Below are 230,686 nucleotides of genomic sequence, written 5' to 3'. Positions count from 1 at the left end.
GGGCGGACGGCTACGACCCGGCGCAGAACTGCCTGGAAGAAGTCAAAACCTATCGCGGCGACCTCAGCAAGCAACCGGCCAACCACCGCCAGTTGCATTGGGCGCAGGCGAAAATCTACGGCTGGCTGATGTGCCGCAAGCTTGAACTTGAACAGATCAACCTGGCGCTGGTGTATTTCGACATCGTCAGCGAAAAGGAAACCTGTCTGGTCGAGTCCTTCAGTGCGTCGGTCTTGCAGGCGTTTTTCGAACAACAATGCCGGTTGTTCCTGAACTGGGCCGAGCAGGAAATGGCCCATCGCGAGGCGCGCAATCTGGCCGCGCAGCAATTGGCCTTTCCCCATGCCGACTTTCGCCCCGGCCAACGGCATCTGGCCGAATCGGTGTTCAAGGCGGTCAGCACCGGCCGTTGTCTGATGGCCCAGGCGCCCACCGGGATCGGCAAGACCCTCGGCACGTTGTTCCCTCTGCTCAAGGCCCTGGCGCCGCAGCAACTGGACAAGGTGTTTTTTCTGACCGCGAAGACCCCGGGGCGCAAACTGGCGCTGGATGCCAGTCAGGTGTTGTTCGATCAATCGCAAAACCTGCCGCTGCGGGTGCTGGAAATGGTCGCCCGGGACAAGGCCTGCGAATACCCGGACAAAGCCTGTCACGGTGAATCCTGCCCGTTGGCCCAGGGCTTTTATGATCGACTGCCCGCCGCCCGGCAAGCAGCCAGCCGGATCAATCTGCTCGATCAGGCGGCGATGCGCGAAGTGGCCCGTCAGCACACGGTTTGCCCGTATTACCTGAGCCAGGAGATGGCGCGCTGGGCCGACGTGGTGGTAGCGGACTACAACTATTACTTCGATTTCAGTGCGCTGCTGTTCGGTCTGGCTCAGCTCAACCAGTGGAAAGTCGCGGTGCTGGCCGATGAAGCGCACAACCTGGTCGAACGCGGGCGCTCGATGTACAGCGCCAGTCTCGATCAGGCCGCGCTGGCCAGCGTACGCAAGTCCGCCCCCGCAGCGTTGAAGAAATCCCTGCAACGGGTCAACCGCGAGTGGAACGCGCTGCATCAGCCGCAACTGGCGCCGTATCAAGCCTACGACAAAGCCCCGGAGAAACTGCTGCAAGCCGTGTCCCTGTGCAGCGCGGCCATTGGCGATTACCTCAATGATCATCCGCAGGGGCTCGACAGCGCGCTGCAAACCTTCTATTTCGACCTGCTGCAGTTTGGCCGGGTGGCAGAGCTGTTCGACGAGCATTACCTGTTCGACATCAGCAAGCGCGACCTCGAGCGTAAACGACCGCTGTCGCAACTGTGCCTGCGCAACGTGGTGCCGGCGGCGTTCCTCGGCCCGCGCCTGAAAGCGGCGCGCAGCAGCGTGCTGTTCTCGGCGACACTGAGCCCGCGACGCTATTACGCTGATCTGCTCGGCACGCCCGTCGACACGGTCTGGATCGATGTCGAATCGCCGTTCAGTGCCGAACAACTGCAGGTGCAGATCGTCAGTCGTATTTCCACGCGCTTCAATCATCGGCAGGCGTCGCTGGAACCGATCGTCGAGCTGATCGCTCGCCAGTTCAGTGAACGCCCGGGCAATTACCTGGCGTTCTTCAGCAGCTTCGATTACCTGCAACAGGTGCTGACGCTGCTTGCCGAACGCCATCCGCAGATCAATCTGTGGCAGCAGTCCCGGGGCATGGCCGAAGGGCAGCGTCAGGCCTTTCTCGATCAGTTCACCGCCGACAGCCAGGGCGTCGGCTTCGCCGTGTTGGGCGGTGCGTTCGGTGAGGGCATCGACCTGCCCGGGGCACGGCTGATCGGCGCGTTCATCGCGACTTTGGGGCTGGCGCAGCTCAACCCGGTCAACGAACAGTTGAAACGGCGCATGGCGGCGATTTTCGGTGCCGGTTACGACTACACCTATCTGTATCCGGGCGTGCAGAAAGTGGTGCAGGCTGCCGGGCGGGTGATCCGTACGCGGCAGGACCGCGGCGTGGTGATGCTGATCGATGACCGCTTCGCCGAACCCCGGATCCAGCAACTGCTGCCACGTTGGTGGTCGCTCGGCACAGACGCGCCCTCGATCAATCCGCTGATCATGCCGTGAATTGAAGCGCGTTTGCACCTTCCCATGGCGCCGGATTGCCGCATACTTGCGCTAATGAAAACCAGCGGTGAACCTGATGAGTGACAACCCGAGCAAAACTGCCGCGATCGAGGAGATGCGTTTCCGTCTGTTGATCGATGCGGTGGTCGATTATGCGATTTACATGATCGATCCGGACGGCATCATCACCAGCTGGAACACGGGCGCCAAACGCTTCAAGGGCTACGAGAAGCAAGAAATCATCGGCGAGCATTTCTCGCGTTTCTACACCGAGCAGGACCGTGCGGCAGGCTTGCCGCAACGGGCGCTGGACACCGCAATCCGCGAGGGGCGATTCGAAGGCGAAGGCTGGCGCGTTCGCAAGGACGGTACGCATTTCTGGTGCCATGTGGTGATCGACCCGATCATCGATCCGGACGGCACGCTGCTGGGCTTCGCCAAGATCACCCGCGACCTGACCGACCGCAAAATGGCCGAAGAAACCCTCAAGCAAAGCGAGCAGCAGTTCCGTCTGCTGGTGCAGGGCGTCACGGACTACGCGCTTTACATGCTCAGTCCGGACGGTCGAGTATCCAACTGGAATCAGGGCGCCCAGCGGATCAAGGGCTATCGACCGGAAGAAATCATCGGCGAGCATTTCTCGGTCTTCTACACCGCTGAAGACCGCGAGCGCGGCGAGCCGCAACGGGCGCTGGAAATCGCGGCGCGGGAAGGGCGTTTCGAAAACAACAGCTGGCGAGTGCGCAAGGATGGCAGCCGATTCTTCGCCCATGTGGTGGTGGATGCCATTCGTGGCGAGACCGGGACATTGCTCGGTTTCGCGAAAATTACCCGTGACGTGACTGAAGTCCATGAATCGCAGCAGGCGCTGGAGAAAACCCGCGAGGCATTGCTGCAGGCGCAGAAGATGCAGGCCATCGGTCAGCTCAGCGGCGGTATTGCCCACGACTTCAACAACCTGCTGACCGTGATCCTCGGCAACCTGGAGATTGTGCGCAAGCGTGTGGGTGACGACCCGAAAATCAATCGCCTGCTGGAAAATGCCGCACAAGGTGCGCTGCGCGGTGTTTCACTGACCCAACGCATGCTGGCCTTTGCCCGGCGTCAGGAACTCAAGACCGAACCGGTCGACATTGTGCACCTTGTGCAAGGCATTACCGGGCTGTTGCGTAGTTCGCTGGGGCCGGGGATCAGTATCGAAACCTCACTGCCCGCGGGACTGGAACCGGTACTGGCCGATGCCAATCAACTGGAACTGGCGGTGCTCAATCTGGCAACCAATGCCCGCGACGCCATGCCCGATGGCGGCAGCGTGATGATCAGCGCCCGGGCGGAAGTCGTCCTTGAACCGAGCGATTCGACCCTGGCGGCGGGACGTTATGTGTGCCTGAGTCTGCGCGACACCGGCGAAGGCATGGACGAGCATACGCTGGCCTCGGCCCGGGATCCGTTTTTTACCACCAAAGGCCTGGGCAAAGGCACCGGGCTGGGGCTGTCGATGGTGCACGGATTCATTGAGCAGCTCGGTGGCCGTTTCATCCTCAAGAGCGAAAAGGGACAAGGCACGACAGCCGAACTCTGGTTACCGGTCGCGGCGGAAGGCGCACAGGCCCCACGGGTGCAGCCAGGCAGCGAAGCCATCACGGTGCCACGCCTGAGCGTGCTGGTCGTGGACGACGATTCGCTGGTGTTGACCAGCACCACGCTGTTGCTCGAAGACCTTGGCCATCGTGTGGTCAGCGCGACCTCCGGTGCCAGGGCGCTGGCGTTGTTCGAGCAGGGCGAAGTCATCGATCTGATGATCACCGACATGGCCATGCCGCAGATGAGCGGCGCGCAATTGGCGCACGCAGTGCGTCTGCTCAAACCGGATCTGCCGATTGTCCTGGCGACCGGTTACGCCGAACGTCTGGAGGGTTTTGCCGCGCAATTGCCGCGTCTGCCCAAGCCGTTCACCCAGCTGAACCTGATGGAAATCATTGCCCGGTCGATGAAGTGAATCCGCCTGAACTTGTCCGGGGCTGGGGCCTTCTAACAGGTTTCCCCGCCCCGGAGCGCGCGTCCCTTGCCTCGCATACTGACTCAGCCCAGCGCTGAAGAGCACCTGACCGAACACGATGCCAAGATGTTCGGCTCACCCAAGGAACGGCTGGATTTCTATCGCAAGGAAATCCAGTACGAAACCAGCATTCTGGCCAACCGCACCGATGCCTATCTGGCCGCGCAGTCGTTTCTGGTGATCGCGTTTGCTTCGTGCATGTCCAACCTCAACCCCGAGTGGGGCAAATTGTTCACGCTGGTGGTGCCGCCATTCCTGGCGCTGCTCGGGCTGCTCAGCTCGCTCAATGCGTGGCCGGGAATTCGTGCCGCGTACGACATCATTGACCATTGGCATTACAAACAGAGCGAGTTGTTGCGCAGCGAACCGATCATGGGCATGGCTTACGACGAGTCGCCACTGTTCAGCGAGATGGAGTCCAGCCATAAGGGCTATCGCAAATCGCTGTTGTTTTCGGTGCGCACGCCGTGGATTTTCGCCACGTTCTGGATCCTGCTGGGCGCTTATGCGGTGTTCATTCAGGTGACCAACCCCGGGGGTTGAGCGCCGCCCAAAGAAAAAGCCCGGACTTCGCAGCCGGGCTTTTTCTTGTGCGCTTTATTCGACAGTTTCAAGCTGCCGACGCAATGCCTGCGAGTGATGCGGGGACATCGGAATTGGCGGAAAGTCCTCGTTGAGGACACACAAGTGATCGATGGCTTCTGCGAACTTCGCATCGGCTTTGCGGCGCATTGCTCGATAGTGCTCAAACTGCTCAAGGTCCAGATTGTCCGCCTCCAGCAGCTCGTAAGCGGCGCGGTTGAGGGCGTGGGCATCTTCGAACAGTTGACGATTGCGTTCCAGGGCCAAAGCCCTGCAAGCCTTGATTTGTGCCGGATTCGAGCATTCTTTCATGACCGTGACCTTGTTATCCAAAGATTCCTCTTCATGGGCTGCAAGCCGCAGGGGAACCGAACATGCCGGACCTCGCCGAGTGCATCCAGCGAGGGGTTATGGTTGTGACTGCCGGAATCTGGAGAGGGATCCATTTATTTTCAGAAAAAACTTCGATGAATTTCCCAAGATAATCCCACCGGAAAAATCAGTTTTTTCGTTTCTGCCGTTGCTCGTAGCGCGCCAGCAACGGCTGCGTGCTGATGCCATGCAGCAAAATGCTCAGTGCCACCACCGACAAGGTGATATGAGTGCACAACGTCGCGACCGAAGGACTCAGACCGTGATTCAAGGCATAAAACAGATAAAACAGACTGCCGATTCCGCGAATGCCGAACCAGCCGATCAATAGCCGCTGACCACCGTCGAGCAAGTTACCCCATGGCATCAGCGCGACGCAGACCGGACGTACCACGAAAAACAGCACCGCGCCGATGACCAACGCCCGCCAGTCCCAATGCGGCACCAGTACCACGCCGAGCAGCGTTACCAGAAACACTTCCATGGCCCGTTCCACCAGGCTGCCGAACGAGAGCATGTCGCCCATCATAATGCCGGCGGCGACCTGACTGCTTTCCAGTTGTTCGGTGTCACCGTGCACCGCGTTCTGCGGTTCGATGTTCTGATGGCCCACCACCGGTTGCACCAGATGTTCGGCCGGCGGTTGGCTGGCGCCGGTGGATTTGACTTCCTCTTGGCGCAAGCCGAGGCCGGCAGCGAACACCGACAGAAAACCATAACCGCCAATCGCCTCTGCGCCGACGTAAGCCAGAGCAATCAGCGACAGCGCCAGGTAATCATTCGGGCTCAGGGTGCTGTCGTCGTTACGGATGCGCAGCGACAGGGTCAACCGACCGATGCCGCGCCCCATCCAGTAACCGCTCAGCAGTCCGACCGGCACCGCCCAAAGCAAATCATGCAGCAGCCAATCGGTCAGTGCGCCGGGTTGCGCGTCGGCCTGCAACAGCAGCAAACCGAGCATCACGAACGGAAACGCGATGCCGTCATTGAGCCCGGCTTCGCCAGACAGGCCAAAGCGCACACTGTCGACATCCCGTGCATCGTTGACCTGCACCAGCGCTGCCAGCACTGGATCGGTCGGCGCCAGCATCGCCCCGATCAGCAGCGACGGGCCCCACGACAGTTGCAGACCCCAATGCAGTAATACGCTGACCCCGGCGATGGTCAGCACCATCACCGGACCGGCCAACCCAAACGCAATCCGCCAACGCTTATCGCGCAGTGGCAGGCGCAGCTTCAGGCCGCAGACAAACAGCGAAAACAGCACCGCCACTTCCGTGAGGTGTTCCATCCACACGGAGGCGTTTTCCAGTGACAGTTTCAGCAGGTCCAGACCGCTGGGGCCGATGCCGATCCCCAACAACAGGCACACGGCCGAAGTGGTAACCGGCATCCAGCGCAGGTACGACGAGGTCAGCGCCAAGGTCAGCAACACGGCACCCAGTACCGCGACCCAGATGGCAAAGCTCATCTTTGCTCGTCCAATGACGATAGCGTTGGCACCCGGTTAACCAACGGTCGTTCGCAGGTACTCGGGCGAGAGCACGTTGAACCACAGCAGAATCATCGACACCAGAATGGTCACCATCACCAGCAGGCCGACGCCCCAGACGCAAGCCGAGTACAGCAGGCCCTGTTCCTTGCGTTCATGCATAAACGTCGGCAAGCCAACGAACAGCAAGAACGTCGAATACACCGAAGCGGCCCCCAGTACCAGAATCGCCAGCCAGCGACTCGGATAGAGGCCGGCGATCCCGGCGACGAAGAACGGTGTCACGGTATAGGCGGCAAAGCCGATGCACTGGTTAAGCGTGGGGCGCGCGTCGAACGTACGCGACATCCAGCGGATGAACCCTCCGATGACGGCGACCCCGGCGACAATCGCCACATACAGCAGAATGCTCAGTTGCAGTGCACTGGCGGTGCTCAAGCGTACTGTCTCGCCAGCCGCCAGACTCCAGCCGACATAGGTGGTGCCGAGGAACAGACACACGGCGGGAATCAGCGCCAATAGCAACAGATGCGCCAGATAGTGACGGGGATGGGCCTCTTCCTCGCGGCGGATGTCGGCCCAGGCGAAGTTGGGCTGGGTGAAGAGTTTGATAAGAGGGGCGGACATGACGACCTCCTGATCCTGCGGACCGGTTGGGGCTGTTACAGGTATGGAGGGACGTCATGCCGCCAGGTTCAGTTTTTTCTTGCGCCGCTCAGAGCATCGGCTTGCCGCCGGTCACGCCGTATCGCTGCCCGGTGATGTAACTGGCCTCATCCGAGGCTAGCAGCACATAGATCGGCGCCACTTCCACCGGTTGTCCGGGGCGACCGAGCGGGGTTTCGCTGCCGAAGTTCTGCACTTCTTCATCGGGCATGGTCGAGACGATCAGCGGCGTCCAGATTGGTCCGGGGGCCACGCAGTTCACGCGGATTTGTTTCGGGCCGAGGATCTGCGCCAGACCGCCGGTGAAGTTGGCAATCGCGCCTTTGGTGGTGGCGTAGGCCAGCAGGGTCGGTTTGGGCATGTCCGAGTTGATCGAGCTGGTGTTGATGATCGAGGCGCCGGGGCGCATGTGTTTGATCGCCGCCTGGCACAGGCGGAAAATCGCGGTGATGTTGACATCGAAGGTCATCACCCATTCGTCATCGGGGATTTCTTCGAAGGTTTCGTGGGTCATCTGGAACGCGGCGTTGTTGACCAGAATGTCGATGCGCCCGAAGCGCTCAACGGTCTTGTCCACCAGTTCCTGGCAATGGGCCTTGTGCGCGAGGTCGCCGGACAACAGCAGACACTGGCGGCCCGCCTGTTCGACCCAGCGCGCAGTCTCTTTGGCGTCGTCATGTTCATTCAGATAGGCCACGACGACATCGGCGCCTTCACGGGCGAAGGCAATCGCCACCGCACGGCCGATGCCGCTGTCGGCGCCGGTGATCAGCGCAATCTTGCCGGCGAGCCGCCCGGAACCGACGTAGGTCTGCTCGCCACAATCGGGGTAGGGCTGCATGTTGCTTTGCAAGCCCGGCACGGCTTGAGCTTGTTTGGGGAAGGGTGGTTTTGGGTAATCGGTCATCACAAATCTCCGAGGTTCTCAGGGCAGGTATGGGCGGTTGACCCGGACGGTTTGCCGTGAGTTCGATCGGATTTGCGCTGCACACCAACAGCAAACACAAACCCCCTGTAGGAGCTGCCGCAGGCTGCGATCTTTTGACTTTGGTTTTTTAAAACAAGATCAAAAGATCGCAGCCTGCGACAGCTCCTACAGGGGAGGCGGTGTTTTCAGGTATTGCGCTGGGTCAGGGCATGCTCCATGCGGCGGATGCCTTCTTCGAGAAGTGACCGCGGGCAGCCGAAGTTCAGGCGCACGAACTGTTGGTGCTGATCACCGAAATCCAGTCCGGCGCTGAGGCCGACTTTGGCCTGTTCGAGGAAAAACTGCTGCGGGTTGTCCAGGTCCAGCGCCGAGCAATCGAGCCACGCCAGATAGGTCCCTTGCGGCACATTGAGGGTCACGCCCGGCAAGCGGCTGCGCACCGCATCCACCAGCCAGTCACGATTGGCCTGCAGATAGGTTTTCAGTTCGGCCAGCCACGGCGCACCTTCGCTGTAGGCGACGCGGGTGGCTTCCATGCCCAGCGGGTTGACGCTGTCGACCATGCCGCAACGGGCGTGGTTGACGCGCTCGCGCAGGGCGGCGTCCTGGATGATCATGAACGAGGTCTTGAGGCCGGCAATGTTGTAGGCCTTGCTGGCCGACATCAGGGTGATGGTGCGCTTGGCGATTTCCGGGCTCAGGGAGGCGGTCGGAACGTGCACGCGGCCGTCGAAGCACAGCTCGGCGTGGATCTCGTCGGAGATGATCCAGGCGTCATGCGCCAGGCAGATGTCGGCGATATCCGTCAGCTCTTGGGCGCTGAACACCTTGCCGATCGGGTTGTGCGGGTTGCTCAGGAGCAGCGCACCGCCATTGGCCAGGGACTGACTCAACGCATCCAGCGGAGTGGCGTAGGTACCCCCGGCCTGGGCGACGAATTCCAGCTCGACCTTGTTCAGCCCCCAATGCCCCGGCGCGTGACGCAACGGCGGATAGTTCGGCACTTGCACCACGACGTTCTGCTGCGGCTGCACGAGGGCTTTCAAAGCCATGTTGAAACCGGATTCAACGCCGGGCAGGAAGATCAGCTCCTGCGGTTTGACCTGCCAGGCGAACTTGTTCCACAGGTCGGCGACGATGGCTTCACGCAGATTGTCCTGCGCGACGCTGTAGCCCACCAGCGGGTGCAACAGGCGTTGCTGCAATGCCTCGATGATCACCGGCGGCGCGGCGAAATCCATATCAGCGACCCACATCGGCAAGACGTCGGCCGGGTAGCGGCTCCATTTGGTGCTGCCGGTATCGTGGCGGTCGAATACCTGATCAAAATCGAAAGTCATGCGCGGTCTCGTGAAGGCGGGGTTGGTTCTGGGCGCCATTCTAAGCCCAACGCGACCCCTGTGGGAGCTGGCTTGCCAGCGATGGCGTTGTCACTGTCGCTATTAGTGTTGACTGATCCACCGCTTTCGCTGGCAAGCCAGCTCCCACAGGGTTTTGCGTTCATTGGCCAATAGACCGACAAACGGCCGACGGTCGGTTTTCACACAGCGCGTGTGGTCATTGTCTACAGTGAAATAGCCGGCAGCCATTCTGCCGTAACCGTGTTTGTCCAGAAAAAGCCCGGCTCTAGTACCGGGTTCCACCTGATCAGGAGTGCACGATGGATCTCAGCCGTCGTCAATTCTTCAAGGTCGCCGGTATCGGCCTTGCAGGCTCTAGCCTGGGCGCGTTGGGCATGGCCCCGACGCAGGCCTTCGCCGAGCAGGTGCGTCACTTCAAGCTTGCCCACACCCATGAAACCCGCAACACCTGCCCGTATTGCTCGGTCGGTTGCGGGTTGATCATGTACAGCCAGGGCGATGCCGCGAAGAACGTCGCGCAAAATATCATCCATATCGAGGGCGACGCCGACCACCCGGTCAACCGCGGCACCCTGTGTCCAAAAGGCGCGGGCCTGCTGGACTTCATTCACAGCCCCGGCCGCTTGCAATACCCGCAGGTGCGCAAGCCCGGCAGCAGCGAATGGACGCGGATCAGTTGGGATGAAGCGCTGGATCGGATCGCCGATCTGATGAAGGCCGACCGCGACGCCAACTTCATCGAGAAAAATGCCAACGGGCAAACGGTGAACCGTTGGGTCTCCACCGGGTTCCTCGCGGCGTCGGCAGCGTCCAACGAAGCGGGCTACATCACCCAGAAGGTGATTCGCAGTCTCGGCATGCTGGGGTTCGATAACCAGGCGCGTGTCTGACACGGCCCGACGGTGGCAAGTCTTGCCCCGACGTACGGCCGTGGAGCCATGACCAATACCTGGACCGATATCGCCAACGCGAATCTGATCCTGGTGATGGGTGGCAACGCAGCAGAAGCGCATCCGTGCGGCTTCAAATGGGTGACCGAGGCCAAAGCGCACAACGCTGCCCGGCTGATCGTGGTCGACCCGCGTTTTACCCGGACCGCTTCAGTGGCCGACTATTACGCGCCAATCCGCACCGGTACCGACATCGCCTTCATGGGCGGGTTGATCAATTACTTGCTGACCGAGGACAAGATCCAGCACGAGTACGTGCGCAACTACACCGACGTTTCGTTCATCGTCAAAGCCGGGTTCAGTTTTGAAGACGGCCTCTTCAGCGGCTATGACGCGGCCAAGCGCAGCTACACCGACAAATCCGGCTGGGGTTACGAGCTGGGTGAGGACGGCTTCGTCAAAGTCGACCCGACCCTGCAGGATCCGCGCTGCGTCTATCAATTGATGAAGCAGCATTACAGCCGCTACAACATTGATCTGGCGAGCCAGATCTGCGGCATGCCGGTCGAGGCGATGAAAAAGATCTGGGAAGAAATCGCCACTTGCTCGATCCCGGGCAAGACCATGACCATTCTCTACGCCCTCGGCTGGACGCAGCACTCGATTGGCGCGCAGATCATCCGTAGCGCGGCGATGGTGCAATTGCTGCTGGGCAACGTCGGCATGCCGGGCGGCGGGGTGAATGCCTTGCGCGGCCACTCGAACATTCAAGGCCTGACCGACCTGGGGTTGTTGTCCAACGCACTGCCGGGCTATCTGACCCTGGGCGGCGATGCCGAGCAGGACTACAACGCCTTCATCAAAAAGCGCACACAAATGCCGCTGCGTCCGGGGCAACTGTCTTACTGGCAGAACTACAGCAAGTTCCACGTCAGCCTGATGAAGGCGTGGTACGGCGCCAACGCCACCGTCGAGAACAATTGGCTCTATGACCATTTGCCGAAACTCGACATTCCCAACTACGACGTGCTGAAAATGTTCGACCTGATGAGCCAGGGCAAGGTCAACGGCTACATGTGCCAAGGCTTCAACCCCATCGCCGCGTTGCCGGACAAGAACCGGGTCATGGGTGCACTGGCCAAACTCAAGTGGCTGGTGGTGATGGATCCGCTGGCCACCGAAACCTCGGAGTTCTGGCACAACGTCGGGCCGTACAACGACGTGAAAAGCGTGGAGATCCAGACCGAAGTGATTCGCCTGCCCACCACTTGCTTCGCCGAGGAGGACGGCTCGCTGGTCAACAGCAGCCGCTGGCTGCAATGCACTGGAAGGGCGCCGACGGCCCCGGCGAAGCGCGAACTGACATTCGCATCATGAGCGAACTGTTCCTGCGCCTGCGCAAGCGTTATCAGGCCGAGGGCGGCAAATTCCCCGATCCGCTGCTGAAACTCTCGTGGCCGTACAAGATCGCCGATGAACCCTCGCCGGAAGAACTGGCGAAGGAAATCAACGGCAGCGCCATGGCTGACTTCACCGATGCCAGTGGCGCGACGGTCAAGGCCGGTTCGCAACTGGCCGGGTTCGGCTTGCTCAAGGATGACGGCAGTACCGCGTCCGGTTGCTGGATCTTCGCCGGCAGCTGGACCGAGGCTGGCAACCAGATGGCCCGGCGTGACAACGCCGACCCGTATGGCATGCAACAGCATCAGGGCTGGGCCTGGGCGTGGCCGGCCAACCGGCGGATTCTCTACAACCGCGCTTCGGCAGACGTCGCGGGCAAACCGTGGGATCCGAAAAAACGTCTGGTGTGGTGGAACGGCAAGGCCTGGGGCGGCACCGATGTGCCGGACTACAAGGCTGATGTGCCGCCGGAAGCCGGAATGAACCCGTTCATCATGAACCCCGAAGGCGTGGCGCGGTTCTTCGCCGTCGACAAGATGAACGAGGGGCCATTCCCCGAGCACTACGAGCCGTTCGAAACGCCCATCGGCATCAACCCGCTGCACCCGCAGAACAAGAAAGCCACCAGCAACCCGGCGGCGCGGATCTTCGACTCGGTCTGGGAAAGCCTCGGCGAAGCCAAGGACTTCCCGTACGCCGGCACCAGTTACCGGCTGACCGAGCACTTCCACTTCTGGAGCAAGCATTGCAAGTTGAATGCGATTGCCCAGCCCGAGCAGTTCGTCGAAATCGGCGAAGTGCTGGCGAAGGAGAAGGGTATCGCGGCCGGGGATCGGGTGCGGGTCAGCTGCAAGCGCGGGTTCATCGAGGCGGTGGCGGTGGTGACCAAACGCATCCGGCCGCTGCAGGTCAACGGCCAAGTGGTGCATCAGATCGGCATCCCGCTGCACTGGGGATTCACCGGTCAGACGCGCCATGGTTACCTGACCAACACCCTGGTGCCGTTCCTCGGCGATGGCAACACACAGACCCCGGAATCCAAGTCATTCCTGGTCAACGTGGAGAAACTGTAAATGGCCAGCCAAGACATCATTGCCCGCTCGGCCACCACCACGGTGCCGCCCTCGGTGAGGAATCAGGAGGCGGTGGCCAAGCTGATCGACACCACCAAATGCATCGGTTGCAAGGCCTGCCAGGTCGCCTGCTCGGAATGGAACGAGCTGCGCGACGAGGTCGGCCACAACCACGGCACCTACGACAACCCGCAGGACCTGAGCGCAGAAACCTGGACCTTGATGCGTTTCACCGAACACGAGACCGACGCCGGTAACCTGGAGTGGCTGATCCGCAAGGACGGCTGCATGCATTGCGCCGAGCCGGGGTGCCTGGCGGCTTGCCCCAGTCCCGGAGCGATCATCAAGCACGCCAACGGCATCGTTGATTTCGATCAGGATCAGTGCATCGGTTGCGGTTATTGCATCACTGGTTGCCCGTTCAACATTCCGCGGATTTCGCAGAAAGATCACAAGGCCTACAAATGCACCTTGTGTTCGGATCGGGTGGCGGTAGGGCTGGAGCCGGCCTGCGTGAAAACCTGCCCGACCGGCGCCATCGTCTTCGGCAGCAAGGAAGACATGAAAGAGCACGCTGCCGAACGCATCGTCGACCTGAAAAGCCGTGGCTTCGACAACGCCGGGCTGTACGACCCGGAAGGCGTCGGCGGCACTCACGTGATGTACGTGCTGCACCACGCCGACACGCCGAAGATCTACGCCGGGTTGCCGGATGCACCGGCCATCAGTCCGCTGGTGGGCTTGTGGAAAGGCATCAGCAAACCGCTGGGCTTGCTGGCAATGGGTGCGGCGGTGCTGGCCGGGTTCTTCCACTACGTGCGTATCGGGCCGAATCGCGTCGAGGAGGATGAACATCCGACGCCACCTGATACTTCGGTGCACGTTGTCGATCCGGCGGTGCACACCTTCGACCCACGCGGGGAGGACCGGCCATGAGCAACAAGACGATCCTGCGCTACACCGCCAACCAGCGCACCAATCACTGGCTGGTAGCGATTCTGTTCTTCATGGCCGGGCTGTCGGGGCTGGCATTGTTTCATCCATCGATGTTCTGGCTGACCCACCTGTTCGGCGGCGGGCCGTGGACGCGGATTCTGCACCCGTTCATGGGCGTGCTGATGTTCGTGTTGTTCCTCGGCCTGGTGTTCCGTTTCTGGCGCGCGAACTTCTTTATCGACAATGACGGGAAGTGGCTGCGCCGCATCGACCGGGTGCTGGTCAACGATGAAGAAAGCGTGCCGCCGGTGGGCAAATACAACGCCGGGCAGAAGCTGCTGTTCTGGACTTTACTGCTGTGCATGCTCGGCTTGCTGTTCACCGGGCTGGTGATCTGGCGTGCGTATTTCAGCGCGTATTTCGGCATCACCGCGATTCGCTGGGCCATGCTCCTGCATGCGCTGGCCGGGTTTGTGCTGATTCTCAGCATCATCGTGCACATCTACGCCGGCCTGTGGATCAAAGGTTCGGTGGACGCGATGCTGCATGGCTGGGTCAGCCGCGCCTGGGCCAGGAAACACCACGAACTCTGGTATCGCGACATCACCCGTAATGAACGCAATCCGGACGTGTCGGAACGACCGATCACCAAAAAGGGCTGACTTTTGCCAACCATTCTTGAACCCGGGGAAATCGAAGCGGCGGCCAGTTCGCCGCCGTTTCTGCACCTGCCGCCGCACAACCTGTTCACTTTGCGCGCCCAGCGTCTGGAGCAATTGGCTCATGGGCATCCGCTGGCTGATTACCTGCGGCTGATCGCCGGATTGTGCCGGGCTCAGCAGCAGGTGTTCGATGATCCGCCGCTGACAGCACCGTTTGATCAGCAAAGGATCGAAGCCTGTCAGCAACATGGTTTACCGCCGTTCGCCGCCGACACACTGGTGCGCGAAGACGCTTGGCAGGCTTATCTGGATGCTTTATTGAAACGTTACGTGGCGCCCGAACAACCCGCCGTAGTCGACGCGCTCGCTACACTGCGCAGCGCCAGTGCCGGCCAGTTGCGTGCGTGGGCGGTGGCGTTGGTCAGCGGTCAATACTCGATGGTGCCGGCGCAGTTGGTGCCGTTTCTCGGCGCCGGGCTGCAAGCGGCGTGGAGCCACTGGCTGCTCAGCGCACCGAACCTGCAACTGAAACCCGGCGACAGCCTCAGCCAATGCCCGGGCTGCGGCTCACCGGCGATGGCCGGGGTGATCCGCCATCGCGGCAAGCACAACGGCCTGCGTTATCTGGTGTGTTCGCTGTGCGCCTGTGAATGGCATGTGGTGCGGGTCAAGTGCGTGTATTGCGAGTCGAGCAAGGGGCTGGATTACCTGAGCCTTGAGGATGATCGCCACGCCGCCAATCAGGCGCCGATTCGGGCGGAGGTGTGCCCGGGCTGCAACAGCTACCTGAAGCTGGTGTACCTGGAAAACGATGCCGAAGGCGAAGCGCTGTCGGCGGATCTCACCAGCCTGCTGCTCGACATGCGTCTGGCACAGGACAGTTATCAGCGTCTGGCACCGAATCTGTTGCTGGCGCCGGGAGACGAATGACCAGAACGTCTACACTCGCCGGACAGTCTTGTTTTTTCGGGAGTGGCTGATGTCCGCAAGTGTGGCCCCGCGTTTACCGTCCATTGATGGGTTGTTACGTCACCCGGCCTGTCTGCCGCTGGCCGAGCGTTATGGGCGTGAGTCGTTGCTGGCCGGTTTGCGCCAGTTGCTCGATGAGTTGCGTTCCAGCGTATTGAACGGCCAATTGTCGGCGATTGAAATCAGCCCCGACGTGCTCGCCGGTCGCGTCGGCGAACGTCTGGCCCAGCAGCAGCGCAGTAACGTACGGCGGGTGTTCAACCTGACCGGCACGGTACTGCACACCAACCTCGGCCGGGCGTTGTTGCCCGAAGAAGCCATCGACGCGGTGCAGATGGCCGCGCGCTATCCGCTCAATCTGGAATTCGATCTGGCGACCGGCAAGCGCGGTGATCGCGACGACCTGATCGAAGGCCTGATCCGCGAGCTGACCGGCGCCGAAGCCGTCACCGTGGTCAACAACAATGCCGCGGCGGTGCTGTTGACGCTCAACAGTCTCGGCGCGCGTAAGGAAGGCATTATCTCGCGCGGCGAACTGATCGAGATCGGCGGCGCGTTTCGCATCCCCGACATCATGGCCCGCGCCGGCGTGCGCCTGCATGAAGTCGGCACGACCAACCGCACCCACGCCCGCGACTACGAAGCCGCGATCAGCCCACGCAGTGGTTTGATCATGCGCGTGCATGCGAGCAACTACAGCATCGAAGGCTTTACCGCCCGGGTGCCCACCGCCGAACTGGCCGAACTGGCCCATCGGCATGGTTTGCCGTTGCTGGAGGATCTGGGCAGCGGCAGTCTGCTCGACCTGACCCGCTGGGGCCTGCCAGCGGAACCGACGGTAAGGCAGGCGCTGCTTGATGGCGCGGACATCGTCACCTTCAGCGGCGACAAATTGCTTGGCGGACCGCAGGCCGGGTTGATTGTCGGGCGCAAAGACTTGATCACAAAGATCAAAAAGAATCCGTTGAAGCGCGCCTTGCGGGTCGACAAGTTGACCCTGGCCGCACTGGAAGCGGTGCTTGGCCTGTATCGCGATCCGGATCGCCTCGCGGAACGGCTGCCGGGTTTGCGGCTGTTGACTCGTCCGCAAGCCGACATATTCGCCCAGGCTTGCCGTTTGCAACCGGCGATGGCTGGCGTCTTGGGTGAACCCTGGCAGGTCAGCGCCGTGCAGGCCTTGGGCATGATCGGCAGCGGCAGCCAACCAGTGGCGCGCCTGCCGAGTGCCGCGCTGTGCCTGCGTCCGCAGGTGTCGAAACGCTTGCGCGGGCGTTGCCTGCTGAATCTGGAAGCGGCGCTGCGCGGGTTGCCGATCCCGGTGCTCGGGCGTATTGACGACGATGCGCTGTGGCTCGATCTACGCCAACTCGACGATGAACCGGCGTGGCTGGCGCAATTGCCGCAGTTGCAGGTCGAGTCGTGATCGTCGGCACCGCCGGGCACATCGACCACGGCAAGACTTCCTTGCTGCAAGCCCTGACCGGGCAAACCGGCGACCGCCGCCCGCAGGAGCGCGAGCGCGGGATGACCATCGACCTCGGTTATCTCTACGCGGAGCTGAAACCCGGTGCCGGGCTGACCGGGTTCATCGATGTACCGGGCCACGAGAAATTCACCCACAACATGCTCGCCGGGGCGCAGGGCATCGATCTGGTGTTGCTGGTGGTGGCGGCGGACGACGGGGTGATGCCGCAAACCCGTGAGCATCTGGCGATTGTGCAGTTGCTGGGCATTCCCCGGGCACTGGTGGCGATCACCAAATGCGACCGGGTCGAACCGGGCAGGGTGGAAGAGGTTGAACGCCAGGTACTCGACCTGCTGGAAACCGGGCCGTTTGCCGAGGCACCGATGCTGACGGTGTCGAGCGTGACCGGGCAGGGTGTCGATGAACTGCGCCAGAACTTGCTGCAAATTCAAAGCGAAGTCCATGAGCGCAGTCGCGAAGGTGGTTTTCGCCTGGCTATTGATCGTGCCTTCAGCGTGGCGGGCGCCGGGATTGTGGTGACTGGCACCGCGTTGTCGGGCGCCGTTTGCGTCGGCGATAAGCTCGCCCTCGGGCCATCCGGTAAAGCGGTGCGGGTGCGCGGGTTGCACGCGCAGAGTCAAACCGCCGAACAGGCCTTTGCCGGGCAACGGGTGGCGCTGAATATCAGTGGTGACCGGTTGACCCTGGAGCAGATTCATCGCGGCCAATGGCTGCTGGCCGAATGGCTGCACGCACCGACGCAACGGGTCGACATTGAGTTTCAACTGTTGCCCGGCGAGCGCACGTTCGAACACTTTCATCCGGTGCACGTGCACCTCGGCACTCAGGACGTGATCGCTCGCGTGGCATTGCTTGAAGGCCCGCGTCTGCGTGCCGGTGAGCGCATGTTCGCGCAACTGCTGATCAACGCGCCGGTGCACGCGGTGAAGGGCGACCGCCTTATTCTGCGTGACCAGAGCGCGCAACGCACCCTCGGTGGCGGTCAGGTGCTCGATCCGTTCGCCCCGGCCCGGCAGCGCCGCAGCCCGGAACGGCTGGGGCAGTTGCAAGCGCTGGCCGACAGCGACAGTCTTGAGCAGGCGCTGCCACTGCTGCTCGACCACAGCGCGGGCGGCCTCGATCCGCAACGGCTGGAGCGCCAGTTCAATCGCCAGCGTGATGACTGGACGCTACCGGCCAACGTGCGCCTGATCGATACCCGCCAAGGCCCGGTGCTGTTCAACGTGCAGCGCTGGGGGCAGTTGAAGTTCATTCTGTTGGAACAGTTGGCCAGACTGCATGAGCTGGAACCGGACCAGATGGGACCGGATCGCGATCGCCTGCGACGCTTCAGTGGTCTGGCGCTGGAGCGCTCGACCTTTGCCAGTCTGCTGGAAGAGCTGCGCAGCGCCGGATCGATCAACGCCAGCGGGCCATGGCTGCATCTGCCGGATCATCAGGTGCGCTTGAATGCCGAAGACGAAACCCTGTGGCAACGCATGCAGCCGCTGTTCGAAGAGGCCGGCTACGATCCGCCGTGGGTGCGCGATGCTGCGAAAATGCTCGGTGAAGACGACGCGGCGGTGCGCCTGCTGCTGCGCAAACTGGCGCGCCTGGGGCTGATGCACCAAGTGGTGCGCGATCTGTTTCTGCCTGCCGGGCAACTGCGGCGCATGGCCGATGTCCTGTTGCAGCTGGAGCAGGAAAATCCGCAGATCCAGGTGACAACTTTTCGTGATGCGCTAGGCTTGGGACGCAAACGCTGTATTCAGTACCTGGAATACTTCGACCGCGTCGGCCTGACCCGACGCATTGGCGAATCCCGCGTGATTCGCCACGATAATGCGCTGGCCAGTGCCGACGCACCCTGAGTTCAAAGGAAGGCAATCGCGCCCGGTGGCGCGGCCGGGCTTCAAACCCGGTTGGGGACGGCATCCGTTCCCGGGCAGGTTCGACTCCGGCTGCCTTCCGCCAATTACCGCAGCATTCACGACGCACTGAATCCCCTGTGGGAGCGAGCTTGCTCGCGAATGCGGTACGTCATTCAACATCTGTGTCGACTGATCGGGCGCTTTCGCGAGCAAGCTCGCTCCCACAGGGGATTGGGGTTTTCAGACTGGCGTGTACAGCAGGGTTTCGTTGTCGGTGGCTTCGTGTAGTTTTTCCAGTCGATGGATTCGTAGGGCGACGTCGGCTCTGAGTCTGGTTTTAACCACTCGCCATCAAAGCCCCAACGGATACTGAATCACCACATAAATCCGGTCGATATCATCGCCGGCCTGTGCCTCATTCGCTCGGTGCGAGACGTGCGACAGCTGCACCGACAAATCCTTCGCCGCTCCCGATTGCACGATGTATTTCAGGTCGATATCCCGTTCCCAATGCTTGCCGCCAGCGCCTTGCTGCGGCTGATAGTCGCCGGTGTCGGCATCGAACGGGTTGTACGCGCCGCCCTTGGGCGCGTGGGTGCCGTCGATGTGGCTGCCGCGAACATATCGGGTCATGAAGGTCAGGCCGGGGATGCCGAAGGCGCCGAGGTCAAGGTCGTAGCGCGCTTGCCAGGAACGCTCGCCGGCGCCGTTGAAGTCGGCGTATTTGATCGAGTTGGCGAGGTAGATCGAGTCGCCGCCCACGAAATCGAACGGCGTGTCGCCATTGATGCGTTGCCAGCCGAGCATGACCGCGTGCGGGCCGAAGTTGTACTTGCCGGACAGGCTGAACGCGGTGTTGTCGATCGCCCCGGCCAACGCGCGACCGGTATCACGGGTGTGGTAGAGGTTCGCGTCGAGCAGCAGGCCGGACTGTTTGACGTGCAGATTGGCGTAGTACTGATGCCAGGTGTCCGTCAGTTCCGAAGCGTACAGCGAACCGCCGATGGGACTGTCGCCGAACAGATCCGCGCCGAGAAAACTGACTCCGCCGGCCTCGGTGGTGGCGCCGTAGCCGGAAAAGTCGCCGTGGCTTGAAGAACTGTCCTGATTCTTGAACGCGGTGAAGTGGCCAGCCGTGAGGTTTACGTTGTCGACTTCACGGCTGTTCAACAGTAAACCTGTGGCGTATTCCGGTTGCAGGCGTTTGTCCGAGGTGTCGAACACCGGGGTTTCCACGGTCATCTCGCCGAACGCGAGGGTCGTTCGCGAAACCTTGAGTTTGAACGCGCCGCCAGCACTGGAGTAGTTCGGTTCACTGCGACCGCTGCTGTCGACCGGCAACAGACCGGTGCCGGAATGACCTTTGCCGCCGTCGAGTTTCAGGCCGAGAAAGGCGTGGGCATCGATGCCAAAACCGACGCTGCCCGGTGTGTAGCCAGAGGTGAACGTGCCAATAAAACCCTGGGCCCACTCCTGCTTATAGTTTTTGCCGGCGGGCGAGGGCGAGCGGTAGTCGTTGCTCAGGAAGAAGTTGCGGCTGAGCACTTCGGTTTTGGCGTCGTTGAAGAAGTCGCTGGCGAAAACAGTGTCGGTCGCTGCGCAAAGCAGGGCCAACAGTGCAAGGCGTGGTGTCGAGGGAGCCATCGAGAGAGACCGACAATCAGGGAAAGTCTCCGATGATGGGCCCGATCAACCGGGCCGGATTGAGCCGATGTGCTGAGTTCAACCGAGTGCCCTTGTGGGAGCTAGCCTGCTAGCGAAGGCGGCCTGCCAGTCGACATTGATGTTGAATGACACTCCGCTTTCGCCAGCAGGCTAGCTCCCACAGGGGGTATGGGTTACAGGCGGCCGTATTCGCGAGCGGTGCGATCCACGGCGATGCGCGTTTTGTCGACCAGCTCATCCAGCTCCGCCCGCGTGGCAATCAATGCGGGGGCCATGATCATTCGGCCCAGCGTCGAACGAATGATCAAGCCTTCTTCAAACCCAATGGTGCGGCAGCGCCAGGCGATGTCGTTCTCGTTGGCAAAGCGCTTGCGGGTGGCTTTGTCTTCGGCGAATTGCAGCGCCGCCACCAGCCCGACGCCCTGAATCTCGCCCACCAGCGGATGGTTGCCGAACACTTCGCGCAGGCAGCTTTGCAGGTACGGGCCGGTGTCGTTTTTTACCTGCGTGACCACGCCTTCATCGCGCAGGGCCTTGAGGTTGGCGATCGCCACCGCCGCCGCCACCGGGTGACCGGAGTAGGTCAGACCATGGGCGAACACGCCGCCTTTTTCCACCAGCGCTTCGGCCATGCGTCGCGACAGGATCAGGCCGCCCATGGGGATGTAGCCGGAGGTCAGGCCTTTGGCGATCGACAGCGTGTCCGGTTCAAAACCGAAGGCCTGGTGCGCAAACCATTCGCCGGTGCGGCCAAACCCGCCAATCACTTCGTCGGCGCACAGCAACACGTCGTACTTACGACAGATGCGCTGGATTTCCGGCCAGTAAGTGGCGGGCGGGATGATCATGCCGCCAGCACCCTGGAACGGTTCGGCGACGAACGCGGCGACCTTGTCGGCGCCCAGTTCGAGGATCTTGTCTTCCAGTTGCCGCGCTGCCTGCAGGCCGAACTCTTCGGGGCTGAGGTTGCCTTCATGGGCGAACCAGTACGGCTCATCGATGTGCGCGACGTCAGGGATGGTGCCGCCCATTTCGTGCATGAATTTCATGCCGCCCAGCGCCGTCGCGGCCAGCGTCGAGCCGTGGTAGCCGTTCCAGCGGCCGATCATGATTTTTTTCTCGGGCTGGCCCATCACCTGCCAGAACTTGCGCACGGTGCGGATCAGCACTTCGTTGGCTTCGGAGCCGGAGTTGGTGTAGATCGCGTGGCTGTAGTGCCTGGGCAGCAGGCTGAACAGCAGTTCGGAGAGCTCGATCACCTGCGGGTGAGTGGTGTGGAAGAACATGTTGTAGTAGGGCAGTTGTTGCAGCTGCGCGGTGGCCGCGGCGGCCAGATCCTTGCGCCCGTAACCGAGGTTGGTGCACCACAGCCCGGACATGCCGTCCAGGTAGCGCTTGCCGTCGTTGTCCCGCAGTGCCAGGCGATCTCCGCTGACCATCACCCGCGGGCCTTCCTCGTTGAGCGCCTTCTGGTCGACGAAGGCGTGAATGTGGTGGGCGGCGTCGGCGGCCTGGTAATCGCGGGTGCTGCGGGTCGGATCGAATACGGCGGACATGGCGGTTCTCCAGAGAAACGGGGCAAGTGAGTGCGCGTTCATTCCAGCGGTGCACGGTTAATATTTGTCACTTAAAAATATTTTTGTAAAGAAAATATTTGTCGGTGAAAAAATAAATCCGTAGGCTGACGGCCATCAGCAAGACAGGACACCAGCACCATGAGCGGGCTCAGAGAACGGCAAAAGGAACAGCGCAGGGAAGTCATCGCGCAGGCAGCGCTGGAGTTGTTCATCAGCAACGGCTTCGGCGCGACCACGCTGGAGCAAATCGCCAATCAGGCCGGGGTTTCCGCGCCAACGGTGGTCAATTATTTCGGCGGCAAACAGGAAATTTTGCTGGCCTTGCTCAAACAGCCGGACGAGCAGGCGATGCGTGATGCGCGGGCCAATCTGGACGACGACAGTGATCCGCTGGAGGCGCTGTGCGAGTTCGAAGGCTTGATGACCGACTACCAACTGCAAGCGATGCCGGCCTCGCTGTGGCGTGAATTGGCGCCGTTTCTGCTGACCGGCGAGCTGGCTCAGGCGATGAGTCCGTGGAATGCGGCGGTGATCGAAGAAACCAAAGCGCTGCTCGGGCATTTCCAGACACAGGGCAAGCTGCGTGCGTCGGTCGATCTGGACGTGGCGGCGACGCTGTTCAACCAGTACGCGAACATGGCGTTCATCCGTTTGGCGACCCAAGAAGTACCGGACCGGCCGGCGCATGCCTTGCACATGCGCGGGGTGTTGACGCTGTTGTGTCACGGCATGCTGGAGGGTTGAGCGGAAGTTACAGATCCGGACCGTCGCGCCGGGCGGTATGGGTACCTGTCAACTCTGACAGTTATGCGGCCAGTCAAAGAGCCCTAGGCTTGGGGAGCCCTTTGTTCGGGGACGATCCACTGGCTGGATAACCAAGGAGTGCCGACATGACACCTACATTGCTGCGTCACACGACGGGACGGGTCGAGGCAACGATCAACGAACAACCGTCTTTGAGTTTCCTTGCAGAAACAGACCTCAAGGTCACTATCGTTGGGGCCAAGTACAAAGTTGCGGCCAGAATGCCGCTGGAAAACAACCGTGAGCGGTACATTGATCTCTCTTTTCCCTCTGACCTTGCAGGCGATGGTCGGGAATACTCTTTTCCACTGACCCCATCCTCTGAGGCACAGGGTCGCTACTCACGCTTCCCGGAAAACGAATCCCTGGCGTCGAATGAAGGTTCGCTGCAGGTGCATTTCGACACGACGCAAAGGCGCTTGTGGGGCACGTTCGATTACCGTGTCGGCTCTGGCAACTTGAGATTCGAAATAAGCAAAGGCAGTTTCGATCTCTTTGGCTTCGACATTGCAAAACCGGGAGGCACCGGTACATTCACGGGAACGGTCGACAGACAGACCTTCGACGCGAGTGAAGTGGGTATACGACGTGTAGACGACATCGGACTGCCCGAGCCCTACCTTGAGGTCATTGGCCGTACCCGACCCGCCGTTGGCGACGAGCATATCGCCATCCAGATCGACACTGACGTGAATGGGCTGCGACACACACTCGGACGCGACGATAGCCAAGTGCGGGCGCTTTACTTTCACTCGCTATCAGGATTTTTTCTCGCCACCAGCGGTGAAGTGAACTTTGCCGCCTTGCCCACGCCAACTCAGGCAAAAGGCACGATAGTAAAAGGCATCTTCCAACAAAACACGGAACAACTCCGCGAGATCGACTGCACATTCGATATCACCGAAAACCCGACCGGTAATGGGTGAGGCAATTGGGGGGAGGCTGCCAGAGGGCGAACGATGGCAATCAAGAATTATCGTCATCACCCTCATCCTGCAAGCCGATCTGACAACCGTTCAGCGCTCAACTACGCTGCCTTACGTATTCCTCTGACACCCGGGCGTAAGGAAACACGTGCATGCGAAGCAGGCTGCTGGCGGTAGCGATGATGGTGTGTGCCTTGCTCGGGTCCGGAGCTGGCTGGGCGCTTGAGGAGACGGCAAAGCCTGCGAATGAAGCGGTGGAGCTGAAGGTCGCCAACCGCAGCATCATGCTGTTTCGTGCGACGCTGCTGGGCGAATCGCCGGCGACCCGCGTCAAGCGAGCGAAGACGGTCATCACCGAGGCGCTGGACGAGTCGGAGAATCTGACGGTCTCGATCGACCCGATCCAGAACAGCTACATGGTTTTACTGGGCGACAAGCGCGCGTTCATCGTCGCGCCCAAGGACGTTGATGGCCTCGAGTACGCCTCGGTGCAGCAGGCTGCCGAAGGCGCTGCCGAGAAACTGCGCCAGGTGGTCACTGAAACCGGGGAGGCGCGCAGCCTGCACCTGATCATCAGGTCTCTGGCGCTGGCGGCGGCGTCCACTGTGATCTATGTCGGCTTGCTCTGGTGCCTGGCCTACCTGCGTCGCAAGTTGCTGAGCAAATTGCCCGAGCTGATGGAACGCCATACCCAGGTGCTGAAAATCGGGCGGGTGCAGTTGATCGACGCCAATTTCCTTTATCCGTTGGTCAGTCGCCTGCTGTTGGTGCTGCGTTGGCTGGTGATTGCGCTACTGACCTACGAATGGCTCGGGTTTGTCCTGTCGCGATTTCCCTATACCCGGCCATGGGGTGAAAGCCTCAACAACTATCTGTTCGAGTTGGCCGGCTATCTGCTGGATGGCATTGTCGGGGCTATTCCCGGACTCGGCGTGGCGTTGGCCATTTTCTTTATCGCCCGTGGGGTGACGGCGTTTGCCCGGCGCATTTTGCGGCGCATGGCGACCCCGGGCACCTTCAGTTGGCTGAACCATGAGACCTTGCAACCGACCCAACGCCTGACCTCGCTGGCCATCTGGCTGTTTGCCCTGGCGATGGCGTATCCGTATCTGCCGGGCGCCGGCACCGATGCGTTCAAGGGCTTGTCGGTGCTGATCGGCCTGATGATTTCCCTCGGTGCTACCAGTGTGGTGGGGCAGGCGGCAGCCGGATTGATCCTGACCTACACGCGCACCTTGCGCCCTGGCGAGTTCGTCAGGATCGGCGAATATGAGGGCACCGTCACCGAGCTGGGCATGTTCACCACACGCATCCGCACCGGGTTGGGTGAAGTGCTGACGCTGCCCAATTCGATGATCACCGGCACCGTCACCAAAAACTACTCGCGCACCGTGAAGGGTCCCGGTTACGTGGTCGATACCGTGGTCACCATCGGTTACGACACCCCGTGGCGGCAGGTCGAGGCGATGTTGCTGGAGGCGGCCCGCCGCACGCCGGGTGTTCTGGAAGACCCGCCGGCTCAGGTGTTCCAGACTGCCTTGTCGGATTTCTATCCCGAATATCGCTTGGTGGCGCAGGCCATTCCGAGCCAGCCGCGCCCGCGTGCGGTGTTGCTGAGCATGCTTCACGCCAATATTCAGGATGTGTTCAACGAATATGGCGTGCAGATCATGTCGCCGCATTATCTGGATGACCCGCAGCAAGAGAAGCGAGTGCCGAAGGACAAGTGGTTCACGGCCCCCGCACAAAAGCCGGAGGGTGAGGATTTGCCTTAGTCAGTGCCGCTCTTGCGAAACGTCAGCGACGGATCGCGGCATACGACTTGCCCAGATCGCTGGCCCAGCCGTCCAGCACGCCTTTGACGTCATCGGCAGTCAGCACCTGTTTGTCGTTTTCCAGCGGCACTCCGGTGCCCTTGCGCACCACTTCAGCGACTACTTCGCCGGTGGAGCCGTCCTCGAACGAGACTTCGGTGGTGATTTCGCTGTCCTGATCGCGGATGCCGGTGGCGGTGCTTACGCCGGCGGCAACCAGGGTCACCGGCAGCCATTCATACAAGCGCAAGCCTTGGGTGCTGGCGGCGACGCGGGTAATCGCGGGTCTGACGATCAGGGTATTCGGCCCGGGTTGCGATACCAGGTGCATGACCTTGCCCAGTTCCAGCCTGAGCGCGGCGTCGTAGTAGTCGGTGACGCCGGACAGCGTGCTCAGCGGAACTCGCTCGGTCGGCGCGACGCTGGGGTAGAACTGACTGGGCGCCAGATAGGCCTGGGTGTAACGCCCTCGGGCCAGCGCCGGGCTGACCCAGCCCAGCACGCTCTGCCCGGACGGCGATGTGTGCTCGCTCAGCACGCTGTAATCGTGCAGAAATCCCGTGTACTTCTGCGGTTCAACGGTTTTGCTGCTGCAGGCCGACAGGCTCAGAGACGCTGTGCACATCAGTGTCATCAGGCAATGGCTTTTTATCATGCGAATCCTTGTTTTGCGCTTTTGACCCGCGTCGTTCAAGCGCGGGCAGTGATTGGGGAGGAGAGCGGCGGGGTGTTGTCCGAGCATTCGATGTGCAGCTGGCCGTGGCTCATGATCCACTGGATGAGGTCGGCGGTCGGAATCGAGTGCACGTACTCGACCCATTGCGAATCGCCGGGGCCGTACTGCTCGAAATAGCGGCGCAGGACGATACGGCTTTGGTCATCTGACAGGCCCAGGCAGAACTCCTGAAACAGCAACGGCGTATTTTGATCAGGCGCGCTGGTGCGCTGGCTGAGAATCAACGGATAGCGGGCGTCGTGGCCCTCGGCGGTGTACCTGTCGTGCAATGCGCTCATTGAATGCCCCCCGGTTGTCGATGGCGAGCAGAGTGCCTGAGGGGTTTTGCCGCAGCATGTCCGCTTGATGTCCGCGACGAAGGAATGTTGCTCGATTGAAATATATGACCTGGCGGCCAGAATGGTTTTAGATGCGTTCTTTTTTGGCCTGAGGATCCTGTGCCCGTGAGCAGACTGCTGATCGTCGACGATGACGTGGAAATTCTCGCCCTGCTGAAGAAGTTCTTCGTCCAGCACGCCTACGAGGTCGATGTCGCCGCTGATGGCGCAGCGATGTGGGCGGCGATTGCCCAGCAGCGCCCGGACACAATCATTCTCGACCTGATGCTGCCCGGTGAAGGTGGCCTGAGCCTGTGCCAGAAAGTGCGGGCGCAGATGGGCATTCCGATCATCATGCTGACTGCCATGGGCGAATTGAGCGACCGGATTGTCGGCCTCGAACTGGGCGCCGACGACTACGTGACCAAACCGTTCGCCCCGCGTGAACTGCTGGCCCGCCTGCGCGCCGTGCAGCGTCGTGCCGGTGAGCAGCTCAGCCCTGTCAGCGAACCTTCGCGACCGGTGATTGCTTTTGCCGGTTGGCATCTGGATATCACTTGTCGCGAGCTGCGCTCCCCGGAAAACGTGATGATTCCGCTGTCCGGTGGCGAGTTCGATCTGCTGGTGGTGTTTCTCGATCACCCGCAACGCATTCTCACCCGCGAGCAACTGATCGACCTGTCTCGCGGTCAGGGCCACGACGCCTTTGATCGCAGCATCGACGTGCAGGTCAGCCGCTTGCGCCGCAAGATCGAGCCGGACAGCAAGCGTCCGGACCTGATCCGCACCGTGCGCAACGGCGGTTACCTGTTCACCGCCAAGGTCACGCGCGCATGATCCATCGCTTCCTGCGCCGTGATCCGCTGAGTCGGCGGATCGCCCTGACCATCGTCGCGGCCATGCTGGCTTCGCTGGCGCTCAATTTTCTGTTCGTGGAGGTGGCCGGGACCTGGGCGCGGCCACCGATTGAGCGCACCGGGTTGCTGGAGCAGATTGCGGCGACCGTCAAGGTGATCGAGGCTGCACCTGCGCCTTTACGCCCGAAACTCGCGCACGCGGCAACCGGCCCGACGCAGGAGGTGACCTGGAGTGCGCAACGTGACGAGCTCGGATTGCCTGCGGGAGGAACGCAGCTGATCGCCAACAAGACGTCGGGGTTGCATCAGTTGCTGGGTGATGAGCGAGACATTCGGGTGTTCAATCCCGCCGACTGGCCGAGCGGCAGTCCGCTGGCGCGCTACGCGGCGCTGATTCAACTGCCGGATGCCAGCTGGTTGTTGTTCTCCTCGCCTGAACGCTCCTGGGGCCTGGACATCGGCACACGCATCGCGATCATCATCGCCCTCGGTCTGATCGCCACCGTGCTGGTGGCCTGGCTGGCCACGCAGCAACTGGCCAAACCGCTGCAACGCTTTGCCAGTGCCGCCCGCCGCTTTGGCGGTGATCTGCGCGCGCCGCCGATCAAAGTCGAAGGCCCGGACGAGATCCGCCAGGCCATCATCGCGTTCAACACCATGCAGGCGCAGATCCAGCACTACATCAGTGAGCGTACGCACATGCTCGCGTCGATCTCCCACGACTTGCGTGCGCCGCTGACCCGCATGCGCCTGCGCAGCGAGTTCATGGAGGACTTTGATCATCAGGGCAAACTGATCCGCGACATTGAAGAAATGCAGTCGATGATCAATGCCGCGCTGGCGTTCTTTCGGGAAGACACTCAGCCGGAACAGAGCACCGCATTCGACCTGTCGGAGTTGCTGCAGACCATCATCGACGACTACCGCGACCAGAACATCGCCATCGATTTCCATGGCCCGGCGCATCTGGTCTACGAAGGTCGCCCGCTGGGAATCAAGCGTGTGATCGTCAATCTGCTGGAAAACGCCGAAAAGTATGCGCAGCAGCCGGCCATTACCTTGAGCAGCGATGGCTACAGCGTCTGCATTGACGTGAGCGACGAGGGGCCGGGGATTCCCGAAGCGTCGTTGCAGCGGGTGTTCGACCCGTTCTTCCGCCTGGAAACCTCGCGCAACCGGGAAACCGGTGGCGTCGGGCTCGGGCTGTCGGCGGCGCGGGCGATCGTGCGCGAGCAGGGCGGCGAACTGACGTTGAGCAATCGCAGCAGCGGCGGCTTGCAGGCTCGGGTTGAGTTGCCTCTGTAATACTTTGAAACATTTGCCCGTGACGGGCGGTCAACAGGACACATTCTCTGCAAGAAGCGTCCATGAAAACCCCACGGCCCTCCGCACGCCTCGAACCGCTCTCACAACTTCGCAATCTGAAAATGGCCCGTTCCGCGCACGCTTATGTGCGCGGCAGTACGGTGCAGTTTTATGAGTGGCTGCACAGCCAGCCCGGGCGCCGCCTGCCGAAAGGGCCGGCGGTGTGGATCTGCGGCGATTGTCATGCCGGCAATCTTGGACCGACCGGCGATCTGAAAGGGCGCATCGATATCCACATCCGCGACCTCGACCAGACGGTTATCGGCAATCCCGCGCATGACCTGGTGCGACTCGCACTGTCGCTGGCGACTGCCGCCCGGGGTTCCGATCTGCCCGGTGTGGCCACGGCGCGCATGCTCGAGGAGATGATGCGCGGCTACGAGCAGGCGTTTGAAGACGACGTCGACAAAGAGCCGCCACGCCCCGCGCAAGTCAAGGCCGGGATGCGCAGCGCAGTGCAACGCACGTGGAAGCATCTGGCCCAGGAACGCATCGAAAACACCAAACCGACGATTCCGCTGGGCAAGCACTTCTGGTCGCTGTCACGCGAAGAGCGCAGTGCGCTGAAGACCCTTTGCGCCACGCCAGATCTGCACACGCTGGTGACCTCATTGAAGGGGCGCAACAAGGACGACCGGGTGAAAATGCTCGATTCGGCCTATTGGGTCAAAGGCTGCAGTTCGCTGGGACTCAAGCGTTATGCGGTGCTACTCGGTGTGGGCGAGGGTGATGACGAGGAATATTGCTTGCTCGACGTCAAGGAGGCCGTTGCCGCCGCAGCCCCGCGCGTCGCCCGCACCGCGATGCCCCGCGACAACGGCAAACGTGTGGTCGAAGGCGCGCGGTTTCTCTCGCCGGGCCTGGGTAACCGGATGATCGCCACCCGGCTGCTCGACCATGGCTTCTTCATCCGCGAACTGCTGCCACAAGACATGAAACTTGAGCTCGATCAGTTGAGCCAGACCGACGCGAAGCTCGCCGCCGGCTATCTGGCCCGTGTCGTGGGGCTGGCCCACGCCCGGCAGATGGACATGAGTACCCGCGCCTCATGGATGCGTGAACTGCAGGCGTGCCGCTCGAAGACTCTGGATGCACCGTCGTGGCTGTGGTCCAGTGTCGTGCAATTGGTGGGTCGTCATGAGAAAGGCTATCTCGAACATTGTCGGCGTTATGCGCTGGAGCATTGATCTGTGTGAGTGAAACAGTTGTCGGTTGCCGATATGAAATTTGTTCTGTAGATTTTCATGAAATTATAAGAAATAAATTTCATGAGGCGCCGAATGTTTCAGCAATCCCAGCAGCATGTCGCCAGTTATTACGCCCACAGTTGCGCCGATGTTCTCAGCACGCGGCCGGCGCTGGAAGGCGCACACGACACCGACGTGGTGATCATCGGCGCCGGATTCAGCGGGCTGCACACCGCGTTGCGTCTGGCTTTGGCCGGCAAGCGCGTCACTGTGCTCGAAGCCAGTCGCGTGGCCTGGGCCGCGTCGGGACGCAATGGCGGGCAGGCGATTCTGGGATGGTCGTGCGACATGCCGCCGCTGGAAGCTGCGCTCGGCCATGAGCGCGCCCGTCGCCTATGGGACGGCATGCGCTGGGCCGCGCAGGAACTGCGTGAATTGCCTGGGCGACACGGTTTTGATTGCGACTATCGCCCCGGCCATTTGTGGACCTCGGTGATGCCGCGGCGAGTCAGCCTGCTGACTGAGTGGCAACACGAAGCCAGTCACAAATGGGGCCATGACGGCCTGCAATTCATTCCCCGTGAAGACCTGCCGCAATGGGTCGCCAGCGAACGCTATCAGGCCGGCCTGTACGACGCCGAAGGCGCGCACCTTAATCCGCTGAAACTCGCCCTCGGGCTGGCCGCCGCCATCGAGCGTGGTGGCGGGCGTATTCATGAGCAAAGCAAAGCGTTGAGTTATCAGCAGGAGGGCAATGGCTTCCGGGTCAATACCGAGCGCGGTTCGGTGAAGGCCGATGTACTGGTGCTGGCCTGCAATGCCTATCTCGATGAACTCGATCCGCAGCTCTCCAGCTGCATCCTGCCGGTCGGCACCTACCAGGTCGCCACCGCGCCACTGACCCCGGAGCAAGCCACGGCGCTGCTGCCGAGCAACGTCTGCGTGACCGACAACCAGTTCGTCCTTGATTACTTCCGCCGCACGCCGGACAACCGTTTGTTGTTCGGCGGCGGCTGCACCTATCTGGGTGGCATGCCCAAGGACATTGCGGTGGCGACCCGGCCGTTTCTCGAACGGGTGTTCCCGCAACTCAAGGGTGTTGAATTGCAATTCGCCTGGGGCGGGCACATCGACCTGACCATGAACCGTACGCCTGATGTCGGCGGCGAGGGCAACCGTTATTGGCTTCAGGGTTATTCGGGGCACGGCGTGCTGCCGACACTGGCCGCCGCCCGTGCGGTGTCCGATGCAATTCTCGGCGAGACGGATGAACTGGCGTTGTACCAGGGCCTGAGCAATGGCCGTTTCCCCGGCGGCAAGCACTTCGCCGCACCGCTGGAAGCCATCGGCAAGGCCTGGTATCGCCTGCGCGACAGTATTTGATGGGATTTTGGCCATGAACAAGCAAGAAGAAATCGCGGCGCTGGCGATCCTGATCCACGACCTGCGCAAGCACAAGAAATGCACCCTCAAGGAACTGGCGGACAAAATCGGCCGTTCGGTGGGGTTTCTCTCGCAAGTCGAACGTGGGCTGTCGCGCCCGACCGTGGCCGACCTCACCGCGATCAGCGAAACCCTCGGCGTGCCGACCACCTATTTCTACAGCCTACCCAAACCCAGACAAGTGCCGTGGGTCACCCGCCCGGACGAGCGCCGCACGCTGTATTACGCCAGCGGCATTACCGACATTCTGGTGTCGCCGCAGATGCGTGCCTCGTTCTCGATGCTCGAAAGTCATCTGGAACCGGGCGCGAGCAGCGGTGACCGGCACATGAGCGACAGCTCGGAGCAGGGCGGTTACGTCCTCGAAGGCGAGCTGACCTTGTGGCTGGGCAACGACGACGAACCGGTGACCTTGAGCGCCGGCGACAGCTTTCAATTCGACAGTCACACCCATTGCCGCTACGGCAACCTCACCGCGCAGCTTACCCGCGTGCTCTGGGTCTACACCTGATAACAACAAAGGATGAATACGATGGACGCTGTCTGCTCTGACCTGCTCGCCGAAGTGCGCGCGTTTCGCCAACGCTACCCCGAGGTACGCTATGTCGACCTGATTTCCCTGGACATTCCGGGGCATTTTTACGGCAAGCGCTATCCGGTGGACATGCTCGAAAAAGTCGCGGCAGGCAGCGCCTTGAAACTGCCGCAGAACTGCGTGTTGCTGGGCGTGCAGGGCGGTCTGTTCAAGATCGGCGATTACTGCTTCAACGACGGCGACCCGGACGCTGTGCGCCGCTTGGTGCCCGGCACCCTCAAGCCCGTGACCTGGGAAAATCAGCCGCTGGGGCAGATGCTGATCACCTCCGACGGTACCGCCAAACCCATCGAGTTCGAACCCCGCGAAGTGCTGGCAAAAGTACTGGATCGATTGGCGAGCAAAGGCATTCACCCGGTGGTCGCGTTTGAGCTTGAGTTCTATCTGTTCGACAAAAAACTTCGCGACGGCCTGCCGCAATTCCCTCGCGACGAGCTGACCGACGACGCTGATGATCAGCCGAACATGCACATCGAGCGTCTGTCGCGTTTCGCCCCGGTGCTCGACGACATGGTTGAAGCGACGCGGGCGCAGGGCATCGACGCCACGGTGATTACCGCCGAGCTGGGGCCGGGCCAGTTCGAGATCAATTTCGGCCATCTGGATGACGGTTTGCGCGCCGCCGACTGGGCGGCGCTGTTCTGTCGCAGCACCCGCGGCGTTGCGCTCAAGCACGGCTATCGCGCCAGTTTCATGGCCAAGCCGTACGTGCAGCATCCGGGCAGCGGCATGCATGTGCATGTCAGCCTGTATGACGCCGCCGGCAACAATCTGCTGGCCGCCAATCACCAACAGCCGCTGCGCCACGCGGTGGCGGGGTGCCTGGATCTGCTGCCGCACAGCATGCCGATCTTCGCGCCGAACCAGAACGCCATGCGCCGTTTGAGCGGCACGGTGAACACTGCGACCAAAGCGAGCTGGGGTTACGAGGATCGTGACGCCTGCCTGCGCATCCCCGAGTCGGATACGAAAAACCTGCGCATCGAATACCGACTGGCCGGCGCCGACGCCAACCCGTATCTGGTGCTGGCGGCGATTCTGGTGGGCGTGGAACATGGTCTGGCATCAGGCAAGGAACCGATCCCGCCCCTCAACGACGATCGCAACAGCGGCATCGATTTCCCGACAGAAATCCTCGAAGCGGTGCGCGCCTTGCAGCATCAGCCGCAACTGCGTGCGGGACTGGGCGCGGAGTTTGTCGACGTGTATTGCGAGAACAAACGTCAGGATCACCTGGCCTTCATGCAGGAGATCAGCGCGCGGGAGTATCGCTGGTATTTGTGATCACAGGTTCAGTGACTTCTTCAGCCCTTCACCAAAACCAATACGGCAAAAACTTCGGTGTGGGTTCGATCATGAGTTCCAGGTGGTAGGTGATCGGGTTGAAGAAAAACATATCCAGTATCAGAAAAGCCGCTACGCCAAACGACAGCGCCATGAACTCGCGATAGGGATGCTCGGCGAAGTACTGGTGTTTGCCATGGTAGAAGCTCAGAAGCGCAGACAATCCCAAGGCTACACCCAGGTAGTTGGGCTGCAACGGGACATCGGCGAAGTTGTTGTAGACCAGCACCGCCACCAGCATCCCCAACCCAACCAGGGGCAACTTCAGGCAGACGTTGAGCAGGCCGTTTTTGGCGCGGACGAAGGCGGCTTCCTTGCTGACGAAGAGGTAAGCGGCCAGCAATGAAATCGCCGGGGTGATTGCCAGGATGTAGCGTGCTTTCTTGGAACTCGGAAGAGTGAACAGCACCAGCAGCACTAGCAGCCAGCCGGTTAGATAGCGCAGCAGGTCGATGTTTCTATCGCGGTTCGAACGGAAGAACAGTTTGTACTTCTTGAGAATGACGTTGATGGCGTAAAACACCGTGATGCCGTAGGTCAGCAGACCTGCCGAGAAGTAGAAGTAATAGCGTGACGCGTGGTCGGAACCGAAGCGTGCGATGCCCTGCATGTTCAGCACTTCGTCGAGGAACGCTGGCCCTCCTTGCACGTAGGCCGCCCAGGCCAGTAACACCACCCCAACAGTCAGAATCACCCCCGAGAGCAGTGAAAACAGCAGCAACATGCGCCACTGCCGGCTCAGTAAGTAATAAGCGCCAATGACACTCGCAGGTCCGATCAAGCCGATAGGCCCACGAAAAGCGAAACCCAGTGCCAGCCCGACATACAGAAACACCAGGCGGCGCGAGTCTTTTTTGATCTCGGCCGTATAGGCAAAGTAGAAGCACATCACCGTTAACAGCGCCGGATAGATATCCAGTGCCAGCGAGTTGACGCCGTCGAGAAACGCCCAGGTCAGCAGACTGAAAAGAACGCCGTACGCCCCCCACTTCTTGCTGTGCAGCGCGCCCAGTCGATAAATGAATACCAGCATCAGCGACGCGGCCACGCAGGACGGAAAACCCATGGAAAGAACGGATACCCGGCCGAATGGCAAGGACACCAGGTAGACCAATAAGGTATTGAGGACCGTGTAGTCGGGATAGGGTTTGAGGTCGTCGGCAATCGGGAACAGTGTGATGCCGTGCAGCAACATGTAGTCGGCAAAGTCGACAAAGCGTGTTGTGTAGTTGAGGACCGCGGGTTTGTATTGCAATGCCATGAACACGGCCAGTGTCATGAAAAAAATGCTCAGGCATGGATTTCTCGTAATCAGTCCCGTCAACATTCCAGCCCGCGAAGTGCGCTCTACAACAAGCGGGGCATCATATCGATCCATCGTTAACCCTTTAGTGAAGTTGTTCTTTTGACCGCAATCCTGACAGTCCGGTGACGCCTGCATTGAACTTGTGTGTGGCGCGAGATTGATGTTGAGCCTGGCCCGCGGCGAGGACTATTCAAGCATGACGGCCCTAAACACACCCTGAACAAAACCAATTGAAGTCAACAGGAAAACCGTATTAACAACGCGTGTCGAAACGGGCTTTGTGCATTTCAATGATTGAATGCCAGTGATACAAGGCCGGCTAGATGACGCGTCCTTTCTTCGACGGCGAATGATCGGCCGGCCGGGTTCTGGCGGTTTTCAACAATCGGGCGAACGCCGCTTTGTCGATGGGCCGACTCATGAAATAACCCTGCACCTCATTGCATTGATCCTTGCCCAGAATCGCCAGTTGCTCCTCGGTTTCCACGCCTTCGGCGGTGACGGTCAGACCCATGGCTTTACCCAGGCCGATGATCGCCTGTACCACCGCGCGATCGTTGGCGCCGTTGCTGATCGAGGCGATGAAGCGCTTGTCGATCTTGATCCCGTCGAACGGGTAGGCGCGCAGGTAACCGAGGGACGAATAGCCGGTGCCAAAGTCGTCCATGTTCAGGCGCACGCCGAGTTGCTTGAGCGCATTCATCGTGGCCAGCGCGCCGTCGGTGTCGACGAGCATCACGTTTTCGGTAATTTCCAGTTCCAGGCGACTGGCCGGGAAACGGGTCTGGATCAGCGCTTCGCGAACGTCTTCGACGACATCGCTGAGGGCGAACTGTGCCGGGGACAGGTTGACTGACAGGAGGATGTCTGACGGCCATTCGAGTGCGGTTTCACAGGCTTCGCGCAACACCCAGCGCCCCAGCGCCACGATCAGATCGGTCTGTTCCGCCAGGCCGATGAACACGTCCGGTCCCAGCAGACCCTTGGTCGGGTGCTGCCAGCGCACCAGCGCCTCGACCGAGACGATGTGCTTGCCGTCGACGGTGTAGCGCGGCTGGTAATGCAGAATGAATTCGTCGTTTTTCAGCGCGCCGCGCAGGTCGCTTTCCATTTGCCGGCGGGTCTGGATCTGGTCGTTCATGTGCGCTTCGAAATAGCACCAGGTGTTTTTGCCCTCGGACTTGGCCTGATACAGCGCGATGTCGGCGCAACGGATCAACTCGCTGGGCACGAAGCCCTGGCGGCGGCTCAGGGCGATACCGATGCTGGCCCCGACGTGCAACGGATGGTGCTCGAAGAGCATCGGTTGATGCAGGCTCTCGACCAGCCGGGTACAGAACCGGTCGACTTCCTGCCGAGTGTCCATGCCATTGAGCACCACGACAAATTCGTCGCCACCCAGGCGTGCGACGATGTCGTGCTCGCGGGTGCATTCGCGCAGACGACTGGCGACTTCCTGCAACACCGCATCGCCTGCCGGATGGCCGAGGGAGTCGTTGATCGGCTTGAAGTTGTCCAGGTCGATCACCAGCAGCGACAGCGGCGGCGCGTGCTCCTTGAGCAGCAGCGCTTCATCCAGATAACGCGCCAACTGGTTGCGATTGGGCAGGCCGGTGAGGGCGTCGTGCATCGACAGGTGCTGGATCTGCGCATGGGCGGCGACTTCGTCGGTGATGTCGCTGGCGGTGCCGCGATAGCCGACCACGGTTTGCTTCTCGATAATTGGCCGCGCCGACAGTCGGCAGTGGCGTTGCTGCCCGGCGTGATCGCGGTAGGTACAACGCAAGTCGCTGGCATTGCTGTCCTCGGTGAGTTTCTTCAGCCACAGCTCCAGCGGCGTGGTATCGCACGACACCAATTGCCCAATGCCCTGGCCCAGCCACTCGCTTTGCGGGTAGCCGGTCACCTCGCTGAAGCGCGCCGAGAGATAGGTCAGGCGCAAGTGCCTGTCGACTTCCCAGATCCAGTCCGACGCCGCTTCGGCGACCGCGCGAAAGCGTTCTTCACTGGCTTCCAGCGCATGGTTGGCCGCCTCCAGTGCCTGATTCGAAGCCTGCAGCGTGCTGAAACTGTGGTCGACGTAGGTTGAAGACCGCACGGCGTGACGCAAGAAATAGGCGGTCAACAGCATCAGCACGGCCAGCACGGCGCCGAGGGTTGGCAGCAGTGACCACAGCAGTTGCCGGCCGGGTCGTTCCAGATCCGCTATCAAGCTGTAACCGGTGCTGTCCAGCGGTACTCGTGGTTGTTCTTCGGCAAGTTGTCCGTCCGGAGTCAGGGTCAGGTTGCTCAGGCCATAAGCGACTCCGATCACCCGCAGTTTGGCGGGCGTCAGCTTGTCGACGAACACCAGCACCGAGGTCTGTGTCGGATCGCCCACTGGACGTTCGTCGTTGGGCAAAATTGCCGCCGCCGTAACCAGTGCCGGCCATCCGTCGAACAGTGAGTAGGTGCTGACAGGCACCGTCAGACTGGATTGGCTTTGCACCTGATCAATCAGTGAGGCGGCAGATACCTCGAGCCAGCGCGAGATGTCACCTTCTTTCTGTTGCCCTTGCACCACGGCGTATTGGGTCCCCTGTCGATTCAACACAAAAACACCGTCATAACCGTCGGTGGTGAACAGGGTTTTGCCGATATTTTGCTGGTTGTACGCCCAGTCGGTATCGACATGTGGATGCAAGTGTTCGTAGGCCGTGTTCCAGTCAGCGTAACTGGTGATGTAGCTTTTGGAGGTCGCAATGCGATTTTCCAGGGCGCGGGCCGTATAGAAGCGGGTTTGCTCGACATCCTCGCGATCCAGGCGAGCGGCAATGCTGAGCAGGGTGCCAATCGCAGCAATCACCCCGACGATAAACAGCGTGGCGACCGCAAATGCCAGGCGGCGGGTAATGGCGCTTTGCTGAGGCGGAACCGGCGTGGCAGGAGCGAAACTGTCCATATGCTCGTCCTTGGTAGCTAGGGTTTGCTCATCTGGAACAGCGGCCCGAGCGCATTGTTCAATCTGTTGTTGGCAATGACGCTGCGGCAGATTTCTCAAGCGTAGTGAATGCGCGGGGATTTTGCCTTGAGACCGCAGCGGACGCGCGATGGCTAGGTGCTATCGGTGCTCAGTGCGAAGAAACGTACACAGAGGGCGTGGCGGACTGGGGCAGGGTATACGTGGCTTTCATCCACGCGACCTCGGCCAGCGGTGTGCGACCGAAGAAGCGCTTGAACTCCCGACTGAACTGCGAGGCGCTTTCGTAGCCGACGTTGAAAGCGGCCGTTGCAGCCGGCATGGCACTGCGCAGCATCAGCAGGCGCGCTTGATGCAGGCGCGTAGCCTTGAGGTATTGCATTGGCGATGAATCAGTGACATTGCGAAAATGCACGTGAAAACTCGGTACGCTCATCCCGGCTTCCTCGGCCAGCGACTCGACGTCCAGACGTTGGTCGTAGTCGCTGTGAATCCGCCGGATCGCCCGGCTGACTTTGCCAAAGTGCCCTTGCTGCTGGAGCGCCGCCCGCATCGAACCGCCCTGGGCACCGGTCAGGATCCGGTAGTAGATCTCCCGGACCAGCGCCGGCCCGAGGATCTGCGCGTCGCCGGGAGTGCTTAGCGCTTCAAGAAAACGCAAGGTCGATGCGCGCAATGGATCATCCATCGGCGAGGCGTACATGCCTTTGGGCGGAGCGTCGCTGGGGCCGAACACCTCGTCGACCTGCAGCATCAACTCGCTGGCCAGTTGCAAGTCGAGGCGCATATACACCGCCAGCATCGGCTCGGCCGCGCTGGCCTCGGTCTCCATGGTGAACGGCACGGGCACTGACACCACCAGATAATGCTGGGCGTCATACACGTAGACATCATCACCCAGATAACCGCGTTTACGACCCTGGCAAAGAATGACGATGCCGGGGTCATACAGCACCGGGGTGTTGCTCAGCGGACGATTCGAACGCAGCAAACGCACATCATCGAGCGCACTGAGGTTATAGCCTTCCAGCGGCGCGAGCTGCCCCAGCAACTGCACCATGCGTGCGGTGTAAGGATCGGATGGACTCATGGGCATTGATCTCCTTGCCGGGGCTCAGCCATCGGTCGAGCGGGTCAGGGTTTCCCACTGTTCGATCTCGGCCAGGCTGCGTTGCAGTTTTTCGCGTACCAGCGTCAGTGCATCGCTGCCCAATAGCAAGTGCACGGGCGGCGAAGCGCTGCCGATCAGCTGCAGCATGGCCTGCGCAGCCTTGCGCGGATCGCCCAATTGCTTGCCGCTTTTCTCTTCCCGGGCCTTGCGCACCGGGTCGAAGCTGGCGTCATAGTCGGCGATGCTGCGCGCCGTACGCTGCATCGAACGACTGGCCCAATCGGTGCGAAACGAGCCAGGTGCCACCGCCGTGACAAAAATGTTGAACGGCTGCAATTCCTTGCTCAGCGTATCGGAAAGGCCTTCCAGGGCGAATTTGCTTGAACAGTAATAGGCGATACCGGGCATGGTAATGCTGCCGCCCATCGAGGTGATATTGAGGATGTGTCCGGCTCGCCGCTGTCGGAAGTACGGCACGAACGCCTTGATCATCGCTGCCGCGCCGAACACGTTGACCTCGAACTGATGCCGCATCTGCGCCAGCGGTGACTCCTCGAAAACACCCTCATGTCCGTAGCCGGCGTTGTTCACCAGCACATCGACCGGACCCAGTCGGGTTTCGACGTCGGAGATCACGCCGTCGATGCGTTCGAAATCCGTGACGTCAAGTAACACGCCGTGTGCCCGATCTGCTGACAGGGCTTCGAATGACTTCAGGTCGGCGTCATTGCGCACGGTGCCGATCACCCGGTGACCAGCGTTGAGCGCCTCCTGTGCGAGCGCACTGCCAAAGCCACTGCTGACACCGGTGATGAACAAGGTTTTGAGGCTGTGCATGGCAAGCTCCGACGGATAAGTGAGAGGCCATGGTAGGCAGCCTGGGGTGAGAGGGGTATGCCGGTTAGTCTGCGAGGATTGCCTGTTCCTATTGGCAGGCCTGCGAAAATCAGCGAAGTGTTACTCAGCTACCGATCTGCACCTTTGCGGGGCTCGCCATGAGCCATCGGGTAGCACATACCGAGTCTTGCAAGACAGGAACTTATCGCCGGTTTTCCGCTTAAATCTTGCGAATCAAAAGCTTGGCTGAGTTGAACAGAATCTGGCATGCATCGTGCTTTTTGCATCCGTGGATAATTGGATACAAAAAGACAAAAGGTGCTGCCATGCAATTCGCTCCTGCCTTCGATCAACGTCAACCGATGACCGCCGAAGAAGAGGCCTACAACTTTCTGTTGGAGGGCATCTGTGGTGGTCGTTATCGAAAGGGCGACCGGTTGATCGCCGAGGACATCGCCAGTGAAATCGGCATGAGCCGCATGCCGGTGCGCGAAGCGTTTCGCCGTCTCGATGCGCAGGGTCTGGTGACGCTGAGGCCCAATCGCGGCGCGGTGGTCAGTGGGCTGGATGTCGAGCAGATGCATGAAGTGTTCGAGATGCGCAGTGCGCTAGAGGGCCTGGCGATTCGCATCGCGGTGCCCAAAATCAGCGAGCGTCAGTTGACGGCGCTGGAACGGCTTCTCGATGAAATGGATGACTACCGCGAGGAGAGTGCGGCGTGGGTCAGCCGCCATCGCAAGTTCCATGAATACTTGTGCAGCCTCAGCGAACGCCCTCGGTTGCTCAAGCAGATCAGCGCCCTCTACGCGCTGATCGAAGCGCCCATGCGCCTGTGGCTGCAGCACGTCGAAAAGCCCCTGAGCGCCCGCCAGGAGCACCAGATCATCCTTGATGCGATTCGTGCCGGCGACGCCAGCAAGGCCGAAGCCGTGGTGCGCGAGCACATCGAAGGCACGGTGCCCGAGCTGATCAAATTTTTGCAATCAGAAAAATAACCACAGAGCGGAACACGAGTCCGCCGATGTTTTGACGTTGAGTACTGCCCCGTTACTAACCGAACTGGAGTGTCTGGTCATGCATACGTCTCGCCTGTTACTGGCTGCAATTTCCCTCGGACTCTGTTCGCAATGGGCGCTCGCCGCACCCACGGTGCCGGAGCGTCTGGTCAAGGTCGACAAACTGACCTATTGCTCGGGCATGGATTCGCCGCCGCTGGTGTCTTTCGATGAAGCGCAAAAGCCCAAAGGCCTGACCGTCGACCTGGGCCTGGAAATCGCCAAGCGCCTGGGCGACAAGAAGGTCGATTGGCGGGTGATTCCGTTCTCCGGACTGCTCCCGGCCTTGCTTGCCAAACAGTGCGACATGATCGTCGACCAGCTGTTCGACAAGCCCGAGCGCCGTGAGGTGATCGACATCGTCAACTACATGTATTCCAGCCAGGCAGTCGTCGTGCCCAAAGGCAATCCGAAGGCGCTGAAAACCCTGGCGGATCTGAGCGGGCACAAGATCGCGGTGCTTAACGGCTCGACCATCAAGACCTTGCTCGATGCGGAAAATGAAAGCCTGACCAAGGCCGGCAAGCCACCGATGAAACTGGTGGTCTACAACACCGACACCGATGCCTTCCAGGCCTTGCGCATCAACCAGGTCGACGCTTACGGCACCACGGTGGAAACCGCCGGCTATTACGCGGCGATGGCTCCGGATCTGTTCGAAGAAGGCGTCCCGGCCTTCAGCCGGATCCTTACCGGCCTGGGCATCCGCAAGGACGATGCGCAACTGAGCGCTGCGGTGCAGCAGATCATCACCGACATGCGCAGCGACGGCAGCTACAACCAGCTTCTGAGCAAATGGCACGTTTCCAGCGACACACTCGATTGAGGTAAGCGTTGATGAACTTCAATTGGGATGTGTTCTGGCAATACCTGTTGCAGCCGAGCGGGGTTTATCTCACCGGGCTCTGGCTGACCTGCCTGATCAGTGTGCTGGCAATGCTGCTGGGCTGTGTGCTGGGATTGGCCGCTGCATTGTTGCGTTTGTCGAAGAACCCGTTGCTGCATCTGCCCGTGCGTTTTTATGTGTGGCTGATGCGTGGCACGCCGTTGCTGGTGCAGATCGTTTTCCTCTACACCGCGCTGGCGGCGGGCGGGATTTTTCGCTTCGAAGACATTGAGCTGTTCGGGCTGGTGGTGCCCGGCAACATCCAGGCCGCGATCATTGCTCTGGGGCTCAACGAAGGCGCGTACATGGCCGAGATCATCCGCGCCGGGATCGGCGCCGTGGACAAGGGCCAGTACGAGGCCGGGCGTTCGCTGGGCATGACCTTCGCCAAACTGATGCGCCGCATCGTCCTGCCGCAAGCGTTCCGGGTGATCGTGCCGCCGCTGGGCAACGAGTTCAACGTGATGCTGAAAAACACCACGCTGGTCAGCGTGATCGGCGTGCAAGAGCTGTTGCTCAGCACGCAGATGGTCACCTCGGCGACTTTTCGGGTGTTCGAGTTGTACCTGGTGGTGGCGATTTATTTCCTGTTGCTTACCACGCTGTGGGGCTTTTTTCAGCGCTGGCTGGAGAACCGCTTCGGCCAGTCCGACCGACCTTCTTCGCCACCGCCGGCCTCCAGTCGGATGTTCGGTCGCAGCACTCTGAAACTGCTGAGGGGACGCTAAGCATGGCGCAGCCAAATGACGAACTGATCATCGAAGCGCTGAACATTCACAAATCTTTCGGCGATCTGCAGATTCTCAAGGGTATCTCGCTGCAAGTACGCCGTGGCGAAGTGGTGGTGCTGATCGGCGCTTCGGGCTCAGGCAAAACCACGTTTATCCGCTGTATCAACCTGCTCGAAGACATTCAGGGCGGGGAGATCCGGGTCAGCGGTCGGCCCATGGGCTATCGCACCCGGGCGGACGGCAGTCTGGTGCGTGATTCGGAGCGCAACATCGCTCGCCAGCGCCGCGACATCGGCATGGTGTTCCAGCGCTTCAACCTGTTCCCGCACATGACCGCTCTGGAAAACATCATCGAAGCACCGATTCAGGTGTTGGGTGTGCCACGCCAGGCTGCGCTGGAACAGGCGCGGGCCTTGCTCAAGCGAGTCGGGCTGGCAGACAAGGCCGGGCATTACCCGTCGATGCTTTCCGGCGGCCAGCAGCAACGAGTGGCGATCGCCCGAGCGCTGGCGATGAAACCGCAGGCGATGCTGTTCGACGAACCCACCAGCGCCCTCGACCCGGAAACCGTCGGCGAGGTACTGCAAGTGATGAAAGAGCTGGCCGAGGAGGGCATGACCATGGTCGTGGTCACCCATGAAATGGGCTTTGCCCGCGAGGTCGCCGACCGGGTGGTGGTGCTCGATCAGGGCGAACTGATCGAACAAGGCCCGCCGGAACAGATCTTCAACCGTCCGACTCATCCCCGAACCCAGGCCTTCCTCAGCCGCGTGCTGTGAATTTCACAAGGACATCGACGATGCGTTTATCGAGTGTGTTTGCGGCGCTGTGCTGCGCCGCCGTGGTCCCCATGCTTCAGGCCGCCGACTCGGTGGTGAAGGTTTACAACTGGTCCGATTACATCGGCCCCGACACGCTGAAGAACTTCGAAAAGGCCAGCACGATCAAGGTTCAGTACGACATTTTCGACACCAATGAAATGCTCGAAGCCAAGTTGCTCTCTGGGCATTCGGGCTATGACGTGGTGGTGCCGTCCAGCCAGTTTTTGTCCAAGCAGATTCGCGCTGGCGCCTATCAGCCGCTGCAACGTGGATTGCTCGATAACTGGAAGCACCTCGACCCGCGTTTGATGCAACGTCTGCAGGCTGCCGACCCCGGGAACCAATATGCCGTGCCGTACATGTGGGGCACGGTAGGCATCGGCTACAACGAGGAGAAAGTCCGCGCCGTGCTGGGCGAGGATGTGCCGCTCGATTCCTGGTCAATGGTGTTCGATCCGCAGAACCTCGCCAAACTGAAAAGCTGCGGCGTGGCCTTTCTCGATGCGCCGGTGAAGATCATTCCCCAGGCCCTGCTTTATCTGGGCCTGGACCCCAACAGCGTCAAGCCGGACGACTACAAACAGGCCTCTAAACTGCTGATGACGTTGCGGCCTTCGGTGACCTATTTCAACTCATCGAAGTACACCGCCGACCTGGCCAACGGCGATATCTGCGTGGCGATCGGCTATTCCGGTGACGTGATGCAGGCCCAGACCCGGGCGCGCGAGGCGGGCAAAAACATCGACATCCGCTACCTGATTCCCAAGGAAGGCGTAAACCTCTGGTTCGACATGCTGGCGATCCCCAAGGACGCCGCTAACGTCGCCAACGCCCATGCGTTTATCAATTACCTGCTGCGCCCAGAGGTGATTGCACCGGTCAGCGATTACGTCGGCTACGCCAACCCGAACAAGGATGCCACGGCGCTGATGGACCCCAAGGTCAGCGGCAATCCGGGGATCTACCCGACTGACGAGGTGATCAACCACGCCTTCGTCTCCGCCGATCTGCCGGAAAACATCCAGCGTCTGATCACCCGCGAATGGAACCGGATCAAGTCCGGCCAATGAATTGCTGATTTGAAGAGCCTTTGCCATGTTGAAATTTTCTGCTCACGAATACCCTTATCCGTCGCAACGCCAAAGCGTCTTCGCCCGTCGTGGCATGGTTGCGGCGTCCCAACCTTTGGCCGCGCAGGCCGGTATCGAGATGCTGCAAAAAGGCGGTAACGCGATCGACGCCGCCATCGCCACGGCGGCGGCGCTGACCGTGGTCGAGCCTACGGGGTGTGGCCTGGGCGGCGATGCGTTTGCGCTGGTCTGGTTCAAGGACCAGTTGCATGGCCTCAATGCTAACGGTCACGCCCCGGCCAGTCTGAGCATCGAAGCGGTGAAGACGGCCGGCCATGAGCAAATGCCGTTGTATGGCTGGACGCCCGTGACGGTGCCCGGTTGTCCATCGGCTTGGGCCGAGCTGTCGCAACGTTTTGGTGTGTTGCCGTTCGCCGATTTGCTGCAACCGGCGATCAGTCTGGCCAGAGACGGTTTTCCGCTGTCGCCGGTGGTTGCCCATCAATGGCAGATCGCGCTGGATGAATTCAGTCCCTATCGCAATGAAGGGCTGCAGGCCTGGTTCGACACGTTCTTGATTGACGGTCGCGCGCCCAGGGCCGGAGAGATTTTCCGTAACCCGGCGCAGGCGCGAACCCTCGAAGAACTGGCCCTCACGCGTTGCGAGAGTTTGTATCGCGGCGATTTGGCGCAACGCCTGGATGCGCATTCGCGGGCAACGGGCGGCTATCTGCGCGCCACGGATCTTGAGCATTACCGCGCGCAGTGGGTCGAGCCCATCCACGTCAATTATCGCGGCGTGGATGTCTGGGAAATCCCGCCCAGCGGGCAGGGGCTGGTGGCGCTGATGGCGCTGAAGATTCTTGAAGGTTTCGACTTCGACCACCGTGACAGCCAACAGACCTGGCACCGCCAGCTGGAAGCGATGAAACTGGCCTACAGCGATGGTTTGCACTACATCACGGATCCGCTGCACATGCGCGTGGCCGTAGCCGATCTGTTGAGTGACGGCTACAGCGCCCGCCGCCGTGCTCAGATTGGCGATCAAGCGCAGCCGCCGAAGCCGGGCGATCCTCACGCCAGTGGTACGGTGTACCTGTCCACGGCGGACGGGCAGGGCAACATGGTCTCGTTCATCCAGAGCAATTACCACGGCTTCGGCTCCGGCGTGGTGCTGCCCGACAGCGGCATTGCCCTGCAAAACCGAGGGCAGGAATTCAGCCTTGATCCCGAGCATGCCAACGCGTTGGCTCCCGGCAAAAAGACCTTTCACACGATCATTCCCGGCTTCCTCACCAAGGATGGCCAGGCGCTGGGGCCGTTTGGCGTGATGGGCGGCTACATGCAGCCGCAAGGCCATGTGCAAATGGTCATGAACCTGGTGGATTTCGGCCTGAACCCGCAGTCGGCACTGGACGCGCCGCGCTGGCAGTGGCTGGGCGGGATGAAGGTCGGCATCGAGCAGGGCGCTTCAAGGGATCTGGCCAATGCGTTGGCGCGTCGTGGACATGAGGTGCAGATCGCCAGTGACCTCACGGATTACGGACGCGGACAGATCATTTTGCGTGATCCGGTGACGGGCGTGCTGTGTGGCGGGACGGAGCCGAGGGCGGATTCGCATATTGCGGTCTGGTAGAGACGGCAGGCACTCGTCAGGTCAGGAGCACACACTTTTTCACAAAGACCTCCCGGGATCCAATCGATGGCAGAATCTCCCTGACTTGACTGTTTTGGAGAACACCATGCTTCGTGTGTTTGAACGAAGACTCGACCCTTTCCCGCCTGATGAGCTGCCACCGCCGCCCAACGGTCTGGCCAGGTTTCTCTGGGCCTGCACTCGGGGGGCGCGCGGCTACGTCCTCGCGCTGGCGTTGCTCAGCGCCGCCGTGTCGGTTTATGAAGCGTGGCTGTTTTCCTTCCTCGGCCAGGTCGTCGATCTGCTCTCGACCTGGCAGGCGGGCGGGGAAGCGGCTGCGCAGGAGCGTCGCGTGTTGTGGGGCATGGGCATCGTCATGGTGCTCAGTGTCGGGCTGGTGGCGTTGCGTACCATGGTTCAGCACCAGATTCTGGCAATTAACCTGCCGCTGCGCCTGCGCTGGGATTTCCATCGGCTGATGCTGAGGCAAAGCCTTTCGTTTTTCTCCGATGAGTTTTCCGGACGGGTCACGACCAAGGTGATGCAGACAGCGCTTGCCGTGCGCGATGTGCTGTTCACCATGATCGAGATCCTGCCCGGGATCGGCGTGTACTTCATCGCGATCATCGCCTTGGCCGGCGGTTTTGCGCTGAAGCTGATGCTGCCGTTTCTCGCGTGGGTCGTGTTGTTCGGGCTGGCCATGGGATATTTCGTGCCGCGGCTGGGCAAGGTCGGCCAGGAGCAGGCCAATGCGCGCTCGATGATGACCGGGCGTATCGCCGACGCGTACACCAACATCACCACGGTGAAACTGTTCTCCCACTCCAACCGCGAAGCGCACTTTGCACGGGCGGCGATGGAGGACTTCAAGCAAACCGGCTTTCGCCAGATGCGTCTGGTCAGCCTGTTTGAGATCGTCAATCAGGCCCTGGTGGTGGCATTGATCATGTCAGCGGGCGGCTATGCCCTGTGGCTGTGGCACCAGGGCGATGTCGGCGCCGGCGCGGTGGCGGCGATCACCGCCATGGCGTTGCGGATCAATGGCATGTCGAACTGGATCATGTGGCAGATGACCTCGCTGTTCGAAAGCATCGGCACCGTTCAGGACGGCATGGCGACCCTGACCCAGGGCACCAAGGTGCAGGACGCGCCGGATGCCGGCGTGTTGGTGACCTCGGGCGGCGCGGTGACGTTCGACAAGGTGAAGTTCAACTACGGTGGCGAGCGTCAGGTGCTCGATGGCCTGAGTCTGAGCATCCGTCCCGGAGAGAAGATCGGTCTGGTAGGGCGCTCAGGTGCGGGCAAATCGACGCTGATCAACTTGCTGCTGCGTTTCTATGATGTCGACAGTGGCGAGATTCGGATCGACGGCCAGAACATTGCGCACGTGACTCAAGACAGCCTGCGCAGTGCCATTGGCATGGTCACGCAGGACACTTCGCTGCTGCACCGCTCGATTCGCGACAACATTGCCTACGGCCGGCCCGATGCCACCGACGCGCAGATCCGCCGTGCGGCGGCCAACGCCCAGGCTGACGAATTCATCAGCCAATTGAGCGATCGCCAGGGTCATACCGGTTACGACACTCTGGTGGGCGAGCGCGGGATCAAGCTGTCCGGCGGCCAGCGCCAACGGGTGGCGATTGCCCGGGTGATGCTGAAGAACGCACCGATTCTGCTATTGGACGAAGCCACCAGTGCGCTGGATTCGGAGGTTGAAGTGGCGATTCAGGAAAGCCTCGACGACATGATGCAGGGCAAGACCGTGATCGCGATCGCGCATCGACTGTCGACGATTGCAGCGATGGACCGGCTGATTGTCATGGATGACGGACGCATCATCGAGCAGGGCACCCACGCCGAACTGCTGGAGAAAAATGGCGTGTATGCACGGCTGTGGGCGCATCAGAGCGGCGGCTTCCTGGGTGAGGACAAAGGCGTGATCGAGGCGGTGGATCAGGCCTGACCCACCGACGTTGCTCGTGCCGTCGGGGCAGGGTGACGCGACGTCATCAAGCCGATAAAGGAGATTGCCAGCGCCAGGCCAATGGTGGTGGTGACTTCGGTGCGGTGCTGCGGAGTAATCATCATGACCGCCAGCGCCGCACAGATGAAGCCGATCACCAGCCACGTCAGCCAGGGAAACAGCCACATGCGGAAGGTCAGCTCGACCTTGCGCTGTTGCAATATCCGCCGCATGCGCAGCTGCGACACCGCAATCGCCAGGTACACCAGCAAGGCAATCGCCCCGGAACTGGCCAATAGAAACTCGAACAGCCCGGCGGGCATGAAGTAGCTCCATACGGTGATCGACGCGCCCAGCACGGTGCTGGCGATCACGGCTGCCCGGGGCACACCTGCTGCGGAAGTCGCCTTCAGCGCTTTCGGTGCATCGCCTCTACGACCCAGCGAGTACAACATGCGCGAGGCAATGTAGATCGAGGAGTTCATGCAACTGGCCACGGCGATCAGGACGACGACGTCGACCATGAACTTGGCATTTGGAATGTTCATGATTTCCAGGGCGCGCTGATACGAGCCCACCGAGGCCAGCAACGGATCATTCCAGGGCACCACGGAGATGACCACGAAGATCGACAGCAGGTAAAACACGCCAATGCGCCAGATCACCGAGCGGGTGGCCTTGGCAATGTTCTGCGCCGGGTTATTCGATTCGGCAGCGGCAATGGTCACCGCTTCAGTGCCGATGAAGCTGAACATGATCGTGATGAAAGCGCCGACCACCGCCGACAAGCCGTTGGGCGCAAAACCGCCGTGCGTGGCCATCAGACTGCTCAATCCGCTGACTTCACGGTCGGGAACCCAACCCATCAACACGGCAAAACCGACACCGATGAAGCCGATGATTGCCACGACCTTGGCCATGGCGAACCAGAACTCGAACTCACCATATTTGGACACGCTGAACAGGTTGGTCACCACCAGCGCAATGATCGATCCCAACGCGAACAGCCACGCATCGACCTGCGGAAACCATTGATTCAACACATGCCCGGCTGCCAGCGCTTCGATAGGAATGACCAGCACCCAGAACCACCAGTACAACCAGCCGATGGTAAAACCGGCCCAGCGGCCGATGGCCTGGTCGGCATAGGTGGAGAACGAGCCGGTGTCCGGATTGGCCACCGCCATCTCGCCGAGCATGCGCATGACCAGCACGACGAGCAAACCGGAAAACAGATAGGCGAGCAGCACCGCCGGCCCCGCTGCGGCAATGGCGTGCCCTGAACCGACGAACAAACCGGCGCCGATAATCCCGGCGATGGACAGCATTGTGACGTGACGAGGCTTGAAGCCCTGCGCCAATTGGCTACTCGAATCCATGGAGTTCGGGCTGATCATCGGTATTTTTATTCTCTGCTGATCGACATTTAAGCGAATTGAACGGGCACCCGATCGAGCACGATCGTTGCCTGCTGAAACTCCCGAAAGAAGCCCGTCCAACCGCCGCAGTTCTTATCAACCCCATGATCCGAGCGGGGTCGTTTGATACGAAGACACGGCACCTTAGCCGGCCTTGTCGCTGATTCAGTAGCCTGATTGCGCCATGATCGTGTCTGATATCGACATGTGAATACCATGAGGTCGTATTGGAGACCTGTCGGTCATGCACGGCTCTGGCAATCAAAATCCAGATTGACCAAGTCATGTTCGTTTTTGAGATGGGTGCCTGAATTCGACGGTGAAGCCAAACTGGGCCCCACAAGCCAGGCTCTCTATACTGGCCTTCCAGGATGGTAAATAGAGCACAACCTATGCCCGTCGCACCCAATCAAAATTTCCCAGTCATTTTGGTCCCGGCTCAACCAAGCGACTTGGAAAATCTTGTAGCCATTCGAATTGAGGCCATGCGCGAAAGTCTGGAGCGTGTCGGGCGATTTGATCCGGTGCGTGCGCGTGAGCGGTTTCTTGGCGGTTTTGACGCTCGTAACACACGCTATGTCGAGGTATCTGGAGAGAGGGTTGGTTTTGTAGTGGTCAAGCATCACCACAATGAACTCTTGCTCGACCACTTGTATGTGAGACCGAGCGCGCAAGGCTCAGGTGTAGGGGCTGCTGTTCTCACTCAGATTTTCAAAGAGGCGGATGCGGCTGCGCTCCCTGTTAAAGTTGGCGCTCTCAAAGAAAGTGCTTCGAATCGCTTTTATACCCGCCATGGCTTCCAATTCACCGAAAGCAGTGAATTCGACAATTATTATGTTCGTCAGAGTGTTCCGGCGAAACAACGGTAGAAAGCGTTCTCAGGCTCGGTATATCCAGTAAACTTGGCGTCAATCTAGCGCCTGAGTGCGCTTGGGTATACAGAAGGAAACCGCCATGCTTGAACTCGAACCGCTGTGCTTCTCGTCCGACTGCCCTAGCCGGGCTTTATTCGAGCAGATCGCTGATAAATGGTCGATGATGGTGTTAGCCGTGCTTGATGACGGTCCGCAACGCTTCAACGCGATTCGTCGTCGCCTGCAAGGCGTTACCCAAAAAGCGCTCACTCAATGTCTGCGCCGACTGGAGCGCAACGGCCTGGTATCGCGCGAGGTGATTTCGCTTTCGCCAGTCGCGGTGCAGTACCAAATCACGCCGCTGGGCCGCACGCTGCAGCAACCTTTTCGGGCACTGCATGAATGGACGCTCGCCAAGCTGCCGGAGGTTGACGCTGCCCGGCAGAAATTCGACGCCGCTGCAATCGGACCGACAAGTACGTAGGGAAGGCTGCTTCACTCATTACATGAACGCGTTGTCGGCCGCCCATGCTGCGCTTCGGGACTTGTCATCCGATGGCTTGTAAAACACCGAAGATCTCAATCGAACCAGCGCGATCTGGTAAGCATGAAACTCTGCCAACACTTTTTGTTGTTGGCAGTGCGCTGGTTTTTGCCTTTCAACTGCGGGCAATCAATCTCGATACCTGCTTCAACCGAATCTTCACATCGATTGCTCAGGCCGTTCGATCATGAACGCAGAGCGTCCTGCTCTTGCGCGCGAGGCCACTGTATACGGCTCGCCAGCCCATACGCCGCGGACGATTTCCTGACGATAGGTATCCTCGGACCTACCAGGTGTACGAGCGGTGCCTAATTGACGCCAGGTTTATTATTGATACCTTGTCGATTGTCCTCACTTGAGGGAAGCGGTCCGAACCAAACCCTTCGTTCGCCACTCTTGCCGGCGGCTTGCAGCCAGCCAATCGAGCATCCGACAGAAGCATTTCTTTGGTCGAGCCGCACTTGAGAAATCGTTAAGCACGGGCGGACATTCAATAAAATCTATTCTGAGGAAAGTATGGGAAATTTTAAGCTTCTAACCCCCTTGAACAACGAAGAGCTCACTTTCAGAAATCGGGTGTTCATGGCGCCAATGACAAGAGGTCGATCCAAGGATCAGGTGGCCAACGAATTGACTGCGACCTATTACGCACAGCGCGCATCGGCGGGCCTTATTTTTACCGAAGGCACCCAGATCAGCGCCCAGGCCGTCGGCTGGACGAATACCCCAGGGATCTATACGCCTGAACAGATTGCGGGCTGGAAGAAGGTAACTCGGGCAGTTCATGCAGCCGGCGGTCTCATTTTCGCCCAGCTCTGGCACACCGGTAGAGCATCTCATCCTGATTTTCATGGAGGAGAACTCCCGGTCGCGCCATCGTCAGTCCCCTTCAATAGCCAGGCGTTCACGCCAGAAGGCATCAAACCCTCGGTGACCCCACGCGAACTGACCATTGATGAAATCAAGTCCACCATTGGGGACTACGAAAAAGCTGCACAGGCCGCGAAAGATGCGGGCTTTGATGGTGTAGAGATACACGGTGCCAATGGTTATCTGCCCGCGCAGTTTCTGGAGGACGGCTCAAACAAACGCACCGACGAATATGGCGGTACCATTGAGAAGCGGGCGAGGTTCTTGCTTGAAGCCACGGACGCCGCGATCAGAGTCTTCGGGCCGGCCCGTATCTCGGTCAGGCTGTCGCCGCGCATTCCGTACAATGACATGGGCGACTCCAATCTCGAGCAGACCTACATGTACGCGGTAGAAGCGCTGGAAAAGCGAAACGTTGGAATTCTGCATTTCATGGAACCTGGGACTCTGCCGGAAGGCGCGAAACCATTGGCGCCGGGGGCTCGCAAGCGGTTCTCAGGAATTTTCGTGTTGAATGTTGGTTATGATCGGAAGTCCGCGGAACAGGCCCTGCAAACCGGCCTGGCCGATGCAGTCACCTTTGGCACGCTGTTCATCAGCAACCCTGATCTGCCGGAACGCTTCTTCCTTGATGCGCCGCTGGCTACTGCGGATGTCTCCACTTTTTACAGTGGTTCGGAAGAGGGCTATACAGACTACCCGCCGCTGGCCTAGAGATCGAAGCGCGATTTTCGTTTTGGTACCGACCAACAGTTTGATCATGGACGAACAACTTGCCGCCTCACGACGGCAAGTTGCATCAGGCCCTACAAGGTAAACGACAGCGCGGAGAAAACCATCCCGCCGCTGCCCGCCCAGCCCATGCAAAACTGCCCGGTCTCGGCTTCGCCGCGACTCATCGCATCGAAGATGCCGTAGGGGATGGACGCGGTAATGATGTTGCCGGTTTTATGCCCGACATGGTGCAGCTTGTGATCAATACCGATCAGTTGCCCAATGTGCTCCCACATCTTGGGTGAACCGGTATGAATAAATACTTTATGAACATCCGCCGCAGAGACGTTTTGCAAGTTGAAGACTTTTATCGCTTCGTTGCGGCCATCTTCATGCAAGGCTGCTGCGTAGGAATTGAATTGATACTGGCCGCCGGTCGGTGAAATACGCGGAATATCTTCCTCATTGCAGAACAGTTTCCAGTCCGGCAGGGAGATGGTCGACAAGTCACTCAAGTCCGGCCGGTTGATGTACGAGAACTTGAAGTTGCCGGGGGCTTCATGACTGAGAATGGTCACCGTGACGGCTTCGCCAATGGTAAAACTCGGAAACTTGTAAGCCAGTTCCGCCGACGACTGTAAAGAGAAGTTCTTGGGCATCACCGGCCCGCCAGCAGACATGCCAAATTCCATATTGACGATCGCCGCGTAGCGAATCTCGCCGGCCTGCATTTTACTGTTGATGACATCCATGGCGGTCACCCAGCCGTTACAGGCGTCCACCACATCGAAGTTTCTGCAGTTCAGGCCCAGCGCCTTGGCGATAAACGTACTGTTGGCCGGCTCGATGAAGCCTCGCGTAACGTTCGGATAGATCAACAGATCCAGGTCGGCCTTGTCGATATTGGCCTGGGCGAGCGCGGAGTTGAATGCTGTCTCCATCAGTTCCATCGGCGTCTCGTCGGCGCCCAGCCAGTGCCGCGTGCCGCTGCCGCTTTTTTCAAGCAACTTGCTGATGGTCTTCAAGGTTTTTGGCAAGTCTTCCTGGAACGTATCCTTAGAGTGTTCCTCGACCAGGTTTATAACGTCTTGATTGCTGATAATGCGTGACGGGAGAATCCCGGACAGCCCAACTATTTTCATATGACTTCCTTGTTGAAAGTATGCATCCGTGGACAATGACTGCGGATGAGCAAACCCTTACTCATCCCTGTAAGGAGCCACTGGCGGCAATACTTTTAGCACAAAGAAAATGCGGATCAAGAAAGTTGTTGGTTATTTTCCTCAATCGAATTGAATCATGATCTGAGTCAATTTAACGCGTCATTCCTTATAAACGAGCGCATCCACCACAACCCCGAACGCTGAGGAATGTTCACGACGATTCGGGTAGTAAAGGTGGTAACCGGCAAACGGTTGGCACCAATCCTCAAGTACGCGCACCAGTGTGCTGTTGGCCAACTGGCTGATGACCATGTCTTCCGGCAGAAACGCCAGCCCGCAGCCTGCCTCCGCCGCACGCAGGATCGGCATGCTGCTGTTGAACGTCCATTGCCCCTCGACGCGCGCCTTGAGTTCGTGACCGTCTTTTTCAAAATCCCATTGCATCAGGCTGCCATGGGTGGGCAGGCGCAGATTGATGCAGTTGTGCGCAGCCAGATCGCTCGGTGCCTGCGGGATCGGTCGGTGCTTGAAATACTCGGGAGAACCCACTACCGCGATGCGCAATGACGGGCCGATCGGCACGGCAATCATGTCCTTCGCCACCTGATCGCCCAGACGCACGCCGGCGTCATAGCGCTGTGCAACGATGTCGGAAAGGGCGTAGTCGACGGTGATTTCGACCTTGATGTCCGGGTAAGCGGGCAGCACCTTCAACAGCTTCGGCCAGAGGATATTGTTGGCGGCATGTTCGGACGCCGAGATCCGCACATTACCGGCCGGGGTGTCGCGAAATTCACTGACCGCAGCCAGTTCCAGTTCGATCTCATCGAAGCGCGGCGCCATCGACTGATACAAGCGCTGGCCGGCCTCGGTCGGCGAAACGCTGCGTGTGGTTCGCGTCAGCAGGCGCACGCCCAGCCGAGTTTCAAGGGCGCGCATGGTGTGGCTCAGCGCCGACTGCGAGACGCCCAGCTGTGCGGCTGCGCGGGTAAAACTGCCTTCGCGGGCGATCACCACGAAGGCTTGCAGGTCGTTGAGGTTGGCGCGGGACATTGATGAGGGCCTCTCATGAGGGACGCGGGATTATTCCATGAAAGCAGGTTGCGCATGGATGCGCGACCCTCAAGGCGCTCATCACAGGGTACGTGCGTAAAATTCGCTCAGTTTGCCAATCGCCGCATCAACATATTGCGGCACCCAGTAGGTTTCGATGTGTGTCGCGCCATCGACAATGAACACTTCCTTGTCCGTGGTGCCGGTGGCTTTGGGGAAGGCATCCTGAGTCATGTACAGGCTGTCGGCCTTGCTGCCGGCGATCATCAGCAAGGGTTGATTGATCAGTTCAATGTGGTCGGTGGCGTCGAAACGCATCAAATCCAGCAAGCTGCTGGTGGTGTATTTGAAAGTCGAGTTGGGGTGTGCGTGGGTTTTCCAATAGTACTCGTAGCCCTGGCGATAAAGTTCGAAGGGCAGTTTGGCTATCTGCTCATCGGTGAGGTTGGCATCGCCCGAATACAGCACCGCACCGCCGGCCGCTTCCTGCGCGCGGGCTGCTGATGCCTGTTGCAAACGTTGCTGGATGCTGTCGATTTGCGAATCGTTGTAGCCGTTGCGGCGTACCCGGCCCGAGTTGAACATGCTTACGGTCGCCAGCGATTTGAAGCGTTTATCGGTTTGCGCCGCCGCCAACGAATAGCCGCCACCGCCGCAGATGCCGAGCAGGCCCAGACGCTTGTCATCGACACCGGCAAACTGGCTGATGAAGTCGGCCATGCCGTGGATGTCTTCGATGCGATACGCCGGTTTATCGATGCTGCGCGGCTGACCACCGCTGGCGCCCTGATAGGCTGCATCGGCCGTGATGGTGATGTAACCCTGTTCCGCCAGACGCTGGGCATACAGACCGGCAACCTGTTCTTTGACGCCGCCATTGGGGTGTGCAACGACCACGGTCGGGTAAGTCTTTTTCGCGTCGTAGTTGGCCGGGGTGTACACGTTGGCGGCGATGTCCAGACCATTGAGCGTGTACTTGACCGGGTGGATATTGACCTTGCCCGGTTCGTTCTTGCTGATTGCGCCGTCGTAGGCGAGGGTGAAAGGGTTCTTTTTGTAGTCGGCGGCCAAGGCCTCGCCCGCCGAGAGGCCGACCAATGCCGACATGAGCGTGGCTTTGAGAGTGTTCTTCACGTGAAGCTCCTGAGCAATCAATTAGGGCGGCAGTTGCAAAAGTGTTGGGGTCAGTCCAGCTGTTTTTCTTTGAGGAATTGCGCGACCAGGTCAGCGATCTGCACGTTGTTCAGATCCGACATGGGGAAGTGGGTGTTGCCGTGAATGCCAATCTCCGGCAGGTGGATCAGTCGCACATCACCGCCATGTCGATTGACCGCGTCACGCCAGAGCCGGGCCATCTTCAAGCGTGCGCGCCAACTGTCCTGAGCAGGCAGGTCGACGGCCTGTTCCGGGATGTTGTCGCCGTAGAGGATCAGAATCGGAATGCGCGTCAGCGCCATGAATTGCTCCATGGGCACCGCTGCGCCTTGCACCGTGTCGAACGCGCTGGGAATCGGCGCCGGCACTTCACCGTCAGCAAACACGAAACTGCTGCCCGGTTCGAATGCCACGATGGCTTTGACCTTGTCGTTCTTGATCGCCGTCAACCAGCCCGGCCCGCCACCTTGCGAATGGGTGAACAAAATCCCCGGGCCGATTTTGTCGAACAGCGCCGACACGCCATCGGAGACCACGCCCATGTCGAACGGCCCGGTGTTTGGTGTCATCGCCCGGAAAAACTGCTCGCGGGTTTGTGCGTCCTGTGCCACTTGCACGCCATTGAAGTAGTTGGGCCACAGGCCGATGCGGAACTGGTTGAACCACAGTTGTTCGTCAGGCACAGGCTTGAGTGTGGTCTCGACCATGCTGCGTCCGGCATCGCCACGCCGAGGCTGATCGATCAGATAGACGCCGTAGTGACGGCGCAGAAAGATGTTCTGAAACCCCTCGCGGCCATCGGCAGTGGTTTCCCAGGTCTTGGAAAATTGCCCCGCGCCGTGCCACATGACGATGGGCAGTTTTCGCGCATCGACCGGGATCTGATAGAACGCGTAGGCGTGGTCACCGTGGTAAGTCTGGCCGTTGGGCGCCATCGGTTGGCGCGGGTTGAAAGTGCCCGGTGCCGTGATCATCGTTCCGCCAGCGGCGAAGCTGCCTTGCTTCTGGATCAGCAGCGGGCCTTCGGAAGGGTTTGCGCAGGCCGCCAACAGGCTCAACAGTGAGAGGCACACCAAATGTTTTGCAGCTTTCATGTCATGCCCCCGAAGCTGCGAGGGCTTGGGTCAGCGCGCTGTCGGCACGTTCAGCCGTCTGCGCATCGCCGTGTTTTTTCAGCAGCTCGGTAACCTGGCGCAACTGTGCCGCGCTGAGACCGACGCGCAGGCTCGCCGCCATGTGCGAGCGCAGCTGCGATTCCACCCCAGGCGTGGCTGCCAGCGCCCCGACAGTCGCCAGTTCGCGGCTTTGCCAGTCGAGGTTGTCGCGCTCGAAGATGTCGCCGAACAAGTGCGTTTGCAGGAACCGGTTGATCACCGGAGCGAACTCGAACACCGGGCCTTTGACCGGGCCGCCGGAGATTCTGGTTTGATTCGCGGTGCCGGCGGCCAGCAGTTCGTCACCGGTCGGGATAGCGCGTCCCGGCTCGCGTCCCGGCGCATCATCGATGCCGCGCTGTTTGCGCGCCTGCACCACCGTCATCAGTTCGTTCAAGGCGTTGAGGCTGCGCGGGAAGCCCACATACGCGTAGAGCTGCACCAGAACTTCGCGGGTTTCGCTGATGGTCAAGCCGGCATCGAGTCCCTGGTTGAGCGCCGCGTTGAGGTGAGGCATGTCGCTGGTCGCCATGAAAGCCGCGATCAGTGGAATCGCTTGTTGTTGGCTCGACAATGTCGTTGCGCTGGCGGGTGTCTTGGTCATGGTTTGCGCTGCCTCGGCTGCTTGAGTGGTAACGCTGAAGATCGCCGCAACCCCCAGACAAAGCGCCATGAGTGCGGGGAGGGCGGTGCACTTGCGTGCGTCAGTGGTCATCATGAAAGGCTCCATCCATTGCAGGTCACTGCGGTGTTGCTGGATCGTACGGAGGATGGTGGTGGCGATTAACCCCGAAAAGGCGCATGGACTCCTGAGCAAAACTCATGAGTCAACGTTGCCATCACCGCTGGAGTCCTGACTCGGCCCCGCTGTTACGGGGCCCGGAGGTCAGATGATGGTTGGCTGGAAGAGTACCGAGTGAACAACTTCGACACATTCTGTAACTTCATTGGCCGGCGTATTGCGCCTCCGAGACCTGTTCCGCCCAGGTGACGGTCTGGCCGTCTTCGGCTTCAGCGATGGCGATGTGGGTCATGCCACTGTTGGCCGTGGCGCCGTGCCAGTGCCGGGTGTTCGGCGGAATCCAGACAGTGTCGCCCGGACGGATTTCCTGACGCGGGCCACCCTCTTGCTGCACATAGCCAACGCCAGCGGTGACGATCAGTGTTTGCCCCAGCGGATGGGTGTGCCACGCCGTGCGTGCGCCAGGTTCGAAGGTCACCGTGCCGCCGGCGATGCGCGCAGGTGCGTCACCTTTGAACAGGCCATCAACGCGCACCGCGCCGGTAAAGTTTTGCGCCGCGCCCTTGATCGAGGGCTGGGAACCGTTCGGGGTAATGCGGATTTCACTGGCAGCCTGGGCTTCTGCGGTCATGAGTGAGAAAGCCACGAGTGGCGCGATCAATCGGTTCATCGGATCAACTCCGGTCAGGCAATGGAAGCGGCGCCGCACGCAGCGCCGCGTTGGGCAGACTCAAAGTCCGGTCATTTTCAGTGCCGACTCCGGCAGGCGTTCACCGTGCACCTGAATTTGCGCCATCTGCTCTTTGATCACGCGCAGATCATCTGCGCTCAATGGCAACTCGACCGCGCCCAGGTTTTCTTCCAGGCGATGCGGTTTCGTCGTACCCGGGATCGGCACAATCCACGGTTTCTGTGCGAGCAACCAGGCCAGGGCCACTTGTGCCGGCGTGGCGTGTTTGCGTTGCGCGACGGCTTTCACCACATCGACCAGCGCCAGATTGGCCCTGCGCGCTTCAGGGGAAAAGCGCGGGACGACATTGCGGAAATCGCTTGCGTCGAACTGCGTGTGCTCGTCGATCTGACCGGTGAGGAAACCGGCGCCCAGCGGGCTGAACGGAACGAAGCCGATCCCCAATTCTTCCAGCACCGACAGCAGTTCCAGCTCCGGCCCGCGCCAGAACAGCGAATATTCGCTCTGTACCGCCGTGACCGGTTGCACCGCGTGAGCCCGGCGTATGGTCTCAACACCCGCCTCAGACAGGCCAAAATGCTTGACCTTGCCCTCGGCGATCAGCTCCTTGACCGTGCCGGCGACGTCTTCGATGGGCACCTGCGGATCAACGCGGTGCTGATAAAACAGGTCGATGCAATCGGTGCGCAGACGCTTCAACGAGGCCTCGGCCACGGCGCGGATATGCGCTGGACGGCTGTTGGTGCCGCCGCCGCGTGCGCCGGTGATCAGGTCGATATCGAAGCCGAATTTGGTAGCAATGACGACTTGCTCGCGGATCGGCTGCAAGGCCTCGCCCAGCAGTTCTTCATTGGCGAACGGGCCATACGCCTCAGCGGTGTCGAACAAGGTGACGCCTTGCTCGTGGGCCGAACGAATCAGCTTGATCATGCTGGTTTTGTCGGCAGCCGGCCCGTAGGCCGACGTCATGCTCATGCAACCAAGGCCCAGTGCGGACACCTTCAGGCCATTGCCCAACGTGCGGATTTTCATGATGTCACTCCGTACAGAACTCGATTAACGCGTGAGGGGGTGATCGCTCAGCCAGCCATTCACGCGCTCCATGGTCTTGCGCTCTTGCTCACCCTCCATCACAAAACCTTCCAGAACCTTAGTCTTCGGCGCGTGCTTGACGAGCACGCTGCGACTGTTGCCCAAGCCATAACCGCCGTGGGTGTTGAAGGGGATGAGGGTCTTGCCGGTCAGGTCGTGGGCGCTGAGGAAGGTGCGCACGATCGGCGGTGCGGTTTCACCCCAGATCGGAAAGCCGAGATAAATCGTGTCGTAGTCGCTGAGGGCGTGAACCTTGTTTTGCAGTTCGGGTTCGTAGCCGCTGTCACGTTCCTGACGCGCCTGCTCGACGGTTTGCAGATAGTCCTCGGGGTAGGCGTGGGCCGGGCGAATCTCGAACAGATCGGCACCCAGCCCACGCTGGATCAGCCCGGCAACCACGCGGGTATTGCCCGAGCGCGAAAAGTACGCGACCAGAATCCGCGAGCCTGAGCGCGGTGTTTCACTGGCGCCTTGCGTGTCGGCGAGCGACAGCAGCGGAGCGCTGGCCAGTGCGGCGATCACCGTGCGCCGCAGCGGATCGTGATCGTTGCTCATCGACCGACACGCGCTTTAAGGGCCTCGGGATAGCGCTCGCCTTCGATGCGGATCTGCGCCAGCGCAACATCAATCGCCTTCAGCTCGGCGGCATCGAGCGTGATGTCCGCGCCGCCGAGGTTTTCTTCCAGGCAATGCAGTTTGGTCGTGCCCGGAATCGGTACGATCCACGGTGCCTGCGCCAGCAGCCAGGCCAAAGCGATCTGCGCCGGCGTGGCGTGTTTCTGCGCGGCGATCTGGCGAATCAATACCACCAGCCCCTGATTGGCTTGCAGCGCCGCTTGGCTGAAGCGCGGCACGATGCTGCGAAAATCGTCGCTGCCGTAAGTGGCCTCCGCCGACACCGTGCCGGTGAGAAAGCCCTTGCCCAAAGGGCTGAATGGCACGAAGCCGATGCCCAACTCCCAAAGCGTCGGCAGGATTTCCTGTTCGGGCTCGCGCCACCACAGCGAGTATTCGCTTTGCAGCGCCGTGAGCGGCTGCACCGCGTGCGCACGGCGAATGGTCTGTGCACCGGCCTCCGACAGGCCGAAATGCTTGACCTTGCCTTCGCTGATGAGGTCTTTCACCGTCCCGGCGACGTCTTCGATCGGCACGTCCGGATCGACGCGGTGCTGGTAAAGCAAATCGATGTAATCGGTTTTCAGTCGGCGCAGCGAACCTTCGACGGCGACCCGAATACGTTCGGGCCGGCTGTCCAGAGTCTGCTTTGTGTTGTCAGCACCGACGGCGAAGCCGAATTTGGTGGCGATCACGACCTGGTCACGAACCGGGGACAGCGCCTCGCCGACGACTTGCTCATTGAGATAAGGGCCGTAGAACTCGGCGGTATCGAAGAAGGTGACGCCTAGATCAACGGCCGTGCGAATCAGCGAGATCGCTTGCGGCGTTTCTGTCGCTGGACCGTAGCCATGGCTCAAGCCCATGCAGCCAAAGCCCAAAGCTGACACTTGCAGTGAACTGTTTCCGAGTGTGCGCTTGTGCATGTCGATCTCCCGTCAGACGTTGGGAGCACAGTAAGCGAGCTGATTTAAGGGCACTAGAGGGGTAAATCGGCAAGGGTTTATGAGGCTAACTCATCAGTCACTCGATGTGTCGACCGCGCTCTGCCGGCATCTGAATGTGACGTTGCGAGCAACGGTCTCCCAGAAGGGATAAATACCTTCCATGCCAATTTCTGTCACATCGTTGCGTAAAAGCCTCAAGATGGCCCTAACATCCGCGATAAATAGGGAACTATTAACGTCCACAAATAGACTGAGCTGCTGTTGCGACGTCGCACGAAAGAATTTCTACAAAAAATGGAGCACACAATGGGCAGGGCACGCGATGAGTTTGATTTTTGGTGGGGTACGTCCGGGTCGTGGGTGGAACCGCCGAATGTGCGCCGCAGCGGCACCAGCGGTGTCCAGCTGATTGTTCAAGGTGACAAGACGTTTTTTGTAAAGCGTCAGACCGGCCATTTGTTCCGCAGTCTGCGTTACCCCACTGGCCGACCCACCGCATTGCGTGAAGGCGTTGCCCTTTCAAGACTCGAAGAGCTGGGCGTGAATGCGCCAAGACCGGTATTTTATGGCGCGAGAAAAGTTGACGGTCTATGGCAGGGTGTTCTGGTTACCGAAGACCTGGGCGGCTTCATCGATCTGGATACCTGGTATGGCCAGGGCGCTGCAAGCCTGTTGACCACAACGCAACATCTGCGACTGCTTGAACGTTTAGCGCAAATGCTGGCGCGGCTGCACTCGGGCAAATGGCAGCACGGTTGCATGCGTTCCAAACACATCTTTATCAAGGCCTCGATTACCGACGCTGACTTCGATTTCGAACTGGCGCTGCTTGACCTGGAGAAGTCTCGCGGTCGTGCTACGGCAATGGGCGCGGCGCGTCACGACATTCCTCAACTCAGACGGCATTCTTTCTGGGATGAGTCGCAGTGGCGGCATTTCCTTTCCTGCTACGAGCAAGCCCTTGGCAGAACCCTGTAAGACGGTAGTGCGGCAGTGACTCCAGCTCAATCTGCGTCTGACAACAGCACCAGCGAACGCCGTCCGGGTTGGTACTGGGCGCGTTCAGGTGTGGGTTGGCGGGCGACCGCAACAGTCGCCCGCTGACTGCTCAGATTTGCGCCTGGCCGCCGTCAACAAACAGCTCGATACCGTTGACGAAACTGGCGTCATCCGAGGCCAGGAACAACGCGGCGCTGGCAATTTCATCAGCCTCACCGACGCGCCCCATGGGGATCAGCGACGCCAGGTAGTCGAGCAAGCCCTGCTGTTGAGCGGCATCAGGGCCGGCCAAATCAACCAGGCCAGGCGTGCGGGTGGCGCCGGGGCTGATGGTGTTGATGCGCACCTGGCGGTCTTTCAAATCCAGAATCCAGTTGCGGGCAAATGAGCGCACGGCGGCCTTGGACGCGGCGTACACACTGAAGGCGGCGGTGCCCGAGCTGCCCGCCGTAGAGCCGGTGAGAATCACCGAGGCTTTTGGGGCCAGCAGCGGCAGCGCCTTTTGCACAGTGAACAGCACGCCTTTTACGTTGCGATTGAAGGTGTCGTCGTACTGCTGCTCCGTGATGTCACCCAGTGGCAGCATGGATCCACCGCCGGCATTGGCGAACAGCACATCGATCCGACCGTGGGTCGCGCCAATCTGGCGATACAACGCGTCCAGCTGATCAAGGTTGGTGGAATCCACCTGCACGCCGGTGGCGTTGCCGACCGCGGTAACAGCCGCGTCCAGTTCGGCTTGGCGACGGCCGGTGATATAGACATGAGCGCCTTCTTGAGCGAAGCGTTTGGCGGTGGCCAGACCGATGCCCGTAGTGCCGCCGGTGACCAATGCAATTTTGCCTTCGAGTTTGTTAGTCATGGTGTTTCTCCCGTATTTCGATTGAGTGAGTTGCGGTGTGGGAGAAGCTTATCGACGAAGAAAAGCTTTCAAAATAGAATTGTCTGAAACCTATCGTTGCAGAAATGAAATGAGCAGACTTCCGGATTTCGAAGGGTTGGCAATGTTTGCCAAGGTGGCCGAAGAGGGCTCGTTCGCCGGCGCGGCGCGCGTCATGAGCGTGTCGGTGCCAACGGTATCGCGGGCGGTCGCGCGGTTGGAGGCGCGCCTGGGTGGGCGCTTGTTCAACCGTACGTCGCGGCAACTGGCACTTACTGAATTCGGCGCGAGCATGGCGGCCAAGGCGGGTGAGATTTATCGGCAGGCTGAAGAGGTGGAAAGCGAGGCTCAGGATTTGTCGGTCCAGCCCCGCGGCCAAGTACGCTTGGCGATACCCATGTCGTTTGGCTTGCGTTGGGTGGCACCGCTGATGCCGCAGTTGCTGCGCCAGTATCCCGAGCTGTCGATTGACCTGCACCTTTCAGATGCCTCGGTAGACCTGATCGCCGAGGGCTTCGATGCCGCCTTGCGCATCGCCGTATTGCCGGATTCCTCGCTGGTTGCACGGCGCCTGTGTGCCGTTACTCAATACCTGGTCGCTTCACCGGCTTATCTGGACGCTCATGGCCACCCTGGCCACCCCCGCGAACTGGCGTCCCGCACGTGCCTGAGTTATGCCTACCGCGCCCGCAGCCAAGTGTGGCGGTTCACCCATCAAGACGGCAGCGAAGAAGACGTGGTGCCCAGCGGCCCGCTGAGAGTGACCAACTCGGATGCGTTATTGCCGGTGTTGCTTGAGGGCTTGGCTATCGCCGAACTGCCGGAGTTTATTGCCAGCGAGTACCTGAAAGACGGGCGCTTGGTGGTGGTGCTACCGCAATGGAGCATGGCCCGTGGCGGTTTGTATTTCGTCACCCCCTCGGCGCGTACACGGCCGGTAAAGATCAAAGCGCTGTCGGACTTTTTTGCCGAACATTTAAGCCAGCCCGAATGGCGATGGCCGTCATGAAAAATGCCGTGCAATGACTTCAGCATCAGCTCGAGGCCACCCATTCGCCGCCGGTCAGTCGTTCACGCAGGGTGGCGCACCCGGCTGGCATCTCTTGATGGCGGACACCCGAACTGACGACTGTATTCCCGGCTGAATTGCGAGGGGCTTTCGTAGCCCACTCGATAACAGGCACTCGCCACATCCAGCCCTTCGCCGAGCAGCAGACGGCGGGCTTCCTGCAGGCGCAGTTGTTTCTGATACTGCAGCGGACTCATGGCCGTCACTGCCTTGAAGCGATGATGCAAGGTGGAGTTGCCCAGATTGGCGACCCGGGCGAGTTCTTCAATGCGCAAGGGTTGGGTGTAGTGGTTGTTCAACCAATCGATTGCCCGCGTTACCCGACGCGTTTGCGAGTCACCGAGGGCAAGCTCATACAGACGACGTCCGTGTACGCCCCGCAGCAGGCGGTAATACAGCTCCCTCAATGCCAGAGGCGCGAGCATGCCGATGTCTTTCGGTGTTTCCAGCAGCCGGACCAGCCGCAGCATGGTTTCCAGCAGGGGCACATCGACCTTTTCCAGGAACAGGCCAAGCTCCGGCTCGTCCGGGACGCCCGTCGGAGGGGCATCGGCGATGACCTGCGCAATTTCCGTGGCCTCGAAATCAAAGCGGATACACAGGTAGGGCGCCTCCGGACTGGCCATCAGCACACGCCCGGACACTGGAAGCGTCACCGATACCACCAGGTAACTCAGCGGATCGTACAGGTAATGGTCGTCACCCAGGCCGATTTCCTTTTGTCCTTGCACGATCAGGCACAGTGCCGGCTTGTGCACGGTATGGATAAGCTCTGAGGGGGCGTCGAAACGGATGACATGCAAGGGCGCTATCGCGGTTTCATAGACTCCGGGCGTGGAAAAGCGCTGTGTCAGCAGGCGAACCAGTTCGTCACGGTAAATGGCTGTGTTTTGCAGAATGAAAGCGTCGCTCTGTTCCATTTCAAGGCTCTCACAAGTATTCATGAGCGTTTGCCCGGAACTGTCCAGGCGAACGACATTCATCCGACATCATCAAAGTGCTCATTGCCGATAGAGGATCATGCCGGCGTGATAGAGCACGTCGTCATGAAAATGCCCGTCAGCGGTGAAGCCGGTGTCGTCCCAGTACTGGATGTAATCACCGACCAGTTCGTAGCGGCCCTGATAGGCGCTCTTATTTTTACCACGGGCCTCGTCGTAACGCCCAGTCGTCAGAAGCTCGTGACGGATGAATCCGTCAGCGGTGACCCACATGCCCGCGTAACGATGATCCTGAGTGGTTTTCCCGGCATTTTTCATCAGCTTTTCTCCGCGATTGTCCGGCTTAGCAGATACGACCCAAAGCCGTGTGATCAGAGCCGTCTTCGGCCACGCGAAACCCCGGTGTGCGGTCACTGCCACCTTCAGTTACGCGCATGCCGGGAGTGCGGTCCGAACCATCCTCGGCAACCCTGAAGCCGGGGGTGCGGTCACTGCCGCCTTCACTTACGCGCATGCCGGGGGTGCGGTCCGAACCATCCTCGGCAACCCTGAAGCCGGGGGTGCGGTCACTGCCGCCTTCACTTACGCGCATGCCGGGAGTGCGGTCCGAACCATCTTCGGCGACCCTGAAGCCGGGAGTGCGGTCACTGCCGCCTTCGCTCACCCGCAGGTTGGGAGTTCGATCAGCACCATCAGCGGCCAGGTTAAGACCGGTGGAGGAAACGTTCATCGCGCAGGCCAGCATCGCGCTGATCACCAGAGAAAGGGAAAGCCGTTTTGCGTTTTTCATTGTTCAGTCCTCATTGACGTTGTTCATCTGAGTGGCCTGCCGTGGCCTGTGTCTGCGTCCGTTGCGTGCTTTCAGATTACGTAGCCGCGCCGGGCGGTGTTAGGACGAAACTGCCGCAGATTTGCCTGATCCTCTCGGGCTTGTCGGGCATGTCGTGCGGCGCCTTGTGCTGCGGCTCAGCCGGCCGTGACAGTCATGCCGCCGTCGGCCATGACCACCGAACCGACCATGAAACTGGCGCGATCCGAGGCGATGAAGGCGACCACTTCGGCGATCTCTTCCGGCTGGGCGGCGCGACCGATTGGTGCGGCCTCGCCATGTTGGGCGAGAAACGCAGGGCCATCGTCGACCACATTGTTGAGGATGTTGGTCACCACATCGCCGACGCCAACGGCGTTGACGCGGATGCCGTGGCCAATGACCTCAAGCGCCAGGGTCCGCGTCAGTTGCGCGAGCGCGCCTTTGGAAGCGGTGTAGGCGGCGATGGTAGGGAAGGCGAAATAGGAGGCGTAGGACGCGATGTTGACGATCGATCCGGATTTGTTGGGCATCATCGCTTTGACGGCCTCCCGGCTATGCAAAAATGCCGCGGTGGCATTCACTGCCTGAATCCGTTCCCAGTCTTCGCGGGTCATGTCGATGACCAATTTGTTGATGATGATGCCGGCGTTATTGACCAGAATGTCCAGCCGGCCAAATTGCTCGACGGCCAGGTCGACTGCGCGCTCGGCGGTACCGTCCTGCGAGATGTCAGCCACCAGTGGCACCAGACCTGGGCGGGCCAGCGCTTCCACCTCAGGGTTTATATCTTCGGCAATGACCTGAGCGCCGCGGGCATGCAGCAGCAGTGCGATGGCCTTGCCGATGCCACTGGCCGCGCCAGTGACCAGCGCGACTTTACCGGCCACTTCGTTTGGGGTGCTGTTCTTGATATCAGTCATGATGTTCTCCAGCGTTTTGATCAAGTAGGGATAAGCCGTGTTGGCGCTTGCAAGGCGCTGTCATCGGCGACGGGTCTACTGTCTCGCAGCGGGCGGAGGTCGGCGTTCGTGAGATTGCCCAGACTGTCGGGGTTTTGCGCCGAATGTCAGTGAGGGCGGTTCAGTGCTCGATTCAACCCACGGGAAAAGCCCGATATCATCGAGCCGGTCTACGTGACGCGGAGCACGGGCAAGCCCATCCGACCTGCCTGGCTTTGCACCGCTGAATCCGCAAAGGACGATTTCATGGCCAATACCGGACGCACCTCCCTGGAACCGATGTCGACGTCATCTCGTGACCTGCGCATCACCGGCGAGTCAATGGCTGACTACCTGCCAGGCGAGCCGCAGGCGTTACCATCACGCCTGGAAATCAAGGACATTGTCATTGCGCTGTTTACCCATCGCAGCGTCAGTGAGCCCATTCTTGTGCCTGCCGTGGTGGAACCGCTGCTCGTTCTGGTTCTGGCGGGGGCGGCGAGGGTGGAGGAGCGCGCACTGGGTGGAGAGTGGGAAGCTGCGGAGGTCAGTGCCGGCGATTTTTTCCTCACCAGCTCCGATGAGCCCTATGAAATGCGTTGGCAGACGCATGAAGGCGATACCTTCGAAGTCATGCACCTTTATCTGGGACTGCCGTTGTTCGAGCAGGCGTCTCGGGAACTGTCAGGTGAGCACGCCGAGCCTGTGCGTTTGCGCGATGTTTCAGGGGCGCGTGACGAGCGCGTCGCTTTTGTCATGGAGCAGTTGCGTACCGAACTGGTCACTGAACGCTCGCCAAGTGCCCTTTTTTCCCGCTCCCTGGCGCAGGCACTGGCCGTGCATCTGGTGCGCAGCTATCGCGCCGAAAGTCAGCCCGGACGCCGGGTGAACGCTCTGCAAGCCTACAAGTTGCGCAAAGTCACTGACGCCATGAGTGCGCATCTGGACGCTGATTTCAGCCTGGCAAAGCTGGCCAGTCTTGCCGAACTGAGCGAGTACCACTTCAGCCGCCTTTTCAAACGTGCGACCGGGACTTCGCCGTCGCAGTACTTCATTCGCTTGCGCATGATTCGTGCGCGGCACCTGCTGCTGGAAACCCGCCTTAGCATCATCGATATCGGACTCGAGGTCGGTTACTCAAGCCCCAGTCACTTCTCTCAGGTCTTTCGGCGTGAAGTGGGCGTAACCCCCAGCGAGTTCCGTGGCGCCTGAGCGGCGCTTCATTACAAATGTGCGGCGATGCACACAGACACGAATAGGCAAAAGTTGCGCAGGTTTCGGCACGCGTCGAGCAGGTCTGTGCCCTTAATCTTTTCGACACACCCAGCAGCAACGACCGCCCTCTGGTGGTCAGTGCTGAACTTCAATGCAGACAGCAGGAGCTACGGATATGTCGAACATTCAAAACAAAGTCGTCCTGATTACCGGTGCAAGCAGTGGCATTGGCGAAGCGGCAGCCAGGTTGATCGCCGCCAAAGGCGCGCATGTGGTCCTCGGTGCCCGCCGTACCGAGCGTCTGGACAAACTGGTCAGCGAGATCCACGCCGAGGGTGGCTCAGCCAGTGCCTGTGCACTGGACGTTACGGATCTGCAATCGATGCACGCATTCGTGGCATTCGCCAAGGCGCAACACGGCAAGGTCGATGTGATCATCAACAACGCGGGCGTGATGCCGTTGTCTCCACTGGCCTCGTTGAAGGTCGACGAATGGAACCAGATGCTTGATGTCAACGTTCGCGGCGTACTGCACGGTATTGCCGCCGTCTTGCCGGACATGCAGGCGCAAGGTTTCGGTCAGGTGATTAATATCTCATCGATTGGGGGCCTCGCGGTTTCCCCGACAGCAGCGGTGTACTGCGCGACCAAATTCGCCGTCAGGGCGATCTCGGATGGTCTGCGCCAGGAAACGGACAAAATCCGCGTCACTGTGGTGTGCCCGGGGGTTGTTGAATCCGAGTTGGCGGACACGATTTCGGATGATGTGGCCCGCGAAGAAATGAAAGCCTTCCGGCGTGTGGCGCTCAACGCAGATGCCATTGCGCGAGCGCTCGCCTATGCCATCGAGCAGCCTGACGATGTTGATGTCAGTGAGATTGTGGTTCGTCCGACCGCCAGCCCGCACTGAGTGGTCTTGGACGCAAGGTGATTCGGAGGCAATCGTGCTCTGGTGCGTGCTCGGCACACAAGTCACGCACCAGACACGTCTGGGTCATTGCCCCTGACCGCCGCCAAGGCGCTGTGTCGAGTCAAATAATCTGAACCCCGCCCGAACGCCCACGCCTAACGATCAGCTTGTGTTCATTCGCACAGGCACGGTGCCAATACCGGCACATTTCGAGAGGTGGTCAACGTGGCTAAAGACGAGAAGAAAAGCAAAAAAGACGATGCTTCGAAAGCCAGCAAGGACTTGAAAGACAAAAAGTCCTCGCCGGAAAAGAAATCGGCGGCAGCTTCGGCGCTTTCCAAGTCTTCCGACAAGAAAGACAAGAAAGACAAGAAGAAAGACGCCGAACCGAAAAAATCTGCCAAGAAAGCCGATAGCAAGCCGGAAAAGGCCAAGGACGCAAAGAAGGCTGACAAGCCGGCGAAAAAGAAAAAGTAATACTGCGACTCGCCAGGGCGTCATGCCTTGGCGTGCATGTGTTTAAACAGTCGCTTCAGCCCTGCGCGCATCCCCCAATGAATCACGCTGCATCGACTGCAGGTTTTTCTCGATGGTTTCGCACAGGGCCTCCATCTGAATCTGGTGCTCGCTGTGACGAAACGGGCTTTGCAGATCGGTGCCGATGCGCTCGATGGCCAGCAACATGAAGCCCACCACGGTCGAGGCCAGCGGCGTGAACCAACCCAGTGATTCCACCAGTCCAACCGGCACAATCAGGCAGAACAGCGAGATAAACAGGCGCGGGAAATACACGTAAGGGTAGGGCAGCGGGGTATTGGCGATCCGCTCCATCCCGCCCTGGCTGTTGGACAGCTCGACCATGGTCGATTCCAGCCGCGCCAGGCGAATGCTGTCCAGACGCCCGGCCTTGTATTCCCGGGCCAGCAACGATGCAGAGCCGGTGAGGATGTCGTTGGCGAAGTTGTTGGTGGTGCCGCTGCGGGCGAATTCATCTGCCGGGATAAACGCGCGGACTTCCTCCGGGCAAGGCTGACCTTGCAGGTGCGCGGCAAGGCAATTGACGTAAGCCACATGGCGGCGCAACAGCGTCGCCTTCACCGGGTTGATTTCGTTCTGCGGATCATCCAGCAGCGTCAGCACCTGTCGGGCGAAGCTGCGCGAACTGTTGATCATCATGCCCCACAGGGTGCGCGCTTCCCACCAACGGTTGTACGCGCTGCTGTTGCGGAAACTGATCAGCACCACCAGCGCCGAACCGAGCAGCGTCAGCGGCATCAGCGGCAGGTTGATCTTGGCGTTGAGGAACAACATGAAGTCGACGGTGACGGCGATGTCCCAGAGCAACAGCCAGAACAGCGACCAGCCCACGTAGCCCATGGTCTTGATGATCAAGCGGTATTTTTTGACGATGGTGGCTTTCAAACGGAAACCTCGTGGCGAGCGGTCAACAATTACGTCTTAGCTCGGACGGTGTTTTCGCCATAAAGGTTCGATGGCTGGCCGCATCCGTCAAACGAGGGCAACGCAGGTCACGCTGACAGGCCTTATGCCAGGGCGCACCTGCGACGCTTTCGAGCAGAGTCGGAGGATGTCTGACTACCGCTAGCCGGTGACGCACCCTTGTGGTGTTTTTCCGGCGAAGCTGTCGAGCAGACTCGCCACGACCATTTCGCCCATTCGTGTGCGCGTCTGCAGCGTTGCGCTGGCGCGATGGGGCTGCAACACCACCTGTTCGTTGGCGAACAGCGCCTCAGGCACATTCGGTTCGTCGACAAACACATCCAGCGCCGCACCGGCAATCTCGCCGGCCTTGAGGGCTGCCACCAGATCCTCTTCGTTGACCAGCTTGCCCCGCGCCACGTTGATCAGGTACCCATCTTTGCCCAGCGCCTGCAGCACCTGTGCATCGATAATCGCCTCGGCTTTATCGGCGGCGGCTGCCAGTATCAAGGCATCGCTGTCGCGGGCCAGTTGCTTGAGGTCAGCCACGAAGGTGTGGCTGACATCGTTCATCGGTTGCAGATCGGTGTAACTGATCGGGCAACCGAACGCAGCCGCCCGCACTGCCACAGCGCGGCCGACCCGGCCCATGCCCACAATGCCGATGCGCATGCCGGAGACCTGGCGAGCCAGTGGCAGCGGTGCCAGCGGTGTCGGGCTCTGCGGCCACTGGCCGGAGCGCACATAACGGTCGCTGGTACACAGACCGCGACACACGGCGATGAGCAAGCCGATCGCCAGATCGGCGACGTCCTCGGTCAGCGCACCGATGGTTGCGGTGACGCGGATCCCGCGATCCCGGGCGTAAGCCAGGTCTACTGCATCGGTGCCGACGCCATTGACGGCCACCACTTCCAGTTTCGGCAGTTGCGCCATCAGCGCTTGGCTGATCCCCGTATGGCCACCGGTGATCACGCCACGGATATTGGCCCCGTGCTCGTGCACATACGCCGCTTTGTCAGCCTGCTCAAAGTAACGTCTGATCGTAAACAGTTCGCTGAGACGGGCGTTGATTTCAGGAATCAGGATCGGGCTGAGCTGCAGGACTTCTGGCTTCATGTAAACCTCACTTACTCGATAAAAGGCCGGCTTAACCGCGACCGGCGAAAGGCATGGCCGTGGCCATGACTGTCATGTTCAGGACGTTGGCCGACAGTGGCAGGGCCGCGATATAGCGCACGGCATCAGCCACATGTTTGACGTCTACCATCGGCTCCACGGCGATGCTGCCGTTGGCCTGGCGCACACCTTTGGTCATGCGCACCGACATTTCGGTGAGGGCGTTGCCGATATCGATCTGGCTGCAGGCGATATTGAATTCGCGACCGTCCAGTGCCAGCGACTTCGTCAAGCCGAGCACGGCATGTTTGCTGGCGGTGTAGGCGCTGCTGAACGGGCGTGGTGTATGAGCCGAGATCGAGCCGTTATTGATGATCCGCCCACCCTGCGGTTGCTGGCGGCGCATCAGCCCGAAGGCACCACGGGCGCAGAGGAAAACGCCGTTGAGGTTGGTGTCGATCACGTTGCGCCACTGCTCGAACGTCAGTTCATCCAGGGGAACGGCGGGGGCATTGACCCCGGCGTTGTTGAAGACCACGTCAAGGCGTCCATAGACTTCGGCGATGGTCGCAAACAGCACATCGACACTGGCCGGGTCACGCACATCGGTAGGCACCGCCAACGCCTGATGGCCTTGCAGGGCTGCCATGGCGACCAGTTCCTGCAACGGTTCCGGTCGGCGGCCGGCGAGTACCACGGTGTAACCGTCGGCCATCAGACCTAGGGCCACGCTGCGGCCGATTCCGCTACCGGCACCGGTCACCAAGGCTACCTTCAAAGCTTGAGCGCTCGACATCTTATTGTTCTCCTGTCTAAGAATCAGGTTGGGCGTGGCGCGGGATCAAGTCCGCGGGCCGACGCGCATTTCGAGTTGGCCGATACCGTCGATGCCGGCGTTGATGATGTCGCCCGGTTGCAACACATCGACGCCCGCCGGGCTGCCCGTCATGATCAGATCGCCGGCCTTGAGCGTCACCGATCGGGAAATCCGGCTGATCACTTCACTGACCGACCAGATCTGGTTATCGAGGCTGTCGCGCTGACGCTCCTGGCCGTTGACGTTCAGCCATAGCTCCCCGTCGGGATGGCCCAACCGATTGACGGGGACAACGGCGGTCATCGGTGCGGCACCGTCGAACACCTTGGCCCCTTCCCATGGCAAACCGCTGCTTTTGGCCTGGCGCTGCACGTCGCGGCGGGTCAGGTCGAGTCCGGCGGCGTAGCCCCACACGTAGGCCAACGCTTCACTCTCTGGAATATCGGCGCCCCCTTCACCGATGGCGACGACCAGCTCGATCTCGTGGGCGAACTCGTCGGTCAGAGGCGGGAAGGGCACTTCACCAACGGCATCCACCACGTTGCTCGCCGGCTTCATGAAAAACACTGGAGGCTGGCGAGATTGCCCCTGAGTGTCTGGCCAGGGGTAATTACGGCCGACGCAAAACACCCGGCCGACGGGAAAACGTTGCTTACTGCCGACAACCGGCAAGGTCACTGGCAGATCCGGGGTAAAAACATACTCAGTCATGTTCATCCTGTTAAAAGTCCTGTCAGAAGCTTCAGCGTACGGCGGCGTTCGTTGGCAAAGTTGGACGAAAGCCGCCTCTGGTTGGAGAAAACGGTGCTTTACGGCTCAATTCGCCTTCAACTCGATGCGGTACAAACGGCCGAGCAATAGTGAGTAGGAAAGGGTGCCGATCAGTGCGACAGCGCCGATGAACCAGAACGCCCAGGCAAACGAGCCGGTGGCGTGGACAATCGCCCCGATCACGATCGGCGTGACGATGCCGCCAATGTTCGCCGCCAGACTGGTGATGCCGCCGGTGAGCCCAATGAGTTCCTTGGGCGCTACTTCCGACACCGCCGCCCACGAAGACGAGGCGATGCCTTGAGCGAAGAAGGCAACGGTCAACACGGCAATGCAAATCATGTTGGAGTCGGTGAAATTGACCAGAACAATGGACATGCCGAGCATCGAGCCAATCACCAGTGGCAATTTGCGCGCGAAGGACATCGAGTAGCCCCGGCGAATCAGCAGGTCGGACACAATGCCCGCGAGAAGAATGCCGACGGTGGCGCCCACGAAGGGCATCACGGCAAAAATCCCGGCTTTGATCATGGTCAGTTTGCGTTCCTCGATCAGGTAAGTCGGGAACCAGGTGAGGAAAAAGTACAGCGCAGAGGTGCTGGCGAACTTGCCAATGCAAATTGCCCAGATCTGTCGGTAGCTGAACAGCTCGGCGATTTGCCGCCAGTTGAAACGGGTGCGCTCTTGACTGCTCTTGACCAGACCACCGCCGGCTTCGATGTAGCTCAGTTCTTCTTTGCTGACTTTCTTGCAGTTCAACGGGTCGCGATACAGATAAAGCCACAGCACACCAAAAACGATGCCCAGCGCGCCCGTACTGTAGAAGACATGGCGCCAGTCAAAGGTCGTGGCCAGCCATAACAGCGCCCCGGTAAACAACGCTGTGCCCAGATACTGGCCGCAGACATAGATACTGCTGGCCAGACCGCGCTCGCGAGCCGGAAACCATACCGTGACCGCACGACTGTTGGCCGGAAACGCCGGAGCCTCCATGGCGCCCACGGCCAGGCGTAGGCCGAACAGGGAGGCGAATCCGCTAGCAAAGCCCTGGCAGACGGTGACCGTCGACCAACTGATCAGCGAGACACCGTAGGTGAAACGGGAACCGAAGCGGTCGGCAATAAACCCGGCCGGCACCAGAGCCAGCGCGTAGGTCCAGGCGAACGCGGAAAAAATCAGGCCCATTTCGATCTTGTCCAGGCCCAGGTCCTTGGCCATGAACGGTGCGGCAATCGAAATGTTCACCCGATCGATGTAGTTGATGATCGTCGCGATCAGCAGCAAAGAGAGCATGAACCAGCGCCGCCGCGAAGGCAGTCGCTGAGGCAGCACGGTGTCGCGCGCGCTGGCGAGCAACGGCGTAGCGCTCGTCTGGGAAGTGTGGGTATTCGACATGAGTAAGCCTCGTTTTATTGTTAGAAATGTCGAGTTATTTCCGGGCAGCCGACGTCATGCCCGCAAAAGCGCGAGCGAGCCATCGAGTGCTGAAAAAAGACAGTGAGCGTTAGCGGCAGACGTTCAGGTTCGTCGTGCGCCAGGCATTACAGGCGTGAGTTCGGGGGGATCAGCGGGGAGCAATAGCAGGGTCATGACGTGCGCACCTTTGATTGTTTTTGATAGAGGTCGGGCTGCGTGTGCAATCACAGTGGTCGTACAACCTTGTTAAAGCAATCCGGGTGTTAGATCGTTTTTTTGTTGAAAAACCGATTGGGCAAACCTGTCCAAAAATACGCCACAGTAAATCCGCTCGGAATTTTCGTTTTCGAGTCATCTATCTATTTGTTTTATAACAAGAAATAGAAATCATCCAAAACTGGTTTTTTTGGACAGTCGGAATCGGTACGCACACGGGCAAATTTTTTTCACGGGCTGAGACATCGTACGACCTCTTGATGGCGTACCCCTGAGGCTTCAAGATGAACACCGACGCTTGCCCGGCAACGCCAGGACAACCTGCCAACGTACCTGTCGAGGATTCTCAAAAAATGCCGTCACCCAGCCGTGTCCCCACCTATGTCATGCAGCAACGCAGTGAACTCACCGACTTTTACATTCGCGACAAACAGGGCCGCCGCGCCGAAACCAGCCCGCATCGACATGAGTACTTCCAGATTCAGGTCAACCTCGGCGGCGACACCGTGCAGCACATCGGCAACGCTGTGCGCCCGTTTCCGCGCAATACGCTGGCCTTTATCCTGCCGCATCGGGTGCATGTGATCCCGCATCCGGCGGACAGCAAGTTCATGGTGATCAACTTTTCCCAAACCTTCCTGTTGCCGCATTTGCAGTGCGACCCGATGGATCTGGAGGAGGTGTCGATTCTTCTGGCACCCGAGTTGTCGCCGTTCCGCTTTCAGGAGCATCTGGACTTCGTTCTGGAGGATGCGGATTTCAACCAGGTCTGTGCCTTGATCGAGCAGATGCGCACGCTGGATGAGAACCGCCAGTTCGGTACCCGCGAAATGCTCAAGGGCTTGTTGCTGCAACTGATCGGCAACGTGTGCTTCCTGTATGCCGAACCGCTCAAACGCCTGGCAGAGGAAAATGCGGCTGAAGCCAGTCGACGCGATGCTCTGAGCCGCATGTATGAGTATCTGCGCAAGAACATTGCCGATCCCGATCTCAACCTGATCAAGGTAGCGGCCGCGACCTATCTGTCCCCGACGTACCTGACGCACTGGTTGCGCAAGGAAATCGGCAAGACGTTTACCGAACTGGTGCTCGAACGCAGGATGCACGCCGCACGTAACTACCTGCTCAATGGCACGCGGCCGGTGGGCGAGGTGGCGAGGTTGTGCGGATTCGCGGATGAAGCTTATTTTTCCCGGCGTTTCCGCCAGATCCATGGCCAGCCTCCGGGGCAATTCCGGCGTCAGCAGCTTAATCCCGATACGCCGCAGTCAGCGTTGAACACGTGACAAGAGAGCCTCCCGGGTCGAGATAATCGAGCAACAAAAAACCCGGCGAAATGCCGGGTTGTTTGAGGTCTGCTATCGCTTCAAATCGAAGGTTCAGAGCGAAGCTTTCACCTGTAAACCAAACACCAACGCATTGTCGATGTCCTGCCCGGAAAACGCCCCAGGTTCGATGATGTATTGCATGTTCGGGCGTAGTGTCAGCCAAGGCGTGGCCTGGTAGCCGTAGCCGAGTTCGATCAACTGCTCGCCACTGTCCAGATTCGGGAACTGCGTGCCGTTGGCCATGGCGGCGTCCTGCTGTACGTCGCGGCTGCGCGGGTTAGGCACGGCGCGACCGTAGCCCAGAGCGACGGTGTCACGCGGGCGACCTTCGAACGGTTTGTACAGCACCAGACCGGTGCCGTACCACTTGCTGAATGGCGAAGCCGCTTCGCTGGCTGCCGAGTATTGGCCGAACGCATGCAGGCTGCGGCCCTCGGACGTTGGCGAACTCCATACGGCTTGATCGATCAGCAGGTAATGCCCGCCACGCCCGGAGACTTCTTTGTCGCTGCCGATGCGTTTCACATCGGAACTGTCGTAGTAGTAACCCAGCTTGTATTCGCCGGGCAATTGGCCCGCGTGCTTGTACACCAGTTCGATCGGCACCACGGTGCCAGTGGTGTGTTTCGGACCCAGATGCCAGGCACGGCTGGAGTTGCCGTTGCTTTCCGGATCGACGTTGAACGCGGCCACGCGCAGTTGCCACGATGGCGACAAGTCGTACTTCACCCGCACGCCCAGGTGCGCGTTGGGGTAGTTAGTCCAGCCACTGCCGCCGGACATGTTCAGCGGATGGCCGCAGAAACCGGCGTTCATGAAGTTGCACAGAATGCCGCTGTCGAGGCCGCCGAGGTCGTTGCCCATGGCCATGTAGCCGAGTTTTACGTTGAGCGCCGGGGTGAACAGACTGCGCTCGTAGCTGAGTTCCGTGAGTCGGGTGTAGAGGCCGCCGTAGTTTTCCTGGATCGGCAGACGGTTGCCAACCAGGTCTTCGGAGGCGCTGTTGCCGCGGCGGTCGTTGATGGTCAACTGGACCTTGCCGGCGTTCTCCACGCCATACAACTTGCTCAGATCAAACTGGGCGCCGAGCTTGATGTTCTGCGAGTAACGGCCGGAGCGATGCAGGCCGCCATCGGCGTTGTAAGCCATTTCACCGGTGTAATCGCCGGTGAATTTGATGCCGTCTTCGTCCATCTGGTGACGCAAGCCACCCCAGTCACCGGTCAGGGTATTGCGGGTCAACAGGTTTGCATCGGTATCGGCGAAGGCGGGCAGGCTGGCGCTGCAGGTCAGGCCCAACAGCACGCCGTTGACCCAGCCGTTACGAGTAAAACCAAACATGGAGATCTTCCTGCTCAACGCGGTAGCAATATCGGAAAGCGGCGCGGCACCCTCAGGTGCCGCGCGCAAAAAGAAAGCGCCCGTGTTCAACACGGGCACTGCGGTTTACGGCAAGGCGTAAGCCATCACGTAGTCGCCGCGGTCAGTCGACTGACGCGCGCCGCCAGCGGTGACAACGATGTACTGCTTGCCGGTTTTCGGCGAAACGTAGGTCATCGGGCCGCCCTGGCTGCCGACCGGCAGACGCGCTTTCCAGATTTCCTCGCCGTTGCCGCTGTTGAAGGCGCGCAGGTAGAAGTCCTGAGTACCGGCGATGAAGATCAGGCCACCCTGGGTCGACAGGGTGCCGCCCAGGGTTGGCAGGCCGATCTTGATCGGCAGGTGCATGCGGATGCCCAGAGGACCGGTGTCTTCAACGGTGCCGACCGGAACCTGCCAGGCGACTTTCTGGGTCTTCATGTCGATCGCGGTCAGGGTGCCGAACGGCGGCGCCTGGCAAGGAATGCCGGCCACCGACAGGAAGCGGTTTTTGTTCACCGCATACGGCGTGCCTTTGAGCGGTACCGCGCCCATGCCGGTGTTCAACGCTTCGCCACCGGACGAGGCTTGAGCCTTGTTCTGCGACGGAATCATCTGGATCCACAGACCCAGGCGCATGTCGTTGACGAAGATGAAACCGTGGACCGGGTCAGTGGAGAGGCTGCCCCAGTTCATGCCGCCCAGCGAACCCGGGAAGCTCAGCGATTTGTCGGTACCCGGCGCGGTGTACAGGCCGTCGTAACGCATCGATTTGAAATCGATCCGGCACAGCAACTGGTCATACGGGGTGGCGCCCCACATGTCCGACTCAGTCAGGTGCTGAGCACCGATCTGCGGCATGCCCACCGATTTCGGCTGGGTTGGCGAGTACGGTTCGTTCGGGATGTTCGCGGCTTTGACCGGGACTTCTTTAACGTCGGTCAACGGCTTGCCGGTGGCGCGGTCGAGCACGTAGATCTGCCCGGCCTTGGTGCCGATGACCAGAGCCGGAACGGTTTTGCCGTCCTTGGTGAAGTCGATCAGGCTCGGCTGCATCGGCAGGTCGAAGTCCCAGAGATCGTTGTGCACGGTCTGGAACACCCAGCGTTCATCACCGGTGGTGGCGTCCAGCGCGAGCACCGAGGCGCCGTAGGTGTGATCGAGTTTGCTGCGTTCGACACCATAGATGTCGGTGGACGAGCTGCCCATCGGCAAGAACACGGTGTTGGTCGCCGGGTCGTAGGACATCGGCGCCCAGCTGTTCGGCGTGCTGCGCACATACGTGCTGCCATCGGCCGGGGCCTTTTTATCCTGCGGGTTGCCCGGGTCGAAGGCCCAGCGCATGGCGCCGGTGATCACATCAAAACCACGGATCACGCCACCCGGCATGTCGGTTTGCACGTTGTCGGCCACACGACCGCCGACCACCACGGTGGTACCGGCCATCAACGGAGCGGAGGAGAGCTGATAGTAGCTGTCCGGCACATCGCCCAGACCGGCCTTCAGATCAACCTGACCGTTGTTGCCGAAACCCTGGCAGAACTCGCCGGTGTCGGCATCGACCGCGATCAGGCGAGCGTCGATGGTGTTGGTCAGCAGGCGGCGCTGGCAATTGGCGGCAGGCGCCGGTTTGGCTTCGATGATGCTCGAATTGCTTGGCTGAGCGATGGCCTTGGTGGCATCGAAATAGGCCATGCCACGGCAACGTTGCCAGACTTTCGATTTGGCGTTGATCGCGTTCTTCCACAGCTCTTTGCCGGTGTCGGCATCCAGCGCGATCAGGTTGTTGTGCGGGGTGCAGATGAACACCTTGTTGCCGATCTGCAGCGGGGTGAGCTGGTCTTCGGCACCGTTGCCATCGCTCTCGGCGACGTCACCGGTGTGGTAGGTCCACGCCACTTTCAGTTTGTCGACGTTGTTGCGGTTGATTTGGTCCAGCGCGGCAAAGCGGCTGCCGCCTTCGGTATTACCGTAGTGCGCCCAGTCTTTTTGCGCCTTGTCTGGCTCAACCGGCGTCAGGCCCGGGCCCGTGCCGGTGGCAGCGACAGTCGGATGCGCGACGAACATGTTGCCGGCAGCCACCGCCAGCCCCACGGCCAGGACAGCGGCAACGCCGTAAGCGCCACGCCCCGGCACGCCACCGTTGGCGCGCTTGAGCAGTGGATAGACCAGCGCCACCACCAGGCCTACGGCGCTGAACATGAACAGGCGCGAGAACACCGGCCAGAACACCAGCCCGGCATCGCTCACCGCCCAGATCGCTGTACCGACCAGAAACGCCGCGAACAGCCAGGCGCCGGCGGTCTTGAAGCGAGCGATCAGCAGACCGGAAACGGCCATCACCAGACCGCCCACGAGGAAGTACCACGACCCTCCCAGGCTGACCAGCTTCACTCCGCCAGCCGCAAGTGCCAGGCCGAGCAGGGCGATGATCACCCCCAGCCCGACCAGAATGAATTTTGATATGCCCGAGAGGCGTTGACTCTGCTTCACGTTGAATGTCCCGTTGAAATGAGGCGTGCATTATATAGTTAGGTAACTACCTAGTTAAATCACTAATTCAGAATGAAGCATAGATCAACGCGGCTACGCGGGTTTGCGGGCAGTCCTGAGCGCTCACGGGACCGGCAAGGGCTGATCGAGCGTGAGGCAAGTCGCAATTACGTCTGGTTAAATGGGATTTTTGACAGGTATCAATCAACAGGAGGGAGAGTGAATCGATAAACGCCGATTCGACGTGCCAGTCATCAACCGACGTACGGCTGCTGCCGTTTCGACTCACGAGAACGAAGGCAAAGAAAGGACAACACGTCGGGTAGACACTGCGGTCAGTGGGCGTGCAAAACTGTAGAAATGACGTCAGACGTCCTTGAATTCCTCTACGAGCAGCTCCGCAAATTTTTCTTTTGCTCGATGAGGTCCACTGTTTTTATTCCATATAAAATAATTCTGTATTGGGTGCAGGTCGTCAAATACATGGCCGCTTATGTCACCGATCCTGCGAAACTGTTCAAAAACGCCTCTGGGCACTAACGAAACACCCGCTCTAGAGCTGACACACCCAAGAATGGTGCCGTAACTGGCGATGCTTGTTACAGGACTAACAACACCATGCGCTTGTAGCCAGTTTTCCAGCGCCTTTCTATAAGGACAGCCTTCAGGCCACATGAATATATCTGTGCCACTCAAGTCCTGCGGATTATGCACGTGCCCCGCAGCTGAAGAGGCAATCAATACCAGTTCTTCCATGTAGATTTCGATACTTTCAATATCAGGATGATCCTGATTGACAGCAATGATGGCACCGTCGAGTTTATGATCAACCACATCATTCAATAACTGCGACCAGTCACCTGTGCTGAACTGCATTTGCACAGACGGATAGAGTTGATGAAACTTTGAGAGCAACTTGGGCAGTCTGCCGGTGGCCGATGACTCTATTGCCCCGATCTTCAAGAGTCCTGACGGCGCCGCCGCAGGATCGAGCGCTCTTTGTGATTCCTGGCACAAAGACAGGATTTTGTTTGCATACCCAAGAAATAATCTACCGGAAGGGCTGATAACAAGCCCCCGACCTTTCCTGATAAACAAAGATACCCCAAGTTCTTTTTCCAGAAGTTTGATTCTGTTGGTAATATTGGACGGCACACAGTGCAGTAATTCAGAGGCGCGAATGATACTTCCGTGATCCGCTACAGTCTTGAACATAGTAAGTTGAGAAAGCTACATGCCATTGCTCACTTATGATGAATGGTTTGATCACTATAAGTCACTTGTTGAAACCCATCAAGTCACCTATTTTTCAAAGTCTGATCTGATTGTGGAAATTTAAATCAGCGGGTCAGAGGTAAATAACCCGGGGGATTTCGTGATGCGTTGCGAAGACCTTCAGTCCCGAAAGGATCTCCTGAATGGATTTTGAACAAGCGTTGTTCGCTTTAGGCTTTTTTGCATTCTGTGGTGGTTTGATAGATGCAGCGGTAGGTGGTGGCGGGCTTGTACAGCTGCCAGCACTTTTGCATGCGCTTCCTCAATATAATTTGGCAACCGTATTTGGAACCAATAAGCTGGCGGTTCTTGCGGGCAATCTTTCTTCGATATACAGCTATACCAAAAGAATAAAAATTGTCTGGAAACTGATGCTGCCCACCATGCTGTCAGCATTCGTTTTTGCGTTTATTGGCGCGTTTTCCGTGTCAATCGTTCCCAAGAAACTCATGGAGTTCGTTGTTTTTTTTGTTTTGATAGCGATGGCGATCTATACGTTCGCGGAAAAAAGATTAGGCCTGATCAGCACTGAATTTCATTGCGGAACAAAGGAAATTGCGTGGGGCATTTTTTTTGGTGGCTTGATTGGTTTTTATGACGGCGTCTTCGGTCCGGGTAGCGGCAGCCTTCTGCTATTCATTTTCGTCAAATATTTTGGCTTTGATTTTTTAAATGCCTCCGCCTCCGCAAAGCTGGTCAATCTGGGTACGTTCTGCGCGGCGCTCATGTTTTTTGTACCAACGGGAAATGTTCTGTGGGCGGTAGGTGGCGTCGTAGCACTGTGCAATATTGCCGGCTCCCTGACTGGAGTTTTTCTGGCACTGCGGTATGGCAGTGGCTTTATTCGGATCTTTTTCCTGATTCTGCTGGTTTTCCTGATTGGCAGAATGGGGCTGTCTCTATTTTCATAGATGAAATCCAACCCCTTCAGCACTCCAATGAACATTGGCTGTTGCGCTTGATCACCCACGGTTGTTGCGCAAAATCGAGAAATTCAACGCCGCTGCCACACACAACCAGGCCAGATAAGGAAACAGGATCAGCCCGGTGATCACATCCAGGCGCATCGCCAGAAATACCATTGCCGCGACTACCAGCCACAACACCAACAGAATCACCATGGCGGCCAACACCTGATGCGCGCCGAAGAACACCGGCGTCCACAGCGTGTTCAAGGCGATCTGCGCGGCCCATAGCGCCAACACGGTCTGACTGCCGGGAATCAGGCTCAAGCGATAACCGGCCCAGGCCAGCAATAGATAGATAATCGTCCAGGCCACCGGAAACGCCCAATTGGGTGGGGTAAATCCGGGTTTATTCAGCCCTTCGTACCATGGCCCGGGTTTGAAAATCACCCCGGTACTTGCCGCAGCGCCGCACGCGATCAGAAAAATCAGAAACGTCACCATTTTTCACTCCTTGGCCGCAGCCACTCTCTCTGGGATTACAGCGCCGCAACGGTCGCTCATTCGGATTTCATCGCCATCAGGTCACTGACCCGCGCCACCAGCGTGTCGACGGCAAACGGCTTGGTCAGCACCTGCATGTCCGGGCCCAATTGACCGGCACCAATCACCGCGTTTTCCGCGTACCCGGTAATGAACAGGGTCTTCAGGTTCTGGCGGATTTCCCGGCCGGCATCGGCCAGTTGCCGACCGTTCATGCCACCCGGCAAGCCGACGTCAGTGATCAGCAAGTCGATGTGAATGTCGGAGCGCAACATCTTCAGCCCGACCACGCTGTCAGCGGCCTCTATCAAGGTGTAGCCGAGATCGCCGAGCACGTCAGTCAGCAACGCACGCACCGTAGGCTCGTCGTCCACCACCAGGATCGTCTCGCCAGCCTTGGGCAAGGCGGCCGGCGCGTTGTCCTTGTGATCCTGATTCGGCACCGGTTCGCCATGATAGCGAGGCAGATAAATGCACATTTCTGTGCCCCGGCCGACCTGCGAATGCACACGCACCTGGCCGCCGGACTGCTTGGCGAAACCGTAGATCATCGACAGTCCCAGCCCCGTGCCCTGGCCCAGCGGTTTGGTGGTGAAGAACGGGTCGAAGGCCTTGGCGATGACATCGGCGGTCATGCCGGTGCCGGTATCGGTCACGCACAGGCACAGGTATTCGCCCTCTGGCATGTCCAGGGTGCGCGCGGTCTCGCAGTCCAGCGTGCGGTTGGCGGTTTCGATGGTGATGCGCCCACCGTCCGGCATCGCATCGCGAGCGTTGATGCACAGGTTGAGAAGAGCATTCTCCAACTGACTGGCATCCACCAGCGTTGGCCAAAGCCCCGGCGCGGCGCGGGTTTCCAGGACGATGCTGGGGCCTACCGTACGCTGGATCAGTTCGGTCATGCCGGTCATCAGCGTGTTGACGTCGGTGGGACGCGGATCGAGGGTCTGGCGTCGGGAGAACGCCAGCAGCCGGTGGGTCAGGGCGGCGGCACGCTTGACCGCGCCCTGGGCGGTCATCATGTATTTGTCGACTTCGTTCAGTCGTCCCTGGCTGATGCGTGCGCCCATCAACTCCAGTGCACCGGAAATGCCGGCCAACAGATTATTGAAGTCATGCGCCAGGCCTCCGGTCAGTTGGCCGACGGCTTCCATTTTCTGTGACTGACGCAGTTTCTCTTCGGCTTGCATCAATTCTGCGGTGCGCGATGAAACGCGCTGCTCCAGCGTATCGTTGAGCGCGCGCAATGCAGCAATGGCGCGGTCGCGCTCCGCTTCGACATTGCGTCGCTCCTCGACATCGATCAGTACACCGGGAAAGCGCAGCGGCGTTCCATCGTCTGCACACTCAACCCGGCCGTTGGCCTCGATCCACTGGTACTTGCCGTCCGTGCGACGCACGCGGTACTGATGGGAGTAGGCACCACCGCGGCCGATGGCTTCGTTGATCGCGCTGGTCAGTCCGTCGCGGTCTTCGGGATGCACGGTCACCATCACTTGTTCGAGGCTGAGCCCTTCGCGGCCCAGCGCTGGGTCAAGGTCGAACACCCGAGCAAAAGCTTCGTCCACGGCAAAGCGGTCGGTGAGCAAGTCCCAGTGCCAGGTGCCGATAATGGCCCCGGCGGCGAGCGCCAGTTGCACACGCTCGACGTTCTCCCGCGCGATGGCCTCGCTGGCTCGCAAACGCTCCTCGGCGTCGCGCCGCTGGGTGACGTCGTTGAACAGAATGGCGATCTGCCGGTCGGCCGGATCGCCAACACGCACGGCGCGCACGTCGAACCAGCGCTCGAAGGTGTTGGCGTAATTCTCGAAGTTCGCCGGTTCCCCGGTCTTGGCCACATGGCCGTAGGTTTCAAACCAGAAGCTTTCCAGATTGGGCGCGAACTCGGTCACCCATTTGCCGCGCAGGTTGACGCCGCACTGGTGTTCGAACGCCGGATTGGCTTCGACGAAGTAGTAATCGACCGGCTTGTCGTCAGCGTCGAATTTGACCTTGACGATGGCAAACGCCGATTCGATGGTTTCCAGAATGGTGATGAAGCGAGCTTCGCTGCGGGCGAGGGCGTCCCGACTGGCTTGCAGTTGCGCCGCCATGTCGCGCTCGAGGTCAACGTCCTGTGTGTCGACCTGAGTGCTTTGAAGCGCCGCGCGCAATCGCCTGACTTCTGACTCGAGCGCTTCGCGACTAAGGTGTTCAAGGGTATCCATGTGACCTGCTTTGTTGAATGTTCAGGGGCTGGCTGCATAGAGCGTGTAAGCACAACACGGGCAGTGTCATTGCGCGCTCAGGGGACTCGAGCGCCGATCATCCGTTGACCGGGCGCGTTGTGCTTAAGTTTCACCGCCGGCGCAAGCGAGCGCTGATTTCAGATCGATTCGCCGTTATCCAGACGCGCCAACAGGTTCTGTCCGCGTTGCCACAGTGCCTCCTGTTTGGCTGACGGCATGCGGTCGAGGTTCTTGTACATCATCGCCATGCGCTGATTGCCGCGCAGTTGTTCACCGTGGCGCATCAGAAAATGCCAGTACAACGCATTGAACGGGCAGGCGTTGTCCGCGGTACTTTCGCTGACCTTGTAGGCGCAGCTTCGGCAGTAGTCGGACATGCGATTGATGTATTGGCCACTGGCGCAATAGGGTTTGGAACCGAGGTACCCGCCGTCGGCATGCATGACCATGCCCAGCGTGTTGGGCAGTTCGACCCAGTCGAAGGCGTCCATATAGATCGCCAGGTACCATTCACAGATCTGGCTCGGCGCAATGCCGGCGAGCAGGGCGAAATTGCCGGTGACCATCAGCCGCTGAATGTGGTGCGCGTAGGCATGCTGCAGACTCTGGCCGATGGCCTGGCGCATGCAGTTCATCTGCGTGGCACCGGTCCAGTAGAACTCCGGCAGTGCACGGCTGTTGCCGAAGGCATTGCCCCGTGCGTAGTCCGGCATTTTCAGCCAGTACACGCCGCGCACGTATTCCCGCCAGCCGATCAGTTGCCGAATGAAGCCTTCGGCGGCATTCAAGGCAATCCTGCCGGCCCAATAGGCCGACTCGACGTCGCTGCACAATCGCCGCAAATCCAGCAGGCCGATATTGAGCGCGGCGCTGATGCGTGCATGAAACAGGAACGGCTCGTCACTGGCCATGGCGTCCTGATAGTCACCGAAACCCGCCAGGCCATAATCCAGAAAATAGTCCCACAGCGCTTGCGCGTCGGCATGGGTGACCGGGTAATTGAAATCATCGAGGGCACCGTAGTGCTGACTGAAGCGCGCCTGCACCAGATCCAGCACCTCGCGGGTGATGGCATCGTTACTGAAACGGATCGGGTAGGGGGCTTTCACACCTTTGGGCAGGGACTTGCGATTCTCGGCATCGAAGTTCCACGCACCGCCCACCGGCGTGCCATCGCCATTGAGCAGCAAGCGACTCTTGCGGCGTATCTCACGATAGAAAAACTCCATGCGCAACTGCTTTTTCCCCGCAGCCCAGGCGGCGAACTCGGCGCGACTGCACAAAAAACGCGAATCGGCGTGCCAACAAACGGGCAGGCCACAATCCTTGATTGATTGTTCCAGGCGCCAGTCACCGCACTCGGTGACGTGCACTTGCTCGACCTGCAAGCGCTGTTGCCAACGGCGTAATTCTCCCGGCACCGAACCGCTGTTGTGCGGATCATCCAGCGTCACGTATTCGACACGAATGCCCTGGTCTCGCAACGACTGGGCGAAATGGCGCATGGCGCTGAAGATCAGGGCAATCTTTTGCGGATGGTGCGGTACATGGCTGGCTTCTCCCATGACCTCGACCAGCAGCACGGTGTCGCGCTCGCTGTCGAGCGTCTGCAAGGAGGCCAGATCGAACGACAACTGGTCGCCCAGCACCAGGCACAACCGACGATTCGGGTTCATTCAGTGCAGTCCGGCAGGATTCGTTTCATAACGGCGTGGCCAGCGAAAAAGGAATGCGCAACTCTTCGACCGGCCCGGTATCACGGCCACACATTTCGTCGTGCACGCATTGCTGCACTAGCACACACGGGAATGCCGGAACGGTCTGCAGCAAGTCACGCAGATGGGTGATTGAACGCAGGTGCATCGGTTTGGCCGCGTCGTCGAGCAAGGTGAACTGACCGTGATCCAGGCGAACCCGGGCCAGATAAAAACCACCTTCAAGCGACAGCAACTCCAGCTCACGAATTTCGCTGTTGGCCGCCCGTTCGGTCAGGGTTTGCAGATTCATGCTTCACTCCTTGCCTACCAGGGCAGGCGTTGTCCATCGTAGGCAAAGAACTGGCCGCTGTCGGCCGGGGTCAATTGGTCAATCAGGTTCAGTAGCTGTTCAGCGGCAACGTCCGCAGGGCGGGCGCTGGATGCCCCGCGAAAAGGTTGCGACAACCCCGACACGACCGTGCCCGGGTGCAGACTCAGCAAGCGGCTTTGCGGGCGGGTGCGGGCCAGTTCGATCGCTGCGGTCTTGATCAGCATGTTCAGCGCCGCCTTGGAGGCGCGATAGGCATACCAGCCGCCCAATCGGTTGTCGCCGATGCTTCCGACCTTGGCCGAGAGCAGCGCCATCGCCCCTTGGGGATCAAGCAACGGCAGAAAATGCCGCAACACCATCGCCGGCCCCAGCGCGTTCACTTGAAACACGGCTTGCAGCGCATCTGCCTCGATCGCGCTGTAGCTCTTTTCCGGTTTGATCCGCTCACGATGCAGCAGGCCGGCAGCGTGCACGATCAACTGATAGGGCGCTTGCGCGGCCAGTTCGGCGGCGGCGCTGGCGATCGATTGCGGCTGCTCCAGATCCAGCGCTGGAACGGTATGGCGCCCCAGTTCACGAACGCCGGCACAGCGCGGGTCCTGACTGAGCTGCTGGCAAAACGCGCGGCCGATGGCGCCACTGGCGCCGATCACCAGGGCACGATAATCATCGCCCAGGGAGGCCATGCTGAACGCGCTGTTCATTGGCTGACTCCGGCACCCTGACGGCGGAAAAACAAGGTCACCTGGCCGACTTCAACCCCGAGCTTGGACATGCGGGTGCGATTGATCAGCGTGTCCTCGTCCATCTGGTACATCCAGTCGTCCATGCTCATTTCATAGGTCGAGCCATCAACCGGCAGGTTCAGGCGATACCGCCAGTGCAGCGCATTGCCGGCCACCTGACCTGTGGCGACGCCCACTACATCACCCGCGCGCCCGCTCCAGCGTCCCTGGCCTTCGGGCGTCAGGGTCCAGACGCGGCGCTGGCGCGTACCGTCGCTGTACAGGAAGTGCTCATCAAGAATCAGGTTGTCACCTTCACGATGGCTGACGATGTTGACCTCGAAGCGCTTGACCACTTCCCCGGAACGCTTCTGAAACATCCCCCAGGCTTTCACCGGTTGGCTGAAAAAACGCTGCAGATCCAACGCCGGCTGCTGATCGGCGTAGTGACTGACATCGACGCTGCCGCAGCTCGCAACGCCGAGTATCAGAGCCAGCAAGAGCACAATTCGGGTCATTGACGTTCTCCCTGAATGCACAGGCAGGTGGGTGAAATTGGAAAGATCGTGCTTATACAGCCCACTTTCGCTGTACAGGTTTATCGCACCCATCGAGGGTCGAACATCAACTTCGCCGCCCGATCAGTTGCAGGAACTCCTGACGCGTGGTGGTGCTGTCACGAAACGCGCCGAGCATCACCGAGGAAGTCATGATCGAATTCTGCTTTTCAACGCCGCGCATCATCATGCACATGTGCCTGGCCTCGATGACCACGGCCACGCCAGCGGCATCGGTGATCTGCTGGATGGCCTCGGCAATTTGCCGGGTGAGGTTTTCCTGGATCTGCAGGCGCCGGGCGAACATGTCCACCACGCGCGCTACTTTCGACAGCCCGAGCACTCTGCCGGTGGGGATGTACGCCACGTGCGCCTTGCCGATGAAAGGCAGCATGTGGTGCTCACACAAGGAATAGAGCTCGATGTCACTGACGATGACCATCTCATCGCTTTGCGATTCGAACAGTGCGCCGTTGGTGACGTCTTCCAGGCTCATCGTGTAGCCGTTGCACAGATACTGCATCGCTTTGGCCGCACGTTTGGGCGTGTCGAGCAGACCTTCACGCTCGGGGTTTTCTCCGACGCCGACGAGAATTTCACGGTAATGGCTGGCTAGTAGTGGGTTCATTCAGGGGACTCGCAGCAGTGCTGTGCGTGAGGGCCAATCCGTAGCGCAAGAGTTGTACGCAATTAAGTTCTTTGTATAGGTTTTACTCAAGATAGGCTGAAAAAATCCGCCTGACAATGAATCGGCAATCTTTTTTATGCAGATGCGAACACCTCACATCGCAGCGTGCGAGGTTGCGCGTTTGGCGCAGAGGGGAAAGCGCTCCCGGGCAGTGGGAGCGCTAGGCGAATTCGCGGAATTATTCGCTGTAGGTCGGGTAATCCACATAGCCTTCGGCATTGCCGCCGTAGACCGTGGCGGGGTTCAGCGGGTTGAGCGGCCAGTCATTGGCGATGCGCGCCGGCAGGTCCGGGTTGGCCATGAACGGCCGACCGAACGCCACCAGGTCCGCCAGCCCCGATTCGAGCAATTGCGCGCCGGATTCAGCGTTGTAGCGCCCGGCGTAGATGATGGCGCCGCTGAAGGTGTCGCGCACTGCGCGGCGGAACGTTTGCGGCATCGCGGGCGCGGCGTCCCAGTCCGCCTCGGCGATGGACAGGTAGGCAATCCCCACGTCCTCAAGCACCTTGATCGCTTCGATGTAAGTGGTGTGCGGGTCTTCCTCGACCATGCCCAGATAAGTGCGCGCTTCATCGGTGGTGGTGAACAGCGGCGCGAACCGCACGCCGACTTTTTCCTTGCCGATGCACTCGGCGACACCCGACACCACTTCGCGCAGAAAACGCAGGCGATTGTGCAGCGAGCCACCGTATTGATCGGTGCGCACATTGCTGTGCGCAGAAATGAACTGGTTCACCAGATAGCCGTTGGCACAGTGCAGTTCGATCCCGTCAAAACCGGCATCCATCGCATTGCGCGCCGCCTGAATATAAAGCTGAACCAGTGCCTGGACTTCATCGGTGCTCAGCGCTCGCGGTGCGGATGGCTTGACCAGCTCTCCAGCGCCCGGCGTGGTTTCAATGAACACGCTGACCCGTTCAGTCGCGATGGCAGAAGCGGATACCGGGGCCGCGCCGTCGGGTTGCAAGGCGGTGTGGGACACACGTCCGACGTGCCACAGCTGGGCGAATATCACGCCGTTCCGGGCATGAACCGCTTCGGTGACTGTGCGCCATCCGGCAATTTGTTCCGGCGTATGAATGCCGGGGGTCCAGGCGTAGCCCTGACCGCGAGGCTCGATCTGCGTGCCTTCGGTGACCAGCAGACCGGCGCCGGCGCGTTGCTGGTAATACTCGGCCATCAATGCGTTGGCGACATTGCCCGGTTGCGTGCTGCGCTGGCGGGTGAGGGGCGGCAGGACGATGCGGTTTTTCAGGGTGTGCTGGCCCAGGGTGAAAGGCGTGAAGAAAGGGCTGTTTTTCATGGAATTCCTGTTTTGGCCTTATTAGACCAGTCGACTAGTAATGCGGCAAAAAAACACCGTGCGTGATGCGCACGGTGTCTGGGAGGCTCGGTGGCTCAGGCCAACAGCTTCAACAGCTTTTCAGCAACGGCTGCCGAGCTGGCAGGGTTTTGACCGGTCACCAGTTGGCCATCGGTCACCACGTGAACCTGCCAGTCAGCCACTTTGGCGTAGCGCCCGCCAAGACGCTGGAATTCGTCCTCAATCAGGAACGGCACAACATCCGTCAGGCCCACAGCGGCTTCTTCAGCGTTGGTGAAACCGGTGACGTCTCGGCCTTGAATCAACGATTTGCCATCGGCAGCCGTGACGTGGCGCAGCACGCCCGGCGCATGGCAGACGAAACCGTGGGGTTTGTTGCTGCGGTCGAAGGCTTCGATCAGTGCGATCGAGTGTTTGTCCTCGGCCAGATCCCACAGCGGGCCATGGCCACCCGGGTAGAACACAGCATCGAAATCCTCAGCGCTGACATCCGCCAGGCGCCCGGTGTTGGCCTGTGCCTGCTGGGCAGCAGGGTCCTGGCGGAAGCGCTCGGTTTCAGCGGTTTGCGCATCGGGCTCATCGCTTTTCGGATCAAGCGGCGGCTGGCCGCCAGCCGGCGATACCAGGGTGATCTGTGCACCGGCATCCTTGAAGGCGTAGTAGGGGGCCGCGAACTCTTCGAGCCAGAAGCCGGTTTTCTTGCCGGTGTTGCCAAGCTGATCGTGGGAAGTCAGAACCATCAAGATTTTCATAGAGCGCCCTGTGGTGGTCGGGTGTCCTCGACGGGTTCGTCTGCGACACCTTGGAAGAAATGACGGGCACAGCATAGATTCATATTAGACCGGTCGTCTAGTAGATTTTTACGGCCGTGTTTCCGCGTGATCACTGTGGCAAACTCCTGCTCATCAGAAATATACGACTGGTCTAATGTTTGGTATTTTGCGCCCCATGAAACCGACCTACGACGATACCCGCCAACACCTGCTCGACACCGGCCACCGCATGATGGCCGAAAAGGGCTTCACCAGCGTTGGCCTGAGCGAGATCCTGCAGACCGCCGGTGTGCCCAAGGGCTCGTTCTATCACTACTTCAAATCCAAGGAACTCTACGGCCAGGCATTGCTGGAGGATTACTTCGTCGGCTACCTGGCGGACATGGAGCGACGCCTGACACTGCCGGGGCTCAGTGCCTATGAGCGGCTGATGGATTACTGGCGGGGCTGGCAGAACCGCTGCACCCTGGAAGGTCATGGCGATGAATGCCTGGTGGTCAAGTTGAGCGCGGAAGTCGCCGACCTGTCCGAGTCGATGCGCCTCACCTTGCGTGACGGCGCCGAGCGCATCGTTGCGCGGATCACGACGTGCCTGGAAGAAGGGCAGCTGGATAAAAGTGTGCCGGATGCTGATGCTCGCCAGTTGGCAGAAACCCTTTACCAGCTCTGGTTGGGCGCCAGTCTGCTGAACAAGCTGCAGCGCACCGGGCAGTCATTGCAGACCTCGATGGTGATGACGAAGCGGCTTTTGCAGCGGCCCTTAAACTGAAGCGCGCGTACTGTTGAGCGTCCCCGATCGTTGTGGCCTGGCTCTCAAGGTAGTGCGTAGATCTTGAACAGCTTCTTCGCCGCGTCGCCGGCGCCATCCAGGTAGTTGTCGTACGCCTGCTCGATGTCGCCGGCGCGGTACATCTCACTCAGCGCAGTGTCGACCAGCAGACGGAAATCTTCGTCGTTTCGATCCAGCGCCATGGCCGTTGGCGCGTACTCGAAAATCCGCTCCAGCAGCACCAAGTGACCTACGGTGTAATTCCTGTTCAGCAGATGCTTGAGCACCATGCGCTCAGCAAAGAACGCACTGGCTTTGCCATCGGCAACCTGTTTGAGGCCTGCATCGGCGTTCTCCACCGTGACCAGCGTGGCTACCACGCCGAGCAAACGCATCTGCTGGTGTATCCACGCCTCGGTCACACCGCCGGCGATGGCAGCATAGGTTTGATTGGACAGCCCAAGGTTCGCGGTGGCACGCCACGTTGGCCCGGTATGGGCCACCTTGCCATTGAGCACATTAAGCAAAGGCTGGGAGGCGTCCTCGCGCACCACGGCCGAAAGACCGGCGGTGTAGACCGGCACCGAGTAGCTGACCTGAGAGCGCCGCGCCAGTGTCGGAGGGGTCGGCGTACAGAGAATGTCGATCTTCCCGGAATTGACGGCATTGATTTCGTCGTTGAGGGACACAGGCTGGTAGGCGATCTTCAGCGCGGGCAACGCCAGTTCGCTCTTGACCTTTTCGGCTATTTTCAAACAGAGATCGATGGCATATCCGCTGGCTTTATCGGCGACCTGTTCGCTGAACGGCGCGAAGTCCGGCAAGTAACCGAGGGTGAACGTGTGGCTCGTGCGGATGCGCTCAAGCGTGCTGCCGTGGGCCATGACCGGCAATAGCGTCAGTAGGCAGACGAGTAGCAGCGGTTTGGATTTGCTCAGTTTTACGTTCATGTGCGGGTTCCTCGAATTCAGCTGTCTGAGCCGTCACGAAGACGACGGTCAAGGATTGTCGGCCCGGGGGGAACCGGCACAGGCACGTCGACAAAACGTTTGGCGAGGAAGCCGTAGAGCAGGTAGCCGAACACCAGAACCAGAATGCCGCCGAACACCGCATCTTTGCCGCAGGCATACAACGCGTAGAGCGAGTACGCCACGGCCACCACCAACAGCAAGGTATTGCGGGTGTACACGCTGGCACTGACCTTGGCTTTGTACATCATGACCAGCAGCCCGGTGGCCGCCGTTACATAGGGAATCAGGTTGGTCACGGCGGCGAGGCTGACCAGTTTGCCGAACTGCGCACTGGCGTTTGGCGAAATGGTCGACAGCGCCATCAAGGTCTGCAGCACGCCGCAGACCAGCATCCCGACGATGGGGGCATTGCGGGCGCTGACCTTGCAGAACAGTTTGGGAAACATGCCCTGGTCAGCCGTCATCTTGGCGGTTTGTGCCAGGGTGAACTGCCAGCCCAACAGCGAGCCCACGCATGCCATCACTGCCAACGCCATGATGATGTGGCCGACCGTCGGGTTGAACATGTGCGCATAAACCAGCGCGAACGGCGCGGACGAATTAGCCAGCTCGGCATTGGGAATGATCCCCTGAATGACGGTCGTCGAGAGCACGTAGACAACCGCCGCTCCCAGGGTGCCGAACAGGCAGGCCAGCGGCACCGTACGCGTGGGATTTTCCACCGCGTCAGAGGCCTGCGCGGCCGATTCCATGCCGAGAAAGGCCCAGAGTGTCAGCGGAATTGCTTTGCTGATCGCTTCGGAAATGGGCAGGTGGTAAGGGTTCCAGGCGGCGATCAGCAGATCGGGTTTGAACCAGAACCATCCGATAAGGCTCAAGCCGGCGACCGGAATGATCACGCCCCAGACCGTAATCGCACCGATCTTGCCGGTAACGCCGGGGCCGCCAAAATTTGCCACGGTGGTTATCCAGAGCAAGCCGACCGTTCCGATGAACAAAGGAATGGCGCCGCTTCCCAGCCAAGGCATGAACGACGTCATGTATCCGACTGCGGAGATCGCCACCGCCACGTTGGCGATGGCCAGTGACAGGAAATACAGATACGAGCAGAGGAAAAATCCCGACTTTGCGTGCGCCTCTTCGGTGTAGGCGGATAACCCGCCCGAGCGTAGACAGAAGATGCCGCACTGGGAAAAACAATATGCAATGGCCATGGAACCGACAGCGGTGACGATCCATGACAACAACGAGACCGCCCCGAGTTGCGCCATGCTGGTCGGCAACATGATGATGCCCGAGCCCATCATGTTGACGGTCACCAAAGTGGTGAGTCCCGTCAGGCTCATTTTCTTGTTGGTGTCGGTCATCGAAACCCCCTCGGTCGGCGAAGTGCATCCGCGCCCAGCCCTTGAACGCACTGCAGCGTGGTCATGGTCAATGTTCGCCGACGGTTGAGGTCAACGTGTCTGCCTTGCTTATCCAGCCTCCGCCTGTGGCCTTGTAAACATCGATCATGGCGGTGAACACCGAACCCCGGGTCCGGGTGTAGGTCAGCTCGGCATCGAACAGACTGCGCTCGGCATCCAGCACTTCTATGTAGCTGGTATAGCCGTTGTCGTAACGCAGCCGGGCAAACCGGGTGTAGGTGCGCAAGGCTTCGACCTGATTGCCTTGAGAAGTCATTTGCTCGCGGGATTTGCTCGCGGCAACCAGGGCGTTTTCAACATCCCTGAAGGCTGACTGGATCGACTGTTGGTAAGCCAGCAAGGTTTGTTTTTGAACGGCCTCGGCCTGTTGCACCTGGCCGGCGATCCCGCCAGCGGTGAAGAGCGGCATGCTGGCGGCGACCCCGTAAGACCAGGTGGCGGCCGGCCCGGTGAACAGGTTGGACAGTTGGTTACTGACCGAGCCCAACAATCCGGTCAGGGATATCGTCGGGAAATACAGCGCCTTGGCCGCACCGATTCGGGCGTTGGCGGAAACCAGATTCAACTCGGCTTGCCGCAGATCGGGGCGACGCTCAAGCAAGTCCGAAGGCAACCCGGCGGGCACCAATGGCAGCGACAGTTGTGTCAGCTCACGGCCTCTGATGATCGGCCCCGGATTGCGTCCAAGCAGCACAGCCAGATTGTTTTCCTGTTGCGCCACCAGTGACTCGAATTGCGCAACGGACGCCTGGGTGCGCTGGAATTCCGAAAGGTTTTGCGCCAATTCCATTTCAGAAATGGTCCCGGCACCGAAACGCAGTTTGAAGATTTCGTAGGAGTCGCCACGGGCCTTGGCCGTGGTGCGGGCGATTTCCAGCTGGCGGTCAAGTTCGCGCAGGGCGATGTAACTCGATGCCACCGACGAGACCAGACTGAGTATCACCGTCCGCCGACCTTCTTCCGAGGCCAGCAAGTCAGCCCGCGCCGACTCATTGAGTCGCCGCAAGCGCCCCCAGACGTCAAGCTCCCAGCTCACACTCAGGGTGGCCTGATAATTCTGGTAAATCGGGTCGACGCTGGAGTCCAGCGGTACCGGGCCATTGTCGCGTGGCGCGCGGGAACGACTGCCTTGCGCGGCGGCGCCGATTTGCGGAAACAGCTGCGAACGCTCCACACCGTAACGGCCCTGAAACTCCTCGACCCGGGTGGCGGCGATCTTGATGTCTTGGTTTTGCGCCAGCGCGCTGCGGATCAAGTCATTGAGCACCGGATCGTTGAACTGTTCCCACCACAACGCGTTGGACAGGTCGTTGGCCTCTTGCTCTGCGTAGCGATAGGCCGCCGGGGTGTCGGTGGCCGGGCGCTGGTAATCCGGGCCGAGCATGCAGCCGCTGAGCCCCAGACAAATCAACCACGACAAATGGCATGTGCGCATTCATTCCCCCTCATGTCTGTGCAGGGGAGCGCCACCGGGGATCTCTCCGGGCGATGTGAGTGAAGGCGGCGGGGTGGTCTGTTGCGGCGCGCCTTTTTTCTCGGTCAAGCGTTCAACCAGGTAGTAGAACAGCGGGATGAAGAAAATGGCGATGACTGTTGCCGCCAACATCCCGCCGATGACACCTGTGCCGATCGAGTGTCGGCTGTTTTCCGATGCGCCGACGGCAATGGCCAATGGGACACACCCCAGAATGAACGCCAGGGACGTCATCACGATAGGCCGCAGCCGCTCCCTGGCGGCGGTCATTGCCGCATCGTAGGCAGACATGCCGCTTTCCCGGTTCAGTACCGCAAATTCGAAAATCAGGATGGCATTCTTCGCGGCCAGGGCGACCAGCATGGTCAGGCCGATCTGGAAGTAAACATCGTTGCTCAACCCGCGAATCAGTACCGCGAGCAGGGCACCGAACAACGCAAAGGGCACCGCCAGCAATACGCCGACGGGCAAGGACCATTTTTCGTACTGCGCGGCCAGGATCAGGAACACCATGACCAGGCCGAAGATGAATACCTGAGAGGAGGCGCCCCCGCTTTTTTTCTCCTCGAAGGCCTCGCCACTCAGGGCCAAGGCATAGTCATTGGTCATGATTTCAGCGCTGATCTCTTCCAGCGCCTTGAGTGCCTGACCGGAGCTGTAGCCGGGCGCGGCGTTGGCGGTGAGCTTGACTGCCGGGAAGTTGTTGAAGCGCGTCAGCAGGTCGGGGCCGGTGACGTAGCGGGTGGTCAGCAGCGCTTTGAGCGGCACCATCCCCAGGTTCTTGCTGCGTACATAAATCTGCTGCAAGTCTTCAGCCTTGAGTCGGTAGCTCGGTTCAGCCTGCAGAATCACCTGCCACAGACGGCTGAACTTGTTGAATTGAGACACATACAGAGAGCCGAACATGGTTTGCATGGTGCTGTACACGTCTTCCACCGGCACCCCTAGCGTCTCGGCCTTTTCGCGGTCGACATCGACCAGCAATTGCCGGGAAAACACATTGAAGGTCGAGGTAATGGCGCCGAGTTCCGGACGCTGCCTGGCTTTTGCGACAAGCATGCCGACCATCTCGGCCAGTTGCCCGACGCTGGCGTCGCCCTTGCTTTGAACCCAAACCTCCATGCCGCCCGTGGTACCGAGGCCCGGTATGGATGGCGGATTGACCGGCAAAATGATGCCGCCCTGTACCGTGGAAAAGGCCCGGGCCGCTTTCTGGATGAGCGCTGGAGCACTCTGTTCCTTGATGGTTTGCGAGTCCTTGTAACGCTCTTCGAAATCCTTGAACCCGACGAAAAAGGCACCGGCATTGTTCTTGTTCTGGCCATCGAGCAGGCTGTAGCCGTTAACGATAGCGACACCCTCGACGGCCTCGTCATGCATGAAGAAGTCACTGGCGACCTTGCCCACTTCAGCGGTGCGATCCAGGCTGGCAGCATCGGGCATGATCAGCGCGCCCAGCAGATATCCCTGATCCTCCGGTGGCAGGAAGGCGCTGGGAATGCGCTGCGCCATCAGCGCAATCAAAACGATCATGCCGGCGAACAGCAGCAACGCCAGCACAAAGCGTTTGATCATGAACGCCACGGCACGCGAATAGCCCTCGGTCATGCGTTCGAAGCTACGTTCGAACCAGCGGAAAAAAGCGTTTTTTTCGCCTTGGTGAGGTTTGAGCAGCAGGGCGGCCAGGGCCGGTGAAAGCGTCAACGCCACCAGACCGGAGATCACCACGGAGATGGCGATGGTGATCGCAAATTGTTTGTAGAGCTGCCCGGTGATGCCCCCCATGAAGGCCACCGGGACGAACACTGCACACAACACCAGCACGATCGCGACCACCGGCCCGGCCACTTCATCCATGGCGCGTTTGGCGGCGTCCTTGGGGTTCATCTTGTGCACGTGCATATTGCGTTCGACGTTTTCAATCACCACGATCGCGTCATCGACAACGATGCCGATCGCCAGCACCATGCCGAACAGCGTCAGCATGTTGACCGAAAACCCCAGGGCGGACATGCCGATAAAGGTGCCGACAATCGACACCGGTACGGCGAGTACCGGGATCAGCGTGGCGCGCAGACTCTGCAGAAAGATGAACACCACCACGACCACCAGCACCAGTGCTTCGAAAAAGGTGTGAATCACCTCGGAAATCGACGCGCGGGTGAACGCGGTCGTGTCCATCACGATCTTGTATTCGATCCCTTCGGGAAATGTCGTTTTCATTTGTGCCAGGGTCGACGTCACCGCTGCCGAGACATCGAGGGCGTTTGCCCCCGGTTGCTGATACACCGCAATCAGCGTGGCGGGACGTCCCTGATAGGTGCTGCGCAGCGAATAGTCCTTCTGCCCGAGTTCGGCGCGCCCTACATCCTTCAGGCGGACGATGGCCGCGCCGTCGTTGCTGGCGCGCAAGATGATGTTCTCGAATTCCGCAGGCTCCGTCAGGCGGCCCTTGGTGGTCACAGCGAACGATTGCTCCACGGCCTGGCCGGTCGGCGATTGCCCGACACGGCCGACGGCGAATTGCTGGTTCTGGTTGGCGACCGCTGTCTGTACGTCAGCGGCGGTAATGCCCAGTTGCGCCATGCGATCGGGTTTGAGCCAGATCCGCATGGCGTAGTCCGGCGTGCCGAAAATGCTCGCCTGGTTGGCCCCCGGAATGCGCTTGATTGCATCCAGAATGTAGAGATTCGCGTAGTTGGCGACGTAGGTGCTGTCATAGCGTTCGCCGGCGGAATACACGGCGAGCACCATCATGAACGCGGAAGATTTTTTCTGTACCTGGATGCCCTGGCTCTGGACGGCGGAGGGCAGTTGCGGCAAGGCCAGATTGACGCGGTTTTGCACATCGACCTGGGCAAGGGACGGGTCGGTGCCAATCTCGAAGAACACGTTGAGGGTCATGTTCCCCGTCGCCGAGCTCGACAAGTTCATGTAGATCATGTTGTCGGCGCCGTTGACCTGTTGCTCGATCGGCGCTGCCACGTTATTGGCCACCACCTGAGCATCGGCGCCGGGGTAGGTTGCCGAAACGGTAATTTGCGGCGGGGTAATATCCGGGTACTGGGCCACCGGCAATTTGGCCATGGCCACCGCGCCGGCCGGGGTGATGATGATTGAGATCACCGAAGCGAAAATGGGGCGATCAATGCAGTAGTGGGAAATACTCATGGGCTGTGCCCGGTGTCTTGCTGCGTGCTGGCAGCCATCGGTTTTGTCGGCGTCTGGCTTGCTGGCGGGGCAGGAGGGGCAATGATGTTCAGCGGCCCTCCGGGCGTGACTCTGATCGCGCCGTCGACCACGATCCGTTCACCGGCCTGCAACCCTTGGGTAATGAACCAGTCATCGCCGTGCCAGTCACCCACTTCGACCACCCGTTGCTCAGGCTTGCCCGCAGCATTGATCACCCACACGAAGTGGCTCTTGGCCCCCTCCAGAACGGCCTTTTGCGGTACGACGATGGCGTTCGGCCTGGTAGCGCCGATGGCCCGCGCCCTTACGAACTGGCCGGGTCGTAATTGGCCATTGGGATTGGCGACCACGGCGCGGACGAGAAAGGTGCCGGTGTCCTGGCTGTAGGAGGGCGCGGCAAAATTCAGTCGCCCCTGTTCGGGCAACACCGAGCCGTCGGCCAATACCACTTCCACGACAAATTCACTGCGCAGCGGGAATATGAGGTGCCCGGAAGCAATCTCTTCGCGGAACTTGAGCGTCTCGTTTTCCGAAAGACTGAAGTTGACGTAAATCGGGTCCATCTGCGAGACGGTGGTCAGCAGTCCGGACTCACCGGGTGTGACGTAACTGCCTTCCTGCTTTTTGGCAAAGCTTGAAAGACCGGTAAGCGGGGAGGCGATGGTGGTGTAGCTGAGGTTCAGCTGTTCGGTTCGCACCGACCCTTCGGCGGCCAGCACGGCGGCTCTGGTCTGACGCTCATCGCCGACGGCATTGTCCAGGTCCATTTTGCTGACAGCATTCTGCGCCGCCAGCGGCCGGACCCGGGCGAGGGTGGCTTTGGCCACCTCCCAGCGTGCCTGCTGTTGAGCCAGTTGCCCCTGGGCCGAGAGCAACGAAGCTTCAAAGGGCTTGCGGTCCATCTGAAACAGCGTCTGCCCGGTTTTTACCAGGTCGCCTTCGGTGTACAGCCGCTTTTCCAGGAACCCGGCAACCCGGGCGCGGATCTCCACTTCGCGGGAGCTTTGGGTTTGCGCAACGAATTCGAAGGTCACCGGTGTCGTGCGTGCGGTGACCGTCATGATCGTGACATCAGGCGCTTGGCGGGCGAGGGTCGGGGGTTCTTTGCCGCAGCCGGCGAGCAGGCTCAGGCTGCCGACGATAATGGCGACGGGCAAGCCGAGTTGCCTGCCAACACTCATGTTCCTGCCCATATTCTGCTCCGTGAAGGTTTCTCGGACAGACGCTTAGCCATTTGTTGGTCACAACGCTAGCACCGGCATTCAGTGGCATTTCTGACAATTATCAAAGAACACGATTTGCCAGCCGCGAGACCCATGGGTTGGCACTCAAACCATGGAGCAGCACACTCAGTAAAACGGTACAGGCCGCTACAGCCACCAACGTACGACCGACTTGCAGAGGGTAGTCCAGAATCATCACGGCGAAGACAATACTTGCCAGGCCGCGCGGACCGAACCAGCCGATGAACAGTCGGGTTTCGAAATCGAAGTCGGTCCCTGCCAGACTGATGAGCACAGGCAGTACGCGAACCACGGTGAGGCTGAGCACTGCATACAACCAGATATTCAGCGTGAAACTGCTCCAGGCCCAAGGGATTACCTGCGCGCCAAACACCACCCAGGTAATGACGGAAAGCAGGCTGGCGAACTCTTCACTGGCCTTGAGCAGATCATGCTTTTGTTGAGCAAACAGATAGCTGGCGAGCAGGCCGCCAACGAATGCCGCGATAAACCCGCTACCGCCCGATGCTTGCGCGGTGGCAAAGCAAACCAGCGCCAGTCCCGGTAGCGTCAGCTGTGACCACATGGGGGTTTGCCAATGGCGTTTCCCGGCGTAACGCTGCAACAACCAGGCGATCAACGTCAGGGCTACGCCGACGAGCGCGCCAATGCCAAGCTCCTCGGCAACCAGCTCCACCGCCAGCGAGACGGGCGACCGCGCCTGTTCTTCGATCAACAGGGCCAGGAACATCAACAGCACCGGCACGCAGATGCCGTCATTGAGCCCGCTCTCCACGTTCAATCCTTCACGCACGGATGCCGCCACCTTCGGATTGCTCACGACAGCCTTGCCCAGTGCCGCATCCGTGGGCGCCAAAAGAGTCGCCAAGATGGCCAGTTCGATCGAGGGAATCTGCGGAAACAGCCAGATGCCGACCAGCCAGCCACCGAGCATGGTCAACGGCAGCCCGATCAACAACAAGCGTAGCGGTAATCCTTCGTGGGCTTTCAGCACCTTGAGATCAGCGTTGGCGGCATCGCTGAAGAGCACAATTGCCAAGGTCAGTTCGGCCAGGATCCGGAGGCCGTCCTTGTCGATCCGGGGCAGCAGCAGGCCCAGGAATGCCGGGCCAAGAATCAGCCCGGCGAGCATGAACATCAGAGGCCCATTGAGCAGGCGCGACTCGAAACGTCCGGCAAACAGGCTATAGACCAGCAGGAAAGCGGCAAGCAGTGCCAGGTTCTGATACATCGATCACCTGCCTGTCCGGGATCAGAGCGAAGGGATAAGGCAGGTTTAATTCATTGCTCGTAGCGTCTTCTGATAAAAATCAATGGATGTGAGGATTCCCCAATCAAGTACCTGATCAGCTCCTGCGTCGACGTTCCAATAGAGAGAACAGGTACATGCCGGCCAGCATGGCCAACACGAATACGATGATCTGCCCGTGCCCGGTAAGCAGAATAGCGACGGCTGGCCCAGGGCAGATTCCCGCCATCCCCCAACCGATGCCGAACAGCAGGCTGCCGCCAATCAGACGGGCATCCAGCTCCCGTTTTACCGGTAACTGCATGGGGGCCCCCAGCAAGGATTGCTTGTTGTTACGCGCCCAATTCAACGGGATGACCGCCACGGCGATGGCGCCTCCCATCACCAGTGCAAGTGACGGATCCCAGGCCCCGGCCACATCCAGGAAAGCCAGTACCTTGGCGGGGTTCGCCATGCCTGCCAGGAGCAGCCCAAGGCCGAAAATCAGTCCTGCGAAAAAAGCGCTCAGCTTGATCATTTTCAAGCCCCCACGACATGACGAATGACGTACACCGTTGCAAAACCGGCGAGCATAAAGCACATCGTTGCCGTGATGGATCGTGCGGACAGTCGAGAGATCCCGCAAACCCCATGACCACTTGTGCAGCCAGAGCCGTAACGGGTGCCCACGCCGACGAACAGTCCCGCAATCATCAGCGTCGGCCATTCTGCCTTGATCTCGATCTGCGGCAGTACGGCAAACACTCCCCACAACAGTGGCGCGAGCATCAGGCCAAGAAGAAACAGTGCCTTCTCGCTCCAGCCCTCACTGCCAAATTGCATCACGCTGCCAATCAAGCCACTGATGCCGGCGATGCGACCATTGGCGAGCACGAATACCCCGACCGCCAGGCCTATCAAGGCCCCTCCGCCCAACGAAGTCCAAGGCGTAAAGTTAAGCCAGTCAATGCTCATTTTGTAGCTCCTGCACAGAAGTGCCGATTAAAAGCCAAACATCACCGCGCGTGCCTTGGAACTGTTGATTCGCTGGCCGGCGTGTTTTGCGTCATTAAAAACCGCTCGATCTCCTCAACGGTACTTCGCGCCGTTCGGGTGACGCCGATCAGTGTCGCGGAAGCGGCACCTGTCCAGTCGCCATACCCCACCAGCCATAAGCGCGGCTCCTTGATCGAACGCGTACCTTCAACGACCACACGTCCATCGGCGGTACACACCCCCAGTGATGCCAGATAACCGAGGGCAGGGCGGAAGCCGGTGCACCAGATCACTACGTCGACCGGCGTTTGCGAGCCATCGGCCCACGTCACCCCGGTTTCGGTGAAGCGCAGGAACGGCCGAACCGCATGGAGCACGCCACGCTCCCGAGCCTCGACGACTGGCGGGACCATCACGATATCGCCCAGGCCTCCGACCGGTTGTTCAATGACGGTCCCGGCGAGCTGGGCTTTCCAGCGCTCGGTGGCGCGCTCGAACAGCACGCGGCCATCGACGTCATCGGCGAGAAATTCTGGCGGCTGCGGAGTAACCCAGGTGGCGTCGGCCACTTTTGAGACCTCAGCGAGGATCTGTGCACCGGAGTTGCCACCGCCCACCACCAGGACTTTTTTCCCCGCAAAAGGCTTCGCATTGACGTAATGGGCCGAATGCAAATGCTGGCCGGTAAAGGTTTCACTGCCGGGGTAATGTGGCAGGTAAGGATGACGCCAGGTGCCGGTCGCACTGACCACTGCGCGGGCCAGCCAGCAACGGCCCTGGGCTTTGACCTGAAGTCGATCGCCCTGGCGCTCAACAGCATCGACCCAATAAGGCCGTTCGACAGGGAACTGATAGCGTTGCTCATACTGGCGCAGGTAATCGATCACGTTGTCACGACTGGGATAGCCGTCGGTGACCGGCGGCATCATCCAGCCGGCGATGGAGCTCCAGGTCGAAGGTGAAAACAATCGCAGGGAATCCCAGCCATGCCGCCACGCACCACCCGGTGCGGCTTCGGCATCAATGATCACAAACGAGCGCCCGGTGCGACGCAGGAAGTAAGCCACGGCGAGTGCGGACTGACCGCCGCCAATAATCGCGACATCCACTTCGGTACAGTTGGCAGGCATTGGGAGAGTCCTTGAGGCAGCGCAAGTCAGGCCAGATTAGCGCATCCGAATCGGGCGTTTGTTGATGATCCTCAAATGGCGGTATCTAGATCGCCGCCCAATCGGTTCGATGCTGCAGCAGAAAATCGACGAAAGCCCGGACCCGCTGAGGAACGTAGCGGCCATGAGGGTAGAGCAGGGTGTAAGGCCGGGAGCGCCCATTGTAGGGCTGGAGTACCTCGACGAGGCGCCCATCGGCCAATTCGTTCTCGACAATGAATCGGTAAGTCTGGAACAGCCCAGCGCTGTGTTTGGCCAGGGTGACGCCGCCCAGCACATCGTCCGAGCAGCAATAGCGGCCCTCTGTGAAGATCTCGCGATGTTTGCCGTCGACCTCGAACAGCCATGAGATGCGACGACCGCTGCTGGGCAGTTCAAATTGAATGCACTCGTGAGTGACAAGGTCATCCAGTGTCGTTGGCGTGCCGGCCTTGGTCAGGTATTCAGGTGTCGCGACCACGACCAGTTGTGCGTCCTCCAGCAAGCGGGCGATCAGGGTCGAGTCCGGTTGAGCCCGGACCCGAATCGCCAGATCGTAGCCCTCCGCCACAAAGTCGATATTTCGGTTACCCAAATGGATATCCACGCTGACGTCTGGATAAAGCGCCCGAAATTTCGGCAGAAGCGGCAGGATCCGATGATGCCCATACGTGGTCGGAAGACTGATGCGCAGCCGCCCTGAAGGCGTCGATTGAGCGCCCATGACTTCTTGCTGTGCTTCCACCAGTTGCGTCAGGGCCTGTCGGCATTGTTCATAGAACACCCGGCCGGGTTCAGTCATCCGGATGCTGCGTGTGGTTCTGACGAAAAGACGTGACCCCAGACGCTCTTCAAGACGCAAAATCGAGCGGCTTACTGCCGCAGGCGTCACACCGGCTACCTGCGCGGCTGCCGTAAAACTGCCCGTTTCCGAGGCCAGGCAAAATAGCTCGATGCTTCCTAGCTGCAGGTCATCAAAATGACGCTTCATATTCATCACACCGAGTATTCGCGAAGTGCCCAAAGCATACCGATGTCGATGACACAGTGGCGAGGACCGCGGTTTTTATTCATTACACGGCGTCATAAATGAAGTAACCGAGCGCGCATTTATCCATTCAAGGCCAGCTTATAGAGTTCATTCCACTTGCCGTCTCGTCATGCCGATGAGACGCGAACTGGAGACTTTTCCGTGCCTTTCATCAACGTTCGTATCACCCGCGACGGCGTAACCAAAGAACAAAAAGCACAGGTGATCGCCGAGATCACCCGAACCATGCAGACGGTGCTCAACAAGGACCCGCACCTGACGCACATCGTGATCGAGGAAGTCGATACCGATAATTGGGGCTACGCAGGGGTAACCACAACCGAGTACCGCCAGTCGCTAGTGAAGCCCAGGTAATGCTGAGGCACCTGAAACCGCTTTTTTCAACTATCGAGGCATTATCATGAGCCATTCAAAAAAAGTCGTTGTGGTCACTGGCGCATCCCAGGGGCTGGGCGCGGGCATCGTCGAGGGTTTTCGTAAACTCGGTTATCAAGTAGTGGCGACTTCGCGCTCCATCCAGCCGTCATCGGATCCGGACATCCTGACTGTCGCCGGTGACATTGCCGATCCGGCGACGTCCGAGAAAATCATCCGCGAAGGCGTAGCGCGTTTTGGCCGCATCGACACGTTGGTGAACAACGCTGGGATCTTCCTCGCCAAGCCGTTCACGGCCTATACCCGCGAAGAGTATTTAAATACGGTGGCGACCAACATGGGCAGCTTCTTCCATATGTCGCAGCAGGCGATTGCCCAGATGGAGAAGCAAGGCGAGGGCGGTCATGTGGTCAGCATCACCACATCGTTGGTCGATCACGCCATCGAGGGCGTGCCATCGGTGCTGGCGTCGCTGACCAAAGGTGGGATGAACGCCGCGACCAAATCCCTGGCGATCGAGTACGCCAAGCGCGGCATCCGCGTTAACGCGGTCTCGCCGGGCATCATCAAGACCCCGATGCATGGCGAGGAAAGCCACGCCGCATTGGGCCGCCTGCATCCGGTCGGCCACATGGGCGACGTGCAAGACATCGTCGCAGCGGTGTTGTATCTGGACAGCGCCCACTTCGTCACGGGCGAAATCCTGCACGTCGATGGTGGCCAAAGCGCCGGCCACTGATGGAGACGGCGGCCTGGCTAACCAGGCGACCGGCAATCTGAAGCAAGAAGCCGCCATCGGCGGCTTCTCCCATCACATTTGAGGGGCGTTGCGAGCAGCGATCGCGACGGTGCTCGGCGAATCCGCAAGTGGGACGAATTGCCGTGTCGCGCCATCAAGTGCATCGATGCATCCGGCTTCGATGTCGTAAACCCAGCCGTGCAGATTCAGCCGTCCTTGCTCGAGCGCGAGGGCCACTGAGGGATGCGTACGCAGATTCGCCAGTTGCGCGATCACGTTTTCACGCACAAGGCCATCGAGCTTGGCGCCGGGCGTATCGAACTCATGCGCCGCATTGATCGCTTTCGCGGCGTCCGCGTGACGGAGCCAGTTAGCGACCGCTGGCAGATGATCCAGACAAGTGCAGCGCGAAATCGCGCCCATCGCGCCGCAGTCCGAATGGCCGCAGATCACGATGTCCTGGACGCCGAGCACAGCGACCGCATATTCGACAGTGGCCGAAACGCCGCCGGGCTCGGGGCCGTAAGACGGCACAATATTGCCGGCGTTACGAATCACGAACAGTTCGCCCGGTTCACGCTGCGTAAGGAGTTCCGGCACAACACGACTGTCCGAGCAGGTGACAAACAGCGCCTTGGGATTTTGTGCCGTCGCGAGCTGCTTGAACAGCTCGATACGCTGAGGATAAACCTCGCGCTGAAAGCGCAGAAAGCCGTCAATGATGTCACGCATGAAGTTCTCCAAACCCGATTAACAGATGGGGGCACAAGCACTCAATGTGCTGTCGCGCCGCGGTGACCGGTATTATCGCAAACGTTGCGCGTGTTAGCTGTACTTGACTTGATGTCTGCAGCCTGTGGGCATTGGTGCAGGAGGGACGTAACGTAACACCTCGTTTAACATAATATACATTACACGTAACAAGATGTTTCCGAATCAGCCCGGTTGCACGCCACATTCAATCCAGAGGCTCACCTGAAGCCGCATTTTCCAAAACCTCGGTATGGCCTGAAATTTGTGAGCATCAATCAGCATCCCGCGTCAGCTTTTCTATCAATATCCGGTGCTGTGGAAATTGCGCAGTCAGTCTGCGTCTGTCACCCATCTCCATATCCGCGAAATCAAATCCTGGCGACACGGTTTCGCTGATCAAACCAAAGCCGTGTTCACCCTCAAGCAGTCGCGATGCTTTCCAGATGCCACCAGGTACGTGCATTTGCAAAAGCTGTCCCGCCAGAATGTCGCTACCCAATACCAATGTTTGAAGCGAGCCGTCACCTGAGATCATGCTGTACTCGATGGGATCGCCCAGATGGTAGAAATGCAGGATGTCCGATTGGTTGAAATGAAACTGGCCCACCGGCGAATCTTCAGTCAGCAAGTAATAGATCGAAGTCACCAAGTAACGTGGGCCACGGGTGGTTTGCAGCATGGCACGATGATCTGTTTGAAAAGTCCTGCGAAAATAGCCGCCTTCAACATGAGGCTGCAGATCCAGTGCAGCAATCACGTCCACGATCTCTGTTTTCCCTCGATTCATGGCCTGCTCCATTGATTGAAAGGCAGATAGGCTGATAGCTCTACTAAACGGCTATTTAGTGGAGTTAACTGTATTTCGACGAATATCGAAGACAATTCCCTCCACTTCAACGATCTAACGCAAACCCACGTCAGGGACACTCGCTAGCGCTTCAGCGTCTCGCTCGGCAGCTCTTGGAACAGCGCCCGATAACTGTTGGAAAACCGCCCCAGATGCCAAAACGACCAGTTCATCGCCACTTCGGCCACGGTGGTTTCCGTGGGCCGGCGATTGAGTAATTCGCGGTGTGCACTGTTAAGCCGGCGTAGGCGCAGCCAGTGGCTCGGGGTCATACCGGTGTAGGCCTTGAACGCCTGCTGTAATTGACGCAACGGGACCCCTGCCACCTTCGAAAGCTCAAGCAGATTAACAGTCTCTTCTGGCGAATCTGCCGCCCATTCCCCTACTCGCTTCATGATCGTCCGTTCTTCAGTACGACGCTGCAAACCGCCTCGATCAAGTCGGGTGTGAGCGTTGTCGAGAATGAACAGACAGTCTTCGAGCAGCTGCTGCGTCAATGAGTTTTTATCAAACGGATCAACAGCTTGCGACAACTTCGTGAGCGTTGAGCTTAACCAGCGACTGAACAAGGCGTTCTGCCCGCAGTTAAGCGGCGCCATGAACAATCCCTCGAGTTTCGCCACATCCAGACCGTGTTCACGGACGAATTGCGGGCCGAACACCACGGCGATTTCCTGGTAGTTCTCCGGGGTGATCCAAATGTTGCGGCTGTCTTCGTTAAGCAGGTACAGCGCGTTGTCACTGCGATCAAAACAGAACGCCAAGGCACCCGATGGCGCACTGAATGCCTGCTCGACGCGGGTGTTCATCTGTTCTTCGTAGACCTGCACACCTTCCAGATCCAGATAGCGAATCTGCCCGGCGAAATGCCCGGGCGACATCTGCTGGTAATGCTGGACCCAACCCGGTGTGGCGCGGATTTGTTCGGTGACATCAGCGGTATTGAACGCCTGAACCTGAAGCGGATTACACGTTGTCATGGGAGACCTTGCGCACTCTTTTGGTGCGCTTTGGTGCTGCTTAAAGTGGATAGATGGAACGGCAAGGCACGCCCAAGATAGTCGTCAACGCGCCACAGGGGAAGGGGCGGAAGATGAAACCCGCCCTCCCCGGCGTCTATAAAACCAATAACGAGGTCTTTATGAATGCCCCTTTCGATCAGCTGTTCACATGGCTGAAAGATCACAAGATTACCGAAGTTGAATGTGTGGTCAGCGACCTGACCGGCATTGCCCGCGGCAAGATTGCACCGACCAACAAGTTCCTGCATGAGCGAGGCATGCGCCTGCCGGAAAGTGTGCTGCTGCAAACGGTAACCGGGGATTTTGTCGACGACGACATCTACTACGACCTGCTCGACCCGGCCGACATCGACATGGTCTGCAAACCGGTGAGCGATGCCGTGTATGTGATTCCATGGGCCATCGAGCCGACCGCCATCGTCATCCACGACACCTTCGACAAGTTCGGCAACCCGATCGAACTGTCGCCGCGCAACGTGCTGAAAAAAGTCCTGCAGCTTTACACCGACAAGGGCTGGAAGCCAATCGTTGCACCGGAAATGGAGTTCTACCTGACCCAGCGCTGCGAAGATCCGGACCTGCCACTCAAGGCACCACTGGGTCGTTCGGGCCGTGCCGAAAGCGGTCGGCAGTCATTCTCCATCGACGCCGCCAACGAGTTCGATCCATTGTTCGAAGACGTCTACGACTGGTGCGAGCTGCAAGGTTTGGATCTGGACACGCTGATCCACGAAGACGGCCCGGCGCAGATGGAAATCAACTTCCGTCACGGCGACGCCCTGGATCTGGCCGATCAGATCACCGTGTTCAAACGCACCCTGCGGGAGGCGGCGCTCAAGCACAACGTCACTGCGACGTTCATGGCCAAACCGATTGGCGACGAACCTGGCAGTGCCATGCACCTGCACCAGAGCGTGGTGGAAATCGCCACGGGCAAGCCGATTTTCGCTGATGCCGACGGCAAGATGAGCGACTTGTTCCGCCATCACATCGGCGGCCTGCAAAAGTACATTCCTAAAGTACTGCCGATGTTTGCGCCCAACGTCAACTCGTTCCGCCGCTTCCTGCCGGACACCTCGGCACCGGTCAACGTCGAGTGGGGCGAAGAAAACCGCACCGTCGGTTTGCGTGTACCGACCTCCGGGCCGGAAGCCATGCGCGTGGAAAACCGCCTGCCGGGCGCCGACGCCAACCCGTATCTGGCGATTGCCGCGAGCCTGTTGTGTGGCTACATCGGCATGGTCGAAGGCATCGAGCCGAGTGCCGCCGTCGAAGGCCGCGCCTACGAACGCCGCAACCTGCGCCTGCCGATCACCATCGAAGACGCGCTGACGCAAATGGAAGAGTGCGACACCGTTGCCCGATACCTTGGCAACAAGTTTGTGCGCGGCTACGTCGCGGTCAAACGCGCCGAGCATGAAAACTTCAAGCGCGTGATCAGCTCCTGGGAGCGCGAGTTCCTGCTGCTGAGCGTCTGAGCAACACACACAAACCCTGTGGGAGCTAACTTGCCAGCTCCCACAAGGGGCCGTGCTCACCCGAAAAACTCCAATAACTCCAAGAGGTGTCGATATGCGTCTATTGAAATCCATGGTTCCCGCCGCACTGGCGCTGTTGTGCAGCACCGCAGCCCTGGCCCAGCCCCAGGTCAGCGTCTACAACTGGACCGACTACATCGGTGAAACCACCCTCGCCGACTTCCAGGCCAAGACCGGGATCAAGGTGATCTACGACGTGTTCGACTCCAACGAAACCCTGGAAGGCAAACTCCTCGCCGGTCGCACCGGCTACGACGTGGTGGTGCCGTCCAACCACTTTCTCGCCCGTCAGGTAAAAGCCGGCGCGTTCCTCAAACTGGATCGCGAGCAGCTACCGAACTGGAAGAATCTCGACCCGAAATTGCTCGAATTGCTCGAAAAGAACGACCCGGGCAACCAGCACTCGGTGCCGTACCTGTGGGGCACCAACGGCATCGGCTACAACGTCGACAAGGTCAAGGCAGTGCTTGGCATCGATCACATCGATTCCTGGGCCGTGCTGTTCGAGCCGGAGAACCTGAAGAAACTCACCCAGTGTGGCGTGTCGATGATGGACTCGGCGGACGAAGTGTTCCCGGCGATCCTCAACTACATGGGCATGGACCCACGCAGCGAAAACCCGGAAGACTATAAAAAAGCCGAAGCCAAACTGCTGAGCATCCGCCCCTACATCACCTATTTCCACTCCTCGAAATACGTTTCCGATCTGGCCAATGGCGACATCTGCGTAGCCTTTGGTTACTCCGGCGACGTGTTCCAGGCGGCCAACCGCGCCAAAGAAGCCAAGAACGGGGTGAACATCGCCTATGCGATTCCGAAAGAAGGCGCCAACCTGTGGTTCGACTTGCTGGCGATCCCGGCCGACGCCAGCAACACCAAGGAGGCCCACGCCTTCATCAATTACCTGCTTGATCCGCAAGTGATTGCCAAGGTCAGCGCTTCGGTCGGTTACGCCAACCCGAACCCGGCCGCCAAGCAGTACATGGACCAGGCGCTGGTGAACAATCCCGAGGTGTACCCGTCCCAGGCAGTGCTGGACAAGCTCTACATCTCCTCTACCCCGCCCCAGTCGATCATGCGTCTGATGACCCGGTCCTGGAGCAAAGTGAAGTCGAACAAATGAATCAGTACACGCAAGAACACGCCCGCTCCTATTACGCGGCTTCAGCCCGGGCCAGCACACCCTGGCCGGCACTCGACGCTGACCTCAGCGCCGATGTCTGCGTGATCGGCGGCGGCTTCACCGGCGTCAATACCGCGATTGAACTGGCGCAGCGCGGGCTGTCGGTGGTGTTGATCGAAGCAAGGCGCATCGGCTGGGGCGCCAGCGGACGCAACGGCGGCCAGTTGATTCGCGGCATCGGTCACGAAGTCGAAGGCTTTGCCCGTTACGTCGGCAACGACGGCGTGCGTTATCTGCAACGCGCCGGTATCGACTCCGTGGAACTGGTGCGCCAGCGCATCACCGAGCACGCCATCGAGTGTGACCTGCGCTGGGGCTTCTGCGAACTGGCCAACACCCCCGCGCAGTTCGCGGCGTTCAAGGAGGAGCAAGTCAGCCTCGTCGAACTTGGCTACCGCCATGAGACCCGACTGGTCGGCCCCGAGCAAATCCGCCAGCAAGTGGTCAACGCCGATGTCTATGCTGGCGGTCTGATCGACATGGGCTCCGGCCATCTGCACCCGCTGGATCTGGTGCAGGGCGAAGCGCGTCTGGCGGCGTCCCTCGGTGTACGCATTTTCGAGCAGAGCCCGGTCCAGCAGATCATCCACGGCGAAACGGTTGAAGTGCGCTGCGCCACCGGCAGCGTCCGCGCCGGCAGTCTGGTGCTCGGTTGCAACGCGCATCTGGATGAACTCGAGCAGCAACTCAGCGGCAAGGTACTGCCCGCCGGCAGTTACATCATCGCCACCGAGCCGCTGTCCGAAGCACGCGCCACGCAACTGATCCCGCTCAACCTTGCGCTGTGCGACCAGAAAGTCGGCCTCGACTATTACCGGCTTTCGGCGGATCGACGCCTGCTGTTTGGCGGCGCCTGTCACTATTCCGGTCGCGATCCGGCGGACATTGCCGCCTACATGCGCCCGAAAATGCTCAAGGTCTTCCCGCAACTGGCGGACGTGCGCATCGACTATCAATGGGGCGGCAAGATTGGCATTACCGCCAACCGTTTTCCGCAGGTCGGGCGGCTCAAGCAACAGCCGAACGTGTTCTACGCTCAGGGTTATTCCGGTCACGGTCTGAATGTCACGCACTGGTGCGCCAAGCTGCTGGGCGAAGCGATTCACGCCGGCCACAGTCAGGGCATGGACGTGTTCAGCGCGGTACCGCACATGACCTTCCCCGGCGGCCCGGCCTTGCGTTCACCGCTGTTGGCACTGGGCATGTTCTGGTATCGCCTGCGCGAAATCTTAGGCTGAACACTCCCCCTGTAGGAGCTGCCGCAGGCTGCGATTTTTTGATCTTTAAAATCAAGAGATCGCAGCCTGCGGCAGCTCCTACACGTAACCATCAACTCGTGAATTTGCTCTATCGCCAAGCACTTCTATATTGATGAAGTGCTTTTGCGTTCCTGACGCTCAGCATCCACAAAACCGAGGAGGACATGGATGAAGTCGTCAGCCGCCGATGAACCACGAACACCGGGCCACGCGCCGATCAAGACCCGGCGTTTCAGCATCTCCCTGGTGTGGATCGTCCCGGTCGTCGCGGTGCTGGTCGGCATTTCGCTGGTGGTGCACAACCTGATGCAGGAAGGCCCGACCATCGTCGTCAACTTCAAGACCGGCAGCGGCCTGGTTGCCAACAAGACCGAGGTCAAATACCGCAGTGTGGTGATCGGTCAGGTGATGGATGTCGAGTTGAGCGGCGATCAGAAGAGCGTCGACGCCACGATCAAACTGGCCAAACAGGCCGAAACCTTCACCCGCGAAGACTCGCAGTTCTGGGTTGTGCGCCCACGCATCGGTGCCGGCGGCGTTTCGGGCATCGATACCTTGCTCTCCGGCGACTATATCGGTGCCGACATCGGCCAGGCCAACAACCGCGCCAAGCACTTCAAAGGGCTGGAAAATCCGCCGCCGATCACTTACGGCGAACCGGGCAAGCGCTTCATGCTGCATGCCTCGGATCTTGGCTCGCTGGATATCGGTTCCCCGGTTTACTACCGCAAGATTCCGGTGGGTCAGGTCGTGACCTACGCCCTCAATCCCGAGGGCAAAGGCGTGGACATCGAGGTGTTCATTCACGCACCGAACGACGCGTTCGTTACCGAAAATACCCGCTTCTGGAACGCCAGCGGCATCGACATCAATGTCGGGGCCAACGGTTTTGCGGTGAAGACCGAATCGCTGTCCACTATGCTGGTCGGCGGCATTGCCTTCCGCGCGCCGGATTACAGCCCCAACGACGTTGCCGCCGCCGACGACAAAGACTTCGAACTGTTCGCCGATCAGCAGACCGCTCTCGCTCCGCCCAACGGCAAGGCGCAATACCTGGTGTTGCGATTCGAGCAGTCGTTGCGCGGGCTCAAGGTCGATGCGCCCGTCGAGTTTCTCGGCATGGAAATTGGCCGGGTCGTCGGAATCAACCTCGACTTCGACGCGAAAAAACGCACCTTCCCGCTTAACGTCGGGATCGTCATTTACCCGCAGCGCCTCGGCCTGGCCTACAAAAAGATGCTGACCGAATTCAAGCACGATCCCAACGACGAAGCGGCCGGTATTCGTCTGCTCGGCACCTTCGTCGAGAATGGTCTGCGCGCCCAGGCCCGCAGCGGCAACCTGCTGACCGGGCAGTTGTATATCGCGCTGGATTTCTTCCCGAAAGCCGAGAAAGTTGCATTCGACGCAACGGCCCGACCGATCGCCTTGCCCACCGTGCCCGGCAGCCTCGAACAGTTGCAGGAAAAACTCGAAGCGGTGGTCGACAAGCTCAACAAACTGCCGGTCGAGCGGATTGCCGGCAACCTCGACAGCAACCTCGTCGAGCTGCGCAAAGGCCTGCAACAGTTCAATGCGAAAACCCTGCCGGGCGTGCAGACCACACTGGCCGACGTCAGCAAGACCTTGCAGTCCGCCAGTTCGACCCTGGCCGAAGATTCACCGCAGCGCGAGAAACTCACCGAGACCCTCGACGAACTCGGGCGCATGTCGCGTTCGCTGCGTGAGCTGTCGGACTATCTCGGTCGCCATCCGGAATCGCTGATTCGCGGTCGTCCCGATAACGCAGCGCCGCTGGATCTGAAAGGACCGCCACGCAATTGAGCCCAGGAGCTATCCCATGGCTGTACCGCTGAAGATCACCATGCTCGCTGCGTTCATGCTCCTGGGCGCCTGCCGCAGCGAACCGATCAACTTTCACACCCTGACGCCGGTGGAGCTGTCGGCGTCCCGGGCCGGCGCGCAGATTCCCATCGAGGGGATCAGCGTGCCGCCGCAAGTCGACCGCCCGCAAATCGTCATTCGTCAGGGCAACAATGGCCTGGCGATTCTGGAAACCCAGTGGTGGGGGGCGAGTCTGACGGATGAGTTGCGCAGTGCCTTGAGCGATCAACTGAGCAATACCGGCCGTCGCGGCAATGTGTCGGTGCGCATCGATGTACAGCGTTTCGACTCGATCCCCGGACAATACGGGCTGATCGACGTCAAGTGGCGCCTGCGCCCGAGTGGTGCGGCGGACAACGCTCTGTTGACCTGCCATTCAACCTTGCAAACACCCTCCGGCCCGAGCATCGACGAACTGGTGGCCGCGCAACAGAACAACGTCAAACGCCTGGCCGCCTTGATCAATCAGGCAGCGGGCAACGCTCGCTGCCCGTCAGCCTCCTGAGCCGCCGACAGCGTGACCGTGAAACGGCAGCCATTGGGCTCGCGAGTGACCAACTGAACCTGCCAGCGTTGATGGCTGCAGATCCGCTGCACCAGCGACAACCCCAGCCCAAGGCCTTCACCGCGCTGTTCGTCACCGCGCACGAACGGCTGGAACATCGCGTGACGTTTTTCTTCCGGAATACCGATGCCACTGTCCTCGACCACAAAACTGTCTTCGAGCAGGGTCAACCGGACAAAGCCCTGATCGGTGTAGTGCCAGGCATTGCGCAGCAGATTGCCCATGACCGACTGCAAGAACGTCAGGTCGTAACGTGCACTGCCCGCCAGTTGCGGCTCGTAGATAAACTCCAGACCCTTTTCGCCAATCAATCGCCCCCAGATTTCTACCTGGGCGTCGGCGATAGATTTGAGTGTGCAAGTGGATTCGGTGCCGAGCGCTTCCGGCTTGCGCGCCAGCATCAAGAAGGTCTCAACCAGTTGGCGCATTTCTGCACTGGCCCGGGCGATGCGTTTGACCTGTTGGGTGGAGCGCGAATCCAGCGAGGGGTTGGCCAGCAACAGCTCGCAGGAACTGGCCAGAATCATCAGCGGTGTGCGCAATTCATGGCTCACGTCACTGGTGAAAAGCTTTTCCCGGTTCAGGGTTTCGCGTAACCGGCCGAGTGTCTGGTCGAAAGACAGCGCCAGCGCCCCAACCTCGTCATCGGCGTAATCCGGATGCAGCGCCGGCGCCAGTGCGATCAACTGGTCACGATGACGCACCTGCCCCGCCAGGCGAATCACCGGCGCCATGACTTGCCGCGCCAGCAGCCTGCCGAGCGCGACCGCCAGCATGACGCTGAGGATGAACCCGACTATCACCACCACGAACAGCAGGTGCTCGCGTTGTTCGAAGCTTTCCTGATTGCGCAACAGCACATATTTACGGCCGCCAACCGCCTCGACCATCGCGTAGAAGTCATCACCGTTGAACGATATCTCCTGAAACCCTACGTCCAGCCCTGCCAGTTGTGGCGTCAGCGCCATGGGTCCGGGACCGTTTTCGAAAAAAAACAGTTCGCTCTTTTCCGGCTCGTGGCGCCACTGGTTGATGTCGTCCATCGCCAACAACCGGCGCAAGCCACCGCTGAGGGCGGTCATGGTCAACTTGTGCTCCACGACATGCACGGTAGCCACAATGCCCATTGCGAAGACACCGGCCACCACCGCGCTCATCAAGGCGAACACAATCACAATCCGATTGGCGAGGCTTTGCTTGAGGTCCATCCGGTTGCTTGACTCCAGTGCTGATGTCGGGGACTGCAAGCAGCTGCGCCACGACGTTATCCAGAGTCGCAGCTTCGCCTCGACTGGCGCTGTTGTTAAGTGGCCCTAATAAACAAAACGAGTATTTGAGTTTATTTATCAAATAGACTTTTCCGTTAATGCCTGCGCCGCTCTCGCAAATTTTTCACATGTTCTTCACTGCACCGCCACGACTCTGAACGTAGTGTTCAGCAGCCATTCAAGTAGACCACCGTAAAGTAACTAACCTCCTGGAGCTTACGTTGCACTGTGCGTGTACTGAGTGGAACTCGGGAATGACAAGGGGCAACGTCGTGGTTGAATTAGTACACGTACAATCAGCGTCTAAACGATGGGTTCTGTCTCGTCCGCGCACTTGGGCAATCATTGCTGTCGGTTTGCTGTTGATTACACTGATTTGCGGCTTCGTCTGGGTCCAACGCTCGCCCGCCAACCTGCGCTACGCCAGTGCATCGGCGACCCAGGAATGGGTGAAGGCCTGGCAGGCCGGTGAGGTCGTCGCACTGGTCCGTCATACTGAGCGTTGCGACCGATCGACCAATACTTGTCTGGGGCCGGCAGACGGTATCACCCAGGCTGGCAGCATTGCTGCAGCCGAGGTAGGCCGTGGCTTTACGCAACTGGGCCTGGAAAAGACCCGGTTCTTCAGCAGCCCGCTGACGCGCACCCTGCAAACCGCGCATTACATGCTCGGCTACGATGCCGTGGCCGCGGAATGGCTGGAAACCTGTGGCCCGACGATGCGCAATGAAGTGGTGGCGCACAAGACCGCTGGACAGAACATGATCCTGGTGACCCACAGCGGCTGCATCGCCGATTTCGAACGGCAAACCGGTTACCCACGTGCGGTCGCCGCCGAATATGGCAGCACGGTTCTAGCCCGGATAGATGCGCAAGGCAAACTTGAAGTAATCGGCATCATGAACCCAGAAGGCTGGCAACGATTGGCCAAGTAATCATCAGACTTGATCAAGTAAAAATGCTCGGGCAATGCTCTGGCACAGACTAATTAGCGTTTATGAAATTGTAATAAGAAATTTTTTTCACTTTGAAAAACTGGAAATATTTCATTTTAAAGCTTGGCTTTTCGTGGAGAACTTAACGCTGGAAGCAGACCCGTTCTCTGAATACAGGACACGCCCTTCGAACGTGTTCGCCTCTGCATTCATTCAATCCAGTGCCGCGCCTGCAATGGAAATCGCCAGGCGCAACACTGAAACGCACACTTTGTACTGCACCAAGGTCCAGTCATGACGTCTGAGAACAAACCGTTGCACCATGCAGCGTTGAATTTGCCGCGCCTCCACCAGAGCACCCTGATCGAACGCTTTGCGATACCCGGGCTGGTACTGGCATTCGTGGTGTTTTATCTGCTGCCGCTGATGACCCACGGTCTGTGGATTCCCGATGAAACCCGCTATGGGCAGATCAGCCAGGAAATGCTGCAGAGCGGCAACTGGGTGGCGCCGCACTTCATGGGCATTCGCTATTTCGAAAAACCGATTGCCGGCTACTGGATGATTGCCATCGGCCAAGCCATTTTCGGTGAAAACCTGTTTGGCGTACGCATCGCCTCGGCGCTCAGCACGGGCGTGAGCGTCTGGCTGGCCTATCTGCTGGCCCGTCGCCTGTGGAACAACCCGCGAATCAGTGCCGCTTGTGCCCTCCTTTATATGAGCTTCGGCCTGATCGCAGGGCAAGCCGGCTATGCCAACCTCGATCCGCAATTCACCTTGTGGGTCAACCTCAGCCTGGTGGCGATCTGGTTTGCCATCGACAGCAATACCCCCCGCGCGCGTCTGGGCGGCTGGGCATTGCTGGGATTCGCTTGTGGCATGGGCCTGATGACCAAAGGTTTCCTCGCCCTGATGCTGCCGGTGCTGATTGCCCTGCCCTACATGATCTGGCAGCGACGCTTTGGTGAGCTGGTGCGTTATGGTCTGGTCGCCGTGGCGGTGGCCGCGCTGGTCAGCGTGCCATGGGCACTGGCCGTGCATTACCGTGAACCGGATTTCTGGCGATTCTTCTTCTGGCACGAACACATCCGGCGTTTTGCCGCCGGCGAAGACGCACAGCACGCACGACCATGGTGGTTCTACCTGCCGTTGCTGTTTGCTTCTACCTTGCCATGGGCCCTGCTGTTGCCTTCGACACTGCTGCGCACCTGGCGCGAAAAACGCGATCCGAAAATCGCCTTCCTCGCCTTGTGGTTCCTGCTGCCGCTGGCATTTTTCAGCGCGAGCAGCGGCAAACTGCCGACCTACATCATGCCGTGCCTGCTGCCGTTGGCCCTGTTGATGGGCTACACGGTAATGAACTGGATAGCTGACCAGAACGGGCGCGTCTTGCGCATCAATGGTGTGGTCAACGTGTTGCTGGCCATTGCGGCGCTGGTTGCACTGATCTACCTGCAAGCGACCCGTGAAATTTACGAACACACCGAAATGTTCAGTCTGTCGCTGGGTTATATCGTGTTGCTCGGCTGGCTCATTGCCGGCGCGCTGCAAACCGTGCGCCCACTGACGCTGTGGGCGATGCCGGCGCTGGGCATCGGCTTGCTCGTCGCACTGCTGCCTGCCGCCATGCCTGCGACCATCGTCAACAGCAAGATGCCGGATCAGTTCATTGCCGAACACCAGCAGGAACTCAGCCAGACCCGCTCGTTGCTGAGTAACGACCTGGGGGCCGCCTCTGCGTTGTCATGGCGCTTGCGTCGCCCGCAAGTCGACCTGTTCAACACCGTTGGCGAGCTCAAGTACGGCCTCGATGACCCGGCCATGGCGTCACGCAAGGTCAGCCTCGACGGTGTAGGCGAGTGGATGACCGAAGCGCGCAAAAAAGGCTCGGTGGGTGTGGTGATGCGCGTCAACAGCACCTCCGACGAACAACAACTTGAGCTGCTGCCGATCGATGGTCAGCACTTCCGGCGCGGCAACCTGGAAATCTTCATTTTTGCCCAGAGCAAACCATGACCGCAGACAAAAAAGATCGGGGCGCGTTGCTGCTTCTGCTGGCCGCGACTGCCCTGCTGTTACTGCTCGGCCTGGGCAGTCGTGAGCTGTGGGGGGCGGAAACCCGCTGGGCCAACATCGCCTTGCAGATGCTGCAGAGCGGCGACTATTTCGACCCCTATCTCAAGGGCAGCCCCTATTACGACAAGCCGCTGCTGTCGTACTGGCTGATCACCGCCACCTCGTGGTTCACCGGTGGGCTGGGGCACTGGTCGCTACGCCTGTCCTCGGTGATTTCCGCGTGGTTCAGCGTGTGGCTGGTGTACCTGATCGGCGAGCAACTGTTTCGCAAAGGCACCGGGCTGATCGCCGGCTGGATGCTGGCGACCACGTTCTACTTCGTGTTCTGGGCCCGAGTCGCCACTGCCGACATCCTCACCGTCTGCGGTGTGCTGGCGGCCGTCTGGTGGTACTGGCGCGGCCCGGATGAAACCCGATTCTGGCGCTACGTGGTGTTCTTCGGCCTGCTGTCGCTGACCTCGCTGTTCAAAGGCCTGATCGGTTTCATTCTGCCGGGGCTGGTGCTGCTGCCGCACCTGCTCAGCGAGCACCGCTGGAAACGTCACCTGAACCTGCGACTGTTCGCGGCGATAGTGATCGCCGGGGCGTTTTACATGACGCCGTTCGTGCTCTCGCACTTCTACGGCGCGCCCAACTACGAACAAAGTGGCCTGGGGCTGGTACTGCGTGAAAACGTTGTGCGGTTTTTCCAGCCGTTTGATCAGTTCGGGCCGATTTACACCTACTTGATCTACCTGCCGGTCTACACCCTGCCCTGGGCGCCGTGCTGGTTGATCGCCTTGTGGGTGGCCGCGCGCAACTGGAAGCACATCGAACCGGATACCCGCTGGCTGATTCAAGGGCTCGCGTTGCTGATGCTGTTCTTCACCGCCAGTGGCAGTCGCCGCAGCTATTACGTCTTGCCGCTGGTGCCCTTCGCGCAACTGCTGGGTGCCTGGTGGGTAACCCGGCGCATGGCCGCTCGCCACAGCGAAGGCCGTGGGCTGAAGATCGGTTTCGCTGTCACCACCGTGTTGCTTGCCGCGATTCTGGGTGTGCTTTACCCGTGGACCAACAGCGGCGGCGGTGTCATCCGCTTCGGCGAACAGGTTCGCGAGCAGGCCAGTCAGCAGGCACCGTTGAATCAATGGCGCATGGTCATGGTCGAGGTCGACAACAAAGTGCCGATGTACCTGCAAACCGGTGGTGCACCGTTCTACTACGTGCCGGAAACGATTCAGGACTTTCCGCACAATGGTGACACAGCAACGCTGATCGCCTGGCTGGAACGCACCAGCGGAGAACGGTGGGACCCGCAACGCACGATTTTCGTGGCGCAATACCGTTCCGGTGACGCCGTGCCGCTCGATGCGCTGAAGGCTGACCATCAGGTCATCACCACCACGCCCACCCGTGGCGAGCAGGTCTTTCACGGGCGGGAAGACCAGAGCGTGGCCTACATCCCCCACTCCTGAGCGATGACGTTAAGACAAAAGTAGAGAGTCGCGGTAAATTTGAATGGCAATGACAACTATTAACGGCTTCTTTGACGTTTTTTTCTCATTTGCCACCCTACATTGCCGCGACTCGACACTTGCAAATCGTTCGCATTGTTTCCTGCGAGGGTTTGCTCATAACGTCTGAAAACAGGAGCTGCCCGAATGAATCCACGCCTTCCATCCATCTTCAAGCGCGCATTGCTCGCCACCGCGTTGCTCGGCACCGGGCATGCAGTTGCCGCCGACTCGGTAGGTCTGGTGGTTTACAACGCGCAGCATGAAACGCTGACCAAGGCCTGGGTGGCCGGTTTCACCGAGGAAACCGGGATTCCGGTGACCATTCGCAACGGCGATGACACCGAGATGGGCAACCAGCTCGTGCAGGAAGGCGCCGCCTCGCCGGCAGACGTATTCCTCACCGAGAACTCCCCGGCGATGGTGCTGGTGGACAACGCCAAACTGTTTACGCCGCTGGCGCCCGCGACCCTTGAGCAAGTCGACGCTGCCTACCGTCCGGCCCACGGCAATTGGGTCGGCATCGCTGCCCGTTCCACCGTGTTCGTCTACAACCCGAGCAAACTGACTGAAAAGGACTTGCCCAAATCCCTGCTCGACCTCGCCACTCCGGCCTGGAAAGGCCGGTGGGCCGCCTCCCCGGCTGGCGCCGACTTCCAGGCGATCGTCGCCGCTGTGCTGCAACAGAAAGGCGAAGCCGCCACGCTGGAATGGCTCAAGGGCATGAAGACCAACGCCACGATCTATCGCGGCAACAGCGCGGTGCTCAAAGCGGTGAACGCCGGGCAGATCGACAGCGGCGTGATCTACCACTATTACAGCTTCGTCGATCAATCCAAGACCGGCGAGAACAGCAAAAACACCCAGTTGTACTACTTCAAACATCAGGATCCGGGCGCGTTCGTCAGCACCTCCGGCGCCGGCGTGCTGGCATCGAGCAAGCATCAGGATGAAGCGCAGAAGTTCGTCCAATACATCACCAGCAAGGAAGGTCAGGAAGTACTCGAAACCGGCACCTCCTTCGAATACGCCGTGGGTAAAGACGCGCCGTCCAATCCGAAGCTGACCCCGCTGAAAACCCTCGATGCGCCGAAAGTCGATGCGTCGACCCTCGACAGCAAAAAAGCCGTCGAGCTGATGACCCAGGCCGGGTTGCTCTAAGTGATGCCCAAAACCTTGCCTGCAACGGCCGTGGTGACGGCCCCCGCCAACCTCCTCCACCCGCCCCGCACGCTGGCCGGGCGCGGCAGTTCGTGGGTGGTGAGCTCGGCGGTGCTGGTGTCGTTGCTGTCACTGCTGCCGATTGCCTTCGTGATCGGCGTGGCGTGGTACACCGGTTGGGCGACCATCGAAGCCTTGGTGTTCCGCCCGCGGGTCGGCGAGTTGCTGATCAACACCGTGCTGCTGGTGCTGATCACCTTGCCGCTGTGCATTGTGCTCGGGACAACCCTGGCCTGGCTGACCGAACGCAGCAATCTGCCCGGCCGGCGTCTGTGGTCCCTGCTGGCGGTTGCGCCACTGGCCGTGCCGGCGTTCGTCCACAGTTATGCATGGGTCAGTCTGATTCCGTCGATCCACGGTCTGCCGGCCGGCGTGCTGGTGTCGGTGATCGCCTATTTCCCGTTTCTGTATTTGCCGATTGCCGCGACCTTGCGCCGTCTCGATCCGGCGATTGAAGATGTCGCTCAGTCCCTCGGGCTGAAGCCGTGGGCGGTGTTTTTCCGGGTGGTGTTGCCGCAACTGCGGCTGGCCATCTGCGGTGGAGCCTTGTTGGTCGGCCTGCATTTGCTGGCCGAATACGGCTTGTACGCGATGATCCGTTTCGACACTTTCACCACGGCGATCTTCGATCAGTTCAAATCGACCTTCAACGGCCCGGCCGCCAACATGCTCGCTGGCGTTCTGGCGCTGTGCTGCCTGGCGATGCTCACGGCGGAATCCGCTGCTCGTGGCCAGGCGCGTTATGCGCGGGTCGGTTCCGGCAGCGCCCGGGATCAGCGCAGCGTGCAACTGGGGCGCGGCGCGACAACCTTGGCGCTGCTGCTGCAAACGCTGACGTGCCTGTTGGCACTGGGTGTGCCGTTGCTCACGTTGGGCCGCTGGCTGGTGGCCGGTGGTGTGCAGGTCTGGCAAGGCGACGAGCTGTTGCCAGCCTTGCTGCAAACCCTGTCGTATGGCGTGGCCGGCGCATTGTTGACCAGTGTCGCGGCGATTCCCATTGCGTGGCTGTCGATCCGCTCTCCGGGCAAGCTCCAGCGCTTGCTGGAAGGCTGCAACTACATCACCAGTTCACTGCCCGGCATTGTCGTTGCTTTGGCGCTGGTCACCGTGACCATTCATTTCGCCCGGCCGATCTACCAGACCACCATCACGGTGCTCTTGGCCTATCTGCTGATGTTCCTGCCGCGGGCGCTGGTCAGTCTGCGCGCCGGTTTCGCGCAAGCCCCGGTCGAGCTGGAAAACATCGCACAAAGCCTTGGCCGCTCGCCGTTGCGCGCATTGTGGCTGATCACTGTGCGCCTGGCGGCCCCCGGCGCGGCGGCAGGTGCGGCGCTGGTGTTCCTGGCAATCACCAATGAGCTGACCGCAACCCTGCTGCTCGCGCCCAACGGCACGCGCACCCTCGCTACCGGTTTCTGGGCGATGACCAGCGAAATCGATTACGCCGCCGCAGCGCCTTACGCGCTTTTGATGATCCTGCTTTCACTGCCGCTGACGGCCATTCTCTATCACCAATCCAGGCGTACCGCTGGCCGATGAACGCTCTCGAACTGCACAACCTCAGTAAAACCTTCGGCGCGCAAAAGGCGCTCGACGACGTCAGCCTCAACGTACCGACCGGCAGCCGCACAGTGATCGTCGGCCCCTCCGGTTCCGGCAAAACCACGCTGTTGCGGATGATCGCCGGGTTCGAATTCCCCGACAGCGGCAGCCTTACGCTCAACGGTCAGACGCTGGTGGACCGCAGCCACGCGGTGCCGGCCTATCAACGGCAGATCGGTTACGTGCCGCAGGACGGTGCGTTGTTCCCGCACATGACGGTGGCGGCGAACATCGGCTTCGGCCTGGCCCTGACCGGAGCGGCCCGCACCCAGCGCATCCTTGAGTTGATGGATAGCGTGGCGCTCGACGCCAACATGGCCCAACGTTGGCCGCATGAGCTGTCGGGCGGCCAGCAACAGCGGGTCTCGCTGGCCCGCGCTCTGGCGCAACAACCACGACTGATGCTGCTGGATGAGCCGTTCTCCGCCCTCGACACCGGTTTGCGCAGTGCCATGCGCAAAATGGTTGCGCGCCTGCTCGAAGACGCCGGCGTCACCACCATTCTGGTGACCCACGATCAGAGCGAGGCGTTATCGTTTGCCGATCAATTGGCCGTGATGCGCAGTGGCCGGCTGGTGCAGTCCGGGCATCCGATGGATCTCTACCGCTATCCGCAGGATGAACAGACCGCGCACTTTCTCGGCGAAGCGGTGGTCCTGCCCGCGCAGATCGAGGCGGGTTGGGCGCATTGCGATCTGGGTCAGGTGGCGGTGAACAGCAACGGTTTCAGTGGCGCCGCGCAAATCATGCTGCGCCCCGAACAACTGCTGATCGCCGAGGTGGCCTCTGACAGTCATGGCTGCCACGCGCGGGTCACCGACCGTGATTTTGCCGGCAACACCTGCACCTTGACGGTTGAACTGAGTTCATCCGCGACGCAGGATCCGGCCCGTTCGATTCTGGTGCGCAGCACCGGTATGCACGCACCGCCCGCCGGCAGCGCGGTGCAACTGTCGGTGCTCGGTGCGGCGCATGTGTTTGGCCTGAACTGATCAGAGATCGAAGCGATCCACCGCCCGCCGCCGCTCGTTGTCATCGCGCACATCGTAGTTGGCTGTGGTCTGGATGTTGCTGTGATGCGCCAGTTTCTGCGCAAGCGACAGGTCGTGCTCCTCGATCACCCGAGTGATGAACGAGCGACGGAAGTCGTGGGGCATGATCTTCACTCCGACCTGCGTGCCGCGCTGACGGGCAATGTAGTAGATCGCATGCTTGGTAATTCGCTCGCGGGTGATGTGGCTGCCACGGCGAATGCGGTTGAACAGAAAGGCATCGTCGCTCTCGCCTTCCTTGAGCTGCGAACGGCGCAGTTCGAGCCACGCATCAAGCTTGCTGAATGCCCACGCCGGCGCGTACTTGATCAACTGCTTGTTGCCCTTGGCGGTGACGCACAGGCTGCGCTCGGTGAAGTCGACCTGATTCAGGTCCAGGTCCACCGATTCCGACTTGCGCATGCCGGTGCCGTACAGCAACGCGATGATTGCCGCATCGCGCAGGCCCTGCGGGCGCGGGTCGGCAGCGCAGACTTCCATCAATTCGTGAATCAGCGTGCGCTTGAGATTGCGCCCCTGGGACAACCGTGTGCCGGCAATGCCCTTGACCGAGCGCATCTTCAAAAGATGTTCCTGGCTGATCAGGCTCATGCGCCAGGCCTCGTTCATGACGCCGCGCACCGCATTCACATACAACGAAGAAGTGTTCGGTGCGTAGTTGTCTGCGCGTAATGCAGCGACCAGTGCAACAACATCTTCTGGTTGCAAGGCATGCCAGGGAATGTCTTCGACATTCATGTCTTCAAAGCCCAGGCGATCGGCCGCATCTTGCAGCACGTAACGCATGGTCAATTGGCTGGAGGGCGCCAAACGTGCGAGGTACAGACTCATCGGGTTGGCTTTTGGAGCGTCGGGGGTTGCAGCAACTAAATCAATCAAACGTTAAACCTTGAGTAAAAAATGTACAGCACTACAACAACTAACAAATGCAATGTACTTGAAGTAAAGAAGGTACTTGAGCGGAACTGTCCGACAAAAAACTGCGATGGACGGCAGAAGCCTGAACAGCGGCTGTATAAGTGACAGATAAACGATTCGCCAACCGGTTTTTCATGTTCCTTTCACAAAAACCGGCATAACCTTAATTCCCATAGGTTCGGTAGTGGCTATGCCCCAACCTGCCGGGCAAATCGTGAAAAGTCAATCTATCCCCGACGTCATGCTTTTTTTGCCAAGTTATTGATGCAGGAGCGCTTTTCTGTGTCTACGCTGAGGCTGGATCCAATAATCGCGTGAATCCATCCTTTATTTTTTTGTAATGAGGTGCCCATGAGTCAGGCGTTTCTCCCCTTCTCTCGCCCCAGTATCGGCGATGAGGAAATTGCCGCTGTCGAGCAGGTGTTGCGCTCGGGCTGGATCACCACGGGGCCGAAAAACCAGGCACTCGAAGAGCAATTTGCGCAGTACGTGGGTTGCAAGCACGCGGTGGCCTTGTCTTCGGCCACCGGCGGGATGCACATCACACTGCTGGCCCTGGGCATCGGCCCGGGCGACGAAGTCATCACCCCGTCGCAGACCTGGGTCTCGACCGCCAACATGATCTCCCTGCTGGGCGCCAAACCGGTGTTCGTCGATGTCGACCGCGACACGCTGATGACCGACGCTGCGCGCATCGAAGCGGCCATCACTCCGCGAACCAAGGCGATCATCCCGGTGCACTATGCCGGCGCTGCATTCGATCTCGATCCGCTATATGCCCTGGCTGACAAGCACGGCATTCCGGTCATCGAAGACGCCGCCCACGCTGCCGGCACCCGCTACAAGGGCCGTCATGTCGGTTCGCAAGGCACGGCGATCTTCTCGTTCCACGCGATCAAGAACATGACCTGTGCCGAAGGCGCGATGTTCGTCACCGACGACGAAGCCCTCGCCAGCCGCGTGCGCATGCTCAAATTCCACGGTCTGGGCGTTGACGCCTATGACCGTCTGACCGGTGGCCGCAAGCCGCAGGCGCAGGTGATGGAACCGGGCTTCAAGTACAACCTGGCCGACATCAACGCCGCGATTGCCCTGGTGCAACTGCAGCGTCTGGACGAAATCAACGCCCGCCGCACCGAACTGGCCACCAGCTACCTGCAAAAATTCGAAGGCCTGCCAGTGCAACCGCTGGCCCTGCCCGACTACGCCCAGCAACACGCCTGGCACCTGTTCATCCTGCGCATCGACAGCGAGCGTTGCGGCATGGACCGCGAAGCCTTCATGAAGGCATTGCAGGATCAGGGCATCGGCACCGGTATCCATTTCATCGCCACCCACCTGCACACCTGGTATCGCCAGCGTGACCCTGACCTCTACCTGCCCAACACCGAATGGAACTCGGCGCGGCTGTGCTCGATTCCGCTGTTCCCCGACATGACCGGTCAAGACCTTGATCGCGTTGTCGGTGCCATCGCTCAAATCATGGAAAAACGCCTGTGAAACCTTATCCAATCCGTAGCGTGTCGATCGTCATCCCGGTCTACAACGAACAGGAAAGCCTGCCGGAACTGCTGCGTCGCACCGAAGCGGCCTGCCACCAGTTGCATCACGACTTTGAAATCGTGCTGGTCGACGACGGCAGCCGCGACGAGTCGGCCAACATGCTTGAAGAAGCCGCCGGACGTGAAAACAGCCCGTTCGTGGCGGTCATTCTCAACCGCAACTACGGTCAGCACGCCGCGATCATGGCCGGTTTCGAACAGTGCAAGGGCGACGTGGTCATCACCCTCGATGCCGACCTGCAGAACCCGCCGGAGGAAATCCCGCGGCTGGTGGCCGAAGCCGAAAAAGGTTACGACGTGGTCGGCACCGTGCGCGGCAATCGTCAGGACTCGGCGCTGCGCCGTTATCCGTCGAAGCTGATCAACCTGGCCGTGCAGCGCTCCACCGGCGTCGCGATGAGCGACTACGGCTGCATGCTGCGCGCCTACCGCCGCACCATCATCGACGCGATGCTCGCCTGCCGTGAACGCAGCACGTTCATTCCGATCCTGGCCAACAGCTTCGCCCGTCACACCACCGAAATCGTCGTGGCCCACGCCGAGCGTGAACACGGCGACTCGAAATACAGCCCGATGCGCCTGATCAACCTGATGTTCGATCTGATCACCTGCATGACCACCACCCCACTGCGTTTGCTGAGCATCGTCGGCTTCGCCATGGCCGGGCTGGGTGTGCTGTTCGCCGTCGCGCTGATCGTTCTGCGCCTGGCGTTCGGTGCCGGTTGGGCCGGTGACGGCATGTTCGTGCTGTTCGCCGTACTGTTTGTGTTTACCGGTGGCCAGTTCATCGGCATGGGGCTGCTGGGTGAATACCTCGGTCGCATGTACAGCGATGTGCGCGCCCGTCCGCGTTTCTTCATCGAAAAGGTGTTGCGCAGCCAGCCGGCCGATCCGGCCCCTGCCGTCACCGTTGATGGTCTTTCTTCTACCGCTACTTCTTCCACTTCCGATCAGGTTCTCTCATGAGTGCAAAAACTGTTGTCTTCGCCTACCACGATATTGGCTGCGCCGGCATTGAAGCCCTGCTCAACAGCGGCTTTGACATTGCAGCAGTGTTCACTCACGCCGATGATCCGAAAGAAAACGCGTTCTATGCCTCGGTGGCCCAGCTGTGCGCCAACAAAGGCATCCCGGTACACGCGCCGGAAGACGCCAACCACCCACTGTGGATCGAGCGCATCGCCAAGCTGGACCCGGAATACATCTTCTCCTTCTACTACCGCAACCTGCTGAGCGAGCCACTGCTGGCCCTGGCCAAAAAAGGCGCGTTCAACCTGCACGGTTCGCTGCTGCCACGCTATCGCGGCCGCGCTCCGGCGAACTGGGTGCTGGTCAACGGCGAAACCGAAACCGGCGTGACCCTGCACCGCATGGTCAAGCGCGCCGATGCCGGCGCCATCGTTGCTCAACAGCGTGTTGCCATCGAACGCAGCGACACCGGCCTGACCCTGCACGCCAAACTGCGCACCGCCGCCAGCGACCTGCTGCGCGACACCCTGCCGAACATGCTGCAAGGCAAGATCACTGAAACCCCGCAGGACGAATCGAAAGCCACCGTGTTCGGTCGCCGCACCCCGGCGGACGGCAAGCTGGTCTGGGCCAAACCGGCCGAAGAACTGTTCAATCTGGTGCGCGCCGTGACCCGTCCTTACCCGGGCGCCTTCTGCGCCGTGGGCGAGCACAAACTGATCGTCTGGAGCGCCGACGTCGTCAAGGGCAACGAAGGTCAGGCGCCAGGTCGCGTGATCAGCGTCGATCCGCTGCGCATTGCCTGCGGTCAGGACTCGCTGGTGATCAACGCCGGTCAGCGCAACGACAACGGTCTGTACCTCAGCGGCCCGCAACTGGCCAACGAACTGGGTCTGGTGGATGGTTCGCTGCTGCGCGGTGCCGAATCCGGGCGTGCGCCACGTCGTACCCGCGTGCTGATCCTCGGTGTCAACGGTTTCATCGGTAACCACCTGTCCGAGCGCCTGCTGCGTGACGACCGCTACGAAGTCTACGGTCTGGACATCGGCTCCGACGCCATCGACCGCCTGCGCAGCCACCCGAACTTCCACTTCGTCGAAGGCGACATCAGCATTCACTCCGAGTGGATCGAGTACCACATCAAGAAGTGCGACGTGGTCCTGCCGCTGGTGGCCATCGCCACGCCGATCGAATACACCCGCAACCCGCTGCGCGTATTCGAACTGGACTTCGAAGAGAACCTGAAACTGGTTCGCTACTGCGTCAAGTACAACAAGCGCGTGATCTTCCCGTCGACCTCCGAAGTCTATGGCATGTGCCAGGACAAGAACTTCGACGAAGACAGCTCGAACCTGATCGTTGGCCCGATCAACAAGCAGCGCTGGATCTACTCGGTCTCCAAGCAACTGCTGGACCGCGTGATCTGGGCTTACGGCGCCAAGGGCCTGAACTTCACCCTGTTCCGTCCGTTCAACTGGATGGGCCCGCGTCTGGACCGTCTGGATTCGGCGCGTATCGGCAGCTCCCGCGCCATCACCCAGTTGATCCTCAACCTGGTGGAAGGCACGCCAATCCGCCTGTTCGACGGTGGCGAGCAGAAGCGTTGCTTCACTGACATCGCTGACGGCGTTGAAGCCCTGGCGCGCATCATCGACAACGACAACGATGTCTGCAACGGCCAGATCATCAACATCGGCAACCCGGACAACGAGGCCAGCATCCGTCAACTGGGCGAGGAGCTGCTGCGTCAGTTCGAAGCACACCCGCTGCGCCACAACTTCCCGCCGTTCGCCGGTTTCCGCGACGTGGAAAGCAAGGCGTTCTACGGTGCCGGTTACCAGGACGTGGAACACCGCAAGCCAAGCATCGCCAACGCCAAGCGCCTGCTGAACTGGGAGCCGACCGTGGAAATGCGCGAGACCATCGGCAACACCCTGGACTTCTTCCTGCGTGAAGCCATGCTCGAAATCGCGGACAAGAAGTAATGCAGGCAGGTCTTCGTATCGATGTCGACACCTACCGCGGCACCCGAGAAGGTGTGCCGCGACTGTTGGAGATGCTCGACGAGGCGCAGGTCAAGGCAACGTTTTTCTTCAGTGTCGGCCCGGACAACATGGGCCGGCATCTGTGGCGCCTGATCCGCCCGCAGTTCCTCTGGAAAATGCTGCGTTCCAACGCTGCCGGCCTCTACGGCTGGGACATTCTGCTGGCCGGCACCGCCTGGCCCGGCAAACCGATTGGCCGTGATCTCGGACACCTGATGCGTCAGGCCCGGGACGCCGGTCACGAGGTTGGCCTGCACGCCTGGGATCACCATGGCTGGCAGGCCAATGCCGGGCGCTGGAGTGACGCGCAACTGATCGAACAGATCCGTTGCGGCGTCGACACCTTGAGCGACATCCTCGGGGAAAAGATCCAGTGTTCGGCCGCCGCCGGTTGGCGTGCGGACGAGCGCGTGATCGAGGCCAAGCAGACTTTCGGCTTTCGCTACAACAGCGATTGCCGTGGGCAGAGCCTGTTCCGTCCGCTGCTGGCGGACGGCACACCGGGCACGCCGCAGATTCCAGTGGACCTGCCGACCTTCGATGAAGTTGTCGGCCCGCACGTGGCGGCGAAGGACTTCAACGCCTTCATCCTCGACCGGTTCCAGTCGCAAGCACTCAATGTCTACACCATTCATGCCGAAGTAGAAGGGATTCTGATGGCTCAGGACTTTCGTCAATTGCTGGCCGATGCACGCCAGCGCCACATTGACTTCCAACCCTTGGGCAACTTGCTGCCCGAGTATTTCAACACCTTGCCCGTGGGCCGCGTGCAACGCGGTGCGCTCGAAGGCCGCGAAGGCTGGCTGGGAGTGCAAGGCGCATGACCAGACGCTGGGCACTGCCGCTGTTGGTCGGCCTTTGTCTGCTGGCCTATCTGTTGCCGTTGAGCACCCATGGCCTGTGGATCCCCGACGAAACCCGTTACGCACAGATCAGTCAGGACATGCTGCTCAGTGGCAACTGGGTGTCGCCGCATTTCATGGGCCTGCGGTATTTCGAGAAGCCGATTGCCGGCTACTGGATGATCGCCATCGGCCAGGAACTGTTCGGGCAGAACCTGTTCGGCGTGCGCTTCGCGTCGGCCCTCAGCACGGCTTTGAGTGTGTTGCTGGCCTACCTGGTCGCGCGCAGGCTATGGAACGATCCGCGCAAGAGCTTCGTCTGTGCCCTGCTCTACATGAGTTTCACCGTCGTCGCCGGTCAGGCCGGGTACGCCAACCTCGATCCGCAGTTCACCTTCTGGGTCAACCTGAGTCTGGTGGCGCTGTTGTTTGCGCTTGACAGCAAAAGCACCGGGCACCGTCTGGGCGCCTGGGCGCTGCTGGGGCTGGCCTGCGGCATGGGCTTCATGACCAAGGGCTTTCTCGCCTGGTTGCTGCCGGTGCTGATCGCATTGCCGTGGATGCTCTGGCAGAAACGCTGGCGCGAACTGCTGATATTCGGCCCGGTCGCTATCGCTATCGCGATCATCGTCAGCTTGCCGTGGGCACTGGCGGTGCACGCACAGGAACCGGATTACTGGCGGTTTTTCTTCTGGCACGAACACATCCGCCGCTTCGCCGGTGACGATGCGCAGCACGATGCGCCATGGTGGTTCTATCTGCCGCTGTTGGTGGCGTTCAGTTTGCCGTGGGTTGGTCTGTTGCCGACTGCGTTCAAGCAAGCCTGGCAAACCCGGGCCCAGCCGAACATGGTTTTCCTGCTGTTGTGGCTGTGGTTGCCGCTGGGCTTTTTCAGCCTGAGCAACGGCAAGCTGCCGACCTACATCCTGCCGTGTCTGCTGCCATTGGCACTGCTGCTGGGCAATGCGCTGGCTGATCGTCTGCGTCTGGAACAAGGCCGGGCGCTGGGGATCAATGGTCTGCTGAACCTGCTGCTGGGTGTGGTCACGCTGATCGCACTGGTTTACCTGCAACTGAACAAACCGGTGTACGACCACGAACTGCACAGCATGGTGCTGGTGTTCATTGCGTTGATCGGCTGGATCATCGCCAACCTGGCGCAAGCGTTCCTGCCGCTGCAATGCTGGGCGGCACCGGCGCTGGGCAGCCTGTTGCTGGCCGGGATCCTGCCGGCGGCATTGCCCAAATCGGTGGTGGCCAACAAAACCCCGGATCAGTTCATCCGCCATCACGTCACTGAACTGTCCGGTGCCACGCACTTGCTGAGCAACGATCTGGGCGCCGCAGCGGCACTGGCCTGGCGCATGAAACAACCGCAAGTCGCGCTGTACAACACGGTCGGCGAACTCAAGTACGGTCTGTCCTACCCGGAAGGTGCTGAACGCCGACTCACCAAAGACAACGTTCAGCAATGGGTCCGTGAAGCGCGCCGCAGCGGCTCGGTCGGCGTGCTGATGCGCGTCAAGGGCCAGGACGAACTTGAAGAACTCGATCTGCTGCCTAAAGACGGTACCCGTTACGAATCGGGCAATCTGGTGATCATGGTGCTGCCCAAGGATCCGTCATGAGCTGGCTGCTGTTACTGACGGCGTGTCTGCTGACGTGTCTGGGGCAAGTCGCACAGAAACTCGCCGTGGAGAGCTGGCGCGGCGTTGAGTCGTCGTGGGCTGACAAACTGCGTTCACCGTGGTTGTGGCTGGCGCTGTTTTCACTCGGCAGCGGGCTGCTGGTCTGGCTGCTGGTGCTGCAGCGTCTTGAAGTGGGCATCGCTTACCCGATGCTCAGCCTCAACTTCGTACTGATCACCCTGATCGCCCGCTTCGTCTTTCACGAGCCCATCGACCGCCGGCATTGGCTGGGCGTGGCGCTGGTAATCGGTGGTGTGGTTTTGCTGGGGCAACAGTCATGAACCAGGTACGAGGTATCGGTTTTGCGCTGGCCAGCGTGGGCCTGGTCAGCGCTGCCCAGTTGGGCATGCGCTGGAGCATGACGCGCCTGCCGCAACCGGAACAATGGCTGGCGGCGTTGAGCACCGGCAGTGTCGATCTGTCGGCACTGGCCGTGGTGCTGGCGGCGATTTTCGCCTACGCCCTGTCGATGTTCTGCTGGCTCGCGGCCTTGCGCGATCTACCGCTGGGGCGGGCCTATTCGCTACTGAGCATCAGCTATGCGCTGGTGTACCTGCTGGCGGCCAGTCTGCCGCTGTTCAACGAATCGTTCAGTTTCACTAAATCGCTGGGCGTGGCACTGGTCATGCTCGGGGTCATCACTATTAACACTCGTCCGTCTCGTGCGCCCGAATTCAGGAGTGCTCCATGAAAATCACAGTATTTGGTAGCGGTTATGTCGGCCTGGTGCAGGCCGCCGTGTTGGCCGAAGTCGGTCACGACGTCGTGTGCATGGACATCGATCAGAAGAAAGTCGAACTGCTGCGCCAGGGTCACGTCAGCATCTTCGAACCGGGCCTGTCGAGCCTGGTGCGCGAAGGCCTGGACTCCGGCCGCCTGCATTTCACCTCTGATGAAAAACTTGCCGTGCAGCACGGTCGCGTTGCGTTCATCGCTGTCGGTACACCGTCCAGCGACGACGGCTCGGCGGATCTGAAATACGTGCTGTCGGTGGGTGACGCCGTGGCGCGCCACCGTGAGCAGCCGCTGATTCTGGTAGAGAAATCCACCGTGCCGGTCGGCACCGGCGACACCTTGCGTGCGCACATTCAGGCGGCGCTGGACAAGGCCGGTCGTGAACTGCAGTTCGATATCGTCTCCAACCCGGAATTCCTCAAGGAAGGTTCGGCGGTGGCCGACTGCCGTCGTCCCGATCGCATCGTCATCGGCTGCGAAGGTGACGAAGTGCAGGACGTGATGCGTGACCTGTACTCGCCGTTCAACCGCAACCATGACCGCATCATGTTCATGGACCTGCGCAGCGCCGAGCTCACCAAATACGCCGCCAACTGCATGCTGGCGACCAAGATCAGCTTCATCAACCAGATCGCCGAACTGGCCGAACACCTGGGCGCCGACATCGAATCGGTCCGTCAGGGCATCGGTGCCGACACGCGCATCGGTTACCACTTCATCTACCCGGGCTGCGGTTATGGCGGCTCGTGCTTCCCCAAAGACATGCGCGCGCTGATTCACAGCGCCGAGCAGGCGCACTGCTCCAGCGACCTGCTGCAAGCGGTCGAAGCGATCAACGAGCGGCAGAAGCACAAGCTGTTCGACCGTATCAACGCGTTCTACAAGGGTGACCTGCGCGGCAAGACCTTCGCCCTGTGGGGCCTGGCGTTCAAGCCGAACACCGACGACATGCGCGATGCACCGAGCCGCGTGCTGCTCGATTCGCTGTTCGCCGCCGGCGCCAGTGTGCGCGCGTTCGACCCGGAAGCGATGCAGGAAACCCAGCATCTGTACCCGAACGAAGAAAAACTGATGTTGATGGGCACGCCGGAATCGGTGCTGTCAGGTTCCGATGCGCTGATCATCTGCACCGAATGGCAGCAGTTCAAGGCGCCGGATTTCGACCTGATCGAGCAACGCCTGAAAGCCCCGGTGATCTTCGACGGCCGCAACCTGTACGACGCCGAGCGTCTGGCGCGCAACGGCTTCAAGTACTTCCCGATCGGCCGAGGCGATTCGCGCAAACTGCCGATGCCACTGCAGCAGTGGCCTAACAAAGCGGAAGTCGCTTGATCACGTTGTCGCCTGTCATCCGCCGGCAGTCCCTGATCGCAGGGCTGCTGGCACTGCTGTTGTTTATCGCCGGGGTTTACGGACAGGCTCCCATTGGCTTCGATTCACGTTTTGTGCTGTTTGCCCAAGAGATGCTCAGGCACGGGCCAACGGTATTCCCGACGACCTACGGGCAGCCGTACGCCGATTATTCGGCGCTTTCGACGCTGTTCATCTGGCTGTTGTCGCTGCCCTTCGGCGCGATCAACACCCTGACGGCATGGCTGCCCAGCGCCATTGCCGGCGGCGTGATCGTGACGTTGATGTACCGCTTGCTGGCGGTGCATTCGCAACGCTGGGCCTTGATCAGCATTGCGCTGCTGATGCTCACCAGCACCTTCGTTACCGAAGTGCGCGCCGTATCGCAGGACCTGATGCTCGCCGCCGTGGCGCTGTCGGTGTTTTATCTGGGCTACGCTCGCGACCACTTCGGTTCCGGCCCTCGCTGGCCGTTGATCTTCGCCCTGCTGTTGCTGGGCTTCGGGATTCGCGGGCCGATCGGCCTGGTGGTGCCGACCGGCATGCTCTGCAGTTACTACCTGCTCAATCGTGAGTGGAAACGCCTGTTGGTGTTCGGTGTGCTGGCGTCGATCCTGCTCGCCGCGTGCGTGGGGCTGCTGTTGTGGCTGGCCAGACTCAGTGGCGGCGAAGCGTTCCTGCAAGACGTGATCCGCATGCAGTTCATGGGGCGCATGGACGGCAGTGAAGGCGTCAGCGGTTCGCTGTATTACTTCACCAGTTCCATGGGAAACTACGCACTGGCATATCCGCTGGCGATCCTGGCGTTGGCGGCGACCTGGCTGAGCAAACCGCATCAGCGCGGGCCGGCCTTGCGTCTGGTGCAATACTGCGCGGCTGCCGGGCTGATCGTCATGGTTGGCCTGTCGATTCCGCAGGCAAAGAAGGCGCGTTACCTGCTGCCGATGTTGCCGATGGCGGCGATCATCGCGGCGTACCCGTTTCAGGTGCTGCACGGTCGGGTGTTCCGCGTATTGCGCGGGGTTATCCAAGGTATCTGGCTGGTGACGCCGGGACTGTTGATGGTGGCCCTGCTGGTTGCCAAACGCCGCTTCCCCGAGCAACTCGACAGTCTGACCCTGGTGCTGATCGTACTCGGTGTTCTGCAATTGCTCGCGTTGTCGCGCCTGTTGATGCCGCGTTGGCGTGCCGAAGTGCTGGCGCTGTGCTCGGTGCTCGCATTGTGGATGGTGTATGCCGCGGTGTTCGAACCGGTGGAGCGACGCTTGTACGACACGCAGGCGTTCAGTCGCGCCGCCTTCGCGCAGGTGCAGCAGAACCCGGCACCGCTGGTGCTGCACGGCATGGGGAAGGACGCCAAGGCGATCAAGTTCATGGTCAACGTCGAGCAGGACCTGCAACCGCAGTTCACCGAAACGGTGCAGCAACTCGAAGCCCTCAAAGGCCCGGCCTGGCTGATGATGGACAGCAAGGACCTGCAATCGCTGCAGGTCACCTCGCTGGCGGGTCTGCAACCGGTACTGACCGGCCGTTTCGACAAGAACGATTACGTGCTGTTGTACCTCAAACCCTTGTAGGAACTGATTGAGGCTGCGATCTTTTGCGCTTTCAGGAAAAAGATCGCAGCCTGCGGCAGCGCTTACAGGGGCTTTTACCATGAGTTTTGTTGTACGCCGGGCGCGGCAGAGTGACGCCGACGCCCTCCCCGCCATTGAACGCTCGGCCGCCGAGCTGTTTCGCTCAGATCCGACCCTCGCCTGGCTGGCCGACACCGACGTGGCCAGCACCGCGCAACATCGCCAATTCATCGACCATGCCCATGTCTGGGTCGCCGAAAACACCTCGGCGCAGCTCGCAGGGTTTATCCGCGCGCTGGATGTCGGCAAGCAACTGCACGTTGAGGAATTGTCCGTCAGCCTGGCGTTTCAGGGTCAGGGCGTGGGCCGTGATCTGCTGCTGGCCGCGATTGAACATGCCCGCCGCGAGCAGATGCGCGCCGTGACCCTGACTACGTTCCGCGACGTGCCGTGGAATGCGCCGTTTTATCAGCGGATGGGGTTTGTGGACGTCGCACCCGGTGAGCACGCAGCGCATTTGCTCGACGCTTTGCAGAAAGAAGTCGAGCATGGTTTTGCCGCCGAGCGCCGCTGCGCAATGCACCTGATATTGCCCTGACAGGGAAAATCCCTTGTAGGAACGAGCCTGCTCGCGATAGCGTCCTGTCAGTCAACTGCGTTGGCGCCCGACACTCGGTATTGGCGAGCAGGCTCGCTGCCACGCGGGTTTTCATCATAAAAATAAGGACATTTGCACTGCCGTGGCCACTTACTCCCGCCTGATACGCAGACTGATGATCACCTCGCTGAGCATCGTCATCAGCCGTGCCCTGATCAGTCCACTGCTGACCCTGTTCCTCAGCAACAAACTGGACCTCAACCCGCAGGACGTCGGTCTGCTGTTGGGCATCGCCGTGTTCAGTGCCACGCTGTTGTCGCTGTATGGCGGCTACATCATCGATCGCCTCGACAAGCGTCAGCTGTTGATCCTGACCATGCTCTCCAGCGGTGTCGGCCTGATGCTGCTGACCTTCGCGCAGAATCTGTACCTGGTCACGCTGGTGCTGATCATCAGTGAAACGGCGTCGGCACTGTTCCTGATCTGCTCCAAAGCGATGCTCAGTGAAAACCTGCCGGTCGGCCAGCGGGTCAAGGCGTTTTCACTGAACTACACGCTGACCAACATTGGCTACGCCGTGGGCCCGATGATCGGTGTAGTGATTGCCGGGGTTCAGCCTTCAGCGCCGTTTATCGTCGCCGGGCTGATTGCCGCCGGCAGCGTTTTGCTGCTGCTGGGCGTTTCCCGCGAGACCGGTCCGCTGTCGCCGGCCAGCCCGCCACAGAGTTTCCTGAACACCCTGATCATCCTGAAAAACGACCGCACGATGATCCTGTTCACCCTCGGTTGTCTGCTCAGCACCCTGGTCCACGGGCGCTTTACCCTGTACCTGTCGCAATACCTGCTGGTCACCCATACCCAAGAACAGACACTCGACACCATGGCCGCCCTGCTGGCCTGCAACGCGATCACGGTGATCCTGCTGCAATACCAGATCGGGCGTTTACTCAAGCGCGAGCACCTGCGGTTCTGGATTGCCGGCGGCACGGCGTTGTTCATCGTCGGTCTGATCGGTTTCAGCCTGGCGGACAGCCTCGTCGGCTGGTGCGTGGCGATGTTCATCTTCACCCTCGGCGAGATGATCATTTACCCGGCGGATTTCCTCTTCGTCGATACCCTCGCGCCGGAAGCGCTGCGCGGCAGTTATTACGGCGCGCAGAACCTCGCGGCACTGGGCGGTGCGCTGAGTCCGGTGATGTGCGGGTTCCTGCTGATGCACACGCCGGCGCCGAGCATGTTCTACGCCCTGAGCGCTTTGGCCGCGCTGGGGGGTTATTGGTGTGTTGTCAGTGGACGTCGCGTGGCCACAATTCAAAAATAATGCACTGAAGCAGCATTTATATGAATTTGTCAGCATCGAATTTGCACGGCACACTGTGCGCGTTCCTCCCCCAATAGTTGGAACGCTTAGAGGACTTTCCGAAACGGACAAGTCCTTTTTTTTGCCTCGATTTTACTGCCAAGGACCTGATTCACATGCTCGCTCGCTGGTTCCCCGCCGCCATCAACACCCGCCCCACCGAATGGAGCCGCGCCGCCATCGGTATGGCCTTGGGCACCTTGTTCAGTGTCTGGGCGTGCAGTCAGGTATTCGGCCATGAAGTGGCGTATCACCTGCTCGGGCCATTGGGTGCTTCGGCGGTGCTGTTGTTCGCCGTGTCCTCCGGCGCGCTGGCGCAGCCTTGGTCGATCATCGGCGGCTACCTGTGCGCCAGTGTCATTGCGTTGCTGGTGGCTCATGTTCTTGGGCGAACCCTGGGCAGTGCCTGTCTGGCGGCAGGCATGGCGCTGATTCTGATGTGCTGGTTGCGTTGCCTGCATCCACCGGCCGGCGCGCTGGCGCTGACACTGGTGCTGGCCGATCCGGCGACCATCGCCCTGGACTGGAAAGCCATGGAACCGGTGATGCTCGCCGCCGCGTGCATGCTGCTCAGTGCGCTGGCCTACAACAACCTGACGCGCATCCGCTACCCGAAACGCCCGGCCGAAACTGCGCCGCTGCAGACTCCCGTCGACAGCCAGTCAATTACCGCCGAGGATTTGAAACGGGCACTGGCCGAGATGGAAGCCTTTATCGACGTCACTCCCGAAGACCTCGAACAACTGATCCACGCCAGCGAACTGCACGCCAAACGCCGCAGCATCGGCGAAGTCTTCTCCTGACACCTCACGCACCCTGTAGGAGCTGTCGAGTGCAACGAGGCTGCGATCTTTTCAAGATCAAAAGATCGCAGCCTTCGGCAGCTCCTACACAAGCACATCCGATTTTTACCTAAGGCAAAAACGCAAACTCCCCCTGCACATATCCCGGTTGTACACGGCAAATTTGCACTGTTACGATCCGTTAACGCTCGCGCGCGAGCTTCTCGAATAAAGACAATAAAAGCAGGGAGTTAGTGATGACTGCTCAGGCTTCATCCCCGCGGACGCCGTCCATGGATGCCACGCAAAACGACGTGCTGGCCGAGGTTCGCAACCACATTGGTCACCTGACCCTCAACCGCCCCGCCGGTCTCAACGCCATCACCCTCGACATGGTTCGCCAGTTGCAGCAGCAACTCGATGCCTGGGCCGCTGATGCCAATGTGCACGCGGTGGTGCTGCGCGGTGCCGGTGAAAAAGCTTTCTGCGCTGGTGGCGATATTCGTTCCCTGTACGACAGTTTCAAAAGCGGCGCCACGCTGCACGAAGATTTCTTCGTCGAGGAATACGCCCTCGACCTGACCATTCATCACTACCGCAAACCGGTGCTGGCGTTGATGGACGGTTTCGTCCTCGGCGGCGGCATGGGCCTGGTGCAAGGTGCGGACCTGCGGGTGGTCACCGAGAAGAGCCGTCTGGCGATGCCGGAAGTGGCCATCGGTTATTTCCCCGATGTCGGCGGCAGCTATTTCCTCTCGCGGATTCCCGGTGAACTGGGAATCTATCTGGGCGTCAGCGGTGTGCAGATTCGTGCGGCGGATGCGCTGTATTGCGGGCTGGCGGACTGGTTTGTCGACAGCCGCCAGTTGGCGAGTCTCGACGAACAACTTGATCACCTGGAATGGCACGACACGCCGCTCAAGGATCTGCAGGGCCTGCTGGCGAAAAACGGCGTGCAAACCCTGAGCGACGCGCCGCTGGAGAAGCTGCGCCCGGCCATCGACCATTTCTTCGCCCTGCCGGACGTGCCGAGCATTGTCGAGCAACTGCGCGCCGTCACCGTCGCCGACAGCCATGAGTGGGCGACGACCACCGCTGACCTGCTGGAGACCCGCTCGCCGCTGGCGATGGCCGTGACCCTGGAGATGCTCCGTCGCGGTCGGCAACTGAGCCTGGAACACTGCTTCGCCCTCGAACTGCATCTGGATCGTCAGTGGTTCGAACGCGGCGACCTGATCGAGGGCGTGCGTGCCCTGCTCATCGACAAAGACAAGACACCTCGCTGGAATCCGCCGACCCTCGCCGCGCTGGACGCCGGGCACGTCGCGAGTTTCTTTAACGGTTTTGATGAGAGCGGGAGCTGAGCCATGCACGATCTCGAACTGACTGAAGAACAAGTAATGATCCGCGACATGGCCCGGGATTTTGCCCGTGGCGAAATCGCACCTCACGCGCAAGCGTGGGAAAAGGCTGGCTGGATCGACGACGCGCTGGTGGCGAAGATGGGCGAACTCGGTTTGCTCGGTATGGTGGTGCCCGAGGAATGGGGTGGCACTTACGTTGATTACGTCGCCTATGCGCTGGCCGTTGAAGAAATTTCAGCCGGTGACGGCGCGACTGGCGCGTTCATGAGCATTCACAACTCGGTGGGTTGTGGGCCGGTCATGAATTACGGCAGCGAAGAACAGAAACAAACCTGGCTGGCCGACCTCGCCAGCGGTCAGGTCATTGGCTGCTTCTGCCTCACCGAACCGCAGGCCGGCTCCGAGGCGCACAACCTGCGCACCCGCGCCGAACGGCGCGACGGCCAGTGGGTGATCAACGGCGCCAAGCAATTCGTCAGCAACGGCAAACGGGCGAAACTGGCGATCGTGTTTGCGGTGACCGACCCGGATCTGGGCAAGAAAGGCATTTCTGCGTTCCTGGTGCCGACCGATACGCCGGGTTTCATCGTTGATCGCACTGAACACAAGATGGGCATCCGCGCCTCCGACACCTGCGCAGTGACCCTCAACAACTGCAGCATTCCCGAGGCCAATCTGCTGGGTGAACGCGGCAAAGGCCTGGCGATTGCCCTGTCCAACCTCGAAGGCGGCCGCATCGGCATTGCTGCGCAAGCCTTGGGCATCGCCCGGGCGGCGTTTGAAGCGGCGCTTGTGTACTCCCGTGATCGCGTCCAGTTCGGCAAGCCGATCAACGAACACCAGAGCATCGCCAATCTGTTGGCCGACATGCACATGCAAATCAACGCGGCGCGCTTGATGATCCTGCACGCGGCGCGTCTGCGTACAGCGGGCAAACCGTGCCTGTCGGAGGCGTCGCAGGCCAAACTGTTCGCCTCGGAGATGGCCGAAAAGGTTTGCTCGTCGGCGATTCAGATTCATGGCGGGTACGGGTATCTGGAGGATTATCCGGTCGAGAAGTACTACCGCGATGCACGGATTACCCAGATCTATGAGGGGTCGAGCGAGATTCAGCGGATGGTGATCGCTCGCGAACTGAAGAACTACCCGCTGTAAAAAGCAAAAGATCGCAGCCTTCGGCAGCTCCTACAGGAAACCGGTGTAGGAGCTGCCGAAGGCTGCGATCTTTTGATGTTGCCTCAAAAGCTTCGCGAGCAGGCTCGCTCCCACAGGGGATTTGTGTACGACATAAATCCAGTGTGGGAGCGAGCTTGCTCGCGAAGACGTCAGCCAGGACGATGCATTACTTTCCGGTAAACTCCGGCGCGCGCTTGGCCACAAACGCCGCCATCCCTTCCTTCTGATCCTGCGTCGCAAACGCCGCGTGGAACACCCGGCGCTCGAAACGCACGCCTTCAGCCAGGTTGACCTCAAACGCACGGTTGACGCTTTCCTTGACCATCATCGCAATCGGCAGCGACTTGCTGGCGATCACGGCGGCGACTTTCAACGCCTCGTCGAGCAACTCATCGCTCGGTACGATCCGCGCAACGATGCCGCAACGTTCGGCCTCCACCGCATCGATCATCCGCCCGCTGAGGCACATTTCCATGGCCTTGGCTTTGCCCACGGCGCGGGTCAGGCGCTGGGTGCCGCCCATGCCCGGGAGCACGCCGAGGTTGATTTCCGGTTGACCGAACTTGGCGTTGTCACCTGCCAGAATGAAGTCGCACATCAACGCCAGTTCACAGCCGCCACCAAGGGCGAAACCGTTGACCGCAGCGATGATCGGCTTGCGGCGGTTGGCCACGCGGTCGCTGTCGCTGAACAGGTCGTCCATGTAGATTTGCGGGTAGGTCAGCTCGGCCATTTCCTTGATGTCAGCGCCGGCGGCGAAGGCTTTCTTCGAACCGGTAATGACGATGCAACCGATGTTCGCATCCGCTTCCAGAGCATCAAGGGCGTGGTTCACTTCGCTGACCAACTGCGCGTTCAGGGCGTTCAGTGCCTGCGGACGGTTCAGGGTGATCAGGCCGACGCGGTCGTGGTTTTCCAGCAGAATTGTTTCGTAGCTCATACATGACTCCTGAATTTGTACCCTGTAGGAGCTGCCGCAGGCTGCGATCTTTTGATCTTGTTTTTAACAATCAAAAGCAAAAGATCGCAGCCTGCGGCAGCTCCTGCAAAGGGGTGGGGTTAAAGGTTGCGTGAGATGACCATGCGCTGAATGTCGCTGGTGCCTTCGTAGATTTGGCAGACACGCACATCGCGGTAAATGCGTTCCAGCGGGAAGTCGTTGAGGTAACCGTAACCGCCCAGCGTCTGCAACGCCATCGAGCAGACTTTCTCGGCCATTTCCGAGGCGAACAGTTTGGCCATCGAAGCCTCGACCAGTGCCGGCTGACCGCTGTCGCGCAGCGCGGCGGCGTAATGCACCATCTGCCGGGCGACGGCGATCTGCGTGGCCATGTCGGCGAGACGGAACGCCACGGCCTGGTGCTCAATGATCGGTTTGCCGAACGTATCGCGCTCGCGGGCGTAGTCGCGAGCGGCTTCGAACGCAGCGCGGGCCATGCCCACCGCTTGCGACGCGATGCCGACCCGCCCGCCTTCGAGGTTGGCCAAGGCGATCTTGTAGCCTTCGCCCTCCTCACCCAAGCGGTTGGCGACCGGTACTTTGACGTCTTCAAACAGAATCTGGCAGGTGTCCGACGCGTGCTGGCCGAGTTTGTCTTCGACCCGTGCGACTTTGTAGCCCGGCGAATCGGTGGGCACGATGAACGCCGTGATGCCGCGCTTGCCGGCACTCGGATCGGTCACCGCAAACACGATCACGATCCCGGCGTTCTGCCCGGACGTGATGAACTGTTTGCAGCCGTTGAGTACATAGTGATCACCTTCCAGACGAGCGCGGGTTTTCAGGCTGCTGGCATCAGAGCCGGCCTGCGGTTCGGTCAAGGCGAAGGCTCCGAGCATGGCGCCGCTGGCCAGCGGTTTGAGGAAGCGCTCGCGCTGGTCGTCGTTGCCGAACTTGAGGATCGGCACGCAGCCGACCGAGTTGTGCACGCTCATGATGGTCGAGCAGGCGCCGTCGCCGGCGGCGATTTCTTCCAGGGCCATGGCGTAGGCCAGGTAGCCGGTGTCACAGCCGCCCCATTGCTCCGGCACGAGCATGCCGAAGAAGCCCAGTTCGGCCATCTCGCCGATGGCTTCCTTGGGGAAACGATGTTCGCGATCCCACTCGGCGGCGAACGGTTTCAGCCGTTCCTCGGCGAACTGCCGGGCCATGTCGCGGATCTGGGTCTGGTCTTCGTTGGGAATCATGGTGAATCCTTAACTTAAATCCGGGTTACACACCGCCCCCTGTAGGAGCTGCCGAAGGCTGCGATCTTTTGATTTTGATTTTTAAAAGCAAGATCAAAAGATCGCAGCCTTCGGCAGCTCCTACAGGGGGAGTGCGTTTAGTAGATGCATTCCACGGCCATCGCCGTGGCTTCACCGCCGCCGATGCAGATCGCCGCAATCCCGCGTTTCAGTTTTTTCTGGCGCAAGGCCGAGAGCAAGGTCACCAGAATCCGCGCGCCCGAGGCACCGATCGGATGGCCCAGCGCGCAGGCGCCACCGTGCACGTTGAGCTTGTCGTGGGGGATTTCCAGGTGAGTCATCGCGGCCATCGCTACCACGGCGAACGCTTCGTTGATTTCGAACAGATCGACCTCGTTCAACGCCCAACCGGTCTTCTTCACCAGCTTCTTGATCGCGCCAATCGGTGCCACCGGGAACAGGCCCGGCGTGTCGGCAAACGCCGCGTGACCGTGAATCACCGCCAGTGGCTTGAGACCCAGTTTCTGCGCTTGCGACTGGCGCATCAGCACCAGCGCCGCCGCGCCGTCGGAGATCGAGCTGGAGTTGGCCGCTGTCACCGTGCCGCCTTCGCGGAACGCCGGTTTCAGTGAGGCGACCTTGTCCAGTTTGGCTTTCGGTGGCTGCTCGTCGTTGCTGATCAGCAGCTGTTCTTTGCCGACGGTCACCGTGAGCGGCACGATCTCGGCTTTGAAGCTGCCGTCCTTGATCGCCTGCTGGGCGCGGGTGGTCGAGGCGATGGCAAACGCATCCTGGGCTTCGCGGCTGAAGTCGTTGGTTTCGGCGCAGTCTTCGGCGAAGGTGCCCATCAGACGGCCCTTGTCGTAGGCGTCTTCGAGGCCGTCGAGGAACATCGAATCGAGCACCCGGCCATGCCCCATGCGATAACCGGCGCGAGCGCGGTCGAGCAGATACGGCGAGTTGGACATGCTTTCCATACCGCCGGCGATCACCACATCTGCGCTGCCGGCCAGCAGCATGTCGTGGGCCAGAATGGTGGTTTCCATGCCCGAGCCGCACATCTTGTTGACCGTGGTGCAGCGCGTCGATTTATCCAGCCCGGCGCCCAAAGCTGCCTGCCGCGCCGGCGCCTGACCGAGGCCGGCGGGCAATACGCAACCGAACAACACTTCATCAACCGCGTCGCTGGCAACCCCGGCGCGTTCAACCGCTGCCTTGATCGCCGCAGCGCCCAGTTGCGGCGCGGTGAGGCTTTTCAGTTCGCCCTGAAAACCGCCCATCGGGGTGCGGACGGCACTGACGATAACAATCGGATCGTTGGCAATAGTCATGACAAATCCTCCTTACTTGGCGGCCATGCGCAAGGCGCCGTCGAGACGGATCACCTCACCGTTGAGCATGCTGTTTTCGATGATATGCCGAACCAGCGCGGCGTACTCGGCAGGTTTGCCCAGGCGCGGCGGGAACGGCACGCCGGCGGCCAGCGACTCGCGCACTTCCGGGGTCATGCCGGCCATCATCGGGGTTTCGAAAATGCCCGGAGCGATGGTCATCACGCGGATGCCGAAACGCGCCAGTTCACGGGCGGCCGGCAGGGTCAGGCTGGCAATCGCGCCTTTGGAAGCAGAATACGCCGCCTGGCCGATCTGGCCATCGAACGCTGCGACCGAGGCGGTATTGATGATCACCCCACGCTCGCCATCGGCATTGGCTTCACTCTCGGCAATGGCCGCTGCGGCCAGTCGCAGCATGTTGAAGCTGCCGATCAGGTTGACGTTGATCACTTGGGCAAAACTCGACAGCGCATGCGGGCCGTTCTTGCCGAGAATCTTCTCGCCCCGGACGATGCCGGCGCAGTTGACCAGACCGTTGAGGCTGCCAAAGGCTTTCAGCGTTGCCTGCACCGCCGCTTCGGCAGCGGCTTCGTTGCTGATATCGGCCACCACACTTTGCGCGCCGAGGCGCTGGTCCTGCGCGGCGACGGCTTCGGCATTCATGTCCACCAACATCACTTTGGCGCCGGCGTTGACCAGCAATTCGGCGGTGGCGGCACCCAGGCCGGACGCGCCGCCGGTGACGATAAAAACCTTGTTCTCGATCTGCATGACTGACTTCCTGATTCAAGCTGAAACGTTGTGCGCCGCGGCCTCTTGAGCCTTGGCGATTTCCTGGTTGCGCAAGATAAAGCGCTGCAATTTGCCGCTTGGGGTTTTCGGCAATTCGCTGACAAATTCGATTTCACGCGGGTACGAATGCGCGGCCAGACGCTTGCGCACGTGTTGGCGCAATTCTTCGGCCAGCGCCGGTTCGGCGCGGTATTGCGGGTTGAGCACGACGAAGGCCTTGACCAGTTCGGTGCGCTCCGGATCCGGCTTGCCGACCACGGCCGCTTCGACCACTGCCGGGTGTTCGATCAGCGCGCTTTCGACGTCGAACGGGCCAACGCGGTAGCCGGAGGTGGTGATCACGTCATCACTACGGCCGACGAAGCTGATGCTGCCGTCCGGGTTCCATTCCACGGTGTCGCCGCTGAGGTAGTAATCGCCGACGAAGGCCTTGGTCGGCACGCCCTCGTAGCCGCCGAACCAGCACATCGGCGACTGGGTGCGGTCGATGGCGAGGATGCCCGGCTGGCCGACACCGAGTTCGTTGTACTGCTCGTCGAGCACCACGATGCGATGGCCCGGCGAGGCGAAACCGGCGGCGCCGAGGTGGATCGGATGCTGCAGACCGTGGTGGTTGCACAGCACCATGCCCAGTTCGGTCTGCCCGTAATGGTCGTGAATCACCACATCGAGGTTGTCGGCGAACCAGCGGATCACTTCCGGATTCAGCGGCTCGCCAGCGCTGCTGACGATGCGCAGCTTGCCCTTGATCGACTTGGCGAACTCGTTGCCACCGGCAATCAGCAAGCGGTACGCGGTCGGCGAACCGGTGAGGTTGGTGATGGCGTATTTGTTGATCACCCGGCAGGTGCTTTCGAGGGTGAACGGGCCATCGTAAAAGGTGATCGGATGCCCCATCGACATCGGCCCGGTGACGCCGAAATAGATGCCGTAGGCCCAGCCCGGATCGGCGACGTTCCAGAACGCATCTTCAGGGCGCAGATCCACCGCGTCGCGGGTGTAGCTCTGAAACGCGACGATGGCCTTGAGCGGCACCGACAGCGCTTTCGACGGGCCGGTGGTGCCCGAGGTGAACATCAGCAGGAACGGATCGTCACCCGTCAGCAGGACCGGTTCGCAAACACTGGAATAGTTGGCCAGTTCGGCCCAGAAACTGAAATCACCGCGGACGATGCCCTGACCTTTGGCGCCGCCGACGGTGACGATGGTCGGGCAATCCGTGACTTCAGCGAGTTTTGGCCGGTTGACCGCGTCGGTGACCACCACTTTGGCGTCGGAGCTGTTCAGCCGATGCTCGATGGCCTTGGGGCCGAATGCGGTGAACAACGGCTGATACACCGCGCCGATGCGCCAGGTGGCGAACACGGTGATGAGCAATTCGATGTTGCGCGGCAGCAGGCCGGCGACCTTGTCGCCCTTTTGCACGCCTTGTTCGAGAAGGAAATTGGCGAAACGCGCGGCTTTGTCTTGCAGTTCGCTGAAGGTGTACGTGGCACTGGCGCCGTCGCGGCCTTCCCAGAACAGCGCGATGCGCCCCGGCAAGGCATGGCGGTCGCAACATTCGACGCAGGCGTTGAGCGCCTCCAGCGTGCCGCTGAGCGCCGCGTCCACGGTGTGCTGATAGTTGAACTGTTCAGTGGCAGACAAGTAATCGCGCATTGCCAGAATCCCTCGGTGTTTTTATTAGGCTGGGAACCGTAAACAACACAGGGATAGTCGCGCTGCGGCGCGGAGGCGGCAATGGTCAAAGCCATCAAAGTGGCTGACTGGTTTGGCCATGTTTCAAAGGATGTGTTGCCTTGACCGGCCCTATCGCTGGCAAGCCAGCTCCCACAGGGTTAGCGCAAACTCTGTGGGAGCTGGCTTGCCAGCGATGGCGGTGGGCCAGGCGACAGATGCTCTGAATCAGACCGCTTCGTTAAGGATCAACGTACGGTAATGCCCAGGATTGGACCCCGACCACTTGCGAAACGCCTTGTAGAACGAACTCGCATCGGCAAACCCCAGCCGCGTGGCGATCTCGACGAAGCTGATCGACGGCTCCGCCAGCCAACTGATCGCCAATTCCTTGCGCACGCTGTCCTTGAGACCCTGATAGGTCTGCCCTTCCTCGGACAAACGCCGGCGCAGGGTCGAGGCGGACATGCACAGTTGCTGCGCCAGCGCCTCGGTCTCCGGCCATTGTTCGGCGGGCAACTGCCGCAGGTCCTGCTTGATCCGGCTGGCAAGGCTCTCAGGATCGCGGTACTTCACCAGAATGTTCGCCGGCGCATGGGCCAAAAAGCGTTTCAATTCTTCGGCCGTACGCTTGATCGGCAGATCAAGGCAGTCAGCGGCGAAAATCATCCGCGTACGCGGACGTTCGAAACGCAGGTTTTCCGAGAACATCACCCGATAGTCGTCGCAGAAATCCGGCTCGGCGCAGCGCAATTCGATCGCCAGAATCGGAATCCGCCGCCCCGCCAGCCAGCAGGCCACGCCGTGGACGATCATCCAATAGGTGAAATAGGTGAACGCGCGGCGCGGTTGCGGGTCGTCTTCGAGCAGGACGATTTCCGCCAGGCTCTGCTGATGCACCAGTTGCGCGGGCATTTTTTCCAGCATCAGCGAGAGAAAACTCAAGCCCATGTTCAGGCCGGCGGCCAGCGTCGATTGCGCCATGGCACTGCGGCAGAGGAATTCGAGGCTGCCGGACCTGAGCCGGCGCGGATCCATGCCAAAGAACTCGTCATCGCCGCGCCGGGCCAGCAGACGCCAGAGTCTGGCGTATTGCGAGGCGGGCACCCTGCCCTGTTCGCGGTGCAGCAGGGCCGGCGCAATCCCGACCTTGTTCAAGACTTCATCCGTGGCCACGCCTGGGGCACAACTTTGCAGCAGCGCTTCACGCACCAGCTGCACGGCGATGGTGTCTTTTTCCGACATGGAGCGAGGCAGACCTTGTGGTTTTCGGGTGACGGGCATCTTACCCCAGTCATCCGATTCACCGAAAACCCTGTAGGAGCTGCCGAAGGCTGCGATCTTTTGACTTTGATTTTTAAAAACAAGATCAAAAGATCGCAGCCTGCGGCAGCTCCTACAGGGGGGCTGTGCGGGGGACGAAAAACATGCCGTTCAGCGAATGTTCAGGTAAATGTCAACCATCCCCATTTGGGAATGAGTGTCATTATGTTACAACTTAGCCACCTATCTAAATCACTCGTGGTTGCCTGAATGCTCGTTCCCTTTCTGATCATGCTGCGCGAAGGCATTGAAGCCGCGCTGATCGTTGGCATCATCGCCAGCTACCTGCAACAGACCGGTCGTGGCCAATGGATGCCGGCGGTGTGGATCGGCGTCTTCCTCGCCGCTGCGCTGGCGCTGCTGGTCGGTGGTGGCCTGGAACTGGTCAGTGCCGAATTCCCGCAGAAACAGCAGGAATTGTTCGAAGGCATTGTCGGACTGGTCGCGGTGGGCATCCTCAGTTCGATGGTGTTCTGGATGCGCAAGGTCGCACGTTCGATCAAGCATTCATTACAAGCCTCGCTGGATCACGCCCTGACCTCGTCAAAGCATCAAGTAATCGCACTGATTGCCATGGTGTTTTTCGCCGTGGCTCGCGAAGGGCTGGAAACCGTGTTCTTTCTGCTCGCGGTATTCCAGCAGAGTGAGGGCCCAGGCGCGCCGATCGGTGCCCTGCTCGGCCTGGTGCTGGCAATCGTCGTCGGTTTCCTGATCTACAGCGGCAGCATGCGCCTGAACCTGTCGGCGTTCTTCAAGTGGACCGGGTTGTTCATTCTGGTGGTCGCCGCCGGAATCCTCGCCAACTCGGTGCAAGCCCTGCATGAAGCCGGTGTGTGGAATCACCTGCAAAGCGTGCTGTTTGATTTCAGCGCGACGCTGCCGATGGACGGCCCGCTGGGTTCGGTGCTGGCCGGCATGTTCGGTTATCAGGATGCGCCGACCGTCAGCACCCTCGGTGCATACCTGATCTATCTGGTGGTGGCGCTGGTGCTGTTCTTCTACCCCGCCGCGCCGGCCTCAAGCGCAGACACAGCCGGCAAATCGTCTTCCGTTTCCAGCCAATAAGGGCACCCATGTCAACGCCTAATACTCCTCAGGCCTCGCCTCCCCGCGCCTTGCGCTGGGCGGTGGCCGGTTCGGTGGTCGTGATGATCGCCGCCGGTGGCCTGTTCTACTACGCCTCGAAAATGGCTGCGGCCAAGCGTCAGCACAACCATGATGAAGTGGTGGTCAACATCAACGCCCACAGCTGCGATCCGAATGAGCTGACTGTTCCCGCCGGCCGCGCCAGTTTCCGCATCGTCAACCGTTCCGAACGGGCGGTGGAATGGGAAATTCTCGACGGCGTGCTGGTGATCGAAGAGCGCGAGAACATTGCTCCGGGCCTGAGCCAGGTGATCAACGCCAACCTGCAACCCGGCGACTACGCGATCACGTGCGGTCTGCTGAGCAATCCGCGTGGCGTGTTGCACGTAACGCCGACCGCCGCCTCCGACGCTGCCGCCAAGGCCAAACCGTCGATGGTCGCTTTCGTCGGGCCTTTGTCGGAGTTCCGCGTGTATCTGGCGACTCAGGGCAGCGCGCTGATCAAAGCCGTGACCGCGCTGAATCAGGCAATTACCAGCGGCGACCTGGCTCAGGCACAAGCGCTGTACCTGCCGGCGCGTGCGGCTTATCAGCGTCTGGCCCCTGCCGCGCAACGGCTGGCGGAGCTGGACAACAGCATCAACGCTCGCGCCGATTACTTCGAAAAACGTGAGCAGGATCCGGCGTTCGTCGGCTTCCACCGGGTCGAATATGCGCTGTTCCAGCAACGCAGCCTCGACGGCTTGAACCCGGTCGCCGAGCGCCTGCTGGCCGACGTCACCACGCTCAAACAGCAACTGCTGGCCCAATCGCTGCCGCCGGAGCAATTGGTGAGCATCGTGGTGCGCAACCTCAACACCCTGGCCGACGTGCGCGCCGCCAGCGGTGAAGAGGAACGCTACAGCCACGCCGATCTCGGTGGCTTCGCCGGCAATCTGGAAACCGCGCACAAAGTGGTCGAGCTGCTGCGGCCGATGCTGAGCAAGTCGGCGCCGGAGCTGCTGCCGAAAATCGACGCGGCGCTGAGTGATTTCGACAGCGTACTGAACAGCTTCAAGGTCAAGGACGGCTACGCCACTTACGACACGGTCAGTGGCGCACAACGCAAACAGATCGCCGACAAGGCCAAGGCACTCGCCGACGCTCTGGATGGCATCGATCCCGCCCTCGGCCTCTCCGGCCTGTAAGCAGAAGACGAATACCGATGAAAGAATTGCAAAACCTCGATGTGCAACGTCGCCGCCTGCTGACGGGCATGGGTGTCGCCGGTGTCGCCCTGGCCGGATCGGCCCTGAGCTGCCCGGCGATGGCTGCAGCCCCGGCGCAAGTTACCGAAGCGCCGAGCAGCGACAAGACCGAAGACCGCCACGATTTCCACGGCGTGCACCAGACCGGCATCGTCACCCCGCGCCCGGCGTCCGGCATGCTGGTTTCGTTCGACGTACTGGCCAGCGATCGCCAAGATCTTGAGCGGCTGTTCCGCACCCTCAACGAGCGTATCGCGTTCCTGATGAAGGGCGGCCCGGTGGCACAGGTCGATCCGAAACTGCCACCGCCGGATTCCGGCATCCTTGGCCCGATCGTGACCCCGGACAACCTGACCATCACCGTCTCGGTCGGCGAATCGCTGTTCGACGAACGCTTCGGTCTGGCCGCCGCCAAACCGAAGCGCCTGCAACGCATGGTCGGCTTCCCCAACGATGCGCTGGAGGCCGATTGCTGCCACGGCGACTTGAGTCTGCAGTTCTGCTCGAACACCGCCGACACCAACATTCACGCCCTGCGCGACATCGTCAAAAACCTGCCGGATCTGCTGCTGGTGCGCTGGAAACAGGAAGGCAGCGTGCCGCCGCAAGCCCCGGTCAAACCGGGGGTGCCGGCGCAATCGGCGCGTAACTTCCTCGGTTTCCGTGACGGCTCGGCCAACCCCGACTCCAACGACGCCAAGGCGATGGACCAGATTGTCTGGGTGCAACCGGGCAGCGATGAACCGGCCTGGGCGGCGCACGGCAGCTATCAAGCGGTGCGGATCATCCGCAATTTCGTCGAGCGCTGGGACCGGACGCCGTTGCAGGAACAGGAAAGCATCATCGGTCGGGTCAAGACCACGGGCGCGCCGATGGGCGCCCACCATGAAACCGAGGTCCCGGATTACAGCAAAGACCCGCAAGGCAAGCTGACCAAGCTCGACGCGCACATTCGCCTGGCCAACCCGCGTACCGCCGCGAGCCAGGCCAATCTGATCCTGCGCCGGCCGTTCAACTACTCCAACGGCGTGAACAAGAATGGCCAGCTCGACATGGGCCTGCTGTTCATCTGCTACCAGGCCGACCTGGAAAAAGGCTTCATCACCGTGCAGACCCGGCTCAACGGCGAGCCGCTCGAGGAGTACCTCAAACCGGTCGGCGGCGGTTACTTCTTCACCCTTCCGGGTGTCACCGGCGACAAGGATTTCATCGGTCGCTCGCTGCTCAACGCCACCCAACCCAAAACAGCTGCCTAACCATAAAAAACCTCGGAGCCGCTCCATGAAAAAGTCGCCACTCGCGTTATTGCTGACCCTCGGTTTGCTCAACACCCCGCTGTCGGCGTTCGCCGCAACAGCGCCGCTGGATCTGGTCGGCCCGGTGTCGGACTACAAGATCTACGTCACCGAGCAACTGGATGAACTGGGCAGCCACACCAAGCAGTTCACCGATGCGGTGAAGAAAGGCGATCTGGCCACCGCGCAAAAGCTCTACGCGCCGACCCGCGTCTACTACGAGTCGATCGAACCGATTGCCGAGCTGTTCAGTGACCTTGATGCGTCCATCGACTCGCGCGTCGACGACCACGAAAAAGGCGTGAAGGCTGAAGATTTCACCGGTTTCCACCGCCTCGAATATTCGCTGTTCTCGGAGAAGAGCACCGAAGGCCTGACGGCGCTGGCTGACAAGCTGGACAGCGATGTGAAAGACCTGCAGACCCGCGTCGCCGGCCTGACCTTCCCGCCGGAGAAAGTCGTCGGCGGTGCGGCCGCGCTGTTGGAAGAAGTTGCCGCGACCAAGATCTCCGGTGAAGAAGACCGTTACAGCCACACCGACCTGTACGACTTCCAGGGCAACATCGACGGTGCGAAGAAAATCGTCGACCTGTTCCGTCCGCAGATCGAAAAGCAGGACAAGGCGTTCGTTGCCAAAGTCGACAAGAACTTTGCCACCGTCGACAAGATCCTCGCCAAGTACAAAACCAAGGACGGTGGTTTCGAGACGTATGACAAGGTGAAGGACAACGATCGCAAGGCCCTGGTTGGCCCGGTCAATACGTTGGCGGAAGACCTGTCCACGTTGCGTGGCAAGCTCGGTCTGAACTGAGTTTATTGAGCGTCTGAGCAGGCCCCATCGCTGGCAAGCCAGCTCCCACAATGTTCTTGGCGTACACAATATTTGTGAATGACCGAGAATACTGTGGGAGCTGGCTTGCCAGCGATGGCATTTTCAGCGGTGCTATAGAATCCGGTACAGTAACCGCTCAATCCGCACCCGACTGACCCGCTTGAGAAACTTCGCCACTCCCGCCGGGTACTCCGGCAGAGTCTCAAGGTTCTGGAAGCTGGCAATCCGTGTGGTGTTGCGGAAGATCTCTGCCTGCTCCTTCGCCCGTGGCTCAAGCCACTCGCCTTGCGGATCATCGATCAGCAGCGCGTTTTCCAGGTCGAGACGAAACGCCCGCGGGTTGAGGTTGTTGCCGGTCAGCAACGTATAGCGCTGATCCACCCACATGCCCTTGAGGTGGTAACTGTTGTCGCCGTCACGCCACAGGTGCAGGTTCAACTGGCCGCTGTCGATGTTGCGCTGATGACGCTTGGCGAAGCGGCGCAGGCTGATTTCGTACAGGTACGGCAGCGCCGCAATCACCTTGAACGGCTCGCTCGGCGGAATGTAGAAATCGTTGGCGGTTTTGTCGCCGACCACGATGTCGATCTTCACCCCACGGGCCAGCGCGCGGTTGATCTCGCGGATGATCGGCAGCGGCAGATTGAAATACGGGGTGCAGATCGTCAGCTGCTGTTGCGCACTGGCGATCAACTCGACAATCACCCGGTTCAACGGGTTGTTCTTGCCCACGCCGAGCAGCGGACTCACCGACAGGCCGCTATGCGCGGTACTGCCGGCACTGGTGTCGTACGCCGCATATTTGAGGCGGCTGCGCAGGTCGCCGATGTCGTTGCGCAGGCTGCGGGTAGTCGGCAGGTTCGGCAGGTCGAGGCGATGCACAGCTTTCGATTCGATCAGACCGTGCTTGACCAGATGGTGCATCGAGTCTGCCAGTTCGCGGCTGTGCAGTACGTGGTAGCGGTCGAAACGGTACTTGTCGAACTTGTGCAGGTAGACGTTGTTCAGGCTCGCACCGCTGTAAACCACGCAGTCATCGATCACGAAGCCTTTCAGGTGCAAGACGCCAAACAGTTCGCGGGTCTGCACCGGGACGCCGTAAACCGGCACTTCACTCTGATGCGTGCGGGTCATTTCCTGATACCACGCCGAGTTGCCCGGCTGCTTGCCGGCACCGATCAACCCGCGCTGGGCGCGCAGCCAGTCGACCACCACGACGATTTCCAGCTCCGGGCGCTTGAGCTTGGCGGCATGCAAGGCATCGAGGATTTCCTGACCGGCCTCGTCGTGCTGCAGATACAGCGCAACGATGTAGATGCGCCGGGTCGCCTCGGCGATTTTCTCCAGCAGGCAACGACGGAACTCGGCGGCGCCGGACAGAATGGTCACGGCCTCGGCAGTCAGCGGAAAGCTGCGCAGTTTGGGCAGCAAAGAGCGTTTGAAAAGCAACGGCATAGGGCTCGCAATGGGTCGAATCCGAAGAACCCGAGAGCTTACACCATCAACCGGTTCGGGTCTTGTGAGTGTCTGTAAAGAGATCAAAAGATCGCAGCCTTTTCGGCAGCTCCAACAAGGATCAGTGTAGGAGCTGCCGAAGGCTGCGATCTTCTGATCTTAAAAATAGCTTGCGAAAGGAGAACGATCGTTCTACTGTTCGCCACATGAACGAAATCAATGACACCTCAACCCGCGACATCATTCTGGATGTCACCGAAAAGTTGATCTACAAAAGTGGCATTGCGGCCACCGGCATGGATCTTCTGGTGAAAACCGCCGGCGTCTCCAGAAAAAGCATCTACCGCTACTTCGCCAACAAGGAGGAGCTGACCGTCGCCGCCCTGCAACGCCGCGACGTGCGCTGGATGCACTGGTACCGCAGCGCTGTCGATCAGGCCGAAACCCCGGCCGACCGCCTGCTGAACCTGTTTACCGTGCTCAAAAGCTGGTTCGCCTCGGAAGGCTTCCGCGGCTGCGCCTTCATCAATACCAGTGGCGAGACCGGTGACCCCGAAGACCCGGTGCGCCAGGTCGCCAAAGACCACAAACAGAAGCTGCTCGACTACCTGTGCGAGCTGTGTACCGAACATGGCGTCGAAGATCCGCAACGTCTGGCCAGGCAGTTGCTGATCCTGATTGACGGCGCCATTACCGTAGCGCTTGTGATGGGTGATCACAGTGCCGCTGATAATGCGCAATGCATGGCGCGTAAGTTATTGGACCTGTAACGCCTTAAATAAGCCTGAACCGTTGTTTAATCGTTTATTAGATCGGGAGACTGACAATGTCGACTGCTGCCCAAGTGCGTCCGCCTTTACCGCCGTTCAACCATGAATCGGCCATCGAAAAAGTTCGACTGGCCGAAGATGGCTGGAACTCCCGCGACCCCGAGAAGGTGTCGCTGGCCTACACACTCGACACGAAATGGCGCAACCGCGCCGAGTTCGCCAACAACCGTGAAGAAGCCAAGGCGTTCCTGACCCGTAAATGGGCCAAGGAACTCGATTATCGCCTGATCAAGGAACTCTGGGCCTATTCGGACACGCGGATTGCCGTGCGCTACGCCTATGAATGGCGCGACGATTCGGGCAACTGGTTCCGTTCCTACGGCAATGAAAACTGGGAGTTCGATGAGCACGGCCTGATGTTCCAGCGCTATGCCTGCATCAACGACATGCCGATCAAGGAAAGCGAACGCAAGTTCCATTGGCCGCTGGGTCGGCGTCCGGATGATCATCCGGGGCTCTCCGATCTCGGTCTCTAAGTTCATGTAGATCGAAAATGTGGGAGCGAGCTTGCTCGCGAAGGCGTCGTGTCAGTCAATACTCATGTAACTGACAAACCGCTTTCGCGAGCGAGCTCGCTCCCACATTGGTTTTGTAGTGGTCAGGCGACGGCGGCAGTCTTTTCAGCCTCCAGTTCCCGCACCAACGGCAACACACGCTTGCCGAAATACTCCACCTCCTCCTGAAAGTGCAGAAACCCCGCCAACACCAGATCCACCCCCACCGCTTTCAGCGCCACAATCCGCTCGGCAATCTGCTGCGGCGTGCCGATCAGGTTGGTCTTGAAGCCATCGTTGTATTGCACCAGATCCTCGAACGTCGATTTCGCCCAGTTGCCCTCACCTTCCGGCGACGCCCTGCCCGCCTGCTTCGCCGCGTCACCGAAAGCATTCACCGCTTCCGGGTCGGCCTGGTCGATGATCTGCGCCAGTACAGCGCGGGCCTCTTCTTCGGTGTCGCGGGCGATGACAAAAGCGTTGACGCCGATTTTCACCGAATGATTGTATGCCGCCGCTTTGACCCGGATGTCATCGACCTGCGCCTTGATCCCTTCGACGCTGTTGCCGTTGGTGAAATACCAGTCCGAAACCCGCGCTGCCATATCCCTTGCCGCACGGGAACTGCCGCCCTGGAAGATTTCCGGGTGGCCCAGCGGTTTCGGTTTGAGGGTGTAATTGTCGAAACGGTAGAAGTCGCCGCGAAAAGTGAAGTTGTCCTGGCTCCAGATCCCGCGCAGCGAGCGGATGAATTCCTCGGAACGCCGGTAGCGCTCGTCGTGTTCCAGCCAATGTTCGCCGATGGCCTGGAATTCGCCCTTGAACCAACCGCTGACGATATTGACCGCAATCCGGCCGTTGGTGAGTTGATCGATGGTCGCCAGTTGCTTGGCTGCCAGCGCCGGTTGCCAAGGCCCCGGCAGAATCGCCGCGATCACCTTGAGCCTGGTGGTAGCTGCCAGCAGCGCATGACTGAACGCCACCGATTCATGCTGGAACTCGGCACCGTAACCGGCGGTAAAGCGGATCTGCGTCAGGGCATACTCGAACCCCGCCGCTTCGGCGAGTTGCGCCAGTTTGCGGTTGTAGTCGATGCCCCAGTCGGTGCGCTGCTCGATCTTGCTGACCACCAGGCCGCCACTGACGTTCGGCACCCAGTAGGCGAATTTCACGGCTTGCTTGCTCATTGGCGTGTCCTCGGGATATTTGCGGAGATGTGGGGGATAGAGCAGCAAGCGTGCCAGGGTTGAAATGCCCGGTTTTGTTGGGCTTGGGGCTGATGGTGTTGCATTCTTGGAGGGTAATTTGTCGTCGAGGTGTTGGGTAGGCAACAGTTGAATAGCCTTTGCCTGTGCAGGCCGCGTCGCTGGCAAGCCAGCTCCCACAGGTTTTCGGTCTGTTCTCAACATTTGTGATCGCTGAAGATCCCTGTGGGAGCTGGCTTGCCAGCGATGCGGCCATACGGGTCGCCGCAACAGTTGGATACAGGTAACATGTCAGCCCTTCCCCGCAGCCCTTCTGCGCCCTGCCGAATAAGCCGATTCCATGCCTTTCGAACTCAGCGTTGACCTCACCACCCTGGCCATCCTGGCTTTCGTCGCTTTCATTGCCGGTTTCATCGACGCCATCGCTGGCGGCGGTGGTCTGCTGACCACGCCCGCGCTGCTGACGGCCGGCCTGCCGCCACACCTGGTGTTGGGCACCAACAAACTCAGTTCGACTTTCGGCTCGGCCACCGCCAGCTTCACCTTCTACCGGCGCAAACTGTTCCACCCCCGGCAATGGATGCACGCGATCGTCGGTACCCTGGTCGGGGCGTTGACCGGCGCGATTGTTGCCCATTACCTGCCGGCGGAATGGCTGAACAAGATGCTGCCGGTGATCGTCTTCGCCTGCGGCCTGTATCTGTTGTTCGGCGGAACGCCAAAAGCGCCGCTGGACAGCGACGCACCCATCAAGAAGAAATGGCAATCGAGCCAAGGCTTCAGCCTCGGTTTCTACGACGGCGTGGCCGGCCCCGGCACGGGCGCGTTCTGGACCGTCAGCAGCCTGCTGCTCTACCCCATCGACCTGGTCAAGGCCAGCGGTGTAGCGCGCAGCATGAACTTCGTCAGCAACATTGCGGCGCTGTCGGTGTTCATGTTCTCCGGGCAAGTGGACTGGATCATCGGCCTGAGCATGGGCCTGTCGGTGATGGTCGGCGCATTCTTCGGGGCGCGCACCGCGATCAGCGGCGGCGCAAAGTTCATTCGTCCGGTGTTCATCACCGTGGTGCTGGGGCTGACTGTGCGCCTAGCCTGGCAGCACTGGTTCAGCGTGGCCTAAACGGCGCGCCACGTAGACGTCGATCAGGTAACGGGCAATCGATTTTGACGCCGGCAACGGCGGCAGATCGTGCACGTTGAACCACTGGGCGTCTTCGATCTCGTCTTCCTGGCAAACGATCTCGCCACCGGCATATTCGGCATGGAAGCCCAGCATCATCGAGTGCGGGAACGGCCAGCACTGGCTGCCCATGTACTGGATGTTCTTCACTTCGATACTGACCTCCTCGCGCACCTCGCGAATCAGGCAGTCCTCCGCCGACTCGCCCGGCTCGGCAAACCCGGCCAGCGTGCTGTAGACCCCGGTGACGAAACGCGGTGAGCGCGCCAGCAGGATCTCGTCACCACGGGTGACCAGCACGATCATGCTCGGCGAAATCCGCGGATAACTGCGCAGCTCACACGGCTGGCAATACATCGCCCGCTCCCTCGGCACCTGCATCATCGCCTGCCCACAGTTGCCGCAAAAGCGATGTTCGCGCGCCCAGGTGCCGATCTGCGCCGCATAACCCAACACCTTGTAGACGGTGTGATCGCCATCGAGCATGAACGCCCGCAGCCCCTTCCAGTTGCAGCCCGGCACTTCGCTGTGACTGTGCAGCTCCAGCAGATACACCGGCTCGCCATCAAGATGGCCGATGCCATGCTCGGCGAGGATCGACAAGTCCTGACGCTTGAGCCATTCCCTGGGGAACAGCGCGCCGTTGTCATCGAACAGAAAGCCTTCGGGGCTGCGCGCCACGGCCCAGCCGCCGGGTTGATCGGTGTCCAGTACTGCAGTGGTCCAGCGAGCTGTCATGGTTTCTCAATCCAGAAATTCGGGTTTCTGTTTACTCATATGGGCGGCCATGGCCACGCGCAAGTCGGTGGATTGCAACATGGCGGCGTTCCAGGTGGCAACGTATTCGAGACCGTCGTCAATGCGGTGGTCACGCATGTAGCTGATCATTTCCTTGGTGCCGGTGACCGCGATGGGCGATTTGCGGGCGATCTCGCGAGCAATGTCCATCACGCCTTCGAGCAGCAGTTCCTTGTCACTGTACACGCGATTGACCAGGCCAATGCTGCGCGCTTCCTCGGCGCCAAAGGTGCGACCGGTATAAGCCAGTTCACGCAGCATGCCGTCGCCGATGATCCGTGGCAACCGTTGCAAAGTGCCAACATCGGCGGCCATGCCGATATCGATTTCCTTGATCGAGAACTGCGCATCTTCCGCAGCGTAACGCATGTCGCAGGCGGCGATCAGGTCGATGGCACCACCGAGGCAATAGCCTTGAATCGCCGCCAGCACCGGTTTGCGGCAATTATCGACGGCGTTGAACGAGGCTTGCAGGGTCAGGATCTTGCGCCGCAGCAGACGCGCGTTACGGCCGACGTCCTTGCCCAGCTCATTGGCGACGCCAGCGAGCATCATCAGGTCGATGCCGGAGGAAAAGTGTTTGCCGTTGCCGCTGAGCACCACCACTCGCACTTCGTCGGTGTCATCGATCCACTGGAAAATCTCGACGATCTCGCTCCAGAACGCGGCATTCATCGAGTTGATCTTCTCCGGGCGATTGATCTGCACATGCGCGATGTTGTCGGCCAGTTCGACGCTGAAGGCGGTGTATTGAGTCATGGCAGTGATCCTTTACCGGGCAGAAAATGAGGCCCGAACTATAACAAGGCATCACGATGGCGGTTCGGCCAAATGCGGGACTGACTTCAACAAAGAATTTTGCCGCGCTCCAGTCCGTGTAGGAGCTGCCGAAGGCTGCGATCTTTTGACTTTGAAGATCAAAAGGTCGCAGCCTGCGGCAGCTCCTACAGGCTTTGTATCGATGCAAAAATGTGGGAGCCAGCCTGCTGGCGATGAGGCCGCCCCGATCTAACCGCCCTTCACCGCCACATACGCCGCCGTCTCATAAGGCACCGTCAGCACATGCCGCCCGCGCAACGCCGGCTCCGAGGCAATCAGCGCGCGAATCTGCTCATCGACCTTGTCCCGCTGCGCCTGCGGCAACGCGGCAATGAAACTGGTGGAGCGTACCCGATTGAAAATCACGTCCTCCGGCCAACCGGTATGTCCATGGTGGAACTGCTGCAAGTGCAACGGCCCGAACGCCGGATGCGGAAACACCTGACGCCATTGGCCGGTGTAGTAACGCGGCGTGTCCCCTTCCAGCGCGTTAACGATGGCATCGAGTTTCGGCACCCAACTGACTTGCGTGTCGCGCAGGTTCCAGATCAGGCCAAGCTTGCCGCCGGGCTTGAGCACCCGGGCGATTTCGCTCAAGGCCTCGGGCGTGGCGAACCAGTGAAACGCCTGCGCGCAGACCACTGCATCCACCGACGCATCCGGCAGTGGCAGATCGGTCGCCGTACCGCTCACCGCCAGCACCTGCGGCCAGGCGGCGGAAAGTTTTTCCAGCATCTGCGCCACCGGCTCCACGGCGACTACCTGTGCGTCAGTCGCCACCAGCCGGCCGGTGAACTTGCCGGTACCGGCACCCAGATCGATGACCGTCTTGTGACTGTCCAGACCCAAGGTCTGGGTCAACCACTGGCTGACCTGCGGCGGGTAGTCCGGGCGGCCCTTGATGTAGGTGTCGGCGGCAGTCTTGTAGCCGGCAGCAGCGGAGTGATGGACCTGATCGTTCATGGCAGTTCCTCGTATGGCAGCGCGGAGGCATCGTCAGGCGCTGGATGGACGGCTGGCGTTCCTGAGCATAACGCCACAATTTGCGCTTACCTTGAACAGAGCCTGACAAAGCAATGAATAAAATGCCGTGCTGTGGTGTTCAAAGTGAAACATAACCCTCTGTGGAGCCTTGCCCATGACTATCCGTTCCGTTATGTTCGCCGCCCCGTTGCTGCTGGTGACCGCGTTGTCTGCATCGATGGCGTTTGCCAACGGTGATGAAAGTGCGCCCGTGCAGAAACCCAATTGCCCCAAAGGCCAGGTCTGGGACAGCCAATCGCAGAAATGCGTGATGCAGACCAGCCGTGCCGTGCCGGATGCCGACCGTACCGATTACGCCTACAGGCTGGCCAAGGACGGTCGATACGAAGAAGCCCTGGCCCTGCTCGACACCCTCAAACAACCGAACACTGCCAAAGCCCTCAACTATCGCGGTTACGCCACGCGAAAACTCGGGCGTACCGATGAAGGCATCGGCTATTACCTGCAATCGGTGAAACTCGATCCGCAGTACGCGCAAGTGCGTGAATACCTCGGCGAAGCCTATGTAATCAAGGGCCGCGTCGACCTGGCGCAGGAACAGTTGCAGCAGATCAAATCGATTTGCGGAACCTCTTGCGAGGAATACCAGGACCTGGCTGAAGCCATCAACGATTCATCGAAAACCTGAAACAGATAAAGGAACGCCACCATCGTCAGCGATCAGGCATTCAGAGCAGAACTCGGACAGCATCTGGCGCGCCTGTGGCGCTACGGCCTGCTGCTGTCGCGCAATCGGCACGTGGCCGAGGATCTGGTGCAGGCTACGTGCGTGCGGGCGCTGGAACGTGCCGGGCAATATGTGGCCGGCACGCGCATGGATCGCTGGTTGCTGAGCATCCTGCATTCGATCTGGCTCAATGAAGTGCGCGCCCGCCGGGTGCGTCAGGGGGCGGGCCAGGTCGATGCCGACGGGCAACTGGCCTTCGACGGCGAATACGCCGCACAAACCCACGTCATGGCGGCGCAGGTGATTCGCCGGGTCGATGCGTTGCCGGAAACCCAGCGCGAAACCGTGTACCTGGCTTACGTCGAAGGCCTGTCCTACCGCGAAGTCGCCGAGATCCTGCAAGTGCCGATCGGTACGGTGATGAGTCGTCTGGCCACCGCGCGGCTGAAACTGGCCGAATACCCGCCGCTACAAGCCGTGCCGAAAACCACCGGAGGTGACCGCCCATGAACAAGCCCTCCGACGAACAACTGGTGGCCTACCTTGATGATGAGCTGGACCCGGCGTATCGCAAGCAGCTCGACAGCGCAATTGCCGACGACCCGTTGCTCAACCTGCGCGTGCAATGGTTCGAGCGCAGCAGTCTGCCGTACAAGGATGCCTATGACGAACTGGCGCAACAGGCGCCGCTGGAGCGTTTGCAGGCGCGCCTCGATGCCATCCCCGCTCCCCAGCGGCCGGGCTTGAGTCGACGCTGGTTTATCGGTGCGGCTGCCGCAAGTCTGCTGGCGGGCGGCGTATTGGCCGATCGCCTGTTTCTCGCCTGGCAGTCACAGCAGGCGCATAACTGGCGCGCCTTGGTGGGCGACTATATGGCGCTGTATGTGCCGCAGACGCTTGATCATTTGCCGGGCGACGAAGCCAGCCAACGCGCGCAATTGCGTGCGGTTGACGCGCGGCTCGGTCTGAAGCTGTCACCGGCGCTGCTGAAGTTGCCGGGCGCCGAACTCAAACGCGCACAAATGCTCGAGTACGACGGCGTACCGATTGCGCAACTGACCTATCTGGACGCCCGGCATGGGCCGCTGGCCTTGTGCGTGACCCGCTCCAATAGCGGCAGCCGGCCACTGGCGCACGAACGGCGCCATGAAATGAACGTGGTGTACTGGACCGAAGGCGAGCATGCGTGGATGTTGATCGGGCGCAACCCGGCGCCGGAACTGGAAGATCTGGCCAGGCGCCTGATCGAACGGTTGAGCGCATGAGTGCCGCTGCCATTATGCTGAGCGCGTGATTATCCAAGGAGGAACCACCGATGCAGATTTCACCCCGCAGCGCCCTGCTGGTCATTGACGTGCAGAACGACTTCACCCCGGGCGGCCAGTTGGCCGTACCCGAGGGCGATCTGATCGTGCCGCTGATCAATCGCCTCGGCGGCCTGTTCAAACAAGTGATCATTGCCCAGGACTGGCACCCGAGCGGCCACGCCTCGTTTGCCTCGAGTCACCCCGGGCGCAAGCCTTACGATGTGATCCAGTTGCCCTACGGCGAGCAGGTCCTCTGGCCGGATCACTGCGTGCAAGGCACCGTCGGCGCCCAATTTCACTGCGAGCTGAAGCTGCCCCACGCGCAACTGATCATCCGCAAGGGCTGCAACCCGGACATCGACAGCTATTCGGCGTTTGTCGAGGCGGACCGGCGCACCACCACCGGTTTGGCCGGATACCTGAAAGAACGCGGTATCGACACGGTGTACATGGTCGGTCTGGCGCTGGATTTCTGTGTGATGTTCTCGGCGCTGGACGCGCGGGCGGCGGGGTTCAATACGTTTGTGGTGCTGGATGCCTGTCGCGCGATTGATATGGAGGGCTCACTGGCGACGGCCATGGAGCGGATGCAAACGGCCGGCGTTGGCCTGATCCAGTCAAACCAACTCTTCTGACACAGCAACCGCATCCCTGTGGCGAGGGAGCTTGCTCCCGCTCGGCGGCGAAGCCGTCGCAAAAACGGCAAATGCTGCCTGGCCGCAGATTGTCCAGGGCCGCTCCGCAGCCCAGCGGGAGCAAGCTCCCTCGCCACAGGTTTTCCTTCACTTTATTCAGGCGGCAGTGGGCAACCACAACCTGAACCGCGCCCCACCCAACGGCGAGCTTTCCACCGTCAGCGTTCCGCCCTGCGCCTCCAGCGCCCGGCGGCTGATGGCCAGTCCCAGACCAAAACCACCGGTAGCGCGGTCGCGGCTGCGATCCAGGCGATAGAACGGTTCGAAAATCCGCTCGCGCTCGTCATCCGGGATACCAATCCCATCATCGTCGACCCAGATCCCGCAGCCATCAGGGCTGACCTGCACGCCAATCTGGATACGCTTCTCGCAATAGCGCATGGCATTGCGCAGCAGGTTCTGGATCGCTCGGGCGGTCAGACGCGGATCCAGCGAAAAGCGTTCGAGCTGACCATGCAGCAGCACATCAATGACGATGTCCGGTGATTCCAGCTCTTCATCGACGCTGCCCAGAATGCTGTCGATGAACTCATCCAGCGAAACCTCAACCTGTTCCGGTAAATGCGCCGGATTCTGCAGGCGGCTGTAAGACAACAGTTCCAGCACCAACTCATCCAGTTCACGAATGTGCGCCACCAGCCCTTGCAGGCGCTCGCGACTGGTCGCCGGCAAATCATCGGACAGCGCCAGGGCCAGACCGAAATCCAGACGGGTCAGCGGCGTGCGCAATTCGTGAGACACCGCATTGAGCAGGTCGCGCTGCTGGTTGAGCAAATCCTCGATATCGCCGGCCATGGTGTCGAAAACATTGGCCAGGCTGCCGATGTTGGAGCTGGCGGGAATCTGCGTACGCTCGCTCAGGTGGCCTTTACCGAAGCGCTCGGCGGCACCCTTGAGACGCTCCAGATCACGCCAGTGCGGGCGAATCCACAACAGCAGGCAAGCGAGCATGGTCGCGCCGATCAGCACGTTGATGCTCCAGTACAACAAATTGACGTCCAGCGGATCCGGCGGCACCACCATTTGCACCGCGACATCGTCGTTCAGCGGGGTCACCGCCAACGTGCGCCAGCCCCAATCGCCTATACGCACCACGTTTTCCCCACGGCGCAAACGCGCCTGCTCGGGGGCGGTGAAGCCGGCGTCGTCGATGCGCGCCAAGACGATGTGCAGCGGCTGAAAGTCCTTGTCCATCGACTGCGCCAGCGCCGGCCATTGATCCTGCGGCACCGCGTGAAACTGGCGGGTAATCAGCGATTGCAGGCCCCGCGAATAGTCGAGGTTATAAGTGATAAAGCGCTCGCGGAACGCCATGATCACCAGATCCGGCACCAGATAGATTGCCGCGCTGTAGGAGACGATCGTCACCAGGTACAGGCGAAACAGGATTCTGAACATCAGCTCAGCATTCCCATTCGGAACGGCTGAACAGATACCCCTTGCCCCACACGGTCTTGATCTTGCGCGCCTCGCCGGCGTGGTCGTCGAATTTGCGCCGCAGCTTGGAAATCGCCACGTCCACCGAACGATCGGTGCCGTTGAACTCGATGCCGCGCAGGCGTTGCAGAATCTGATCGCGGCTCAGCACTTCACCGGCATGCCGGGCCAGCACCACCAGCAAATTGTATTCGCCGCTGGACAGCTCCACCGGTTGATCGCGCCAGGAAACCGTGCGTTCGGACAGGTCGATGCACAGATTGCCCATGACGATCCGGTCATTGACCGTCATCGGCTCACCAAGGCTGCTGCGGCGCAGCAAAGTACGCACCCGGGCCAGCAGAACCCGTGGCTCGCAGGGCTTGGTGACGTAATCGTCGGCGCCCATTTCCAGGCCCAGCACCTGATCGTGGCTGTCGTCGCGGGCGGTCAGCATAAGGATCGGCAGCGTCGCCGAATCGGCCCGCAGCAGACGGCAGACTTGCAGGCCGTCAAGCCCCGGCAGCATCAGGTCGAGAATGACCAGATCCGGCGGATTGATCCGTGCCCGTTCACGCACATGGTCGCCACGACCGATCACGCTGACGGAGTAACCGTTGCGCTCCAGGTAGCTGGAAATCAGTTCGGCGAGGGCGGTGTCGTCTTCGACCAGGAGGATGTTGGGCATGGGGGTGTTCCAGATATTGCTGTGGTGGATGTCAGACCCTCTTCGCGAGCAGGCTCGCTCCCACAGTAGTTTGCGTCGATCACAAAAACCCATGTGGGAGCGAGCTTGCTCGCGAAAGCGGTTTATCTGTCGCAATAAATTTCAAGGCGTAAAGGATATACGCCCTCACCCGTCCCTGAGTAAAACCCTTACACAATTTCACACAGCGCCTACAAAGCTTCACCGCTACCCTCGGCGTCTGGCCTTAGGATGCGGGCTTCAATATTGGGGGTGGTACATGTCGAAAAAACTTCTGGCCGGGCTCGGCCTGATCGCTGTTGCGTCGTTGCTGAGCGCCTGTGATTCGTCTTCGAAGGCCGAAGAAGAAGCGCCGCCGGCCACCGTGCGTATCGAAACCATCGAAGCCCGCCCCCTGTCGATCAGCAGTGAACTGAGCGGGCGCATCGCTTCACCGCGCATCGCCGAAGTGCGGGCTCGGGTGGCTGGCGTGGTCCTGCAACGCACGTTCCGCGAAGGCAGCGACGTGAAAAAGGGCGACGTGCTGTTCCGCATCGACCCGGCACCGTTCAAGGCTGATCTGGACAGCGCCGAAGCCGCGCTGCGCAAGGCCGAGGCCAACGCCTTTCAGGCAAAATTGCAAGAGCAGCGCTACGCGCAGTTGATCGACGACAAGGCCATCAGCGCTCAGGACTACGACAACGCCCGCGCCAATGCCCGGCAAACCGCCGCCGACGTGGCCGCCAATAAAGCCGCAGTAGAGCGTGCGAAGCTGAGCCTCGGCTACGCCACCGTCACCGCGCCGATTTCCGGCCGCGTCGGCCGCGCGCTGGTTACCGAAGGCGCGCTGGTCGGGCAGAACGAAACCACGCCACTGGCGCTGATCCAGCAGCTCAACCCGATCTACGCCGACCTTACCCAGTCGACCCGTGAACTCAACGAACTGCGCCGCGCATTCCGTTCCGGGCAGTTGCAGGCAGTCGGTCAGGATCAGGTCAAGGCCACACTGATTCAGGATGACGGCAGTCTCTATCCGTTACCGGGCAAGTTGCTGTTCAGCGACATCACGGTCGACCCGGGCACTGGCCAGATCATCTTGCGCAGCGAGTTCCCCAATCCCGATCTCGACCTGTTGCCGGGCAGTTTCATTCGCGTACGCCTGCAACAAGCGACCGTGCAGAACGGCATCACCGTACCGCAACGTGCGGTGCAGCGTGACAGCGCAGGTATCGCTCAGGTGCTGACTGTCGACCAGCAGATGCGCGTGGCGCAGCAACCGGTGCAACTGGGCGCAGTGCAAAACGACCGCTGGATCGTCACCGGCGGCCTCAAGCCCGGCGACCGTATTGTCATCGAAGGCCTGCAACACGCCCGTCCCGGCGAAAAAGTGCAGATTGACGACACCCCTCTTCCCCTTGCCCAGACTTCTGGTCAGTAAGCAGGACGCTCTTCTATGCCGCAGTTCTTTATCGACCGCCCGGTGTTCGCCTGGGTTGTCGCGCTGTTCATCCTGTTGGCCGGTGCGCTGGCCATCCCGCAATTGCCGGTGGCGCAGTACCCCGACGTCGCGCCGCCACAAATCGAAATCTATGCGGTGTACCCCGGTGCCTCGGCGCAAACCGTCGATGAAAGCGTGGTCAGCCTGATCGAAGAAGAGCTCAACGGCGCCGATCACCTGCTGTACTTCGAATCGCAGAGCAGCTTGGGCAGCGCGACGATCAAGGCCACCTTCCAGCCGGGCACCAACCCGGAACTGGCGCAGGTTGATGTGCAGAACCGCCTCAAAGTGGTCGAGTCGCGCCTGCCGCAAGCGGTCAATCAGCAAGGCCTGCAGGTGGAGAAAGTCTCCGCCGGCTTCCTGCTGCTGATCACCTTGACCTCCAGCGACGGCAAACTCGATGACGTAGCGCTCAGCGATTACCTGGCGCGCAACGTGATGAACGAAATCAAACGCATCGACGGCGTCGGCAAGGCCCAACTGTACGGCGCTGAACGCGCGATGCGGATCTGGATCGATCCGCAGAAGCTGATCGGTTTCAACCTGACCCCGGCCGACGTCAACGCCGCCATCGTCGCGCAGAACGCCCAGGTCTCGGCGGGCAGCATCGGCGATTTACCCAATCCGTCTACGCAGGAAATCACCGCGACCATTCTGGTCAAGGGGCAGCTGTCGACGCCGGAAGAGTTCGCCGACATCGTGCTCAAGGCCAACCCCGATGGTTCTACCGTACGCATCGGCGATGTGGCGCGGGTCGAGATCGGCAGTCAGGAATACCAGTTCGGCACGCGCCTGAACGGCAAGCCGTCCACCGCCGTTGGCGTACAACTGTCGCCGGGCGCCAATGCCCTCAGCACCGCAACGCTGATCCGGGCGAAAATGGATGAACTGTCGCGCTACTTTCCGACCGGCGTGGAATACAAGATCCCCTATGACACTTCGCCATTCGTGAAGGTCTCGATCACCAAAGTGGTCTACACCCTCGGCGAGGCGATGCTGCTGGTGTTCGCGGTGATGTTCCTGTTCCTGCAGAACATCCGCTATACGCTCATCCCGACGCTGGTGGTGCCGGTGGCGCTGATGGGCACCTTCGCGACCATGCTCGCGCTGGGTTTCTCGATCAACGTGCTGACCATGTTCGGCATGGTGCTGGCCATCGGCATTCTGGTGGACGACGCCATCGTGGTGGTGGAGAACGTTGAACGGATCATGGCCACCGAAGGCCTGTCGCCGAAAGAGGCGACGCGCAGGGCGATGACCCAGATCACCGGAGCGATCGTCGGCATCACGCTGGTGCTGGTGGCAGTGTTCATTCCGATGGCATTCATGCAGGGTTCGGTGGGCGTGATTTACCGGCAGTTCTCGCTGTCGATGGCGACGTCGATCCTGTTCTCGGCGTTCCTGGCCCTGACGCTGACGCCTGCCTTATGCGCCACGCTGCTCAAGCCGATTGCCAAGGGCGAGCATCATGAAAAGAGCGGTTTCTTCGGTTGGTTCAATCGCCGCTTCGAGCAACTGACCGATCGCTATCAAGGCTGGGTCGGTTACGCACTGAAGCGCAGCGGACGTTATCTGTTGATCTATGGCGTGCTGCTGATCGGCATGGGGTTGTGCTTCGCGCGGCTGCCCTCCTCGTTTCTGCCGGTCGAGGATCAGGGTTACACCATCACCGATATTCAGCTGCCGCCGGGCGCGAGCAAGAACCGTACGGTGCAGGTGGTCGAGCAGATCGAGGCGCACAACGCCAGTGAACCGGGGGTGGGGGACAGCACGGTGATTCTCGGCTTCAGCTTCTCCGGTAGCGGGCAGAATGCGGCACTGGCGTTCACCACCCTGAAAGACTGGTCAGAACGCGGCAGCGACGATTCGGCTACTTCCATTGCTGACCGCGCCAACATCGCCCTGAGCCAGATCAAGGACGCCATCGCGTTTGCGGTGTTGCCGCCACCGGTTGACGGTCTCGGCACTTCCAGCGGCTTCGAATTCCGTCTGCAGGATCGCGGCGGTCTCGGTCACGCGACGTTGATGCAGGCGCGTACCGAATTGCTCGCCGCCGCCGAGAAAAGCCCGATCCTGATGAACGTGCGCGAAAGCGCGCTGGCCGAAGCGCCGCAGGTGCAACTGGAAGTGGACCGCAAGCAGGCCAACGCGCTGGGTGTGTCGTTCGCCGACATCGGCAACGTGCTGTCCACCGCCGTGGGTTCTTCGTACATCAACGACTTCCCCAATCAGGGGCGCATGCAGCGGGTGGTGGTCCAGGCCGAAGGCGATCAGCGCAGTCAGGTCGATGATCTGCTGAAAATGCACGTGCGCAATAACGCCGGGCACATGGTGCCGCTGTCGGCGTTCGTCCAGGCGAAATGGACCCAAGGCCCGGCGCAACTGACCCGTTACAACGGTTACCCGGCGATTGCGATTTCTGGCGAACCGTCGCCGGGGCACAGTACCGGTGAAGCGATGGCAGAGATTGAACGACTGGTCGCCCAAGGGCCGAAAGGCCTGGGTCAGGAATGGACCGGTCTGTCGTTGCAGGAGCGTTTGTCCGGCAGCCAGGCACCGATTCTGCTCGGTCTGTCGCTGCTGATCGTGTTCCTGTGCCTGGCGGCGTTGTATGAGAGCTGGTCGATTCCGACTTCCGTGCTGCTGGTGGTGCCGCTCGGTGTGCTTGGCGCAGTGCTGGCGGTGACTTTGCGCGGGATGCCCAACGACGTGTTCTTCAAGGTCGGCCTGATCACCATCATCGGCCTGTCGGCGAAGAACGCGATCCTGATCATCGAGTTTGCCAAGAGCCTGTACGACGAAGGTCACGATCTGATTGACGCCACGTTGCAAGCGGCGCGTCTGCGGTTACGGCCGATTGTCATGACGTCGCTGGCGTTCATTCTGGGCGTGGTGCCGTTGGCGATTGCCACGGGCGCGAGTTCGGCGAGTCAGCAAGCGATTGGTACCGGAGTAATTGGCGGGATGATTACCGCGACTTTGGCGGTGATCTTTGTGCCGTTGTTTTTTGTGGTTGTGGTGAAAGCCGTAACCCGATGGACCGGAAAAAAATGATGCTTCACTATAAGACGGTCGGCTTTTACACCTGTCAACATTGACAGGTTCGCCGATGGCCTGAGGCGTTCAGGCTAGCTCCTGTCGCGTTTCACTTCGCGGTTTGACTTGAATCAAGAGCTGCTCATGTCGAATGTCAAGGGCAATGCAGATGGCAACCGCTGATGTCGATGGTCTGAAGCCGCCAGTGAAGGGAAGCTACGGATTCGAGTCTGGTCAGGGCAGTGTTCGTGGAAAGACTCGCCGTTGGTATCGACCCTTTTTACCGAGCGATTCGAGGGACAGTCACTTTTTTCAAGCTCCCTGCTGTCGGCTCAGACAAGGGGCAGATTGAAGCCGAATTCGAGTTCCAGGGGCAGAACGGGGATCCTCTTCCGGAAATCGTGACGGTCTCCAAAGGCAAGCTTCATATCCAAAACCGATGCTTTTATGCGCCAGTCCATCTGAAACGAAAAAACCTTGAACCTCTGTCAAAGCTGACAAAGGTTCAAGGTTTTTTTGTTCGCCCTCCTGCCACCTGCCAGAACCCACACCCATGCTATGGTTTGCTCGACACCGTCAACACAGAGCCTCCCATGCGCTTCCTCGCCCGCACCCACCCTCGCCTCTCTGCCGCCGCCTTGTTAGGCCTTGCCGCAGGCCTCCTGGCCCCAGCGGAATCCGTCATCAGCAAAATCCTCATCGGCTGGAACGCCGGAGTCTGGACTTACCTGATCCTGATGCTTTGGCTGACCATCCGCGCCAAAGCGCCGGACGTCAAACGTATTGCCGAAGTCGAGGATGAAAATGCCGGGCTGGTGCTGTTTGTCGTCTGCATCGCGGCGTTGGCGAGCCTGGCGACCATTACCGTCGAGCTGGCTGGCAGCAAGGATCTGGAAACCACCCGTAAACTCCTGCACTACGGTTTTACCACGCTGACCGTCATCGGCTCGTGGCTGCTGATCGGGGTGATTTTCTGCGTTCACTATGCCCGGCTGTTTTACACCTGGGACGGCAAGGAGCCGGCGCTGCGATTTGCCGAAGGTCTGACGACGCCCAACTACTGGGACTTTCTGTACTTCTCGTTCACCATCGGCGTGGCTGTGCAGACGGCGGATGTCGGCGTGGCAACGCGGGAGATTCGAAAGATCGTGCTGGCACAGTCGCTGATCGGTTTCGTATTCAATACGGCGATTCTGGGTTTCTCGATCAACATCGCCGCCGGATTGTTCGGCTGAGCGCAAAAAAACGCCCCGACATCTCTGCACGGGGCGTTGTTGTTTCAGCGCATCAGAAGAAATAACTGACTCGCAGGCTGCCACTCCAGTCCTGGTTGACAGTATTGCCCTTGCTGCCGCCAACCTGGCCCGAAACCTGCCAGTTGCGTTGTGCCGGCGTCCACTTCAGACCCGCTCCATATTCAACCCCGCTGCTGGCGCGATCATCATCGAAGCTGTCGTCGTTGATCTTGATCCGGTTGGCTTTGACGAACTCATGGTTGGCACCCAAAGACAGGCTCGGCTCCAACAGACTGCCGTTTTCAAGCGCAATGACTCGCCCCCCCCTTACACCGACATTGCCCTGAAGCGAACGCATGGTGTCGGCTTCGACTTCAAGACCGTTGTCCAACCGATAGCTGTCGCTCTGGGTCACACCGGTCGATACCCGGACCTGCGGCTCGACAAACCAGTTGTCCTTCAGGCGAATATGCTTGCCGACCGCCACCGAACCGCTGGCGCCCAGAGCCTTGTAATCGCCCTTAGCCCGCGTGCCATCGCTCATGGTGACCTTGGCCTTGTTGTCGAACTGATTGACCTTGGCCATGACGTTGACGAACACGCCGCTTTCAACATCGTAGGTGCTGCCGTAGACGCCGACGTTCAGACTGTCGACCGTCGCGCTGGAGCCGTATTTGAGATCCATGTTGGTACGGCTGGAACCTACAAAACCACCGATCACCCAAGGGCGACCGCCGATGTCCACGGTGGTATCGGCACCACCAGTGACGCCGTTCTGGTTCTGGGTGTAGCCGTCGCCGTAGGCATTTTTGACGTTGTACTGGTTGCCATAAGTGCGTACCCAGACGCTGTTGCTCAGCTTGGTGGTATCACTGTCACTCGCCGCGCGAAGCGCAGCATCGGGGCGGATACTCAGACCACGATCGCCGATCTGGTCGCTAAGCATGTTCATTTCGGCGTTCAGCACGCTGCGGGCACTGCCGGCCAAAGCCAGCGCGGTGTTGGCCGAGGTGCTGACAGTTTCCTTGTCCGGGGTGAGGTACAAGCCCTGCCCCTCCTGCTTCAATCGGTAAACGAATGTGCCGGCATCCACTGTGTCCTTGTTGGCCAGCGCAAAAGCAGCAGTGCCGGCGGCAATGTTGCCGACTTGCACCGGTTCTGCAGTAACCGGCGTCGTGCCCGTGGCAGAAACCAGCAATTGATGCTGACCGCTTGCGGTGCCGGTCACGTTCAGGAAGTCGGTACTGCCTGTTCCCAGGTCGGTGCCCATCACGAAGGTGCCGTTACCTGTGAGATTGCCGACGTTCAGTCGCTGAAATTGCTCGTTGGTGCCCATTTGCACGACACCATTGTTCATGCCCAGTTGCTGCACGGTGCTCTCGTCGGTCATGACCCATCGCGCAGCATTGTTGATGGTCAGGTTAGCCGAGTTATTGATCTGGCCGGTGAGTACCGAACTGTTATCCAGCAGCACACTGCCGTTGGCATCGCTGGTGACGTTACCGGTCAGCGTGCTGCCATTGTTCAGCGACAGGCTGGCGACATTGTCGACGTTACCGTTGATGGCTGAGCCATTGTCCAGGCTGACAGTGGCCGCGGTTCCCGCCACGGCTTCTACGTTGCCGTTCAAGGTAGCGCCGGTGTCGAACCGGGACCGGGTGACATTCTGCAGATTGCCGTTGAGCGTGGCGCCGTTCTGCATCAGCAGTGCAACCGTACTGCCGGTCTCGGCATTCACATCACCTGCCAGGGTACTGCCATCGACATTGAAGTTGGCGGTGGAGCGGTTGATCGCCTTCAAAACCGAGCCATCGCCGCCGATCAGTTCAGAGTTGCCACTGACATTGATGTTGGCGACAGTCCCGGCCCTGGCGGAGGAACCCAGCACGATAGCTGACCCGGTTCCACCGTTCACGCGAGTATTGTCGAGCGTCACGGTACTGGCGTTGACGCCTTCCGAGTCAGTCACGATCTGCAACCCGTCCTTCGCGCCAGTGATCGTGCTGCCCGTCGCTGAAAGTGTTGCGCCGCCCAATTGCACGCCGTAACTGGTAGCGCCCGTGCCGACGACAGTGGAGTCTGTAAGGTTCAGCAAGGCAAAACCTACCGCGTTTACACCGCCAGTCACGCCGGTGATGACACTGTTACCCGAAACGGTGGCGGAGGAAGAGGCTGGCGTGTTGATGTTTCGTCCCAGCAGAAGCCCGAAACTGTTGGTACTGGTAATCGTCGAGTTGTTGATCGTTGCATTGCTGTTGAGCAGTTGAATGGCTCCCCGGCCCGCCGCGCTATTGACCGTGGCGCCGGTCATATTCAACGAGGAGGTGTTGGCATCGATACGCCGGCTCTGGCCACCGTTGAAAACGACATTGGCATTTTGTGAAGCGATGGTCAGCGCTGTCGCGTTGTTGACGGTCAACGTTCCCCCCTCGGACACCACCCAGGCTTCCGGTGCAGGTGGATTGGTGACCACTTCACTTTCGCCCGGCAACAGGGTTCGGCTGTAGGCCTCGGGAGAGGCGATCAACGCCGCTGCCATCATCAGTCTGATAGTGTTCGAGTGTTTTGGAAGAAAAAAAATGGACATGGGTACTCCTCAAACCTGCACGATTACAGAAACTGTTTTTTGGCAGTGTTGAAAGCTCCCACCCAAAAAACGTCCGACAGCCTAATGAGAAAACCGAATGTTTAATGTAGGAATAGTCCTTATATGAGTGACGATTTGTCCTTCAGAAGTGAAAGACATTCAGGATATTTCCCTCCTTGATATCGGTAGAAATCGCGAGAGAGACCGTCAGATCCCTCTCGCGGTGCAAACAACATCCACTCTGTTAATCAACACAGCGTTAAGCAGGAGCCACTGTCAGATCGCAATACTGGAAGCTGCTATTGATGGTATCCAGAGGTTTGATGATCGGAGCTGACGATTGCGTACCGCCAGCAGCCGTATACCAGTACTTCCCATACGCAATGACACCTCGCTTCGGCTGTGCAGCCTTGAAGTTTGTGGCAGTACCTACACCTGCGACGTCAGGCACATCGGCAGCCTTGATGGTGTAAGGTTGCGAGTCCGCCGTACCGTTAATCAACTGTGTACCTGCAGCATCCGAGTACGCTTCAAAGTGTGCGGTAATAATGGTGCCTGGCGGTAATAACGGGTCTTTTGTGATATTCAGCCCCATCACATAATTACTCGTAGGGCTGATCATCGCGAAGCACTCGATATAGTCGCGAGTTGCTGGTTTGCGGACATTGACCGTTGGAGGCGGCAGCACGATCGGGATCTGGTTGACTACCACTGCTTGAGGCAAGGATTTATTGATGTTCTTACCCAGTCCCGTGATTTCGATCGTGTAGCGGGCCGTATCGCTTGGTGGTTTCAACTTTGCCATTTCACTTGCCGGGATAGGAACAGAAAAACTCGACACAGGCCTAAACGGACTAAATGTTTCAAAAGGTACTGTAGCGTTACCCAAGTAACACTTGACCTCATGCTCCGGCAGAATGTCCGGATCTGCCAGGGCGTTTGTCACTGTAAATGTGCCTGGTTTGTCACGATCAGTAGCCGCCACAACGTTTGCAACACCGGAAGCCCCCGTCACAACCGGTCGTTGGAGATCCGCGTTCTCCAGATCAGGTGGATTCGTAGGTATTACACCCGCGAGACGCGAGTCAAAAGTAAAGGTTGCAAGCGGTGATTCGGCATCAGGCGAAAGACCGGCACGCACTATTACGGAGTTGATATTAATGTCGACAGGGCTATCGGGATCAGCAAACCGCGGATATACATTGTTGAAGTCAATGCTGTAAGTCAAATTACCGTTAGCCCATGGCTGTTTCGCAGTATCGAAAGAAACAGTGACATCGTTGGCTTTAGTAAGCACCAGATAGATTTCATCCCCCGGCTCCGCGTCTTGAATTGTCGAGTTTTCGACGATAGCCGTAAGCGCGATGGGGGCCGGAGGTGTAGTCGTGCTGAGAAAATCTTCCCAGTAAAGCGTCGTGGTGTAACTTGGATCAGTCTTTGGCACCAATGGGGCTTTATTGATCGACGGTGCTAATGGTAATTTCAATGTCAGCAAGGGTGCAGAAACAGATTCCTGGCCTTGATTACCGATCCAGTCGGTCCATTCATAAATCCAATTGACGCGCCCGTTAGGGAATACAAGCAACTCGGTGCTAGGAAAACTGAACTTACCCGTCGCATCGAAAGTTCCATTGAAGACCTCAACTCTTTGCGTACCGGAAACAAGCCAGACTCTTAAATTGTCATCGACCCTGCGCCCGAAATACCCGACGTTAACCGTACCCTCCACATCTTGATTCGAGTTTATCCAAGTGGAATCAACCGTCTTTTGTGCATCCGCAGGACCGTTGTCAAAACTTGGAGCGGGCGTTGGCTTGATTTTTTTGGGAGGGTTTTTTGTATCGACCGGCGCGAGTTGGTCAACGATAAACTCCACTTGGCCGTCATCGAAATTACCGCCCCCCTCTTTGTAGTACCTGACCAGCAGCTCCCAAACAGTCGGGCCTGGGGATGTCGCCTTTTCCTTAAACAGATTCGCGTCCAAGTCCAACGGGATAGGCGAGACAGGTCGACCAGCGATTGGGCCAAGCACCGCGTCATCCGGGTAATCAATCCAGGTCACTTCGCCTTTTTCACGATATTTGAATCCAACTTCATCATCATCATGTTCATCATCGGGGCGAGCCAGGTTGATCATCAATTTACCGGAATCCATCATGGCTTTCTTGATAAAACCACCCGCCAGCGTATCAATTGTTATAGTCAAGTTAAGAACCCCACCACCTGACAAAACAGAAACCGGGCGTTGTTTTCTAGGTACAAATGTAATTCCCATTGTCGTCTCTCCTTGCGAGTTCAGGCCGGAAGGGCCAGATGTACCAGGTGTTATTCGATCGATTTTCACCAATCCTTCTTTTGATTCAGCAACGAGCCTGCTGCCATCAAACACCTGACAAATAAAAACAGCAGAGCCATAATTTCCCAACGAACTTATATAGCTTGGAAATGGCACTTCATGCATAAAGCCATTTATTATTTCTGTTTCGGAAAGCGTTCTCCTCCATTGACCAAAAGCTTCTTCCACTTCCGTACCACTTCCGTTGATTGACTGGTATCCCCTCCAGGTAATCACTGCAACATATCCCGACAGCGCAATGTTAAGCAGGGAAGGAATTTTTACAGCACCGCCACTTGTCAATGGAGGAATTTTGTCGTTATTCCAGTACCCCCAGGTTGTTGCACCCACCGGCGAAGGTTCCGAAAAGGTTAAAGGCAGCTTGTGATTAATGGTCAGTTTACGGAGTGGAGATAAATCCGGATTACCTCCACCTCTCTTCCATAAATTGTAATAAACATGCGCAACACCATTAGTTGCCATTTGTTGAGGCGTCAAAGGCACATAAACAAAAGGATCAATAATTCCCGCTGGATATTCATTATCAAAAATAAGTGTTTCTACTGAGTTTTGTACCCAGAACACCATCAGTTGATCTTTGGGTCCCGTGTCATCCGGGCGAGGTATTTTGATTTGAGTACCAGCCAGCAGGATATCTCTGGGAATATGTCCGTCCAGATCATTGTCATCAACACCTTCAACTGAAAGAGGTGCGGCAAATATGCCGTTTGAAGGACTGTTTCTGGAAAAATCAGCTGAACTCATGATTCAAATCCACCACATTAATCGGGGTTCCGTTTGTGAAATCCCCTGCTGATCCGTTGGTCAAATTAGGCGCTTCTGTATGTCTTTCTCCAACTGTCAGATCTGACAGGTGCAGCTACCGCCTGTCGGAAACGGCGGACCTTTTTTCCAATCAGCCCCCCACCCTTCACTTGACGCAGCCAAGGAATCTGGTGTTACCTGAAACCGGTTTCAGACAATAAGAAGACTCAACCGTGAACGATTTCTCCGCCGCCCAGCGCAGCCGCGTGACCATGCTTGATGTCGCCGAACACGCCGGCGTGTCCAAGGCCAGCGTCTCGCGCTTTATCGGCGATGACCGTGCCCTGCTCTCCGATACCATTGCCCAGCGCATCGAGCAGTCGATTGCCGAACTCGGCTATCGCCCCAATCAAATGGCCCGTGGTTTGAAACGCGGCCGGACCCGCCTGATCGGCATGCTGGTGGCCGATATCCGCAACCCTTATTCAATTGCCGTGATGCACGGGGTGGAAACCGCCTGCCGGCGGCACGGCTACAGCCTGGTGGTGTGCAACACCGACCGTGATGACGAGCAGGAACGTCAGCACCTGGCGCTGTTGCGCTCGTACAACATCGAAGGGCTGATCGTGAATACCCTCGGCCATCACCGTGACGAACTCCACGAGCTGCACCGCGAGATGCCGTTGGTACTGGTGGACCGCAAAGTGGAAGGCCTGGACAGCGATATGGTCGGGCTGAACAACCCACAAGCTATCGAGATGGCGCTGGAGCATCTTCAACATCGTGGCTATCGCGATGTGCTGATGGTGACCGAACCGTATGACGGCACCAGTTCGCGGATCGAGCGGGTCAGCAGTTTTCAGGCGCAGATTGCCCAGCGCTCCGGGCTGACCGGGGAAGTGCAGGAAACCAGCGACGCGCTCGCCACTGATCTACAAACATTTTTAAACACCAAGGCTACCGGCCCCAAAGCACTGTTTTGCGCCAATGGCGTGGCGGCGCTGGCCTGCACGCTGGCCTTGCGCGAAATCGGGTGTCGGCTATTCGAAGATCTCGGGTTGATTGCCCTGGATGATCTGGATTGGTACCCGTTGGTGGGCAGCGGAATTACCGCCCTCGCCCAGCCGACGGCCGAGATCGGTGCGCGGGCGTTTGAGTGTTTGCTCAAGCGTTTGCGGGGGGATGTTGAGGTGACCCGCAGGCTGGATTTTGCGCCGGTGCTGGTTGAGCGCGGGTCTACCCGAGGGAATGGTGGTGTTTGAGCTGACGCGTTCGCTGGCAAGCCAGCTCCCACAGGGTTTTGTGGTGTCAATGCAATCTATCCCATACCCCGGAACATTGTGGGAGCTGGCTTGCCAGCGATGCGGCCCGAAAGGCCATCACAGAACCACCTGATATTTTTTTTGCACAAAAATGAAACCGGTTTCAGAGGCAGATAACAATGAATAAACCCGCCGTTTCCATCAGCCTGTCCAGCTACGGCGCCGAGCTTGTGCGCCAACGCGGGCAAGATTTCTTCATCGACGTGCTGGCCGCCGCCGGTGCCAATCGCATCGAATGGCGCGAAGAGTTGCTGACCCGCGAAGTGCCTGCACAACTGCAGGCCGCCACCCAGGCGCAGGGTCTGCAAAGCATCTATTCGTCGCCGACCGAACTATGGCTCGCCGGTCAGGCGCGGCCCAATCCCGAACTGATCAACGCCCTGCAACACGCCCGGGCGTTTGGCTCGAAATGGCTGAAAGTCTCGCTCGGCTACTTCACCGACAACTGTGATCTGCAGGCGCTGCAGCAACTGCTGGGCAACACCCCGGTGCAACTGCTCGTGGAAAACGACCAGACCTTGCAGGGCGGCCGCATCGAGCCGTTCCAGCGTTTTTTCGCGGCGGTCGAGCAGCATGATTTGCCGATCAAGATGACCTTCGACATCGGCAACTGGCAGTGGCAGGACCAGTCCGCCGCCAACGCCGCACGTCTGCTTGGACGGCATGTCGGCTACGTGCACTGCAAAGCTGTGGCCCGGCGCGCCGACGGCAAACTGGTGGCGGTGCCGCCCGCCGTCAGCGATCTGCATTTGTGGGAACAACTGCTGCGCCACATGGCCCAAGGCGTTATGCGCGCCGCCGAATACCCGTTGCAGGGCGAAGATCTGGTGGCACTGACCACCGAACACGTCGCCGCCCTCGCCCGCCTTGGTCAATCGCGTCTGGAGCCTGCCCATGTCTGAGATCGATATTCTGTCGTTCGGTGAAACCATGGCGATGCTGGTCGCCGAGCAGACCGGTGATCTGGCGGCGGTCGAACATTTTCACAAACGCATTGCCGGCGCCGACAGCAATGTGGCGATCGGCTTGTCGCGCCTGGGTTTCAATGTGGCGTGGCTGAGCCGGGTCGGCGCCGATTCCCTCGGCCGGTTCGTGGTCCAGACCTTGATCGAGGAAGGTCTGGATTGCAGTCACGTCGCGGTCGATGACCAGCAGCCGACCGGTTTCCAGTTCAAATCCCGTAACGACGATGGCAGCGACCCACAGGTCGAGTATTTCCGCCGTGGCTCCGCGGCCAGTCGTCTGTCCGTACAGTCGATCACCGATACCTTGCTCAGCGCCCGTCACCTGCACGCCACCGGGATTCCACCGGCACTGTCAGCCAGCGCTCGGGAAATGTCGTTCGAACTGATGACTCGCATGCGCCATGCCGGGCGCAGCGTGTCGTTCGACCCGAACCTGCGCCCAAGCCTGTGGGCCAGCGAACGGGAGATGATCCGCGAAATCAACCGCCTCGCCGCCCTCGCCCACTGGGTACTGCCGGGTTTGAGCGAAGGTCGCTTGCTGACCGGGTTCGAAGACCCGGCGGACATCGCGGCGTTCTATCTCGACCAGGGCGCTGAAGCCGTGGCGATCAAGCTTGGCCCGCAGGGCGCCTATTACCGCACGCAACTGGATCAGGGGTTTGTCGCCGGAGTACCGGTGGCCAACGTGGTCGACACCGTGGGTGCGGGTGATGGATTTGCGGTCGGCATGATCAGTGCCCTGCTGGAGCATCAGAGTTTTGCCGAGGCGGTGCAACGCGCCAACTGGATTGGCAGTCGGGCGGTGCAGAGTCGCGGGGATATGGAGGGGTTGCCGACCCGGTCCGAACTCATCGCTGAATTCCAGTCCGCCATCGCTGGCAAGCCAGCTCCCACAGGGTTCGGCGGTGGGAATGCAATAGTCGACTTACCCGAGATACCTGTGGGAGCTGGCTTGCCAGCGATGAGGCCCGCTCAGACAACCCATTAATTGAACCTGCTGCGACAAAAACAACAAGCTCAGGAGCAACACCATGAAAACCGCAACACTCGCCGCCCGCCGCTGGTGGTACATCATGCCGATCGTGTTCATCACCTACAGCCTGGCGTATCTCGATCGCGCCAACTACGGCTTCGCCGCCGCCTCGGGCATGGCCGCGGACCTGATGATCACCCCGGGTCTGTCTTCATTGCTCGGGGCGCTGTTCTTCCTCGGCTACTTTTTCTTCCAGGTGCCCGGGGCGATCTACGCGCAAAAGCACAGCGTGAAAAAGTTGATTTTCTTCAGCCTGATCTTCTGGGGCGGGCTCGCCACGCTGACCGGCGTGGTCTCCAATGCCTATTGGCTGATCGTCATCCGCTTCATGCTCGGCGTGGTCGAGGCCGCAGTAATGCCGGCGATGCTGGTCTACCTGTGCCACTGGTTCACCCGTGCCGAGCGCTCGCGGGCCAACACTTTTCTGATCCTCGGCAACCCGGTCACGATGCTGTGGATGTCGGTGGTCTCGGGCTATCTGGTGCAGCACTTCAGCTGGCGCTGGATGTTCATCATCGAAGGCTTGCCAGCGGTGCTCTGGGCGTTTATCTGGTGGAAACTGGCCGATGATCGTCCGGCTCAGGCCAAGTGGCTGAGCGATCAGGAAAAGCACGATCTGGAAAGCGCTCTCGCCGCCGAACAGGTCGGGATCAAAGCGGTGAAGAACTACGCCGAAGCCTTCCGTTCGCCGAAGGTGATCATTCTGGCGCTGCAGTTTTTTTGCTGGAGCATCGGCGTCTACGGCTTCGTGCTGTGGCTGCCGTCGATCCTCAAGGCCGGCGCGCAAATGGACATGATCGAAGCCGGCTGGCTGTCGGCGTTGCCGTATCTGGCGGCGGTGATCGGCATGCTCGCGGTGTCGTGGGGCTCGGACAAACTGCAGAAGCGCAAACGCTTCGTCTGGCCGCCGCTGCTGATCGCCTCCATCGCGTTCTACGGCTCCTACGCCTTGGGCGCGGAACATTTCTGGTGGTCCTACACGCTGCTGGTGATCGCCGGCGCCTGCATGTACGCGCCGTACGGGCCGTTCTTCGCCATCGTTCCGGAGATCCTTCCGGCCAACGTCGCCGGCGGTGCCATGGCGCTGATCAACAGCATGGGCGCGCTCGGTTCGTTCGGCGGCTCGTACCTGGTCGGTTATCTGAACAGCTCCACCGGCTCGCCCGGCGCTTCGTACCTGCTGATGAGCGGCGCGTTGCTGCTGTCGGTGGTGCTGACGATTTTTCTCAAGCCCGGCGCCAGTGATCGTGTCGTGGCCAAAGCCGTTGCCACGCGTCCCGTGCCGGCGCATTCCTGAAGAGATTTTTGCCCATGAAAAAGCAAGTCGTGCTGTACAAAAAACTGTCGCCGGCGCTGATGACGCGCCTGCAGCAACACTGTGACGTGACGCTGATCGAAACCCTCGACGCCGACGGCCTGATGAAGCTGCGCGACGCCTTGCCGAGCGCCCACGGTTTGCTCGGTGCCAGCTTGAAACTTGACGCCGCGCTGCTCGATCTGGCGCCGCACCTGCAGGCGATTGCCAGCGTTTCGGTCGGTGTCGACAACTACGACATCGACTACCTGAGCCGGCGCAAGATCCTTCTCAGCAACACCCCGGATGTGCTCACCGAAACCACCGCTGACACTGGCTTCGCCCTGATCCTCGCCACGGCCCGGCGCGTGGTGGAACTGGCGAACATGGTGCGCAGCGGCCAGTGGCACCGCAACATCGGCCCGGCGCATTTCGGCACCGATGTGCACGGCAAGACTCTGGGCATCATCGGCATGGGTCGCATCGGCGAAGCGCTGGCGCAACGCGGGCATTTCGGTTTTGGCATGCCGGTGCTTTATCACAGCCAGTCGCGCAAACCGGCAGTCGAGGCACGTTTTGACGCGCAGTACCGCAGCCTTGAGGCGCTGCTGCAAGAGGCGGATTTCATCTGCCTGACCCTGCCGCTGACCGCGCAGACCGAAGGTTTGATCGGCACCGAGCAATTTGCGTTGATGCGCCCCGAGAGCATCTTCATCAATATCTCTCGCGGCAAAGTGGTCGATGAAGCGGCAATGATCGACGCGCTGCGCCATCAACGGATTCGCGCGGCGGGTCTGGATGTGTTCGAGCGTGAACCGCTGAATCATGACTCGCCGTTGTTGCAGCTGAATAATGTGGTGGCAACGCCGCACATGGGTTCGGCGACACATGAGACGCGGGAGGCGATGGCGCGGTGTGCGGTGGACAATCTGCTGGTGGCTTTGGCTGGGGAGAAGCCGGCTAATCTGGTGAATCCAGCGGCTTGGCAGGGCTGAGATCTTCAGTGGCTGTTCTGTCCAAATCGCTGGCAAGCCAGCTCCCACAGGTTCTTCAGTGTTCATTACATTTCAGAACGACACAAAACCCTGTGGGAGCTGGCTTGCCAGCGATGAGGCCGGGACAGGCAACACAAAACTGTCAGGCACTGCGCGCCTGCAACAACTGCACCGCACACAACGCAATCCGTGCACAGGCATCCGCCAGCTTCACCCGGTCCAGCACCAGCCCGATGCGAATATGCCCCGCCGCACTCGGCCCGAAGGCCTCACCGGCCAGCACCGACACCCCGTAACCTTCCAGCAGCCGCTCGGCAAATGCCTGCGCACCAAACCCGGTCTGGCGCACATCGACCATCACGAACATCCCGCCATCCGGGCGAATCGGCTGCAGCCCCGGGCAACCGCGCAAGCGTTCGCACACCAGATCGCGACGCAACCGATATTCCTCGCGCATCTGCGTCACCTCCGGCAGATCTCTTGCCAACGCGACCTCTGCTGCTTTCTGCACAAAATCCGGCAGACCGAACAGCATGCTCAACGACAGGTTCACCAGATGCTCGGCCAGCGCTTTCGGCCCGATCGACCAGCCGATGCGCCAACCAGTCATGGCGTGGGATTTCGACAGACTGTTGATGGTCGCCGTGCGTTCGGCCATGCCCGGCAGACTCGCCGGGCTGATGTGCTCGCCCTCGTAAAGCAGATCGCTGTAGACCTCGTCGCTGATCAGCCACAAATCGTGACGCACGCACAGCGCCGCCAGCGCTTGCCAGATCAGCAGGGAAAGGCTCGCGCCGGAAGGATTATTGGGACTGTTGAGCAACATCGCGCGGGTCTTCGGCGTGATCCGCGCGGCGACATCGGCGGGGTCAACGCGAAAGCCGTTTTCCGGCCGTACCGGTACCGGCACCACCGTCGCGCCGCACGCGCCGAACACGCCCTCGTAGGTCACGTACATTGGCTCGGCGACGATCACCTCGTCACCCGGATCCAGCAGGCATTGAGCGACCGAATACACCGCGCATTGCGCACCGGGCAGCACGATCACGTGCTCGGCATCCACCACCTGACCGCTGCGCCGCTGGTGGCGAGCGGCGATCAGCTTGCGCAACGCCAGTCGGCCACGCACTTCGGAATAATGCGTATCGCCAGCCAGCAGACTGTCGATGGCGCCGTGAATGATCGGCAGCGGCGTGTCGAAATCCGGATCACCCACGCTCAGCAGCAGAATGTCGACTCCCTCGGCGCGCAACGCCAGCGCGCGGTCATGAATCTGCCAGGCCGCTGCCCCCTCCCCGGCGATGCGTTGGGTCAAGGCTGAATAGCGCATGTACGTCTCCTGATGGCGCGGTCTCCAGCCTTCACCCTAGGTCAAATCACAAACCGCGCCACCATCGCGTTCAAATCCACCGCCAGACGCGACAGTTCATGGGTCGCGGCGCTGGTCTGGTTGGCCCCGGCAGCCGATTGCGTGGCCAGGTCACGGATGTTGACGAGGTTGCGGTCGACCTCACGCGAGACCTGCGCCTGCTCTTCCGAAGCGCTGGCGATCACCAGGTTGCGCTCGTTGATCTGATGGATCGACTGGGTAATCTGCTCCAGTGCCACGCCAGCGGCACGAGCCATTTCCAGCGTGGTCTGGGTGCGCTGGTTGCTTTGCTGCATCGACGACACGGCTTCACCGGTGCCGTTCTGAATACCGGCGACCATTTTTTCGATTTCCTGAGTCGACTGCGCGGTGCGATGGGCCAAGGCGCGCACTTCGTCCGCCACCACCGCAAAACCACGTCCGGCCTCACCGGCACGCGCCGCTTCGATCGCCGCATTGAGGGCCAGCAGGTTGGTCTGTTCGGCGATGGCGCGGATCACGTCCAGCACCTTGCCGATGTCACGCCCCTGCGCGGCGAGGCCTTCGATCATTTGTGCAGTGCTCTGCACGTCATGGGTCATGGTCTGGATCGCGTCGACGGTTTTCACCACTTGATCGCGCCTTTCGCGGGCGGCCTGGGTCGACTGGTTCGAGGCTTCGGAGGTCGACACCGCGTTGCGTGCCACTTCTTCCACCGCGGCGGTCATTTCGTTGACGGCGGTGGCGGCCTGTTCGATCTCGTTGTTCTGCTGTTGCAGGCCACGGGAGGCTTCTTCGGTGACCGCGCTCAGCTCTTCGGCTGCAGCGCCCAATTGAGTGGCGGAGCCGGCGATCTGTTCGATGGTTTTGCGCAGATTGGTCTGCATCGTCGACAAGGCTTGCAGCAATTGTGTGGCTTCGTCTTTGCCATCCACTTCAATCGACTGGGTCAGGTTGCCGCCAGCGATGGTTTGCGCCGCCTGCACGGCACGGTTCAGCGGGGTGACGATGCTGCGGGTCAGCAACCAGGCCAGCAATACCGTGGCCAGTGCTGCGATGACCGCGACAATCACGATGCCGGTAATTGCGCTGTCGTAGTGGTTGCCCGCCAGGGTCGAAGCCGTTTTGGCGTCGGCGGCGTTGATCGCAATCAACTTGTTCAGTTGCTCGCCCATCTTGTCGGTGCCGTCCTTGATCTTCGTGTTGATCAGGGCGCGCATCTCGTCGAGCTTGTCCTGGCGCGACAGGTCCAACATCTGGTTTTGAGCCTGCAGATAGTTGTCCAGGGTCGTCGAGAACTCCTGATACAACGCGCGCTCTTCCGAACCTGCCGGCAGTACCGCGTAACTGGCCTGAGCAGCGCGCACCTTGTCTACCAGCGCACCGATGCGGGTCTGGGCTTCCTGCAACCCGGCCGGTTCACGATTGACCAGAACGCGGAACGAAAGAATACGCAGGCGCAGGACATTTTCCGTCACCACCGCGAGTTGGGTGACGCTCGGCAACTGCGTCGAATCCATCTCCAGGGAGGCCTGACGGATGATCGACATGCGATTGACGGCGAACACGCCGAGTACGATCACCAGCAGGGCAATAAAGGCAAAACCGAGGAAGGCACGGGGCGCGATATTCAGGTTACGCAAGGACATGGTTGGACTCTCGGATAGAGGTAACTGCGAGCGTCCTTGCCGTCATCACTGGCCCTTGAGCGGGGTCAGTCCGGCGGCACTGTTCGAGGGAATCTGTGTGCGCCTGACCTCTGTATCGGCGGCGCTTTAGGAAGATTTCGTGTAAAGCGAAAATATTTTTCAAGGTGTTTCAACACTGAAACACTCACACGCCCCTGTAGGAGCTGCCGAAGGCTGCGATCTTTGGATCTTGATCTTTAAAAACAAAATCAAAAGATCGCAGCCTTCGGCAGCTCCTACAGTGTTTGCTCAGGATTTCGCTGCCATCCGCCAGACACGGGCAATGTCAGTCGCGCGTTCACGCAACAAGCGTGGAGCTTCGGCGCAGGCCTGCTCCAGGGTCATCGGGCCGCTGGTGACTGCGAATGCGGCGTCGATGCCGTGCTCGTAGAGCTCCTGGTAACCCTCGCCGAGCGTGCCGGCGATGACAATGACCGGGACATCGTGTTTTTTGGCAATCCGCGCCACACCAAACGGCGTTTTGCCGCGCAGGGTCTGCGCGTCGAAGCGACCTTCGCCAGTGATCACCAGATCGGCGCCGTCGACCGCTTCCGCAAGGCCCACCAATTCGGCCACCACTTCCACGCCTGCTTGAAATTGCGCACCGAGAAAGGCTTTCGCCGCAAAGCCCAGCCCGCCGGCCGCGCCGCTGCCCGGCTCATCGCGAACGTCTTTGCCCAACGCTTGCGCGCAGAAGTCGGCGAAGTGACCGAGGGCCTGATCCAGTTGTTGCACCTGTACCGGTGACGCGCCCTTTTGCGGGCCGAAAATCGCCGAGGCGCCATGCGGCCCGCACAGTGGATTGTTGACGTCGGCGGCGATGTCGAAGCGCACGTGGGCCAGACGCGGATCAAGCTCGCTCAAGTCCAGCCGTGCCAGTTGCGCCAAGGCCAGGCCGCCCGGCACCAGAGCCTGCCCCTGAGCATCGAGCAATTTCACCCCGAGCGCCTGCATCGCACCGGCACCGCCATCGTTGGTGGCGCTGCCGCCAATGGCCAGAATCACCCGTTGCGCGCCGGCATCCAGCGCGGCGCGAATCAGTTCACCGGTGCCGAAGGTGCTGGTGATGCAGGCATCGCGCTGCCCCGTAGGCACTAACTGCAAACCACTGGCCTCGGCCATTTCGATGATCGCGGTGTGGTTGTGCGGCAACCAGCCCCACGCCGCATCGACCGGAGTGCCCAGCGGCCCGCGCACCCGCATCCGGCGCAGTTCGCCTTCACAGGCAGCAAGAATCGATTCCACCGTGCCCTCGCCGCCGTCGGCCATCGGGCATTTGACCAGCGTGGCGTGTGGCCAGACTTGCGCCAGCCCTAGCGCAATGGCCTCGGCAACGCCTTGGGCACTCAGGCTGTCCTTGAACGAATCGGGGGCGATGACGATTTTCATGCGAATTCTCCAGTTCCAATGCACCTCATGCTGCCAGTCGGCCTGCGCATTGACGCCGGTCCGCTGCACAAGGGCGGTTGGCGTTTATTGTTCATTTCTACAAAAGCCTTGGACTTGATGCCGAATGCTCTGGCCTCATCGCTGGCAAGCCAGCTCCCACAGGGATCTTCAGTGGCTACATAACTTGTAATCACCTTGTAACCTGTGGGAGCTGGCTTGCCAGCGATGGCGGCCTTAAGAACAACTCATACCGCCGGATCAGTCTGCGGCAGTAATTGCACCCCAAGGTACAACGCCAACATCCCGTCCAGCCGCAACGGATCAACTCCGCTGATCTCGGCAATCCGCTCCATCCGGTAACGCAAGCTGTTGCGATGAATGCCCAGTGCATCGGCGCAGGCCTGGCTCTGGCCGTCGTGTTCACACCAACTGCGCAGGGTCGCGAGCAACTGGCCGTTACCGTCCTTGGCAATCACTTTGCGCAACGGTTTGAGCAGTTCATCCAGCGCGTCGTCGTTGCGATGGCGCCAGAGCATCACCGGCAAACGATAGCGATTGAGCGTCAGCAGTCGCGACTGCGGCAGTACCTCCCGCCCATACGCCAGCAGATCACCGACCCGTCGATAACAGCGGCGCAAACCGGCCAGCCCATCCGCCTGCCCGCCGACGGCAATGCGCAGAATGTTCCAACCCTGGCCATCGAGCTTTTCCAGCAAACGATCATGCTCAACCGTCTGACTGGCGGGCCGGCACCACAGCAGCGATGACTTGGCCGAACTCACGCACCAGCTGTCCGGGTAGCGCGAGGTCAGCCACGCACTCAGCGCCTCGACGGTTTGTCCCGGCCCTTGTTCCAGGCCCAGCTCGAACAGGTATGGCACCCGGGTCAACTGCGGCTTGAGCCCCAGTTGCTGCGCCTCATCGACCAGCCGCGGCGAGTCGCCGGCGTCGCTCAACAGCAACGCCAGCAGGTCATCGCAACGCTGGCGCCGCCATTGCTGCTCGGCCTGCTGATTGCGCTGACCAACGAGCATTTCGGCAGTCATGCGCACCAGTTCGGCGTAGGTGCGCAGTTGCTCCGGCTCGCCGGTAATGCCGAGCACGCCAATCAGGCGCTGATCAAGCAACAGCGGCAGGTTGATCCCCGGTTGCACACCTTTGAGATGCACCGCGGTTTGCGCATCGATTTCCACCACGCGGCCGTTGGCCAGCACCAGTTGCGCGCCTTCGTGGCGGGTGTTGATGCGCTCCGGCTCGCCACTGCCGAGGATCAGCCCCTGGCTGTCCATGACGTTGACGTTGTAGGGCAAAATGGCCATGGCCCGGTCGACGATATCCTGAGCGAGGTCGTGATCGAGTTCGAACATGATCGGCAAAATCCTTAAGCAACGGCGGCGGACGGTTGTTCACCCGCACAGGGTCTGGCGGCAAACCCTGTGCTCAGGCACAAAGACAATCCGGCCACAGGTGGCCGAGACTCTCAGGGCGATCAACGTTAACCTGTGCATCGCAAAAAATCATAATAAAGAGAGAGCCGCTATGTCGCAGAGCGCCGCAGCTACCCAGACCATCGACGACGGTAAAAACGCCGTCTACAAACGCATCACCCTGCGTTTGATTCCCTTCATTTTCATCTGCTACCTGTTCAACTACCTCGACCGGGTCAACGTCGGCTTTGCCAAACTGCAGATGCTCGACGCGTTGAAATTCAGCGAAACCGTGTACGGCCTCGGCGCCGGGATCTTCTTCATCGGCTACGTGCTGTGCGGCGTACCGAGCAACCTCGCGCTGACCAAGTTCGGCCCACGGCGCTGGATCGCGCTGATGATGATCACCTGGGGCACGCTGTCGACCTGCCTGCTGTTCGTCACCACGCCGACCCAGTTCTACACCCTGCGCCTGTTCACCGGTGCGGCCGAAGCCGGGTTCTTCCCCGGTGTGGTGCTGTACCTCTCGCAGTGGTTCCCGACGTTTCGCCGTGGACGGATCATGGCGCTGTTCATGTCGGCAATCCCGGTTTCGGGCCTGCTCGGCAGCCCGTTTTCCGGCTGGATCCTCAACCACTTCGCCGCCGGCCAGGGCGGCCTGGCGGGCTGGCAGTGGATGTTCCTGCTGCAAGGCATTCCGACCGTGATCCTCGGCGCCCTCGCCTATTTCCTGCTGAGCGACAGCTTTGCCAACGCCAAGTGGCTGAGCCCGCACGAGCGTGCGGTGCTTGAAGCCGATCAGGCCGAAGACCTGGCGAACAAACCGAAAACCACCTCCGACTCGTTGCTCGCGGTGTTCAAGAACCCGGCGATCTGGGCGTTTGGCCTGATCTACTTCTGCATCCAGAGCGGCGTGTACGCGATCAACTTCTGGCTGCCGTCGATCATCAAGAACCTCGGCTTCAGCGACAACCTGGTGATCGGCTGGTTGAGCGCGATTCCGTATCTGCTGGCGGCGGTGTTCATGCTGCTGGTCGGGCGTTCGGCGGACTTGCGCAAAGAACGTCGCTGGCACTTGGTGGTGCCCATGCTGATGGGCGCCCTCGGTCTGCTGATCGCGGTGAACTTCGCCGCCAACCCGGCCATCGCGATCCTCGGCCTGACCCTTGCAACCATGGGCGCGCTGACCGGTCTGCCGATGTTCTGGCCAGTGCCGACCGCGCTGTTGAGCGCGGGCGCGGCGGCCGGTGGCCTGGCGTTGATCAACTCAATGGGGCAGATGGCCGGTTTCCTCAGCCCGTACCTGGTGGGTTGGGTCAAGGACAGCACCGGGTCGACCGATGCGGCGTTGTATCTGCTGGCGGGTGTGATTGTTGGCGGGAGTTTGCTGGCATTGCGCATGACGCGGACGCTGCGCGCGTAATTACGCTTGCAGATCAAAAGATCGCAGCCTGCGGCAGCTCCTACAGGGAAACACGTATTTCCGTGTAGGAGCTGCCGCAGGCTGCGATCTTTTTTTGCTCATTGATTGCCGCGTCAGTTCTTGCCAATCACGGAAAAATCCCGCAAAAACGCACAGTTTTTTAAAGGATTTTTACCAATGAGCTCGATTCTCGATCTGGAGATCTTCGTCCGCGTTGCCGACTCCGGCAGTATCTCCGCCGCTGCCCGCGCGCTGGAACTGACGCCGGCCGCTGCCAGCATTGCACTGAAGAGGCTGGAAACCCGCCTAGGCATCCGCCTGCTCGCGCGCTCTACGCGCAGCATGCGCCTGACCGAAGAAGGTCGGCGCTATCTCGACAGCGTACGCATTGCCTTGTCTGCCCTGGCCGAAGGCGAACAAGCGCTCAAGCAACACGGCGAAGGCCTCAGTGGGGTGCTGCAACTGGCGGCGCCGTCGGATTTCGGGCGCAACGTATTGTTGGCATGGCTGGATGATTTCAAACGCGAACACCCGAATATTCAATTGCAACTGCTGCTCAACGATCGGCACGCCGATCTGTTTCGCGAAACGGTGGATGTCGCGCTGCGCTTCGGCGTGCCCAGCGACTCGACGCTGGTGGCGCTGCCGATTCTGCCGGCGCATCGACGGGTAGCCTGCGCCAGCCCGGACTATCTGGCTCGCCATGGTACCCCGCAACATCCCGGCGAACTAAACGAGCACAGCGCCCTGCTCTATTTGCGCAACGGCCGGCCTTACAACACCTGGCGCTTCAGTCGCGAGGACGAAACGCTGGAAGTTGAAGTCCACGGTGACTATCTCAGCGATGACGGCGAAGTCGCGCGGCGCTGGGCGCTGGCCGGGCATGGCATTGCCTACAAGGCGTGGCTGGACATCGCCGAGGACGTGCGCAGCGGACGCCTGCTGACGCTGTTCGATGACTGGCATGGCGAGAGCGTGCCGTTCAATCTGCTCTGCCCGCATCGGGTGCAAGTGTCCGAGCGCGTTCGGGTGCTGCAGGCGTTTTTGCAAACGCGTTGCGCGGCACTCAGCCGATAATTCACTTTGCCCCGTCGGACGCTTCTGGTATTTGATGGAAGCTTTCCCACCGATAAAAGGATTTCGGCATGAGCTATCGCACACTGGGGCACTCGGGGTTACAGGTGTCCACCCTCACCCTCGGCACGATGATGTTTGGCGAGCAGACCAGCGCTGAAGACTCACTGCGCATCATCGACAAGGCCTGGGATCAGGGCATCAATTTCATCGACACCGCCGACGTCTACACCAACGGCCGCTCGGAAGAAATCGTCGGCGAAGCGATTGCCCGCCATCGTCACGAATGGGTGTTGGCCACCAAGGTCGGTTTCGGCCCGGTGGATGGCGTGCCGAACCGCAGCGGCTTGAGCCGCAAACACATCTTCAACGGTCTGGAGGCCAGCCTCACGCGCCTGGGTACCGACTATCTCGACATCTATTACCTGCACCGCGAAGACCACAACACGCCGCTGGAAGTCAGCGTGTCGGCGATTGGTGATCTGATTCGCCAGGGCAAGATTCGTTACTGGGGCCTGTCGAACTATCGCGGCTGGCGCATCGCCGAGGTGATTCGCATCGCTGACAAGCTCGGGATCGACCGCCCGGTGATCAGCCAGCCGCTGTACAACATCGTCAACCGCCAGGCCGAAACCGAACAGATCACCGCCGCGCAGACCTATGGCCTCGGCGTGGTGCCTTACAGCCCGCTGGCCCGCGGCGTGCTCAGCGGCAAATATGCACCCGATGTCACGCCGGATGCCAACAGCCGCGCCGGGCGTCAGGACAAACGCATTCTGGAAACCGAATGGCGGGTTGAATCGCTGCGCATTGCTCAGCAGATCCAGCAGTACACCCAAGGCCGTGGCGTGGGCATGGTCGAATTCGCGATTGCCTGGGTACTGAACAACAGTGCGGTGACTTCGGCGATCGTCGGGCCGCGCACCGAGCAGCAGTGGGACGCTTACACCAAGGCGCAGGCGGTGCAGATCACGGCGGAAGATGAAGCGTTTATCGACTCGCTCGTGACCCCGGGGCACGCGTCGACACCGGGGTTCAACGATGTGAGCCATTTTGTGTCGGGCCGTAAACCGCGTCAGGCCTGAAAGCCTCACAAGCCGGGCATCAGCGGCGTCAGCAGATTACGAGGGCAACACAAATCCATTGTGGGAGCGAGCCTGCTCGCGAAGAGGCCGGCACATTCAACATCTGCGTTGTCTGGCACACCGCTTTCGCGAGCAGGCTCGCTCCCACAGGTTTTGTGCTTATCTTCAGAATGTGGGAAATATTGAGCACTCGGCCAATATTCAGCACAAAAACCACGTATCCTGCGCGCCCTGTTTGATCACCCACCCGCGAGGACAGTTTGTCTAAAGGTATCGCTCTATCGGTATCAGCTTCGGTGCTGTTTGCCGTCATGTATTACTACACCTCGCTGCTCACCCCGTTGAGCGGCGTGGAAATCTTTGGCTGGCGGATGCTGCTGACCGTGCCGTGCATGACCGTGTTCATGCTGGTTTCCGGTGAATGGCGGCGAGTGCTGGAGTTGCTGCGGCGCGTGGCCGGCTGTCCGAAGCTGATAGGCGGCCTGAGCGTTTCGGCAGCGTTGCTCGGCGTGCAGTTGTGGCTGTTCATGTGGGCGCCGCTCAACGGTTATAGCCTTGACGTGTCGCTGGGCTATTTCCTGCTGCCGCTGGCGATGGTGCTGACCGGGCGCATCGTCTACGGCGACAGCCTGTCGTACCTGCAGAAAATCGCGGTGTTCTTTGCCGTTCTCGGCGTGGCAAACGAGCTGTATCGGGTCGGCGGTTTTTCCTGGGCGACCCTGGTGGTTGTGGTCGGTTACCCGCTGTACTTCGTGCTGCGCAAACGCTTGAAGACCGACAACCTCGGCGGTCTGTGGGTCGACATGACGCTGATGCTGCCGGTGGCGTACTGGTTTGTACGCGGTGGCGAGCAAGGCTTTGCCGTGTTCGATCAATACCCAGGCCTGTTGTGGCTGATTCCGCTGCTCGGCCTGATCAGTGCCTCGGCGCTGGTGGTGTACATCATTGCCAGCCGCTTGTTGCCGTTCAGCCTGTTTGGTCTGCTCAGCTATGTCGAGCCGGTATTGCTGCTCGGTGTCGCGCTGTTGCTCGGTGAAAGTATCAAGGCCGGTGAATGGCTGACTTACATCCCGATCTGGCTGGCGGTGGTGGTGCTGGTCTTCGAAGGCTTCAAGCACTTGATGCGGCAACGCCGCTCTTAAAAGCAAAAGATCGCAGCCTTCGGCAGCTCCTACATTGGAATACATTCTCTGTAGGAGCTGCCGAAGGCTGCGATCTTTTGATCTTAAAAAGCCTGGCATCAGCCAGGCTTTTTCATGGCTTACTCGGTCGCGAGTACACCACGGCGCACCTGGTCACGCTCGATCGATTCGAACAGCGCCTTGAAGTTGCCCTCGCCGAAGCCATCGTCGCCCTTGCGCTGGATGAATTCGAAGAACACCGGCCCCATCAGGGTTTCCGAGAAGATCTGCAACAGCAGGCGCTTGTCGTCCGGGTTCGACGAGCCGTCGAGCAGGATGCCACGCGATTGCAGTTGATCCACCGGCTCGCCGTGGTTCGGCAGGCGGCCTTCGAGCATTTCGTAGTAGGTGTCCGGTGGCGCGGTCATGAAGCGCATGCCGATTTTCTTCAACTGATCCCAGGTCTTGACCAGGTCATCGGTGAGGAACGCCACGTGCTGGATGCCCTCGCCGTTGAACTGCATCAGGAACTCTTCGATCTGCCCGGCGCCCTTGGACGACTCTTCGTTCAGCGGGATGCGGATCATGCCGTCCGGTGCGGTCATCGCTTTCGAGGTCAGGCCGGTGTATTCGCCCTTGATGTCGAAATAGCGGATCTCGCGGAAGTTGAACAGCTTCTCGTAGAAGTTGGCCCAGTAGGCCATGCGGCCGCGGTACACGTTGTGGGTCAGGTGATCGATGATCTTCAGGCCGGCACCGACCGGGTTACGATCAACGCCATCCAGGAACACGAAATCGATGTCATAGATCGAGCTGCCTTCGCCGAAACGGTCGATCAGGTACAGCGGCGCGCCGCCAATGCCTTTGATCGCCGGCAGGTTCAGCTCCATCGGCCCGGTTTCGATATGAATCGGCTGAGCACCCAATTCCAGGGCGCGGTTGTAGGCTTTCTGCGAGTCCTTGACCCGGAACGCCATGCCGCAGACCGACGGCCCATGCTCGGCAGCAAAGTACGACGCTACGCTGTGCGGTTCATTGTTGAGGATCAGGTTGATCGCGCCCTGGCGATACAGGTGCACGTTCTTGGAACGGTGGGTCGCGACTTTGGTGAAGCCCATGATCTCGAAGATCGGCTCCAGGGTGCCAGGAGTCGGCGATGCGAACTCGATGAACTCAAAGCCCATCAGGCCCATTGGGTTTTCGTATAAATCTGCCATGGTGAAGCCTCATCATTCTTATCAATTAACCAGAGTTAGTTGTCAGTAATGCTGAGACCGGCGGGTGGTGCGCAGGAGATGCCTCGCACACTGCGGGCGAGGAAGTCACCATAGATCAGTTGAAACCCGAATATCTTCATTGTCGACCCAAGGCTCTTGCGGGCGAGGCTTCTGCTGCCAGAAGACGTTTATTATTGTATGCGTAACCGGATTCTACACAGCGTAAATAGGGTTGTCTGCCCTCTCTATAAAATCCGCCTTTTTCGCATCGGTGCAAGGGGTTTGTTGCACAGGTAAATTCCCGCCAGCACCAGCGCACCGCCAAGGCACAGAGTCAAGGTGAGTTGTTCGCCAAGCAACAGCGCGCCGAGCAGCACTGCGGTCAGTGGATTGAGGGCAATGAACACGCCGGAACGGGTCGCACCGATTTTGCGGATGCCGTCGTAGTAGCCGATGTATGCCAATGCCGAGCCGAACACGCCGAGGTAGATCAGGCTCAGCCATTGTGGCGTGTCGAGGTTGAGCAAGGCTGCCGCGCTCATCTCGCCACGCAGTGTTGCCAGCACCAACAGCATCACGCAGCCGATCAATACCGAAAATGTCACTGTCTGCAGCGGGCCGAGTGCCTGATTTAACTCGCGGGAACACAGCGAGTAAATACCCCAGCCCGCTACGCAACCGAGAATCAACAAATCGCCGATCCAGGCATTCGGTGTCACGGCGAGCAATTGCGGGTTGCGACTGACGATCACCAGACTCGCGCCGCCAATGCACAGGGCGATGCCGGCGACTTTCACCCGGCCCAGGCGCTCCTTGAACAACAGCCAGGAAGCCAGGCCGATCACGGCCGGATTCAACGCGACGATCAACGAAGCGCGCGAGGCATTGATGTACTGCAAGCCATAAAAGAAACACAAATTGTAGAAAAAGATCCCGAAGAACCCCAACAGCGTCAATTGCAGCCATTGCCGAGGCGTCGGTCGTGCCAGCGGGATGCGCGCAACCCATACAAACCCGAGCAACGCCACGCTGGCGAGCAGGAAGCGCAGGCTGGCGGCGAACAGCGGGCTGAGGCTGCCCGCCAGAAAACGCCCGGCGACAAAGGTCCCGCCCCACATCATGGTCACGGCAGCCAGCGTCAGATAAACCGACCGGTCAGAAACGTTATTGCGAGTTTGCTCCACGTTGCGCATGACGCTCCAAACCAGAGAAGCCAAAGGATGGCGTATCATTCACTTCATTCCTTGTCATCGTAAAATGAGCAAACACTCATGACCCTCACGCAACTGGAGATCTTCTCACTGGTCGCCGAACTGCGCGGCTTCACCCTCGCTGCCCACCGTCTGGGGATTTCGCAGTCAGCGGTATCCCACGCCATGAAATCCCTGGAGCAGGAGTTGGGCGTCGAGTTGTTGCGCCGTCACTCGTCGCAGGTGGAGCTCACCGATATCGGCGAGCAGGTACTCCAGCGCGCACGCGCCATGCTCGGTCTGGCCAACACGCTGCGCCAGGAGGCGGCCGATGCGCGGGGCATGAAAAGCGGTACGCTGCGCATTGGCTCGTTCGGCCCGACGGCGTCGATCAAGTTGCTGCCGAGAATTCTGCAGCGCTATCGCCAAGTCCATCCCGGCATAGAAGTGCACATCGATGAGGGGCCGGACCGGCAGGTGCTGCAGTGGCTGGAAGAGCGGCGAATCGACGTCGGTTTCGTGGTGTTGCCCGAGGAACGCTTCGACACTTTCGCGCTGGTCGAAGACCAGATGGTTGCCCTGCTCCCGCTCGGTCATCCACTGGCCGCCAGCGCGGCGCTGAGCCTTCAGGATTTGTGTGCCGACCCGTTTGTGCTGACCGAGGCCGGTTCAGCGGAACTGGTTTCACGCCTGTTCACTGCCGCGCGCCTGCAACCGAACATTCGCTACCGCTGCTCGCAATTGCTCAGCACACTTGACGTTGTCAGCCGGGGCGATGCAGTCACGGTCGTCGCCGAAGGCTCATTGCCAGACGATCCAGCGCCGTGTTACGTGAAGAAGCCGCTGTTGCCGGCGGTGCAACGTCTGATCGGCCTCGCTGTTCTCGATCAGCGTCAGGCTTCGCCCGCCACGCGGGCATTTATCGAACTCGCCAAGCAGATCAATCAGCCGTGAGCGGCACAAGCGCCAGCGGCCATCTATCATGCCTTCTGACTCCGCTGTTCCTCACCGGTGCGCCGTTGCCAGGCCTGCATTCGAGCGTTCCACCTCATCGCAACAGGATGCGCCTATGCCCTTGACCGTCAGACCCCGCCGCAAACGTAGCGTACGCATTTTGATGACCCTGCTCTGCGGTGTATTGCCCGTCCTGCTGGGCGGCGGGATTCTGTATATGCAAGCCGAACGGGCCTTGCAGCAGAGCACGCAAAATACCGCCGATGAGGCGTTGCGCCAATTCGAGCTGATGCTCGACAACACCGCCCAGGCCGCCAGCGAATTATTGCCCCTGGCTGGCCAGCCCTGCGAAAGCGTAAAACTGGCTTTACGTGAGCAGGTAACCCGCCGGCCTTTCGTGCGTTCGACCAATCTGGTGTGGGACAACAACCTCTATTGCAGCTCGCTGTTCGGTGAATTCAAGGAAGCCGTCAACCCGGGCGACTATGCGCAAGGCAAACTGTGGTTGATGAATGGCAACCCGGTCACGCCCGACACCGCGCTGCTGGTATATCGCCTCAGCGAAGGTCGCGGCGGCGCGCTGACTACGCTCGATGGCTATCACTTGAGCAACATCCTGCGCCTGATCGGCCGGCAGACGCAGTTGGTGCTGCTGGTCGGCGACAACTGGCTGTCGGCCGATGGCAAAGTGCATCAGGGCGCCCTGCCGCCGCTGCCGATAGCGCAAAGTACGTTGATGTCTTCACGTTATGCCTTCAGTGTCAGCGCAGGGTTCGCGCAAGGGCAAACGTGGCGCTACATGGCCGCCGAATACGCACCCTTGTTCAGCCTGCTGATCTTTTTCGGGGTGATCTCGGGCGCGATCGCTCACGTCCTGCAACGACGCGCCACCTCGCCCAGTCATGAAATGCTCCGCGCCCTGGAGGCCGGCGAGTTCATCCCTTACTTTCAGCCGGTGGTGCATGGTGACAGCAGGAAATGGTCCGGCACCGAAGTGCTGATGCGCTGGAAACACCCCAAGGAAGGCCTGGTGCGCCCGGACCTGTTCATCCCGTTCGCTGAACATTCGGGGCTGATCGTGCCCATGACCCGTTCGCTGATGCAACAGACTGCCGCCTTGCTCGGCCCGCTCTCTGCAGACTTCGACCAACCCTTCCACATCGGCATCAATATCACTGCCAGTCACTGCCAGGACTTGGAGCTAGTGGAGGACTGTCGCGAATTTCTTGCCGGGTTTGCCCCCGGCAGTATCAATCTGGTGCTGGAGCTGACCGAGCGCCAACTGATCGAGCCGACCGACGTCACGCACCAGTTGTTCGAGCAGTTGCACACGCTCGGCGTGATGATCGCCATCGACGACTTCGGCACCGGGCATTCAAGCCTGGGCTACCTGCGAAAATTCAATGTCGACTTTCTCAAGATCGACCAGAGTTTTGTCGCGATGATCGGTATTGATGCGCTGTCGCGGCATATTCTGGACACGATTATCGAACTCTCGGCCAAGCTTGATCTGGGTATTGTTGCCGAAGGTGTAGAGACTCCGGCACAGGCTGACTACCTGACCGCACACCACGTCAACTTCCTGCAAGGCTATCTGTTCGGAAAACCCATGCCCGGCGCTGACTTCATCGCTGCATTAAGTGATCGTTAACTAAAAATAAATTAAGCCCGACGCTTCGACGCGACGCACCAAATTGATACAAAACACCACTGTTGTTACATGACGACAAGATCAGGATTTACTCTTGGCGCATTAACTACTACAATTTTTTCAGCCTGTGCAAGATTGACAGGTGAGCCATTATCACCGAGTCGCTTCAAGGCTCTTGGCTTATAGCTTTGTTTGCGGTTGGTATCAGCCAAACACACTATTGGAGTAAAGATATTGTCCAGACTCGCTGAATTTCGTGCAGCTGAAAAGGCCCTTCAGGAACAGCTCAAGCAGCTGGAATCGCTGAAGAACGATGCCGGGCTCAAGAAAGAAATCGAATTCGAAGAAAAGCTCCAGGGGCTGATGAAAACCTACGGCAAAGGCCTGAAAGACATCATCGCCATCCTCGATCCGAACCCGTCCAAGTCCGGCTTGCAAGTGTCCGCCGCACCAAAAACCCGCCGCGCTCGCGTGGTCAAGGTTTATCAGAACCCGCACACCGGTGAACTGATCGAAACCAAGGGCGGCAACCACCGTGGCTTGAAAGCCTGGAAGGAACAATACGGTGCAGCCACCGTTGATTCCTGGTTGCGCGGTTAATTTTGCGCCAACAAACAAGCCCTGCTGTATGCAGGGCTTTTTTTTGACAATATCTAACAAAAGCAACGATTTCCCCCGCGCTAGTTATCAATCCGCTTTAACACCCACAAGACGTGAGGCTAAAAACTCTTGCCGGATGTTGCGACGGTCATCGCTGCTAAACTTTGTGCTTAATGCCTTCGAGGTATCTAACCTGGCCGAGGTGAAACAGAGGCTTAAAGTTTCAAGCTGTTTCTCACGGCGACTATTTCGTCAGCGCTGGCCTTATAAATCTCAGCCTGACCCGCGTAAGAAAGTACATACGCCTTATCCGCCCCGACCGCCGCAACCAATGTTTGCGACAACACATGTCGGCCATTTTCAGTGATCGTACAGGTGGTTTCCAGTGCGTCCAAGGCGCCGAGTTTCGCCGGGTGCACCTTATTGCAAACACTCTGATAACCGCCCTGGAAAAAGTCTTTCTGAATCGACTTGCGCATCTCCAGCAGCACGCCCTGCACATTGACCTGATGGCCAGCTTCAACCTGAGTCATGGTCAACTCCATCACCATGACCTGATTGCCATCGGCGTCGTTTTTCACCGCACGCTGGCGCGACACCTGCGGCGGCGTGTCGGGCAATGCCTGGATTTCCCACCCCGCAGGCCAGGTGATGCTCGGCTGATCGGCCCATGCGGGGGCAGCCAGCAGCGACGAGAAAAGGCAAACGAATAGCACGTTGAACGGTCGGATCATTACCAGAGGCACTCGTAGATTGAGCAGCAAAGTCTGAGGCCCGGTCGCCCACAGAGCAAGCCGCGCATTCGGTTTGGCGATGCCGCCCCGCATGCGTATCATTGCGCCCATTCACTCGCCCCATTGTTACGGAGGGCCTATGAGCCTGCACGAACTGAACACTTTCCCCGGCGTTACTGCCACGCCAGACAGCGCAACCCGCAACTTCGTCTTCAACCACACCATGCTGCGTGTCAAGGACATCACCAAGTCCCTGGACTTCTACACCCGCGTCCTGGGCTTCTCGCTGGTTGAAAAACGTGATTTCCCGGAAGCCGAGTTCAGCCTGTACTTCCTCGCGCTGGTCGACAAGGCGCAGATCCCGGCCGACCCCGCGGCCCGCACCGAGTGGATGAAGTCGATTCCCGGCATCCTCGAACTGACTCACAACCACGGCACCGAAAACGACGCCGACTTCGCCTATCACAACGGCAACACCGACCCGCGTGGCTTTGGTCATATCTGCATCTCGGTGCCGGACATCGTCGCGGCTTGCGCGCGTTTTGAAGAGCTGGGCTGTGATTTCCAGAAGCGCCTGACCGATGGCCGCATGAAAAGCCTGGCGTTCATCAAGGACCCGGATGGCTACTGGGTAGAAATCATCCAGCCTGCACCGCTGTAAACAGATCGCAGGCTTCGCCAGCTCCTACACATTCCTTGCAGGAGCTGCCGCAGGCTGCGATCTTTTGCTTCAGCCATAAAAAAACCCATGATCGCTCATGGGTTTTTGCGTTTCAGCGACTGATGCTTATGCCGGCGCCGAAGTACGGATCAAGTGATCGAACGCGCTGAGGGAAGCCTTGGCGCCCTCGCCCACTGCAATCACGATCTGCTTGTACGGCACGGTGGTCACGTCACCCGCCGCGAAGATCCCCGGGATCGACGTCTCGCCACGGTTGTCGACGATGATCTCGCCGCGTGGCGACAGCTCGATGGTGCCTTTGAGCCAGTCAGTGTTCGGCAGCAGACCGATCTGTACGAAGATCCCTTCCAGCTCGACGTTGCGCAGTTCGTCAGACTTGCGATCCTTGTAACGCAGGCCGTTGACCTTCTCGCCATTGCCGGTGACTTCCGTGGTTTGCGCACTGGTGATCACGGTGACGTTTGGCAGACTGTGCAGTTTGCGTTGCAGCACCGCGTCGGCACGCAGTTGCACGTCGAATTCCAGCAACGTCACATGGGAAACGATACCGGCCAGGTCGATGGACGCTTCGACGCCGGAGTTACCGCCGCCGATCACCGCCACACGCTTGCCTTTGAACAGCGGGCCGTCGCAGTGCGGGCAGTACGCCACACCCTTGTTGCGGTATTCCTGTTCGCCCGGCACGTTCATTTCACGCCAGCGTGCGCCGGTCGCCAGGATCACGCTCTTGGCTTTCAAGGTCGCGCCACTGGCGAAGTGGACTTCGTGCAGCTCGCCGTTCTTGCCGGGAATCAGCTTGTCGGCGCGTTGCAGGTTCATGATGTCGACGTCGTACTGTTTGACGTGTTCTTCCAGCGCCGTGGCCAGTTTCGGGCCTTCGGTTTCCTGCACGGAGATGAAGTTCTCGATGGCCATGGTGTCCAGCACCTGACCGCCGAAACGCTCGGCCGCCACACCGGTGCGGATGCCTTTACGGGCGGCATAGATAGCAGCCGAAGCACCGGCCGGGCCACCGCCAACTACAAGCACATCAAAGGCTTGCTTGGCGCTGATCTTCTCGGCCTGACGCTCGATGGCGCCGGTGTCGAGTTTGGCGAGAATTTCTTCCAGGCCCATGCGGCCCTGACCGAAGTTTTCACCGTTGAGGTAGATGCTCGGCACAGCCATGATCTTGCGATCGTTGACTTCGTCCTGAAACAACGCGCCATCGATGGCGACGTGACGGATGTTCGGGTTCAGCACGGCCATCAGGTTCAACGCCTGGACCACGTCCGGGCAGTTCTGGCACGACAGCGAGAAGTAAGTTTCGAAGCTGAACTCGCCCTTGAGCGAGCGGATCTGTTCGATGACTTCAGCACTGGCTTTCGATGGGTGGCCGCCGACTTGCAACAGGGCCAGCACCAGCGATGTGAATTCGTGGCCCATCGGAATGCCGGCGAAACGCAGACTGATGTCGGCACCTGGGCGATTGATCGAAAACGACGGCTTGCGCGCATCGGTGCCGCTGTCGATCAGGGTAATCTGGCTCGAAAGACTGGCAACGTCTTTGAGCAGGTCAAGCATTTCCCGGGATTTCGCACCGTCGTCGAGGGAAGCAACGATCTCGATCGGCTGGGTGACCCGTTCCAGGTACGATTTCAACTGGGCTTTAAGATTGGCGTCCAACATACGGGCGATCTCCTGTGTCTTTATTCAAGGCGAAAAAAAGCCCGAGCGAATCTCGCCCGGGCTTTTTCAATGGGCGGTGCAGCTTACTGAGGTAGGTGCGGAGTACCGCCCTGTGTTGCGTGTCTCACAGACTCAGATCTTGCCGACCAGGTCCAGGGACGGAGCCAGAGTGGCCTCGCCTTCTTTCCACTTGGCTGGGCAAACTTCGCCTGGGTGAGCAGCAACGTACTGAGCAGCCTTGATCTTGCGCAGCAGCTCGGAAGCGTCACGGCCAACGCCGCCATCGTTCAGCTCAACGATTTTGATCTGGCCTTCAGGGTTGATCACGAAGGTGCCACGGTCAGCCAGACCAGCTTCTTCGATCAGCACGTCGAAGTTGCGGGAGATGACGTGGGTCGGGTCGCCGATCATGGTGTATTCGATTTTGCCGATGGCTGGCGAAGTGTTGTGCCAGGCAGCGTGGGCAAAGTGGGTGTCGGTCGAAACGCTGTAGATTTCCACGCCCAGTTTCTGGAACGCAGCGTAGTTGTCGGCCAGGTCTTCCAGCTCGGTTGGGCAAACGAAAGTGAAGTCGGCTGGGTAGAAGAACACTACGGACCATTTGCCTTTCAGGTCAGCGTCCGAGACTTGTACGAAGTCGCCGTTTTTGAACGCGGTAGCTTTGAACGGTTTTACTTGGCTGTTGATGATAGGCATTGATGACTCTCCGTCAGGGTTGTGAATTCGATGGGTGAATCCTACCCACTCACTTGACGGATGGCTCATTGGCAAACCTGATGCTGCTGATTTGTTTTCGCTATTAGCTGACTGTATTAATAGAAGAAAACCATATCTACGACGAAGCCGGCTTATCCGTAATCCGAGCCATTCCGTGAAAGGGGCTCGCTTCAACATAGCGCATGGCTGACTTCATATCCTTCCAGCCGACATAGCTCATCAAGGATTTCAAATCCCAGCCCCTTTGATGCGCCCAGGTGGCAAAGCCGCGACGCAGGGAATGGCTGGTGTAGCGCTCGGCCGGGATGCCGGCGCGTTCCAGCGCCTGACGCAGTAATGGAATGACACTGTTGGCGTGCAAGCCCTCCTCGCTCAGATGTCCCCAGCGGTCGATGCCGCGAAATACCGGACCGCGTACCAGCGCCGCCTCGGTGATCCAGTCGATATAAGCCTGCACCGGGCACAGCTTGAGCAGCGCCGGCGCCTGATACGTCTGCCCGAGGTTCTCGCGGTCGCCCTTGCTGCGCGGCAGATACAAGGTGATGCCGCTGCCGGCGTGCGCTTGCACATGCTCGATCTGCAAGCGGCACAGCTCATCACTGCGAAAGCCGCGCCAGAAACCCAGCAGGATCAGCGCCCGGTCGCGACAGGCCTTGAGCAACTGCGGGCGATCTTGCTGCTGCCGCGCACTGCGGACTTCCTGTTCAAGCCAGTCGACCACTTGCTGCAGATCGTGCAATTGCAGCGGCTCGGCCTGTTTTTCCTGCGTCGGATGCAGTGCGCGAATGCCTTTGAAGACCTTGCGCACCACTGGCGCCTTGGTTGGGTCGGCAAAACCCTGACTGTTGTGCCACTGCGCCAGCGCCGACAAACGCAGCTTCAGCGTATTGATCGACAGCACGCCGGCATGCTCGACCAGATAACGCGCAACGCTATCGGCCGTCGCCGGCAGGAATCCACCCCACTTGACTTCAAAGTGTTCAATCGCCGAACGATAGCTGCGGCGGGTGTTGTCACGAGTGGCGGCTTGCAGATAGCGATCAATCTCGCTCATGGACAGTGTTCTCGCTGGCGTACTGATTCAGGGCGCAAAAAAGCAATTTAATCACCTGACATTGGGTAATACCAGTATATCCCGTCTGTTATTAATCAAACATTTAACTTTATTTCCAGCGTGGTACACTGCGTACTTTGGTGGCATGTACCACAGTACGAAACGGTAGGAGTTCACATGGCCCGTGGCGGCGTAAATAAAGCAGTGGTTCAGATCGCGCGCACAGCGATTCTGGCCCGAGGCGAACACCCCAGCATCGATGCGGTACGCATTGAGCTGGGCAACACCGGCTCGAAAACCACGATCCATCGCTATCTGAAAGAGCTCGATGACGGCAGCCAACCGGTCGAAGCGTCCGCAGAACCGATCAACGATGAGCTGACGGCGCTGGTCTCGCGCCTCGCCCAGCGCCTGAAAGAACAAGCACAAGAGCCCATTGAACAAGCGCGCGAGCAGTTCGAAGAGCAGCGTGAAACGCTGGAAGCGGAACTCAAGCAAGTACGCCAGGCACTCGAACAACTGGAGCAACAGCACGACATCCAAGGCGCGGCGCTGGCCAAGGAATCCGAGGCGCTGAAAGAAACCCGTTCGATGCTGCAGACCGAGCAAACCCGCAACGCGGGACTCAATCAGGCGCTGGCCGATTTCGAGTTGCGCCTGCAGGACAAGGACGAGCAGATCCGCTCGCTGGAAGAAAAACATCTGCACGCCCGCGATGCGCTTGAGCATTACCGCAACGCCACCAAAGAGCAGCGCGAGCAGGAACAGGCCCGTCACGAGGGACAGCTGCAACAGTTGCAGATGGAATTGCGCCAGGCGCAACAAAGTGCACTGGTGCGTCAGGACGAGATCACTCAGTTGCATCGCGACAACGAACGTCTGCTCACGGAAAACCGTGGTACCCAGCGCGAACTGAGCCTGATGCAGGATCAGCTCAAGCACAGCAACCAGCGTCAGGATCAGTTGCTGGAGCAAGCCACTCGCGTCGACAACGAACGCACCCTCCTCCAGGAACGCCTGCGCGTGGCCCTGCTGGAGAGTCAGACGCTGAAACAGGATGCCGACGAACAGCGGCAGCTCAATCAGTCACTGGAGAAGGAATTGACCAAGACTCAAGCGAGTCTGGAAGACAGCTTGCGTCTGGCGGCTACCGTTGCAGCAGCGCCAGACACAGGCAAAGCGAAGGATGCTTAAGCGCCGACCGGCGTACGCAGGGTGACGAACTCTTCGGCGGCCGTCGGGTGTACCCCGATTGTGTCGTCGAAGTCACGCTTGGTCGCGCCAGCCTTCAGAGCAATTGCCAGACCTTGCACGATCTCACCCGCGTCCGGGCCGACCATATGGCAGCCGAGCACTTTGTCGGTCTTGCCGTCGACCACCAGTTTCATCAGGGTTTTCTCCTGACATTCGGTCAGCGTCAGCTTCATCGGGCGGAAGCGGCTCTCGAAAATCACCACTTCGTGGCCCGCTTCCCGCGCCTCTTCTTCGGTCAAACCGACAGTGCCGATGTTCGGCAGGCTGAACACCGCCGTCGGGATCATCTTGTAATCCACCGGGCGGTATTGCTCCGGCTTGAACAAGCGCCGCGCCACCGCCATGCCTTCGGCCAGTGCCACCGGCGTCAGTTGCACCCGGCCGATGACATCACCCAACGCCAGAATCGACGGTTCGCTGGTCTGGTATTGCTCGTCGACCTTGATGAAGCCCTTGTCGGTGAGCTGCACATCGGTGTTTTCCAGACCCAGATTGTCCAGCATCGGACGGCGACCCGTGGCGTAGAACACGCAGTCGGCTTCCAGTACGCGGCCATCCTTGAGGGTCGCCTTGAGGCTGCCGTCTGGCTGTTTGTCGATGCGCGCGATGTCGGCGTTGAACTGCAGATCCATACCGCGCTTGGTCAGCTCTTCCTGCAAATGCTTGCGCACCGAGCCATCGAAACCACGCAGGAACAGATCGCCGCGATACAACAGCGTGGTGTTGGCGCCCAGGCCGTGGAAAATCCCGGCGAACTCGACCGCGATGTAACCACCACCGACCACCAATACACGTTTCGGCAGTTCTTTGAGGAAGAACGCTTGATTGGAGCTGATCGCGTGTTCGTGCCCCGGAATCTCCGGAATCTGCGGCCAGCCACCCGTAGCGATCAGGATGTTTTTCGCGGTGAAGCGCTCACCGTTGACCTCGACCTCATGCGGGCCGACGATCTTCGCGTGGGCTTCGTGCAGGGTGACGCCGCTGTTGACCAGCAGGTTGCGATAAATGCCGTTGAGGCGATTGATTTCGCGGTCCTTGTTGGCGATCAGGGTCGCCCAGTCGAAACTGGCTTCACCCAGACTCCAGCCGAAACCGGACGACTGCTCGAAGTCTTCGGCGAAATGCGCGCCGTACACCAGCAGTTTCTTCGGCACGCAGCCGACGTTGACGCAGGTACCGCCCAGATAACGACTCTCGGCCACCGCCACTTTCGCGCCGAAACCGGCCGCGAAGCGCGCTGCACGTACACCGCCGGAACCGGCACCAATCACATAAAGGTCAAAATCGTAGGCCATTGCTATCTCCTCGGCAGGCCAACAGCATACCCGCCACCGTCCATTGGGCAAGCGCCGTGCGCAGCTTTTCGCCCGCCTCGGCGAAGTCGGGAAACTTCTCCAAATAATAATATTTCTTGTTTGATACTAAATCGTCGGGCTGCACCTCGTCTTTGAACCAACGGATTTTTTCCCTCGAAGACAAGGAGTCGGCTGCGATGTTCGCGCCCATTACCCGTTCCATGACCTTGACTGTCGGCTTGTTCAGCATGGCGTTGAGTCCCGATCTGCTGGCTGAAACCGACCCTGAAACAGCGCCACAATCCGCCACCCAGGCGCTGGAACTGGACGCCACCAGCGTCAGCGCTGAAGGCCTCGGCCTCAATACCGAAAACACTCATTCCTACACCACCGGCGCGATGAGCACCGCAACGCGGCTGAACCTGTCGATCAAGGAAACCCCGCAATCGGTGTCCGTGGTCACGCGCCAGCAGATGGATGATTTCAAGCTCGGTACATTGTCCGAAGCCATGCGTCAGACCACCGGTATTGTCGTGCAACACAACGACTCGGACCGAGTCAGCTATTCGGCGCGGGGTTACCCGATCAACAATTTCCAGATCGACGGCATGCTCAACACCTTCGGGCGCATGAAGTCGGATTCGGACACCATCATCTACGACCGCATCGAAGTGGTCCGCGGCGCGACCGGCCTCACCACCGGCGCCGGTGATCCCTCCGCCACCATCAACATGGTGCGCAAACGCCCGACTGCCCAGTGGCAGACACTGGCCGGTGTCAGCGGCGGCAGCTACGACAATTACTACAGCTATGTCGATGTCGGTGGGCCGCTGGCTTTCGACGGCCGGCTGCGCGGGCGCACGGTGCTGGCCTATCGTGACAGCCAGTCGTTCCGTGACAAATACGCGCTGCAACGCGAGGTCGGCTACGGCATTCTCGAAGCTGATCTGACCGATTCCACGGTGCTAGCCGTCGGTTACGACTATCAGGACAAGCAGGTACAAGGCACCTCCTGGGGCACCGTGCCGTACTGGAACGCCGACGGCAGCAAGGCGGGCCTTGGCCGGTCGACGAACATGGCGACCTCCTGGAGTTCCTGGCCGCTGAAGGACAAGACCGCATTCGTCACCCTGGACCAGCAATTGGGTGATGGCTGGAAGCTGAAAGCGGCCTACACCCACCGCGAGAGTGATACCGACGGCAAGGTTTATTACGGCGGCAGCGGATTCCCCGAGGCCGACCGCAGCGGCATGACGGCCTACATGGGGCACATGCTTGGCACGCAGAAAATGAGCGTGTACGACTTCAACCTGTCGGGGCCGTACCAATTGTTCGGCCGCGAACACGAGATGATGTTCGGCTACGGCGAGGCGGAAAACCGCTCGACTTCGCCCTACGCCTTCAACAGCCCCCAAGCCGCGGACTACGGCAAGATCCGCGACTGGAAATACATGGGTGACATCGGCAAGTTCGCCGACACCGTTACCGGCCTGCCGGGCGCGCGCGGCATCACTCGGCAAAAGGCCGGTTACCTCGCGACCCGCCTGAGCCTGACCGATGAGCTGCATGCCGTCATCGGCAGCCGCTATGGCAGCTGGGACGAATCCAGCACCGATTACTACTATGACGCGCAGCAAAAACTGACCAGCACCGATGCCACCCATCAGCGTCAGAACGATATCTGGACGCCCTACGCCGGCCTGCTTTATGACCTGACGCCGGAGTACACGGCTTACGTCAGCTACACCGACATTTTCAAACCGCAGAGTAAACGCGACAGCAACCGCAATTACCTCGACCCCGTGGTTGGCAGCAACTACGAAGTCGGGCTCAAGGGCAGCCTGCTCGACGAACGCCTGAACCTGGCGACGGCAGTGTTCTGGAGCAAACAGGACAACGTCGCCGAGCGCGACAACTCGGTGCCCCCAGACCCGGTGAGTGGCGAGGAGTTTTTCAAGTCCGGCGGCAAGGGCAACAAGGTCAATGGCTTCGAGGCCGAGGTGTCCGGCGAAATCCTCAATGGCTGGAACATGACCGCCGGCTACACCTACACCCATTCCGTCGACGGTGAAAAACAGCGCAGCAACACCGCTCAACCGCTGAACATGCTGCGGCTGTCCACGGCCTATCGCTTGCCGGGCAACTGGCACGCACTGACTGTTGGTGGCGCGGTGAACTGGCAGAGCGACGTCTATGGCGCAGCCAACCGCCCGGTCGGGCGCGGCGCCAACGGCCGGATCATCACCGAACCGGCGCGGATCACTCAGCAGGCCTACAGCGTGGTCAAGCTGATGTCACGTTATGAATTCGACAAGCACCTGTCGGCTTCGCTGAACGTCGATAACCTGTTCGACAAGAAGTATTACGACAACGTCGGTTTCTACAACGGCGTGTACTGGGGCGACCCGCGCACGGTGACGCTGAGCCTGGACTGGAAGCTCTGAGCGAACAGGCTCAATAAAACCCCTGTGGCGAGGGGATTCATCCCCGATGGGTCGCGTAGCGACCCCACGCTCGAGGTGGCACGCAATGCGTCACCCAATCCCTCACCACCGCTGTTAACCCCGAGTTAATGCCGCGCCGGGACACTGTGCCCCGAGATCTGCTTCATGGACGAACGGCTCCCACGTTTTTCAGTAGGAGGCACCATGAAAACCACCACCGTCATTCTTGCCGGGCTACTCGCCCTCGGTTCTGCCAGCGCCTTTGCCGAGGGCGGCGCCGAACGCATGCGGCATTACTACGACAACTTCCCGGTCCACCCCGCGCCAAGCGAACAACCGACCGACAGCAAAGCAGCGGAACTGCAGGTTCCGGACGATCAGACCGCGCAAGTCACCGAGTCTTATCGCAACTGATTCAACGAGCAACCGATGGACCTCCGATGGCTCCGCTCTGGCCTCGGAGACGACAGTTGGGCGCCCTGTGTGGGGCGCCTTTTTTTATGCCTGCAGATCCTTGATCCAGAACAGCATGCGGCCATGTTCCGGGTCGAACATGCCAGGGGCGAAGCCGAACTTTTGATAGGCGTTCTGCGCCACCGCATTGCCTTCGAGCACTTCCAGGGTGATCTTGCAGCAGCCGCGCTGGCGGGAAATCTCCTCCACCTTGCGCAGCATTTTCTGGCTCAGCCCGAGGCCGCGAAATTTCGAAATCACCGCCACGTCATGAACATTGACCAGCGGTTTGCAGGCAAACGTCGAGAACCCTTCAAAGCAGTTCACCAGCCCTGCCGGCTCACCACCGACAAACGCCAGCACGCTGAACGCGTGGGGCCGGCGGGCGAGCTCTTCAGGCAGACGACGCAGCAGCTCGGCGGCAATCGGCTGACCGCCGCCCATCGGATCTTCTGCGTAGTGATTGAGCACAATGCCGATAGCTTCGGCGTGCAGCGGATTGGTGTAGCTGGCTTGCAGCACAAGTATTTCTGCGGAATCCATTTCCATCCCCGATCAAAGCCCCGGCACGCAAGGTGCGCACCTGAAAGGCTGCTCGACCTTAACGCGAGGCTGCCGTGGGCCACAACCCGAGGAACGCTGATAGCAAACGCCTGCAGGAGCTGCCGCAGGCTGCGATCTTTTGATTTTCCAGCGTCAGCGCCCCCAGATCAGCTCCTCGGTCCAACCCAGTTCGGCAAAATCCTGAGCACGCAAGCCGCTCTCGCCAGCGCAGAAAAACTCATCCAGTTGCGGCGGATTCACCGAGGTCGCGCTGAGCATCGCATGCACTTGCCCACGATGATGGATCTGATGCTCGAACAGGTGCGAAAGCATGCGCAGGCGACTGTCGTGCTGCGGCGTTTCCCGGGCGATGGTGACGATCCGCCCCAGATCGGCATCGCGCAGTTGCTCACAATAAGCGATCAACCGACGGTCCACGTGCGCCTGCTCTTCACGCAGCGCGGAGGCCTCGGTAAACGGCTCGTCACGTTCGAAAAACACATAGCAGTCGGGATGCGGCTCGTCACCGCGCAATTCGCGTTCCAGCGCGTCGACGTAGAACCAGTCGCACGTCAGGATGTGATTGAGCGTGAGACGGATGCTCGGAAAAAAACTCACCCGTGGCGCTGCCAGAGCCTCAGCGTCGAGTTGGGCCCAGGCGTTGCCCAAGCGATGATTGGCCCACGCGTTCTGGTAGGCCATGGTCAATAAATGATGCGACAGCGGTTGGCTCATGTTCGCGCCCTCTGCGCTCAGGATTCGGCAAAACGCTGCAACTGCATCTCCTGCAATCGGCTGAGGGTGCGCCGGAACGGAAATTCCAGATAACCCTCGGTGTACAGCACGTCCATCGGCACCTGCGCCTCAATGTACAGCGGGACTTTACGGTCGTAACACTCGTCGACCAAGGCGATGAAGCGACGCACGCCGTCGTCGTGCACCGACAGTTGCGGCAGTTCGCGGTCGCCGGCCACCACCTGCGCCGAGCCATCCTCGGTACCGCGAGCGATACGCCCTTCGCGCTTCTGCGCGCTGAGGTTCGGCACGTCGCTCAACAGAATAGACCGATAGCGGTCGCACAGCGCGATGAAGTCCATCGCGGCGAACGGTTGTTCGCAGAGATCGGTATAGCGGCACCAGAGCACCGATTCGCTGGCCTGCACCACGTTCAACAGGCGATGGCCGACGGGCACTGGCTCGTTGCTGGCGGGCTGCCCGGCGTTGAGCGACTGGAAGACCTGCTGCAGCGCGCTGTCCTGCCCCTGCGCAACGACAAAATACCGCTGCAGACCCGCACCCGGATGCAGGCGATGATCCTCGGCGCCATTCACCGCCACCACCTGCATGTGCGCCTTGATCGCAGCAATCGCCGGGACAAACCGGTCGCGGTTGAAGCCGTCGGCATACAACTCGTCCGGTGGCAGGTTGGAGGTGCAGACCACCACCACGCCTTCGTCGAACATCACCTGAAACAGCCGACCGAGGATGATCGCGTCGCCGATGTCGTTGACGAACAGCTCATCGAAACACAGCACCCGCACTTGCGCCGCCAGTTCCTTGGCCAACGCTCGCAGCGGATCGGCGATCCCGGTCAACTGGAACGAGCGCTGGTGCACCCAGCCCATGAAATGATGAAAGTGCTGCCGTCTGGCCGGCACCCGCAGGCTCTGATAGAACTGATCCATCAACCAGGTCTTGCCGCGCCCGACCGGGCCCCACAAATACACGCCGGCGACCGAACGGGCACCGGCATGCAAGGCTTCATGGCATTTTTGCAGCGCCCAGACCGCATGTTCCTGGGCTTCATCCTGGATGAAGCCCTTGTGCTTGATCGCGTGTTGCCAGGCGCTTAGAGGAGAGTCGAAAGTCATGCGCGGCAGTATATATCCCTGCAGGAGCTGTCGAGTGCAACGAGGCTGCGATCTTTTGATTTTGTTTTAAAGATCAAAAGATCGCAGCCTTCGGCAGCTCCTACACAGGGGTTGTGGGGTGTCAGAGGTCGACTTTGTGTCGGGCAGCGTAGAGGCAGAGCATTTCCATGGCCAGGGTTGCCGCTGCCAGTGACGTTACGTCCGCATGGTCGTAAGCCGGAGCCACTTCCACCACGTCCATGCCCACCAGATTGATCCCGCGCAAACCGCCGAGGATTTCCAGCGCCTGCAACGTGCTCAGCCCGCCACACACGGGAGTGCCGGTGCCCGGGGCAAAGGCCGGATCCAGGCAATCGATATCAAACGTCAGGTACACCGGGTGATCGCCAACCCGTGCGCGAATTGCCTCGACAATCGCCTCGCAGCCACGCCGATGTACCTGACGTGCATCAAGCACGGCAAAGCCTTGATGATCGTCATTGGTGGTGCGTAAACCGATCTGCACCGAGCGCGCCGGATCGACCAGGCCCTCCTTGGCCGCATGCCAGAACATGGTGCCGTGATCGACACGTTTGCTACCCTCGTCCGGCCAGGTGTCGCTGTGCGCATCGAAGTGGATCAGCGACAGCGCGCCGTGTTTGCGCGCATGGGCCTTGAGCAGCGGATAGGTGATGAAGTGGTCGCCGCCAAACGTCAGCATGGCGCTGCCGGCATCAAGAATGCGTTCGGCGTGAGCCTCGATGCTTTCCGGAATGGTGTGCGGCGAGCCGTAATCGAAGTCGCAATCGCCGTAGTCGATCACCGCCAGATGATCGAACGGATCGAACGCCCACGGCCAGTGCCGTTCCCAGGCGATCCCGGTGGACGCGGCGCGAATCCCCCGTGGCCCGAAACGCGCGCCCGGGCGATTGCTGGTAGCGGTGTCGAACGGAACCCCGCTGACCGCCACGTCGACGTCGCGCAAATCACGGCTGTAGCGGCGACGCATGAAACTGGTGATCCCGGCGTAAGTGCTTTCGGCGGCAGTCCCGTACAGGCTGTCACGGGTCATGGCCTGGTCGTTGAGCATCGGCACGTCCATCGGTGTGCTCCTTTGATTATTGATGGCTACGGAAAGTGGTCCACAGACGCGTGCGCTGACGCATGTCCTTGAGGCTCATGCTGCGGTCGGCGTACAACCGATCGCGCACTTCGGCGGGTGGATAGATGTCCGGATCATTGCGCACCGCCTCGTCCACCAGCGGCGTTGCAGCCTGATTGGCGGTGGCAAAAAACAGCGTGTTGGTCAGCTCGGCGACGGACTCGGGGCGCAGCATGAATTCGATAAACGCCCGCGCCGCCTGCGGGTTCGGCGCATCCTTGGGAATCGCCAGGTTGTCCTGCCAGATCAACGTACCTTCGCGCGGAATCCGGTAAGCGACCTCGTACGGTTTGCTGGCCTTGTGCGCCTGATCGGCAGCCATGCTCACGTCGCCGTTGTAGGTCAGTGCCAGACAGACGCTGCCATTGGCCAGGTCGTTGATCTGCCGGCCGGTGGCGACATACAGCACCGAAGGCTGGAGTTTCTGTAACAAGGTTTCGGCGGCGGCCAGATCATTCTTGTCGGTGCTGTAGGGATCTTTACCCAAGTAGTGCAACGCCAGGCCAATGACCTCCTGCGGCGAATCGAGCACAGCAATTCCGCAGTCCTTGAGCTTGCTGGCGTACTCGGGTTTGAACAGCAGGTCGAGGCTGTTGAGTGGCACATCCGGCAAACGCTTTTTCACCGCCTCGACATTCAGCCCCAGCCCCAACGTGCCCCAGGTATAAGGCACGGCGTAGCGATTAGCGGGATCAACGGCGGCGAGTTTTTCCAGCAGATCGGGATCAAGGTTGGCGTAACCCTTGAGGCCCTCATGGGGAATTTCCTTCAGCGCTCCCGCCGCCAAGCCGCGGGCCAGCACGCTGGACGACGGCACCACCACGTCATAACCGCTGCCACCGGTCAGCAGTTTGGTTTCCAACACCTCGGAAGTATCGAAGGTGTCGTAGCGCACATGAATGCCGGTCTCCTGCTCGAAACGCTGCAGCGTCTGCGCCGGCACGTAATCGGCCCAGCTGTAGAGATTGAGGGTCTTGTCCTCGGCCTGTGCCTGGATGACTACGGACAACAACAGCGCGGGAAAACACAGCTTGAATACGGGAGCCATGACGAACACCTGACCGGAGGAAGTGGTGGCAGGATGCGCCGTCGGATACATTGCAGAAATATCAAGTTTGTTAACCTGACTTTATCCGGGAGTAATGTGATGCTCGGTCAGCTTCACGACGTCGACCTGCAGTTGCTGCGCCTGTTTGTGCGGGTCGTGGAATGTGGCGGCTTCAGCGCGGCGCAAGGTGAGCTGGGCCTCAGCCAGTCGAGCATCAGTCAGCAAATGGCCAAGCTGGAAACCCGCCTCGGTTATCGCCTGTGCAGCCGGGGCAAGGGTGGTTTCAGCGTGACGCCCAAGGGCGAGCAATTGCTGATCGCAATTCGCACGCTGTTTGCATCCATCGAAACCTTCCGCCATCAATCCAACGGCGTCGCCGGACGGTTGATCGGTGAGGTGCGGCTGGGCCTTTCCGAAGCAGTCGATCAGTCGGTGCTGCTGCGGGTGGCGGATGCGATCCGGCGCTTTCGTGAGTCGCGATGAGTCGGTGCGCATCGAGTTGATCAGCGCGATGCCCGGGGAGATGGAGCGCCTGCTGCTGCAACAGCGGCTGGACCTGGCCATCGGTTATTTCTCACAGGTGCAGAGCGCCTTCGATTACCGCGAACTGTTCCGGGAAACCCAGCATCTGTACTGCGCACAGGGACATCCGCTGTTCAGCGTCGATGCGCCGGATGACGCGGCGTTGCAGGCGTGCGACCGGGTCGATCATCCGTATCGGTTCATGCGCCGTGGCGAGCCGATTGCGGACCAGCGCTGTTCCGCGCGTTCGGAGCAGGTCGAAGGTACCCTCGCGTTCATTCTTTCCGGCAAGCACATCGATTATTTGCCCGATCACTACGCGCGGGTCTGGGAGGACAAGGGACTGCTGCGCGCGCTGCGGCCTGGAGAATTGAGTTTCGACGTGGCGTTTCATCTGGCACGGCACCGGGCGCAGGTGCCGGGGGATGCGCAGAAGGCGTTTGAGGAGGATTTGCTCGCAGCCTTTGTTTGAAGATCAAAAGATCGCAGCCTTCGGCAGCTCCTACAGGAATGCAAAATGTAGGAGCTGCCGAAGGCTGCGATCTTTTGATTTAAGGGAAAATCCTCCTCAAACCCAATAAAACCTGACCTTTCAGGCAATTTTTGCTCGTTGCCCTCGCCGCCCTCTTCCGGCATCCTGCGCCTCCATTTTCTGACCCGGCCCCGCCTCACGGCGCGCAAAACACCATGACCGCCTCTGAAAAAGTCCCGCGCAACAACGATCTGATCTACGGCCTCAACGACCGTCCGCACCTCACCGCCACGGTGTTCGCCGCACTGCAACACGTACTGGCCAGCTTCGTCGGCATCATCACCCCGACCCTGATCATGGGCGGCGCCCTCGGTCTGCAAAGTGAAATTCCGTACCTGATCAGCATGGCGCTGTTCGTTTCGGGCCTGGGCACGTTCGTTCAAGCCAAGCGTTTCGGCCCGGTCGGTTCCGGTCTGCTGTGCCTGCAAGGCACCAGTTTTTCCTTTATCAGCGTGATTCTCAGCGCCGGCTTCATGGTCAAGGCCCGGGGCGGCGGCACCGATGAGATTCTCTCGACCATTTTCGGCGTGTGCTTTTTCGCCGCGTTCATCGAAGTGGTGCTGAGCCAGTTCATCGGCAAACTGCGGATGCTGATCACTCCGGTGGTCACCGGCACCATCATCACCTTGATGGGTCTGTCGCTGATCAAAGTGGCGATGACCGACATTGCCGGCGGTTTCGGCGCGCCTGATCTGGGCGCAGCCAGCCATGTATTCCTGGCCGCTTTGGTGATCGGCACCATCGTTGTGTTGAACCGCGTTGACGTGCCGTTTCTGCGCCTGGGCGCCATCGTCATCGGCCTGACCCTCGGCTACGTGGTCGCATGGCTGATGGGCACCGTGGATTTCGCTTCAATGCCCGAAGTGCCGCTGGTCAGCGTACCGGTGCCGTTCAAGTACGGCTTCAATTTCGACTGGGTGGCGTTCGTGCCGGTGGCGGTGATTTTCCTGGTTTCGCCACTGGAAGCCGCTGGCGACCTGACCGCCAACTCGATGATTTCACGGCAACCGGTCAAGGGCCCGCTGTACATTCGCCGGATCAAGTCCGGTCTGCTCGCCGATGGCCTCAATTCGGCGATGGCCGCAGTATTCAACAGCATGCCGATGGTCACGTTCGCGCAGAACAACGGCGTGATCCAGTTGACCGGCGTGGCCAGCCGCTACGTGGCGTTCTTCATCGCCGGCCTGTTGGTGATGCTGGGGTTGTTCCCGATGATCGGTGCAGTGCTGCAACTGATGCCCAAACCGGTGCTCGGTGGCGCCGAACTGGTGATGTTCGGCACCGTGGCCGTGGCCGGGATCAAGATCCTCGCCGAGGCTGGCCTGCATCGGCGCAACATGTTGATCGTGGCGATCTCCGTGGGCATGGGCCTGGGCATCGCCGCCGTACCGGAAGTGCTGCGCGAGTTGCCGCAAGCGCTGCGTAACATCTTCGAATCGCCGATCACCGTTGGTGCGTTGTGCGCTATCGTGCTGAATATCTTCCTGCCGGAAGAATTCATTGAACTGGAAGAAGACGATTTCGATCCGGAAGCGTCGATTCTGCAGGTCATGGAAAACCCCGATCTGCCGGCCAAAGCTGAACCTGCCAGCGCAGCGGCGGTCGCACAGTTGAACCGCTGACGCGACGCCATGAAAAAAGGGCTGAACCGGCAACGGTTCAGCCCTTTTCGTTGAGAGACTGTTTATGCGCCGCGTCCACGCCGTCATCCTGTCCCTGCTGCTGTTGTCCCTGAGCGCCTGCGCGCTGTTTCCCAACCGGGACCCGGTGAACATCAACGTGGTCGGCCTCGAACCGTTGCCAAGTCAGGATCTGGAAGTGCGTTTCGCGATCAAGCTGCGGGTGCAGAACCCCAATGAAACGGCCATCGATTACAACGGTATCGCCCTGGATCTGGAGGTCAACGGCCGTCCCTTGGCCTCGGGCGTCAGCGATCAGGTCGGCTCGATCCCGCGCTTCTCGGAAACCGTGGTCAGCGTGCCGGTCAGCGTTTCGGCGTTCTCGGTGCTGCGCCAGACCCTCGGCCTGAGCCAGACCCAAACCCTCGATAACCTGCCTTACGTCTTGCGCGGCAAACTCGCGGGCGGGGTGTTCGGCACCATGCGTTTTGTCGACAGCGGCAAGCTGAGTTTGCCAAAGGCCACTGCTGCGACGTGGTAAATACACAATTTTGAAACCGCTCATAAATACCTGTAGGAGCTGGCTTGCCAGCGATAGGGTCGCTCAGCCAACATCGTCGTTGCTGACAGTCCGCCATCGCTGGCAAGCCAGCTCCCACAGTTTTTTCAATCAGCCCGACGTTATGCGGTGAACCGCACACCCGGTTTCGCCCGTTCATCGACACTCAACTCAAACACATCCGGCCGCGCATAGTGGCCAACCACGTCATAGTCGTAGCGCGCCCGTACCAGTTCATCGGTATCGATCTCAGCGGTGAGCAACCCGGCCTCGCCACGCAACGGCCCGGCGAGCACATCGCCCATCGGCCCGACAATCACGCTGCCGCCGGCAATCAACGGTCGATCCGCCGGCCAATTGGCAATCTCCACGCCCAGCGCGTTCGGCGAAGCCTGCACCTGACAGGCACTGACCACAAAGCAACGGCCCTCGTGGGCGATGTGACGCATGCTGACCTGCCACATCTCACGCTCGTCCACGGTCGGCGCGCACCAGACTTCAATGCCTTTGGCGTACATCGCCGTGCGCAGCAGCGGCATCATGTTTTCCCAGCACACCACCGCACCGAGTTTACCGACCTGAGTGTCGAGCACCGGCAGCGTCGAGCCGTCGCCCTTGCCCCAGATCAGCCGTTCGGTGCCGGTCGGCATCAGCTTGCGATGCTTGGCCACAAGCCCCGCCTGCGGGTCGAAATACAGCGCCGTGCAATACAGCGTGCTGCCGGCACGCTCGATCACGCCGATCACCAGATTGGCCCCGGTGCGCGCAGACAGGCCGGCCAGTGCCTCGGTCTCGGGCCCCGGCACGTCAATGGCGTTCGCGAAATAGCGTGCGAAGGCCTCGCGCCCCTCGGGCAGGCGATAGCCCAACTGAGTGCCAAAGCCCTCGCCTTTCGGATAGCCACCGAGCAACGCTTCCGGCATCACCACCAACGCCGCGCCGGACTCGCTGATCGCGTCTTCCCAGCTGAGGATCTGTTCCAGGGTTTCACCCTTGCCACCGGGCAAGGCGCCAATCTGCAGGGCGGCGACGATTGATTTGGGCATTGCAGTCACTCCATCAGGTTCAAGTGTTGCCGATTCTGCGGCGGCGCGGGATCATGAATAAAGACCGATTCACTGCTGAATGATATGAGCCAAATGAATATCGCATCCGTCGATCTCAACCTGCTGAAAGTCTTCGAAGCCCTGCATGAGGAGTCCAGCGCCAGCCGTGCGGCGCTGCGTCTGGGCGTGACCCAATCGGCGGTCAGCGCGGCGTTGCGCCGGTTGCGTGACGTGTATGGTGATCAATTGTTCGTGCGCACCGGACGCGGTCTGGCACCGACGCTCAAGGCCAATCAACTGAAGCCGGTGGTCAGCGAGGCGCTGAACAAATGCCGGCAAAGCCTGGCGATGGTCGACCCGGCGGCCCATCACTATGACGGCCGTTCGGTGACGGTGGGCCTGTCCGATGACTTCGAAATAGCCTATGGCCGGCGCCTGATCGAAGAAATCGCCCGCTGTGCACCCAAGCTGCGGCTGATCTTCCGCCAGACCCACAGCCAGATCGTCGCTCGCGCCCTGATGGAGCGCAGCATCGACCTGGCGATCACCGCCGGCGGATTTGCCGAGCGCCTGCTCAGTCGTCTGGTATTGGGTGAAGGGGATTATGCCTGTCTGGTCGATCCGGGCAGTCTGGCGCCCGGTCAACAGGGCATCGATTTGCCGGAGTTCGTCGCCCGTGAGCACATTCTGGTGTCATCGGGCGGCTTTATCGGCATAACTGATGAAGGTCTGGCGGCGCTGGGGCTGAGCAGGCGGGTCTGCGCCTCCACCACCCACTTTGCCGCGCTGCCGCATCTGCTCAAGGGCAGCAACGCCGTGGCAACCATCCCGACCCATGCCGCCCAGGCCATTGCCCAGCTCAGCGGACTGATGCTGCTGCCCTGCCCGCTGGCGCTGCCGCGTTACCCGATCGAACTGGGCTGGCGCACCAGCACGCAGATCGACCCGGTGGTGATCAAGGTACGTGAGGCGATTGTTGCGTGTTTCAACGCAGACTGACGGCTGTGTTACTTGTTGGCCGCCATCAGTCGATTGACCTCACTGCGCACCATGTTGGCGAATTCCGGCGGGGACATGCCATCAAGCTCGGCGCGCACCCACTCGGCCCATTTGCCCTTGCGCTTGGAGCGTTCGCCGAACAACCGCGCGGCTTCGCCTTTGGCTTTGCCCAGATTGTTCTGCCAGAGTTCGAACAGACGGGATTTCTCGTCTTCCAGCGCAGCGCGCTCGGCGAGGGATTTGTCGGCCAGATTGAAACTCATGGGGAAATACCTGCTGCGTAAAATGGCGACATCTTACACGCTCGGCGAAAATCTCCCGCGCAGGTTTTTCTTTCGCACCTAAAATCAGTGCAACTTTTCCGTCAGCGCCACACTCCATTGATCACTGTTCATCCATCTGCAAGGAGTCACCCAATGGCCCGCAAATCCCGCGTGCAAGCCGTCGAAGACCAAATCAAGGATCAGGCGTTCAGCGAACTTCAGGCTTTGATCGAAGAGTCCGACAAACTGCTCAAGAGCAGCGCCTCACTGGTGGGCGAGGAAGCCGAGACCCTGCGCGGACAAATCGCCCTGAAGCTGCAACAGGCGCTGGACTCGGTGTCCAGCGTGCGTGAACGCACCAAACCGGCGGTCGAGGCCACCGAGAGCTACATTGGCGGCCATCCGTGGCAGACCGTGGCGATTTCCGCCGGTTTTGGCCTGGTGGTGGGCTTGTTGCTCGGTCGTCGCTAAGCGACGTTTGTCAGCGCGCATTGTTCAAGGCCTGACAATAAATCTGTAGCGAGGGAGCTTGCTCCCGCTGGACTGCGCGGCAGTCCCCCTATTCTCAAGCAGACAAAGGGGGCCGCTTCGCAACCCAACGGGAGCAAGCTCCCTCGCCACATCGGTCATCTGCCCATTATTCCCCCGCCAGCGCTCGCAACTGCGCCAGCGTCTGCTCATCCAGCACGATCCCTTCGGCCATTGATCGCGCGCGCTGCAAATGCCGACGATCGCCCGGCAAACGTTTCAACCCCACGCCGTGCATCTGCCGCACCAGCTCTTCGCTGCGCTCGGCAAACGGTTGCCCGGCAGCCTTGCTCGGGTCGATGACGATCAGCAACTGCCCGGTCCACGGTGTTTTGGCCCCGGGATGGTTCGACCAGTCGAATTCGAAAGAAAAGTTCCCGCCGGTCAACGCCGCCGCCAGCAGCTCGACCATCATCGACAGCGCCGAACCTTTGTGGCCGCCAAACGGCAACAGTGCGCCGCCCTCAAGAATGGCCTTCGGATCCTGCGTCGCCTGACCCAAACCGTCCACACCCATTCCGGCAGGCAGCCGTTCGCCCTTGCGTGCGGCAATCTGCACGTCGCCGTGAGCTATGGCACTGGTCGCCAGATCGAACACGATCGGTGCTCCGCCGGCCCGGGGCGCGGCAAAGGCAATCGGGTTGGTGCCGAACAGCGGTCTGTCGGCGCCATGGGGCACCACGCAGGTCATGCTGTTGACCACGCTGAGCGCCACCAGGCCTTCCTCGGCGAACGGCTCGACGTCCGGCCAAAGCGCCGCAAAGTGATGGGAATTGCGAATCGCCAATACGGCGATCCCGGCGTTGCGCGCTTTCTCCACCAGCAGCGACCGGGCCGCCGCCAGCGCCGGCTGGGCGAAACCATTGCCGGCATCGACTCGCACAAAACCGGAGGCCACGTCCTCCACCAGCGGCACCGCCTGACCATTGACCCAGCCACTGTTGAGCGTCGAAACATACCCGGGGATACGGAACACCCCATGACTGTGCGCGCCGTCACGCTCGGCACCGGCACAATTGGCAGCCAGGGTACGGGCGACGGACGCCGACGTACCATGGCGCAGAAAAACCTTTTCAAGCAATTGCGTCAACGCTTCGAGCGAGAGTGTGGACGCAGCGAGGGAAGACAGGGGTTCGTGTGGCGCAGACATCTGAAGCTCCAGACTAATTATTGGAGGGAACAACAGCGTACGAATATCCAGCCCACCGATTAACCACGTCAGACACGGGTGCTGTCAACCGTTGCGGTGAAGCCTTGTCGCAGCAAGCACACGGCGCTGCCGCTGGTGCGGTAACTATGTACCACCCGCGTCATCTGGCCGGTCATTAGTCTCGAGTCTCAATTTACCGGTGCACCGGACGGTGCCCTGAACGAGACCCGATGATGCCTGCTCCCCTGCCTCCGCTGCTGTTCCTGTCCTTTCTCGATTCCCCCGGATTGTGGCGTGAACTCGGCAATGTCCATCACTTGTCCACCGCTGACTTCCAGTGGCTGAGCCACGTGCAACTGGCCACCCACGCACTGCGCAGTCAGCAAACCCCGCCCATGCTTGCCCATCGAATCCTGCTCAACACCGACGATACGCCTGCGGTGCCTCTGGCCGGCAGCTTCATACTCAGTGCCACCCCCGATGATCGCGGCGTCATGTTGTACACCCCCTTCGACGGGCTGAAAAAACATGCCAGCCTCGCCAGCCTGACCGCACACCTGGAGGAGCGCCTGAACCGTGTCACCGAAGATGATCGGCTGCTGGCGTTGCTCGCCCTGTCACAACGCAAACGGCTGGTCGAACGACGCGCTGTCAGCGTGACCTATCAGCTTGTCGAGGGCGATATCTTCGAAGATCAACGCGCTGCCATCGATCACTGCCTGCGACTCAACGCGCAGGCAATGCACGATGAATTGATGCAACTGCCCGAACTGGAAAGCCTGCTCCAAAGCATACTCGACGCACTCCTGACGCCGACGATGCCTGGCGTCGACCAGACCCGCACACGCGTGAACCTGTACGCAACCGGCGCAGCAAACGGCCCGGCATCGAGCGACCGTCCTTCACTGGGCGGGTTTGAAGCGCTGTCACTTGGCGATGCGCTGCTTTTGCACTACCGCCACGCCGGATGGCCGGTTGGCCAGACCCATGAGTTTTCGCACCCGGACCGGACAGTCCAGGCCAGTGATCAGCAACACTGGGAAACAGCCATTACCACGGCGTCGGGCAAACTGTTGGTGTGGCTGTATCAACAAATGGAGCGTTACTGGAATGGGCCCAGCGCTGACGGAGTCTCGCGGCGCAGCGTATTGGCGCAGATCATTCGACAGCAGGCGCTGGCAGACTTTTTGCTCAAACGCGAGGCTGGCATTATCGAGCAGCACACCTTCGACAGCCTGCTGACCTCGTTGGGTTTCAGTGACGGTCCGGCACGCCGCGCGACGCTGGAAACCGTACGTTTGTGGGAGCATCAGGCAAACTTCGTGGAGCTGGCCGGCGCGTTGATGATCAGCCATTCCGACAGCTGCCTGTATACCCCGACCCACGGCTTGCAGGTACTGAGGGATTACGAAGATCTCAAAGCCATGCTGCTCGGCAAATTTGCCAGCCCCGGGCACGAAGACGAACTCTACGGTCTGTTGAATCTCGACGAGCGGCAACGCTTTCTCGGTTTCGACAAGCCGCAGGTTTCCGGCCAATCGATTGCCGGAGATGTTTTCAGCGTGCTGCTCGAGTTGATCATCACCAAGCAGCGACAGAACATCGACTACGCCTTGCAGTGGTATCGGCACAGCGACGGCGCCGTAGATATTCGCGCACTGTTCGACAAGGCCCTGGACATCCGTTCGATGCTCCACGAGCGGCTTGAGACCCTGGATGCCCACGGGCGCTGGAGCACCCGGCCGACGCTCGCCGGCAACCAGTTACCTTCAAGGGTGCTGGCGGATACCGCCGCGGCCGAAGTGCGCAAATTCGACAGCATCATGCCCAGCCTCGCCGCAGACTTTGCCGCCCAACCGCTGACCGTCACGGCGCTGCAGCGCACCTACCTGCAAGGAATCGCCGCGAAGCTGGCGCACGCCCTGGCTGTCGGCATAACAGCCGAAGCACGGCTGAGCGTCCTGAATGGCACGCTGAGCCGCCATGAGCAAGCGCTGGTCGACACCGTGTTCAATCCGGATCAACCGGATCGCGGCCGCCGCAAGGCACTCAACGGTTTTCAGCCGGATGCCTGGTCATTGACGTTGCAGGTCGCCGGGCAGAGCGAAATGCTGCCGCTGGCCAACTGCGTCCTGCTCACGGAACGCGGTGGCCGCGATACGCAGCACTCGGGACGCGCGATACTGTGGACACCAGCCCTGGGCCTGGAAGTCTTCCGTTCGATCGAGCATGCCAGACAGGTGTTGGACCAGCGGCTGGTGGATCCGCACAAACGCCTGATGCTGCTGGATAACCTCTTTCCCCGGCACCAGGGGTTCCATCAACACTACACCCTGGGACAGTGGCAATTGATCAGCCGCAGTGTCCTGCAGGATCGGGCCGACTCGGCGATCGAACAGTTTCTTCAGCGCTGTGAACAGGTACGGGGCCGTCAATGGCCAAAGCCGCGGGAAACTCAAATCCTCAGGACGTTGAGTGAGCACGTCGTGGAGACCAACCTGCAGCGCGCCACCGCTCTGGCGCGGGCGATCGGCAAACAGCATTCGTTGCCTGCCTGGCTGGGCATGGCCACGCTTGAAGCGCAGCAGTTGCATCTGGAACTGCTGGAACAGTGGCGCCACAGCGTCATTGACGATCAGGATTATCTTCACGCGCTGCCAACCGTGCGTGACTATATCCGGCAGACGCTTCAAACGTTGTTGAAAAGCCGCTTGCAGAGGCAGGATCTTGACCCCGAGCAAATCATCGTCACTCCGGCACTGGCGCTGATCGGGCCGGCGATGAGCCTGACCGATTTCGCCCTGAACCATGCGCATCTCGCACAGAACACGGCATTCACCCTCCGCTCGGGCACTGACCGGGCGCTGCCGACAGGGCTTGATCAGCAAGCAGTCAGGAGCCTGCTGCTGTCCCTGAATGTTGCAACAACGTTTGCCGATAAAATCACCTCAGTGTTGTCCGCCAGTGATGTCGCCGCTGAACAACGCAAACAGCGTTTCCTGCGCCAACTGCCTTGGCAATTGCTGCAGCACGCCCATCAGTTACAACTGCAACAACGCTTGTCGTCGAAAGCCTTCGGCTTGATTTCTCAGGTGTTCGACATGCCCGACGCCGTGGCCCGCGCGACCGTGCCAGGGGCCGACGCCATTGCCCGGCCCCTGGCGCTTGTCAAGACTGCCGGAGCATCAGCGGTCAAGGCACTGGCGCTGTACTTGATCGGACCTGCGGGAAAACCCGGCCCCCAGGTGTTGTATGCGCCCTACCACGGTGAAAACGCTTTCAGTGAATTCGAGGATGAGGCGGCAGTGATCGCCGCGCTCAATACGCCGGGCTCACTGCAGGACCTGTTGCTGCGCCGCTTGCCGGAAACTCAACGTTCGATCTTCAGCGCGTTGTTCAACGCGAGCAGCGGCCAGACGAGCGAGATGACCCTGGCCACCACCCCGGTCAACGGTAACTGGTTGCTGCAGTTGTTCGACGACAACCTGGCCTTGTTGCCAAGCTTGCTGAGCGGCCATTCAATGCCGTCGGCGCAGACGGACTGGGACACCGCGAAGCACCTGTTCAGTTCCGGCATCCAGTTGGTCCGGGGCGTGCTGCCGGGCAAACTCGCCTGTGCGCAGTTTCTCTGGCAAAGCTACAAGGATTTCAAGGGCTCGGCCGAAGCGTTGCAGGATCACCACTGGAAACGTGCGCTGGAAACCTTTACCGCCGGCGCAGCGCAAATGATCAGTCTTGGGCGGCTGGCTCTGGAGTCACGTCTGGAATCTCAAGACCCGATGCTGCCGCAACCGTCGCAGCCAACCGCGCCGAGCGCCCCCGTCCTTGCGCAGACCAAGCCGACCGATCCGCAGCGCACCGCGTTGCAGGCATTCGAAACCTCGAAGATCGCCCTGAAGGATCTGACCCACAATGCTGCCGAGGGCACGTATCAGGACCTGAAAACCCAAGCGACCTACGCCCCCATTGCCGGCAAAGTCTATCCCGTGCAACGGCCGGGAGCCGTCTGGCAGATCAAGGGCGCCGGCCAGCCAGGTCCGGTGTTGCAGCACACCGCTTCCCGGCAGCTGGTGCTGGACCCGGATCGCCATACCGTGCATTTCGGCAAGACCCTGTCGAAGATGGTCAACCATTACACCACCCATCGCCAGGCCCGCTACATGCTGAATATCGAGGCGCAAGGCATGGAAGAAATCCGCGCCCGCCATCCGGAAAAAGCACACATGTTGATCGAGGCAATTGATCTGGCCCGGCATTACGCGTTCAACAGCCTGCACAATCTTGTTCAGCTACGAAACGATGTGCCGGGCACCCGCCTCGATACTTTTCTCAAGTCTTTTTTTGACGTGCAACAGATTGATGCCGAGATACTGCGCAAGTTGAAGCAGTCCATCGTGCCGATCTGTGATGCTCTGGTCGATCCAACAGAGGACCTGTTGAATACCCGACGCTTTGTGGTCGGCTCGAACAGACAGCCCGACTCGGGTGTAATTGCCTTCGTACTGGAGGGCGATCTACTCAAGAAAGTCCATTTCACCGAAAAGTTCTTCAATCAAGAACTGGAATGGTACAACACGGGGCTGACCGAGCCCTTCAATGTCGAAGGGCATGCGCGGGCAGCGACGCTGATCCACGAGTTTTCCCATCAGTTCAACAAAACCGTAGACATTGCCTCCCTCGAAGCACGGCGTCCGTTTGCTGATTTGATCGCTACGGTGACCGGTTATGGAGCGGACCGCAAACAGGTACAGACACGATTTCAGCGTGAAGCACTGTCACTGTCCACGCCCCGTGAAGAGCTGTTTTCACGCTGGAGTCATGACGCTCAAGAGTGGCTGGATATCGACAAGATCGAGGGCATGAATCATGTACGCAAGGAAATTCTCAAGATCACACGTACCGCGAATCTGGAAGACGCGCGAACGGCTTTTCTCAACCCGACCAACCCACATCCACGAATCGACACCATATTACGCAATGCCGATTCGATCGCCTTTCTGATCTGTGAAATGGGCCGTCAGCTTGATCCGGTGCCACAAACTCACCCAGGACTCGACTGAAGCAAAAAAAATGCGCAGGCGGTTGGCCTGCGCATTGTTTATCGCGAGTTGAAATCAGTCTTTCTGGTCACGCAGGACATTGCCCGAGGCACCGTCGATGCGGAATTCATACACCGAACCATCGGCCTTGCGTCCCTCACCCTTCCAGTAGCCGTCATTGTCGGCCTCGATTTCATAGATTTCGACGTAACCGGCCTTGGTTTTCACGATCTCGATAGCCTTTTCGATGGTGACCCAGCCCGCACCGGGACGGTCAGCCATGGCAGCACCGGCACTGAACAAGGCGGCGGTGGCGATTGCAGCGGCCAAGGTTTTTTTGATCATTTTTTCACTCCATTTGTGGATGATGTTCGTCTAACGTCCTGTTTTTGGGCGCCACACGGAAAAATAAGTTCCACTTTGATGGGCAATTGCCATGACGGATGTTCTCGGCACCCGACCCGCAAGGTTAGAATGCAGCAAATCAGGACGAGTCAATGACCCAAGAATCTCTCTCGGAAGCCGAATACGATGCAATCACCGATGCCGCCGCGCACTGGTGCATGCGTCTGCACGCCGCAGACTGCTCCGCCGAAGAGCGTCTGGCTTTCGAGCAATGGCGCGATGCGCATCCGCTGCATGCGTTCGAATATGACGCCATGCTGGAAATCTGGGACGTTGCCGAACACTTGCCCCGTCCGCAGGCGCTGCCGGAAGTACCGCTGAATAAACCGGTTCCCGCCTGGCGTCGCTATGCAATGGCGGCGAGCGTCTGCGCACTGGCCTTGCCACTGGCGGCGTACAGTGGCTGGAATCTGGGCTGGTTGCCCGACAGCTATCAGCACTTCGAAGCCACCGACAATGTCCGTCAAGTTACCTTGAACGATGGCAGTCAAGTCGAACTCAACCTCAACACCGAGCTGACTTTCAGCAATTACAAGGACCAACGCCGAGTCACCCTGAAAAAAGGCGAGGCGTTTTTCGAAGTCAGTCACGACCTCTCCCACCCGTTCGTGGTCAGGGCCGGCGAAGGCAAGATCCGCGTGACGGGTACCCGTTTCAATGTCTGGCTCTACGAAGATCAGGTACGGATTAATCTGATCGAAGGCTCGGTGCTGGTAACCAGCAACGCCGCACTGCCCGGCGACGGTCTGCGCCTGGGGCCCGCCATGCAGGCGCAGTACCGGCATGGCGATTACATGCCACAAATCAGTCAGACCTACGCCAACGACAACGCTCTGGCCTGGCGCAATGGCAAACTGGTGCTCGACAACCTGGCACTGAATGAGGCCTTGCCGCTGATCAATCGCTACCTGAGCAAACCGTTGAAACTGGCTGACGCCAGTACCGGCGCCATCCGTGTCGGCGGTGTCTACAACGTCAAAGAACTCGGCGGCCTCGTCAACACCCTGCCCAAGGTGTTGCCGGTCTACCTGACCCGTAACACCGAGGGTGATCCGGTGATCAATTCGATGCCGCGGCAGCCGCCGAAAACCTGAAACCGGACACCACCTGCCAGGGTGAACCCGGAGCAATAAAAAGCCGCTGTCCCCATTCAGGGAACAGCGGCTTTTTTGTTCAGACTGACTTACTGCGCAACCACCTCAGCGCTCTTGCCCGCCACATCGCGAACGGTCTGCAATTGATACTGCGGGTCGGCAGCGATCTGCTGTTCAGTGAATGGCAAGACGCTCCACTGTTTTTTCGAAAACGCCTCGGTCTGATCCCGGGAATATTGCGACTCGGGGTCGCTCGACAGCGAGAACGCCAGCAGCCCTTGAGCATGTGGGCCTTTGTCATCAAAGCTCACCACTTGCAGATAGCTGGTACCGCTGATCACTTCGAGTTTGCCGTCTTCACGCGGCACACTCTGGATCGCGTTGTAGATTCCCAGCGTCCCGGGCCCGCCGTGGATCGCAGTTTGTTGAGCGCCGTTGCTCACCACTTGAATATCGCCCCAGCGGGTTTCAGGTTTGAGCCCCATTTTCTGCGCGGTGGCGGCCGACGTCAGCAGCGCTTCATGCAGGGCCTTGCTCACGGTCGGTTGCTCGATCGCCAACCCGCGTGGCGTATGTTGCGGGTCTTTTGGATCGAACGGCACCCGCCAGATATCCGGCGACGCTTGCAGCGCCTGCATGATGTTCTGGAAATGCACCAGACCGATGCCCGAATCCAGATTCGCCCGGCCATCCCAGCCCTTGAGGCTGACACAAACCGGCTTCAACGCCGCCGCGTCTGCCCCCAGATCCGCAGCGCAGAACTTCAACAGATCGGGCAGCACCTGGGTTGCCAGATAGACGTTGTCGTCCATTACCATCTGCTGCAGATCCTTGACCGCCAGCGGCCCCTTTTTGCCCAGCGCACTCAGACGCTCCAGCGCAAATCGCGATCGCAGGCCCAGTGGTTGGCCATCCTGACTGATCAGTGGCGAGAACCCCGTCAGCGGTTGTGCCGGGTTGGCCAGCCACGCGGAATCGTTGGAGTGCTGGACGAAGTCCTTGCGCAACAGTTGCGGCAGCTGGCTGGCGGCATAGATGCCCTTCTGCGCCGCTTGCGGATCGATATCCCAGGCGCAAGCGCTGTTGGAACCGTCGAGCACGATCATCTGCAAACCGATGCGCGGGTCGCTGCACTTGGCCAGTTTGTCGGCGCTGACGTTCGGCACCACCGACAGGTTCATGTACAGCGTTTGCCCCTTGTCATCCACGGCCAGCGTGTTGACCCACGGGATGCCCTGGATCTTGTGCACCGAATCCTGCAGGGCTTTGAGGCTTGACGCCTGGTTCATCGCGTACCACTGCGTCAGCACGCGATCATTGTCCAGATTGGCGTCGCGCAGGCTGTAAGCGTACTGATGATCCCAGTCGAGTTTGCCCGGCCACTGAACAATCGGGCCGAACTGCGAGCTGTAGACATCGCGCGAAACCGGCACCACCTGGCCATCCGCCTGTTTGACCTGCACGGTGACGGTCTGCTTGTCCAGCGGCAGCGATTTACCGTCGAGCAGGTAGCGGGTCGGATCTTTCGGGTCGAGTTGCAGGCGATACAGGGTGAAGTGTTTCGATGAATCGACCGTGTGGGTCCAGGCCAGATGCTGGTTGAAACCGATGTTGATCATCGGCAGCCCCGGCAAGGCGGCGCCCATGACGTCCAGTTTGCCGGGGATGGTCAGGTGCATCTGGTAAAAGCGCATGCCGCCGACCCAAGGAAAATGCGGGTTGGCCAGCAACATGCCGCGTCCGTTGAATGAGCGTTCACTGCCGACCGCCACGGCGTTGCTGCCGCGATCCAGAGCGAAGCGCTGCAGGCGCGCGTCCGCCAACTGATAGGCCTTGGCACTGCTGTCGAGCTGCGCCGTGGCCTGCGGCGGGGTCGCGCCCGCCAGGGCTTCGGCGAACTGCCCGACACCGCCCTCGACCAACAAGCGCCGAGTAAGCTTCACCAGATCTTCGGCAGCGATATCGCGCACCCACTCGCCCTGGCACTGTTGCGGCAGACCTTGCTCACGGCGTTCGGCCAGATAGCGGTTGTAACCGGCGGCGTAACCTGCCACCAGATCGCGCACCTGCGCCGGTTGCGCGTCCCAGAAGGCTTTCACCGCTTCGGGGGTGTTGAGCCAAGTGAAGAACAGGTCGCTGACGCGATTCTCGCGTTGTTCGACGGTGAACTGATGCGGCCCGAAATAGCGCGAGCGCTGACCGTTGACCGTGACAATCTCGTTGGCCAGCAAGCACAGGTTGTCCTGCGCGTAGGCGTAACCGATGCCGAAACCCAGCCCGCGCTCGTTCTCGGCGCGGATGTGCGGCACGCCAAATGCGGTGCGGCGGATATCGGCACTGGCTGGCGTGGCGGGACTGAATGCATGGGCCGACAGACTGAGCCCGAGAAACGCGCTGGCGAGGGCCAGCCCGGTTAACTGCCTGGAAATAATCACACTCGCTCCTGATCGATAGGACACGGTTCGGCGCGTGCGTTGCGCAAGCTTCGAACTCGGTCTGAAGTTGACGCCTGCGCCTGGGCGCAAGGTGGCTGTTCAGGAAACGAATGCAGCAAAAAAATATTTAGCCCGTTTGCCCAAGGGACAAACCGCCGATGACGGGAAAACAACGAATAACCGACAAAATTTCTACATATTTCCTTTCATGATTTGTCGTGCTGAAACGTCTTGTTTACTGAGAGCAGCCAAAACGTTTCCTGAACAGGCTCTGCAAAGGAGTAACCCATGTACAACTCGCAACTACCAACGGACGGTAGCCAGGCGTCACAAGGAGCTTCCATGAGTCCCCGCGCGAGCAGTTTCGCACCCAGCCCCGAACGCCAGGGCAATGAGCGCATTCGCCTGTTGCTCAAAAGCTTCGGCCTGCGCACCAGCCTGATTCGCCTGAAGGTCATCGACGCGCTGTTGGTCGCCGCGCAAAACGATCGACGCCTGGGCGTGCGCGGTGTGCACAGCCAGTTGCTGGACCTGGATATTCCGTTGTCCTTTCTCAGCGTGCGCGAAGTGTTGAAGCGTCTGTGTGCCGAAGGGGTTGTCACCTTCAACCCGGACAAGAGTTACAGCCTGCATCCACAGGCTGCTGCCGTGCTCAATCACGATTGAAGCGTCCCGCGATCGCCGTCAGGGTCTGACCTTGCGGCGCATCACCCCGTTGATCACCACCACGACCACCGCCACACCGATGGCGATGTACTGGAACGTCTTCTCGCTGATCATCCCGGCATTTTGCAGCCACGACAGGCCGAGCATGATCGCCAGCACCGACAGCGCGATCAGTATCGAATATTTCAAACGTTGCTTCTGGGTCATTGCGGGTTCCTGAACCTTTCAAATGTATCCGGTTTGTATCCGGTTGCATGCCATGCACATACCGTGTTGCGGGGATGGGCTTTGATAAACGCGGTCTCATGTTACAGCCGATGAAGAGTTTTGGCTTCATGACGGCGTAACCATGAGGATTTTTGAAATGTTCCGTCGAATCACCTGGCTGATTCCCGTCCTTGCCGTACTGACCTTGAGCGGCTGCATCATTTTCCCC

Annotated in this window: 197 protein-coding genes, 1 tRNA gene and 4 pseudogenes (2 of these 202 cut by a window edge); 103 read left to right on the top strand and 99 right to left on the bottom strand. The window is 60.1% G+C overall.

Going from position 1 to position 230,686, the window contains the following annotated elements:
- The 3 genes from GTQ41_RS13870 to GTQ41_RS13860 form a co-directional block, all read left to right on the top strand.
- On the top strand, positions 1–2,096 hold the 3' portion of the coding sequence (locus GTQ41_RS13870; protein WP_047294535.1) for an ATP-dependent DNA helicase. 196 nt of this gene lie to the left of the window's left edge; the window shows 2,096 of its 2,292 coding nt (coding positions 197–2,292); the start codon falls outside the window, past its left edge; the stop codon is at positions 2,094–2,096.
- A gap of 76 nt (positions 2,097–2,172) precedes the next feature.
- Positions 2,173–4,095 carry a PAS domain-containing sensor histidine kinase gene (locus tag GTQ41_RS13865; protein ID WP_047294697.1) on the top strand — a complete coding sequence of 641 codons (1,923 nt, stop codon included), beginning with the start codon at positions 2,173–2,175 and terminating at the stop codon, positions 4,093–4,095.
- A gap of 66 nt (positions 4,096–4,161) precedes the next feature.
- Entirely contained in the window at positions 4,162–4,698 is a 537-nt protein-coding gene (locus GTQ41_RS13860; protein WP_041064140.1) for a hypothetical protein, read from the top strand.
- A gap of 54 nt (positions 4,699–4,752) precedes the next feature.
- Here the strand turns inward: GTQ41_RS13860 and GTQ41_RS13855 are convergent, their stop codons facing one another.
- From GTQ41_RS13855 to GTQ41_RS13835, 5 genes are all read right to left on the bottom strand, one after another.
- Positions 4,753–5,049: a hypothetical protein gene (locus GTQ41_RS13855; RefSeq protein WP_047294696.1), complete on the bottom strand. Its 297-nt coding sequence runs from the start codon at positions 5,047–5,049 to the stop codon at positions 4,753–4,755.
- A gap of 187 nt (positions 5,050–5,236) precedes the next feature.
- Entirely contained in the window at positions 5,237–6,580 is a 1,344-nt protein-coding gene (locus GTQ41_RS13850) for a sodium:proton antiporter (protein ID WP_047294533.1), read from the bottom strand.
- Positions 6,581–6,616: 36 nt separating this feature from the next.
- Positions 6,617–7,228, bottom strand: coding sequence for a Yip1 family protein (locus GTQ41_RS13845; protein ID WP_047294531.1), 612 nt, complete (start codon positions 7,226–7,228; stop codon positions 6,617–6,619).
- Between the two features lie 88 nt (positions 7,229–7,316).
- Positions 7,317–8,174: a glucose 1-dehydrogenase gene (locus GTQ41_RS13840; RefSeq protein ID WP_047294529.1), complete on the bottom strand. Its 858-nt coding sequence runs from the start codon at positions 8,172–8,174 to the stop codon at positions 7,317–7,319.
- A 206-nt stretch (positions 8,175–8,380) separates the two neighbouring features.
- Entirely contained in the window at positions 8,381–9,535 is a 1,155-nt protein-coding gene (locus GTQ41_RS13835; protein ID WP_047294527.1) for a MalY/PatB family protein, read from the bottom strand.
- Between the two features lie 320 nt (positions 9,536–9,855).
- Between GTQ41_RS13835 and fdnG the strand changes: the two are divergent.
- The 7 genes and pseudogenes from fdnG to GTQ41_RS13800 all read left to right on the top strand — a co-directional run bounded on the left by fdnG (position 9,856) and on the right by GTQ41_RS13800 (position 18,926).
- Positions 9,856–12,920: pseudogene (gene fdnG, locus GTQ41_RS13830) on the top strand (formate dehydrogenase-N subunit alpha).
- On the top strand, positions 12,921–13,856 hold the full coding sequence (gene fdxH, locus GTQ41_RS13825) for a formate dehydrogenase subunit beta (RefSeq protein WP_047294523.1): 936 nt from the start codon (positions 12,921–12,923) through the stop codon (positions 13,854–13,856).
- On the top strand, positions 13,853–14,518 hold the full coding sequence (locus GTQ41_RS13820; protein ID WP_047294520.1) for a formate dehydrogenase subunit gamma: 666 nt from the start codon (positions 13,853–13,855) through the stop codon (positions 14,516–14,518). The genes fdxH and GTQ41_RS13820 overlap by 4 nt, the downstream gene beginning before the upstream one ends.
- Before the next feature lie 3 nt (positions 14,519–14,521).
- Positions 14,522–15,448: a formate dehydrogenase accessory protein FdhE gene (fdhE, locus tag GTQ41_RS13815; protein WP_047294518.1), complete on the top strand. Its 927-nt coding sequence runs from the start codon at positions 14,522–14,524 to the stop codon at positions 15,446–15,448.
- 49 nt (positions 15,449–15,497) lie between these two features.
- Positions 15,498–16,910 carry an L-seryl-tRNA(Sec) selenium transferase gene (gene selA, locus GTQ41_RS13810; RefSeq protein ID WP_047294516.1) on the top strand — a complete coding sequence of 471 codons (1,413 nt, stop codon included), beginning with the start codon at positions 15,498–15,500 and terminating at the stop codon, positions 16,908–16,910.
- Positions 16,907–18,823, top strand: coding sequence for a selenocysteine-specific translation elongation factor (gene selB, locus GTQ41_RS13805; RefSeq protein ID WP_047294513.1), 1,917 nt, complete (start codon positions 16,907–16,909; stop codon positions 18,821–18,823). The genes selA and selB overlap by 4 nt, the downstream gene beginning before the upstream one ends.
- Positions 18,824–18,830: 7 nt before the next feature.
- Positions 18,831–18,926: transfer RNA gene (locus GTQ41_RS13800), tRNA-Sec, on the top strand.
- Between the two features lie 32 nt (positions 18,927–18,958).
- On the opposite strand, the pseudogene GTQ41_RS28630 reads toward GTQ41_RS13800, so the two are convergent.
- The 3 genes and pseudogenes from GTQ41_RS28630 to GTQ41_RS13790 form a co-directional block, all read right to left on the bottom strand.
- Positions 18,959–19,048: pseudogene (locus GTQ41_RS28630) on the bottom strand (metal ABC transporter ATP-binding protein); the annotation flags it as partial.
- Positions 19,049–19,174: 126 nt separating this feature from the next.
- On the bottom strand, positions 19,175–20,467 hold the full coding sequence (locus GTQ41_RS13795) for an OprD family porin (RefSeq protein WP_047294511.1): 1,293 nt from the start codon (positions 20,465–20,467) through the stop codon (positions 19,175–19,177).
- A 194-nt stretch (positions 20,468–20,661) separates the two neighbouring features.
- A complete protein-coding gene (locus tag GTQ41_RS13790) occupies positions 20,662–22,044 on the bottom strand; it encodes an aspartate aminotransferase family protein (protein WP_047294510.1) in 1,383 nt (460 codons plus the stop codon).
- A gap of 159 nt (positions 22,045–22,203) precedes the next feature.
- Here GTQ41_RS13790 and GTQ41_RS13785 point away from each other — a divergent pair, with 159 nt between their 5' ends.
- The 3 genes from GTQ41_RS13785 (at position 22,204) to GTQ41_RS13775 (ending at position 25,570) form a co-directional block, all read left to right on the top strand.
- Positions 22,204–22,809: a TetR/AcrR family transcriptional regulator gene (locus GTQ41_RS13785; protein ID WP_047294508.1), complete on the top strand. Its 606-nt coding sequence runs from the start codon at positions 22,204–22,206 to the stop codon at positions 22,807–22,809.
- Between the two features lie 146 nt (positions 22,810–22,955).
- Positions 22,956–23,795 (top strand): hypothetical protein, encoded by an 840-nt coding sequence (locus GTQ41_RS13780; protein ID WP_047294506.1) that lies wholly within the window; start codon positions 22,956–22,958, stop codon positions 23,793–23,795.
- Positions 23,796–23,947: 152 nt separating this feature from the next.
- On the top strand, positions 23,948–25,570 hold the full coding sequence (locus tag GTQ41_RS13775; protein ID WP_047294504.1) for a mechanosensitive ion channel family protein: 1,623 nt from the start codon (positions 23,948–23,950) through the stop codon (positions 25,568–25,570).
- A gap of 22 nt (positions 25,571–25,592) precedes the next feature.
- On the opposite strand, the gene GTQ41_RS13770 is transcribed toward GTQ41_RS13775, so the two are convergent.
- Together GTQ41_RS13770 and GTQ41_RS13765 are read right to left on the bottom strand one after the other, a co-directional pair.
- Positions 25,593–26,264 (bottom strand): DUF3313 domain-containing protein, encoded by a 672-nt coding sequence (locus GTQ41_RS13770; protein ID WP_047294503.1) that lies wholly within the window; start codon positions 26,262–26,264, stop codon positions 25,593–25,595.
- Positions 26,265–26,299: 35 nt separating this feature from the next.
- Positions 26,300–26,623 (bottom strand): hypothetical protein, encoded by a 324-nt coding sequence (locus GTQ41_RS13765; RefSeq protein ID WP_047294501.1) that lies wholly within the window; start codon positions 26,621–26,623, stop codon positions 26,300–26,302.
- Between the two features lie 165 nt (positions 26,624–26,788).
- On the opposite strand from GTQ41_RS13765, the gene GTQ41_RS13760 reads away from it, so the two are divergent.
- The 6 genes from GTQ41_RS13760 to GTQ41_RS13735 all read left to right on the top strand — a co-directional run bounded on the left by GTQ41_RS13760 (position 26,789) and on the right by GTQ41_RS13735 (position 33,393).
- Positions 26,789–27,499, top strand: a complete 711-nt coding sequence (locus GTQ41_RS13760) for a response regulator (RefSeq protein ID WP_047294499.1) — start codon at positions 26,789–26,791, stop codon at positions 27,497–27,499.
- Complete coding sequence (locus tag GTQ41_RS13755; RefSeq protein ID WP_047294497.1) at positions 27,496–28,824, top strand: ATP-binding protein; 1,329 nt, start codon at positions 27,496–27,498, stop codon at positions 28,822–28,824. Before GTQ41_RS13760 ends, GTQ41_RS13755 begins: the two co-directional genes overlap by 4 nt.
- 62 nt (positions 28,825–28,886) lie before the next feature.
- The gene (locus tag GTQ41_RS13750; protein WP_047294495.1) at positions 28,887–30,071 is read left to right on the top strand and encodes a DUF2252 family protein; all 1,185 of its coding nucleotides are present in this window, start codon (positions 28,887–28,889) and stop codon (positions 30,069–30,071) included.
- Between the two features lie 93 nt (positions 30,072–30,164).
- Positions 30,165–31,454: an FAD-binding oxidoreductase gene (locus GTQ41_RS13745; protein WP_047294494.1), complete on the top strand. Its 1,290-nt coding sequence runs from the start codon at positions 30,165–30,167 to the stop codon at positions 31,452–31,454.
- 13 nt (positions 31,455–31,467) lie between these two features.
- Entirely contained in the window at positions 31,468–32,025 is a 558-nt protein-coding gene (locus tag GTQ41_RS13740) for a helix-turn-helix domain-containing protein (RefSeq protein ID WP_047294492.1), read from the top strand.
- Positions 32,026–32,046: 21 nt separating this feature from the next.
- Complete coding sequence (locus GTQ41_RS13735) at positions 32,047–33,393, top strand: glutamine synthetase family protein (protein ID WP_047294489.1); 1,347 nt, start codon at positions 32,047–32,049, stop codon at positions 33,391–33,393.
- A gap of 28 nt (positions 33,394–33,421) precedes the next feature.
- Here the strand turns inward: GTQ41_RS13735 and GTQ41_RS13730 are convergent, their stop codons facing one another.
- The 4 genes from GTQ41_RS13730 to GTQ41_RS13715 all read right to left on the bottom strand — a co-directional run bounded on the left by GTQ41_RS13730 (position 33,422) and on the right by GTQ41_RS13715 (position 39,666).
- Positions 33,422–34,732 (bottom strand): glycosyltransferase family 39 protein, encoded by a 1,311-nt coding sequence (locus tag GTQ41_RS13730; RefSeq protein WP_047294487.1) that lies wholly within the window; start codon positions 34,730–34,732, stop codon positions 33,422–33,424.
- A 346-nt stretch (positions 34,733–35,078) separates the two neighbouring features.
- The gene (locus GTQ41_RS13725) at positions 35,079–37,700 is read right to left on the bottom strand and encodes an EAL domain-containing protein (RefSeq protein ID WP_047294486.1); all 2,622 of its coding nucleotides are present in this window, start codon (positions 37,698–37,700) and stop codon (positions 35,079–35,081) included.
- 169 nt (positions 37,701–37,869) lie between these two features.
- Positions 37,870–38,808, bottom strand: a complete 939-nt coding sequence (locus GTQ41_RS13720) for an AraC family transcriptional regulator (protein WP_047294485.1) — start codon at positions 38,806–38,808, stop codon at positions 37,870–37,872.
- Positions 38,809–38,832: 24 nt separating this feature from the next.
- Positions 38,833–39,666, bottom strand: a complete 834-nt coding sequence (locus GTQ41_RS13715; protein ID WP_047294484.1) for an oxidoreductase — start codon at positions 39,664–39,666, stop codon at positions 38,833–38,835.
- A 326-nt stretch (positions 39,667–39,992) separates the two neighbouring features.
- Here GTQ41_RS13715 and GTQ41_RS13710 point away from each other — a divergent pair, with 326 nt between their 5' ends.
- From GTQ41_RS13710 to GTQ41_RS13680, 7 genes are all read left to right on the top strand, one after another.
- Complete coding sequence (locus GTQ41_RS13710) at positions 39,993–40,661, top strand: GntR family transcriptional regulator (RefSeq protein ID WP_047294483.1); 669 nt, start codon at positions 39,993–39,995, stop codon at positions 40,659–40,661.
- A gap of 79 nt (positions 40,662–40,740) precedes the next feature.
- On the top strand, positions 40,741–41,547 hold the full coding sequence (locus GTQ41_RS13705) for an ABC transporter substrate-binding protein (protein WP_041064034.1): 807 nt from the start codon (positions 40,741–40,743) through the stop codon (positions 41,545–41,547).
- An 11-nt stretch (positions 41,548–41,558) separates the two neighbouring features.
- Entirely contained in the window at positions 41,559–42,335 is a 777-nt protein-coding gene (locus GTQ41_RS13700) for an amino acid ABC transporter permease (RefSeq protein WP_027611757.1), read from the top strand.
- 2 nt (positions 42,336–42,337) lie between these two features.
- The gene (locus GTQ41_RS13695; protein ID WP_217325521.1) at positions 42,338–43,117 is read left to right on the top strand and encodes an amino acid ABC transporter ATP-binding protein; all 780 of its coding nucleotides are present in this window, start codon (positions 42,338–42,340) and stop codon (positions 43,115–43,117) included.
- 20 nt (positions 43,118–43,137) lie between these two features.
- Positions 43,138–44,229, top strand: a complete 1,092-nt coding sequence (locus GTQ41_RS13690; RefSeq protein WP_047294481.1) for a polyamine ABC transporter substrate-binding protein — start codon at positions 43,138–43,140, stop codon at positions 44,227–44,229.
- 25 nt (positions 44,230–44,254) lie between these two features.
- A complete protein-coding gene (locus tag GTQ41_RS13685) occupies positions 44,255–45,865 on the top strand; it encodes a gamma-glutamyltransferase family protein (protein WP_047294480.1) in 1,611 nt (536 codons plus the stop codon).
- A 106-nt stretch (positions 45,866–45,971) separates the two neighbouring features.
- The gene (locus GTQ41_RS13680; protein WP_047294478.1) at positions 45,972–47,831 is read left to right on the top strand and encodes an ABC transporter ATP-binding protein; all 1,860 of its coding nucleotides are present in this window, start codon (positions 45,972–45,974) and stop codon (positions 47,829–47,831) included.
- On the opposite strand, the gene gabP is transcribed toward GTQ41_RS13680, so the two are convergent.
- A complete protein-coding gene (gabP, locus tag GTQ41_RS13675) occupies positions 47,822–49,228 on the bottom strand; it encodes a GABA permease (RefSeq protein WP_041064012.1) in 1,407 nt (468 codons plus the stop codon). The genes GTQ41_RS13680 and gabP overlap by 10 nt on opposite strands.
- A 413-nt stretch (positions 49,229–49,641) precedes the next feature.
- On the opposite strand from gabP, the gene GTQ41_RS13670 reads away from it, so the two are divergent.
- From GTQ41_RS13670 to GTQ41_RS13660, 3 genes are all read left to right on the top strand, one after another.
- A complete protein-coding gene (locus GTQ41_RS13670; RefSeq protein WP_047294476.1) occupies positions 49,642–50,118 on the top strand; it encodes a GNAT family N-acetyltransferase in 477 nt (158 codons plus the stop codon).
- A gap of 85 nt (positions 50,119–50,203) precedes the next feature.
- Positions 50,204–50,587, top strand: a complete 384-nt coding sequence (locus GTQ41_RS13665) for a helix-turn-helix domain-containing protein (protein ID WP_027611764.1) — start codon at positions 50,204–50,206, stop codon at positions 50,585–50,587.
- 576 nt (positions 50,588–51,163) lie between these two features.
- On the top strand, positions 51,164–52,231 hold the full coding sequence (locus tag GTQ41_RS13660) for an alkene reductase (RefSeq protein WP_047294474.1): 1,068 nt from the start codon (positions 51,164–51,166) through the stop codon (positions 52,229–52,231).
- Between the two features lie 92 nt (positions 52,232–52,323).
- On the opposite strand, the gene GTQ41_RS13655 is transcribed toward GTQ41_RS13660, so the two are convergent.
- The 9 genes from GTQ41_RS13655 to GTQ41_RS13615 all read right to left on the bottom strand — a co-directional run bounded on the left by GTQ41_RS13655 (position 52,324) and on the right by GTQ41_RS13615 (position 60,822).
- Positions 52,324–53,373, bottom strand: coding sequence for a 3-oxoacyl-[acyl-carrier-protein] synthase III C-terminal domain-containing protein (locus tag GTQ41_RS13655; RefSeq protein WP_047294472.1), 1,050 nt, complete (start codon positions 53,371–53,373; stop codon positions 52,324–52,326).
- A 180-nt stretch (positions 53,374–53,553) separates the two neighbouring features.
- A complete protein-coding gene (locus tag GTQ41_RS13650; protein WP_047294470.1) occupies positions 53,554–54,447 on the bottom strand; it encodes a LysR family transcriptional regulator in 894 nt (297 codons plus the stop codon).
- A gap of 81 nt (positions 54,448–54,528) precedes the next feature.
- On the bottom strand, positions 54,529–55,581 hold the full coding sequence (locus GTQ41_RS13645) for an alpha/beta hydrolase (protein ID WP_047294467.1): 1,053 nt from the start codon (positions 55,579–55,581) through the stop codon (positions 54,529–54,531).
- Between the two features lie 50 nt (positions 55,582–55,631).
- Positions 55,632–56,576 (bottom strand): alpha/beta fold hydrolase, encoded by a 945-nt coding sequence (locus tag GTQ41_RS13640; protein WP_174376813.1) that lies wholly within the window; start codon positions 56,574–56,576, stop codon positions 55,632–55,634.
- A gap of 121 nt (positions 56,577–56,697) precedes the next feature.
- A complete protein-coding gene (locus GTQ41_RS13635) occupies positions 56,698–57,474 on the bottom strand; it encodes a carboxymuconolactone decarboxylase family protein (protein WP_179294982.1) in 777 nt (258 codons plus the stop codon).
- Between the two features lie 226 nt (positions 57,475–57,700).
- On the bottom strand, positions 57,701–58,168 hold the full coding sequence (locus tag GTQ41_RS13630) for a cupin domain-containing protein (protein WP_047294465.1): 468 nt from the start codon (positions 58,166–58,168) through the stop codon (positions 57,701–57,703).
- Positions 58,169–58,228: 60 nt separating this feature from the next.
- Positions 58,229–59,221, bottom strand: a complete 993-nt coding sequence (locus GTQ41_RS13625) for an aldo/keto reductase (RefSeq protein ID WP_047294464.1) — start codon at positions 59,219–59,221, stop codon at positions 58,229–58,231.
- Positions 59,222–59,245: 24 nt separating this feature from the next.
- Positions 59,246–59,836: a flavodoxin gene (locus GTQ41_RS13620; protein WP_047294463.1), complete on the bottom strand. Its 591-nt coding sequence runs from the start codon at positions 59,834–59,836 to the stop codon at positions 59,246–59,248.
- Positions 59,833–60,822: an aldo/keto reductase gene (locus GTQ41_RS13615; protein WP_047294462.1), complete on the bottom strand. Its 990-nt coding sequence runs from the start codon at positions 60,820–60,822 to the stop codon at positions 59,833–59,835. The genes GTQ41_RS13620 and GTQ41_RS13615 overlap by 4 nt, the downstream gene beginning before the upstream one ends.
- Positions 60,823–61,149: 327 nt before the next feature.
- Between GTQ41_RS13615 and GTQ41_RS13610 the strand changes: the two genes are divergently transcribed.
- A complete protein-coding gene (locus GTQ41_RS13610) occupies positions 61,150–61,821 on the top strand; it encodes a lipopolysaccharide kinase InaA family protein (RefSeq protein WP_047294460.1) in 672 nt (223 codons plus the stop codon).
- Positions 61,822–61,951: 130 nt separating this feature from the next.
- Here GTQ41_RS13610 and GTQ41_RS13605 read toward each other — a convergent pair whose 3' ends face one another.
- Positions 61,952–62,704 carry an SDR family NAD(P)-dependent oxidoreductase gene (locus GTQ41_RS13605; protein WP_047294458.1) on the bottom strand — a complete coding sequence of 251 codons (753 nt, stop codon included), beginning with the start codon at positions 62,702–62,704 and terminating at the stop codon, positions 61,952–61,954.
- A 109-nt stretch (positions 62,705–62,813) separates the two neighbouring features.
- Between GTQ41_RS13605 and GTQ41_RS13600 the strand changes: the two genes are divergently transcribed.
- Complete coding sequence (locus GTQ41_RS13600; protein ID WP_041063980.1) at positions 62,814–63,731, top strand: LysR family transcriptional regulator; 918 nt, start codon at positions 62,814–62,816, stop codon at positions 63,729–63,731.
- Between the two features lie 62 nt (positions 63,732–63,793).
- Here GTQ41_RS13600 and GTQ41_RS13595 read toward each other — a convergent pair whose 3' ends face one another.
- The 4 genes from GTQ41_RS13595 to GTQ41_RS13580 all read right to left on the bottom strand — a co-directional run bounded on the left by GTQ41_RS13595 (position 63,794) and on the right by GTQ41_RS13580 (position 66,463).
- A complete protein-coding gene (locus GTQ41_RS13595; protein ID WP_047294456.1) occupies positions 63,794–64,711 on the bottom strand; it encodes an AraC family transcriptional regulator in 918 nt (305 codons plus the stop codon).
- 81 nt (positions 64,712–64,792) lie between these two features.
- The gene (locus GTQ41_RS13590) at positions 64,793–65,050 is read right to left on the bottom strand and encodes an Atu4866 domain-containing protein (protein ID WP_047294454.1); all 258 of its coding nucleotides are present in this window, start codon (positions 65,048–65,050) and stop codon (positions 64,793–64,795) included.
- Between the two features lie 25 nt (positions 65,051–65,075).
- Positions 65,076–65,522, bottom strand: a complete 447-nt coding sequence (locus GTQ41_RS13585) for a hypothetical protein (protein WP_047294453.1) — start codon at positions 65,520–65,522, stop codon at positions 65,076–65,078.
- A gap of 176 nt (positions 65,523–65,698) precedes the next feature.
- On the bottom strand, positions 65,699–66,463 hold the full coding sequence (locus GTQ41_RS13580; RefSeq protein WP_047294451.1) for an SDR family NAD(P)-dependent oxidoreductase: 765 nt from the start codon (positions 66,461–66,463) through the stop codon (positions 65,699–65,701).
- 285 nt (positions 66,464–66,748) lie between these two features.
- On the opposite strand from GTQ41_RS13580, the gene GTQ41_RS13575 reads away from it, so the two are divergent.
- The 3 genes from GTQ41_RS13575 to GTQ41_RS13565 all read left to right on the top strand — a co-directional run bounded on the left by GTQ41_RS13575 (position 66,749) and on the right by GTQ41_RS13565 (position 69,083).
- Positions 66,749–67,693, top strand: coding sequence for an AraC family transcriptional regulator (locus tag GTQ41_RS13575; protein WP_047294449.1), 945 nt, complete (start codon positions 66,749–66,751; stop codon positions 67,691–67,693).
- Between the two features lie 178 nt (positions 67,694–67,871).
- On the top strand, positions 67,872–68,606 hold the full coding sequence (locus GTQ41_RS13570; protein WP_047294447.1) for an SDR family oxidoreductase: 735 nt from the start codon (positions 67,872–67,874) through the stop codon (positions 68,604–68,606).
- A gap of 225 nt (positions 68,607–68,831) precedes the next feature.
- Positions 68,832–69,083: a hypothetical protein gene (locus tag GTQ41_RS13565; RefSeq protein ID WP_080963280.1), complete on the top strand. Its 252-nt coding sequence runs from the start codon at positions 68,832–68,834 to the stop codon at positions 69,081–69,083.
- Positions 69,084–69,125: 42 nt separating this feature from the next.
- Here GTQ41_RS13565 and GTQ41_RS13560 read toward each other — a convergent pair whose 3' ends face one another.
- The 5 genes from GTQ41_RS13560 to GTQ41_RS13540 form a co-directional block, all read right to left on the bottom strand.
- On the bottom strand, positions 69,126–70,028 hold the full coding sequence (locus GTQ41_RS13560) for a bestrophin family protein (protein WP_047294443.1): 903 nt from the start codon (positions 70,026–70,028) through the stop codon (positions 69,126–69,128).
- Positions 70,029–70,208: 180 nt separating this feature from the next.
- The gene (locus GTQ41_RS13555) at positions 70,209–71,165 is read right to left on the bottom strand and encodes a 2-hydroxyacid dehydrogenase (RefSeq protein WP_047294441.1); all 957 of its coding nucleotides are present in this window, start codon (positions 71,163–71,165) and stop codon (positions 70,209–70,211) included.
- Between the two features lie 31 nt (positions 71,166–71,196).
- Positions 71,197–71,961 carry an SDR family oxidoreductase gene (locus GTQ41_RS13550; RefSeq protein WP_047294439.1) on the bottom strand — a complete coding sequence of 255 codons (765 nt, stop codon included), beginning with the start codon at positions 71,959–71,961 and terminating at the stop codon, positions 71,197–71,199.
- 45 nt (positions 71,962–72,006) lie between these two features.
- Positions 72,007–72,699 (bottom strand): fumarylacetoacetate hydrolase family protein, encoded by a 693-nt coding sequence (locus GTQ41_RS13545; RefSeq protein WP_047294438.1) that lies wholly within the window; start codon positions 72,697–72,699, stop codon positions 72,007–72,009.
- A 99-nt stretch (positions 72,700–72,798) separates the two neighbouring features.
- The gene (locus GTQ41_RS13540; protein WP_047294435.1) at positions 72,799–74,148 is read right to left on the bottom strand and encodes an MFS transporter; all 1,350 of its coding nucleotides are present in this window, start codon (positions 74,146–74,148) and stop codon (positions 72,799–72,801) included.
- Between the two features lie 590 nt (positions 74,149–74,738).
- Between GTQ41_RS13540 and GTQ41_RS13535 the strand changes: the two genes are divergently transcribed.
- Entirely contained in the window at positions 74,739–75,671 is a 933-nt protein-coding gene (locus GTQ41_RS13535; protein WP_047294433.1) for an AraC family transcriptional regulator, read from the top strand.
- A gap of 93 nt (positions 75,672–75,764) precedes the next feature.
- On the opposite strand, the gene GTQ41_RS13530 is transcribed toward GTQ41_RS13535, so the two are convergent.
- From GTQ41_RS13530 to GTQ41_RS13520, 3 genes are all read right to left on the bottom strand, one after another.
- A complete protein-coding gene (locus GTQ41_RS13530; protein WP_047294431.1) occupies positions 75,765–77,054 on the bottom strand; it encodes a carbohydrate porin in 1,290 nt (429 codons plus the stop codon).
- Positions 77,055–77,159: 105 nt separating this feature from the next.
- Complete coding sequence (locus GTQ41_RS13525; RefSeq protein WP_047294429.1) at positions 77,160–79,565, bottom strand: glucose/quinate/shikimate family membrane-bound PQQ-dependent dehydrogenase; 2,406 nt, start codon at positions 79,563–79,565, stop codon at positions 77,160–77,162.
- Positions 79,566–79,931: 366 nt separating this feature from the next.
- Entirely contained in the window at positions 79,932–80,780 is an 849-nt protein-coding gene (locus GTQ41_RS13520) for a LysR family transcriptional regulator (protein WP_230679376.1), read from the bottom strand.
- Positions 80,781–80,983: 203 nt separating this feature from the next.
- Here GTQ41_RS13520 and GTQ41_RS13515 point away from each other — a divergent pair, with 203 nt between their 5' ends.
- On the top strand, positions 80,984–81,751 hold the full coding sequence (locus GTQ41_RS13515) for a TSUP family transporter (RefSeq protein ID WP_047294427.1): 768 nt from the start codon (positions 80,984–80,986) through the stop codon (positions 81,749–81,751).
- Between the two features lie 51 nt (positions 81,752–81,802).
- Here GTQ41_RS13515 and GTQ41_RS13510 read toward each other — a convergent pair whose 3' ends face one another.
- From GTQ41_RS13510 to GTQ41_RS13470, 9 genes are all read right to left on the bottom strand, one after another.
- Positions 81,803–82,246, bottom strand: a complete 444-nt coding sequence (locus GTQ41_RS13510; protein WP_047294693.1) for a TspO/MBR family protein — start codon at positions 82,244–82,246, stop codon at positions 81,803–81,805.
- A gap of 59 nt (positions 82,247–82,305) precedes the next feature.
- Positions 82,306–84,495, bottom strand: a complete 2,190-nt coding sequence (locus tag GTQ41_RS13505; RefSeq protein ID WP_047294425.1) for an ATP-binding protein — start codon at positions 84,493–84,495, stop codon at positions 82,306–82,308.
- 158 nt (positions 84,496–84,653) lie between these two features.
- A complete protein-coding gene (locus GTQ41_RS13500) occupies positions 84,654–86,192 on the bottom strand; it encodes a cryptochrome/photolyase family protein (RefSeq protein WP_217325520.1) in 1,539 nt (512 codons plus the stop codon).
- A gap of 25 nt (positions 86,193–86,217) precedes the next feature.
- Positions 86,218–86,523, bottom strand: a complete 306-nt coding sequence (locus GTQ41_RS13495; protein WP_047294422.1) for a DUF6482 family protein — start codon at positions 86,521–86,523, stop codon at positions 86,218–86,220.
- Positions 86,524–86,537: 14 nt separating this feature from the next.
- Positions 86,538–87,248, bottom strand: a complete 711-nt coding sequence (locus GTQ41_RS13490; RefSeq protein WP_047294420.1) for an SDR family NAD(P)-dependent oxidoreductase — start codon at positions 87,246–87,248, stop codon at positions 86,538–86,540.
- Positions 87,245–87,787: a DUF3833 domain-containing protein gene (locus GTQ41_RS13485; protein ID WP_047294419.1), complete on the bottom strand. Its 543-nt coding sequence runs from the start codon at positions 87,785–87,787 to the stop codon at positions 87,245–87,247. The genes GTQ41_RS13490 and GTQ41_RS13485 overlap by 4 nt, the downstream gene beginning before the upstream one ends.
- Before the next feature lie 106 nt (positions 87,788–87,893).
- The gene (gene folE, locus GTQ41_RS13480; RefSeq protein WP_047294417.1) at positions 87,894–88,454 is read right to left on the bottom strand and encodes a GTP cyclohydrolase I FolE; all 561 of its coding nucleotides are present in this window, start codon (positions 88,452–88,454) and stop codon (positions 87,894–87,896) included.
- Positions 88,455–88,692: 238 nt separating this feature from the next.
- The gene (locus tag GTQ41_RS13475) at positions 88,693–89,817 is read right to left on the bottom strand and encodes an alkene reductase (protein ID WP_047294415.1); all 1,125 of its coding nucleotides are present in this window, start codon (positions 89,815–89,817) and stop codon (positions 88,693–88,695) included.
- 95 nt (positions 89,818–89,912) lie between these two features.
- Positions 89,913–90,590, bottom strand: coding sequence for a type 1 glutamine amidotransferase domain-containing protein (locus tag GTQ41_RS13470; protein ID WP_217325519.1), 678 nt, complete (start codon positions 90,588–90,590; stop codon positions 89,913–89,915).
- 196 nt (positions 90,591–90,786) lie between these two features.
- On the opposite strand from GTQ41_RS13470, the gene GTQ41_RS13465 reads away from it, so the two are divergent.
- Positions 90,787–91,380, top strand: a complete 594-nt coding sequence (locus GTQ41_RS13465; protein ID WP_047294691.1) for a TetR/AcrR family transcriptional regulator — start codon at positions 90,787–90,789, stop codon at positions 91,378–91,380.
- 44 nt (positions 91,381–91,424) lie between these two features.
- Here the strand turns inward: GTQ41_RS13465 and GTQ41_RS13460 are convergent, their stop codons facing one another.
- The 10 genes from GTQ41_RS13460 to GTQ41_RS13415 all read right to left on the bottom strand — a co-directional run bounded on the left by GTQ41_RS13460 (position 91,425) and on the right by GTQ41_RS13415 (position 104,051).
- A complete protein-coding gene (locus GTQ41_RS13460) occupies positions 91,425–92,330 on the bottom strand; it encodes an amino acid ABC transporter substrate-binding protein (protein ID WP_047294411.1) in 906 nt (301 codons plus the stop codon).
- Between the two features lie 17 nt (positions 92,331–92,347).
- The gene (potE, locus tag GTQ41_RS13455) at positions 92,348–93,718 is read right to left on the bottom strand and encodes a putrescine-ornithine antiporter (protein ID WP_047294409.1); all 1,371 of its coding nucleotides are present in this window, start codon (positions 93,716–93,718) and stop codon (positions 92,348–92,350) included.
- Positions 93,719–93,785: 67 nt separating this feature from the next.
- The gene (locus GTQ41_RS13450; protein WP_047294408.1) at positions 93,786–95,213 is read right to left on the bottom strand and encodes an efflux transporter outer membrane subunit; all 1,428 of its coding nucleotides are present in this window, start codon (positions 95,211–95,213) and stop codon (positions 93,786–93,788) included.
- Positions 95,214–98,423, bottom strand: coding sequence for an efflux RND transporter permease subunit (locus tag GTQ41_RS13445; RefSeq protein ID WP_047294407.1), 3,210 nt, complete (start codon positions 98,421–98,423; stop codon positions 95,214–95,216).
- Positions 98,420–99,505 (bottom strand): efflux RND transporter periplasmic adaptor subunit, encoded by a 1,086-nt coding sequence (locus tag GTQ41_RS13440; protein ID WP_052912758.1) that lies wholly within the window; start codon positions 99,503–99,505, stop codon positions 98,420–98,422. The genes GTQ41_RS13445 and GTQ41_RS13440 overlap by 4 nt, the downstream gene beginning before the upstream one ends.
- A gap of 223 nt (positions 99,506–99,728) precedes the next feature.
- On the bottom strand, positions 99,729–100,919 hold the full coding sequence (locus tag GTQ41_RS13435) for a sodium:proton antiporter (protein WP_047294405.1): 1,191 nt from the start codon (positions 100,917–100,919) through the stop codon (positions 99,729–99,731).
- A 115-nt stretch (positions 100,920–101,034) separates the two neighbouring features.
- A complete protein-coding gene (locus GTQ41_RS13430) occupies positions 101,035–101,454 on the bottom strand; it encodes a DUF6691 family protein (RefSeq protein WP_047294403.1) in 420 nt (139 codons plus the stop codon).
- 2 nt (positions 101,455–101,456) lie between these two features.
- On the bottom strand, positions 101,457–101,891 hold the full coding sequence (locus GTQ41_RS13425) for a YeeE/YedE family protein (protein WP_047294401.1): 435 nt from the start codon (positions 101,889–101,891) through the stop codon (positions 101,457–101,459).
- A 41-nt stretch (positions 101,892–101,932) separates the two neighbouring features.
- Positions 101,933–103,042, bottom strand: coding sequence for an ArsO family NAD(P)H-dependent flavin-containing monooxygenase (locus tag GTQ41_RS13420; RefSeq protein ID WP_047294391.1), 1,110 nt, complete (start codon positions 103,040–103,042; stop codon positions 101,933–101,935).
- Between the two features lie 85 nt (positions 103,043–103,127).
- Entirely contained in the window at positions 103,128–104,051 is a 924-nt protein-coding gene (locus tag GTQ41_RS13415) for a LysR family transcriptional regulator (RefSeq protein WP_047294685.1), read from the bottom strand.
- Between the two features lie 201 nt (positions 104,052–104,252).
- On the opposite strand from GTQ41_RS13415, the gene GTQ41_RS13410 reads away from it, so the two are divergent.
- Positions 104,253–104,465, top strand: coding sequence for a 4-oxalocrotonate tautomerase family protein (locus tag GTQ41_RS13410; RefSeq protein WP_047294389.1), 213 nt, complete (start codon positions 104,253–104,255; stop codon positions 104,463–104,465).
- A 46-nt stretch (positions 104,466–104,511) separates the two neighbouring features.
- A complete protein-coding gene (locus GTQ41_RS13405; RefSeq protein ID WP_047294388.1) occupies positions 104,512–105,225 on the top strand; it encodes an SDR family NAD(P)-dependent oxidoreductase in 714 nt (237 codons plus the stop codon).
- A 72-nt stretch (positions 105,226–105,297) separates the two neighbouring features.
- Here the strand turns inward: GTQ41_RS13405 and GTQ41_RS13400 are convergent, their stop codons facing one another.
- The 3 genes from GTQ41_RS13400 to GTQ41_RS13390 all read right to left on the bottom strand — a co-directional run bounded on the left by GTQ41_RS13400 (position 105,298) and on the right by GTQ41_RS13390 (position 107,805).
- Positions 105,298–105,957 (bottom strand): carbonic anhydrase, encoded by a 660-nt coding sequence (locus GTQ41_RS13400; protein WP_047294386.1) that lies wholly within the window; start codon positions 105,955–105,957, stop codon positions 105,298–105,300.
- Between the two features lie 292 nt (positions 105,958–106,249).
- Positions 106,250–106,765: a cupin domain-containing protein gene (locus GTQ41_RS13395; RefSeq protein WP_041063917.1), complete on the bottom strand. Its 516-nt coding sequence runs from the start codon at positions 106,763–106,765 to the stop codon at positions 106,250–106,252.
- Positions 106,766–106,908: 143 nt separating this feature from the next.
- On the bottom strand, positions 106,909–107,805 hold the full coding sequence (locus GTQ41_RS13390; protein WP_047294383.1) for a helix-turn-helix domain-containing protein: 897 nt from the start codon (positions 107,803–107,805) through the stop codon (positions 106,909–106,911).
- Between the two features lie 161 nt (positions 107,806–107,966).
- On the opposite strand from GTQ41_RS13390, the gene GTQ41_RS13385 reads away from it, so the two are divergent.
- The 5 genes from GTQ41_RS13385 (at position 107,967) to GTQ41_RS13365 (ending at position 114,216) form a co-directional block, all read left to right on the top strand.
- The gene (locus GTQ41_RS13385; protein WP_041063837.1) at positions 107,967–109,325 is read left to right on the top strand and encodes a glutamine synthetase family protein; all 1,359 of its coding nucleotides are present in this window, start codon (positions 107,967–107,969) and stop codon (positions 109,323–109,325) included.
- Positions 109,326–109,419: 94 nt separating this feature from the next.
- Entirely contained in the window at positions 109,420–110,508 is a 1,089-nt protein-coding gene (locus GTQ41_RS13380) for a polyamine ABC transporter substrate-binding protein (protein ID WP_041063835.1), read from the top strand.
- Entirely contained in the window at positions 110,505–111,806 is a 1,302-nt protein-coding gene (locus GTQ41_RS13375) for an FAD-binding oxidoreductase (RefSeq protein WP_047294381.1), read from the top strand. Before GTQ41_RS13380 ends, GTQ41_RS13375 begins: the two co-directional genes overlap by 4 nt.
- A 189-nt stretch (positions 111,807–111,995) precedes the next feature.
- Positions 111,996–113,651: an intermembrane transport protein PqiB gene (locus GTQ41_RS13370; RefSeq protein ID WP_047294379.1), complete on the top strand. Its 1,656-nt coding sequence runs from the start codon at positions 111,996–111,998 to the stop codon at positions 113,649–113,651.
- Positions 113,652–113,667: 16 nt separating this feature from the next.
- A complete protein-coding gene (locus tag GTQ41_RS13365; protein ID WP_047294377.1) occupies positions 113,668–114,216 on the top strand; it encodes a membrane integrity-associated transporter subunit PqiC in 549 nt (182 codons plus the stop codon).
- Here the strand turns inward: GTQ41_RS13365 and GTQ41_RS13360 are convergent.
- Positions 114,177–115,484: a HAMP domain-containing sensor histidine kinase gene (locus GTQ41_RS13360; protein WP_047294372.1), complete on the bottom strand. Its 1,308-nt coding sequence runs from the start codon at positions 115,482–115,484 to the stop codon at positions 114,177–114,179. The genes GTQ41_RS13365 and GTQ41_RS13360 overlap by 40 nt on opposite strands.
- A 422-nt stretch (positions 115,485–115,906) precedes the next feature.
- On the opposite strand from GTQ41_RS13360, the gene GTQ41_RS13355 reads away from it, so the two are divergent.
- The 6 genes from GTQ41_RS13355 to GTQ41_RS13330 all read left to right on the top strand — a co-directional run bounded on the left by GTQ41_RS13355 (position 115,907) and on the right by GTQ41_RS13330 (position 123,863).
- Positions 115,907–116,479: a histidine phosphatase family protein gene (locus tag GTQ41_RS13355; RefSeq protein ID WP_329957714.1), complete on the top strand. Its 573-nt coding sequence runs from the start codon at positions 115,907–115,909 to the stop codon at positions 116,477–116,479.
- Between the two features lie 294 nt (positions 116,480–116,773).
- Positions 116,774–118,495: a lipid IV(A) 4-amino-4-deoxy-L-arabinosyltransferase gene (gene arnT / locus GTQ41_RS13350; protein ID WP_047294368.1), complete on the top strand. Its 1,722-nt coding sequence runs from the start codon at positions 116,774–116,776 to the stop codon at positions 118,493–118,495.
- Complete coding sequence (locus tag GTQ41_RS13345) at positions 118,492–120,009, top strand: glycosyltransferase family 39 protein (RefSeq protein WP_047294366.1); 1,518 nt, start codon at positions 118,492–118,494, stop codon at positions 120,007–120,009. Before arnT (GTQ41_RS13350) ends, GTQ41_RS13345 begins: the two co-directional genes overlap by 4 nt.
- Positions 120,010–120,195: 186 nt before the next feature.
- Entirely contained in the window at positions 120,196–121,209 is a 1,014-nt protein-coding gene (locus tag GTQ41_RS13340) for an iron ABC transporter substrate-binding protein (RefSeq protein ID WP_047294364.1), read from the top strand.
- A 3-nt stretch (positions 121,210–121,212) separates the two neighbouring features.
- Positions 121,213–122,808 (top strand): iron ABC transporter permease, encoded by a 1,596-nt coding sequence (locus GTQ41_RS13335; RefSeq protein ID WP_047294362.1) that lies wholly within the window; start codon positions 121,213–121,215, stop codon positions 122,806–122,808.
- Positions 122,805–123,863, top strand: a complete 1,059-nt coding sequence (locus tag GTQ41_RS13330; RefSeq protein WP_047294361.1) for an ABC transporter ATP-binding protein — start codon at positions 122,805–122,807, stop codon at positions 123,861–123,863. The genes GTQ41_RS13335 and GTQ41_RS13330 overlap by 4 nt, the downstream gene beginning before the upstream one ends.
- Here GTQ41_RS13330 and GTQ41_RS13325 read toward each other — a convergent pair whose 3' ends face one another.
- Positions 123,864–124,754, bottom strand: coding sequence for a tyrosine recombinase XerC (locus tag GTQ41_RS13325; protein ID WP_047294359.1), 891 nt, complete (start codon positions 124,752–124,754; stop codon positions 123,864–123,866).
- Between the two features lie 438 nt (positions 124,755–125,192).
- On the opposite strand from GTQ41_RS13325, the gene arnB reads away from it, so the two are divergent.
- The 14 genes and pseudogenes from arnB (at position 125,193) to GTQ41_RS13255 (ending at position 140,868) form a co-directional block, all read left to right on the top strand.
- Positions 125,193–126,341 carry a UDP-4-amino-4-deoxy-L-arabinose aminotransferase gene (gene arnB / locus GTQ41_RS13320; protein WP_047294357.1) on the top strand — a complete coding sequence of 383 codons (1,149 nt, stop codon included), beginning with the start codon at positions 125,193–125,195 and terminating at the stop codon, positions 126,339–126,341.
- Positions 126,338–127,369 carry an undecaprenyl-phosphate 4-deoxy-4-formamido-L-arabinose transferase gene (arnC, locus tag GTQ41_RS13315; RefSeq protein WP_047294355.1) on the top strand — a complete coding sequence of 344 codons (1,032 nt, stop codon included), beginning with the start codon at positions 126,338–126,340 and terminating at the stop codon, positions 127,367–127,369. Before arnB ends, arnC begins: the two co-directional genes overlap by 4 nt.
- On the top strand, positions 127,366–129,357 hold the full coding sequence (gene arnA / locus GTQ41_RS13310; protein ID WP_047294354.1) for a bifunctional UDP-4-amino-4-deoxy-L-arabinose formyltransferase/UDP-glucuronic acid oxidase ArnA: 1,992 nt from the start codon (positions 127,366–127,368) through the stop codon (positions 129,355–129,357). Before arnC ends, arnA begins: the two co-directional genes overlap by 4 nt.
- On the top strand, positions 129,357–130,241 hold the full coding sequence (gene arnD / locus GTQ41_RS13305; RefSeq protein WP_047294353.1) for a 4-deoxy-4-formamido-L-arabinose-phosphoundecaprenol deformylase: 885 nt from the start codon (positions 129,357–129,359) through the stop codon (positions 130,239–130,241). The genes arnA and arnD overlap by 1 nt, the downstream gene beginning before the upstream one ends.
- The gene (gene arnT / locus GTQ41_RS13300; protein ID WP_047294352.1) at positions 130,238–131,887 is read left to right on the top strand and encodes a lipid IV(A) 4-amino-4-deoxy-L-arabinosyltransferase; all 1,650 of its coding nucleotides are present in this window, start codon (positions 130,238–130,240) and stop codon (positions 131,885–131,887) included. Before arnD ends, arnT (GTQ41_RS13300) begins: the two co-directional genes overlap by 4 nt.
- Entirely contained in the window at positions 131,884–132,228 is a 345-nt protein-coding gene (gene arnE, locus GTQ41_RS13295) for a 4-amino-4-deoxy-L-arabinose-phosphoundecaprenol flippase subunit ArnE (protein WP_047294350.1), read from the top strand. Before arnT (GTQ41_RS13300) ends, arnE begins: the two co-directional genes overlap by 4 nt.
- The gene (gene arnF, locus GTQ41_RS13290) at positions 132,225–132,638 is read left to right on the top strand and encodes a 4-amino-4-deoxy-L-arabinose-phosphoundecaprenol flippase subunit ArnF (RefSeq protein WP_047294349.1); all 414 of its coding nucleotides are present in this window, start codon (positions 132,225–132,227) and stop codon (positions 132,636–132,638) included. The genes arnE and arnF overlap by 4 nt, the downstream gene beginning before the upstream one ends.
- Positions 132,635–133,995, top strand: a pseudogene (locus GTQ41_RS13285) (UDP-glucose/GDP-mannose dehydrogenase family protein). The gene arnF and the pseudogene GTQ41_RS13285 overlap by 4 nt, the downstream one beginning before the upstream one ends.
- A gap of 15 nt (positions 133,996–134,010) precedes the next feature.
- A complete protein-coding gene (locus GTQ41_RS13280) occupies positions 134,011–135,609 on the top strand; it encodes a glycosyltransferase family 39 protein (RefSeq protein ID WP_047294347.1) in 1,599 nt (532 codons plus the stop codon).
- A 79-nt stretch (positions 135,610–135,688) separates the two neighbouring features.
- Entirely contained in the window at positions 135,689–136,207 is a 519-nt protein-coding gene (locus GTQ41_RS13275) for a GNAT family N-acetyltransferase (RefSeq protein ID WP_047294346.1), read from the top strand.
- Positions 136,208–136,349: 142 nt separating this feature from the next.
- Positions 136,350–137,528, top strand: a complete 1,179-nt coding sequence (locus tag GTQ41_RS13270) for an MFS transporter (RefSeq protein ID WP_047294345.1) — start codon at positions 136,350–136,352, stop codon at positions 137,526–137,528.
- 155 nt (positions 137,529–137,683) lie between these two features.
- Positions 137,684–138,370, top strand: coding sequence for an HPP family protein (locus GTQ41_RS13265; protein WP_047294344.1), 687 nt, complete (start codon positions 137,684–137,686; stop codon positions 138,368–138,370).
- Positions 138,371–138,606: 236 nt separating this feature from the next.
- Complete coding sequence (locus GTQ41_RS13260; RefSeq protein WP_047294339.1) at positions 138,607–139,713, top strand: enoyl-CoA hydratase/isomerase family protein; 1,107 nt, start codon at positions 138,607–138,609, stop codon at positions 139,711–139,713.
- Positions 139,714–139,716: 3 nt separating this feature from the next.
- Positions 139,717–140,868, top strand: coding sequence for an acyl-CoA dehydrogenase family protein (locus GTQ41_RS13255; RefSeq protein WP_047294337.1), 1,152 nt, complete (start codon positions 139,717–139,719; stop codon positions 140,866–140,868).
- Positions 140,869–141,055: 187 nt separating this feature from the next.
- Here the strand turns inward: GTQ41_RS13255 and GTQ41_RS13250 are convergent, their stop codons facing one another.
- The 6 genes from GTQ41_RS13250 to GTQ41_RS13225 all read right to left on the bottom strand — a co-directional run bounded on the left by GTQ41_RS13250 (position 141,056) and on the right by GTQ41_RS13225 (position 148,124).
- A complete protein-coding gene (locus GTQ41_RS13250) occupies positions 141,056–141,829 on the bottom strand; it encodes an enoyl-CoA hydratase (RefSeq protein WP_047294335.1) in 774 nt (257 codons plus the stop codon).
- A gap of 119 nt (positions 141,830–141,948) precedes the next feature.
- Positions 141,949–143,076, bottom strand: a complete 1,128-nt coding sequence (locus GTQ41_RS13245; protein WP_027611962.1) for an acyl-CoA dehydrogenase — start codon at positions 143,074–143,076, stop codon at positions 141,949–141,951.
- 137 nt (positions 143,077–143,213) lie between these two features.
- Positions 143,214–144,407, bottom strand: coding sequence for an acetyl-CoA C-acyltransferase (locus GTQ41_RS13240; protein WP_047294332.1), 1,194 nt, complete (start codon positions 144,405–144,407; stop codon positions 143,214–143,216).
- Between the two features lie 12 nt (positions 144,408–144,419).
- Entirely contained in the window at positions 144,420–145,181 is a 762-nt protein-coding gene (locus GTQ41_RS13235) for an SDR family NAD(P)-dependent oxidoreductase (RefSeq protein WP_217325518.1), read from the bottom strand.
- Positions 145,182–145,196: 15 nt separating this feature from the next.
- Positions 145,197–146,861, bottom strand: coding sequence for an AMP-binding protein (locus GTQ41_RS13230; protein WP_047294327.1), 1,665 nt, complete (start codon positions 146,859–146,861; stop codon positions 145,197–145,199).
- A 246-nt stretch (positions 146,862–147,107) separates the two neighbouring features.
- Entirely contained in the window at positions 147,108–148,124 is a 1,017-nt protein-coding gene (locus GTQ41_RS13225) for an AraC family transcriptional regulator (RefSeq protein WP_047294325.1), read from the bottom strand.
- 288 nt (positions 148,125–148,412) lie between these two features.
- Here GTQ41_RS13225 and efeU point away from each other — a divergent pair, with 288 nt between their 5' ends.
- From efeU to efeO (GTQ41_RS13205), 4 genes are read left to right on the top strand one after another with little or no spacing between them, the layout of a single operon-like run.
- Positions 148,413–149,267: an iron uptake transporter permease EfeU gene (gene efeU, locus GTQ41_RS13220; RefSeq protein ID WP_047294324.1), complete on the top strand. Its 855-nt coding sequence runs from the start codon at positions 148,413–148,415 to the stop codon at positions 149,265–149,267.
- 8 nt (positions 149,268–149,275) lie between these two features.
- Entirely contained in the window at positions 149,276–150,475 is a 1,200-nt protein-coding gene (gene efeO, locus GTQ41_RS13215) for an iron uptake system protein EfeO (protein ID WP_047294322.1), read from the top strand.
- 17 nt (positions 150,476–150,492) lie between these two features.
- Positions 150,493–151,791, top strand: coding sequence for an iron uptake transporter deferrochelatase/peroxidase subunit (efeB, locus tag GTQ41_RS13210; protein ID WP_217325517.1), 1,299 nt, complete (start codon positions 150,493–150,495; stop codon positions 151,789–151,791).
- 25 nt (positions 151,792–151,816) lie between these two features.
- Complete coding sequence (gene efeO, locus GTQ41_RS13205; protein ID WP_041063755.1) at positions 151,817–152,641, top strand: iron uptake system protein EfeO; 825 nt, start codon at positions 151,817–151,819, stop codon at positions 152,639–152,641.
- A gap of 132 nt (positions 152,642–152,773) precedes the next feature.
- Here efeO (GTQ41_RS13205) and pssA read toward each other — a convergent pair whose 3' ends face one another.
- A complete protein-coding gene (gene pssA, locus GTQ41_RS13200; RefSeq protein WP_047294318.1) occupies positions 152,774–154,117 on the bottom strand; it encodes a CDP-diacylglycerol--serine O-phosphatidyltransferase in 1,344 nt (447 codons plus the stop codon).
- 206 nt (positions 154,118–154,323) lie between these two features.
- On the opposite strand from pssA, the gene GTQ41_RS13195 reads away from it, so the two are divergent.
- Positions 154,324–154,887: a TetR/AcrR family transcriptional regulator gene (locus GTQ41_RS13195; protein ID WP_041063753.1), complete on the top strand. Its 564-nt coding sequence runs from the start codon at positions 154,324–154,326 to the stop codon at positions 154,885–154,887.
- 56 nt (positions 154,888–154,943) lie between these two features.
- Positions 154,944–155,423: a nuclear transport factor 2 family protein gene (locus tag GTQ41_RS13190; RefSeq protein WP_047294316.1), complete on the top strand. Its 480-nt coding sequence runs from the start codon at positions 154,944–154,946 to the stop codon at positions 155,421–155,423.
- Between the two features lie 122 nt (positions 155,424–155,545).
- Here the strand turns inward: GTQ41_RS13190 and sfnG are convergent, their stop codons facing one another.
- Positions 155,546–156,628 carry a dimethylsulfone monooxygenase SfnG gene (sfnG, locus tag GTQ41_RS13185; protein ID WP_047294314.1) on the bottom strand — a complete coding sequence of 361 codons (1,083 nt, stop codon included), beginning with the start codon at positions 156,626–156,628 and terminating at the stop codon, positions 155,546–155,548.
- Positions 156,629–156,986: 358 nt separating this feature from the next.
- Between sfnG and GTQ41_RS13180 the strand changes: the two genes are divergently transcribed.
- Positions 156,987–157,766 carry a TSUP family transporter gene (locus GTQ41_RS13180; RefSeq protein WP_047294312.1) on the top strand — a complete coding sequence of 260 codons (780 nt, stop codon included), beginning with the start codon at positions 156,987–156,989 and terminating at the stop codon, positions 157,764–157,766.
- Here the strand turns inward: GTQ41_RS13180 and nudC are convergent.
- The 3 genes from nudC to GTQ41_RS13165 form a co-directional block, all read right to left on the bottom strand.
- On the bottom strand, positions 157,734–158,564 hold the full coding sequence (nudC, locus tag GTQ41_RS13175) for an NAD(+) diphosphatase (protein ID WP_041063748.1): 831 nt from the start codon (positions 158,562–158,564) through the stop codon (positions 157,734–157,736). The genes GTQ41_RS13180 and nudC overlap by 33 nt on opposite strands.
- 6 nt (positions 158,565–158,570) lie before the next feature.
- Positions 158,571–159,383: a crotonase/enoyl-CoA hydratase family protein gene (locus tag GTQ41_RS13170; RefSeq protein WP_047294311.1), complete on the bottom strand. Its 813-nt coding sequence runs from the start codon at positions 159,381–159,383 to the stop codon at positions 158,571–158,573.
- 249 nt (positions 159,384–159,632) lie between these two features.
- A complete protein-coding gene (locus tag GTQ41_RS13165) occupies positions 159,633–160,406 on the bottom strand; it encodes a class I SAM-dependent methyltransferase (protein WP_047294309.1) in 774 nt (257 codons plus the stop codon).
- A gap of 175 nt (positions 160,407–160,581) precedes the next feature.
- Between GTQ41_RS13165 and GTQ41_RS13160 the strand changes: the two genes are divergently transcribed.
- The 4 genes from GTQ41_RS13160 to pncA all read left to right on the top strand — a co-directional run bounded on the left by GTQ41_RS13160 (position 160,582) and on the right by pncA (position 163,096).
- Positions 160,582–161,115: a tetratricopeptide repeat protein gene (locus GTQ41_RS13160; RefSeq protein WP_047294307.1), complete on the top strand. Its 534-nt coding sequence runs from the start codon at positions 160,582–160,584 to the stop codon at positions 161,113–161,115.
- A 90-nt stretch (positions 161,116–161,205) separates the two neighbouring features.
- The gene (locus GTQ41_RS13155; RefSeq protein ID WP_230679381.1) at positions 161,206–161,664 is read left to right on the top strand and encodes a sigma-70 family RNA polymerase sigma factor; all 459 of its coding nucleotides are present in this window, start codon (positions 161,206–161,208) and stop codon (positions 161,662–161,664) included.
- Complete coding sequence (locus tag GTQ41_RS13150) at positions 161,661–162,419, top strand: anti-sigma factor (protein ID WP_047294305.1); 759 nt, start codon at positions 161,661–161,663, stop codon at positions 162,417–162,419. The genes GTQ41_RS13155 and GTQ41_RS13150 overlap by 4 nt, the downstream gene beginning before the upstream one ends.
- A 50-nt stretch (positions 162,420–162,469) precedes the next feature.
- Positions 162,470–163,096, top strand: coding sequence for a bifunctional nicotinamidase/pyrazinamidase (gene pncA, locus GTQ41_RS13145; RefSeq protein ID WP_047294304.1), 627 nt, complete (start codon positions 162,470–162,472; stop codon positions 163,094–163,096).
- Between the two features lie 156 nt (positions 163,097–163,252).
- Here pncA and GTQ41_RS13140 read toward each other — a convergent pair whose 3' ends face one another.
- Entirely contained in the window at positions 163,253–164,554 is a 1,302-nt protein-coding gene (locus GTQ41_RS13140) for an ATP-binding protein (RefSeq protein WP_047294302.1), read from the bottom strand.
- Between the two features lie 4 nt (positions 164,555–164,558).
- Complete coding sequence (locus tag GTQ41_RS13135; protein WP_007963407.1) at positions 164,559–165,260, bottom strand: response regulator transcription factor; 702 nt, start codon at positions 165,258–165,260, stop codon at positions 164,559–164,561.
- Between the two features lie 277 nt (positions 165,261–165,537).
- On the opposite strand from GTQ41_RS13135, the gene GTQ41_RS13130 reads away from it, so the two are divergent.
- From GTQ41_RS13130 to GTQ41_RS13120, 3 genes are all read left to right on the top strand, one after another.
- Complete coding sequence (locus GTQ41_RS13130; RefSeq protein WP_047294300.1) at positions 165,538–166,695, top strand: efflux RND transporter periplasmic adaptor subunit; 1,158 nt, start codon at positions 165,538–165,540, stop codon at positions 166,693–166,695.
- Positions 166,696–166,710: 15 nt separating this feature from the next.
- On the top strand, positions 166,711–169,809 hold the full coding sequence (locus GTQ41_RS13125) for an efflux RND transporter permease subunit (RefSeq protein ID WP_047294298.1): 3,099 nt from the start codon (positions 166,711–166,713) through the stop codon (positions 169,807–169,809).
- Positions 169,810–170,384: 575 nt separating this feature from the next.
- The gene (locus GTQ41_RS13120; protein ID WP_047294296.1) at positions 170,385–171,026 is read left to right on the top strand and encodes a DUF1345 domain-containing protein; all 642 of its coding nucleotides are present in this window, start codon (positions 170,385–170,387) and stop codon (positions 171,024–171,026) included.
- A gap of 52 nt (positions 171,027–171,078) precedes the next feature.
- Here the strand turns inward: GTQ41_RS13120 and GTQ41_RS13115 are convergent, their stop codons facing one another.
- Together GTQ41_RS13115 and GTQ41_RS13110 are read right to left on the bottom strand one after the other, a co-directional pair.
- Complete coding sequence (locus GTQ41_RS13115) at positions 171,079–173,613, bottom strand: autotransporter outer membrane beta-barrel domain-containing protein (RefSeq protein WP_236170273.1); 2,535 nt, start codon at positions 173,611–173,613, stop codon at positions 171,079–171,081.
- A gap of 259 nt (positions 173,614–173,872) precedes the next feature.
- Complete coding sequence (locus GTQ41_RS13110) at positions 173,873–176,713, bottom strand: hypothetical protein (protein WP_217325516.1); 2,841 nt, start codon at positions 176,711–176,713, stop codon at positions 173,873–173,875.
- A 233-nt stretch (positions 176,714–176,946) separates the two neighbouring features.
- Between GTQ41_RS13110 and GTQ41_RS13105 the strand changes: the two genes are divergently transcribed.
- From GTQ41_RS13105 to GTQ41_RS13085, 5 genes are all read left to right on the top strand, one after another.
- A complete protein-coding gene (locus GTQ41_RS13105; RefSeq protein WP_047294291.1) occupies positions 176,947–177,975 on the top strand; it encodes a LacI family DNA-binding transcriptional regulator in 1,029 nt (342 codons plus the stop codon).
- A gap of 179 nt (positions 177,976–178,154) precedes the next feature.
- On the top strand, positions 178,155–178,937 hold the full coding sequence (locus tag GTQ41_RS13100; protein ID WP_047294289.1) for an AP endonuclease: 783 nt from the start codon (positions 178,155–178,157) through the stop codon (positions 178,935–178,937).
- The gene (locus tag GTQ41_RS13095) at positions 178,930–179,988 is read left to right on the top strand and encodes a sugar kinase (RefSeq protein WP_047294286.1); all 1,059 of its coding nucleotides are present in this window, start codon (positions 178,930–178,932) and stop codon (positions 179,986–179,988) included. Before GTQ41_RS13100 ends, GTQ41_RS13095 begins: the two co-directional genes overlap by 8 nt.
- A gap of 43 nt (positions 179,989–180,031) precedes the next feature.
- Positions 180,032–181,330, top strand: a complete 1,299-nt coding sequence (locus tag GTQ41_RS13090; RefSeq protein WP_047294284.1) for an MFS transporter — start codon at positions 180,032–180,034, stop codon at positions 181,328–181,330.
- A 14-nt stretch (positions 181,331–181,344) separates the two neighbouring features.
- Entirely contained in the window at positions 181,345–182,322 is a 978-nt protein-coding gene (locus tag GTQ41_RS13085; protein ID WP_047294282.1) for an NAD(P)-dependent oxidoreductase, read from the top strand.
- Positions 182,323–182,464: 142 nt separating this feature from the next.
- Here the strand turns inward: GTQ41_RS13085 and GTQ41_RS13080 are convergent, their stop codons facing one another.
- The 4 genes from GTQ41_RS13080 to GTQ41_RS13065 form a co-directional block, all read right to left on the bottom strand.
- Positions 182,465–183,652 carry a pyridoxal phosphate-dependent aminotransferase gene (locus tag GTQ41_RS13080; RefSeq protein ID WP_047294279.1) on the bottom strand — a complete coding sequence of 396 codons (1,188 nt, stop codon included), beginning with the start codon at positions 183,650–183,652 and terminating at the stop codon, positions 182,465–182,467.
- 41 nt (positions 183,653–183,693) lie between these two features.
- Positions 183,694–185,319, bottom strand: a complete 1,626-nt coding sequence (locus GTQ41_RS13075) for a methyl-accepting chemotaxis protein (protein WP_217325515.1) — start codon at positions 185,317–185,319, stop codon at positions 183,694–183,696.
- A gap of 288 nt (positions 185,320–185,607) precedes the next feature.
- Positions 185,608–186,747: a glycerate kinase gene (locus GTQ41_RS13070; RefSeq protein WP_047294274.1), complete on the bottom strand. Its 1,140-nt coding sequence runs from the start codon at positions 186,745–186,747 to the stop codon at positions 185,608–185,610.
- A 245-nt stretch (positions 186,748–186,992) separates the two neighbouring features.
- Positions 186,993–188,114 carry a sugar diacid recognition domain-containing protein gene (locus GTQ41_RS13065; RefSeq protein ID WP_047294272.1) on the bottom strand — a complete coding sequence of 374 codons (1,122 nt, stop codon included), beginning with the start codon at positions 188,112–188,114 and terminating at the stop codon, positions 186,993–186,995.
- Between the two features lie 172 nt (positions 188,115–188,286).
- Between GTQ41_RS13065 and GTQ41_RS13060 the strand changes: the two genes are divergently transcribed.
- The 4 genes from GTQ41_RS13060 to rarD all read left to right on the top strand — a co-directional run bounded on the left by GTQ41_RS13060 (position 188,287) and on the right by rarD (position 192,898).
- Positions 188,287–189,597, top strand: coding sequence for an MFS transporter (locus tag GTQ41_RS13060; protein WP_041063709.1), 1,311 nt, complete (start codon positions 188,287–188,289; stop codon positions 189,595–189,597).
- Positions 189,598–189,774: 177 nt separating this feature from the next.
- Complete coding sequence (locus tag GTQ41_RS13055) at positions 189,775–190,674, top strand: LysR family transcriptional regulator (RefSeq protein ID WP_047294270.1); 900 nt, start codon at positions 189,775–189,777, stop codon at positions 190,672–190,674.
- A gap of 68 nt (positions 190,675–190,742) precedes the next feature.
- Positions 190,743–191,756: an aldo/keto reductase gene (locus GTQ41_RS13050; protein WP_047294268.1), complete on the top strand. Its 1,014-nt coding sequence runs from the start codon at positions 190,743–190,745 to the stop codon at positions 191,754–191,756.
- 260 nt (positions 191,757–192,016) lie between these two features.
- Positions 192,017–192,898 carry an EamA family transporter RarD gene (gene rarD / locus GTQ41_RS13045; protein WP_047294266.1) on the top strand — a complete coding sequence of 294 codons (882 nt, stop codon included), beginning with the start codon at positions 192,017–192,019 and terminating at the stop codon, positions 192,896–192,898.
- 119 nt (positions 192,899–193,017) lie between these two features.
- Here the strand turns inward: rarD and hppD are convergent, their stop codons facing one another.
- Together hppD and GTQ41_RS13035 are read right to left on the bottom strand one after the other, a co-directional pair.
- Entirely contained in the window at positions 193,018–194,094 is a 1,077-nt protein-coding gene (gene hppD / locus GTQ41_RS13040) for a 4-hydroxyphenylpyruvate dioxygenase (protein ID WP_047294263.1), read from the bottom strand.
- Positions 194,095–194,339: 245 nt separating this feature from the next.
- Positions 194,340–195,287: a DMT family transporter gene (locus GTQ41_RS13035; protein WP_047294260.1), complete on the bottom strand. Its 948-nt coding sequence runs from the start codon at positions 195,285–195,287 to the stop codon at positions 194,340–194,342.
- A 78-nt stretch (positions 195,288–195,365) separates the two neighbouring features.
- Between GTQ41_RS13035 and GTQ41_RS13030 the strand changes: the two genes are divergently transcribed.
- The 3 genes from GTQ41_RS13030 to GTQ41_RS13020 all read left to right on the top strand — a co-directional run bounded on the left by GTQ41_RS13030 (position 195,366) and on the right by GTQ41_RS13020 (position 198,489).
- Positions 195,366–196,238 (top strand): LysR family transcriptional regulator, encoded by an 873-nt coding sequence (locus tag GTQ41_RS13030; protein ID WP_047294259.1) that lies wholly within the window; start codon positions 195,366–195,368, stop codon positions 196,236–196,238.
- A gap of 115 nt (positions 196,239–196,353) precedes the next feature.
- Complete coding sequence (locus GTQ41_RS13025) at positions 196,354–197,889, top strand: EAL domain-containing protein (RefSeq protein ID WP_047294257.1); 1,536 nt, start codon at positions 196,354–196,356, stop codon at positions 197,887–197,889.
- Positions 197,890–198,123: 234 nt separating this feature from the next.
- The gene (locus GTQ41_RS13020) at positions 198,124–198,489 is read left to right on the top strand and encodes a histone-like nucleoid-structuring protein, MvaT/MvaU family (protein WP_003224630.1); all 366 of its coding nucleotides are present in this window, start codon (positions 198,124–198,126) and stop codon (positions 198,487–198,489) included.
- Between the two features lie 215 nt (positions 198,490–198,704).
- Here GTQ41_RS13020 and GTQ41_RS13015 read toward each other — a convergent pair whose 3' ends face one another.
- Complete coding sequence (locus GTQ41_RS13015) at positions 198,705–199,223, bottom strand: DUF4946 domain-containing protein (protein ID WP_047294680.1); 519 nt, start codon at positions 199,221–199,223, stop codon at positions 198,705–198,707.
- A 139-nt stretch (positions 199,224–199,362) separates the two neighbouring features.
- Here GTQ41_RS13015 and gloA point away from each other — a divergent pair, with 139 nt between their 5' ends.
- Entirely contained in the window at positions 199,363–199,884 is a 522-nt protein-coding gene (gloA, locus tag GTQ41_RS13010; RefSeq protein WP_047294255.1) for a lactoylglutathione lyase, read from the top strand.
- A gap of 126 nt (positions 199,885–200,010) precedes the next feature.
- Here gloA and ahpF read toward each other — a convergent pair whose 3' ends face one another.
- The 3 genes from ahpF to GTQ41_RS12995 form a co-directional block, all read right to left on the bottom strand.
- Positions 200,011–201,573 carry an alkyl hydroperoxide reductase subunit F gene (gene ahpF, locus GTQ41_RS13005; RefSeq protein ID WP_217325332.1) on the bottom strand — a complete coding sequence of 521 codons (1,563 nt, stop codon included), beginning with the start codon at positions 201,571–201,573 and terminating at the stop codon, positions 200,011–200,013.
- Between the two features lie 132 nt (positions 201,574–201,705).
- Entirely contained in the window at positions 201,706–202,269 is a 564-nt protein-coding gene (gene ahpC / locus GTQ41_RS13000) for an alkyl hydroperoxide reductase subunit C (protein WP_003224621.1), read from the bottom strand.
- A 136-nt stretch (positions 202,270–202,405) separates the two neighbouring features.
- A complete protein-coding gene (locus tag GTQ41_RS12995; protein WP_047294250.1) occupies positions 202,406–203,344 on the bottom strand; it encodes a site-specific integrase in 939 nt (312 codons plus the stop codon).
- A 177-nt stretch (positions 203,345–203,521) separates the two neighbouring features.
- Between GTQ41_RS12995 and GTQ41_RS12990 the strand changes: the two genes are divergently transcribed.
- On the top strand, positions 203,522–204,538 hold the full coding sequence (locus tag GTQ41_RS12990) for a DNA-binding protein (protein WP_047294247.1): 1,017 nt from the start codon (positions 203,522–203,524) through the stop codon (positions 204,536–204,538).
- Here the strand turns inward: GTQ41_RS12990 and gorA are convergent.
- Positions 204,535–205,893, bottom strand: coding sequence for a glutathione-disulfide reductase (gene gorA / locus GTQ41_RS12985; protein WP_047294245.1), 1,359 nt, complete (start codon positions 205,891–205,893; stop codon positions 204,535–204,537). The genes GTQ41_RS12990 and gorA overlap by 4 nt on opposite strands.
- Positions 205,877–206,104, bottom strand: a complete 228-nt coding sequence (locus GTQ41_RS12980) for a hypothetical protein (RefSeq protein WP_047294243.1) — start codon at positions 206,102–206,104, stop codon at positions 205,877–205,879. Before GTQ41_RS12980 ends, gorA begins: the two co-directional genes overlap by 17 nt.
- On the opposite strand from GTQ41_RS12980, the gene GTQ41_RS12975 reads away from it, so the two are divergent.
- Positions 206,091–208,337, top strand: coding sequence for a TonB-dependent siderophore receptor (locus GTQ41_RS12975; RefSeq protein WP_047294241.1), 2,247 nt, complete (start codon positions 206,091–206,093; stop codon positions 208,335–208,337). The genes GTQ41_RS12980 and GTQ41_RS12975 overlap by 14 nt on opposite strands.
- Positions 208,338–208,541: 204 nt before the next feature.
- Entirely contained in the window at positions 208,542–208,751 is a 210-nt protein-coding gene (locus tag GTQ41_RS12970; protein ID WP_047294239.1) for a hypothetical protein, read from the top strand.
- Between the two features lie 84 nt (positions 208,752–208,835).
- On the opposite strand, the gene GTQ41_RS12965 is transcribed toward GTQ41_RS12970, so the two are convergent.
- The 5 genes from GTQ41_RS12965 to GTQ41_RS12945 form a co-directional block, all read right to left on the bottom strand.
- The gene (locus GTQ41_RS12965) at positions 208,836–209,333 is read right to left on the bottom strand and encodes a GNAT family N-acetyltransferase (protein ID WP_047294677.1); all 498 of its coding nucleotides are present in this window, start codon (positions 209,331–209,333) and stop codon (positions 208,836–208,838) included.
- A gap of 153 nt (positions 209,334–209,486) precedes the next feature.
- Positions 209,487–210,068, bottom strand: a complete 582-nt coding sequence (locus tag GTQ41_RS12960) for a DinB family protein (RefSeq protein WP_047294237.1) — start codon at positions 210,066–210,068, stop codon at positions 209,487–209,489.
- Positions 210,069–210,085: 17 nt separating this feature from the next.
- Complete coding sequence (zapE, locus tag GTQ41_RS12955) at positions 210,086–211,204, bottom strand: cell division protein ZapE (RefSeq protein WP_047294235.1); 1,119 nt, start codon at positions 211,202–211,204, stop codon at positions 210,086–210,088.
- A gap of 121 nt (positions 211,205–211,325) precedes the next feature.
- Positions 211,326–212,285 carry an agmatinase gene (gene speB, locus GTQ41_RS12950; RefSeq protein ID WP_047294233.1) on the bottom strand — a complete coding sequence of 320 codons (960 nt, stop codon included), beginning with the start codon at positions 212,283–212,285 and terminating at the stop codon, positions 211,326–211,328.
- Positions 212,286–212,301: 16 nt separating this feature from the next.
- Positions 212,302–213,393 carry a polyamine ABC transporter substrate-binding protein gene (locus GTQ41_RS12945; RefSeq protein ID WP_047294675.1) on the bottom strand — a complete coding sequence of 364 codons (1,092 nt, stop codon included), beginning with the start codon at positions 213,391–213,393 and terminating at the stop codon, positions 212,302–212,304.
- Between the two features lie 99 nt (positions 213,394–213,492).
- On the opposite strand from GTQ41_RS12945, the pseudogene GTQ41_RS12940 reads away from it, so the two are divergent.
- The 3 genes and pseudogenes from GTQ41_RS12940 (at position 213,493) to GTQ41_RS12930 (ending at position 216,607) form a co-directional block, all read left to right on the top strand.
- Positions 213,493–214,387: pseudogene (locus GTQ41_RS12940) on the top strand (LysR family transcriptional regulator).
- A gap of 215 nt (positions 214,388–214,602) precedes the next feature.
- Positions 214,603–216,069, top strand: a complete 1,467-nt coding sequence (locus tag GTQ41_RS12935; RefSeq protein WP_047294231.1) for a nucleobase:cation symporter-2 family protein — start codon at positions 214,603–214,605, stop codon at positions 216,067–216,069.
- A 64-nt stretch (positions 216,070–216,133) separates the two neighbouring features.
- On the top strand, positions 216,134–216,607 hold the full coding sequence (locus GTQ41_RS12930; RefSeq protein WP_007966053.1) for an LEA type 2 family protein: 474 nt from the start codon (positions 216,134–216,136) through the stop codon (positions 216,605–216,607).
- 140 nt (positions 216,608–216,747) lie between these two features.
- Here GTQ41_RS12930 and GTQ41_RS12925 read toward each other — a convergent pair whose 3' ends face one another.
- The gene (locus GTQ41_RS12925) at positions 216,748–217,671 is read right to left on the bottom strand and encodes a carbon-nitrogen hydrolase family protein (protein ID WP_047294229.1); all 924 of its coding nucleotides are present in this window, start codon (positions 217,669–217,671) and stop codon (positions 216,748–216,750) included.
- Between the two features lie 84 nt (positions 217,672–217,755).
- On the opposite strand from GTQ41_RS12925, the gene GTQ41_RS12920 reads away from it, so the two are divergent.
- Positions 217,756–218,670: a LysR family transcriptional regulator gene (locus GTQ41_RS12920; protein WP_047294227.1), complete on the top strand. Its 915-nt coding sequence runs from the start codon at positions 217,756–217,758 to the stop codon at positions 218,668–218,670.
- An 8-nt stretch (positions 218,671–218,678) separates the two neighbouring features.
- Here the strand turns inward: GTQ41_RS12920 and GTQ41_RS12915 are convergent, their stop codons facing one another.
- Positions 218,679–218,933, bottom strand: coding sequence for a hypothetical protein (locus GTQ41_RS12915; protein WP_003224595.1), 255 nt, complete (start codon positions 218,931–218,933; stop codon positions 218,679–218,681).
- A gap of 153 nt (positions 218,934–219,086) precedes the next feature.
- Between GTQ41_RS12915 and GTQ41_RS12910 the strand changes: the two genes are divergently transcribed.
- Positions 219,087–219,404, top strand: a complete 318-nt coding sequence (locus GTQ41_RS12910; RefSeq protein WP_007961870.1) for a YqjD family protein — start codon at positions 219,087–219,089, stop codon at positions 219,402–219,404.
- A 166-nt stretch (positions 219,405–219,570) separates the two neighbouring features.
- Here GTQ41_RS12910 and GTQ41_RS12905 read toward each other — a convergent pair whose 3' ends face one another.
- Complete coding sequence (locus GTQ41_RS12905) at positions 219,571–220,611, bottom strand: Ldh family oxidoreductase (protein ID WP_047294225.1); 1,041 nt, start codon at positions 220,609–220,611, stop codon at positions 219,571–219,573.
- Between the two features lie 230 nt (positions 220,612–220,841).
- Here GTQ41_RS12905 and GTQ41_RS12900 point away from each other — a divergent pair, with 230 nt between their 5' ends.
- A complete protein-coding gene (locus GTQ41_RS12900) occupies positions 220,842–225,671 on the top strand; it encodes a DUF6543 domain-containing protein (protein ID WP_080963273.1) in 4,830 nt (1,609 codons plus the stop codon).
- Between the two features lie 54 nt (positions 225,672–225,725).
- Here GTQ41_RS12900 and GTQ41_RS12895 read toward each other — a convergent pair whose 3' ends face one another.
- The gene (locus GTQ41_RS12895) at positions 225,726–225,995 is read right to left on the bottom strand and encodes a PepSY domain-containing protein (RefSeq protein ID WP_047294224.1); all 270 of its coding nucleotides are present in this window, start codon (positions 225,993–225,995) and stop codon (positions 225,726–225,728) included.
- 152 nt (positions 225,996–226,147) lie between these two features.
- On the opposite strand from GTQ41_RS12895, the gene GTQ41_RS12890 reads away from it, so the two are divergent.
- A complete protein-coding gene (locus GTQ41_RS12890; RefSeq protein ID WP_047294222.1) occupies positions 226,148–227,149 on the top strand; it encodes a FecR family protein in 1,002 nt (333 codons plus the stop codon).
- Positions 227,150–227,238: 89 nt separating this feature from the next.
- On the opposite strand, the gene GTQ41_RS12885 is transcribed toward GTQ41_RS12890, so the two are convergent.
- Positions 227,239–229,584 (bottom strand): acylase, encoded by a 2,346-nt coding sequence (locus tag GTQ41_RS12885; RefSeq protein WP_047294220.1) that lies wholly within the window; start codon positions 229,582–229,584, stop codon positions 227,239–227,241.
- A gap of 288 nt (positions 229,585–229,872) precedes the next feature.
- On the opposite strand from GTQ41_RS12885, the gene GTQ41_RS12880 reads away from it, so the two are divergent.
- Positions 229,873–230,250, top strand: a complete 378-nt coding sequence (locus tag GTQ41_RS12880) for a fe2+ zn2+ uptake regulation protein (RefSeq protein ID WP_047294218.1) — start codon at positions 229,873–229,875, stop codon at positions 230,248–230,250.
- A gap of 18 nt (positions 230,251–230,268) precedes the next feature.
- On the opposite strand, the gene GTQ41_RS12875 is transcribed toward GTQ41_RS12880, so the two are convergent.
- Entirely contained in the window at positions 230,269–230,457 is a 189-nt protein-coding gene (locus tag GTQ41_RS12875) for a hypothetical protein (RefSeq protein ID WP_047294216.1), read from the bottom strand.
- A gap of 157 nt (positions 230,458–230,614) precedes the next feature.
- On the opposite strand from GTQ41_RS12875, the gene GTQ41_RS12870 reads away from it, so the two are divergent.
- A protein-coding gene (locus GTQ41_RS12870) for a hypothetical protein (protein WP_177327908.1) crosses the window boundary here: on the top strand, positions 230,615–230,686 show its 5' portion. 66 nt of this gene lie beyond the right edge of the window; the window shows 72 of its 138 coding nt (coding positions 1–72); its start codon is at positions 230,615–230,617; its stop codon lies beyond the right edge, outside the window.

The organism is Pseudomonas sp. AN-B15 (assembly GCF_019056475.1).
GTDB lineage: Bacteria > Pseudomonadota > Gammaproteobacteria > Pseudomonadales > Pseudomonadaceae > Aquipseudomonas > Aquipseudomonas parakoreensis.
Note: the sequence above shows the minus strand (reverse complement) of the source record. Positions and strands in the feature narration are given on the sequence as shown.

Excerpts from the sequence above, each read along its gene's own strand:
- GTQ41_RS13865 (WP_047294697.1), top strand. The coding sequence starts at position 2,173 with ATGAGTGACAACCCGAGCAAAACTGCCGCGATCGAGGAGATGCGTTTC.
- GTQ41_RS13855 (WP_047294696.1), bottom strand. The coding sequence starts at position 5,049 with ATGAAAGAATGCTCGAATCCGGCACAAATCAAGGCTTGCAGGGCTTTG.
- GTQ41_RS13850 (WP_047294533.1), bottom strand. The coding sequence starts at position 6,580 with ATGAGCTTTGCCATCTGGGTCGCGGTACTGGGTGCCGTGTTGCTGACC.
- GTQ41_RS13845 (WP_047294531.1), bottom strand. The coding sequence starts at position 7,228 with ATGTCCGCCCCTCTTATCAAACTCTTCACCCAGCCCAACTTCGCCTGG.
- GTQ41_RS13840 (WP_047294529.1), bottom strand. The coding sequence starts at position 8,174 with ATGACCGATTACCCAAAACCACCCTTCCCCAAACAAGCTCAAGCCGTG.
- GTQ41_RS13835 (WP_047294527.1), bottom strand. The coding sequence starts at position 9,535 with ATGACTTTCGATTTTGATCAGGTATTCGACCGCCACGATACCGGCAGC.
- fdxH (WP_047294523.1), top strand. The coding sequence starts at position 12,921 with ATGGCCAGCCAAGACATCATTGCCCGCTCGGCCACCACCACGGTGCCG.
- GTQ41_RS13820 (WP_047294520.1), top strand. The coding sequence starts at position 13,853 with ATGAGCAACAAGACGATCCTGCGCTACACCGCCAACCAGCGCACCAAT.
- selA (WP_047294516.1), top strand. The coding sequence starts at position 15,498 with ATGTCCGCAAGTGTGGCCCCGCGTTTACCGTCCATTGATGGGTTGTTA.
- GTQ41_RS13795 (WP_047294511.1), bottom strand. The coding sequence starts at position 20,467 with ATGGCTCCCTCGACACCACGCCTTGCACTGTTGGCCCTGCTTTGCGCA.
- GTQ41_RS13790 (WP_047294510.1), bottom strand. The coding sequence starts at position 22,044 with ATGTCCGCCGTATTCGATCCGACCCGCAGCACCCGCGATTACCAGGCC.
- GTQ41_RS13785 (WP_047294508.1), top strand. The coding sequence starts at position 22,204 with ATGAGCGGGCTCAGAGAACGGCAAAAGGAACAGCGCAGGGAAGTCATC.
- GTQ41_RS13780 (WP_047294506.1), top strand. The coding sequence starts at position 22,956 with ATGACACCTACATTGCTGCGTCACACGACGGGACGGGTCGAGGCAACG.
- GTQ41_RS13775 (WP_047294504.1), top strand. The coding sequence starts at position 23,948 with ATGCGAAGCAGGCTGCTGGCGGTAGCGATGATGGTGTGTGCCTTGCTC.
- GTQ41_RS13770 (WP_047294503.1), bottom strand. The coding sequence starts at position 26,264 with ATGATAAAAAGCCATTGCCTGATGACACTGATGTGCACAGCGTCTCTG.
- GTQ41_RS13765 (WP_047294501.1), bottom strand. The coding sequence starts at position 26,623 with ATGAGCGCATTGCACGACAGGTACACCGCCGAGGGCCACGACGCCCGC.
- GTQ41_RS13755 (WP_047294497.1), top strand. The coding sequence starts at position 27,496 with ATGATCCATCGCTTCCTGCGCCGTGATCCGCTGAGTCGGCGGATCGCC.
- GTQ41_RS13750 (WP_047294495.1), top strand. The coding sequence starts at position 28,887 with ATGAAAACCCCACGGCCCTCCGCACGCCTCGAACCGCTCTCACAACTT.
- GTQ41_RS13745 (WP_047294494.1), top strand. The coding sequence starts at position 30,165 with ATGTTTCAGCAATCCCAGCAGCATGTCGCCAGTTATTACGCCCACAGT.
- GTQ41_RS13740 (WP_047294492.1), top strand. The coding sequence starts at position 31,468 with ATGAACAAGCAAGAAGAAATCGCGGCGCTGGCGATCCTGATCCACGAC.
- GTQ41_RS13735 (WP_047294489.1), top strand. The coding sequence starts at position 32,047 with ATGGACGCTGTCTGCTCTGACCTGCTCGCCGAAGTGCGCGCGTTTCGC.
- GTQ41_RS13730 (WP_047294487.1), bottom strand. The coding sequence starts at position 34,732 with ATGACACTGGCCGTGTTCATGGCATTGCAATACAAACCCGCGGTCCTC.
- GTQ41_RS13725 (WP_047294486.1), bottom strand. The coding sequence starts at position 37,700 with ATGGACAGTTTCGCTCCTGCCACGCCGGTTCCGCCTCAGCAAAGCGCC.
- GTQ41_RS13720 (WP_047294485.1), bottom strand. The coding sequence starts at position 38,808 with ATGAGTCCATCCGATCCTTACACCGCACGCATGGTGCAGTTGCTGGGG.
- GTQ41_RS13715 (WP_047294484.1), bottom strand. The coding sequence starts at position 39,666 with ATGCACAGCCTCAAAACCTTGTTCATCACCGGTGTCAGCAGTGGCTTT.
- GTQ41_RS13710 (WP_047294483.1), top strand. The coding sequence starts at position 39,993 with ATGCAATTCGCTCCTGCCTTCGATCAACGTCAACCGATGACCGCCGAA.
- GTQ41_RS13705 (WP_041064034.1), top strand. The coding sequence starts at position 40,741 with ATGCATACGTCTCGCCTGTTACTGGCTGCAATTTCCCTCGGACTCTGT.
- GTQ41_RS13700 (WP_027611757.1), top strand. The coding sequence starts at position 41,559 with ATGAACTTCAATTGGGATGTGTTCTGGCAATACCTGTTGCAGCCGAGC.
- GTQ41_RS13695 (WP_217325521.1), top strand. The coding sequence starts at position 42,338 with ATGGCGCAGCCAAATGACGAACTGATCATCGAAGCGCTGAACATTCAC.
- GTQ41_RS13690 (WP_047294481.1), top strand. The coding sequence starts at position 43,138 with ATGCGTTTATCGAGTGTGTTTGCGGCGCTGTGCTGCGCCGCCGTGGTC.
- GTQ41_RS13685 (WP_047294480.1), top strand. The coding sequence starts at position 44,255 with ATGTTGAAATTTTCTGCTCACGAATACCCTTATCCGTCGCAACGCCAA.
- GTQ41_RS13680 (WP_047294478.1), top strand. The coding sequence starts at position 45,972 with ATGCTTCGTGTGTTTGAACGAAGACTCGACCCTTTCCCGCCTGATGAG.
- gabP (WP_041064012.1), bottom strand. The coding sequence starts at position 49,228 with ATGATCAGCCCGAACTCCATGGATTCGAGTAGCCAATTGGCGCAGGGC.
- GTQ41_RS13670 (WP_047294476.1), top strand. The coding sequence starts at position 49,642 with ATGCCCGTCGCACCCAATCAAAATTTCCCAGTCATTTTGGTCCCGGCT.
- GTQ41_RS13665 (WP_027611764.1), top strand. The coding sequence starts at position 50,204 with ATGCTTGAACTCGAACCGCTGTGCTTCTCGTCCGACTGCCCTAGCCGG.
- GTQ41_RS13660 (WP_047294474.1), top strand. The coding sequence starts at position 51,164 with ATGGGAAATTTTAAGCTTCTAACCCCCTTGAACAACGAAGAGCTCACT.
- GTQ41_RS13655 (WP_047294472.1), bottom strand. The coding sequence starts at position 53,373 with ATGAAAATAGTTGGGCTGTCCGGGATTCTCCCGTCACGCATTATCAGC.
- GTQ41_RS13650 (WP_047294470.1), bottom strand. The coding sequence starts at position 54,447 with ATGTCCCGCGCCAACCTCAACGACCTGCAAGCCTTCGTGGTGATCGCC.
- GTQ41_RS13640 (WP_174376813.1), bottom strand. The coding sequence starts at position 56,576 with ATGATCACGGCACCGGGCACTTTCAACCCGCGCCAACCGATGGCGCCC.
- GTQ41_RS13635 (WP_179294982.1), bottom strand. The coding sequence starts at position 57,474 with ATGATGACCACTGACGCACGCAAGTGCACCGCCCTCCCCGCACTCATG.
- GTQ41_RS13630 (WP_047294465.1), bottom strand. The coding sequence starts at position 58,168 with ATGAACCGATTGATCGCGCCACTCGTGGCTTTCTCACTCATGACCGCA.
- GTQ41_RS13625 (WP_047294464.1), bottom strand. The coding sequence starts at position 59,221 with ATGAAAATCCGCACGTTGGGCAATGGCCTGAAGGTGTCCGCACTGGGC.
- GTQ41_RS13620 (WP_047294463.1), bottom strand. The coding sequence starts at position 59,836 with ATGAGCAACGATCACGATCCGCTGCGGCGCACGGTGATCGCCGCACTG.
- GTQ41_RS13615 (WP_047294462.1), bottom strand. The coding sequence starts at position 60,822 with ATGCACAAGCGCACACTCGGAAACAGTTCACTGCAAGTGTCAGCTTTG.
- GTQ41_RS13610 (WP_047294460.1), top strand. The coding sequence starts at position 61,150 with ATGGGCAGGGCACGCGATGAGTTTGATTTTTGGTGGGGTACGTCCGGG.
- GTQ41_RS13605 (WP_047294458.1), bottom strand. The coding sequence starts at position 62,704 with ATGACTAACAAACTCGAAGGCAAAATTGCATTGGTCACCGGCGGCACT.
- GTQ41_RS13600 (WP_041063980.1), top strand. The coding sequence starts at position 62,814 with ATGAGCAGACTTCCGGATTTCGAAGGGTTGGCAATGTTTGCCAAGGTG.
- GTQ41_RS13595 (WP_047294456.1), bottom strand. The coding sequence starts at position 64,711 with ATGGAACAGAGCGACGCTTTCATTCTGCAAAACACAGCCATTTACCGT.
- GTQ41_RS13590 (WP_047294454.1), bottom strand. The coding sequence starts at position 65,050 with ATGAAAAATGCCGGGAAAACCACTCAGGATCATCGTTACGCGGGCATG.
- GTQ41_RS13585 (WP_047294453.1), bottom strand. The coding sequence starts at position 65,522 with ATGAAAAACGCAAAACGGCTTTCCCTTTCTCTGGTGATCAGCGCGATG.
- GTQ41_RS13580 (WP_047294451.1), bottom strand. The coding sequence starts at position 66,463 with ATGACTGATATCAAGAACAGCACCCCAAACGAAGTGGCCGGTAAAGTC.
- GTQ41_RS13575 (WP_047294449.1), top strand. The coding sequence starts at position 66,749 with ATGGCCAATACCGGACGCACCTCCCTGGAACCGATGTCGACGTCATCT.
- GTQ41_RS13570 (WP_047294447.1), top strand. The coding sequence starts at position 67,872 with ATGTCGAACATTCAAAACAAAGTCGTCCTGATTACCGGTGCAAGCAGT.
- GTQ41_RS13555 (WP_047294441.1), bottom strand. The coding sequence starts at position 71,165 with ATGAAGCCAGAAGTCCTGCAGCTCAGCCCGATCCTGATTCCTGAAATC.
- GTQ41_RS13550 (WP_047294439.1), bottom strand. The coding sequence starts at position 71,961 with ATGTCGAGCGCTCAAGCTTTGAAGGTAGCCTTGGTGACCGGTGCCGGT.
- GTQ41_RS13545 (WP_047294438.1), bottom strand. The coding sequence starts at position 72,699 with ATGAACATGACTGAGTATGTTTTTACCCCGGATCTGCCAGTGACCTTG.
- GTQ41_RS13540 (WP_047294435.1), bottom strand. The coding sequence starts at position 74,148 with ATGTCGAATACCCACACTTCCCAGACGAGCGCTACGCCGTTGCTCGCC.
- GTQ41_RS13535 (WP_047294433.1), top strand. The coding sequence starts at position 74,739 with ATGCCGTCACCCAGCCGTGTCCCCACCTATGTCATGCAGCAACGCAGT.
- GTQ41_RS13530 (WP_047294431.1), bottom strand. The coding sequence starts at position 77,054 with ATGTTTGGTTTTACTCGTAACGGCTGGGTCAACGGCGTGCTGTTGGGC.
- GTQ41_RS13520 (WP_230679376.1), bottom strand. The coding sequence starts at position 80,780 with ATGTTCAAGACTGTAGCGGATCACGGAAGTATCATTCGCGCCTCTGAA.
- GTQ41_RS13515 (WP_047294427.1), top strand. The coding sequence starts at position 80,984 with ATGGATTTTGAACAAGCGTTGTTCGCTTTAGGCTTTTTTGCATTCTGT.
- GTQ41_RS13505 (WP_047294425.1), bottom strand. The coding sequence starts at position 84,495 with ATGGATACCCTTGAACACCTTAGTCGCGAAGCGCTCGAGTCAGAAGTC.
- GTQ41_RS13500 (WP_217325520.1), bottom strand. The coding sequence starts at position 86,192 with ATGAACCCGAATCGTCGGTTGTGCCTGGTGCTGGGCGACCAGTTGTCG.
- GTQ41_RS13495 (WP_047294422.1), bottom strand. The coding sequence starts at position 86,523 with ATGAATCTGCAAACCCTGACCGAACGGGCGGCCAACAGCGAAATTCGT.
- GTQ41_RS13490 (WP_047294420.1), bottom strand. The coding sequence starts at position 87,248 with ATGAACAGCGCGTTCAGCATGGCCTCCCTGGGCGATGATTATCGTGCC.
- GTQ41_RS13485 (WP_047294419.1), bottom strand. The coding sequence starts at position 87,787 with ATGACCCGAATTGTGCTCTTGCTGGCTCTGATACTCGGCGTTGCGAGC.
- folE (WP_047294417.1), bottom strand. The coding sequence starts at position 88,454 with ATGAACCCACTACTAGCCAGCCATTACCGTGAAATTCTCGTCGGCGTC.
- GTQ41_RS13475 (WP_047294415.1), bottom strand. The coding sequence starts at position 89,817 with ATGAAAAACAGCCCTTTCTTCACGCCTTTCACCCTGGGCCAGCACACC.
- GTQ41_RS13470 (WP_217325519.1), bottom strand. The coding sequence starts at position 90,590 with ATGAAAATCTTGATGGTTCTGACTTCCCACGATCAGCTTGGCAACACC.
- GTQ41_RS13465 (WP_047294691.1), top strand. The coding sequence starts at position 90,787 with ATGAAACCGACCTACGACGATACCCGCCAACACCTGCTCGACACCGGC.
- GTQ41_RS13460 (WP_047294411.1), bottom strand. The coding sequence starts at position 92,330 with ATGAACGTAAAACTGAGCAAATCCAAACCGCTGCTACTCGTCTGCCTA.
- potE (WP_047294409.1), bottom strand. The coding sequence starts at position 93,718 with ATGACCGACACCAACAAGAAAATGAGCCTGACGGGACTCACCACTTTG.
- GTQ41_RS13450 (WP_047294408.1), bottom strand. The coding sequence starts at position 95,213 with ATGCGCACATGCCATTTGTCGTGGTTGATTTGTCTGGGGCTCAGCGGC.
- GTQ41_RS13445 (WP_047294407.1), bottom strand. The coding sequence starts at position 98,423 with ATGAGTATTTCCCACTACTGCATTGATCGCCCCATTTTCGCTTCGGTG.
- GTQ41_RS13440 (WP_052912758.1), bottom strand. The coding sequence starts at position 99,505 with ATGACGGTCACCGCACGCACGACACCGGTGACCTTCGAATTCGTTGCG.
- GTQ41_RS13435 (WP_047294405.1), bottom strand. The coding sequence starts at position 100,919 with ATGTATCAGAACCTGGCACTGCTTGCCGCTTTCCTGCTGGTCTATAGC.
- GTQ41_RS13430 (WP_047294403.1), bottom strand. The coding sequence starts at position 101,454 with ATGATCAAGCTGAGCGCTTTTTTCGCAGGACTGATTTTCGGCCTTGGG.
- GTQ41_RS13425 (WP_047294401.1), bottom strand. The coding sequence starts at position 101,891 with ATGAGCATTGACTGGCTTAACTTTACGCCTTGGACTTCGTTGGGCGGA.
- GTQ41_RS13420 (WP_047294391.1), bottom strand. The coding sequence starts at position 103,042 with ATGCCTGCCAACTGTACCGAAGTGGATGTCGCGATTATTGGCGGCGGT.
- GTQ41_RS13415 (WP_047294685.1), bottom strand. The coding sequence starts at position 104,051 with ATGAAGCGTCATTTTGATGACCTGCAGCTAGGAAGCATCGAGCTATTT.
- GTQ41_RS13405 (WP_047294388.1), top strand. The coding sequence starts at position 104,512 with ATGAGCCATTCAAAAAAAGTCGTTGTGGTCACTGGCGCATCCCAGGGG.
- GTQ41_RS13400 (WP_047294386.1), bottom strand. The coding sequence starts at position 105,957 with ATGCGTGACATCATTGACGGCTTTCTGCGCTTTCAGCGCGAGGTTTAT.
- GTQ41_RS13395 (WP_041063917.1), bottom strand. The coding sequence starts at position 106,765 with ATGAATCGAGGGAAAACAGAGATCGTGGACGTGATTGCTGCACTGGAT.
- GTQ41_RS13390 (WP_047294383.1), bottom strand. The coding sequence starts at position 107,805 with ATGACAACGTGTAATCCGCTTCAGGTTCAGGCGTTCAATACCGCTGAT.
- GTQ41_RS13385 (WP_041063837.1), top strand. The coding sequence starts at position 107,967 with ATGAATGCCCCTTTCGATCAGCTGTTCACATGGCTGAAAGATCACAAG.
- GTQ41_RS13380 (WP_041063835.1), top strand. The coding sequence starts at position 109,420 with ATGCGTCTATTGAAATCCATGGTTCCCGCCGCACTGGCGCTGTTGTGC.
- GTQ41_RS13375 (WP_047294381.1), top strand. The coding sequence starts at position 110,505 with ATGAATCAGTACACGCAAGAACACGCCCGCTCCTATTACGCGGCTTCA.
- GTQ41_RS13370 (WP_047294379.1), top strand. The coding sequence starts at position 111,996 with ATGAAGTCGTCAGCCGCCGATGAACCACGAACACCGGGCCACGCGCCG.
- GTQ41_RS13365 (WP_047294377.1), top strand. The coding sequence starts at position 113,668 with ATGGCTGTACCGCTGAAGATCACCATGCTCGCTGCGTTCATGCTCCTG.
- GTQ41_RS13360 (WP_047294372.1), bottom strand. The coding sequence starts at position 115,484 with ATGGACCTCAAGCAAAGCCTCGCCAATCGGATTGTGATTGTGTTCGCC.
- arnT (WP_047294368.1), top strand. The coding sequence starts at position 116,774 with ATGACGTCTGAGAACAAACCGTTGCACCATGCAGCGTTGAATTTGCCG.
- GTQ41_RS13345 (WP_047294366.1), top strand. The coding sequence starts at position 118,492 with ATGACCGCAGACAAAAAAGATCGGGGCGCGTTGCTGCTTCTGCTGGCC.
- GTQ41_RS13340 (WP_047294364.1), top strand. The coding sequence starts at position 120,196 with ATGAATCCACGCCTTCCATCCATCTTCAAGCGCGCATTGCTCGCCACC.
- GTQ41_RS13335 (WP_047294362.1), top strand. The coding sequence starts at position 121,213 with ATGCCCAAAACCTTGCCTGCAACGGCCGTGGTGACGGCCCCCGCCAAC.
- GTQ41_RS13330 (WP_047294361.1), top strand. The coding sequence starts at position 122,805 with ATGAACGCTCTCGAACTGCACAACCTCAGTAAAACCTTCGGCGCGCAA.
- GTQ41_RS13325 (WP_047294359.1), bottom strand. The coding sequence starts at position 124,754 with ATGAGTCTGTACCTCGCACGTTTGGCGCCCTCCAGCCAATTGACCATG.
- arnB (WP_047294357.1), top strand. The coding sequence starts at position 125,193 with ATGAGTCAGGCGTTTCTCCCCTTCTCTCGCCCCAGTATCGGCGATGAG.
- arnA (WP_047294354.1), top strand. The coding sequence starts at position 127,366 with ATGAGTGCAAAAACTGTTGTCTTCGCCTACCACGATATTGGCTGCGCC.
- arnD (WP_047294353.1), top strand. The coding sequence starts at position 129,357 with ATGCAGGCAGGTCTTCGTATCGATGTCGACACCTACCGCGGCACCCGA.
- arnT (WP_047294352.1), top strand. The coding sequence starts at position 130,238 with ATGACCAGACGCTGGGCACTGCCGCTGTTGGTCGGCCTTTGTCTGCTG.
- arnE (WP_047294350.1), top strand. The coding sequence starts at position 131,884 with ATGAGCTGGCTGCTGTTACTGACGGCGTGTCTGCTGACGTGTCTGGGG.
- arnF (WP_047294349.1), top strand. The coding sequence starts at position 132,225 with ATGAACCAGGTACGAGGTATCGGTTTTGCGCTGGCCAGCGTGGGCCTG.
- GTQ41_RS13275 (WP_047294346.1), top strand. The coding sequence starts at position 135,689 with ATGAGTTTTGTTGTACGCCGGGCGCGGCAGAGTGACGCCGACGCCCTC.
- GTQ41_RS13265 (WP_047294344.1), top strand. The coding sequence starts at position 137,684 with ATGCTCGCTCGCTGGTTCCCCGCCGCCATCAACACCCGCCCCACCGAA.
- GTQ41_RS13260 (WP_047294339.1), top strand. The coding sequence starts at position 138,607 with ATGACTGCTCAGGCTTCATCCCCGCGGACGCCGTCCATGGATGCCACG.
- GTQ41_RS13255 (WP_047294337.1), top strand. The coding sequence starts at position 139,717 with ATGCACGATCTCGAACTGACTGAAGAACAAGTAATGATCCGCGACATG.
- GTQ41_RS13250 (WP_047294335.1), bottom strand. The coding sequence starts at position 141,829 with ATGAGCTACGAAACAATTCTGCTGGAAAACCACGACCGCGTCGGCCTG.
- GTQ41_RS13245 (WP_027611962.1), bottom strand. The coding sequence starts at position 143,076 with ATGATTCCCAACGAAGACCAGACCCAGATCCGCGACATGGCCCGGCAG.
- GTQ41_RS13240 (WP_047294332.1), bottom strand. The coding sequence starts at position 144,407 with ATGACTATTGCCAACGATCCGATTGTTATCGTCAGTGCCGTCCGCACC.
- GTQ41_RS13235 (WP_217325518.1), bottom strand. The coding sequence starts at position 145,181 with ATGCAGATCGAGAACAAGGTTTTTATCGTCACCGGCGGCGCGTCCGGC.
- GTQ41_RS13230 (WP_047294327.1), bottom strand. The coding sequence starts at position 146,861 with ATGCGCGATTACTTGTCTGCCACTGAACAGTTCAACTATCAGCACACC.
- GTQ41_RS13225 (WP_047294325.1), bottom strand. The coding sequence starts at position 148,124 with ATGTCGGAAAAAGACACCATCGCCGTGCAGCTGGTGCGTGAAGCGCTG.
- efeU (WP_047294324.1), top strand. The coding sequence starts at position 148,413 with ATGCTCGTTCCCTTTCTGATCATGCTGCGCGAAGGCATTGAAGCCGCG.
- efeO (WP_047294322.1), top strand. The coding sequence starts at position 149,276 with ATGTCAACGCCTAATACTCCTCAGGCCTCGCCTCCCCGCGCCTTGCGC.
- efeB (WP_217325517.1), top strand. The coding sequence starts at position 150,493 with ATGAAAGAATTGCAAAACCTCGATGTGCAACGTCGCCGCCTGCTGACG.
- efeO (WP_041063755.1), top strand. The coding sequence starts at position 151,817 with ATGAAAAAGTCGCCACTCGCGTTATTGCTGACCCTCGGTTTGCTCAAC.
- pssA (WP_047294318.1), bottom strand. The coding sequence starts at position 154,117 with ATGCCGTTGCTTTTCAAACGCTCTTTGCTGCCCAAACTGCGCAGCTTT.
- GTQ41_RS13195 (WP_041063753.1), top strand. The coding sequence starts at position 154,324 with ATGAACGAAATCAATGACACCTCAACCCGCGACATCATTCTGGATGTC.
- GTQ41_RS13190 (WP_047294316.1), top strand. The coding sequence starts at position 154,944 with ATGTCGACTGCTGCCCAAGTGCGTCCGCCTTTACCGCCGTTCAACCAT.
- sfnG (WP_047294314.1), bottom strand. The coding sequence starts at position 156,628 with ATGAGCAAGCAAGCCGTGAAATTCGCCTACTGGGTGCCGAACGTCAGT.
- GTQ41_RS13180 (WP_047294312.1), top strand. The coding sequence starts at position 156,987 with ATGCCTTTCGAACTCAGCGTTGACCTCACCACCCTGGCCATCCTGGCT.
- nudC (WP_041063748.1), bottom strand. The coding sequence starts at position 158,564 with ATGACAGCTCGCTGGACCACTGCAGTACTGGACACCGATCAACCCGGC.
- GTQ41_RS13170 (WP_047294311.1), bottom strand. The coding sequence starts at position 159,383 with ATGACTCAATACACCGCCTTCAGCGTCGAACTGGCCGACAACATCGCG.
- GTQ41_RS13165 (WP_047294309.1), bottom strand. The coding sequence starts at position 160,406 with ATGAACGATCAGGTCCATCACTCCGCTGCTGCCGGCTACAAGACTGCC.
- GTQ41_RS13160 (WP_047294307.1), top strand. The coding sequence starts at position 160,582 with ATGACTATCCGTTCCGTTATGTTCGCCGCCCCGTTGCTGCTGGTGACC.
- GTQ41_RS13150 (WP_047294305.1), top strand. The coding sequence starts at position 161,661 with ATGAACAAGCCCTCCGACGAACAACTGGTGGCCTACCTTGATGATGAG.
- pncA (WP_047294304.1), top strand. The coding sequence starts at position 162,470 with ATGCAGATTTCACCCCGCAGCGCCCTGCTGGTCATTGACGTGCAGAAC.
- GTQ41_RS13140 (WP_047294302.1), bottom strand. The coding sequence starts at position 164,554 with ATGTTCAGAATCCTGTTTCGCCTGTACCTGGTGACGATCGTCTCCTAC.
- GTQ41_RS13135 (WP_007963407.1), bottom strand. The coding sequence starts at position 165,260 with ATGCCCAACATCCTCCTGGTCGAAGACGACACCGCCCTCGCCGAACTG.
- GTQ41_RS13130 (WP_047294300.1), top strand. The coding sequence starts at position 165,538 with ATGTCGAAAAAACTTCTGGCCGGGCTCGGCCTGATCGCTGTTGCGTCG.
- GTQ41_RS13125 (WP_047294298.1), top strand. The coding sequence starts at position 166,711 with ATGCCGCAGTTCTTTATCGACCGCCCGGTGTTCGCCTGGGTTGTCGCG.
- GTQ41_RS13120 (WP_047294296.1), top strand. The coding sequence starts at position 170,385 with ATGCGCTTCCTCGCCCGCACCCACCCTCGCCTCTCTGCCGCCGCCTTG.
- GTQ41_RS13115 (WP_236170273.1), bottom strand. The coding sequence starts at position 173,613 with ATGTCCATTTTTTTTCTTCCAAAACACTCGAACACTATCAGACTGATG.
- GTQ41_RS13110 (WP_217325516.1), bottom strand. The coding sequence starts at position 176,713 with ATGAGTTCAGCTGATTTTTCCAGAAACAGTCCTTCAAACGGCATATTT.
- GTQ41_RS13100 (WP_047294289.1), top strand. The coding sequence starts at position 178,155 with ATGAATAAACCCGCCGTTTCCATCAGCCTGTCCAGCTACGGCGCCGAG.
- GTQ41_RS13095 (WP_047294286.1), top strand. The coding sequence starts at position 178,930 with ATGTCTGAGATCGATATTCTGTCGTTCGGTGAAACCATGGCGATGCTG.
- GTQ41_RS13090 (WP_047294284.1), top strand. The coding sequence starts at position 180,032 with ATGAAAACCGCAACACTCGCCGCCCGCCGCTGGTGGTACATCATGCCG.
- GTQ41_RS13085 (WP_047294282.1), top strand. The coding sequence starts at position 181,345 with ATGAAAAAGCAAGTCGTGCTGTACAAAAAACTGTCGCCGGCGCTGATG.
- GTQ41_RS13080 (WP_047294279.1), bottom strand. The coding sequence starts at position 183,652 with ATGCGCTATTCAGCCTTGACCCAACGCATCGCCGGGGAGGGGGCAGCG.
- GTQ41_RS13075 (WP_217325515.1), bottom strand. The coding sequence starts at position 185,319 with ATGTCCTTGCGTAACCTGAATATCGCGCCCCGTGCCTTCCTCGGTTTT.
- GTQ41_RS13070 (WP_047294274.1), bottom strand. The coding sequence starts at position 186,747 with ATGAAAATCGTCATCGCCCCCGATTCGTTCAAGGACAGCCTGAGTGCC.
- GTQ41_RS13065 (WP_047294272.1), bottom strand. The coding sequence starts at position 188,114 with ATGTTCGAACTCGATCACGACCTCGCTCAGGATATCGTCGACCGGGCC.
- GTQ41_RS13060 (WP_041063709.1), top strand. The coding sequence starts at position 188,287 with ATGTCGCAGAGCGCCGCAGCTACCCAGACCATCGACGACGGTAAAAAC.
- GTQ41_RS13055 (WP_047294270.1), top strand. The coding sequence starts at position 189,775 with ATGAGCTCGATTCTCGATCTGGAGATCTTCGTCCGCGTTGCCGACTCC.
- GTQ41_RS13050 (WP_047294268.1), top strand. The coding sequence starts at position 190,743 with ATGAGCTATCGCACACTGGGGCACTCGGGGTTACAGGTGTCCACCCTC.
- hppD (WP_047294263.1), bottom strand. The coding sequence starts at position 194,094 with ATGGCAGATTTATACGAAAACCCAATGGGCCTGATGGGCTTTGAGTTC.
- GTQ41_RS13035 (WP_047294260.1), bottom strand. The coding sequence starts at position 195,287 with ATGCGCAACGTGGAGCAAACTCGCAATAACGTTTCTGACCGGTCGGTT.
- GTQ41_RS13030 (WP_047294259.1), top strand. The coding sequence starts at position 195,366 with ATGACCCTCACGCAACTGGAGATCTTCTCACTGGTCGCCGAACTGCGC.
- GTQ41_RS13025 (WP_047294257.1), top strand. The coding sequence starts at position 196,354 with ATGCCCTTGACCGTCAGACCCCGCCGCAAACGTAGCGTACGCATTTTG.
- GTQ41_RS13015 (WP_047294680.1), bottom strand. The coding sequence starts at position 199,223 with ATGATCCGACCGTTCAACGTGCTATTCGTTTGCCTTTTCTCGTCGCTG.
- gloA (WP_047294255.1), top strand. The coding sequence starts at position 199,363 with ATGAGCCTGCACGAACTGAACACTTTCCCCGGCGTTACTGCCACGCCA.
- ahpF (WP_217325332.1), bottom strand. The coding sequence starts at position 201,573 with ATGTTGGACGCCAATCTTAAAGCCCAGTTGAAATCGTACCTGGAACGG.
- ahpC (WP_003224621.1), bottom strand. The coding sequence starts at position 202,269 with ATGCCTATCATCAACAGCCAAGTAAAACCGTTCAAAGCTACCGCGTTC.
- GTQ41_RS12995 (WP_047294250.1), bottom strand. The coding sequence starts at position 203,344 with ATGAGCGAGATTGATCGCTATCTGCAAGCCGCCACTCGTGACAACACC.
- GTQ41_RS12990 (WP_047294247.1), top strand. The coding sequence starts at position 203,522 with ATGGCCCGTGGCGGCGTAAATAAAGCAGTGGTTCAGATCGCGCGCACA.
- gorA (WP_047294245.1), bottom strand. The coding sequence starts at position 205,893 with ATGGCCTACGATTTTGACCTTTATGTGATTGGTGCCGGTTCCGGCGGT.
- GTQ41_RS12975 (WP_047294241.1), top strand. The coding sequence starts at position 206,091 with ATGTTCGCGCCCATTACCCGTTCCATGACCTTGACTGTCGGCTTGTTC.
- GTQ41_RS12980 (WP_047294243.1), bottom strand. The coding sequence starts at position 206,104 with ATGGGCGCGAACATCGCAGCCGACTCCTTGTCTTCGAGGGAAAAAATC.
- GTQ41_RS12970 (WP_047294239.1), top strand. The coding sequence starts at position 208,542 with ATGAAAACCACCACCGTCATTCTTGCCGGGCTACTCGCCCTCGGTTCT.
- GTQ41_RS12965 (WP_047294677.1), bottom strand. The coding sequence starts at position 209,333 with ATGGATTCCGCAGAAATACTTGTGCTGCAAGCCAGCTACACCAATCCG.
- GTQ41_RS12960 (WP_047294237.1), bottom strand. The coding sequence starts at position 210,068 with ATGAGCCAACCGCTGTCGCATCATTTATTGACCATGGCCTACCAGAAC.
- zapE (WP_047294235.1), bottom strand. The coding sequence starts at position 211,204 with ATGACTTTCGACTCTCCTCTAAGCGCCTGGCAACACGCGATCAAGCAC.
- speB (WP_047294233.1), bottom strand. The coding sequence starts at position 212,285 with ATGGACGTGCCGATGCTCAACGACCAGGCCATGACCCGTGACAGCCTG.
- GTQ41_RS12945 (WP_047294675.1), bottom strand. The coding sequence starts at position 213,393 with ATGGCTCCCGTATTCAAGCTGTGTTTTCCCGCGCTGTTGTTGTCCGTA.
- GTQ41_RS12935 (WP_047294231.1), top strand. The coding sequence starts at position 214,603 with ATGACCGCCTCTGAAAAAGTCCCGCGCAACAACGATCTGATCTACGGC.
- GTQ41_RS12930 (WP_007966053.1), top strand. The coding sequence starts at position 216,134 with ATGCGCCGCGTCCACGCCGTCATCCTGTCCCTGCTGCTGTTGTCCCTG.
- GTQ41_RS12925 (WP_047294229.1), bottom strand. The coding sequence starts at position 217,671 with ATGCCCAAATCAATCGTCGCCGCCCTGCAGATTGGCGCCTTGCCCGGT.
- GTQ41_RS12920 (WP_047294227.1), top strand. The coding sequence starts at position 217,756 with ATGAGCCAAATGAATATCGCATCCGTCGATCTCAACCTGCTGAAAGTC.
- GTQ41_RS12915 (WP_003224595.1), bottom strand. The coding sequence starts at position 218,933 with ATGAGTTTCAATCTGGCCGACAAATCCCTCGCCGAGCGCGCTGCGCTG.
- GTQ41_RS12910 (WP_007961870.1), top strand. The coding sequence starts at position 219,087 with ATGGCCCGCAAATCCCGCGTGCAAGCCGTCGAAGACCAAATCAAGGAT.
- GTQ41_RS12905 (WP_047294225.1), bottom strand. The coding sequence starts at position 220,611 with ATGTCTGCGCCACACGAACCCCTGTCTTCCCTCGCTGCGTCCACACTC.
- GTQ41_RS12900 (WP_080963273.1), top strand. The coding sequence starts at position 220,842 with ATGATGCCTGCTCCCCTGCCTCCGCTGCTGTTCCTGTCCTTTCTCGAT.
- GTQ41_RS12895 (WP_047294224.1), bottom strand. The coding sequence starts at position 225,995 with ATGATCAAAAAAACCTTGGCCGCTGCAATCGCCACCGCCGCCTTGTTC.
- GTQ41_RS12890 (WP_047294222.1), top strand. The coding sequence starts at position 226,148 with ATGACCCAAGAATCTCTCTCGGAAGCCGAATACGATGCAATCACCGAT.
- GTQ41_RS12880 (WP_047294218.1), top strand. The coding sequence starts at position 229,873 with ATGTACAACTCGCAACTACCAACGGACGGTAGCCAGGCGTCACAAGGA.
- GTQ41_RS12875 (WP_047294216.1), bottom strand. The coding sequence starts at position 230,457 with ATGACCCAGAAGCAACGTTTGAAATATTCGATACTGATCGCGCTGTCG.